Origin of the sequence: Leptospira kemamanensis (assembly GCF_004769665.1) — a bacterium.
Classification (GTDB): Bacteria; Spirochaetota; Leptospiria; order Leptospirales; family Leptospiraceae; genus Leptospira_A; species Leptospira_A kemamanensis.
Genome location: NZ_RQGG01000050.1, coordinates 1 through 169,501, shown reverse-complemented (window position 1 = coordinate 169,501; position 169,501 = coordinate 1). Strand labels below are relative to the sequence as shown.

General features: G+C 39.4%; 152 protein-coding genes, 1 tRNA gene and 1 rRNA gene. 64 read left to right on the top strand and 90 right to left on the bottom strand.

The genetic code is table 11. The features are described 5' to 3' along the window. Positions 1 to 69, bottom strand: a 16S ribosomal RNA gene (locus tag EHQ59_RS17015); the annotation flags it as partial. Between the two features lie 991 nt (positions 70 to 1,060). Here EHQ59_RS17015 and EHQ59_RS17010 point away from each other — a divergent pair. The 3 genes from EHQ59_RS17010 to EHQ59_RS17000 are packed head-to-tail and all read left to right on the top strand — an operon-like array spanning position 1,061 to position 4,077. Further along, the gene (locus tag EHQ59_RS17010; protein ID WP_135621091.1) at positions 1,061 to 3,046 is read left to right on the top strand and encodes a S8 family serine peptidase; all 1,986 of its coding nucleotides are present in this window, start codon (positions 1,061 to 1,063) and stop codon (positions 3,044 to 3,046) included. 20 nt (positions 3,047 to 3,066) lie between these two features. Beyond that, complete coding sequence (locus EHQ59_RS17005; protein ID WP_135621089.1) at positions 3,067 to 3,603, top strand: hypothetical protein; 537 nt, start codon at positions 3,067 to 3,069, stop codon at positions 3,601 to 3,603. A 45-nt stretch (positions 3,604 to 3,648) separates the two neighbouring features. Beyond that, complete coding sequence (locus EHQ59_RS17000; RefSeq protein ID WP_135621087.1) at positions 3,649 to 4,077, top strand: hypothetical protein; 429 nt, start codon at positions 3,649 to 3,651, stop codon at positions 4,075 to 4,077. Positions 4,078 to 4,232: 155 nt separating this feature from the next. Here the strand turns inward: EHQ59_RS17000 and EHQ59_RS16995 are convergent, their stop codons facing one another. Continuing rightward, on the bottom strand, positions 4,233 to 6,014 hold the full coding sequence (locus tag EHQ59_RS16995) for a methyl-accepting chemotaxis protein (protein WP_135621085.1): 1,782 nt from the start codon (positions 6,012 to 6,014) through the stop codon (positions 4,233 to 4,235). Positions 6,015 to 6,139: 125 nt separating this feature from the next. Next, on the bottom strand, positions 6,140 to 7,351 hold the full coding sequence (locus tag EHQ59_RS16990; protein ID WP_135621083.1) for a metallophosphoesterase: 1,212 nt from the start codon (positions 7,349 to 7,351) through the stop codon (positions 6,140 to 6,142). Between the two features lie 72 nt (positions 7,352 to 7,423). Here EHQ59_RS16990 and EHQ59_RS16985 point away from each other — a divergent pair, with 72 nt between their 5' ends. Further along, positions 7,424 to 8,932, top strand: coding sequence for a malate:quinone oxidoreductase (locus EHQ59_RS16985; protein ID WP_135621081.1), 1,509 nt, complete (start codon positions 7,424 to 7,426; stop codon positions 8,930 to 8,932). On the opposite strand, the gene EHQ59_RS16980 is transcribed toward EHQ59_RS16985, so the two are convergent. Then, complete coding sequence (locus tag EHQ59_RS16980) at positions 8,925 to 10,178, bottom strand: OmpA family protein (RefSeq protein WP_135621079.1); 1,254 nt, start codon at positions 10,176 to 10,178, stop codon at positions 8,925 to 8,927. The two genes, EHQ59_RS16985 and EHQ59_RS16980, sit on opposite strands and share 8 nt — an antisense overlap. 101 nt (positions 10,179 to 10,279) lie before the next feature. Here EHQ59_RS16980 and EHQ59_RS16975 point away from each other — a divergent pair, with 101 nt between their 5' ends. Genes EHQ59_RS16975 through EHQ59_RS16960 form a run of 4 tightly spaced genes read left to right on the top strand, consistent with a single transcriptional unit; the run spans position 10,280 to position 15,594 of the window. Continuing rightward, on the top strand, positions 10,280 to 11,467 hold the full coding sequence (locus EHQ59_RS16975) for an NAD(P)/FAD-dependent oxidoreductase (RefSeq protein ID WP_135621077.1): 1,188 nt from the start codon (positions 10,280 to 10,282) through the stop codon (positions 11,465 to 11,467). Beyond that, the gene (locus EHQ59_RS16970; protein ID WP_135621075.1) at positions 11,464 to 12,408 is read left to right on the top strand and encodes a sigma-70 family RNA polymerase sigma factor; all 945 of its coding nucleotides are present in this window, start codon (positions 11,464 to 11,466) and stop codon (positions 12,406 to 12,408) included. The genes EHQ59_RS16975 and EHQ59_RS16970 overlap by 4 nt, the downstream gene beginning before the upstream one ends. Positions 12,409 to 12,453: 45 nt before the next feature. Beyond that, the gene (locus EHQ59_RS16965) at positions 12,454 to 14,850 is read left to right on the top strand and encodes an ATP-binding protein (RefSeq protein WP_135621073.1); all 2,397 of its coding nucleotides are present in this window, start codon (positions 12,454 to 12,456) and stop codon (positions 14,848 to 14,850) included. Between the two features lie 9 nt (positions 14,851 to 14,859). Then, positions 14,860 to 15,594, top strand: coding sequence for an SDR family NAD(P)-dependent oxidoreductase (locus tag EHQ59_RS16960; protein ID WP_135621071.1), 735 nt, complete (start codon positions 14,860 to 14,862; stop codon positions 15,592 to 15,594). 28 nt (positions 15,595 to 15,622) lie between these two features. On the opposite strand, the gene EHQ59_RS16955 is transcribed toward EHQ59_RS16960, so the two are convergent. From EHQ59_RS16955 to nirK, 4 genes are read right to left on the bottom strand one after another with little or no spacing between them, the layout of a single operon-like run. Then, positions 15,623 to 16,702: a BPSS1187 family protein gene (locus EHQ59_RS16955; protein ID WP_244245600.1), complete on the bottom strand. Its 1,080-nt coding sequence runs from the start codon at positions 16,700 to 16,702 to the stop codon at positions 15,623 to 15,625. A 38-nt stretch (positions 16,703 to 16,740) separates the two neighbouring features. Continuing rightward, a complete protein-coding gene (locus tag EHQ59_RS16950; protein ID WP_135621069.1) occupies positions 16,741 to 17,376 on the bottom strand; it encodes an SCO family protein in 636 nt (211 codons plus the stop codon). A gap of 11 nt (positions 17,377 to 17,387) precedes the next feature. Further along, positions 17,388 to 18,170: a formylglycine-generating enzyme family protein gene (locus tag EHQ59_RS16945; RefSeq protein WP_135621066.1), complete on the bottom strand. Its 783-nt coding sequence runs from the start codon at positions 18,168 to 18,170 to the stop codon at positions 17,388 to 17,390. A 28-nt stretch (positions 18,171 to 18,198) separates the two neighbouring features. Further along, on the bottom strand, positions 18,199 to 19,593 hold the full coding sequence (gene nirK, locus EHQ59_RS16940; RefSeq protein ID WP_244245599.1) for a copper-containing nitrite reductase: 1,395 nt from the start codon (positions 19,591 to 19,593) through the stop codon (positions 18,199 to 18,201). A 208-nt stretch (positions 19,594 to 19,801) separates the two neighbouring features. Between nirK and EHQ59_RS16935 the strand changes: the two genes are divergently transcribed. Then, positions 19,802 to 21,571 (top strand): GAF domain-containing SpoIIE family protein phosphatase, encoded by a 1,770-nt coding sequence (locus tag EHQ59_RS16935; RefSeq protein WP_135621063.1) that lies wholly within the window; start codon positions 19,802 to 19,804, stop codon positions 21,569 to 21,571. A gap of 14 nt (positions 21,572 to 21,585) precedes the next feature. On the opposite strand, the gene EHQ59_RS17765 is transcribed toward EHQ59_RS16935, so the two are convergent. The 3 genes from EHQ59_RS17765 to EHQ59_RS16925 form a co-directional block, all read right to left on the bottom strand. Next, positions 21,586 to 21,738 (bottom strand): hypothetical protein, encoded by a 153-nt coding sequence (locus EHQ59_RS17765; protein WP_167481426.1) that lies wholly within the window; start codon positions 21,736 to 21,738, stop codon positions 21,586 to 21,588. A gap of 104 nt (positions 21,739 to 21,842) precedes the next feature. Further along, positions 21,843 to 22,481, bottom strand: a complete 639-nt coding sequence (locus EHQ59_RS16930) for a hypothetical protein (protein WP_135621061.1) — start codon at positions 22,479 to 22,481, stop codon at positions 21,843 to 21,845. A 155-nt stretch (positions 22,482 to 22,636) separates the two neighbouring features. Next, positions 22,637 to 23,170 (bottom strand): gamma carbonic anhydrase family protein, encoded by a 534-nt coding sequence (locus tag EHQ59_RS16925; protein ID WP_135621059.1) that lies wholly within the window; start codon positions 23,168 to 23,170, stop codon positions 22,637 to 22,639. 158 nt (positions 23,171 to 23,328) lie between these two features. On the opposite strand from EHQ59_RS16925, the gene odhB reads away from it, so the two are divergent. The 4 genes from odhB to EHQ59_RS16905 all read left to right on the top strand — a co-directional run bounded on the left by odhB (position 23,329) and on the right by EHQ59_RS16905 (position 29,779). Next, on the top strand, positions 23,329 to 24,561 hold the full coding sequence (gene odhB / locus EHQ59_RS16920) for a 2-oxoglutarate dehydrogenase complex dihydrolipoyllysine-residue succinyltransferase (RefSeq protein ID WP_135621057.1): 1,233 nt from the start codon (positions 23,329 to 23,331) through the stop codon (positions 24,559 to 24,561). Between the two features lie 8 nt (positions 24,562 to 24,569). Beyond that, a complete protein-coding gene (gene lpdA, locus EHQ59_RS16915; RefSeq protein WP_135621056.1) occupies positions 24,570 to 25,976 on the top strand; it encodes a dihydrolipoyl dehydrogenase in 1,407 nt (468 codons plus the stop codon). 34 nt (positions 25,977 to 26,010) lie between these two features. Continuing rightward, a complete protein-coding gene (locus EHQ59_RS16910; protein WP_135621054.1) occupies positions 26,011 to 28,779 on the top strand; it encodes a 2-oxoglutarate dehydrogenase E1 component in 2,769 nt (922 codons plus the stop codon). A 166-nt stretch (positions 28,780 to 28,945) separates the two neighbouring features. After that, positions 28,946 to 29,779, top strand: coding sequence for a hypothetical protein (locus tag EHQ59_RS16905; protein WP_244245598.1), 834 nt, complete (start codon positions 28,946 to 28,948; stop codon positions 29,777 to 29,779). A 22-nt stretch (positions 29,780 to 29,801) separates the two neighbouring features. Here the strand turns inward: EHQ59_RS16905 and EHQ59_RS16900 are convergent, their stop codons facing one another. The 7 genes from EHQ59_RS16900 to EHQ59_RS16870 all read right to left on the bottom strand — a co-directional run bounded on the left by EHQ59_RS16900 (position 29,802) and on the right by EHQ59_RS16870 (position 35,549). Further along, the gene (locus tag EHQ59_RS16900; protein WP_208652448.1) at positions 29,802 to 30,569 is read right to left on the bottom strand and encodes a hypothetical protein; all 768 of its coding nucleotides are present in this window, start codon (positions 30,567 to 30,569) and stop codon (positions 29,802 to 29,804) included. Beyond that, complete coding sequence (locus EHQ59_RS16895; RefSeq protein WP_135621051.1) at positions 30,569 to 31,690, bottom strand: DegT/DnrJ/EryC1/StrS aminotransferase family protein; 1,122 nt, start codon at positions 31,688 to 31,690, stop codon at positions 30,569 to 30,571. The genes EHQ59_RS16900 and EHQ59_RS16895 overlap by 1 nt, the downstream gene beginning before the upstream one ends. A 15-nt stretch (positions 31,691 to 31,705) precedes the next feature. Beyond that, the gene (locus EHQ59_RS16890; RefSeq protein ID WP_135621050.1) at positions 31,706 to 32,128 is read right to left on the bottom strand and encodes a hypothetical protein; all 423 of its coding nucleotides are present in this window, start codon (positions 32,126 to 32,128) and stop codon (positions 31,706 to 31,708) included. Further along, on the bottom strand, positions 32,125 to 33,066 hold the full coding sequence (locus tag EHQ59_RS16885) for a PdxA family dehydrogenase (protein ID WP_135621048.1): 942 nt from the start codon (positions 33,064 to 33,066) through the stop codon (positions 32,125 to 32,127). Before EHQ59_RS16885 ends, EHQ59_RS16890 begins: the two co-directional genes overlap by 4 nt. Then, positions 33,067 to 33,507 (bottom strand): bactofilin family protein, encoded by a 441-nt coding sequence (locus tag EHQ59_RS16880; RefSeq protein ID WP_002973191.1) that lies wholly within the window; start codon positions 33,505 to 33,507, stop codon positions 33,067 to 33,069. Between the two features lie 68 nt (positions 33,508 to 33,575). Continuing rightward, positions 33,576 to 34,349 (bottom strand): hypothetical protein, encoded by a 774-nt coding sequence (locus tag EHQ59_RS16875; protein WP_135621047.1) that lies wholly within the window; start codon positions 34,347 to 34,349, stop codon positions 33,576 to 33,578. Beyond that, positions 34,350 to 35,549: an LBF_1011 family protein gene (locus tag EHQ59_RS16870; protein WP_135621045.1), complete on the bottom strand. Its 1,200-nt coding sequence runs from the start codon at positions 35,547 to 35,549 to the stop codon at positions 34,350 to 34,352. It abuts the gene before it with no gap. A 48-nt stretch (positions 35,550 to 35,597) separates the two neighbouring features. Here EHQ59_RS16870 and EHQ59_RS16865 point away from each other — a divergent pair, with 48 nt between their 5' ends. The 7 genes from EHQ59_RS16865 to EHQ59_RS16835 all read left to right on the top strand — a co-directional run bounded on the left by EHQ59_RS16865 (position 35,598) and on the right by EHQ59_RS16835 (position 45,629). Beyond that, positions 35,598 to 37,865 (top strand): lytic transglycosylase domain-containing protein, encoded by a 2,268-nt coding sequence (locus tag EHQ59_RS16865; RefSeq protein ID WP_135621043.1) that lies wholly within the window; start codon positions 35,598 to 35,600, stop codon positions 37,863 to 37,865. A 68-nt stretch (positions 37,866 to 37,933) separates the two neighbouring features. Next, positions 37,934 to 39,223: a citrate synthase gene (locus EHQ59_RS16860; RefSeq protein WP_135621041.1), complete on the top strand. Its 1,290-nt coding sequence runs from the start codon at positions 37,934 to 37,936 to the stop codon at positions 39,221 to 39,223. Positions 39,224 to 39,271: 48 nt separating this feature from the next. Then, positions 39,272 to 41,197, top strand: coding sequence for a SpoIIE family protein phosphatase (locus EHQ59_RS16855; RefSeq protein ID WP_135621040.1), 1,926 nt, complete (start codon positions 39,272 to 39,274; stop codon positions 41,195 to 41,197). Beyond that, positions 41,194 to 42,030 (top strand): class I SAM-dependent methyltransferase, encoded by an 837-nt coding sequence (locus tag EHQ59_RS16850; RefSeq protein ID WP_135621039.1) that lies wholly within the window; start codon positions 41,194 to 41,196, stop codon positions 42,028 to 42,030. Before EHQ59_RS16855 ends, EHQ59_RS16850 begins: the two co-directional genes overlap by 4 nt. Positions 42,031 to 42,048: 18 nt before the next feature. Then, complete coding sequence (locus tag EHQ59_RS16845) at positions 42,049 to 42,882, top strand: TrmH family RNA methyltransferase (protein ID WP_135621038.1); 834 nt, start codon at positions 42,049 to 42,051, stop codon at positions 42,880 to 42,882. Continuing rightward, positions 42,879 to 43,946 carry a glycosyl transferase gene (locus EHQ59_RS16840; RefSeq protein WP_135621037.1) on the top strand — a complete coding sequence of 356 codons (1,068 nt, stop codon included), beginning with the start codon at positions 42,879 to 42,881 and terminating at the stop codon, positions 43,944 to 43,946. The genes EHQ59_RS16845 and EHQ59_RS16840 overlap by 4 nt, the downstream gene beginning before the upstream one ends. Continuing rightward, complete coding sequence (locus tag EHQ59_RS16835) at positions 43,947 to 45,629, top strand: DUF342 domain-containing protein (RefSeq protein WP_135621036.1); 1,683 nt, start codon at positions 43,947 to 43,949, stop codon at positions 45,627 to 45,629. Here EHQ59_RS16835 and EHQ59_RS16830 read toward each other — a convergent pair. The 12 genes from EHQ59_RS16830 to pyrB form a co-directional block, all read right to left on the bottom strand. Further along, positions 45,618 to 46,382, bottom strand: a complete 765-nt coding sequence (locus EHQ59_RS16830; RefSeq protein ID WP_135621035.1) for an LA_1326/LA_4305 family lipoprotein — start codon at positions 46,380 to 46,382, stop codon at positions 45,618 to 45,620. The two genes, EHQ59_RS16835 and EHQ59_RS16830, sit on opposite strands and share 12 nt — an antisense overlap. A 7-nt stretch (positions 46,383 to 46,389) precedes the next feature. After that, entirely contained in the window at positions 46,390 to 46,749 is a 360-nt protein-coding gene (locus tag EHQ59_RS16825) for an STAS domain-containing protein (protein WP_135621033.1), read from the bottom strand. A 54-nt stretch (positions 46,750 to 46,803) separates the two neighbouring features. Next, the gene (locus tag EHQ59_RS16820) at positions 46,804 to 46,992 is read right to left on the bottom strand and encodes a hypothetical protein (protein WP_135621031.1); all 189 of its coding nucleotides are present in this window, start codon (positions 46,990 to 46,992) and stop codon (positions 46,804 to 46,806) included. Then, positions 46,989 to 47,783, bottom strand: a complete 795-nt coding sequence (locus tag EHQ59_RS16815; RefSeq protein WP_135621029.1) for a pentapeptide repeat-containing protein — start codon at positions 47,781 to 47,783, stop codon at positions 46,989 to 46,991. The genes EHQ59_RS16820 and EHQ59_RS16815 overlap by 4 nt, the downstream gene beginning before the upstream one ends. Positions 47,784 to 47,830: 47 nt before the next feature. Beyond that, positions 47,831 to 48,031 carry a 50S ribosomal protein L31 gene (rpmE, locus tag EHQ59_RS16810; protein WP_012388038.1) on the bottom strand — a complete coding sequence of 67 codons (201 nt, stop codon included), beginning with the start codon at positions 48,029 to 48,031 and terminating at the stop codon, positions 47,831 to 47,833. Positions 48,032 to 48,041: 10 nt separating this feature from the next. Continuing rightward, complete coding sequence (gene rho, locus EHQ59_RS16805) at positions 48,042 to 49,445, bottom strand: transcription termination factor Rho (protein ID WP_135621028.1); 1,404 nt, start codon at positions 49,443 to 49,445, stop codon at positions 48,042 to 48,044. A gap of 141 nt (positions 49,446 to 49,586) precedes the next feature. After that, entirely contained in the window at positions 49,587 to 50,792 is a 1,206-nt protein-coding gene (locus EHQ59_RS16800) for a helix-turn-helix domain-containing protein (RefSeq protein WP_135621025.1), read from the bottom strand. A 47-nt stretch (positions 50,793 to 50,839) separates the two neighbouring features. Beyond that, positions 50,840 to 51,478: a hypothetical protein gene (locus tag EHQ59_RS16795; RefSeq protein WP_135621023.1), complete on the bottom strand. Its 639-nt coding sequence runs from the start codon at positions 51,476 to 51,478 to the stop codon at positions 50,840 to 50,842. A gap of 1 nt (position 51,479) precedes the next feature. Next, positions 51,480 to 52,466 carry an adhesin OmpL37 family surface protein gene (locus EHQ59_RS16790; protein WP_135621021.1) on the bottom strand — a complete coding sequence of 329 codons (987 nt, stop codon included), beginning with the start codon at positions 52,464 to 52,466 and terminating at the stop codon, positions 51,480 to 51,482. Positions 52,467 to 52,518: 52 nt separating this feature from the next. Next, the gene (locus EHQ59_RS16785; protein ID WP_135621020.1) at positions 52,519 to 53,745 is read right to left on the bottom strand and encodes an LL-diaminopimelate aminotransferase; all 1,227 of its coding nucleotides are present in this window, start codon (positions 53,743 to 53,745) and stop codon (positions 52,519 to 52,521) included. Beyond that, entirely contained in the window at positions 53,729 to 54,097 is a 369-nt protein-coding gene (locus EHQ59_RS16780; RefSeq protein ID WP_135621019.1) for a DUF2203 domain-containing protein, read from the bottom strand. Before EHQ59_RS16780 ends, EHQ59_RS16785 begins: the two co-directional genes overlap by 17 nt. After that, positions 54,090 to 55,022: an aspartate carbamoyltransferase gene (gene pyrB / locus EHQ59_RS16775; protein WP_135621017.1), complete on the bottom strand. Its 933-nt coding sequence runs from the start codon at positions 55,020 to 55,022 to the stop codon at positions 54,090 to 54,092. The genes EHQ59_RS16780 and pyrB overlap by 8 nt, the downstream gene beginning before the upstream one ends. A 66-nt stretch (positions 55,023 to 55,088) precedes the next feature. Between pyrB and EHQ59_RS16770 the strand changes: the two genes are divergently transcribed. Continuing rightward, positions 55,089 to 55,502, top strand: a complete 414-nt coding sequence (locus tag EHQ59_RS16770) for an acyl-CoA thioesterase (protein ID WP_135621015.1) — start codon at positions 55,089 to 55,091, stop codon at positions 55,500 to 55,502. On the opposite strand, the gene EHQ59_RS16765 is transcribed toward EHQ59_RS16770, so the two are convergent. From EHQ59_RS16765 to EHQ59_RS16745, 5 genes are all read right to left on the bottom strand, one after another. Further along, entirely contained in the window at positions 55,486 to 56,082 is a 597-nt protein-coding gene (locus EHQ59_RS16765; protein WP_135621014.1) for a UbiX family flavin prenyltransferase, read from the bottom strand. The genes EHQ59_RS16770 and EHQ59_RS16765 overlap by 17 nt on opposite strands. Next, a complete protein-coding gene (locus tag EHQ59_RS16760; RefSeq protein WP_135621012.1) occupies positions 56,079 to 56,990 on the bottom strand; it encodes a UbiA-like polyprenyltransferase in 912 nt (303 codons plus the stop codon). The genes EHQ59_RS16765 and EHQ59_RS16760 overlap by 4 nt, the downstream gene beginning before the upstream one ends. Positions 56,991 to 57,783: 793 nt before the next feature. Beyond that, positions 57,784 to 58,434 (bottom strand): endonuclease III domain-containing protein, encoded by a 651-nt coding sequence (locus tag EHQ59_RS16755; RefSeq protein WP_135621010.1) that lies wholly within the window; start codon positions 58,432 to 58,434, stop codon positions 57,784 to 57,786. A gap of 26 nt (positions 58,435 to 58,460) precedes the next feature. Then, complete coding sequence (rpmB, locus tag EHQ59_RS16750) at positions 58,461 to 58,751, bottom strand: 50S ribosomal protein L28 (RefSeq protein WP_135621008.1); 291 nt, start codon at positions 58,749 to 58,751, stop codon at positions 58,461 to 58,463. A gap of 18 nt (positions 58,752 to 58,769) precedes the next feature. Continuing rightward, a complete protein-coding gene (locus tag EHQ59_RS16745; protein ID WP_135621006.1) occupies positions 58,770 to 59,534 on the bottom strand; it encodes an LOG family protein in 765 nt (254 codons plus the stop codon). A gap of 88 nt (positions 59,535 to 59,622) precedes the next feature. Here EHQ59_RS16745 and EHQ59_RS16740 point away from each other — a divergent pair, with 88 nt between their 5' ends. After that, positions 59,623 to 60,429 (top strand): hypothetical protein, encoded by an 807-nt coding sequence (locus tag EHQ59_RS16740; protein ID WP_244245597.1) that lies wholly within the window; start codon positions 59,623 to 59,625, stop codon positions 60,427 to 60,429. Here the strand turns inward: EHQ59_RS16740 and EHQ59_RS16735 are convergent. Both EHQ59_RS16735 and EHQ59_RS16730 read right to left on the bottom strand, forming a co-directional pair. Then, a complete protein-coding gene (locus EHQ59_RS16735; protein ID WP_135621002.1) occupies positions 60,380 to 60,589 on the bottom strand; it encodes a hypothetical protein in 210 nt (69 codons plus the stop codon). The genes EHQ59_RS16740 and EHQ59_RS16735 overlap by 50 nt on opposite strands. A 60-nt stretch (positions 60,590 to 60,649) precedes the next feature. Next, positions 60,650 to 61,546, bottom strand: coding sequence for an aldose 1-epimerase (locus tag EHQ59_RS16730; protein ID WP_135621000.1), 897 nt, complete (start codon positions 61,544 to 61,546; stop codon positions 60,650 to 60,652). A 55-nt stretch (positions 61,547 to 61,601) separates the two neighbouring features. On the opposite strand from EHQ59_RS16730, the gene sppA reads away from it, so the two are divergent. The 3 genes from sppA to EHQ59_RS16715 are packed head-to-tail and all read left to right on the top strand — an operon-like array spanning position 61,602 to position 64,732. Then, positions 61,602 to 62,600: a signal peptide peptidase SppA gene (gene sppA / locus EHQ59_RS16725; RefSeq protein WP_135620999.1), complete on the top strand. Its 999-nt coding sequence runs from the start codon at positions 61,602 to 61,604 to the stop codon at positions 62,598 to 62,600. A 19-nt stretch (positions 62,601 to 62,619) separates the two neighbouring features. Then, positions 62,620 to 64,047: an MBOAT family O-acyltransferase gene (locus tag EHQ59_RS16720; protein WP_135620997.1), complete on the top strand. Its 1,428-nt coding sequence runs from the start codon at positions 62,620 to 62,622 to the stop codon at positions 64,045 to 64,047. Continuing rightward, positions 64,013 to 64,732, top strand: a complete 720-nt coding sequence (locus EHQ59_RS16715; RefSeq protein ID WP_208652446.1) for a hypothetical protein — start codon at positions 64,013 to 64,015, stop codon at positions 64,730 to 64,732. Before EHQ59_RS16720 ends, EHQ59_RS16715 begins: the two co-directional genes overlap by 35 nt. A 59-nt stretch (positions 64,733 to 64,791) precedes the next feature. Here EHQ59_RS16715 and EHQ59_RS16710 read toward each other — a convergent pair whose 3' ends face one another. The 3 genes from EHQ59_RS16710 to EHQ59_RS16700 form a co-directional block, all read right to left on the bottom strand. After that, entirely contained in the window at positions 64,792 to 65,235 is a 444-nt protein-coding gene (locus EHQ59_RS16710) for a tetratricopeptide repeat protein (protein ID WP_135620996.1), read from the bottom strand. Positions 65,236 to 65,491: 256 nt separating this feature from the next. Continuing rightward, positions 65,492 to 67,909: a penicillin-binding protein 1A gene (locus EHQ59_RS16705; RefSeq protein ID WP_135620994.1), complete on the bottom strand. Its 2,418-nt coding sequence runs from the start codon at positions 67,907 to 67,909 to the stop codon at positions 65,492 to 65,494. Positions 67,910 to 67,914: 5 nt separating this feature from the next. After that, positions 67,915 to 68,868 (bottom strand): MBL fold metallo-hydrolase, encoded by a 954-nt coding sequence (locus EHQ59_RS16700; protein WP_208652453.1) that lies wholly within the window; start codon positions 68,866 to 68,868, stop codon positions 67,915 to 67,917. 58 nt (positions 68,869 to 68,926) lie between these two features. Here EHQ59_RS16700 and EHQ59_RS16695 point away from each other — a divergent pair, with 58 nt between their 5' ends. From EHQ59_RS16695 to glyA, 3 genes are read left to right on the top strand one after another with little or no spacing between them, the layout of a single operon-like run. Then, positions 68,927 to 69,751 (top strand): rhomboid family intramembrane serine protease, encoded by an 825-nt coding sequence (locus EHQ59_RS16695; RefSeq protein WP_135621107.1) that lies wholly within the window; start codon positions 68,927 to 68,929, stop codon positions 69,749 to 69,751. 53 nt (positions 69,752 to 69,804) lie between these two features. After that, the gene (locus EHQ59_RS16690; protein WP_244245596.1) at positions 69,805 to 70,617 is read left to right on the top strand and encodes a lipoyl protein ligase domain-containing protein; all 813 of its coding nucleotides are present in this window, start codon (positions 69,805 to 69,807) and stop codon (positions 70,615 to 70,617) included. Continuing rightward, a complete protein-coding gene (gene glyA / locus EHQ59_RS16685; RefSeq protein WP_135620991.1) occupies positions 70,614 to 71,864 on the top strand; it encodes a serine hydroxymethyltransferase in 1,251 nt (416 codons plus the stop codon). The genes EHQ59_RS16690 and glyA overlap by 4 nt, the downstream gene beginning before the upstream one ends. A 5-nt stretch (positions 71,865 to 71,869) precedes the next feature. Here the strand turns inward: glyA and EHQ59_RS16680 are convergent, their stop codons facing one another. Further along, complete coding sequence (locus EHQ59_RS16680; RefSeq protein WP_135621106.1) at positions 71,870 to 72,676, bottom strand: NRDE family protein; 807 nt, start codon at positions 72,674 to 72,676, stop codon at positions 71,870 to 71,872. A gap of 103 nt (positions 72,677 to 72,779) precedes the next feature. Here EHQ59_RS16680 and EHQ59_RS16675 point away from each other — a divergent pair, with 103 nt between their 5' ends. The 3 genes from EHQ59_RS16675 to EHQ59_RS16665 are packed head-to-tail and all read left to right on the top strand — an operon-like array spanning position 72,780 to position 75,546. Next, on the top strand, positions 72,780 to 73,391 hold the full coding sequence (locus tag EHQ59_RS16675) for a DUF4254 domain-containing protein (protein ID WP_135620989.1): 612 nt from the start codon (positions 72,780 to 72,782) through the stop codon (positions 73,389 to 73,391). Further along, on the top strand, positions 73,388 to 74,446 hold the full coding sequence (locus EHQ59_RS16670; RefSeq protein WP_135620988.1) for a glycosyltransferase family 9 protein: 1,059 nt from the start codon (positions 73,388 to 73,390) through the stop codon (positions 74,444 to 74,446). The genes EHQ59_RS16675 and EHQ59_RS16670 overlap by 4 nt, the downstream gene beginning before the upstream one ends. Positions 74,447 to 74,493: 47 nt before the next feature. After that, a complete protein-coding gene (locus EHQ59_RS16665; protein ID WP_425270165.1) occupies positions 74,494 to 75,546 on the top strand; it encodes a hypothetical protein in 1,053 nt (350 codons plus the stop codon). A 21-nt stretch (positions 75,547 to 75,567) separates the two neighbouring features. On the opposite strand, the gene EHQ59_RS16660 is transcribed toward EHQ59_RS16665, so the two are convergent. Continuing rightward, positions 75,568 to 76,161 carry a hypothetical protein gene (locus tag EHQ59_RS16660; RefSeq protein ID WP_135620986.1) on the bottom strand — a complete coding sequence of 198 codons (594 nt, stop codon included), beginning with the start codon at positions 76,159 to 76,161 and terminating at the stop codon, positions 75,568 to 75,570. Beyond that, complete coding sequence (locus EHQ59_RS16655) at positions 76,158 to 77,447, bottom strand: glycosyltransferase (protein ID WP_135620984.1); 1,290 nt, start codon at positions 77,445 to 77,447, stop codon at positions 76,158 to 76,160. The genes EHQ59_RS16660 and EHQ59_RS16655 overlap by 4 nt, the downstream gene beginning before the upstream one ends. Positions 77,448 to 77,496: 49 nt before the next feature. Between EHQ59_RS16655 and EHQ59_RS16650 the strand changes: the two genes are divergently transcribed. The 3 genes from EHQ59_RS16650 to EHQ59_RS16640 are packed head-to-tail and all read left to right on the top strand — an operon-like array spanning position 77,497 to position 82,659. After that, positions 77,497 to 78,825, top strand: a complete 1,329-nt coding sequence (locus tag EHQ59_RS16650; protein WP_135620982.1) for an O-antigen ligase family protein — start codon at positions 77,497 to 77,499, stop codon at positions 78,823 to 78,825. A gap of 4 nt (positions 78,826 to 78,829) precedes the next feature. Beyond that, a complete protein-coding gene (locus EHQ59_RS16645) occupies positions 78,830 to 80,806 on the top strand; it encodes a glycoside hydrolase family 5 protein (protein WP_135620980.1) in 1,977 nt (658 codons plus the stop codon). Next, positions 80,803 to 82,659 (top strand): adenylate/guanylate cyclase domain-containing protein, encoded by a 1,857-nt coding sequence (locus tag EHQ59_RS16640; RefSeq protein ID WP_135620978.1) that lies wholly within the window; start codon positions 80,803 to 80,805, stop codon positions 82,657 to 82,659. Before EHQ59_RS16645 ends, EHQ59_RS16640 begins: the two co-directional genes overlap by 4 nt. A gap of 25 nt (positions 82,660 to 82,684) precedes the next feature. Here EHQ59_RS16640 and EHQ59_RS16635 read toward each other — a convergent pair whose 3' ends face one another. The 9 genes from EHQ59_RS16635 to EHQ59_RS16595 form a co-directional block, all read right to left on the bottom strand. Beyond that, positions 82,685 to 83,332 (bottom strand): hypothetical protein, encoded by a 648-nt coding sequence (locus tag EHQ59_RS16635; RefSeq protein ID WP_135620976.1) that lies wholly within the window; start codon positions 83,330 to 83,332, stop codon positions 82,685 to 82,687. Then, a complete protein-coding gene (locus tag EHQ59_RS16630; protein ID WP_135620974.1) occupies positions 83,322 to 89,201 on the bottom strand; it encodes a TIGR04388 family protein in 5,880 nt (1,959 codons plus the stop codon). The genes EHQ59_RS16635 and EHQ59_RS16630 overlap by 11 nt, the downstream gene beginning before the upstream one ends. A 29-nt stretch (positions 89,202 to 89,230) precedes the next feature. Continuing rightward, a complete protein-coding gene (locus EHQ59_RS16625; protein WP_135620973.1) occupies positions 89,231 to 91,909 on the bottom strand; it encodes a hypothetical protein in 2,679 nt (892 codons plus the stop codon). Next, entirely contained in the window at positions 91,910 to 94,888 is a 2,979-nt protein-coding gene (locus EHQ59_RS16620; RefSeq protein WP_135620971.1) for an efflux RND transporter permease subunit, read from the bottom strand. Further along, complete coding sequence (locus EHQ59_RS16615) at positions 94,885 to 96,360, bottom strand: efflux RND transporter periplasmic adaptor subunit (RefSeq protein WP_244245595.1); 1,476 nt, start codon at positions 96,358 to 96,360, stop codon at positions 94,885 to 94,887. The genes EHQ59_RS16620 and EHQ59_RS16615 overlap by 4 nt, the downstream gene beginning before the upstream one ends. A gap of 535 nt (positions 96,361 to 96,895) precedes the next feature. Next, the gene (locus EHQ59_RS16610) at positions 96,896 to 97,411 is read right to left on the bottom strand and encodes a hypothetical protein (protein WP_135620969.1); all 516 of its coding nucleotides are present in this window, start codon (positions 97,409 to 97,411) and stop codon (positions 96,896 to 96,898) included. Then, the gene (locus tag EHQ59_RS16605; protein ID WP_135620968.1) at positions 97,408 to 97,935 is read right to left on the bottom strand and encodes a hypothetical protein; all 528 of its coding nucleotides are present in this window, start codon (positions 97,933 to 97,935) and stop codon (positions 97,408 to 97,410) included. The genes EHQ59_RS16610 and EHQ59_RS16605 overlap by 4 nt, the downstream gene beginning before the upstream one ends. Then, on the bottom strand, positions 97,932 to 99,302 hold the full coding sequence (locus EHQ59_RS16600; protein ID WP_135620966.1) for an Ig-like protein: 1,371 nt from the start codon (positions 99,300 to 99,302) through the stop codon (positions 97,932 to 97,934). Before EHQ59_RS16600 ends, EHQ59_RS16605 begins: the two co-directional genes overlap by 4 nt. Continuing rightward, positions 99,289 to 100,842, bottom strand: a complete 1,554-nt coding sequence (locus EHQ59_RS16595; protein ID WP_135620964.1) for a TolC family protein — start codon at positions 100,840 to 100,842, stop codon at positions 99,289 to 99,291. Before EHQ59_RS16595 ends, EHQ59_RS16600 begins: the two co-directional genes overlap by 14 nt. 121 nt (positions 100,843 to 100,963) lie before the next feature. Between EHQ59_RS16595 and EHQ59_RS16590 the strand changes: the two genes are divergently transcribed. From EHQ59_RS16590 to EHQ59_RS16575, 4 genes are read left to right on the top strand one after another with little or no spacing between them, the layout of a single operon-like run. Then, the gene (locus EHQ59_RS16590) at positions 100,964 to 101,686 is read left to right on the top strand and encodes a FecR family protein (RefSeq protein ID WP_135620962.1); all 723 of its coding nucleotides are present in this window, start codon (positions 100,964 to 100,966) and stop codon (positions 101,684 to 101,686) included. 2 nt (positions 101,687 to 101,688) lie between these two features. Further along, positions 101,689 to 102,606: a DUF4384 domain-containing protein gene (locus tag EHQ59_RS16585; protein WP_135620961.1), complete on the top strand. Its 918-nt coding sequence runs from the start codon at positions 101,689 to 101,691 to the stop codon at positions 102,604 to 102,606. 41 nt (positions 102,607 to 102,647) lie between these two features. Beyond that, positions 102,648 to 102,851 carry a hypothetical protein gene (locus EHQ59_RS16580; protein WP_135620960.1) on the top strand — a complete coding sequence of 68 codons (204 nt, stop codon included), beginning with the start codon at positions 102,648 to 102,650 and terminating at the stop codon, positions 102,849 to 102,851. A gap of 3 nt (positions 102,852 to 102,854) precedes the next feature. Beyond that, complete coding sequence (locus EHQ59_RS16575) at positions 102,855 to 104,078, top strand: LIC_12337 family protein (protein WP_135620958.1); 1,224 nt, start codon at positions 102,855 to 102,857, stop codon at positions 104,076 to 104,078. A gap of 137 nt (positions 104,079 to 104,215) precedes the next feature. Here the strand turns inward: EHQ59_RS16575 and EHQ59_RS16570 are convergent, their stop codons facing one another. Further along, complete coding sequence (locus EHQ59_RS16570; RefSeq protein WP_135620956.1) at positions 104,216 to 105,358, bottom strand: PHP domain-containing protein; 1,143 nt, start codon at positions 105,356 to 105,358, stop codon at positions 104,216 to 104,218. 118 nt (positions 105,359 to 105,476) lie between these two features. Here EHQ59_RS16570 and EHQ59_RS16565 point away from each other — a divergent pair, with 118 nt between their 5' ends. Beyond that, positions 105,477 to 106,940 carry an ArnT family glycosyltransferase gene (locus tag EHQ59_RS16565; RefSeq protein ID WP_135620954.1) on the top strand — a complete coding sequence of 488 codons (1,464 nt, stop codon included), beginning with the start codon at positions 105,477 to 105,479 and terminating at the stop codon, positions 106,938 to 106,940. Here the strand turns inward: EHQ59_RS16565 and EHQ59_RS16560 are convergent. Continuing rightward, positions 106,937 to 107,341 (bottom strand): thiol-disulfide oxidoreductase DCC family protein, encoded by a 405-nt coding sequence (locus EHQ59_RS16560; protein WP_135620952.1) that lies wholly within the window; start codon positions 107,339 to 107,341, stop codon positions 106,937 to 106,939. The two genes, EHQ59_RS16565 and EHQ59_RS16560, sit on opposite strands and share 4 nt — an antisense overlap. A gap of 67 nt (positions 107,342 to 107,408) precedes the next feature. On the opposite strand from EHQ59_RS16560, the gene EHQ59_RS16555 reads away from it, so the two are divergent. Beyond that, the gene (locus EHQ59_RS16555) at positions 107,409 to 109,355 is read left to right on the top strand and encodes a M3 family metallopeptidase (RefSeq protein WP_135620950.1); all 1,947 of its coding nucleotides are present in this window, start codon (positions 107,409 to 107,411) and stop codon (positions 109,353 to 109,355) included. On the opposite strand, the gene EHQ59_RS16550 is transcribed toward EHQ59_RS16555, so the two are convergent. Together EHQ59_RS16550 and EHQ59_RS16545 are read right to left on the bottom strand one after the other, a co-directional pair. Then, positions 109,326 to 109,901, bottom strand: coding sequence for an SCO family protein (locus EHQ59_RS16550; RefSeq protein WP_135620948.1), 576 nt, complete (start codon positions 109,899 to 109,901; stop codon positions 109,326 to 109,328). The two genes, EHQ59_RS16555 and EHQ59_RS16550, sit on opposite strands and share 30 nt — an antisense overlap. Then, on the bottom strand, positions 109,898 to 110,221 hold the full coding sequence (locus EHQ59_RS16545) for a copper chaperone PCu(A)C (RefSeq protein WP_244245593.1): 324 nt from the start codon (positions 110,219 to 110,221) through the stop codon (positions 109,898 to 109,900). Before EHQ59_RS16545 ends, EHQ59_RS16550 begins: the two co-directional genes overlap by 4 nt. Before the next feature lie 121 nt (positions 110,222 to 110,342). Here EHQ59_RS16545 and EHQ59_RS16540 point away from each other — a divergent pair, with 121 nt between their 5' ends. Further along, on the top strand, positions 110,343 to 111,362 hold the full coding sequence (locus tag EHQ59_RS16540) for an alpha/beta hydrolase (RefSeq protein WP_135620945.1): 1,020 nt from the start codon (positions 110,343 to 110,345) through the stop codon (positions 111,360 to 111,362). Here the strand turns inward: EHQ59_RS16540 and EHQ59_RS16535 are convergent. Then, positions 111,342 to 113,243, bottom strand: a complete 1,902-nt coding sequence (locus EHQ59_RS16535) for a hybrid sensor histidine kinase/response regulator (protein ID WP_135620944.1) — start codon at positions 113,241 to 113,243, stop codon at positions 111,342 to 111,344. The two genes, EHQ59_RS16540 and EHQ59_RS16535, sit on opposite strands and share 21 nt — an antisense overlap. A gap of 23 nt (positions 113,244 to 113,266) precedes the next feature. Between EHQ59_RS16535 and EHQ59_RS16530 the strand changes: the two genes are divergently transcribed. The 3 genes from EHQ59_RS16530 (at position 113,267) to rktP (ending at position 115,419) form a co-directional block, all read left to right on the top strand. Further along, positions 113,267 to 113,533, top strand: coding sequence for a Sec-independent protein translocase subunit TatA/TatB (locus tag EHQ59_RS16530; protein ID WP_135620942.1), 267 nt, complete (start codon positions 113,267 to 113,269; stop codon positions 113,531 to 113,533). A gap of 72 nt (positions 113,534 to 113,605) precedes the next feature. Then, complete coding sequence (gene tatC / locus EHQ59_RS16525) at positions 113,606 to 114,322, top strand: twin-arginine translocase subunit TatC (RefSeq protein WP_135621102.1); 717 nt, start codon at positions 113,606 to 113,608, stop codon at positions 114,320 to 114,322. Next, positions 114,319 to 115,419, top strand: coding sequence for an Arg-Lys translocation region protein phosphatase RktP (gene rktP / locus EHQ59_RS16520; RefSeq protein ID WP_135620940.1), 1,101 nt, complete (start codon positions 114,319 to 114,321; stop codon positions 115,417 to 115,419). The genes tatC and rktP overlap by 4 nt, the downstream gene beginning before the upstream one ends. Here rktP and bla read toward each other — a convergent pair. From bla to EHQ59_RS16480, 8 genes are all read right to left on the bottom strand, one after another. Beyond that, positions 115,396 to 116,259 (bottom strand): subclass B1 metallo-beta-lactamase, encoded by an 864-nt coding sequence (gene bla / locus EHQ59_RS16515; protein WP_244245592.1) that lies wholly within the window; start codon positions 116,257 to 116,259, stop codon positions 115,396 to 115,398. The two genes, rktP and bla, sit on opposite strands and share 24 nt — an antisense overlap. Positions 116,260 to 116,357: 98 nt before the next feature. After that, positions 116,358 to 117,638 carry an ATP-dependent Clp protease ATP-binding subunit ClpX gene (gene clpX, locus EHQ59_RS16510; RefSeq protein WP_135620938.1) on the bottom strand — a complete coding sequence of 427 codons (1,281 nt, stop codon included), beginning with the start codon at positions 117,636 to 117,638 and terminating at the stop codon, positions 116,358 to 116,360. A gap of 12 nt (positions 117,639 to 117,650) precedes the next feature. Beyond that, positions 117,651 to 118,253, bottom strand: a complete 603-nt coding sequence (locus EHQ59_RS16505) for an ATP-dependent Clp protease proteolytic subunit (protein WP_135620937.1) — start codon at positions 118,251 to 118,253, stop codon at positions 117,651 to 117,653. 3 nt (positions 118,254 to 118,256) lie between these two features. Beyond that, positions 118,257 to 119,603 (bottom strand): trigger factor, encoded by a 1,347-nt coding sequence (tig, locus tag EHQ59_RS16500; RefSeq protein ID WP_135620935.1) that lies wholly within the window; start codon positions 119,601 to 119,603, stop codon positions 118,257 to 118,259. Between the two features lie 62 nt (positions 119,604 to 119,665). Continuing rightward, positions 119,666 to 119,737, bottom strand: a tRNA-Gly gene (locus EHQ59_RS16495). A gap of 208 nt (positions 119,738 to 119,945) precedes the next feature. Then, positions 119,946 to 120,641, bottom strand: coding sequence for a TenA family protein (locus EHQ59_RS16490; protein ID WP_135620933.1), 696 nt, complete (start codon positions 120,639 to 120,641; stop codon positions 119,946 to 119,948). An 11-nt stretch (positions 120,642 to 120,652) separates the two neighbouring features. Further along, positions 120,653 to 121,315, bottom strand: a complete 663-nt coding sequence (locus tag EHQ59_RS16485) for an arylesterase (protein WP_135620931.1) — start codon at positions 121,313 to 121,315, stop codon at positions 120,653 to 120,655. 99 nt (positions 121,316 to 121,414) lie between these two features. Then, a complete protein-coding gene (locus tag EHQ59_RS16480) occupies positions 121,415 to 122,587 on the bottom strand; it encodes a DUF3095 domain-containing protein (protein WP_135620929.1) in 1,173 nt (390 codons plus the stop codon). 90 nt (positions 122,588 to 122,677) lie between these two features. Between EHQ59_RS16480 and EHQ59_RS16475 the strand changes: the two genes are divergently transcribed. Next, complete coding sequence (locus EHQ59_RS16475) at positions 122,678 to 124,444, top strand: glycoside hydrolase family 3 protein (protein ID WP_135620927.1); 1,767 nt, start codon at positions 122,678 to 122,680, stop codon at positions 124,442 to 124,444. A gap of 18 nt (positions 124,445 to 124,462) precedes the next feature. On the opposite strand, the gene EHQ59_RS16470 is transcribed toward EHQ59_RS16475, so the two are convergent. Beyond that, the gene (locus EHQ59_RS16470; RefSeq protein WP_135620926.1) at positions 124,463 to 125,605 is read right to left on the bottom strand and encodes a hypothetical protein; all 1,143 of its coding nucleotides are present in this window, start codon (positions 125,603 to 125,605) and stop codon (positions 124,463 to 124,465) included. Positions 125,606 to 125,649: 44 nt separating this feature from the next. Between EHQ59_RS16470 and murA the strand changes: the two genes are divergently transcribed. From murA to EHQ59_RS16445, 5 genes are all read left to right on the top strand, one after another. Beyond that, on the top strand, positions 125,650 to 126,954 hold the full coding sequence (gene murA, locus EHQ59_RS16465; RefSeq protein ID WP_135620924.1) for a UDP-N-acetylglucosamine 1-carboxyvinyltransferase: 1,305 nt from the start codon (positions 125,650 to 125,652) through the stop codon (positions 126,952 to 126,954). Beyond that, complete coding sequence (locus EHQ59_RS16460) at positions 126,955 to 127,623, top strand: 4Fe-4S dicluster domain-containing protein (RefSeq protein ID WP_135620922.1); 669 nt, start codon at positions 126,955 to 126,957, stop codon at positions 127,621 to 127,623. 172 nt (positions 127,624 to 127,795) lie between these two features. Next, positions 127,796 to 128,110 (top strand): LIC10235 family protein, encoded by a 315-nt coding sequence (locus tag EHQ59_RS16455; protein ID WP_015678495.1) that lies wholly within the window; start codon positions 127,796 to 127,798, stop codon positions 128,108 to 128,110. Between the two features lie 140 nt (positions 128,111 to 128,250). Then, positions 128,251 to 129,030, top strand: coding sequence for a hypothetical protein (locus EHQ59_RS16450; RefSeq protein WP_135621098.1), 780 nt, complete (start codon positions 128,251 to 128,253; stop codon positions 129,028 to 129,030). A 100-nt stretch (positions 129,031 to 129,130) separates the two neighbouring features. Continuing rightward, positions 129,131 to 130,495, top strand: coding sequence for a FliI/YscN family ATPase (locus EHQ59_RS16445; RefSeq protein WP_135620920.1), 1,365 nt, complete (start codon positions 129,131 to 129,133; stop codon positions 130,493 to 130,495). Between the two features lie 28 nt (positions 130,496 to 130,523). On the opposite strand, the gene EHQ59_RS16440 is transcribed toward EHQ59_RS16445, so the two are convergent. Beyond that, positions 130,524 to 133,670: a SpoIIE family protein phosphatase gene (locus tag EHQ59_RS16440; protein ID WP_167481425.1), complete on the bottom strand. Its 3,147-nt coding sequence runs from the start codon at positions 133,668 to 133,670 to the stop codon at positions 130,524 to 130,526. Between the two features lie 82 nt (positions 133,671 to 133,752). Between EHQ59_RS16440 and fliJ the strand changes: the two genes are divergently transcribed. After that, positions 133,753 to 134,352 carry a flagellar export protein FliJ gene (fliJ, locus tag EHQ59_RS16435; protein ID WP_135620916.1) on the top strand — a complete coding sequence of 200 codons (600 nt, stop codon included), beginning with the start codon at positions 133,753 to 133,755 and terminating at the stop codon, positions 134,350 to 134,352. Further along, positions 134,352 to 135,002 carry a periplasmic-type flagellar collar protein FlbB gene (locus EHQ59_RS16430; protein WP_135620914.1) on the top strand — a complete coding sequence of 217 codons (651 nt, stop codon included), beginning with the start codon at positions 134,352 to 134,354 and terminating at the stop codon, positions 135,000 to 135,002. The genes fliJ and EHQ59_RS16430 overlap by 1 nt, the downstream gene beginning before the upstream one ends. Before the next feature lie 52 nt (positions 135,003 to 135,054). Here the strand turns inward: EHQ59_RS16430 and EHQ59_RS16425 are convergent, their stop codons facing one another. The 9 genes from EHQ59_RS16425 to flhF form a co-directional block, all read right to left on the bottom strand. After that, complete coding sequence (locus EHQ59_RS16425) at positions 135,055 to 135,612, bottom strand: guanylate kinase (RefSeq protein WP_135620912.1); 558 nt, start codon at positions 135,610 to 135,612, stop codon at positions 135,055 to 135,057. Further along, positions 135,609 to 135,893, bottom strand: a complete 285-nt coding sequence (locus EHQ59_RS16420) for a DUF370 domain-containing protein (protein ID WP_135620911.1) — start codon at positions 135,891 to 135,893, stop codon at positions 135,609 to 135,611. The genes EHQ59_RS16425 and EHQ59_RS16420 overlap by 4 nt, the downstream gene beginning before the upstream one ends. 12 nt (positions 135,894 to 135,905) lie before the next feature. Further along, positions 135,906 to 136,781, bottom strand: a complete 876-nt coding sequence (locus EHQ59_RS16415; RefSeq protein WP_135620909.1) for a hypothetical protein — start codon at positions 136,779 to 136,781, stop codon at positions 135,906 to 135,908. Positions 136,782 to 136,827: 46 nt separating this feature from the next. Beyond that, positions 136,828 to 137,118, bottom strand: coding sequence for a hypothetical protein (locus EHQ59_RS16410; protein ID WP_135620907.1), 291 nt, complete (start codon positions 137,116 to 137,118; stop codon positions 136,828 to 136,830). An 11-nt stretch (positions 137,119 to 137,129) separates the two neighbouring features. Further along, positions 137,130 to 139,121 carry a FapA family protein gene (locus tag EHQ59_RS16405; RefSeq protein ID WP_135620905.1) on the bottom strand — a complete coding sequence of 664 codons (1,992 nt, stop codon included), beginning with the start codon at positions 139,119 to 139,121 and terminating at the stop codon, positions 137,130 to 137,132. Between the two features lie 6 nt (positions 139,122 to 139,127). After that, positions 139,128 to 139,928: an RNA polymerase sigma factor WhiG gene (whiG, locus tag EHQ59_RS16400; RefSeq protein ID WP_012387953.1), complete on the bottom strand. Its 801-nt coding sequence runs from the start codon at positions 139,926 to 139,928 to the stop codon at positions 139,128 to 139,130. 97 nt (positions 139,929 to 140,025) lie between these two features. Further along, positions 140,026 to 140,499 carry a hypothetical protein gene (locus tag EHQ59_RS16395; RefSeq protein ID WP_135620903.1) on the bottom strand — a complete coding sequence of 158 codons (474 nt, stop codon included), beginning with the start codon at positions 140,497 to 140,499 and terminating at the stop codon, positions 140,026 to 140,028. Next, a complete protein-coding gene (locus EHQ59_RS16390) occupies positions 140,500 to 141,423 on the bottom strand; it encodes a MinD/ParA family protein (RefSeq protein WP_015678483.1) in 924 nt (307 codons plus the stop codon). A gap of 35 nt (positions 141,424 to 141,458) precedes the next feature. Beyond that, positions 141,459 to 142,802, bottom strand: a complete 1,344-nt coding sequence (gene flhF, locus EHQ59_RS16385) for a flagellar biosynthesis GTPase FlhF (RefSeq protein ID WP_135620901.1) — start codon at positions 142,800 to 142,802, stop codon at positions 141,459 to 141,461. A 199-nt stretch (positions 142,803 to 143,001) separates the two neighbouring features. On the opposite strand from flhF, the gene mnmC2 reads away from it, so the two are divergent. Together mnmC2 and mnmC1 are read left to right on the top strand one after the other, a co-directional pair. Continuing rightward, positions 143,002 to 143,739: a tRNA (5-methylaminomethyl-2-thiouridine)(34)-methyltransferase MnmC2 gene (mnmC2, locus tag EHQ59_RS16380; protein ID WP_244245590.1), complete on the top strand. Its 738-nt coding sequence runs from the start codon at positions 143,002 to 143,004 to the stop codon at positions 143,737 to 143,739. 6 nt (positions 143,740 to 143,745) lie between these two features. Continuing rightward, positions 143,746 to 144,957 (top strand): FAD-dependent 5-carboxymethylaminomethyl-2-thiouridine(34) oxidoreductase MnmC1, encoded by a 1,212-nt coding sequence (mnmC1, locus tag EHQ59_RS16375; RefSeq protein ID WP_135620896.1) that lies wholly within the window; start codon positions 143,746 to 143,748, stop codon positions 144,955 to 144,957. On the opposite strand, the gene lpxK is transcribed toward mnmC1, so the two are convergent. Continuing rightward, complete coding sequence (gene lpxK, locus EHQ59_RS16370) at positions 144,893 to 146,002, bottom strand: tetraacyldisaccharide 4'-kinase (RefSeq protein WP_135620893.1); 1,110 nt, start codon at positions 146,000 to 146,002, stop codon at positions 144,893 to 144,895. The genes mnmC1 and lpxK overlap by 65 nt on opposite strands. Positions 146,003 to 146,023: 21 nt before the next feature. Then, entirely contained in the window at positions 146,024 to 146,302 is a 279-nt protein-coding gene (gene hisE, locus EHQ59_RS16365) for a phosphoribosyl-ATP diphosphatase (RefSeq protein WP_135620891.1), read from the bottom strand. A 98-nt stretch (positions 146,303 to 146,400) separates the two neighbouring features. On the opposite strand from hisE, the gene EHQ59_RS16360 reads away from it, so the two are divergent. Then, positions 146,401 to 147,222, top strand: a complete 822-nt coding sequence (locus tag EHQ59_RS16360; RefSeq protein ID WP_135620889.1) for a thioredoxin fold domain-containing protein — start codon at positions 146,401 to 146,403, stop codon at positions 147,220 to 147,222. 45 nt (positions 147,223 to 147,267) lie between these two features. On the opposite strand, the gene EHQ59_RS16355 is transcribed toward EHQ59_RS16360, so the two are convergent. From EHQ59_RS16355 to EHQ59_RS16340, 4 genes are read right to left on the bottom strand one after another with little or no spacing between them, the layout of a single operon-like run. Further along, entirely contained in the window at positions 147,268 to 148,572 is a 1,305-nt protein-coding gene (locus EHQ59_RS16355; RefSeq protein ID WP_135620887.1) for a UDP-glucose dehydrogenase family protein, read from the bottom strand. A gap of 57 nt (positions 148,573 to 148,629) precedes the next feature. Continuing rightward, positions 148,630 to 149,817: an ABC transporter ATP-binding protein gene (locus EHQ59_RS16350; protein WP_135620885.1), complete on the bottom strand. Its 1,188-nt coding sequence runs from the start codon at positions 149,815 to 149,817 to the stop codon at positions 148,630 to 148,632. 6 nt (positions 149,818 to 149,823) lie between these two features. Beyond that, positions 149,824 to 150,573, bottom strand: coding sequence for an ABC transporter permease (locus EHQ59_RS16345; protein ID WP_135620883.1), 750 nt, complete (start codon positions 150,571 to 150,573; stop codon positions 149,824 to 149,826). Positions 150,574 to 150,629: 56 nt separating this feature from the next. Continuing rightward, positions 150,630 to 150,845 (bottom strand): LIC12298 family protein, encoded by a 216-nt coding sequence (locus EHQ59_RS16340; protein ID WP_135620881.1) that lies wholly within the window; start codon positions 150,843 to 150,845, stop codon positions 150,630 to 150,632. A gap of 276 nt (positions 150,846 to 151,121) precedes the next feature. Between EHQ59_RS16340 and EHQ59_RS16335 the strand changes: the two genes are divergently transcribed. Then, a complete protein-coding gene (locus tag EHQ59_RS16335; protein WP_135620879.1) occupies positions 151,122 to 152,684 on the top strand; it encodes a hypothetical protein in 1,563 nt (520 codons plus the stop codon). Here EHQ59_RS16335 and EHQ59_RS16330 read toward each other — a convergent pair. The 8 genes from EHQ59_RS16330 to EHQ59_RS16295 all read right to left on the bottom strand — a co-directional run bounded on the left by EHQ59_RS16330 (position 152,681) and on the right by EHQ59_RS16295 (position 160,371). Then, positions 152,681 to 153,268 carry an LIC_11959 family protein gene (locus tag EHQ59_RS16330; protein WP_244245589.1) on the bottom strand — a complete coding sequence of 196 codons (588 nt, stop codon included), beginning with the start codon at positions 153,266 to 153,268 and terminating at the stop codon, positions 152,681 to 152,683. The two genes, EHQ59_RS16335 and EHQ59_RS16330, sit on opposite strands and share 4 nt — an antisense overlap. Further along, positions 153,265 to 154,212: a HEAT repeat domain-containing protein gene (locus tag EHQ59_RS16325; RefSeq protein ID WP_244245588.1), complete on the bottom strand. Its 948-nt coding sequence runs from the start codon at positions 154,210 to 154,212 to the stop codon at positions 153,265 to 153,267. The genes EHQ59_RS16330 and EHQ59_RS16325 overlap by 4 nt, the downstream gene beginning before the upstream one ends. Positions 154,213 to 154,324: 112 nt before the next feature. After that, complete coding sequence (locus EHQ59_RS16320) at positions 154,325 to 154,795, bottom strand: response regulator (RefSeq protein ID WP_135620876.1); 471 nt, start codon at positions 154,793 to 154,795, stop codon at positions 154,325 to 154,327. Between the two features lie 49 nt (positions 154,796 to 154,844). Next, on the bottom strand, positions 154,845 to 157,358 hold the full coding sequence (locus EHQ59_RS16315) for a glycogen/starch/alpha-glucan phosphorylase (RefSeq protein ID WP_135620875.1): 2,514 nt from the start codon (positions 157,356 to 157,358) through the stop codon (positions 154,845 to 154,847). 52 nt (positions 157,359 to 157,410) lie between these two features. After that, the gene (locus tag EHQ59_RS16310) at positions 157,411 to 157,875 is read right to left on the bottom strand and encodes a DUF192 domain-containing protein (protein WP_135620872.1); all 465 of its coding nucleotides are present in this window, start codon (positions 157,873 to 157,875) and stop codon (positions 157,411 to 157,413) included. Between the two features lie 11 nt (positions 157,876 to 157,886). Then, the gene (locus EHQ59_RS16305) at positions 157,887 to 158,651 is read right to left on the bottom strand and encodes an enoyl-CoA hydratase-related protein (protein ID WP_135620870.1); all 765 of its coding nucleotides are present in this window, start codon (positions 158,649 to 158,651) and stop codon (positions 157,887 to 157,889) included. Positions 158,652 to 158,662: 11 nt separating this feature from the next. After that, a complete protein-coding gene (locus EHQ59_RS16300) occupies positions 158,663 to 160,030 on the bottom strand; it encodes a PP2C family protein-serine/threonine phosphatase (RefSeq protein ID WP_135620869.1) in 1,368 nt (455 codons plus the stop codon). After that, entirely contained in the window at positions 160,027 to 160,371 is a 345-nt protein-coding gene (locus EHQ59_RS16295) for a hypothetical protein (protein WP_135620867.1), read from the bottom strand. Before EHQ59_RS16295 ends, EHQ59_RS16300 begins: the two co-directional genes overlap by 4 nt. A 19-nt stretch (positions 160,372 to 160,390) precedes the next feature. Here EHQ59_RS16295 and EHQ59_RS16290 point away from each other — a divergent pair, with 19 nt between their 5' ends. From EHQ59_RS16290 to EHQ59_RS16255, 8 genes are all read left to right on the top strand, one after another. Continuing rightward, a complete protein-coding gene (locus EHQ59_RS16290; RefSeq protein ID WP_135620866.1) occupies positions 160,391 to 161,416 on the top strand; it encodes a hypothetical protein in 1,026 nt (341 codons plus the stop codon). After that, a complete protein-coding gene (locus EHQ59_RS16285) occupies positions 161,376 to 162,704 on the top strand; it encodes a hypothetical protein (RefSeq protein ID WP_135620864.1) in 1,329 nt (442 codons plus the stop codon). Before EHQ59_RS16290 ends, EHQ59_RS16285 begins: the two co-directional genes overlap by 41 nt. A 114-nt stretch (positions 162,705 to 162,818) precedes the next feature. Beyond that, entirely contained in the window at positions 162,819 to 164,567 is a 1,749-nt protein-coding gene (locus EHQ59_RS16280) for a methyl-accepting chemotaxis protein (RefSeq protein ID WP_135620862.1), read from the top strand. An 8-nt stretch (positions 164,568 to 164,575) separates the two neighbouring features. Next, positions 164,576 to 165,076 (top strand): chemotaxis protein CheW, encoded by a 501-nt coding sequence (locus EHQ59_RS16275; RefSeq protein ID WP_244245587.1) that lies wholly within the window; start codon positions 164,576 to 164,578, stop codon positions 165,074 to 165,076. Between the two features lie 3 nt (positions 165,077 to 165,079). Then, positions 165,080 to 167,017, top strand: coding sequence for a chemotaxis protein CheA (locus EHQ59_RS16270; protein ID WP_135620860.1), 1,938 nt, complete (start codon positions 165,080 to 165,082; stop codon positions 167,015 to 167,017). Beyond that, entirely contained in the window at positions 167,014 to 168,057 is a 1,044-nt protein-coding gene (locus EHQ59_RS16265) for a protein-glutamate methylesterase/protein-glutamine glutaminase (RefSeq protein WP_135620858.1), read from the top strand. Before EHQ59_RS16270 ends, EHQ59_RS16265 begins: the two co-directional genes overlap by 4 nt. Further along, complete coding sequence (locus EHQ59_RS16260; protein WP_135620856.1) at positions 168,054 to 169,310, top strand: ATP-binding protein; 1,257 nt, start codon at positions 168,054 to 168,056, stop codon at positions 169,308 to 169,310. The genes EHQ59_RS16265 and EHQ59_RS16260 overlap by 4 nt, the downstream gene beginning before the upstream one ends. Before the next feature lies 1 nt (position 169,311). After that, positions 169,312 to 169,501 (top strand): response regulator (locus EHQ59_RS16255; protein ID WP_135620854.1); only part of this gene is annotated, 190 nt, incomplete at its 3' end.

Sequence of the window (169,501 nt, the reverse complement as noted above, 5' to 3'; positions counted from 1 at the left end):
CCGTTTGACTTGCATGTTTAAGACGCGCCGCCAGCGTTAGTTCTGAGCCAGGATCAAACTCTCCGTGTTGAAATCGGTATTGCTACCAATTTATTAATTACAGAGTTGTTGTTATCAGCCGAATGCTGTAACAACTACACCTAGTCTTCATTTGAGAAAATGTTTCCATTCCCTCGGTTATTCTCGCTAGAATTGTCTTGGAGTCACGCTACTGTGTATGTTGTAAAAGAGCTTTCTTAGCAATTGAGTCGGTTCCCTTCCAGGCTTCACTCAATCACCGTTTCACCATCATTGGGAATGTACACTACAAGTCAACCAACTATTGTAAAAATTGTCCCGGATTATGAAACATTTTCCGTTTTTTTTATGAAAAAAAATGGAGAGATTTATCAGTGAAAATTAGATAGAATTTGAATAATTTAGAATTATGTCGCATTAATTTGCGGCAACTATTGGAACCGTACGAATTGCACGACAAAAACTAACAGAGATTATGCCATCAATTAAAAAAATGAATTATATTCAAGTATAGGTCGTTAGTTTTTCCAAAACCAAACAGCTGTCTGCTTTCGCAAAACGAATGATAGTTTTTATTAAATACATTCAAATAATATTGACTAAAACGAACGTTATGTTTACATTCGGTTTGGTATGCGGCCAATAAATCACAATCGAAAATTATTCTTTTTAATTTCTTTCATATTCACACTTGCTTTCGTATTGAGTTGTGAAAAAAAACAGACAAACAATGGCAGTCTATTCACATCTCTTTTTTATTCTCCCCCTCCGACAAATTCTCTAGATCCAATAACAGATCCTGTTCGGGAAGGTGGGGAGATCCAAGCAGCTATAGTTGTAGAAAAGATTAAATCTGGGGAATACCAAATTAATCCAGGAGGTCCGCAAAAAGGAAAGTTAGGAATTCAGGGATCTTACACAAATTTACCAAGCGCGGATGTTATCTATCGTGCTGGTGCCCCTAACGTTGGGAAAGTGATACCAAATCAAATCAAGATTCAGATTAAAAAAAATTATATTAACCACCGAAGATGGGTTGGAAGTGGAAACAAATTTCAATTCTACTCTCGTTGATATTATTTCCTTTGGAATGAATGCTCCAGGTATTGCGTCAATTTCAAATATACCAAGTGGAAAGTATAAATCAATAAAGCTCGTTTTAGATTCCAATCAGGGGAATGTTGGGATTAATGAAGAATCATTTGGATTTCATTTTACAAATTCTAATCCAATTGAAATTAATAGCAATTTCGAAGTCATTACTGGTCTCACCACAAATATTAAATTAAACTTCGATTTAGTTCAATTGCAATACAATTACACAGAAAATTCTTTTACATTACCAAGTCAAATTGTCACTTCCACCAAAACTTCGTTTGAACTACCGTACACACCAGGAATTCTCATATTAAAACTAACAAAACCAATTGAAAACATCGATTCCAATGAAGTGGGAATTCAAGAAATTGATTCGATCCTTGGAAAAAACAATTTGTTATCTATATTACCACTCGTGGCAGAAGATACAACTGTGGACCAAGAAACAGCGGCATTAATTGGTCTCGATCGCACTTATTTCCTTATTTTTGAAGCAAAAGTTGACTTATTACAAGTCAACTTTGCTCTCGCAAACATCCCTGAAATTGAATGGGTGACTACAAATACAAAGGCAGAAGTAGATGCTGTTCCCAATGATCCTGAGGCAAATACAGGTTGTTTCTTTTGCTCTAAATACCAGGCAGCTTATTTAACTGCTATTAATGCATACAACGGTTGGAATATCACTACTGGATCTCCAGGTGTTAAAATTGCCGTCATTGATACAGGCATTGATGATACACATCAGGATTTAATGGGAAAGATCATCCAAAATAGATCATTTGAACCAGCAACCTGTTATCATTGGGGAATTTTTCCTTATGAATGTGTCACCCATTTGGAAGTCTCTAGGCCCTTCTACAATGGCGCACAAGGTTGGGATCATGGAACAGATGTAGCAGGTATTATTGGTGCTACTACCAATAATAATCTTGGCATATCGGGTATAGCTTGGTCTAATCCAATTATTTCAATAAATGTTTTTTATCCGGTTTCAGGTAATAAACCTAGTTCTAGTGATCGATTAGTCGCCTATGGCATCCTTGAAGCAGTCAATGTTGGTGCCAAAGTCATCAATATGAGTCTTGGGGGCGAAGCATACGAATATTGTCAATGGGCTTGTCTAGTTCGAGTATTTACTTATTCTTTATCAAGAGATGCTGTCCGTTATGCAGAAGCAAAACGAGTAACCATGGTAGCATCGTCTGGAAATGATAATAGAAGGATCGCGACTTTCCCAGGATCTATAGAATTTTCAGGATCTTACCCTGCATCATATAATGAAGTTATTTCCGTAGGAAATCTCGACTCTGTATTTTCATATACTAGAAAATATATTTCTTCAAATTATGGGAAAGTAGATATTTCTGCTCCAGGCACGAGTATATTCTCAACATCTACAAATGGAAATTATGTATTCAAAACTGGAACTTCTATGGCTGCTCCAATGGTTGCAGGACTAGCTGCATTAATTTTATCAATTGATTCTAATTACCATCCGAAAGACGTTTTAAAATCAATGTGTAATCAAGCAACGCCACTCACCCAAACCGGAAACTCTTCGATTGACCGGGAATACTTTGGTTGTGGAAGAATCAACATTGCTGCTACACTTGCTGCGCTAGTCCCACCGCCTCAAAGACCGAATATCGTATCTGATTGTGGAGCAATTGACCAAGTTCCATGCCCTGCTGGACGTTGGTTTTTACCTTGGGAATTTCAATTTGTTGCTTCTGGAGGAACGCCACCATATAGCTGGTCATATGAAGGTGGGGGATTGCCAACTAATTCATGGCTAGATCCAAATACTGGACGCCTAGTAGGTGGAGCCACTTGGTGGTTTGGTCCTGGTTGGACGTTCATGCTGAGAGTCACTGATTCTGCTGGTCAATCTGATATTCGAAGTTTTTATTTTGCATCTGGATTATAGAGGAGTTTAAAAACAAACTTATGAAAAATCAAAAATTATCAAAAAATACCATTTCTGTTTCCTTACTTCTTTCTTTCTTACTCACTTTCTTCGGAACCGCATGTCGTGATACTTCTCCAGATGCTGGATGGGTGCCATTATCTCTCATTACAGTTGCTAAGAATATGGAAGACCAAGAAAAACTTAATCAGTGTATGGGTGTTCTACCTCCTGGTTATTTGTGTACAGCTGACCTTACACCATTCCCTACTAATATTTTACGAGTCGATCTCAGAATTGGAAATGAACAAATTTCCACCTTAGACACAACATCGTTGCCTTACTATTCTGGTGGATGCACTAGATACTATGATATTGTTTGGAACGATGCAAAGATATTAAAAAGATCAACTTTATTCTTTTGGCGAGGTAATAAACTAGGAGTTTGTGCAATACAAATTCAAAAAACAAATGGTGAAACAAAAAACTATTTGCTTAATTTACCAGAAGAAGAAGGTAAAATCGATGTATTAAAAGAAGTGAGTATAGACGGTATGACACTAACATTCAGCCGATAGTATTCTCAATTCAAAACATTTTATTAGAAAATAGAGATGAAACAAATGCGAAAATCAGTCGAAATAATACGAATTCCAAGTTTTTCCTTATCATTGTTACTTTTTATTCTTACGTTAATTTCCTGCAAAGAGGAAACAAATGACTCAAGTGTCATTCCACTTTCCTTTATCACAATTGCGAAAGAATCGGAAGAACAAAACCAACTCAACCAATGTATGGGAAGAGTTCCTGGCCAATTTTGCATAACGATTGTCGAACACTACCCTATTAACATTCGTCAAATTGAACTTTTACAAAGTGGAAATCAAATTGCCTTGGTGGATACCACTGGTGTTCCTATTACGGATGCAATGTGTTCGGTATATTACAACATTGAATTGGGAAATGGCACTCCTTACCGAAGTGCAAAGATTTATCTCAAAAATACAGATGGAGAGATTTGTGGGATAGGATGGGAAAAAAGAGAATCATAATATAACTTTCAAAAGCTTACCCAATAGATTGATCGAATCGGTGAGTTTTTGAAATTTTTGCCATAGATCTATCTGATTATCCAATTTTACAGTATCTCAATCTATTTGAAGGGAAATAGGTTTTAATTTTAATGTAATGATTATCTCATCCTCATTCAAAATCGAAACAGAGAAACGATCTTTTCCATGGAGTCAGAAACCAATTGCAAACGATTCGCTTCCTCGGAAATTTCACCGAAGGTGGTTGAAATTTGAGAGTGATTTTCCCATAACTCCCGTAAGTTGGAATTAGAGGTTTCCGTGTAGATCGTTTGTAATTCCATTTCGCTTGTGATTTTTTCGGCATCCATTTGAAATTCGCCAACTAGTTCTTTGAGTGATTTTACATTTTCAGAGCTAGTTTCACTGGTTCGTCCAAACATTTGAACAATCCTAGAAATTTCTTCGAATTTTGATTTTACATCTTCATTGGTTTTGATGATTTCTTTCATCGACTCCAAACTTTCTTTGGATGCCACTTGAGATAATTTCACAACACGTTTGATCTCTTCAATATTTTTGGCAGTTTCGTCGGCAAGCCTTGACACTTCGCTGGCAACGACCGCAAAGCCACGACCCATGGAACCTGCACGCGCTGCTTCGATGGAGGCATTCAGAGATAATAAATTCACACGATCTGAAATATCTTCCACAATGGAAATTGCCGATTTGATATTTTCACTCATCTGGTTCATTTGTTCCACTTTTTCAAACGCAGATTGGATCGCTTCTTTTGCAAGATTGACCGTGCCAATTGAATGAACGGTATTATGAGACAAGTCATCTGCTTTTTTGGAAAGGATTGTCATCTCTTCAGTCACTCGAGTGAGTTCGGTTGCTAAAAAATCTGTTTTTTCTTTTTGGGTGAGAACACGTTCATAAGTAGCTTTGGATAAAGTTTGGATTTGGTTTACGGAGTCAAAGGTAGAATCCAGTTTGTTTTTTTCAGAAACAACTTGTGAGTCAATCACCACACCTTTGTCTAAAATCGTTTTGGATGTCTCAGACAAAGAAACAGCTTCTTTTTTTGCAGTCTGGAAATAACTTCGAAGGGAATCCATAAAAACATTTAATTTTGCGATCGTATGACTCAAATTTGTGGCAGATAATTGAGGGATGGTATCGGCAAGTTCCCCATTTGATAATCTTTCAATAGAATAATTTAGATTCCCGATATCATCCTTTAAGGATTTACTCCCAACATAGGCCGCATAAATCATAATGACCAACATCATCACAAATACAATTGGCATTTGGTAAACCCAATACGGGGACCGAAACTCAGTACCCAAAAGCAAAAACAAATAATAAGCAAAGGTTAACATCGGTAACAAAGAAACGGCTAACATCGTACAAAGATTCCTTTGAAACACACCAAAAATGCGAAATTTCGATTCATCTAAATGGATTGAAGCAAACACTTTGTTTTTTAAAATAGAACTTAAGTAGACTTCCGTTTGGAAGTAAAATGCTAAATAAATAATGGGGATAAGCATCACACAGGCATACGGTAAAGCAATGATCTCATTCCATGATAAATCTAAAAGAGAAACGGCAAAAAAAGAAAATCCAAATATAGATACTGTCCAACGAATGATGATTACCTTCCCTTCCCAGTGAGGGTGTTCCAATAATCCTTTTTTTAAGACAGAGATTTCTTCTTCTTTTGTGATATGAGAATATCTTAATAATCGATTCAATCGTCGGTTGCGTAACCAAATTCCCAGAACGAGTGGCACAAGAGATAAAAGGATGCCAAGGATCGCAAGTTCGATCAGCGTTTCTGCATCAAAATTAGTAGCAAATACACAAAAATTGATGAAATAAGGAAAAATTAAAAGGTATAAAGGTGCTTCAATGGCAAAGGTCAATTTCCGAATCAACTGATTTTCTGTCATTCCTCTGAATCCATCCTTTCTGTAGAACAAGGATTTCAGAAAAGGGGCAAGACATCATCCATTTTCATATTTTTCTTAAGGAAACAGTTTGGTCATTTGGTTCAGAAGGAACGCAATTAATTGCTTTAGCGAATAGATGATTCCGCATCTTGCAGACTTAGGACAGAAATTTCGGAAGGGGCTCCCAATCGAAATGGAGGCCCCCAATAACCAGTTCCGCGACTTACATAAATTTGTGTCCCCTTGTATCGATGTAAACCTGCGACAAATTTTTGAGCAAAATAAATGAGAAAATTCCCTGGGAAAAATTGTCCCCCATGTGTATGACCTGAAATTTGCAAATCAAACCCAACTGCATTTGCTTCATAAATGCTATTGGGTTGGTGTGCGAGTAGGATTTTATAATCACAATTTTCTCCACCTTCCATCGCGCGTTTAGGATTTGTTTGGTGGGATTTGATCATCGATCCTGCGGTGAGATCTGTCACCCCCGCTATCAAAAGTTGTGCTTCTCCGACTTGGATCTTTTTGTTGGCATTCAGTAAAACATGGATTCCTAAACTTTCGATTTCGGGTAACCATGAAAGCACTCCAGAATAGTATTCATGATTTCCTGTCACGTAATAAGTTCCGTATTGGGACTTGATGTCTGCCAAAGGTTTTAAGTGGTGTTTGAGAGTGGCTGCTGGTCCATCCACTAAATCGCCAGTGATCACAACGACATCAGGATTTTGTGCATTGATTTTTCCTACAACACGACGTAAAAATCTTTCTTTGATCGTGGGACCAATGTGAACATCAGAGATTTGGACGATTTTAAAGTTTTGTAAGTTGGGATGTAAATTGTTTACAGGAATCTTAGTCTGTTTGATTAACAAACGAACGTGGGCATTGTAAAACCCAAGGGAACTGAGAGCTGTCGCAACCACAATCGTCGAAAAAGCCAAACTAAAGTTTTTCACTTCTGTGACACCATCGATTGGAATACCAAAACGAAGTAAGGTGGTAAATAGGAATTGGGAATAATCTGAAATCACTCCGAGATTCACTATTCGAAGTAAATCCATCACGAGAACCAGGGTGAAGAGGATGGAAAAAAATCCGAAATTGGTAAAACTCAGATAGGCAAAAAATGTTTGGGTTTTTTCTCGTTTAGAAACTCTACTGAAGATATACGTCACGGGAACTAGTAAAACAAGAGCTCCAATTCCCAACAAAATCATAGTCACAATGGGACCATTGAGTGAAAGTCCCTGGATCAATCGAAAGGTAGAATAGTAATAGATAAATCCTAGTAAGGATGTCAGAACGGACAAAAATAAGAAAAAAACTTTCAAAGTGCTTACCCTACCAATTGGACTGGGTTTGAACTCAGGAAAGTGAACAATCTTTACGGAAAGAAGGTACGGATGAAAGAAAAAGAGATAATGCGAACCAAATCTGATGTGATTCTCATCGGTGCAGGAATCATGAGTGCCACTCTCGGCGTTCTTTTAAAAGAGTTAAATCCAAAGCTTTCCATTACTGTGTTAGAAAGGCTCGATGCTGCTGCTAGAGAAAGTTCCAATGCTTGGAACAACGCAGGCACAGGACACTCCGCTTTTTGTGAATTGAATTATACAATTGAAAGAGAAGATGGATCGATTCAAACGAAAAAGGCAGTCCAAATTGCTGAATCCTATGAAATCTCAAAAGAATTTTGGGCCTATCTTTCTGGAATCAAACAAATCATTGATCCAGAAGATTTCATTCATTCTGTTCCCCATTTTAGTTTTGTTTGGGGAGAAGAAAATGTCCGTTTCCTCGAAAAACGTTTTTTGGCACTAAAAGAGTACGAATTGTTTAACGGACTTGTTTACACAGAAGACAAACAAACAATTTCGACGTGGCTTCCCCTTGTGATGAAAGGAAGAGATCCATATGAAAAAGTAGCGGCTACCAGAATGGATTTAGGTACGGATGTCAATTTCGGGACTTTAACGCGTGCTATGTTTCGTTATTTAGAGAGTTTTCCTGATGTTCATGTTCATTACTTCGAAGATGTCAAAGACCTAGAAAGAAGTGAAAATGGAAATTGGTTTCTCACATCTCATAATTTGCAAACTCACGAAAAAGAATTTTTTGAAGCCAAGTTTATTTTCATTGGAGCTGGTGGTGGTAGCCTACCCCTTTTAGAAAAATCTGACATTCCTGAAGCCGAAGGATTTGGTGGATTCCCGGTGAGTGGACAATGGTTACGATGCAAAAATAAAGCCATCATCAAGGAACATTTTGCAAAAGTCTATGGAAAGGCAAATGTGGGTTCTCCTCCCATGTCTGTTCCCCATTTAGATACAAGAATCATTGAAGGAAAGAAGGAATTATTATTTGGACCTTACGCTGGTTTTACGACCAAATTTCTAAAAAAAGGATCGTATTTGGATTTGGTAAAATCATTAGAATTTGATAATATTTTCCCAATGTTATCTGCGGGTATGCATAACCTCCCATTAACCAAATATTTGATCAGCCAAGCCTTACAATCTCACGAAGACCGTATCGAAGCTTTACGAGAATACTTTCCAGAAGTGAAATCGGAAGATTGGGAACTAGTAGTCGCAGGACAACGAGTACAAGTGATCAAAAAGGATGAGGAAGAAGGTGGCGTTTTGGAATTTGGAACGGAAGTTGTTTCTGCAAAAGATGGAACGCTCGCCGCACTACTTGGAGCAAGCCCAGGTGCATCTACATCTGTTTCCATTATGTTAGAAGTATTATCAGACTGTTTTCCCGAAGAGATGAAGTCCAAGGAATGGATGGAAAAACTGAAGGATATGATTCCAAGTTTCGGAGAATCAATGAAAGACAATCCGAAACTTTGTATCAATAGTAGAAAACGAACTGAAGAATACCTAGGTTTAAAAACTTTTGTTATTTAATTTTTTTTCGGAGTTCGATCACAACTTTTTCTTTGGATTCTACTGTGTAAAGAGCTGACCCTTGTGTAGAATCAATGATTCGTTTAGGGCTCACTCCTTTTTCTCGTAATACACGAGAGATGGATTGAGCTCTTTCAAAACCTAAATCATAATTTTCGTAATTTCCAGGTAAGTCTTCTTTGTAAGGGGAAGTGTAAGTGATGACAAGGATATCATAGTCTTTGTATTCATTTTCTAAACTACGGGCAATGGCATCTAACCTCGCTCTTCCTTCTAAGTGAACGCGACTCGTTGGTAAGTCAAAGATTTCACTCGCAAAAAATACAAATCGTTCCAGTTTTGATTCTTGGTTTAGGTCATTGGATTTATTACTAGAATCAGCAGTGGCTGTGTCGATTACCCTGCGAGGTGATTCGTCTATAACACCATTGTCTTTTTTGGAAAGAGAAAAGTTCACCCCAATTCCAAACTTCAACGCAGTTTCTTCGTAATTTCCTTTATTGCGAAAACCTGAAGAAGCAGGTTTATAGTTCACAGTATAGGTATTTGCATGTTCGATTTCGGAACTAATAAAAAAACCATCAACGATATGATAACGAAATCCTAAAGCACCAAACACACGATTGACGGATCCACCATAAAGCTTTTCCGAACCAGCCCCTCCTCCAAAACGCACATAAGGATCAAATGGGCTATTCGGATTGAAATGAAAAAATAAATTTAGGTCAGCGGTAAAAGCATTATAAAAATCACGACTTCTTTGTAAATACACTTGTGTGACATCTGCAATGTTTAAAAACATCGTTTGGCTAGATACATTGGAATTTTGGAGGGCAAGTAGCGTAATTACCCTCGGATCCACTGTCCGAAAATGAGCTGACGTGATGACTTGGTTTGTTACCGCAAGTCCAATTCCAAAGTATTTGAACAATCCATACTCAAAACCAAGCTCTCCCCCACGGCTAGAAAGTCTTGTTCTGGCCTCAGCAATTTCCTGGTAAATCAAGTAGTTTAAAACACGATCACTTGTATTTGTAGAAATCGTATTGAGTGCAAGGTAATTCGGGAAGTTGTAATTATATACAGCTTTTTGGATGGTTCCAGAATTGTTACCCAACCCACCAGTACCCATCCCGTAAAAAATCAAACTGCCTTTGTCAAATCCTTGGGAAAGAAGAGATTGTTTGGGGAAAACCAAGACTCCTAAAAAGAAGAGTAGGGTAATTTTTTGCTTCCATTTCTGCATGGGTGATCTTGTTCCAATATCGCCTGTTACTGCAAGTCCATTTTTTTCTAAATTCTGTCACAAATGACCACCCGCCAATCGTCATCAGATTGAGGTATCCAATGAAAACAAAAGTAGTGATTTTAGGGGCAGGTTATGCAGGAATTTTATGTGCCAATCGATTGGAAAAACAAAACAAACAGATTGAAATCACCCTGATCTCTGAGGGAGAGTATTTTCAAGAACGAATCCGATTCCATGAAGTTGCGACAGGAAAAGATAGAAAACAAATTCTCATCTCAGATCTTTTGCGAAAAAACATCATATTAAAAAAGGGAAAGGTCACAAAGATTGAACCTAACAAAAATCAGGTAATATTTCAATCGGATCTTTTGTCACAAACCATACAGTATGATTATTTGGTCGTTGCAATCGGGAGTGCGAAAATAAAACCATTGGTGACAGAGGAAAATTCCATCCAATCCCAGACATCACTTACGAAATTTTTATCAGAGAAACATCCAAACCAACTCCAAAATGTTTGTATCTTAGGGGGAGGACTCACAGGAATCGAACTGGCAACCGAATGGAAAGAAAAGTTTCCAAATGCAAAACTAACCCTTCTCGAAACCAAGTCGTTTGGGACTTCGTTTTCTAAAAAAGGAGCCACTTATCTGAAAAAACAAATGTTGGCACTTGGGATCGATATCAAAGAAAATGTTTCTATCAAAACCATCCAATCAGATCAAATCGAATTCGAAGATCATTCTACAATCACATTTGATGCTTTGATGAATTGTACAGGGTTTCAACCAGAAAGTCTTTTTTCTCCTTCTGAATTAATAACCAACAACAAAGATCAAATGTATGTAGATCGATTTCTTCGTTCCAAACAATTTCCCAATCTTTTTGCCGTGGGAGACGTTGCTAAATTAGAACATTCCATCTTACGAATGGGTTGTGTCACTGCACTTCCGATGGGTGCTTATGTGGCCGACACCATATCCGATCTTCTAAAAAATCAAAACCCACGTGAGTTTCAGTTCCAATTTTTCGGAAGATGTGTATCTTTAGGTAGAAAGAATGGCCTCATCCAATTGACCTATGGTGATGATTCTCCCAAAGACTGGATCCTAACCGGGAAATTGGCAGCGTGGATCAAAGAAAGAGTGAATCGATTTACTCTTTTTTCCCTTCGAATGGAAAAACTGTTACCGTTTCGTTTTTATGTTTGGCCCAAGGGAGACCTTTATACAAAACATCGAATGCAAACTAAAAATAATCAAGATATTGAGAAAGTCATACCATGAATGATTTAGAATCTTTTGTCAGTTGGAAACCTTATTTGTTTTCCATTGCTTATCGCATTACAGGTAGTTATGTGGATTCAGAAGATATCCTTCAGGAGAGTTATCTGCGATGGCTCTCCATCGATCTTTCAAAAGTAAAGAATCCTAAATCTTATTTAGGTAGTGTAGTGGCAAGACTTGCTTTTGATTTATTAAAAAAAGCCTCTAGGAAAAAAGAAACTTATATCGGTCCTTATCTTCCAGAACCAATTCCAGAAATGGTGGAAGGAGTGGATGAAGAAAAAATCAATTTTGCCTTTCTTGTCATTTTAGAAACGTTAAATCCTTTTGAACGAGCAGTGTTGATTTTACGAGAGATGTTTGATTTTGAATTTGAAATGATTGCCAAAGTGATTGGAAAAACTCCTACCTATTGTCGCAAAATTTTAAGTCGAGCCAAACTTGCCATCCAAAAACGAAAAAAGAAATTTGAACCAGATCCTAAATTACATTCCAAACTTCTTTTGGAATTCAGTCTTGCTTGTGCCAGTCAAGATACAAAGTCACTTTCCGAACTACTGAGAGAGGATGTGATCGCCTACTCCGATGGAGGTGGAAACGTACACGCCGCAAGGATTCCGATTCCTGGAATCATTCGAGTGACTACTCTACTCAAACAAACCACAAAAAAAGCGATGGAGACAAGCCAAATGTATTTTGGTTATGCCAACCAAACGCCGGCCGTCATCGGCTATGACCAAGATGGGCAACCGAATTTTGTCCAATTGTTCACGGTGGTTGATGGAAAAATCGATCAAATCTTTAACATCGTCAATCCAGAAAAACTGAAAGGATTTCAAAACGAGGAACAATTACGAAAATTGGGGTATATTCGAAAACCTAACATTTTTGCCTTTTTCTTCTTAATGATGCAAAAGAAATTAAAATCCTTCTTGTCATGACAGAAAAAAACAGAAAAAAATTTCGTCATACTTTCTGTAGTTCTGATGAAACAATCCTTTGTTTATCTCCTTCTTTTTTTCTTCTTATTTCACGGGAGTAATTGTGGTGGAAAAGACAAACCAAATCCACCTAACGCAAAACAAGGAATTCTTGATTTAAGAAATTGGGATTTTGCAAAGGATGGCAATGTTTTACTCAATGGAGAATGGGCCATCTATTGGGAAAATTGGGATCCGAAACCAGAAGAACCCATCTCCTCCTTCACAAAAGTTCCAGGCAATTGGACAAAGAATGTGGATGAAGTATTACCGAATGGATATGCCACCTTAGGTTTGAAAATCCTAGTGAATCCAGGCACTCTATCGGTTTATCTCCAAAACGGAGTCACAAGAAACGCATTTCGAATTCAAGTGAGTGGAGAAACCATTTACGAATCAGGGAAAATTGGGAAAAATGCCCAATCCGAAATTCCTAACATCAATATCCAAACCCTATCCATTCCACAAAAAAAAGATGGTGTGATTGACCTGAAGATTCAATTGTCTTGTTTTCATTACCATGTCTGTGGAATTGCAACTCCATATCTACTGGGAACAAATGATACGATCAACAAATCATTTTTAGAAGCGACAAGTCGTGATATCTTAGTGTTTGCCTCTCTCGGGACTCTTGCTTTTTTTCATTTTGTTTTGTTTCTTTTTTGGCGAGATGAAAAAACACATTTATATTTTTCCTTTGTTTGTTTCCTTGCTTCCATTCGTATTTTGAGCATTGGTGAAACAAGACTGATTTATAATTATCTTCCAATTGGATTTTACGAACTAATGGTTCGACTCAATGGATTTACTTTTACCTTATTGTATTTGTCTTTTGTACGATATGTACAAGAAGTTTACCCAGACAAAAAATTTAAATATATCTATAAAATGAATTATGTTTCCGCCGTACTTCTGCTAATTGGTGCTCCGTTTCCAACAGAAATATATGCGAAAATACAATCCTATCATTTGATTTTATCTTTATTTGGACTCTTCATTTTAATTTTTCCCATTTTCCATGGTGTTATCATCCGAAAACCTGGTGCAAAGTTCTTTTTATTTTCACTAGTTTCGACCATGTTACTTTTTTCGTTGGATATCTTAACTGAGTTTGCTAAAAAAGGGACCGCATATCTTGCGCAATATGGCTTTTTGGTATTTGGACTATCACAAGCTTTATTCATCGCAGATCGAATGATCCAAAACTTTAAAAACAAAGAAAAATTAAAACAAGAGAAGGAACTAGCACTTGCAGAAGTAAAATTTAAGTCAGCCTTTTTATCTACCATGAGCCATGAGATTAGAACTCCCATGAATGGAATTTTAGGTATGACCCAAATTTTAGGACAATCCAATTTAAACGAAGAACAAAAAGAATATCTTAGTTTGATTCAATTCAGTGGGGAAAATCTTTTACTTCTCATCAATGATATTTTAGATTTAACCAAATTAGAAGCAGGAAAGTTTGAGTTACGATTAGAACCAATTGGATTACAAAAATTTTTACAAGATATGATACAATTGTTTCACTCCAAACTGAAAACTGAATCGGTGCAACTTGTATTACAATTCAAAAACGATCCACCTAACAAAATCATCACAGACCAAAGAAGATTCACTCAAATCTTATCTAATCTTTTGAGTAATGCCATTAAGTTTACAGAAGAAGGAACCATCTCCGTGGTTATCGAAACCATCTTCATTGACACAAAAAAATCCATACTCAAAATCGAAGTGATTGATTCTGGAATCGGAATTCCAGAAGAAAAACTTTCTCTCCTGTTTCAACCCTTCCAACAAATTCATTCTCATCTTTCCGAATCCACAACAGGAACTGGACTTGGTCTAACCATTACCAAAAAGATTATAGAAGAGATGCAAGGAACCATTTCCGTTACCTCTGAACTGGGAAAAGGATCTATTTTTACAGTCGAACTTCCCGTCACACAAGTAGAGTTGGATACGGAAATCAAACTCGAAAACCAAAACATCCTCAATCTCAGTGGATGGGAAAAAAACTTAGCAATTAATTATCCTCTCAAAATCCTAGTTGCCGATGATGACCCAATCAATTTGAAGGTTTCCCATATGTTTTTAAAAAAATTGGGTTATACTGCCTTACTTGCAGAAAATGGAAACCAAACCTTAGAAATCGTAGAGAAGGAAAAACCCGATTTCATTCTTTTGGATGTGCAAATGCCTGACATGAGTGGAATGGAAGTCGCAAGACAGATTCGAAGTCAAAAAAACAATACCAAACAACCAATTATCATTGCTCTGACAGCAAATGTGATGGAAGAAGAAAAAGAAAAATGTCTAGAATCTGGTATGGATGATTTTATGACGAAACCACTTCTCATCCAAGAGTTGGTGTTTATGATCAAAAAATGGTATAAAGGATAATTCATTTTCATGGAACAAAGTTTAGTTGTCGGAGGAACTTCTGACATTGGAGTCTGGGTGATTGAAGCCCTCGCAAAACGTGGCCATTCGTTAGCCATCACAGGAAGAAACAAAAACAAATTATCCGAAATCGAAACCAAAATCAAAAGTACATACAATGTTCCCATTACATCCTATGTGTTGGATATCACCGATATGGGTTCCTTTCCAAAATTTTATTCCTCATTAAAAGAAAAACCAAACCATGTTTATGTGCTTGTAGGTTATTATGAAGACCAAACCCAAGCAAGAGAAGACTGGAAAGAATTAGAAAAAACGATTCAAATCAATTTTACGGGTGTTGCTGCACTTGTGAATCATATATCCCTTGCCATGGAAAAAGAAAAAAAAGGAACCATCACCGTTGTGAGTTCGGTTGCTGGAGACAGAGGAAGGAAATTAAATTATATCTATGGGAGTGCGAAAGCTGGATTAACAGTTTACCTATCCGGCTTACGAGCGTTACTCTACCCCAAAGGAGTTCACATTGGCACCATCCTTCTTGGACCTGTGTATACCAAGATGTCGTTTGGTCACAACTTAATGCCTTGGTTGACTTTGCGACCAGAAGTGGCTGGTGAATCAATTGTAAAAGCAGGCCTAAACAAAAAAGACCAAGTTTATATTCGTTGGCCTTGGTATTGGATCATGTTTGTCATTCGTATGATCCCAGAATGGATTTTCAAACGATTACCTGCTTTTTAAACACGAAGATACCCTGCCAATCGAAAGATTAAGGATAACTTACGTAATTCCAAACAGTTTGAAAACCATTGACCATGGGACAACTGTGAATTGCAAAAGTTCCCATTCCATTACAAGCAGTTGTCACCAAACGTTTGCTATTTCCATATGGTATCCCAACATTTACATTTGTCAAAGCCCCTGTCATCCCTAGTGGACTCAACCAAACATCAGTAACTTGATTCATATTTCCGCTAAGATTCGCGATAGAATCATTTTCATGGATAAAGCCATAATAGGAACCCGCAGGAGCTTGTTGCGAAATTCCATACCAAGAGGGATTGGAAGCTGATTGCAAACTATAATCGGAAACGCCGCTGTAAATGGAAACTCGACCAACGTTACGAATTTTCCCTTGGTAGGCCGCATGCCCACTGCCTTGTGAGTGACCACCCACATACACACTTGGCCAAACGATACTTCCGTTGGAAACAAATTGATCCCAACCTTCATTTGGATAATTTTTCGCCAAATATTGTAATAAAAACAAAAGCCTTCCTTCAATGGAATGATTTCCATCCACCGATACATAAACAGACTCGTCAGACCCAGTGACCACTTCTCGCCTAACGGCTTCAAAACAATTGGCATCACTTCGGGCAGCTCCTTGGTTACAGATTGTATTCACTGCTTCTGCATTCGGATAACTAAGTCCGATGACATGATATCCCCTTGTGGCACCCTGTTGTAAAATGGCACCGTAGTCACAAGGAGAGGATCCAGTTCCAGGGTAAAAAACAGACAAAATATTCTTTTTGGTCACACCTTGTTGTGGTGGGTATACATGGTGTGGGTTGTTATCGGTGGTGATGGAAGAAGAAGTAGTCGAAGGCGAAATTTGGTAACGCTGCAAGGATCCAACCATTCCACTTGTAGGATTAGCATTTTGGCCAGCACAGGAGCGAAGGTATAAGTTGATACCAAGGAGAGTCACCAAATCATCGTTTGATTCTTTGTCTTTTTTACAAAAAAGGACAGACTGCACACAAAAAAGAATGAGTAAACATTTCAGAAAAGATAAAAAACCAGGATGGAAAGGAAATCGATTTTGGACGAAAACAGGACGCATTGATTAGCCAAAAACTATAATGAATCCTGTTTGGCAATTCAATTCTTAGAAAGATCTGCGAAGGCGGAAATCAAATTGTCTACTTCTGCACCGATTCCTTCGATTCTTGCAACATTTTTACCTTCTTTATCAAACAAAGTGATCACAGCGGAATGGTTAAAATCACCATTCTCCATTTTTTTATAATTGATACCTAGAACTACAGATAACATTCGAATTGTTTCTTCCTCTCCATGCAATAGAGACCAATTGGGACCTAATCCCATCTTTTGTTTGTATGCTTTTAAGGCTTCGGGTTTGTCTTTTTCCGAATCAAAACTAACAAGGATCACTTGAGGTACTTTGCCAGTTTTGGATTCGATTTTTTTTGCCACTTGCTCCAAATCAGCAACTAACCTAGGACAAATGGAAAGGCAAGAAGCATAAAACATACTGATGAGAAATGGTTTTCCCTTCCAAGAAACAAATTGTACGGTTTTTCCTTCTTCGTTTGTCCATTGGTTTTTTAATTCCAATAAACTCCCCTTTGTCGGCTCACTTGCCGCAAGTAATGGTTCGTGTTCATGATCGTGACCTTTCCCAGAATGGTGATCATCACAATGGATCATTGTAAAAAGAATGCTAATACTCATGATCATAAATACAATTTTTTGTTTTGGTGTTTTTGAATTCATACAGAACCTTCCTATATTTTTTGGTCTGACACACAACGAAAACCTAAATACTTTGCAGTATACCAACCTTTTAAACCAGCGCGGTATCCATACCGCATATACGATGCATAATTGGAAAAATCATTTGCCTTTAGTGATCCACCTCCACAAAACAAACTGCTTTCGATATCAGAATCTTGTCTAGAATCACCAGTCACAGAAGAATTATTAAAATCATACACCCATTCCCAAATCATTCCATGTTGGTCATACACACCCAGTTTGTTTTGATACCGTCCCACATTCGGTAATACACTTGGCCTTGGTTCCCCATACCATTTTAAAATCACAGCTTCGATCTCTTTTTGAGATTTCCCATTGGGAGGTATACTTGCCGCGTATTCCCATTCCGCTTCGGTTGGTAGACGTTTTCCTTTTGACTTACAGTATTCATTTGCGGCAAACCAAGAAACATAAGTAACAGGAGTGGATAACTCCGATTGATTTGGTTTTCCCGATTTCCACTCAGCCAAATAACCTGCATCAACAAAAAGGGAAGATGGTTTGCCTTGTTTCCATTCTTGATATTTTTCCGTGAAGGCAAAAAATTCTTGTTTGGTGACAGGATAAACATCCATATAAAAAGTATTTACCTTCACCACCTTATTTAATTTTGTTGCGCCATCTTTCAGAAATGGTTTCCAATTCCCCGAAGGAATTTTCACCATCTCGGCTAAAGCAGTTCCAAAACTAAAAAACAAAAGGGAGAAAACTAAACCTCGGTAAAAAAAATCTTTTATCTTAAAAGTTACCATCTCATTCCCTTTGTTTTCCAAACAAATATCACTTCACTTCTTGTTCTGTGACCATATAACCTTTGTTTCCCCATTGGTTATATACATAACTCAGTACACTTGCAATTTCTTCATTTGACAATTCTAAGTGAGGCATGACGTTATTGTATTTTTGGCCATTCACAGTAATTGGTCCACTCAAACCTTTTTTAAGAATTTGGATTGCTCTTAGTTTATCAGCGTTTAGATAATCAGATTTTGCTAATGGAGGGAAAACACTTGGCACACCTTGGCCTTCCTTCATATGGCAAGCAGAACACACAGATTTATATACCCTTTCTCCGTTTGCCAAAATTTCTTCCTTGGTTTTGTTTGTCGATTTTGGTTTTACCTCAGTGACCATACGTTGGATGGCAGGGCCTTCTGGTAAATACACAGTATCTTCTTGTTTTCCGGAATAAATTTCTGCATTTGGCTCACCCTCAACCTTCAGCATACCAAGTGAACCTTTGTTAAATGTTCTAAAAATGGAATGGTCTACTAATATTAGAGTTCCTGGAACATCGACGGTGAAATCAACGATGGCAGAACCACCAGCCGGGATCAGAGTTGTTTGTACATTTTTTTGATTGGGCACAACACCTCCTTCTGTATACACATGGTCAAAAATTTCACCAATGACATGAAAGGAAGAAACTAAATTAGGCCCACCATTTCCTACATACAAACGCACTTTTTCCCCTACTTTAGCAGTGATGGCTCTTTCTTCTACCAAGGAACCTACAGATCCATTAAACACTACATAGTCAGGAATTTCAGTGATCGCTTTTTCCATGCTAAACGATTGGAGACCAGGTTCCCCATTTTTCCCTTTTGTGTAAAACTCACTCTGAACTACATAATATTCTTTATCTACTTTTGGTAGATCATCCTTTGGTTGCACATAAATAAGCCCATACATCCCGTTCGCAATGTGCATCCCTACAGGAGAAGTTGCACAGTGATAAATGTACAAACCTGGATTCAATGCTTTAAAGGAAAATTTAGAAGCATGACCAGGGATGGTGAGAGAAGCGGCAGCACCACCACCTTGTCCTGTCACAGCATGCAAATCGATGTTATGTGGCATCTTACTAGTAGGATGATTTTTTAAATGGAATTCGACATTGTCCCCTTCTCTGACACGGATCATGGGACCAGGCACTGAGCCACCAAATGTCCAGAATGTATATTCCACTCCATCGGCAAGCCTACCCACAACTTCCACTGTCTCGATATTTACAATCACCTTTGCTTCACTGGTTCTGTCAATGTGAGGTGGAACTTGAGGTGCATAGGTGAGCTTTGCTTCTTCAATGGTTTCTTTTCCACACTGGATGAAAATGAAGAAGATACAGAATAGAAACGAAAAAAACAGACTTCGTTTTGGAAAATTTGATTTCATATTGTTTACCATGACCTATGGTTTCAAGTTTAGCAAAAATTCTGAACAGGTCATTGACGTAAGTCAATAGAATTGTTAGAATGAGATCAAAAAACACTGCGAAGGTGAAAAATTCACTTTTTCCCCTTTCCCTAAAGCAAAGTAAAAACCAAATAAAATTCTAAATCGACGAAAGGGAAACGATTTATAAGTTTGGTATGTTGCCTGTATGACTGATCCGCAAACGAGCCTGAGCAAATTTCGTAGCCTTCTTCACATCTCTTCTATATTGAACGCAAACCTAGATTTGCACCAACTTCTCCCTCTCATCATGTTGTATTCCAAAGATTTGTTAGAAGCCGAAGCAAGTTCCCTTTTTCTTTTGGAAAATGATGAATTTTTATACTGTGAAGTGGCACTGGGAGAAAAAGGCGAAATCATACAAGAATATGCAAGGTTAGAACTCGGAGAAGGCATTGTGGGAATGGTGGCTAAGGAAAAAAAACCCATCGCTCTCGAAGATGCCTACCTTGATTCCAGATTCAATCCCAGTATGGACAAACGCACTGGTTTTAAAACGAAATCTCTCATCTGCGTTCCCCTATTCGTTGAGGAACGATTGATTGGGACTCTCGAAGTCATCAACAAAACGAATCATCGAATATTCAATGATGCAGATTTAGAATATTTGATTTCTCTTTCAGAAGTGGCGGCCACAGCCATCCAAAATGCCAATACAAAAGATAGTTTAGACAAACGAATCTTAGAACTTTCCCTACTTTATGAATTTGAAAAACTTTCCGTATCCGAAAAAAGTTTAACGGAACTAGGAAAATGGATGTTAAACCGCGTTTTGGAATACCTCGGGGCAACTTCCGGAACCATCTATTTGGCAAATACCACCAAACGTGAATTAGGAATTTTGGCTGCAAAAGGAATCCCAGAAGATGCTTATGACCAAATCAAAGTTCCGTTTGGAACTGGGGTTTCCGGTTGGGTGGCCGAAAAAAAAGAAAGTTTACTCATCCACAACTTAGATATGGATCCGAGATACAATAAACTTTCCCCTTACAAGTTTGAATCTAAATCACTGATTTCAGCTCCTCTCATCTATCAAAATGAACTTTTAGGTGTGATTAGCATCAATAACAAAGTTTCTGGATATGCATTCCAACATTCTGATTTAGACTTACTCACAAACATTGCGGCACGTCTCAGTAATACGATTAAAAATGCCCAACTCTTCCACCAAATTGTGGATACAGGAAAAGAGTTAAATCGTGCCAAAACCATCATGCAAAAGATCATGCCATCCATTCTTCCCCAAGCAAACGGTCTTAGCTATGGTGTGTCCCATATTCCTTTGGAACAAGTGGGTGGTGATTTTTATGATGTTACCGAATTAGAAGATTCTAAATTTTCGATTTTAATTGCGGATATTTCAGGGCACGGGCTTTCGGCGGCAGTACTTGCGGCAATGTCCCATATGGTTTTAAAAAACTTTGAACCCGATATCAAACTCAGTCCTTCCCAATTTCTAACGACACTGAATCATATGTTGTATGGAAAACTGGCAGGAAATTTTCTCACTGCCTTTTACGGGATCATTGATCTGAAAAACAATACCATCCTTTGTGCCAATGCTGGCCACCATGCACCATTTTTACTGGATAAAAATGATTTATCGATCACTCAATTGGATGTAAAAGGAAAAATTTTGGGACTGATCCCCGATTTGTATTACGAAGAAAAAACCTTCCCTTTTACGGTTGGGAATCGACTTGTGATGTTTACCGATGGGATCACCGAACATATGTCAAAGGATCATAACAAACGTTATGATGAAGATTTATTTCAAAAAGCCATTTTAAAATCTCTTTCCATGGATGCACAAAAATCAGCAGATGACCTCATCCAAGCAGCAAAGGATTATGTAGGTTCCAATGATTTTGCCGATGATGTAACCATATTGTTAGTGGATCGGATCAAATCTGATTAAGCATTCGGGTTCATTTAGGGCAGAGGTTGGTCCGATACGGGGCTCAGTTGGCAGGTAGATGCCATAACGAGAGTTCCACTTGGGTCTCTTGATGCAATGAGGTAAGCAGAAGAAACACAATTATAAATTTTGCATATTTCACAAACTAACCATTTGATAGGTGGCAATATCGTAAACTAACAATCTATTAGGTTCTAGGAAAAATTACCTTACTAAACTTCCTGCTCCGTTGTCCATCTACAACCTTGCGATGAATCAACAAATCTCTTTGTTATTCGAAGGATTCGTTCCCTTTGTTTCGTAAGGTTTCGAGTAATTTAGGATCCTCTATACAGTCTTTGACCAATTCTGCTTCAAAAGCCTCCACTAACAGACGTAAGGAAACATTGGAAACATCGTAATTTGTTCCACCGTCCATGGAATCCGAAAAAATAGGTAAGACAATATAAAAGGGAATCGTAAGCCAGGAAACAATTTTTCTTCCTTGGATCGGAAAGGTATAATCACGAATGATTTTTTTATCTTCCCTGTCCATGAGAGTAAACGTGACATTGGACTGAGATTCGGTAAACCAAGGAAACACTCCCAAAGTCAGTAAAAACATAAGTCCTGAAAGCCCAGAATCATAATTCCCCGTTTTTGTGGAATACGTCAAATTGAGTTTGGAAGATCGACTGAGTTTGAACAGTTTTGATTTCGCAAGTTCAAATTCCAAAGCAGGAGAATTGTACAAATTGGATTTGGGTGTTTCTTCCACTCGAATGAGATGGAAACGTATTTTGTCTTCCGAGATTTTGTCGAGGTTTTCTGTTTGGCTTCGTAGTTCGTTGGCAAGAGCGAAGTAGTGAAAATTACAGGTCAGAAAAAGAAATGAGATGAAGACAAAAACAAGTCGCAGATAAAATTTCATAATTTCTCCGATTCTCCGAGAAACATATGCCTGATGCAAGCGGATTTCCAGAAACCCAAACCTATGTAATATGGAGACCCCGCACAAGGGGGAGAAGCTGCAATCTTATCGCAACGAAGCGATAAGATTGCAGCGGATCACCCGGTCCCTTTCTGTTAAGAAAGGGATGTGCCCCCGATCCCTTCTGCTCGATAGTTTTCTTTGTACTTGGTATAATTGTTAGCTGTGCGGGTGATGATCTCGCGATCTTTGTCTGTGATGTCGCGGATGATTTTGGCAGGGCTTCCCATCACAAGTACTCCTGGTGGGATTTTTTTCCCGGGAGGAACAAGGGATCCTGCTCCCACAAAAGACCACTCCCCGATTTCCACATCGTCCATGAGCATGGCTCCCATCCCCACAAAACTATAGTCTTTCAATACACAACCATGAATGGTCGCATGGTGGCCGATGGATACATAATCCCCAATCGTGACAGGATACAAATCTCTTGCCACATGTACAAGGGTCATGTCTTGGATATTCACATGTTTGCCAATTGTGATGGTATTTACGTCCCCTCGTAACACACATTGGAACCAAATCGAGGACTCTTCCCCGATGGTAACCTTGCCTAAAATATCAGCAGAAGGAGCCACCCAGGACGTAGGGTGGATGGATGGAGTATGGCCTTGGAAAGAACGGATCATACTTGCTACAGAAAGTCGACTAAACTGAAACTCAAGGTCTTTTCGTTTTTTCCGCTTGCGTTTTTACCTTCTCGCAAGTTACCGTAGTCTTAGATTCAAATGGGATCTCACTCCTCAAAAACGCTATTTTTCTCTAAAAACCTGCTAAGGAATATTTCATGGCAATAGAAATCAAAGTCCCCGAGATGGGGGAATCCGTAACCGAAGCTACCATCAGTGCTTGGACCAAAAAAGAAGGCGATGCCGTAAAAGTAGACGAAGTGCTCGCTATTTTAGAAACAGACAAAGTCTCATTAGAGATTCCTGCTCCCACTTCTGGGGTTTTAAAATCCATCACCAAAAAGGTGGGAGATGTGGTGCATGTCAGAGACATCATTGGCGCCATCGAAGAAGGAGCGGTTGCTTCGGCACAGGCAAGTTCTGGTGGAGCGGCACCAAAAGCAGAAACGCCAAGTGCGCAACCTAACACGGGAAAAGTGAATGAAGAACTTCCACCTGCTGCGCGTAAACTCATTGAAGAAAATAAATTAGATGCCACAAAAATCACAGGCACTGGCCGCAACGGACAAATCACAAAAGAAGATGTGATCCTTTATATGGAAAAAGGTGGTTCCAGTTCCGCTGGCTCATCTAAGGCCACATCTCCAAGCCCAGAAATTCCAAAAGCAGTTGTGGTATCGGCAAACGCTGGCCCAAGAGAAACAGTTGTGCCAATGACGAAACTTCGCCAAACGATTGCTAATCGTCTTGTGAGTGCACAACACACGGCAGCCATCCTCACTACGTTTAACGAAGTGGATATGGCTCCGATTATGGAACTCCGCAATAAATACAAAGACAAGTTCAAAGAAACTCACGGTGTGGGTCTTGGTTTCATGTCCCTCTTTACCAAAGCAGCAGTGGCAGCATTAAAAGCATATCCAGCCATCAACGCAGAGATCCGAGGAACAGACATCGTTTACAAAAACTACTATGACATCGGAGTCGCAGTGGGTGGACCAAAAGGACTTGTGGTTCCCATTGTTCGCAACGCTGACCTACTTAGTTTTGCCCAAATCGAACAAGAGATCGCAAGGCTTGCCGGTAAAGTCAAAGACGGAAAAATTTCTCTCGAAGATATGGAAGGGGGAACTTTCTCCATCTCCAACGGTGGTGTGTATGGTTCGATGATGTCGACACCAATCCTCAACCCTCCACAGTCGGGAATTCTTGGTATGCATAACATCGTCAAACGCGCGGTAGTTGTGAATGACCAAATTGTCATCCGTCCGATGATGTATCTGGCTCTTTCTTATGACCACAGAATTGTGGATGGAAAGGAAGCGGTGCAGTTCCTTGTGAAGATCAAAGAAATGGTAGAGGATCCAACAAGACTCCTCTTTGAGGTATAGTTACCAATATGGAACAATATGATATCGTTGTCATTGGTGCAGGTCCTGGTGGATATGTGGCTGCGGTTCGCGCAGCCCAACTCGGGAAAAAAGTAGCCATTATCGAAAAAAGAAAAACTCTCGGGGGGACTTGTCTCAACGTAGGTTGTATTCCTTCTAAAGCCCTACTCGATTCTTCGGAAGAGTATCACAAAACCAAACACAAATTAAGCGACCATGGTATCTCTGTGAAAGATGTCAAAATCGACATTGCAAAGATGATGGCCCGTAAAGACAAAGTGGTAAGTGAAGTGACATCGGGTGTCGACTACCTGATGAAAAAAAATAAAATCACGCGTTACTTGGGTCATGCGAGTTTCGTTTCCAAAAACGAAATTTCGATCACTGCAGAAGATGGAAAAAAAGAATCCATCAGCGGAACAAACATCATCATTGCCTCTGGATCCTCTCCGATTGAAATCCCACCACTCCCAGTAGATGGAAAAAACATTGTGACTTCTGACCATGCAATTGGTTTTGATTCCGTTCCCGAACACCTAATTATCGTAGGTGCCGGTGTGATTGGTCTTGAGCTTGGTTCTGTTTGGTTACGACTAGGTGCGAAAGTCACTGTGGTGGAACTGATGCCACGCCTCTTTGGAACTGCTGACCAAGCAATGGCAAGTCTTGCAGAAAGACTTCTTACTGGGCAAGGAATCAATTTTCTCTTTGAAACCAAAGTGCATGGTGCAAAGGTAAAAGGGAAAAAAGTAGAAGTGGAAATCGAAGGCAAAGACGGGAAAAAAACCATCCTCGAAGGAGACAAGGTGCTTGTTTCCATTGGTCGCCGTCCGAACACAGATGGACTTGGTGCCAAAGAAATTGGCATTGAGATGACAGACCGTGGTCGCATCAAAGTAGAACCTAATAAATTCCAAACGAACATTCCTAATATTTATGCCATAGGCGACGTGATTGATGGACCGATGCTTGCACACAAAGCAGAAGACGAAGGGATTGCTGTTGCGGAACTCATTTGTGGAAAGTATGGCCATGTGAATTACAAAGCTATCCCATGGATCGTTTACACTTGGCCAGAAGTGGCTTGGGTAGGTCTCGGCGAAGAAGAACTCAAAGCCAAAGGCATCGAATACAAAGTTGGTAAATACATGTTCAAACCCAATGCACGTGCTAAGGCCATGAACGAAACCGATGGACAAGTAAAAGTCCTAGCCGACAAAAAAACGGACAAACTGCTTGGAGTCTACATCGTAGGACCAAGAGCTTCTGACATGATTGCAGAAGCGGCAGTAGCGTTTGAGTTTGGTGCCAGTGCAGAAGACATAGCTCGTTCTACACATGCTCACCCCACTCTTTCTGAAGTCCTGAGAGAAGCGGCGATGGATGCTGATGCGAAATGGTCCATCCATTCGTAATATAACAGTTGTTTTGTTGTTTTAGGGAGATTATATGACAACCGATCAGATGATGAGTTTATACGGCGATAACGTTGTATTATTGGAAGAGTATTACAAACAGTTTAAGGAAGATCCGTCTTCCTTATCCAAAGATTGGATCGATTTTTTTGGGGAATTAGAAAGATCCTCAGTTTCAAACAATGGTTCGAATGGAGGTGGGTTCAATGGAAATGGATATGTAAACTACACATCCACCGAACACCGTAAAGACTCATCTCTCAGTGATTTTGGTATCATCAACCTTCTCAATGCTTACAGAAGGCAAGGTCACTTAGCAGCAAATCTCGATCCTCTTGGCATCAACAAACCCAACCGAGAATTCATTGATCTCAAAATCAAAGCCCTCAAACAATCTGATCTCGACACAGAAGTGGATTCTGGGATCAACAATCTTGGAAAAACCAAACTGAAGAATGTCATTGATTGGTTTGAAAAAACCTATTGTGGTTCGATTGGTTGTGAACACTACTACCTTGTCAATGATGAGGAACGTGAGTGGTTACAAAACAGAATGGAACCACTTGCCAACAACGAACCGATCAGTAAAAAGACCGCCTTACGTTTGTTTGAAAAATTATACCAAGCAGATAGTTTTGAAAACTTCCTCGCTAAAAAATTCGTAGGGAAAAAACGTTTTTCTCTCGAAGGTGGGGAAACCATGATCCCCATGCTTGACACCCTTGTGGAAGAAGCGGGTGGTCATAAAATGGATGCTCTTGTCATTGGTATGGCCCATAGGGGAAGACTCAATGTTCTTGTAAACATCATCCGTAAACCGGCTGGCCTCATCTTTGCTGAATTCGAAGAAAAACTAAACCCAGGCCAACTTGGTTATGCGGACGTAAAATACCACTTGGGTTATTCCAATCATGTCATGACCCATTACGGAAAAGAAGTGAAACTCTCTTTAGCGTTTAACCCATCACACTTAGAAGCCGTAGACCCAGTGATTTTTGGATCTGTGCGAGCACGACAAGAAATGGCGAAGGACATGGACCGTTCCAAATTTATGCCAGTTGCCATCCACGGGGATGCAGCATTTGCGGGCCAAGGTGTTGTCGCAGAAACACTCAACATGATGAACCTGGAAGGATACACTGTAGGTGGAACGTTCCACATTGTCATCAATAACCAAATTGGATTCACCACTCTCCCAAATGAATCTAGATCCACATTGTATGCAACAGACCTTGCCAAAGGATTCCAAGTTCCTATCTTTCATGTGAATGGGGATGATCCTGAAGCGGCATACCGAGTCACAAAACTTGCGTTAGAATACCGTCAGAAATTCAAAAAAGATGTGATCATCGATTTGATATGTTATAGAAGGCTTGGTCACAATGAAACGGACGAACCATCTTTTACACAACCACAGATGTATGACATCATCAAAAAACACCCCAAAACTGTTTCTCTTTACGAAGAATCGTTATTACAACGCGGAGATATCACAAAAGACGAAATCCAATTCATCAAAGACGGAATCCAACAAGGACTCGAAACTTCATTCCAACAAGCCAAAGAAAAAGACACACGTATCACGGTAGATACACTTGGTGGAGTTTGGTCTCGTTACACGAAAGAACCTCTCGATTCCGATGTCCACACAGAGCTCCTCCAACAACAATTAGGTGGTATTGTGAAAGCAGTGACCACTCTCCCTGAAGGGTTTACAGCCAATCCAAAACACATCAAAGTGTTGGAAGACCGTAAAAAAATGGGAGCGGGAGAACTTCCGATTGATTGGGGATTTGCGGAATCACTTTCCTTTGGTTCCATTTTAGAGAATGGATTCCCAATCCGTCTGGGGGGACAAGATGCGCAACGGGGAACGTTCTCACATAGACACGCAACTCTCTCGGATATTGTGAATGGGAAAAAACTCACCCTTCTCAACCACATCAGTGACAAACAAGCAAAGATTGAAATTGTAAACTCATCCCTATCGGAATACTCATGTCTTGGTTTTGAGTATGGTTATTCCCTTGCGGATCCAAGTAGTCTTGTGATGTGGGAAGCACAGTTTGGCGACTTTGCTAACAACGCACAGGTGATCTTTGACCAGTTCATTTCGAGTTCTGAAATCAAATGGCAAAGGATGTCTGGTCTAGTTTGTTTATTACCACATGGTTACGAAGGCCAAGGTCCAGAACACTCATCGGCTAGGCTCGAACGTTTCCTCCAACTCTGTGCTCTTGACAATATCCAAGTGGCAAACCTCACAACACCGGCACAGTATTTCCATATCCTTCGCCGCCAAATCTTACAAAGTTTTAGAAAACCACTCATCATCATGACACCGAAGTCACTTCTTCGTCTGAAAGATGCAGCTTCTAGTTTGGACGATATTACAACTGGTGCGTTTAAGAAGATCCTTCCAGATCCAGTGGCTAAACCAGAAAAAGTGGAGAAGTTACTTTTCTGCTCCGGTAAGGTTTACTATGACTTACGTAAGGCGATTGATGCCCAAAAATTGGAAAATGTAGCAGTGGTTCGTATAGAACAACTCTATCCGTTCCCTGAAAATCATATCAAACAAATGATCACCAGTTACGGAAAACTGAAAAAATTTGTATGGGTTCAGGAAGAACCAAAAAACCAAGGTGCTTGGTTCTTTGTGAGAGATCGAATCGAAGCCGTGATGCCAGAAAACAAACGTTTGCATTACGCTGGTCGTTCCGAGTTCCCAAGCCCTGCTTGTGGACACGTTGTCACACACTTAAAAGAACAAGAAGACTTAGTAAAGGATGCTTTGTCCTAAACACTGAAATTAGCGACCACCTCTACATGAGAATTCTGAAAAGGCCTTGGGGGGTAATCTCTGAGGCCTTTTTTTTAAAGAATATATCGATATCAATCGAAATTGACGATCGTTTTCATTCCGTTTTCCCATTGACAGACATTAAACGGTCTTTGAACCTTTGGAAATGAGAAATTTTGACTTCCGATTTCCAATCTTCCATTTTACTTATCTCTTCGTCGTTTGTTTCCCAATTGTTTCTGTGTTTGCCCAAGTGCAAAAACCAGAACCTGTGTTTGGTTTTTACCAAGGTGGATTTTATATGACTGTCATCGGAGGAGAAACTGCTTACACGGGTGGTTCGCTCATCCAAAGAGAAAAAGACTACCAAAGTGGTCTACGTTCACAAGCAAATTTGGGAGTGTTGCCAGTGAAAATGCTTGGGACACTTCCTTTCCCTCAAAGTTTTCCACTTCCTTCCGACAAAGTACAAGCAGGAAACACTCGTAAGGTGGCAATGGAATATGGAATCACCGATCATATAGGATTATTTATTTCGTATAGCACGCTTTCGATTGAATCACAAGGAACAAACCAACTAGCTGTCATAGATCGTGCAAACCCAAACGGATATACCACTTACATTGAAGCGGTTCCACTCAGTAACACTTTGTACAAAGATCGAAATTATGGAATGGGTATCAACTACCACTTTCTTTCTAAAAATAGATTTGATCCCTTCATTGGTTTGGAAGTGAGTATTCTGAACTTTGATACCAAGTATCGCACAGGCCAACTGAACAATCTCTATTACCCGACCTATACTCACCCCGGAACTGGGTTAGGTGGTCGAGTCGCATTTGGAACGAATTACTACATTACACCAGAATTTGGATTCTCGATCGAAGTGTATGGAGCTCGTAAAATGCTAAAATCAAATGCATTTTCTTCTGAATCGATCAACCATGCAGGCTTTCAATTCGGATTTATCTTTAATATGGAAGCGATCGGAAAATATTAAGAGCGAACGATTTTAGGAATGTTTAGTTTGGTTCTTTGGCGACAAAGGCTTCTAGAGAACCGCTCAGCACACCTTTTTTTGCCACTACATCGTAATCAAAGATGTGGAGTTTGAGAGGTGGTTCTGGAAGTTTTTTCTTTTGGTTTTTCACTTGTGGTTCCGGGTTTTTTCCCAAAATCAAAGTTAGGTGGTTTTTGGAAGAATTGTATAATAGTTTTCGGAAGTGAAATCCAGTTGGTAATAAAGAATCCAATTGGTTAGTTTCAGGATCATATAAAAAAACCAATTTATGGTCTTTGTAATTGAGGACTCCATCCAAATTGCTATCTTCTGTGACAGCAAAGATCAAAAGTTTTTTCTCAACTTGTAATACATCTTCTTTGGGGTCATCGATGGTATTGGCTACAGATTTTTTTGCAAATTCTCCCACAAAAAAATCCCAAATGTATACATCATGTGGAAAGAGCTTTTGTACTTTTCCATCTTTTAGGCTGATGGAATATAAATTTCGAGCGTGAGATAAAATTCCGTCAGGTCCAAACCCTCCCGATTCCGTCACAAGACCATGAGGATAAACAAAGAATTGTTTCCAATAAATTTTGCCATTCCCATCTTCTAAATCTAAACTGTCAGTGGGTTCGGGAGAGGTGTCTTTTTCTTTGGACTCTGGAGTTTCCACAGTCACTTCATACCCACCATCGTAGAGGCGCCAACTTTTAGACAAACTAAAGGTTAACACCGCAAGTATGAGTAAAAAAAATAAAAAGACTCCTACCCGAAGTTTTTCCATTATTTACTAGCGTTATACGCCTTTATCGCACTCAATACTTCATCCATTTCCGAACTTGTCATATAAGCAAAGAGTGGAAAGTTGAGAACTGATTTCGAAATCCGGCGTGCATTTCCGTCTTTTCCAAATCTTTCGATGAGATATGGTTTAGCCCCTGGTTGGTCAGACATCGCCCCTGGATAAATATTTCCAAAACCAATTCCTTTTTCTTTTAAGACAGCTTCGATTTTCGGACGGATTTCTGGTTCCACCAAAGTGACGTTACAGTATCCATTTTCATCATACCCTTTTGGTGGTTGGATCACTCCAATTCCAAGTCCAGGTAATTCCTTATAATAGATGTTTTGCGAGGATTTTCGTGACTCAATTCTCTTTTGTAAATGTTTTAATGAGAGATTGAGAAAAGCTGCTTGCAAAGAATCAAGTCTTGAGTTCCAACCCACTAGACCATGTTCGTAATGGGATGTTCTTCCGTGGTTCACAAGGCGGCGAGTGACGACAGACAGTTCTTCATCGTTTGTAAATACGGCACCACCATCACCAGCAGCACCTAACACCTTCGCTGGGTAAAAGGAAGTTGTTGAGATCAGTGCCTCTTTGTAGAGAGATTTTCCATTGTGTTTGACTCCAAAACATTGTGCACCGTCTTCAATGAGGGCTACATTTTTTTCTTTGCAGAACTTACGGAGCTCTTCAATTTTTGCAGTTCCCCAACCATACAAATGAACAACAAGAGCTGCTTTTGGTTTTACCTTTTCTACAGCTTCTTGGAACACTTGGAAATCCATTTGTAAGTCCACAGGATTTGTATCAACCGTGTAAGGATCTCCACCCACATTCACAACGGCTTCAAAGGTCGCCCAAAAAGTAGAATCTGGTAATAATACTTTATCACCACGACCAACTCCGACAGCGCGTAACGCAAGTTGTAAGGCATCGGTTCCATTGGCACAACCAATGGCATATTTCGTTTCGGCCCAAGTGGCAAGGTTTGTTTCTAAATCAGTGACTTCGTTTCCGCCAATGAATTGTGCGTTTTCGGACATGGACTTTACTTTTTCATTCCAGGTGTCCAAAAATCCTGGTTCAAATCGTTTGATATCTATAAATGGAACTGCCATTGTTCGCCCTTTTCTTTACTTATTTGCAAATATTTGATGAAGCCATTCATTGAACTCTTTCGAATACAAAGTCCAAAGAAAAAATAATGCCCAATACAGAACCGTCCCATACGCGAGTGCAGGAATCAAGGTTTTACTTAAATTATTGGAAGCGGAATAATAAATTCGAATGAGAACGAGGGGCCATAAAAAAAACAAAAACACATAAATGGAATTCCCCATGGCGGAAATCCACTGGAGCACTTCCCCTTTGGGGTTTTCCTTCCATCTTGTGACCCCAAGCCAAAACTCAGGGAAAAACTGAACGAGATAAAAACAAAAAACGAGAAAGAAAAAGAACTTCCAATGCGGCTCTAAATCCCGGCGAAAAAAAGTGAGAAGGAGGCCTACAAACCAAATGAATAAAACGGGAAAAGCTAGGGTTTCCAAAAGTGTCATACTGGTTTTGTTTTTGTCTCCACAAGTCGTTCTAAACAGGAGATGAGTCCCGTCGGATCCGCACATCCTTTTCCTGCGATTCCAAATGCAGTTCCATGGTCAGGAGACACACGAGTGAAATCCAGTCCTAAGGTTATGTTCACACCCTTCTTTCCTTCAAGCAATTTAAATGGGATGAGGCCTTGGTCATGATACCCTGCCAAATACAAATCGTACGGTTTGGCACCTGGTAAAAATGCAGAATCAGCAGAGAGAGGTCCTTCCACTGTCAATTTTGCCTTTCGGAGAACTCCCACACCCGTTCTGAGAATTGTTGTTTCTTCCGTGCCAATCTTTCCCCCTTCTCCCGCATGAGGATTTAGGCCTAGGTAACCGATGGTGGGTTCTTTCAGATAGGGAGACCGAAGGATGGCATTTTTTAGTTCTTTCCAATCGAATGTTTTTAGTTCTTTTACAACATCTTTCAAGGGAACATGGGTGGTTAAGGGAATCACATTCAGTGTTTCCCCAGACATCATCATAAAGGTAGATCGTTTGTAGGCTTCTGCCAAGGTTTCTGTATGGCCACGAAACCCTTTGATTCCTGCTTTTTGCACCCACTCTTTCGAAAGAGGGAGAGTGATGAGATCTCCACCAAACTGCTTTTGGAAGTCGATGGCCGCAAGGAGCGAGTCGTATGCCATTTTCCCTGAGGATTTGGATGGTTTCCCAAGGACAAAGGATTTAGGTTTTCCACTCCCCCAAGGGATCGAATAAAATCCAGGTTCATCGATTGGTTTTGCGAGTGGTTTGGCCTGGGAAAGGTTTTGGTTGTGAGGCCCTCGGATGAGGTAAATGCGGTGGTGTTTTCCTAAGGATTCTAAGAGGGGGAAGGAAGATCCCAAAAGTTCGTAATTGATACTCGTTGGGTCCCCTTCCGAAATGAAGATGGTTTTCAATTATTCTTTGGCGTTTGGTTGTTTCCCAAAAATCTTTTCGACGCTGAGAGAATCCTTGGAGTATTCCAATTCGATCAGGTCTTTGGCACTATGTTTGAGGTCATTGGAAATCATACAACGACCCTCTAAAATCACCCCGTTTTGGATGATGAGCTCTGGCGTTTTGATGTCCCCAAGGATTTTGGAGGTAGGAAGGAGCATCACACGGTTTCTAGCCGTTACGTTCCCCACCACAATCCCTTCTACGATCACACTCGCAGCTGTAATATTGGTTTTGACCTTTCCTGTCACCCCGATGTAGAGGTGTTCGGCTTGGAGGGATTTTCCCTCGAATTTACCGTCAATTTTAAGAGATCCATTGATGAAGAATTTTCCATTGAAGTAAGAATTCTCACCAATAGTTGAATTGGTAACTTCGGTCTGATTTTTGACTAATGCCATGCGTTTGCGAGTCCGTGTATGTGATTTTTCACAGTGTCCTCGTTCCCCCTAGGAATGAAAAGGTTTTTTTACTTTCGAAACGACGGGAGACGAATCAAATCACAAGCTTCTTCGGCAAATTCCTCAAATTCGCGGAGTCCTTCCATAATGGAACGACCTTCCAGAACGGTTGCCTTTTCAAACCTGGGATTGAATTTGATAGGCTCTTCCATGTTCATAATGACGTTGTTTCCTTCCTTGATGTCGGAGTTTACGGCCACAAGGAAGTCACGGAACTTACCCAAGGTCTCAAAAGACTCAGCAATAAAAATACGAGATTGTTTGTTTTTCATTCGAGAGAGCTGTTCACGAAACTCTTGTTTGTCGGCAGCCGCATATTCTTCAATGGTTTCCACAAGGATCTTCATATTCCGACGTAGGTTTTCCATGTATTTCAAAACAGAGTCCCTTTCTGTGGCGTGGGAATAATCAAATTTGATATGAGCATCCCCAAGGATTGGAATGTATTCCAAATCCATAATATTAATGAGTGTTCCAATTTGATTGATTTCACTGTCATTGGAATTGGGAGTGATTTTCATCACAGGGTATTGTGAAATGATTTTGTGTTTGAGGTTCTCTGGATTTTCTTCTCTCGTTTTTGCATTCCGCATAGTTTGTTCCAAATTATCGGGAATCCCATCCGGAGATACTTCTTGCATCCGCCGTCGATAACGTTCGATGTCAAATGCGACTCTTTCTTTTTGAAGATCGTTTTTTGCGTTTCGTTCAATTTTCTCCAAATTCCTTAGCATTTTCTGCAATTTGGAGAGTTCCATGATCTGTTCTTGCGTAAGAGGCATTTATTCCCAACCTTCTGGTAATGTAATGGACTCATGACCATTCTCGAGTGAACGTTTGATGGCTGAACTTAAAGTTTTGTCACCTTTCTCCTGTAAAACTCTCCAATACAAATTCAGAGCCAGTGGTAAGTGTTTGAGTCTTCCCGACTTTTGGTAGAATTTTATAAAACCATCATATTCTTTTTTCACAAACTGGATACAAGCAAGTTGTAATGGAATCAGATAAGAATAAGGTTTCAAACTATAATCAGCACTCAATTCTCGTTCGAACCTTTCTCCTTCGTTTCGAAAACGAACGACAGTGTCAATACATGGATTGATCGTATGAGTGAGTTCATATCCAAACTCACTTCCACTCATCCAATCGCCACGTAACTCTGTTTCTAAATCATTTTGGTATTTGGGAAAAGATTCCGCAGGTAAATAACGTTTTGCATACCGAAGGGCAAAAAACGGAGGGATTTTGCCAAAGGAAACAACTTTAAATTTTTCCTTCTCCCAACTTTCCCATTCTTCATAAAAGCCAATGAGAAATTTCCAAATGCGAAAGGAATCTGGACCTTGTAACAATCCAAGTTCAATCGCATGGAATAAAACTCCCACAAGTTGCCAATGAGAGTCAAGAAGAGCCGCATCCACCAAAGTTGGAAAATGGACTTTGTCAAAATCACCTTTTGCATATTCGACTAACATATGCAAGATGGAGTTCTCAAATGGGATTTCGGAAAATTCCCATCCAAGCAGGTTTAAAAACCGACGATTGTCATCCGTTTGCCCAAAAAACTCTTTTGTGGTAAGGACCCATTTTCGAAACTCGGGAATATCCCCTACATACAAAAGTCCAAAACCAATCAGTTCCCAATCCTCTCGCTCCATTTCCTCAAATTCACGATTTTTGCAAAGTTTCCAAATTCGTTCCAAACTGGATTTGGGAAAGGCCGTGGGAGATTGTAAAACGGGATCATGAAAGCGAAAGCTCGCATCATTTTCCCCTAGAACCGAACAAAGGCTGAACCCCCCAGAGAAATCGGTCGATAGATAAAAGAGGTAGTTTGCAAATCGAGACTGGTAACCTGAAAAAAAGGCACGAAGCTCTGGCCACAGCTCAGGTAGTGAGATATTTTCCTGAGTTTCTTCCGTAGGATGGAATTCGATTCTATATTCGGGCCAGCGCAGTTTGTATTCTGTTTGTAAGCTCATAAGGAGGGGAACCTTCCCTCTCTAAATTCGTAATCATAGGAAGTATGCATGAGGCATTTTTGGTTAGCAAGTAGAATTCTTCTCTTTTTCACAACATCCCTACTTGCCGAAACAGACCTTCATTATTTAGTCAAATCCCACCAATGGGGACAAATCGAATCTCATTTCAAAAATACGACACCATCTCGCGAAAGTGAAGTGTATTCTCTCATCGAATTTCATGAAAAGTCACCTAACGGAGACAAGGAGAAACGCTTTCGGTATTTATTATCTCTGATTCGTGGTGTTTTTGTAACGGACGCAAATGAAGAAGAAGTGAGAAAAATCCTCACCCAAACCATGCCCTTCCAAACCACTCTTTTTAAATTGAGTTATTGGAAATTGTACAATGAAATCACTGCTAAAAATTACCTCACGCCCCAAGAGAGAATTTTATTCCTAAATCGACTCAATATGGAAGAAGATCCCATTTGCCGTCGGATCCTCGATGAACAAATTCGATTACTGGCAGCAAATAACCAATGGAAAGAAATCACTGAAAAAATCCAATCCATTCAGGAATCTCATAAACGTTACCTTTTAACGGGCGATAGTTTGTACAGATATGGAAAAGCAAAACTGATTTTAGGAGATGAAAAAGGTGCCATTGAAGAATGGCTTAGCTGTTTACAAAAAGAAGGACTCCTTGACCAAACCGTACAAATGATTGCTTCCGATTGGAGTAAATACAAAGGAAGCGGCAGTATCCTACAACTGAATCCATCAGAGATCACTTTATTTTTACCAGCAATCAATACAAATGACAAGGAAGCATTGTTTCGTTCGAGGCCAGAACTCTTTTCCAGCCGTCTCAATTACTACGAAGGCTTCAAACACCTAACCTCCGTCCTGACCAAAGTGGGAAAAACAAATGAACTTTTTCGAGTTTTACGAGCAAACAAAGCCTTTGTCGATATGGATTCGTCTTGGATCGTCTCACTTGCTGACACTTTATACCAACAAAACAAATTCCAACAAGCCATTGAACTTTTAAAAACCTTTCCCGGAAAAGATGCTGGGTATTATCGTGTGCTTGCCGCCTCCTACGACAGGTTAGGTGATAAAGAACTCTATTTTGAAAATCTCATCTTATACTTAGGCAAATACCCGTTTAATTTATTTTACCAAGACAGACTCATTGAATACCTCGTGGAACGAAAAGGGGAAAAATCCCATTATGCCCCACTAGCCAAATTTGAAAGAGCATTGGCTGAAATTCCGAATCTCCCTGTCAAAGGAAGGCTTGTGTATTGGTATCTTCGGTCCCTAAAAGAAAAAGGGGAAACGGAACGTTTGAAAAAAGAACTAAAACGGTATTATGCCCTTTGCCCAGGTTCCTATTACACACGAGTCATCCGGGAAGAATTTTTATCCACGATCAAAGAATCAAACAAACCAGAAAACCCAACCTACAATAAAGAATATTTGTTTGAATATTTGTCCTACACCGCAGGAATCCCAGAAGAATCGGGTGCTCTCATTGGACGTAATTTAGGATTTGTGTATCCCAAAGATTCCTATGAACTGGGAAACAAACTGGGTGGGATGAGTTCGCGTATTCAAGGCCACAAACTTTTGAACCTTGCCAAAGAATACTTCCGCGTGGGAGAAGATAGCCTTGGACTCCATCTTGTGAACTTCCATGTCAAAAGAGAAAATCTTTCAGAAGATGAAAAAGATGAAATTTTGGTTGGGATCGGCGACCTAACACGTAACACCTATTATTCGGCATTTCATACAAGATCTCTTCTCAAACGATACCTCATCCCAGATGATCCAATTTTATTACCCACTTCCCTTTCGGTTCGTATGTATCCAAGACCTCACCAAAATATTGTATCTCGTTATGCGAATGATAATGGAATCCCGGAAGACAGTGTCTATGCTCTCATGCGCCAAGAATCCTTTTTTAAGGAAACGGCAACTTCTCGTTCCAACGCACGAGGCCTCATGCAAATTATGCCTGCCACAGGAAGGGAACTTGCCCAAAGGATGGGAATCACATCCTATTCCCTCTATGAGCCAGAGACTTCCATTCGCCTCGGAACTAAGTTTTTAGCCTATCTTCTGAAATCCAATGGGAACGAATTGAAATGGGCATCCATTGCCTACAACGGTGGACCTGGCAACTTACGAAAATGGAAAAAATCTGTCTACTCTGGTGATTTTAACCATTTTTTAGAAGACTTACCATACAAAGAATCTAGAGACTATTGTCGCATTGTGGTCTCGAATTACTACGCATACGATATCATGAAAAAATACCACAAGTTGTAAAAAATGGCTTTTCCCCTCCCTTTCCCCTGTCTATTCTTTGAAATAGACAGAGATATACAGGAGAAGATATGTCCGAAAAGGCTATTCTGAAAGTGGATGGAAAAGAGTTTGAACTTCCGATCGTTGCGGGAAGTGAAAACGAAATGGCAATTGATATTACAAAACTCCGCCAATTGTCCGGTTATGTTACGATTGATTCCGGTTATTTAAATACAGGTGCTTGTACAAGTGAAATCACCTTCCTAGATGGAGAAAAAGGAATTTTAAGATACCGTGGAATTCCCATCGAAGATTTAGCAGCAAAGTCTACCTTTACAGAAGTAGCTTACTTACTCATCTATGGAAAACTTCCAAACGATGCACAACTCAAAGAATGGAATAGTTCCATTACCAAACATACAATGATCCATGAAGACCTCAAACGTCTCTTCAATGGATTTCCAAAAGATGGACACCCGATGGCGATCATGTCTTGTATGATGGGTTGTTTGTCAACTTACTACCAAGATAGTTATGATCCAATGAATGAGGAACATAGAGAAATTTCCATCATTCGTCTACTTGCAAAATTCCCAACCATCGCGGCTTATGCCTACAAAAAGTCGATTGGCCAACCCATCATCCATCCATTAAACGAATTGGATTATGCGTCTAACTTTCTCAATATGATGTTTGCAGTTCCTGCAGAAGACTATCATATCGATCCAGAGATTGTTTCGGCACTCAATTTACTCCTCATCTTACATGCAGACCACGAACAAAACTGTTCTACATCTACAGTGCGTCTCGTTGGATCTTCCCTTGCTAACTTGTATGGTGCGATCTCTGCCGGGATTCTTGCTCTTTGGGGACCACGTCACGGTGGTGCCAACCAAGAAGTTTTGGAAATGCTCGAAGGAATTAAAAAAAGTGGTTTGTCTGTGAAAAAGATCGTAGAACAAGCCAAAGACAAAAATTCCAGTTTCCGATTGAATGGATTTGGTCACCGCGTTTACAAAAACTTTGACCCACGTGCCAAAATCATCAAAGTTGCTTGTGACAAAGTATTAAACAAACTTGGAATCAAAGACCCTCTTCTCGATATCGCAAAAGAATTGGAAGAAGCTGCCCTCAATGACCCATACTTCGTAGAAAGAAAACTGTATCCAAACGTTGACTTCTATTCTGGAATCATTTACCGAGCGCTCGGAATTCCTACTAACATGTTCACTGTGATGTTTGCGATGGGTAGATTACCTGGTTGGATTGCACAATGGAAAGAAATGATTGAAGACCCGAACTTAAAAATTGGTCGTCCAAGACAAATTTACACTGGTCCAAAAGAAATTTCTTACGAAGCCGCAAAAAAACAAGCGTAAGACGATAAAAATTAGGACAAGGGGATTCTCCCTTGTCCCATCCATCCCTTGAAACGAATCCCATTTTCACTCCCCCTTCTCATTACCCTCTGGTTTACTTTCAGTCTTCCTATTTTTCCAGAGAGATCGGAAGATATGGGAGAACGATTTGTAGCAACCAAACAATTTACCTATTGGATAGATCGAAAATCAGAAGTTCCTGTGGAATCAGTTCTCACCAGTGGAGACTTTCAATCCATTGGTGAAAACTTTGTCAATTTTGGATTTTTAAAAGGAACTCTTTGGTTAAAACTTGATCCAAAAGATTTTCCCGATCCCACCAAGTTTCCACTTTTATTAGTGCAGGCTCATAACATTGATTTGGTGGAACTGTATCATAAATTTGATGGAGAATCCTATATTATATCCAAATCAGGACATATCCAACCTATGTTCCAAAGAGAAATTCCACATCGCAATTTTGTATTTCGATTGGGACACCAAAAAGATCCCATTCTCATTGCCATTCGATCAGATATTTCCTTACAATTTTCTCTTGTCTTCACTAACCAAAGGAACCTACAAAGAGAAGATTATTTAGCTCAATGGGTATATGGTTTATTTTTTGGAAGTTTAGGAATCATAATTTTATATAACTTAGCCATTGCTTTTTTTGTTCGAGATAAAAGTTATTTTTATTATATTGGGTATGTATTGTTTTTTGGTCTCGGCCAGTTATCACTCCTTGGATTCTGGGGATACTTTTTTGTTCCGAATTCTTATTATTGGAAACGTGTGGGGATACCTGTTTTTTTTAGTCTCTGTTTATTTTTCTTTGTTTTATTTACCGCCAATTTTTTAAAAATCAAAGTTCGTCTTCCTAGGACCACAAGACTATACCATTTACTCGGTGCGTTTTCCTTATTCAATGTTTGTATTGCTCTCTTTGGTGGAACTGCAGAAGCATCCATTGGTGTGAGTTGGTTGTCCGTTTCCATTTGCACCACTTTATTTGGAATTTTGATTTGGGGACTGAAAAAACGAATTCGATCTTTTTATTATATCTCCATTGCATTTTTTCTTTTACTTCTCACAAGCATGGTGTACGGATTTCTAAAGTTTGGAATTTTACCAAGTAATTCCTTTTTGGAAGAGATGTTATTTCCCATTGCATCCCTTGCAGACATCACTTTGTTTGCCTTTGCATTGGCCGATCGTATCCAACTTCTTCGCCAAGAAAAAGACTTGGCTCTCGCTCAAGTCACAAGTCTTAGAAGAGAACGAAAAATCTCACGTGATATTCTCATGCAATCTCTTCCTAAAACTAGTCCTAATGTCAAAGGATTACAAATCCAAATTTACATCCAACCCATGAAAGATGTAGGCGGAGATTTTTATGAATACCACTCACCCAATCCCTATGAACTTGGAATTGTATTATGTGATGTGTCGGGTCATGGAATTCCGGCTTCCCTCATTTCTGCCATGGGGAAAGTTGCTTTTACAACACAAAAAGAATCAATTTCATCCCCAAAACAAGTGTTAGAGGGCATGAACCGTGTATTGTATGGGAACTGTTCCCCTCAGTATGTCACGGCATCTTATTTATACTTAAATAGTTCCACGAAAATTTGGAGATTTGGTCGCGCAGGTCATCCGAGTGCCTTTTTACAAAGGACAAATGGAGAGATCATCAAAGTTCATCCGAAGGGAAAAATCATCGGTGTCTTCCCGGAAATCCTAATCGATGAGATTACTTATCCTGTATTCCCGAAAGACCGCATTTTACTTTTGAGTGATGGGGTTTTAGAATGTTTTGATGCCAAAGGAAATATGTTCGGTGATTCGGGCCTCATTGAGTTTTTAAAAACCAACCGGGAACTTCCCAATCACTTATTCAAAGGGAAACTCATCCAAGAACTGGAGTCCTTTTCAAATCGAGAAATAAAAGACTGGGACGACGACCTAACCTTTATTTTTCTGGAATTGGTATGACAAAAAGTTACGAATTATTAGATTCTGGAGATCTATCCAAACTAGAAATTGTTGGAGGATACAAACTGCAACGTTCCTCCCCTACGTCCGCTTATGGTAAGGAAACACCTGGGGTCTGGAACGATTGCCATGCCATCTATATCAAAAATGATTCTGGCTCCGGGCATTGGAATTTCCAAAAAAAAGTACCCGAAAGTTTTACGATCGAATTTTCCAAACTCACCTTTAAAATCAAACTCACTCCTTTTGGCCACATTGGTCTTTTCCCAGAACAAGAAACCAACTGGAACCGCATCAGAGAAATTGGAAAAAGAAAACAAGGACTCGAAGTATTAAATTTATTCGCTTACTCAGGTGGATCCACACTCGCATGTCTCGATGCAGGCATGAGTGTTTGTCATGTGGATGCCTCCAAAGGAATGGTAGATTGGGCCAGAGAAAATGCAAAACTTTCAGGGCTCGATTCCAAACCAGTTCGTTGGATCGTAGATGATGTGATGAAATTCATCCGTCGTGAAATCAAACGTGGAAAAAAATACCAAGGCCTCATCCTTGACCCACCCAGTTTTGGTCGTGGTTCCAAAGGAGAAGTTTGGAAAATTGAAGAAAACTTATCCGAGCTTATGGATGCTCTCATGGAGTTATCCGACAACAAACCTGAGTTTGTCATCCTCAGTTGCCATAGCCAAGGATTCAGTCCCCTCACATTGGAACGCATTCTTTCTTCTCGCATCAAAACCAAAGGGAAGTATGAAACCACAGAACTCTATATCCCGGAAACTTCAGGAAAAAAATACCCTGCTGGTTTTTGTACTTTCTTTCAACGAACCTAATCGCTTGCACATCGACTCATGAAACAACAACGATTTACCATCACAAGTTTCTCAAATCCCAAGGTCAAATGGGTGAGTGGTCTCAAAGAAAAACGAAATCGAGATGAAGAAAAAAAGTTTTTTATCGAAGGATATCGGGAAATCAAAAAAGCTATCACAGGAAACCAAAAATCACCAATCCCTTGTTTGCCGGTGCAGATCACAAGTGTATTCATTTCTCCTGAATGTTTTTTAGGAGAAAATGAAGAAGAGCTGATATCTTCCCTTCGTTGTCCTATCTACGAATTACCAAGAAAAATATTTGAAAAAATATCCTATCGTGACAGGCCAGATGGTTTGATCGCTGTGGCAGAAACTCCCGATGTCAATGTCCCTTGGAAAAACATTCAAAAGATAGAAACGAATCCCATCCTCATCATTGAAGGTGTGGAAAAACCAGGAAATCTTGGTACCATCCTTCGCACAGCAGAAGGAGCTGGAGTGAGACTTGTGATAGTGACAGACCCAAGAATTGATCTTTTTAATCCGAATGTAGTTCGTGCTAGTACCGGAACCATTTTCACTCTACCTGTTTATATTGGAGACTTAGAACAGGTGTTAACCGAATTCAAAAACCTTGGTTACAAACGCTATGCCGTCACACCAGAAGGGAAAACATTATACAGTTCAGTGGATATGAAAGAGAAATCTGTATTTTTATTTGGGAGTGAACAGTATGGACTGAGTCCCCTTGCCAAAGAACTTTCTGATACGACTCTTTTTTTACCAATGCTTGGGGAAGCGGATTCACTCAATTTGGCAATGTCCTGTGGAATCGTTTTGTATGAATCGATTCGCCAAAGATCCAAATGAAACTTTATTTTTACATTTCAGGCCATGGATTTGGACATATCAGTCGATCGGGAAATATCATTAAACGACTATTAAACGAAGATTTCATCAAAGAAATTCACTTAATCAGCCCTCGTATCAGTTTTATCGATTACGATCATCCAAAACTTAAAAAAAGATCGCTGCAGTTAGATGTGGGAATTTCGCAAAAAGATTCTTTATCCATCGACTTAGATTCCACAAAAGAGGAACTCATCCGATTTGAAAAAACAAAGTCGGTTCTCCTAAAGGAAGAAACCAAATACTGTAAAGAAAATCAAATTTCTCTGATTCTCACAGATAGTTCTTCTTTTCCCATCACCATCGCCTTGGAAGTAGGAATTCCGAGTCTCTTTATTGGAAACTTTACTTGGGATTTTATCTATCGGAATTACGCCAAATCAGATGCGTATTTTGGAAATTTGAGTGATCAGTTGGAAGTGGAATACGGTTTTGCTACGGAAGCACTCGTTTTGCCTTTCCAATGCCCGATGCCTAATTTTTTAGAACAAACTAACATCGGTCTTGTGGGACGTAAACCAACTCTAACCAAAACGGAAGCACGGAAATCTTTTGGGTTTCAGGACGATATTACTTATATCCTTTTATCCTTTGGTGCTTACGGATTAGAAGGACATACATTACAAACTAAGAATTTACCAAAACACATCCAACTCGTTGCCTTTGGTGTTCCAGGAATCCAAAAAGAAGGGATTTTGGTTCCCGAAGTTTCGCATTACCCCGACCTCGTCACGGCGGCTGATTTTGTGTGCACCAAACCTGGGTATGGTATTTTGGCGGAATGTTATTATGCCAAAACTCCTATCCTTTACACAGATCGCGGAGACTTTATTGAATATTTATACCTGGTCAATGCATTAGAGATGTACTTTCGATCGGCTTATATAAATTTAGAAAAAATTATTTCTTGTGAATTTGAAGAAGTGCTGAAATACATAACAACAGTAGATGGGATGACTCCAAAATCGGAATTAAATACCGATGGAGAATCTGATGTCGTTTCTCATCTATTAGAATATACATAAATGCCTGGTCCAGACTCCTATACCGATCGAATTTTACAAGATTTGGAAGCCTCCGAAAATGGTTACTTCCAAATCGAAAACGCTAACGGAAAAGCCATTTTAAAAATCACAAAACCAGGTGCGAAGGGAAAAAAAGTTGAATACAAAGATGTATTAGCACGTGTTCAACTCTTTGGAGTGGAAGGTTACCAAACCGAACAACTAAAAAAAATCGTCGTGCTTGCTGATGGCAAACCTGTCGAAATTGGCACTTGGTCCAAAGGGGATCCCGTTCCCTCTTATGCAGACATCAGTGTCAGTGATGATGGAATGGAAGCAAAAATGGTTCTCCACCCTCCCAAACATGGAGGCCCTCTTCTCACAGAATACCAATTACGGGAACAAATCGCAGCCGTTGGAGTCTCAGTAGGAATCATTGATTCCGTCATCCAAAACCAAATCAAAAATCCTGAATTTTTTGTTCCTTATGTCATAGCCAAAGGAGTTCTTCCCATCCCTGGAAAAGACGGCGAAATTAAAATTTACTTCCGATCGGACAACAAACCCCAGTTAGAAGAAGACGAACACGGACGAATTAATTACAAAAACATAGGTGTCATCCAATCCGTTAAACCGGGTGACTTAATAGCGGAAAAAATCCCACCTAAAAAAGGTGAATATGGTAAAACGGTCACAGGAACCATCCTTCCTTACCAAGAAGAAAAAACTGTGGAATGGATCCTTGGTCCCAATGTGGAATTAAAAGAGGACAAACTGTACGCCAAAATTGCAGGCCGTCCTGTTTTATCCGCAGCTTGGGAAATCAAAGTAGATGAAGTAATCCAATTAGAAGCTGTGGATTATTCCACTGGGAATATTGATTTTCCAGGTACCATCATCGTAGAAGAGAAAATTGGAGATGGGTTTGCACTGACCACATCTGGCAGCATCATCATTCGTAACTCAGTAGGAAAAGCCTTTCTCAAGGCCAAAGGTGACATTGTTCTATCTGGTGGATTTATGGGCCGAGGAGAAGGATATATCGAATCCGAAGGCAATATCTATGCAAAATTTGTAGAACAAGGAAAACTCACAGCCCAAGGTTCTATCTTTGTGGAAGAAGCAGTGATGCATTCGGAAATTTCAGCAAAAGATTTTATCCGTGTGATCGGTGGCCGTGGGGAAGTGATTGGAGGAACGATCATTGCTGGTAATTCTCTTACTTGTGCCAAACTCGGTGCCGTAGTAGAAACAAAAACCAAAGTGGCCATTGGAACTCCGCCAGAACTTTTAGATGAACTCAACCGAATGAAAAAAGAAATTTCGGAAAAAGAAATCACACTTCACAAAGTCCAACTTACACTCACAAAACTTGTGGAAAAAAGCCAAAAAAAAGAACTCACTCAAGAAGAAAAAGACACCATCACTAAACTAAAAGATGCAAACGATAAATTTACCAAAGTATTAGAAACACAAATCAAACAATTTGAAACAGCACTTGGTTCTTATGAACCGAATCCAGATGCCTTTGTTGATGTGGAAAGAGAAGTGTTTCCAGGAGTTGACTTAAGTTTTGGAGCAGGTAAAAACTACCGAATGGGAATGAGTTCTCTTGTGGGGAAAACTCATTTTTATTTAGGAACCGATGGTTCCATTCAAACAGAACGAAATGTGATCAGAAAAGAGGATGACCTACTCCTCTAATAATACTCCGTCTTCTTCATCACGGATGATTTTTTTTTCAGCCTTTAGATCTGCTTCTACTGAGTTTGAAATTTCATTGGAACTTTTTTTTCGTTTTTCAAATTTCAATTTTGCCAAATCTGTTTTATCAAACACAAGCCAGTGACGGTTACGAAAGCCACTTACTTTTTTAAAGTTAAACCCTTGGCCCTGTAAAACATATGTGGATTGTGGGAAATGATCAAAAGGAATGTCAGGAATGTTAGACCAATCAAAATAATTCCCTTGTTCATCATAAGAGATTTCTTTTTGTAATTCCCCAAACAAGATTTCGATGGTAGTGTCAGTTGACCAAATATAAAAAGAAGTTCGTGAATAATGAGAAACAACCGACTTCACAGGGTTGTATTTGGAAATCACAAGGAGAATTTGGTTGGGTTTTAATTTCTGTAATCCATCTACCAAATCGAGAGCAAACTCTTTGATTTCCTTTTCTTCAAAGATGTATTGATTCACATCTCCATAAGAACTTTCTTCTCGAAATCGAATATTACCAAGTAAATCCAGGATCTTATCTTCTGTAATTTCTACTGGATGAGCAAACGTTTTGGCAACAGAGGATTCTTGTTTGATATTAATTTTGTCTCTGGCAACCGTATAGATAGCAAACTCATTGCTACGAAACAAAAGTGATCTAGATTTTACTCCAGAAGCACAGGAATAAAAAGAACTGACCACAAGAACAAAAGAAAATAGAATTCGAAAGAATTTCATATGGTTTTTATGCCTCTAGAGTTTTTTGAAACTCAGGAAATTTAGAAAGATATTCATCCAAGGTTAAAATGGAAAGGATATGGTTGAGTCCAGATAAACGAAATACAGAATTTAGATTTTTGTTGAGGTTGGTTACAAAAATTTCTACACCACGGTTGTGTAGGGCGGAGGATGCTTTGATCACTGCTCCAATCCCACTCGAATCCAAAAATTTCACCAAATGAAAGTCCATGGTGAGTTTCCCAAAATTGGAACCTTCAATTGCTTTCTCAAACTCTTGGTAAAACTCGCGTGAATTTTCCATCAGGACATCCCTTTGGATGGAGAGTAACAGGTGATTTTCCTGACGGTGGCTTTGAATCAACATACTTGGATTAACAATACGTTACGATTCTCTTCTTTTGTGTCAAGAAAATCGGACTTAGGAAACTGGAGTCAAATCGGTTAGATTCATCTCTAAATCGTGAGGGAATCCTTCTTTGTCATTGTAGATGACAATTGCCTTCTCATTATGAATCTCTTTGATTTCGACAGTGGAACCAGTAAAAATAAAAATCCCTTGGTGGAGGAAGGTTTGTTTGGTGAGTTTTGCCTTATCGCCAGGTTTCATTCCCCATCCTCTTTTTTTAGATAAAGATCTTTCCCTGCTTTTTTCATCACATCAAAGATATACATTTGGCTATGGTCTACACGAGTTCCAATATCATAAATGGCATCCGTAAAATCAGCACCATCTATTTTAGCAGAGGCTAATTTGGCAAACCTGAGATCAGCCCCACGAAAATTGGCGTTCCGTAAATCAGCACCATTAAAAAAGGAAGCTTTGAGGTTGGCACCTTGGAAGTTCGCACCGACAAAACTAGAGTTTTGAAGAAAGGCATTATGAAGGTCAGCACCAGAAAAATCAACTCCGTCTAATTTTTCCTTCTCAAGCATCACACTGGATAACTTCGCATTACGAAGGTGACCCTCTTTGTGAAGGAGTTCCATCGTTTGTGCTTTGGTGATTCGATTTTCTTTCGGAACCCCTTGGCCAGATTCATAATCTTCTACAGCTTTTTTGAGAGCAGCAACAGCAGATTCTGGATAGTTTTTCCTACGTTCTGGGAATTCAAATAATATTTCGAGTGTTTCTGGTGTTAGGTTTTTTAAATCGGATAGGGACTTACCTTTGGCGTATTCGGTTGCCATGGCAAGTGCCACAATTCCAAACCCACAACCTGTTGTGGTGTAACTTGCGTCTTCCACAACGAGATGATCATTTAACTTTAGATAGATGCGGTAACCGTCTCCGCAACCTGTGTTGCGGTAATAGGAGACAACAGTTGCGTCTTCCATCTCACGGTAATTCATCCTTTGATCGTTGATTTCTTTGTAGCGAGCAAAGTCCATTACTGCCATGAGTTGTTCCCCCGTTATTCTTTAGACGGTTGTGAGGCGGATGCCTCTTACTTCATTTTGTATTTTTTCTTGAACTTGTCTACGCGGCCTGTTGTATCCACAAGTTTTGATTTTCCTGTGAAGAACGGGTGGCAGTTGGAACAAATTTCCACACTGATGTCCCCGGAAGTGGAACGTGTTTCAATCACAGTACCACAAGCGCATTTAATTTTGGCAGCAACGTATTTTGGATGGATGTCAGTTTTCATGGTGGCCCTTTTAGTTCGTATTCATGCTGGCGAGGAATTGGTCGTTTGTCTTCGCGCCACGCATTTTTTCAATCAATAGTTCCATACTTTCGGTGATACTCATAGGAGAAAGTACTTTTCTGAGGATAAAGACACGAGTGAGGGTGTCTTGTGGCAGAAGTAGTTCTTCCTTCCTCGTTCCGGAACGGTTGATGTCGATGGCAGGGAAAATTCGTTTGTCGGCGAGTTTTCGGTCTAAATGGATTTCCATATTTCCCGTTCCCTTAAATTCCTCAAAAATCACTTCGTCCATTCTGGATCCCGTATCAATGAGGGCAGTGGCGATGATGGTGAGTGAACCACCCTCTTCGATATTTCTAGCCGCACCAAAAAAACGTTTTGGTTTGTGAAGGGCGTTTGAGTCCACACCACCAGAAAGAATTTTTCCAGAAGTAGGAACGACTTGGTTGTACGCACGAGCAAGTCTTGTAATCGAGTCAAGTAGGATGACCACATCCTTTCCATGTTCTACAAGTCGTTTCGCTTTTTCGATGACCATCTCTGCTACTTGGACGTGGCGTTGCGCTGGTTCATCAAAGGTCGAACTCACAACTTCACCCTTTACATGGCGTGCCATGTCAGTTACTTCCTCTGGACGTTCATCAATGAGAAGAACGATGAGAAAAATTTCAGGGTGGTTACGAGTGATGGCATTGGCAATCGATTGCATGAGAACGGTTTTACCCGTTCTTGGTGGTGCGACGATAAGGGCTCTTTGTCCTTTTCCAATGGGACACATAAGATCAATCACACGTGTGTCCAAATGGCTTGGATCAAATTCCATATTGATCCTTTCGTCAGGATAAAGTGGAGTTAGGTTATCAAATAAATTTCTTTTTTGTGCAACTTCTACTGGGAAACCATTGATGGATTCCACTCGCAACATCGCGAAAAATCGTTCGGCTTCTTTTGGTGGTCGGATAAGGCCAGTTACTGTATCTCCAGTTCTTAGACCAAATAACTTGATTTGAGAAGGAGATACATAAATATCATCAGGACCTGGCACATAATTGTAGTCAGGTGAACGTAAAAAACCATATCCATCGGGAAGTCGTTCCATGACTCCTGCTGCATGCACTTGTCCGTCTTTTTCGGTTTGTGCTTGGAGAAGAGCAAACATCAAGTTTTGTTTTTTCAAACCATGAGTGTTTTCCACTCCCAAACCTTTGGCAAGGTCTGCGAGTTCATTGATGTTCTTTTTCTTGAGTTCCACTAAATCAAGTGGTGGTGGAACTGGACCTTCGTAACGGTTTTTCTTTTTTTTGAATTGTTTCGGTGGTTCGGAAGCATCGTCTTGGTCCATGATGCCATTCGTGTATTCAGTTGGTTCTTCGGGGGGATTAACTTGGATTTCTTCTTGTTTGCGTGATGCCATAGATTGTTCTACATTGATTTGTTAGAGTATTTGATAAAATTCGGGAAACCATTTGTGCAAGTTAAGTATGCAAGTGAAACAGCGAAGTGCGGAGGTGTTTTCTCAAACGGTAATGAAAAAATCGTTTCTGCACCATTTTCGTCAACGTCTTTTTTTTGCCTTTTTCGCTGCTTTCTGTGTGATTTGTTTTCCTTTCTTCGGAATTACTTGTTTTTTCTTGTTTGAAGAGGTTCGTATCTCTCTTTTTACCGATTTTGGTTCGGATTTCTTTGTCTTTTTCTGAAGTAAACTGGGTTCTTTCTTGGATGGATTGGGTTTGGAGGAAGCCGTTTTTTCGCCAGTGCTCTGATTTTCTGATCGTTTTCTCGGGATCACCACTCTTTCTTTTTTGTTGTTTTGAAACCGTTCTGCTAAATTTAAAAAACGAATTCGATTTTGTAAGGTGGTTCTCGGAATTCCTAGTTCACTTGCAGCGTGGGAGATATTTTGAGAATTCCGCTGTAATGATTTATGGATATAGAGTGCTTCCATTTCGGTAAGAATGGATTCGAGAGGTAATTTGGAATGAAAGGCCAAATCCAAATCAGGAAAGTCTGATTTTGTATTCCGATTTCCAAATCCACTGACACTGGATGCAAAGTGATATAAAAACCCAACTACCTTTTTCTCTTTTTTTAATGTGATGATTCGAACTTGTGATTGCAAATCAGGTAACATCGTGGTTAACACATTGGTATCTGCTTCTTTTCCCAAACTCAAATCATGTTCTTTCAGATAAGTGGCGAGAACTTCTTTGTTTAAATTATGTAAATACTGTTCAGCAGTTTCTATCGAATCATCAAACAATGGTTTTGTGAGAATATCCTTTTCAAAACTTTCGTTATAAAAGATTGTTCCACCAGTGACATCCGTTGCAAAAAGACCATCTGGAAAATGAGAGAGAATGAGTTCCATAAACCACTGGACGGAATCGAGGTTTTCTTTTTTTTTCTCGAGTTTGGATTCTATACTGTCCAGTTTAGGATCACGGATTTGTTTGGATTCTAATTTGGTAAAGGCAGCAAGGAATCTTGGTTTGTCCCAATTGTCTTTTTTTTCTCCATCGATCCCAATCACTGGGATGAGAGAAGATTCTTTGAAGTATAAAATGACTGATTCGTTTAGTTCGGTTTCTAAAATCTCGATTGGAATTTGGTCGAGGTCTTCTCTTTCTTTTCCCAAATCAGACAACTCGCGGTGGACTCTCTCTTTGGAAAGCAAACCGACAAGTTCTCCTTTCTCGTTTACAACGGGAATATGAGAGGCTCTTGTGAGCAAAAAATGACGATAAAGTGATTCAAACTTCACTAAGCAGTCATTTTTTGAAATTTGGTGTGAATGAAAATGAAAATTTTTTAGTTTTCTTGGATGGAGTTTTGCTTTTGTTTGTGGAGACTCATCCAAATCGGTTGTACCCAAGCAGCGTCTGCAGATTGGTACGTTTCTGGAATTTCTGATTTTTGGGAACGTAATGTCAATAGACTATACACTAGCGAACGTTTGTATGTATGAAGGGAAAGTTGGTAATTTCCTGACAAAAAGTATTCTTTGGCATGGTCTTTTTCACTTTTTGCCATCACAAGGTAACGTTGGATTTTTTCTTTTGTATCCCACTCCAAACGAGTTGTCCCCGATTTTTCATCGGTTTCCATTTGAATCCATAACCCCATGGCTTTTTGGTAGAGTCCATTGGCCGCTTCTTCCATAGGGATACAGAGTTTCCGTTGTGTGACAAGAATTTCCCCTTCCGCAAGAGTTAATACTTTTTCGATCTCGGCACGTTTTCCAACACGATAGGTTTCTTCTACTTGGTCACGAATCGATTCGACAGAAGCCTTTCCTACTTCAGGTTCCAGTTTCAGTTGTTCTTTGATATCGAGAACAAGTGTGATTTTTCCATCTAATTGTTTTTTCCTTTCTCTGTAAGACATGGTGCTTTTGGCAACAAGCCCAAGAGAGATGGATAGAAGGATCACACTTGTTAACAACTTCATCTTATTTCTTCTTTTCTTCTGGATAAATTGCTTTTCCGTTTTCATCAAACTTAGGAGTTGGAGGAACGGACTCACGTCTTGCCCCTTCTGTCTCTTTGATTTGTGCATTGGCTTCAAGCAAAAGATCTAATTTTTTAGAAGTGATGAAACCGTAGTTGTCATCGTGTTGTTCTAGTAAATCCAAAGGTTTTGCATCAGGATTCCCTGGAGGAACAACCGTTCTTTCCATACGTTTGTTTTCAATGAAGTTGATGAGTGTATCTCTCACCTTTTCGTAGTTACGTTGTTTTTCTTCGTTACGAGCTTCTTTTAGGTCTTCATTGGAACGGTATTGGTATTCTGGTTTGTCTTCATCCGGTGTTTTGCTATAAATCATCGCAAGGATGGCAAAACGTTTTGCACGACGGAGTGTCAAGATCCCTTCTTTGTAGAGCGTCAATTTGTAACGGTATTGGTGTGGGCTTGAGTTGAGACCAGTTGTGTAAAGGTCTTCCGAAGAACGAAGGTCACGAAAACCTAAACGTAACAAAGCTTTGGCGTTGCTATCATTTGACCTGATGATGGATGGAGCTGCAGCTTCCAAAAGTGCTCTTGCATCTTCGATGTATTTTTGAAGTACGATTTCGAAGATGTTTTTCAGTTCCCCTTGGGCTTGTCTGAGTTGGCGAAATCCATAGACATAGTTACTTTGTAAGTACCACATATTGCCACTGAAGTCAGATTGGTTGGCAGCTTTTAGGAGTTTGAAATAATCAAAATCCAAATTCTTTTTGGAAGGATCTGGGGTTTGTGTTCCTGGTTGTGCAGTCGTTTGTGTTTCTTCTTGCGAAGGAGCCAAATTACTGAGTGCCACATTGATAAAATTTAAGTTTTCTTTGTTTTCAAAGATCAAAATCCCCAAATTCGTTTGTTCTGGAGATACTGCACTGATGTGGGAGATATGTCCCACAACCATTGCAAAAAAGAGGATGAATTTCCATTTTCCCATAGCTCTACCTTGTTTTATATATCGGAGCTATGGAAAAAACCAGGACTAAATTTTACATTTTTTGGATGCGTTCGATGGCAGAAATGACATCTTCTCGTTTTCCAAAAGCAGAAAGTCGGAAATATCCCTCTCCAGCCGGTCCAAATCCGGAACCAGGCGTTCCGACCACTTGGGCTTTGCCAAGAAGTTCGTCAAAAAATTCCCAGGATTTGAGGCCACGTGGGGTTTTCAGCCAAATGTAAGGAGCATTGGTTCCGCCAAACACTTTGTATCCCGCTTTGCCAAGACCTTCGCGGATGAGTTTTGCATTTTCCATATAATAGGAAATTTGTTCTTTGATCTCGATTTGGCCTTGGGTAGAAAATACAGCTTCCGCCCCTTTTTGCGTCACATACGAAACACCATTGAATTTGGTAGTGTGACGGCGATTCCAAAGGGAATTAAAACTCACTTCTTCTCCCGATTTTGTTTTTCCTTTTAAGTCTTTTGGAATCACAAGGTAGGCACAGCGTGTTCCTGTAAATCCGGCAGTTTTCGAGAAGGATCGAAATTCCATTGCCACTTCTTTGGCACCTGGGATTTCATAAATCGATTTTGGAATTTCTGGGTCTTGGATAAAAGATTCATACGCGGAATCGTAAAGGATGATACTTCCCATTTTTTTGGCATAATTCACCCATTCGGTCAGGCGGGCTTTTGTTGCCACCATCCCTGTAGGATTATTTGGATAACAAAGATAAATGATGTCTGGTTTTTCTTTTGGAAAATCAGGTTCAAAATTATTTTCTTCAGTCGCAGGCATATAAATGATGTTCGCATAACGTCCATCAGGCCCTACTTCTCCCGTTCGACCAGCCATCACATTGGTATCCACGTAGACAGGATACACCGGATCTACGACGGCAATTTTACTATCGAGGGAAAAGATTTCTTGGATGTTTCCACAATCACATTTGGATCCATCAGAAACAAACACTTCGTCTTCTGCGATTTGGACACCACGTGCTTTATAATCATGAGCGATGATTTTTTGGATGAGAAAGGAATAACCTTGTTCAGGTCCGTATCCATGGAAACCACCGGCACTTCCCATTTCTTTGGCCGCATCTACCATGGCATTCACTATTGTTGGTGCGAGTGGTAATGTTACGTCACCAATTCCCAGTCGGATGATTTTTGCATTTTGGTTGGCTTCGGAATATACTTTTACTCTTCTTCCAATTTCAGGGAATAGATATCCCGCTTTTAATTTTAAATAGTTTTCATTTATCTGAATCATTTTCTTCTTTATTTTCCTCTATGAGTTTTCTCGATCTAAATCCTTCATGATAACCATGTTCGTATAGCACATCTTCTTCGCCCCATGTCCAACAGTAAAAACCATTCCCATGATCAAAGTCTACGAGCCACAAACCCTTAACATCAATTTTCAAATTTAAGATTTCATTGGTCCAATGTTTGATGATGTCTGCAATTTCTTCTTCTTTGGATTCCAAAATATTTTCTGGTAACATTTTGTATCTGACATCATCTGCTAGGACACTTGCCTTAAGGTAATATTCTTTTGTGATATCACGCACCAAAGGTAACACTTCCCTGGCTTCTTCCAAAGTCCAAATTTTTTTAGTCAAAATTGACTCCAAGACTTAGGCAGAGTAAAACCATCCTGACAACCACACCATACTTCGCCTGACGGAAGTATGCTGCATTTGGTAAATCATCTACATCAGTGGAAAGTTCATTCACACGAGGGAGAGGATGGAGGATGGTTGTGTCTTTTTTAGAAGCAAGAACAAGTTCCTTATTCACTTTATAAATATCTTTTAGTTTTTCATACTCTCTATGGTCAGGGAATCTTTCTTCTTGGATCCTTGTCACATAGGCAACATCAGCATCCCAAATGGCTTTGATGTCGGTTGTTTCTTCCCAGGTCATAGGGAATCCTTCTAAGTTCTTTTTGTATTTTTCAGGAAGTTTTAATTCTTCGGGACTGATGAGATACAAATGCACTGGATAATGACGTAATAAATTGATGAGGGAGTGAATGGTTCGTCCATACTTCAGATCCCCGATAAAGGCAATGTTTAACCCATCTATTTTCTTTTTTTCCGATACGATGGTGTACAAATCAAGTAAAGCTTGTGTTGGGTGTTGGCCTGCACCGTCTCCTGCGTTAATCACAGGAATGTTTACAGCTCCTGCCGCAATCCGAGAAGAACCTTCGACGGGGTGACGGATGACTGCGATGTCCACATAGGCCTCAATCATCTTCATCGTGTCGTATAAGGTTTCCCCTTTGGAGATGGAAGAAAATTGAAACCCGACGGTGGAGATGAGCCTTCCTCCCAAACGCTCCATGGCCGCCTCAAAACTCATTCGAGTGCGGGTGCTGGCCTCAAAAAATAAGGATGCCAGGAGTTTCCCGTGGAGGATTCCAAATGCTTCCCCCGTTTCATGTAGGACACTCATACGATTTGTTTTTTCGATGAGGAAATTCAGGTCTTCTTTGGAAAATTGTAAGGTGTCTAAAATGTTTTTGTGGGAGTATGCGTACATAGGGCGGAAATCTTTTCTCTAGGGTTTTTGGTATCGAATAAATCGAAAACATATTTTTTGGTATTTATGGTCGAGACAATTCAGAACAAACTCCGGGATATGGAACTTGTCACCCAACACTTGGTCCAACCAGACGATTTAAACTACCACAATAATCTCTTTGGAGGGAAAATGCTCTCTTGGATTGATGAGGGAATGGCAATGTATGTAATGAACAAAATCCGTTACACAAACATTGTCACGATGAGTATGGACAATGTGGTATTTCGTTCTCCTGCCCGTGCTGGTGACATCATCCAAATTTATGGAAAGATTGTGAAATATGGAAAATCTTCCATCACCTCAAGAACCCTTGCGATCACAAACCACCCACAAACGGGAAAAATGTCTGCTGTGATCGAAAGTGATATCACCTACGTTTGCTTAGGTGAGAATGGAAAACCTACTGCGTATTTTAGAAACTTTACCCCTCCCATTTAGGGAAAAGAGTTTGAGAAAGTCCAAGTAAATTAAAAATCCTTCCTGCGATAAAATCACCTAGGTCATCCAAAGTTTTTGGCATTTGGTAAAACCCTGGGGATGCGGGTAGGATGATGGCCCCTGCTTCATCCAAATTGAGAAGATTGCGGAGGTGGATGCGGTTGTAAGGAGTTTCTCTTGGCACTACAATGAGTCGTCTTCTTTCTTTGAGAGTGACATCGGCCGTGCGTTCAATTAAGTTTTCCGTTAGACCCGCAGACATCGAAGCCACAGTTTTCATACTACAAGGCACGACCACCATTGCATCCCAAACATTGGAACCACTGGCGATGTCCGATCCTATATCAAAAAAATTACGCACGTGAAATTTGTGTTTGGGTTTTACCATCCACTTCTCTTCCACAAAAGACAAAATGTCTTCTGTGGTTTTCACATTGGTTTCATATTCTTCTGAAAAAATACGTAAGGAAGCGGGACTTGCTGTGATATAGGTTTCCCCTTCAACTTCTGATAATGCTTTTAAAAATCGAGCTGCATAAATACTGCCGCTGGCACCAGCAAGACCAACCACCAGTTTCATCGGAAACTAATACCAGAAGAAATCTTTAATAAAAACTCATTCCATTTATCAAAGAGGATGGCCAAAAACAAAACCACACTGATCCAAGAATTGATTTGGTAAAAAATAAGAGGCAATTCTTTACCCTTGAATTGATAGGAAATTTTGTGTTCATATAACACTAAAATTCCAATCACAGAAAGGATGAAAAAATACATAAACCCTAGTTCGGCATTCACTCCCGCCATGATGAAAAATACAAAAGAGAGAGCATGCAAAATCACAGCGATGAGTCGAGACTTACCCTCACCCAGTTTTGCGGGAATGCTATGAAGATTTTCTTTTTTGTCAAAGTCCATATCTTGAATGGCATATAACACATCAAAGGCGGAGATATGAAACAATAAACCTAAGGAAAATAAAATCGGAACAAGACTTATGGTTTCTGTAATGGCAATCCAAGCCCCAAGTGGGGCAAGAGAGATGGCAAATCCCAACACCAAATGGCAAAACAAGGTAAACCGCTTGGTGAGAGAATAAAGAAACAAAATAAAAAGTGCCGGGAAGGAAAGAAGGAAAGCCAGTTTGTTGACGAAGAAACTCGCAAAGATAAAAATAAAGGCAGATAAACCAATGAAAAGAAGGGCCGAGAGTTTAGAAATTTTCCCAGCGGGAATTTCCCTATTTTGAGTGCGGGGATTCTTTTCATCGATCTCAGAATCCACGTAACGATTGAAACCCATGGCAGCACTCCGGGCACTCACCATACAAACAAGGATCAGGGCTCCAATGCGAAGCAAATCACCCGTGTCGAGATTCGACTCGAGGTAGGCTAGGACAAAGCTAATCCCAGCGAAAGGCAAAGCAAAAAGTGTGTGGGAAAATTTAACCATTTTAGCGTAGAGAAATAGATTTTTGAAGAAGTTCATGGCATCCTTTCTGCCCTTAGGTTAGACAGAGATCAGGTTTTTTGGTTCATTCTGTTTCGAAATCTTCCGTTCTTAGTACCAAGGTCACAAATGATAAATATCCGTCTTTCCTTTCTTGGAAGAAACTTCTGGTCTATTATGACAATTGGATTCTTTCTTTCACTTTCTCCCAGTTTCGCCCACGAAAGTTTAGAAGACCGCCCTTTACGTATGTTTTTCCACTGTGGGAAAGAGCTTTTCACCAAAATGGATGAAGAAGGACGTGGGGGACTCAGTGCCCTCCTAGGTTTTGTGGAACGGGAAAAAATGGATTTAGACCTCAAACGAGGAAAAGGGTACATGTTGTACCCTTTTTCACCCAAAGACAAACCCTTAGAATTTCCTTTTGATGGATTTAACCTGACAAAAACCATCGAAATGGACCACGGTCCCGTCAAACTCGGTTTAGGTTCCATAGATGGACTCTTAAGCGCCAAAAACACAGAGGACTTTGATGGTTGGATTGTCTATGTGAGTCCCGAAGAAGAAATCAAAATCCCACTCATCCCTTGGCAAAACCATCCCGAACTCCCGATCTTTTTACTCGTCGAAGGGAAACCACAGGCACGGTTTCGTTACCTTTCCAATGTCCACCAAGTGGAATGCCCCAAAGACTATGGTAGGCTTGGAACTCTCAATTTGTTTTTTCGCAAACGAAACCTGATTCGATTGGATTACAAAGTGGAATCCATCAATTTAGTTGACCGCAATCGTTCTTGGAAACAAAGAAAAGAATCGGAAACGGAAGAAGGTCTTATGAAACCGACTCCGAATAAGAAGGACATAGAGAAGAAAGAGGACAGTCCGAACAAAACGTACGGCGCGCCTGGCAATACTTACGACCGAGAAATATTAGGTAAAGAGATAGGTTACGGCAAATTTCCTTAGGAGTGATTTTCATCATCTCCCGTTCAATTTGAACGGGATCTGTTTTTTTGGTAAATCCAAGTCGTTTGGTCAATCGTTTGACGTGAGTATCCACCACAAACCCTTCCACCACTCCATAAATTTCAGCAAGCACCACATTGGCGGTTTTCCTTCCAAATCCTGGGAGTTGGATTGCCTCTTCCATTGTCTTTGGAAGTTCCCCACCAAATGTTTCTAATACCATTTTTGCAAATCCTTGGATGCTTTTGGCTTTGTTTTTATAAAACCCAGTGGAGAAGATTTTTTTCTCAATAGCAGTGAGGGGAGCTTTCGCGAAAGATTCAAGGGTTGGGAAGGTACGAAAGAGTTCAGGTGTGACCTGGTTCACTCGTTCATCCGTACACTGTGCACTGAGGATGACGGCAATTGCCAATTCGTATGGTTTTGTATATGTGAGGGGAGTTTCAACAACACCGAATTCCGCCTCAAGAAGACGGTAAACTTCGGTGATATTTGGAGTTTTTTTGGATCGTTTCAATCCACAAACAAACTTAAATCGTGGATTTAAGCTGTCGTTGCTTGTTGTGCTTTGGGAGTGATTCCTACGTATTTTTTAGGAGTGATTGCGGAGATATCACCGCCGTGGTCTTTGATTGCCACTTTCAAACCTTTTTTACGAAGGGTTCTTAAAGCACGTGTAGAAATCTTAACGCGAACCCAACGGTTCTCGTCTTCCAAGAAGATTTTTTTTGTGATCACATTCACCTTCCAGATACGGCGATTCTTTTTATGAGAATGGGATACGTTGTTCCCTGCCGTTGTTCCTTTTCCGGTTACTACACATGTTCTAGCCATAATTATTACCTTGTTTCGCTATGTTTTTGTACCCTCAGAATGGGTCAATTCGAAACGAATCTTTTCCTGAAAGAATCGAAGCGCTTCTACTGGGTCGTCGGCATACCCAAATAGATGCAGATCTGATTCGGAAATCAGACGCATTTCTGCTAGTTTTTTGAAATTGATGACCTCTGACCAAAATTTTTTCCCATAAAGTAAAATGGGAATCGGAGATTTTTTCCCTGTTTGGACAAGGGTGAGAGTTTCAAAGAGTTCATCGAAGGTTCCAAACCCTCCGGGAAAGGCAATCATCCCTCGACAGGTTTTCATAAACCATAGTTTTCGCATAAAGAAGTAATGGAATTCAAAGGTAAGTTCTGGATTTACATAAGGATTTGGGTGTTGTTCATGAGGAAGGACGATATTAAGAGCCACAGACTTAGAACCTGCCTCCCTTGCCCCCCGGTTTCCCGCTTCCATAATCCCAGGTCCTCCACCTGTACAAATATGCAAATTGCGATCGGGAATTTCTTTTTTTAAGACTTCCGACCATTCGGAGATGAGTCTTGAAAATTCGCGGGCTTCTTCATAATAATGGCTGAGTTCCTGTAAGGGAGAGGTTTGTCCCGTTTGGTTTGTTTCCTCGGAAGGGATTCGTGCCGAACCAAAAACAACAATTGTATCCGTGATTCCATGCTCTTTGAACTCAGACTTTGGGTGGAGGTATTCGGAAAGAATCCGAATAGGGCCTGCTTCATTTCCCCATAAAAAACTTTGATTCTCAAAGGCTAAATCATTCATCTTGTTATCATAGATCGACCGAATGGTATAAAAAATGTGGAAATTCCCAAAAACATATGAACTTACGATTTCTTTCGAACATCTCCCTATGTTTGAAACCCAATTACAAGAAATGGTATTGGAATGGGAAACCTCCCATTTTTCCTTTTTGCGACCATTTTGGGTTTTGGATTGGAAAACGAAACCAGAACCACTAGGTCATAGTGGGTTCAGCCTTAGTTTGCAAAGAGAACTGAGTTTTTTTGATTCCATTCGTTTCTTTTGTTTTCCCCACTCGTTTGCCAAAGAGAAAAAAGACCGTCTAACAAATAGTCTACGAGATAAACTGCGTGGCAAGGGGATCACAAACCAGAGTCCCAAAGAAAAAACATCTCACTTTGAAAAAATACAATCTTACTTCCAAGAACCTACAGAATTACGACTTAAGGATGTAACCACGATCCAAGCAAGTTTGCAATTGGAAGGAATGCTGATCCCATTACCCATGCGTCATATCCAAATGCATGAGGGAGATTCTCATTTGGTTCTTCGAATGGGTCTTCTGAAAACAATCCATTACCGCCTCCATTCCAAAACGTTTCAACCACCCTACCCGAAATTAGCAGAGTGTTATATCCAAACAAGAGATACCCATAAAGATAAAAGTTTTGGAAACGTATACTATAGTTTTTTAGGATACTTTTTGGAGATAGAAACGGATGAATACTTATTACCTTATTTCGGTTTGAAACCAACTGTCCCTCAGCCCATCAGAGAAACCATTCCAAAGGACATTTGGAATGCCATCAAAGATGTACCGAAATCAGATTGGATTCTTACCAGTTTAAAAGCAGAAGAACTCGAGTTTAGACCTGTCTACCAGGTTTCCACTTCTTTGCCGCATCATCTAAAATGATGAATCTCGAATTTTTACCAATCATAACTTCATTGATTTTTTTATCTTGTAAGGCTCGATAAACAGAAGTTCGGCTAGTGTTTTTCTTTTCAGCGAAGTATTTGATTTCCAAAAGATTTTTACTGATCTGTTTACAAGTATTCACTAGGGCATCTGACATTGGGGAATTATCCTCTTTTTTTTTCTTAGACAGTTTGTTCGATAAAGAGAATATTTTTTTTTAGAATTGATCCAAACGAATGGAAAATTCGATTTTTTTTTCGGATTGTTTTGGCACTATACTAGGATTTGCACGAGGGAAATGTAAAAAGTTTCCAGTGCTTGTCATCGGTTCGATGGCAATGGACTTACGATCTTGTGGAGTGAACACTTGGTAAAAGTTTCCGCCACTGATGATTAATTTTTCCTTTTTGTTCATCGAAAAAAGTCCTATATAGGGCACTTCGTTTCCGACGGCCATATAGAGATCATCCAAATTTTTTCCACTTAGAGGGATCTCAGAGTGAATCACTAACTCACCGTCTAACACTCGTTCCGGCAAAAGATAATCCCCTAATTTGATTTGATGGAAACCAGAACCTATGAGGAATAAATCATCGATATTTTCCTCCTCATTCCAACGAAAATAGGGATGGATGCCAAGGGCAAAAGGAAAGTCCTCGGTGGATGTATTTTCCAATTCATAAATGATTTTGAGCTCAGAGGGAGTGAGTTCGTAAACTTCCCTTACTTGGATCTTAGAAAGAAAGGTTCCCTTCCAAGAATCGGGAATTTCCATTCCAAATTTGACCACTGACTTTTCGTCGGACTGCGTTTCCTCTAGGATCACCCTCGGCAAATTGTGAAAGAGACCATGAAGAGAAATCCCATTCCCATCCGTGAGCCAGTGTACACTGGGATAAAATGGATCCCTTGCCCAGGGATTGGGTTCTAGTCGGTTGACCCAGGGAAACATCAAAAAAGACCCAGAAGCAAAAAAAGGATCTGGCGGTTTATGGCCTGCCACAACGGAAACAGTGGATCCATCTACGGGAGAATGCAGGTGTAAATGAAGCCATTGTCCACCTCCAGTCGGTTCTGACCCAAAACTAGAGTATTTAGTTTTCAATTGGTGCAAGATTTATCTCCCAAAAATGATTGAAGTCAGAGTTTACGATCTTAGAAAGGTTTGTATGCCTTTAAGAAAGTTTGGTCTTTTTAGTTTAGTCGTTCTTCTTTCGGTTCTTTTTACAGAATCTTGTGTGATCGGTAACAGTATGAACTTGTTCCCGCCAACAACTAAGTCTGAATTCGAAGAGAAACTCATCGCGGGAAAGGATCAAGAAAAAATCGTAATTATCTCGATCGACGGGATGATTTCCGATGAATCCAAATCCGCCTTTTTTGGACCATCCTCTGATTCCATGGTCGTTCGTATAAAAGAATCTTTAAAACGAGCCGAAAGGGATTCGGATGTAAAAGGTGTTATTTTAAAAATCAATTCTCCTGGTGGAACTGTGACGGCTAGTGACATCATCTACCAAGAAATCAAAAAGTTCAAAGAACGAAAAGGGATCCCTGTTTTTGCAGGATTTATGGACACAGCTGCCAGTGGTGCCTACTACATCGCGATGGCAACTGACTCCATTGGAGCCCACCCAACAACTGTTACAGGATCTGTAGGAGTCATCATGTCGGGGATCAACGTGAAAGAAGGTTTGGATAAAATTGGAATCAAAGACCAATCCTTTACTTCTGGCCCGAACAAAGCTTTAGGTTCCCCTACAACGGAAATGACTGCTGAACAAAGAAAAATTTTACAATCCATCATAGATAGTTTGTATTCCCGATTTTTCGAAGTGGTGAAAAAAGGACGTCCAAAAGTTTCCGAAGCCAGACTCAAAGAAATTTGTGATGGAAGGATCTTCACTGCAGAACAAGCACAGAAAGAAGGAATGATCGATTTTATCGGTTACTTTGACAACTTTGTGATCGAACTCATGAAACATCCACGTTACGAAGGCAATTCACAAGGATCTCCAAGGATTGTCACTTACCAAAGAGGAAAGGTTCCTGTGGAAAATATTTACCAAGCAACGGATGCGAAAGGAAATCCTATTTCATTTGGTATTGCTGACAAACTTCTCGGAACAGAAACAAACGCGAAGTTTTTATACCTCTGGGATATCTAATTTTAAGGTTACCTAATTCATGTTATTCAATTCCATTCCTTATTTAATTTTATTTGCGCTAACGTATTTAATTTATTGGAACATTCCACAAAAGGGACGAAAACCCCTGCTTGTGATTTCTTCTTTGATTTTTTACGCATATTTTAGTTTCCCTTTTTTATTTCACTTCCTTCTCGTCATCCTCATCAACTATGCATTTAGCGAATGGATGTTTCGTAAAAAAGAGAAAGGTGAAAAACTTGATTCTGTATTGTATACGATTATCATTCTAAACGTAATCAATTTAGCATTTTTTAAGTATTTTTACTTTATCACAGACTCATTGTTCAGCCTAACAGGGTATCCAAGTTTCAAAGAAATCGCTGGGTCTTGGAGTATTTTCCTTCCGCTTGCGATAAGTTTTTATACCTTCCAAATCATTGCCGTACAAGTGGACATCCATCGAGGGATCATTGAAAAAAGAATGTCCACTGTGGATTATTTTTTATTCATTTTGTTTTTCCCTCAACTCATTGCAGGGCCCATCATGAGGTCTCAGGATTTTTTACCACAACTAGACCATCCGACCATTGATGAAGACCGAATGAAAAAAGGGATTTTTCTCATCATAGGTGGTTTATTCAAAAAGGTCATCATCGCCGAAAACATTGCTCCCATCATCTCTCCTCTCTATATGGATCCAGCGAAGTATGATAGTTTTTCGATCTTTTTTAGTGTGCTTGCCTTCGCCATTCAAGTCTATTGTGACTTTTCTGGGTATACGGATATGGCGAGAGGATCGGCCAACTTACTTGGGTATGAAATTCCAGAAAACTTCCAAGGTCCATTTTTGTCCCAATCGTTCCGGGAACTTTGGAGCCGTTGGCATATTACTTTGTCTTCTTGGTTACGAGACTACATCTACATTCCATTAGGTGGTAGTAAGGGTTCTATTTTCCGTTCCAATTTAAACTCCTTTATCACGATGTGCCTCGGAGGTCTTTGGCATGGTGCCAACTGGGCCTTTGTTTTATGGGGAGCGTATCTCGGAGCTCTCATATGGATTGAAAGGTCTCTCTACTTACACCGTGGGAAAAAGAAATTCATTCCAGATACCTTTCCTATGGCAGGATTCATTCGAACCATTGTGATCTTTATCATTTTTACGTTTTCAGGTGTTTTTTTCCGTGCGGCCGCAAGGGGTTCGGAATCTCTAAACGTAGCCTATGAAATCTTCAAAGGGGTATTGACCCTTCGCAATACGGGAGATACACTCAGCCGTGTGGATGAACTCCCAACCTTCATTGCGTTAGGGCTAATGTTTAATTGGTTTCAGTATTCTCCTTTTATGTATGAAAAACTGAAACCATATCAAAATATATTACTCCCCATTTTATCCGTCGTGATTTTGCTTTTACTCGGAATCTTTGGAGATGGTGGACAAGATTTTATTTACTTCCAGTTCTAATTCTATAGAAAAGAACCAACCGTTTCGATCGAAACACCAAAAGAAGAATTTCTTTCTTCTTTTGGTCCTCTCCGCAGTTTTTGTTTTTCAATGTACACCCAAACTCGGATGGATTCGAACCTTACCAGACAGTTTCCCGAGAGATAGGAACCTACCCTTCGGAACTTATGAACGACCTACAGAAAAAAAATCAGCAATGGGTTCGAAAGAATTCCAACTCGATTGGAAAGAAACCATCCATATCCTTTCCGAACAGGAATTCAAAAAAACTTGGCGGGAATGGAGAGTTTACAAAGACCATATCCAATTCCGCCAAATCATTGGCAAAGGCCAGTTTGAAAAATCAAACGAATGGGTATTATTTTCTACCAAACAATTGAATACCAAAGAATGCCGAGTGGATCTCAAACCAGGAATGAACACCAAACGTTTGTTACAAAAGATTCCTTGTACATCCTTTACCATGGATACAACAAAGGATTTCCAACATCACTTACTATATCATTATGATGGGAATTCTTTATATCCCCTCCAATACGAATCAGGATACGAAGAAGCCAATTTTGGGATTGCTTGGGAATCCGATAAGGCTTATACGAAAACGAAATTATTTGAAATTGCTAAGTGGAAGTATGGGAAAAAAGAATTCCAACCCCACGTGTATCATCACGTGAAGTTGGATTGATTCGAAGAAGAATCAAAAAAAGGGTAACCATCTCTAGAAAGAATCATAACAGTTTTTAATTAACGGGAAGCAACCACCGCACAAGCCTTCGCAAATTCCTTTGCTTCCATATTTGCTTTTTCTTCATATTTTGAAATTCCGTGTTTATGGAAGGCTTCACTTGCTTTCTTTGCATACACAGACGCTTCACAAAAATTGCCCGCCTTTGAATACGCTTGGCTTGCTAAATATTGAATGGATGCAAAACTTTTGTGAGATTGCATTCCAATGGCTTCTCTGATTTTCAGAGCACGATCATAATGAGTGGAAGCTAGGTCAAATTCACCAATTCCTTCTTCCTCGTTTGCCATTTTCACAAGTTCGTTTGAGATCACGACAAGTGTTTCGTTGTCGTATTGGCCAATGAGTGAGGCCACTTCTTCGTTCACGAGGGAGGAAGACTCTCCTGCAAAAGCAGAGTAGTTGAGCGCTACGATGATCATGGTTACGAGTAGTTTTTTCATATTCCCTCCGAACGACTGTTCATGAGAATAGATGCAACTATCGTGCCAAGCCTAGATATTGTCTAAACAGCCAGGAAACAGGGTTTTGTAGGATGGAAGAGAGTCCTTACAAGGTAAATATGCACAAAATGTACACAGATTGAGTAAATTGCAATAAATTGCCTAAAAAACAAAGTGTTCGGAAACAAGAAAGGCCCAAAACTCCGAGGGATCGGAACTGGGCCTTTGGAAAGGAGGCTTTTGTCTTTTAGTTTCGCTATTTTAATTCGTCGTCGGAGATTTCCAATTCTCTTTGTAAGAAGTCGTTTAAATCCATGGAACGGTAGTGGTCTCTGTCCCCATCACACTGACGACCACCAGGAACAGCCAAAGTTCTTCCCGCGATGGTGATGGGTTTTAGGAATAAATTTCCCGTGAGTGGGCAACCTGGCCCAGGGGAAAGACCATTGAAAGCACAAGTGGCTCCTTTGACAACATCAGCAGGAATCTCTTCTGCTTTGCCATTCGGATAAAAACTGGGATAGGGACCTTCATTGTAAAATCGGGAATACATTTTTCCCCAAATCGGAGCGGCCACCCCTGCGGCAGTGACACCTTTACCCAAAGAAAGGGAAGATTTATCAAAGCCCATCCATACAATGGATGTGAATTTCGGATCAAATCCAGCATACCAAACATTGGTATAAGAAGAAGTAGAACCGGTTTTACCACCCGATTCGCCACGATAATTTCCTTTATCGGAGGCACGTAAGGCTTGGGTAGGAGTTCCACCCATAGCAACACCAATTAGCATTTGCTTGATGATATAAGCGGTAGCTTCTGGAATGATTTGGATCGTTCCATTTTTTGCTTCTTCTGCCAAAGTTTCTTGGACTTCTTTTTCTTTGTTGTAAACAACAGTCCCACTTTGGTTTAACACATAACGGACACTAAATGGAATGACATCTTTTCCTTTATTGGCAAGGATCGAATACCCAAGAGCCATTTCATAAGGAGTGAGTTCTGCCACACCAAGAGCAAGGGCTGGTCCTGTTGGAAATCTTGCTTTATTGGTTTTTGTGACTTTAGAGGCAAAATCAATTACGGAATCTGTTCCAGTTCGCATGAGAACTTGCACCGAAACAATATTGAGAGATAAAGACAAGGCACGAGACAAAGGAACCATCCCTCTAAAATCACCAGAGATATCTTGTGGAGAGTATCCCTCCCCTTCCTCTGTGATGGTGGTGAGAGGTGCATCCATAATCCCTGTTCCAGAACCTACAGCACGATTTTGGATGGCTGCTGCATATACAAATGGTTTGAAAGCAGAACCGGTTTGGCGTCTTGCTTGCATGGCACGGTTAAACTGGTTTTTCGGAGAGAACCTCGATCCACCCACCATGGTTTGGATATAACCCGTTTGGTGGTCAATCGTAATGACGGCACCTTCCACGTGTAAGTTGGAAGAGAATACAAGGGAAGACCTTTGGAATTCTTTGACCGCCGCACTTTCATTTTCGGAAGGAACAAAGTCAGTCAAAAGTTCCAATGCAGGTGCCATTTCTTTTTCTAAATGCAACCGGAACACTTGCCTGTCATCGAGGCTTGTGACGTAGGGCACACCTACAGGAAAAATCGATCCAAACAAATTGTATAAGGAAACAAGGCCTCTGTCTGCTCGTCCCGCATAACGGAAGTTTGCACCAAATGCATATTTATCTTGTTCAATGAGGCCTTTTCTAAGTTCTTCTTCGGCAATTTCCTGTTTTCTCACATCCAATGTGGTATACACTCGAAGTCCACCCGTATAGAGAGCCTCTTCTCCGAGTTCCTTTTCTAGGATTTGGCGAACCCACTCAGTAAAATAGGGAGCACGGTTGAGTTTGGCACCCCAAGTGGAACGAGAAGGAGATTGTGTGATGACAACTGGCCAATACCGATCCCAAAAATCATCGTGGATTTTTTGCACCTGGTCTTTGGGAATGAATCCATTTTTTGCCATAAGGCCAAGCACCACCATATGCGCTTGTTTGGCTTCCTTGGGATTTTTAAACGGTGAATATGTGACAGGTGCTTTGGGAAGGCGTGCGAGCATTGCCGCTTCAGCGATACTTAAGTCCCTTACATCTTTTTGGAAGTACACGTTTGCCGCAGAAGAAAGACCTGTCGTTCCATGACCCAAATAAATTAAGTTAAAATAGATTTCTAAAATTTCTTCTTTGGTGTATTCTTGTTCGATTTGTAAGGTAAGAAGTGCTTCGAGGAATTTTCGCCCAAAGGTTTTTTTCCTTTGTTGTAAGATGGTTTTTGCTAACTGTTGGGTGAGGGTTGAACCCCCTTGCACAATGCGACCCGCAAAAATATTTTTGATCGCAGCACGAACAATCGCTAAAAAATCAATTCCAAAGTGATTAAAAAAATTATCATCTTCCACTGATAAAAAGGCATGGATGACATGGGGTGGGATATCACTATATTTTAATAATTCTTGTTTGTGCCTGTAAAGTTCCGCAATCAGCACTCCATTGGTATCATACAATTTAGTGGGAGTGGTTGGTTGATAAGAAGCAAGTTTTTGTAATTCTTTTCCTTTGTTTACTTCGGAAAGGATATATCCAAAAAAAAGTCCACCAAGTAAGGCAATACTAAAGAATGTTGTGATGGTGATACGTAATGTTTTTTCTTTGTTCATAGTCATTATAAGTGGAATCTGAGTCCTTCTCTTGCTAAATGAATTTTCAACTTCTTTTCACCTAATTGCCGTTTGTGCAATTTGGCACTTTCATAAATATCATAAATTTTTTCATCGGAGTAACTTGGTTCATGGTGAGTGAGAACTAAGTTTTTCACACGCCAAGAAGAGGCACAATTCACAGACATCGTGTATGCCGTATGCCCCCAATCAAATTTGGAAAAGGATTCATCAAGTGTGTATTGGGTATCTAAAATCAGAAGGTCTGCATCTGCAAAAAAAGGCATACACTCATGGATGAGATCCATGTCCGCTCCCGTAAACTCAGCATCGGTTGCAAAAATAAATATTTTCCCTGCTCGATTGGTAAACTTATACGCAAACGAACCGCCAGGGTGTTTCAAAGGATAACACTCCACTTTGAGACCCGAAGGAAATTCCAAAACATCACCAGGGAAAAAAAGTTTGAACTCTTTTGCAGAACCAGTGCCATCCAAAGTCACAGGAAAAAACTCAGGTTCTTGTTGTCTTTGCAGGCGTTTTTCTAAATCGGAATAAGGAGAATAAAAATGCAAATGGAAGTCTGGGAAATAAATGGGTTTAAAAAACGGAAGGCCTTGGATATGATCCCAATGTGTGTGTGTGATGAAAAAGGAGACTGTTTTTTTCAATTGGTTTGTGAAGTATTCGGAAACCAATTCATCTCCTAAATTTCTGAGTCCCGTTCCCATGTCCAAAACGTAGGTTTCCCCATCATCATCCGTCACCGAAACACAGGTTGTGTCAGATCCTGTGACAAATTTTAGATGATACGGAAGATTTTGCCAAAACTCATCCGCCGATCCTTCGGCCCCAGATTGTCTGTAGAGGTCTAGAATCTCGATTATCTTTTTGCGGTAGTCTTGGTTTCGGAGGGGGCTCGCAATGGAACCGCGGACTCCGTAGAGTTGCACAATCACTTCCTCGATGCTAGGAAATCGACTTTCCTTGTCACTCAAGATTTACGACCTTGAATTTATGGCCTCTCGTACCCCAGGATATGAACTTCGTTTTGGACCACCCATGGTTCCCGTTGTCCGCACTCTCATTTTCATCAATGTCATTTTTTTCATTCTCCAAATGGTGACTAAACTCACCTTCCAAACTCCGCTAGTGGAACTCTACTTGGGGCTCTCACCAGAACTTGTCTTTCGAGGTTGGGTATGGCAACTCGTGAGTTATGCCTTCTTACATGGAAGTTTTTTACACATCCTGTTTAATATGTTAAGTCTTTGGATGTTTGGTTCGGAACTGGCAGAAGTTTGGGGAGAACGTGCTTTTCTCAAATTTTATTTTTTCACTGCATTTCTCGGTGGGATCGGAACCATCACCGCTCAATTTTTGGGAATCCCACAAGGGATCGTAGTGGGAGCAAGTGCCAGTATCTACGGTCTCCTTGTGGCCTATGGAATGACTTGGCCAAACCGGGAACTCCTTGTGTTTCTGATCTTTCCTATGCGTGCCAAGTACTTTGTCATGATTGTGATGCTTATGGTTTTGTTTGCCCAAGGTGAGAAGGTAGCTCACTTTGCCCATTTGGGGGGAGCTATTGGTGGTGTGATCCTAATGAAACTGTATACGGGATGGAAAGGAACCAAGTCTTCCCTTCCCACGTGGTCACTCTCTCGTTACTTACAAAAACGAAGGTTTATGCGTTACCAAGAAGAAATGGCAAAACGAGAAAATGCCAAAACAAAGGTGGATGAACTTTTGGAAAAAATTTCCAAAAATGGAATGGAGTCTTTGTCCAGAAAAGAACGTAAGTTTTTAAACGAAGCGTCTCAAAAATACTTCAACGAGTGAGTTCTAAGGTATTTTTCTTTCCCCCGATTCCACCAAGATCGCCTTACTATAATTTGGCGATCGAGGAATCCATTGCTGTCCAGTTGGTAAAATCAGATCTCACAGCAGGAATCCGGTTATGGAAAAATCCAGATTCCATCATCCTCGGGTTATCTGAAAACCCATATCGGAATATCAAAGAACATATAGTCAGTGCTTATGAAAACGAAGCAAAACACATTGGGTTTCAGAAAAAACCAAAACCAAACTTTTGTTATATTGCTAGGCGTGCGTCTGGTGGTGGAACCGTTTTCCACTCATTCTCTGGCAATATTAACTATTCTTTGTATTTCAATTTGGAAAAAAGAAAGGAACTTTTCCCAGTAAAAGACAGTTACGATTTTATCTTGGGTATCATCGCAAAATCCCTGTCTCACCAAAACATCCAGTCCTTTCCCAAAGGGAAATCAGATCTTGTTTTGGAAAAAGATGGTGTCTTTAAAAAAATCTCAGGAAACGCACAATTTCGAAAACGCAGTTGTATTGTCCAACATGGGACCCTGATCTTAGAAGAAAATCTCATCGACCGTGTCGCCGAAGTATTACACCACCCACCGGAAGAACCAGACTATCGTAAGGAACGAAGCCATAAGGAGTTTCTTACCTCCCTTCCCTCATTTTTTTCCGAAGAAAAATGGGCCATCGATTTGATTCGGGAGGTTTTCCTGTATTTACAAGAGCCAATCCCTACTGATTTTTCAAACATTTCCTTCTTTGGAAGGGACTTTTCTACTTTTCGGAAACAAGTGCTCCGAGAATCTGAATTTATTCGCAAGAAGAAATACCAAAATCCAGAATACACACTCCACAGAGAAATTCCGACATGAGTTATTTACAAAAACAAGACCCTGAAGTTTATGCTGCCCTAAAAAAAGAAGACGAAAGACAAGAACATTCCCTCGAAATGATTGCGAGTGAAAACTTTGTTTCTCGTCCCGTCCTCGAAGCGTATCACTCTACACTGACCAATAAATATGCGGAAGGTTATCCTGGAAAACGATACTACAATGGCTGCGAAAATGCTGACAAAGTAGAAGAACTAGCCATTGAAAGAGCCAAAAAAATGTTTGGTGCTGAATATGCAAACGTACAACCACATAGCGGTGCTCAGGCGAATATGGCAGTGTTTCTTGCTACTCTTGAACCAGGAGACAGTTTTCTTGGAATGAATTTGGCACACGGCGGCCACCTAACACATGGTAGTGCAGTCAACATCAGTGGAAAATATTTTAAACCAATCCCTTATGGAGTGGATGAAAAAACAGAAACCATTAATTACGATGAAGTCGCAAAACTTGCCAAAGAACACAAACCAAAACTCATCGTTGTCGGTGCTTCTGCTTACCCTCGTATCATCGATTTTAACAAATTCAGAGAAATTGCAAATGATATTGGTGCCAAAATCATGGCGGACATTGCACATATCTCTGGTTTGGTGGTAGCGGGCGAACACCCAAGTCCCATCGGTGTCTGTGATTTTGTCACAACGACTACTCACAAAACATTACGTGGACCACGTGGTGGACTCATTTTGTCTTCTGCTGAAAACGAAAAAGTTCTAAACTCTCGGGTGTTCCCTGGAATCCAAGGGGGACCTCTTATGCATGTGATTGCGGCAAAAGCAGTGGCATTTGGAGAAGCACTCCAACCAGAATTCAAAACTTACATCAAACAAGTGGTAAAAAATGCGAAAGTCCTCGCAGAAGTGTTCCAAAAACGAGGTTTCCGTGTGGTCTCTGGTGGAACTGACAACCATATCGTTCTTCTGGATGTGTCAGTGAAAGGTCTTACTGGTCGTGATGCTGCAGATGGACTCGATCATATTGGTGTGACTGTGAATAAAAATGCGATCCCATTTGATAAAAATCCTCCAGCAGTAGCATCAGGAATCCGACTCGGAACACCAGCTCTTACCACAAGAGGACTCAAAGAAAAAGAAATCGAAGCCGTTGGGAATTTGATTTGTGATTTCTTAGATCATTTTGGAGATGCAACTTGGGAAACAAAAGTAAAAGCAGCTGTGAAAGAAATCACTGATGCCTTCCCAATGAAACACTTCCGATTAGAAGACTAAACTGATCATTTAGTCTCGCTAAACTCTAAAACCAATCTCCGTTCCGTATAATCATCTGATAACGGATCGGAGAAAGTCCTTTCGATCATCGAAAGCGTTCCCTTTCCATAAAAAACTAAAGTAGAAGCTCTTGTTCCGTACTTCGGTGTTTTGATTCGGACAGAGGAGAGATACCTTTCTCGTTCGAGGCCAATGCCTGTGTCAGGAAGTGAGTTCTCATCTTTCACGAGTTCTCCATCACTTAGGGAACAAAAGAGTTCGGATTCTATTTCCTGCTGAGAAATGGTTTGGTTCATAGAGGCTTGCACCAACTCTTCCACTTGGGATTGGAGTTTGATCGTTTTTGGCCAAGGGGAATTCCAACTGGCATTACTCACAGCATGGAATCCTTTCTCGACAAGGTGAATGCCAAAGGGATCACCACCAACGGCCAGTGCCTCACTGCCATCAAAAAGAAATAAATTAAATCCTTCGTAGTTTTCTTTTTGGGACTTGATCTCGTCTGCATACGTAGAAACACGAAGAGTCTGATCCGATTCTAAAAACCGTTTTACGAGTTCCCCGCGAGACTTTGGGCTCGGATGTGGAGGTTTTCGAAAATTACGTACATTGGTAAGAAAGGCAAGTTTACCAAAACGATTCCCACCAAGCCAAGTTCCCCCTGCTTTTAAATCTTTTCCCGCAAGGATTTTCGAATTCGTATCCCAAACATGTAAGGCTTCTGTGGGCCTTTCAAAAAATTCATCTCGATTGGAAACGACTACCAATGGATAATCCGGATGGATCCGATGAGCGATCACAACTAAACACATCTCATTCAAAAACACTCGCGCCTTGGCAAAAGAAAGCGAAAAACCTGATAAATATTTGGATTGAACCCCAAAAACAATCTGAAAACGTGAATTGCATTACGATATGAAAGCATTGGAAGCCACAAAAGCCGTCTCTATTTTCCAAGAATCCGTTTTGGATTGGCATAAAAAAGAAGCCCCTCACCCCAATCCGTATCCTGATGGTACATTAGAATTCACCCTTTACCAAAAAAACCACATCGATACCATCCAATGGCATATCGAAGACGAAATCCGTAGACCAGACATTGCTTTGGAAGAGGTAGTTGCCCTCAAACGGAAAATTGACAAACTCAACCAAGACCGTACTGATATGGTAGAAAAGTTGGATGACTTTGTGATTGAGATGTTTCGTTCCGTCACACCCAAACCAGATGCCAGACTCAATTCAGAATCGCCGGCATGGTTACTCGATCGGATGAGTATTTTAGAACTCAAAATTTATCATATGGAAGAACAGGTGAAGAGAAAAGATTCATCTGCCACCAAAGAACATATTGAAAAATGCCAATCGAAGTTAACAGTATTACTCGATCAAAGAGAAGACTTAAAACAATGTTTAGGCGAATTATTTGATGATTATGCCAAAGGAATCAAACGAGTCAAAGTATATCGCCAAATGAAGATGTATAATGACCAAAATCTAAACCCGTCTTTGTATAAGTATCAAAAATGACAAACCTTCTAGTACTTCGGTTTTCAGCGATGGGAGATGTTGCCTTAATGACACCAGCTCTCATTGCCATAGCTGCTAAATATTCTAATATTCAGTTAACAGTCGTTACTAGAGGAAATTTTGCTCCATTTTTTTATAATATCCCCAATTTAAATGTTTTGGGGATCAATCTCAAAAAATACAAAGGGCTTTTGGGTTTATGGAGGATGTACAGAGACATCGATAAGTTAGGCCCATTTGGTTCTGTGATCGACCTACATGGTTCTGTACGTTCGAGATTCATTGCCTTTTTTTTCCGACTAAAAGGTGTTCCTTATTCCAAAATCATCAAAGGTCGAAGAGAAAAGTTAGCACAGACTAGACGATACAATAAAAAATTAAACCAACTCCCCCACACTGTGGAACGTTACCTTAATGTTTTCCGTAAATCTGGGTATGATGCACCCATCCGAAAAGGCCCTTGGCTAAATGTGGATGGTGAATCTAAAATGTTTGCCAAAGACTATTTTAAATCCATTGGTATCGACAAAAAAGACGGACAGTGGTTTGGGTTTGCACCATTTGCAGGGCATGCTTTAAAAGAGTGGAGTTTTGAGAAATGCAAACGCCTTGTTGAAGTTTTGGTTTCAGAATTTCCCGATTGCCATGTTTTTTTGTTTGGTGGTCGAGATGAAACCAAAGAATTAGAAATTTTAAGAAACAACCTAACGCAAGTTCATATTGTCCAAGGTGGAAATTTAGGAATCCGAGGGGAACTTGGAATCATGGATCGACTCGATGTGATGATTGGGATGGACAGCTCCAACGTTCACATTGCAGCCTTATTAAAAAAACCTGTGATTGGAATTTACGGAACCACACACCCAATTTCGGGATTTGGTCCCTTTGCCCAAGAAGATTCGGGGGTTTTACAAGTGGATTTGCCTTGTAGGCCTTGTTCGATTTATGGAAATACAAAATGTTGGCGTGGCGACCATGCTTGTATGGAACTGATCGATCCTTTGGATGTCGTAAGAAGAATCCGACTCATCCAAAACGTAAACACTCTTTGGTAAAGTTCAAAAACTTTTTTTGAACCATTTGTTTTTAGGAGACTTTTGTGATGAAACGAATTCTGTTATTCATGATATTCCAAAAAAAAGAACTCCTAGCCTATTCTATTCTAAGTTTTTTCAAATTCTTCTTTTTGATTCTACTCTTTAGCATTTCCATTTTTCATCTACAAGCAGAAGAATTTAGTTCCGAATTTCAAACAGTAGATCTCACATCACCTAACAAAAAAGACTATGAAGAACAAATCAAATGCCAAGTAGAGACCTGTAAACAAATTCAGTATACAACTGACGGAACGTATTTGGAAGAAGTTTGGAAAGAGCTTGGTAAAAACGGTGGAAAACTCGTCGTCAATTTTTTGGATTCTCCTATGAAAATCACAGATCCCAACATGGAAGACATGACGGAGTACCTGAGAGAAATCGCAAAACGAGATGGCCATGTGAGTTTTGAACCATTTTATATCGCAACAAGAGCTATCGGGATAACCGATGTTCCCATTGTAAAAGATTTGTTTGGTTTATCCTATAATCTTTACAAACGAATTCGTTCCTTTGTTAAATTTGGACGGATGGCACATTATAATGCAAAAGTTTTATACCATCCCACAAATGGCAAAGTATTACAAATTTTCTTTTTCCATAAAAACTTTGGGAACCTCTGTGAAACTGTGTATTCCACATGTGATCGCATTGAATACATTGATGACGAATTATTTGATAAACAACTTTCGTTACGATTGAGTGAACCAACACAAAGAGGAATTGAAATTCGATTTGGCCAAACTCCTGCCATTTTACCGACTACAAAACTCGATCTTGGAAATTTATTAGATACCAACAGGTCAGCTAGGCTTTATAAATGGCTCATCATTTCCAAAAAAACAGAGACAAAAACTGTAGTGAGAGAACGTTTTTTAAGTTTGGAACTCGCGATCAAAGCATTAGATTATACGCTCAGTGCTTACGAACTCGTAGAAACAATCCAATTGTACTTACCTGCCAGGTCCAAACAGGCTGAAGTCACCTACGAAGAAACGGAAGAAGGAAAACAAGTTCGTTCCGTTGTCTTTTATCCAATTCCTAGTGAAGAATCTCGTTAAGTGTAATATCCAATTCAAAAATCAAATTTTGTTTTGCCTATATTTCACAACCAATACAAACACAAGACAAGCAAGACCCGCAGAACCAGGGAACAGTGTAGTTGTTAAGTTCCATTCAGCCAATGCCAAAATGACCAATGTGTTTCGAAATAAAAAGATCAAATAAAAACCAAGTGGTTCCGAATGAGGCAAAACATATCCTTTTCGAATCGTGGGAATGAATCCAAGAGAATCGGCAAAGGAAAGTACAATGACAGCGGCAAGTGGGCTCGAAAAATAAAACCAAAACGGCAAACTAGAAAGTGCTAAAAGAAAAAAGAACCAATCAGCCTTTGTAATTTTGATTTCCCCTCTTTTTTGGTAAGCGTAAAGAGCAACAAGGAGAGTAGTAAAACCAGAGATGGCAATGGGAATCGTTCCGATTCCACCTTTCCCCACAAGTTGAGCAAAAAATACAATACAAGTTGTTACTCCCCAGATGATCCAAGAAAATACATGAGGTTGCACTTTGCCACTTGCAATCCCTTTTAGGTACGGAATGTACGCATAAAAAGTAAGTCCAACAGCAAGGGCACTGAGAAACGTACGAACTTCAATACCCAGAGGGTTTGTCATTGCATAAAATCAAAAAACAAATCAAAGATATTTGTCTTTTTTACTTTTCCTTTCATGGCTTCGATCACTTTGCCATACACTTCTTCCATCGCATCCACACATTTATCCATCTCATGGCCTTGAGCAATATGAATGGATTGTTTGGAAAATTTAGAATATAAGGAAGGATTACGAATGATTTCTAAAGCGGATAAGGCAATTCCTTTTGCATCAAAGGACTTGGCGATAAATCCATTTTCTCCATGGCGAATGAGTTCTGGTAACGCAAATGCGTCCACTCCAACAGCTGGTAATCCACAAGCGATGGCCTCAAGAACTACTAATCCTTGTGTTTCCATGGTGGAAGCAGTCAAAAAAACATCATACTGAGGATACACATCATGTAAAACAGCATTCGGGACAAAACCTTTGAATTCCACAGAATTCTGAATACTCAAATGTTCGGCTTGTCTTTGTAAGGAAGGAATGGCAGGTCCTTCCCCGATGATAGTTAACGTTGCTTTTGGAAATTGTTCGTGAATGAGTTTGAAAGCATTGATGACGATATCACAATTTTTTTCATACGAAATCCGTCCCACATGTAAAAACTTTGGAGCATCTCCACTCAAATACTCTTTTGGTTTTCCTTGGAATCGTTTGAGATCCATTCCATTGGAAACAACTGTGATTGGACGAGTGATTCCATATTCAATCAATTGTTCTTTGATGAGATGGCTTGGCGATATGACCACATCACACCTGTTATAGATATCGTTACAAATTTTTAGTATGATTTTTTTTCGAATATTGAAGTTATCAAATTTTACAATTTTATCCAACTCGTCGATGTTTAACTTTTTTTTAAATTTGTTAGCTTTAAAAAAAAGTTTATCCAATTTAAAAAGGCGATAAAAGGAAACATACATCTCCTGTTCTGCCATTAGGGTATGATAGGTTCCAATGGTTGGAATTCCAAATCGTTCTGCTGCATTGACCGCATAGAGTCCAAGAAGACCAGGTGTGTGAATATGGATGAGATCGGGTTTAAAGTCTTCGATGATCCGTTTGATTTTCCCCGGCGATGGCAAAACTACCTTGATGTCCGGATAACTTGGCAAATATCCAGAACGAAATCGAATCACCTGGATATTGTCCGTCATCCGATCGAAGTCCCCATCCCCGTATTTGGGAGCACAAATGCAAAATTGGTGGCCTCGGAGAGCCAAAAGTTCTGAGAAATTCTTAATGGAAACAGCGACCCCGTCGGTTTTTGGCAAAAAAGTATCGGAAAAATATAAAACTCGCAACTGTTACCTCTTTACAAATGAGAGAAAAGGATTAGTCTCATCCAAAGTTATGATTTACCGAATCTACCGCTCGTTTCTTGCCTTGTCCATCATTTCCTGCGCCCTTTCTGTTTCCCTTAGCCAACTTTTTCTTCTATTGTCTTTTGTGTTTTTTCTATTTCTCGAAGAAAAACCCAAACTTTCGAGTAACCTTGTCAAAATTCTTTTTATTTTTTACGGATGGCAAATTGTAACGCTTTTGTATCATTTCGCAAGTAATGGATTTGACCCAATTTCCATTAAACATGCGTTTCGCGACGAAATGAAAGACATCTTTCTTGTCACAGCATTTATCTCAGTCCAAGGAATCAAAAAAGAAGATAAAACATTTTTGTACAAAACTTTTTTTATTTTTTCCCTTGTGATTGTTTTTACCGGTTTTATCTCAATCTTTTCCATGACAAGGCTCTCGAGGCTCATCTCCGATTTATACAAAACCTCTACTTCATGGCCATACCAACACCACTATGGAAATATTGGACCTCTCAACATCTACCTTCCCATTGGACTCATGAATACTCACCTCACCTTTGGTGGATTACTTGCATTTATCTTTCCTGGTTTTGTATTCCGACTTTATGACTCTTGGTACAATAAATCTTCAAAACGAATCATTCTGATTCACGTTGTTTTATTATTCCTTGTCTCTATCGTGTTTTTATTCAATAATGCTAGGTCTTCTTTACTTGGAGCTTTGGTCAGTGTGATTTTTGGATTGTATGTCTTAGTTTTTATCGATCATGACATTTCTAAAAAGATGATCAAACGAACTAGTTTCATTCTCCTAGGTTTTTTGCTTCTACTTTTCGTCGGTTACAATTCCACCAATGCTGTCAAAAGAGTTGTGGATCCTTTGTTTGGTGGGGAAAAACACACTGACTCGGGAAGGACTTTTATATGGGATTCCACTTTTCCTTTAATCAAAACAAATCCGATTTTTGGAATCGGTTCTGGTAACTATCAAAACGAAATCGAAATCTCCAGAAAAAACAAAGAAAAAGAAAACAGAGAACTAGCCTTCTTTTACGAAGTAACACAAAGAGGCCATGCTCATAACGATTATTTTCATTTAACGGCTGTATTCGGATTCCCTCAAAGTGTCTTGTATTTAATTTTATTTGGCACAATTTTGTATACTCTACTCAGCTCCAACATCCCCAAACAAGTGCGATTTATGACATATGGGCTTGTTGGTTTTTTTGCCTCAGGTCTACTTCAGTGTTATTTCCAAGATGATGAAGTACTAATCGTTTTTTATTTTCTATTAGGATATTTGAACTTTTATGCGGAAGAAAATACGAAAGCATTAGAATCACAGAAGAGTAACAATTTAGGATAAAAACATGACATTAGAAAAATTATCTCCAAAGGGTGAATGGTTTGTAGATACGAAAGGAAGGAAAGTAATCCTTCGTGGTGTAAATTTGGGTGGTGACACAAAGGTGCCTTATCCGAGCGGAGGGACTCAGTACCCAACTGATTTTTCCGACCACAAAGAAGTCAGTTTTATAGGTCGGCCTTTTCCTTTAGAAGAAGCTCATGTTCATTTTACTCGATTGAAGTTATGGGGATTTAATGCCTTACGATTGTTGACAACTTGGGAAGCTGTAGAACACAAAGGCCCTAATTTATATGATGAAGCTTATCTAAACTATTTCACTGAAATTGTTCGCCTAGCAGGAGAATATGGTTTTTATGTTTTTATCGATTTTCACCAAGACGTATGGTCAAGGATGACTGGTGGAGATGGTGCACCAGGTTGGATTTTTGAAAAACTGGGTATCGATTTCAAAAAACTTTCGGAAGCAGACGCGGCAATCGTAATGCAACGAGTTTACGATTATTCCAATCCTGGAATTCGCCAAGAAAACAATTATCAAACCATGTGTTGGTCACAGAACTATCGTTATGCTGGTAATGGCATTATGTGGACTTTGTTTTTTGGCGGTAGAGACTTCGCACCTCATTTTTTAATCGATGGCAAAAATGTCCAAGACTATCTCCAAGACCATTATCTCGGTTGTATGAAACAAATTGCAGAACGAGTCAAACAATTTGATTTTGTTTTGGGATTTGATTCCTTAAATGAACCTGGAAAAGGGTTTATTGGACGTGCCATGAATGACCGAGGTCTTGTTAATAAAGATGAAGACCCTTCTAAACCAGGACTTGCTTGGTCTCCGATCGATGCTTTGTTTTCGTCGCATGGCCATTCCGTTGATTTACCATATCTTACATTGAAAGTATGGAAAGGTGGATTTGTTCCAACAAAAACAGTGACTGTGAACCAAAAACAAGTTTCCATTTGGTTACCAGAATCCCCTGGAGATCCGTTCCAATTGGAAGGGGCATACACCCTCACAAAAGATGGCACCCCATTCATCGAAAAAAATGATTTTTTCCAGAAGGTAAATGGCGAAGAAAAAGATTTTGATCGAGACTATCTCATTCCTTTTATGAGAACCGTTGGCAAAACCATCCAAGAGATACGCAGTGATTGGATGGTATTCATTGAACGTGAAGCATCCGATGCATTTACTCATCCTCACTTGAACGGCGAAGTGCCAAAGCTTTCGGTGAATGCTGCTCATTGGTATGATATCCTTACCTTACTCTTCAAAACCTTTTTGTATCCGATAGCCATTGATACTCTTACCAAACGACCAGTGTTTGGAAAATCAGGCATTGAAGCCATGTATGTTCGCCAGCTAACAAGAATTAAGAAAACTGCAGATTCGGTTCCAGGAAAAATCCCAAGTTTAGTTGGTGAATTTGGAATTCCCTTTGATTTACAAGGTGGAAAAGCTTACAAGGAATGGAAAAAAGGAAATCACTCTCCCAAAATTTGGAAACGGCATGTCATGGCACTCGATGCCATGTACAATGCTATGGACAAATTATTTTTATCCAATACTCTATGGAACTATACTGCTTCCAATGAAAACGATTTGATGGTGGGAGATGGTTGGAACCAAGAAGATTTAAGTATATATTCAAAAGACCAAATCATACCAGGCTCTGACCCTGATGTTTATGGTGGAGGTGGACGTGCCATTGAAGGATTTTGCCGACCTTATGCTGCTAGGATCCAAGGGACTCCCACCAAAATGGAATACCAACTAGATTCTAGAGAATTTGTTTTAGAGTGGAATTCAGACGTATCAATCACCGAACCATCTATGATCAAAATTCCAAGATTTGTGTATCCAAATGGTGTACAGATTGTACTCTCCAATGCGGAAAAAATTTCTGAAACGAATGGAGAATTAACAGTCAAAGGAAATGGAGGGAAATCCTCAGTTACCGTAAGGCCACTATGATTGATTTAAACACCATCCTACAAAAATACCCTTGGGAAGAACCATGGAAGTCTATGGGCAAACACATGGACAACCTTTGGGAATTTGACTTGTCCATCACAAGAGAAGAAATTTGGCCTTATCTCATTGATACCTCTTCTTTCAACCAAAGGATCGGACTACCGAAATTCCAATATTGGGAAGAAGATGGCAAACTCATTGGAAAAACGAAACAAGCTGGATTTCATTTAGAATGGGAAGAAGTCCCTTGGGAATGGGAATACCTCAAAGAAATTGGGAATGCCAGAATTTACAAACGAGGATTTGCCAAATACATTCGGATCAAAATCGTTGCAGAGTCACTAGGTGAATCACGTTCGAAAGTGTATGTGTATTTGGGAGCCATACCCCGAAATTTTTTCACAAAAAAAATACTCGAAATAGCACTTCCGAAACTCAAAGAATCGTTTCAAAAAGGATTCCAAGAAATCGAAGAAGAAATCAAACGTGGTAAACCAAAACCATTGGCAAAAGCAGGAAAGGAAAACACGTTCTTCCCTGAAGCACAATGGATTCATCCCGAAAAGTTAGACAAACAAATCCCAGTTCTCGTTGAGAAAGGAATCCCAAAAGAAACAATCGAAAAGGTATTCCATTGGATCAAACAATCTCCAGACAATGATTTAGATCGAATTCGTATTAAATCCGTTAGTCGCATATTAGACATAAACCCAGATGAAGTTTTATTTTTATTTTTACATGGTTGTCGACTTGGTATTTTTACATTGAGTTGGGATATTGTTTGTCCTCATTGTCGTGGAGTGAGAACATCCCTCACAAAACTTGGCGATATGCCCGCAAAAGACCAATGTGACGTTTGCGAAATTGATTTTGACACAACGGGAGTCAACTCTATCGAAGTCACTTTTCACCTCCATCCAAGTGTTCGAATCGTCGAAAAACAGATGTATTGTGCAGCTGAACCCGCCACCAAACAACATATTTTACTCACAAAACGAGTCGGAGGCAGGAAATCTTTTTCTTCTAACTTACTCATAGGCTCTGGTGTTTACCGACTCCGCAGAAAAGGAGAAAAAAAATATCGTTTAGTGGAATCAAAACATTCCCATAACCAAACAGATATTTTGTGGTTACCTGAAACAAACGACGAAGAAATTAAGGTTAGCCCAAAACCAAATTTGGTATTTGAAAACGATTCGGAACAAGAAGTCACTATTGTCCTCGAAGAACGAAGTGAAGACCAAAATAGCCTTAGGCCATCTGAGATTTTTGATTACCAAGAGTTTCGTGATTTGTTCTCAGAAGAAGCCATTGCTACAAATTTACAATTGGATATTGGAATCAAAACGATTCTATTCACAGACATTGTTGGTTCTACCAAGTTTTATGAAACAGAAGGTGACCACGGAGCCTTTTTACAGGTCAGAGAACACTTCATCAAAACCAACCAAATCATTCAAAATTTTAGAGGTGTGGTAGTAAAAACAATTGGTGATGCGGTGATGGCAAGTTTTTCTTCTCCTCTCCAAGCACTCAAAGCTGCCAAAGAGATGCAAGAATGGTTTCATCCCGAAAACAAACACACTCCTGTCCGGATTCGAATTTCCATCCATACAGGTAATTGTTTGGCGGTTAATTTAAACAGTAACATCGACTACTTCGGAAACACAGTCAATTATACGGCAAAGATACAATCCGTAACCAATTCTGGGGAAATTTCCTTCAGTGAAACCATTTTCCGAGACAAAGACATCCGAGAGTATTTAAGGCAAGGGGAAATCAAATTGAAAAAAATGGAATATCCTCTTCCTTGGGCCAACCGAACAGACTTTGTTTATATCTGGAAAGTATAAGCAAAGTTAGGTGAGAATATTTGAGTTAAGGGGAAGGACGCGGAGGGACAGGTGTTGATATGAAAAAGTGGAATATTTGTGATGGCACCGGTTTTTGTTGAATGAAAGTAATTATTTTATACTTTTCCTTGTTGTTGATTTTATCTTCATCAACGTAATCATGATTACCGAATTCGATTATTCGCAAAGCTCCTTGATCATTAAAATTGGTAGTCAAGGCACAATCCAAATATAAGATTGGTATTTTAAAGTTATCGCAAGCATCACTTGTGCAAGACTGTTCATAATACCATTGATTCTGATGATGATAGATTTTTCCAGAACCAGCTAAATGCCGCTCATGAGGAAGTTTATCTGGACCGCCTTCAAAAATTTTCAAATTCCCTTTCGAATCAATATGGTAGAATAATGTCTGCTTATCTTCCCCCATCCAAATTTTATTAAAAAAAATCTTATCTAGTTTTGATTTTTTTAAATTTTCCAAAGTTTCATAACAACTCAATTCTTCCTTTTTTCGCAAACAGGATTGATTCTTTTCGGGATTTGGAACACAGCCCCTTTCCAAGATAATTCTAAATGGATCCTCTTCTTCAGCTTGTGGTAAAATTACACCTTTCTCTTTACAATAAGTAAATGTATTTAAAACAATTAACAAAAGGATACTATGTTTCAATTGCATTTTTCCTTGTCTGTGGAGTTAATTCATAATATTCAGAACGTAACAAGTAATTTGCATTATTTTCAGGAAACTTTATCAATTTCATTTTTCCTTTTATTTCCTTATCAGTAAAATTTTCTTTTTTAAATTTTTTGAGAATACTCTCCTTTAATTGATCATTAGTATTCATAGTAATCCATCGATTTTGCACCCCTGATCCGCCTGCTGATTCCGAAATCAAATATTCATTCACTCCTAATTCGGGATTAAACTTTTTACCGATCACAATGTAAATATGATCAGATTTCATTGTTTTTTTTGTAGCACCATCAGGAGCCTCCATCTTTCTTGTGATACCGATTGTTCCTATTTTTAATTCAGGAATCACTCCCTTTGCCTTATGAGCTTTCAAATCATCTTCTGTCGTAAGTCTTTCTGATACCAAATTGGAAAATCCTCCTGCTTGTCGGAAATATTCCACTCCATTGTAATGAACAGTACCTGCTTTAAACTCTACCTTCATTCGATCCATCTCTTCTGGGGTCAAAAAGACATCCGTATTCAAATTCGCAAAACTTCCTTTATCGGTTAAACCCGCAGCATACAAAACAGCACCTATATAGCGAATGCAATCAGTTTCATATGTTTGCCGAAAACCATTCTCATCTACTGTGTTTACGGCAGATACATTTTCGACTCCATCAATTATTTTATGCCTTGCATAATTTATTTTATCCTTTAGGTTTTCGCCTAAAAGTTTGGCTACGTTTGCGGAGTGTAAGGCGACAAGCTCGTCCTTGGAAAGGTCCACATCCTTCGTAGCGGCACAAACTTCATCACCTAATCTTTGAAAGTATGCCTCTTTTGTTTCCTTTTTAGGATCAAATTCGAGCTTTACATTCGCAAGTGCATTCTCAGACGACAAATAATTGACAGCCTCATTTCCAATCGGTTGGATGGCTCGGGATTCTCGTAATCGTTTGTATTCGTTTAGGGACTTTTCCACTGACTTGGACATCGGAACATCTTTCCCACCCCGTTTTGCTTTGATTGTTGCTTCAATTTCTGAGGTATCCACCCCAGCTTGTTTCAATTCGTATAGTTTTTTCTCTGTATCAAGTCTTGAGTCCTTTTGATAATCATCAATGATACTTGTTTTTAATTTTGAAATCCGATCTGTTTCTAAAGATGTGTTGACCGCATTTGTTTTTCCATCAGAATTTGGAGTCTTTCTATAATCATGCGCATCTGCATACCTATTCAAAGATTCCCCGAATTGGAAAACTCCATTTTTCACAGAATCAGTAACTCGACCAAAGAAGGAACGATCCGAAGAAGCCTCCATTTGATTTGGAAATGAAACTGGATCATCAAAATACATTTGATTGGAACCAAGATCACTTCGATTCCGAAGAAAATTGATCAAACCAATTCCTCCAAATACCAAACCTCCTAACATCGATAATTGGCCAAACAACTCTGATGCAGAACCTTCCCCTTCGGATGATATGATCTTACTTTCATTCGTCTCACTGATTTCTTGTGCCATATTGATATTCTGATTGGCAAACTGATAATCATCCATTTGAAATCCATTCGCTCCTAAGGTTCCCATAGAAACACCATGTAGTTCGGAAGAGGCAGAGAACCCATCTTGGTTCCAATTTGTACTCAAACCAATCTGGGAATTTGGATCTGTATAACCAATACTCCCACTGAGTCCCGATCCTTTGAGATCATACATCATGGAGTAATTCCAATCTTTCCTTGGGCCCTCACCTTTGGGATTGTATTGAAGTCCAAGATTCCAAACATCATTCGTCTGAAAGTCTGTTGTCACTTGTAATCCTTCTGCAATCGATTTCGAAAGTTGAAGTGATGAATTTCCTTTTTCGGATACACTGAAGCTCAAGTGATTGTTATTATTTCCAATCCCAATCGTTCCACCCCATCCTTCTTTTTCGCTATACTTCACACCAATGCCAGGGACTAAACCTTTCAAGAAACCAGATTGAAATTTAGATTGTTCTCCAATCATTCCTCCTAATACTCCGTTCGCAAAACCAGCGATAGCTCCTTTGGGACCTTCATGGCTTCCGGCAATGGTCTGCACCATTGTTGAAGAAACAATTTGTCCCATCTTCATTGTCGCTGGTAAAATTCCTTGTGTGAGATAATTGGCAGCCTTTCCAATGGAAGACAAAACAGAACCTACTCCCGATAGTGCTCCACTGGCTCCCATGGTAATGACAAGTGCGACTGCATTAATTACAGTTTGGCGAGCTGCCTTTGCTTTAGCCTTTTGATTGGCTTTATCCCGTTGTAAATTTCCATAGGATATATCTATGGATTGATTCAGGAAAGATTCCTCGAGTCCTGAAATTTTAGATAACTCTTTGGCAAGTGCTTGTTTCCCGAGTTCCGTGACTAAGGTTTTGCCATCCGTATAATCCAAAAAAGTAGATTGAAACTGAGTCCCTGATGTTTGTAATCCAAATGCTTGTTCGGTATAGTTAAAATAGGATTGGCTATTCGAATTTGGATTTAAGTTTTTAGCATGAATGATTTGATTTGAATCCTTTAGAATGGCACTCAATTCACTTTCCGTGATTCCTGTAGCAACTAAAGCTGTTTTCATCATACCACCGAAAGAACCAATCGATTTGGATTGAAAATCAGAAATGAAATTTGATGATTGTTTCTTTTTTGCAATTCTTGTTTTATTTTGGTTGTATTGATCCTCTAAGAATTTAGAGACAATATCGAGAGAAATACCTGTATTTGATGCAACTTCTTGCGACATCGCAGATTTTGCCAATTGCACCTCGTTTTCTTTAATATTTGCAATTTCTTGTTTTCTTCCCGATATTTGTTGTTTGATCGAATCATACCTCTTCTCACCTGCAATCTGTTTGGTGAGTGTCATAACACCACCAACTGCTAAATTGATGGGAATGGTTCCTATACCACCCGTGGAATGATCCAAAAATTGCATTGAGTGAGAAACTGTTTTTCCAAGAATGTTATCAATCGCTCCCATAGGGTTTTGAATTGAGACAAAATTATCGCTCGCTTCTATCTTATTTGTTTTAATCCGGCCTCTCATAAATTCGATTGCCATTGTTATCTTTTGGATATCAGCTGGACTTCCCCCGGAAGCTTCTACCCAAACTTTTGCAAGTTCATTATTCACAGCAGACTCAATTTTACTTTTCATAGACGCTTTTATCCCTTGAGAACCACCACTCAAGTAAGCAATGACTATTTCTTGTAAAAATGAATCTTGATTTTCCTGTTTTTCTTTTTTGGCAAAAAACAAATCCGCATTCCTTTGGTTTTGCAATTCAATGGATTGAATGTTGGATGCAGTCGTGAGTTGGTCATTTGCCAATGATTTTGTTAAAAATTCTTGGGAGAGTTCGGTTTGTTTTCCATATAAGCTTTTCCAATCATCTTCTGACCACTCCGTAAAAAAATCTTTTCTGTCAGAAGTTTGTATTTTTCCAATCTGACTCAATTGGAAATGGCGACTCGTTTGTACTTTAGAAGCAGAATATTCTCCTTCTGTATTTTTACCACCTAACTGACCGTCGTAAATCTCTTTTCCAATGGATACTGTTTGGTTTTTTGTATCATATTGTAGTTGGTATTCTTTTTTGAGTAACCCACTACACTGGGAAGCGTTAGGATTTTCATAACAAAGTCCAAAGTTTTTTTGCTCTTCTTTCGTTATAGATTGGACATCATACTGTCCCACTAAAATTTTTTCTTCTTTAGTGAGAGATCGAGTATTAGTGATCTCTGGATTGATGGTATACACCATCTGGTTTAACAGTTTTGTTTGTTCTTTTCTCTGTAGACTTTCTAAATCATGATTCATTTGCAGAATGGTTGCATATTGATTCACTCCAGTAATCGTTTTAGAAATTTCTGTAAGGAAATTGTTTTCACCGATCAAAACCCCATTTTTCTCTTGGAATTCGGATAACTTTTCATAATCTTCCAATTTTGTGGTTTGGAATGATTCGTATGAAAATGCTTTCGGAGAGGAAGGAGAACTTATATTAGATTTCGCGTTCGTTTCAGAAGCAAACTGATTCCAAGTAGCTTGTCCTTCCACATGTTCTTTTTCTAATTGACTAAGCCATTCCTCTTTGGATGTTTCTAACCGATGAAGATTGGCGAGTAAATTTGTTTTCGCTTCATTTTGTAAGGTTTCTTTAGCATCTTTCCAACTACGAAAATCATCAGCGTATTGTTTGACTTTGGATTCCCAACTTCCAATCGCTGGAATTAAGTTATTTTGAAAATGTGAGTTTTGCGCATTTAATTGGGAATAGTTTCCAAACCAATAATTTGCAGTTTGTGAGGAAGTTTCATCATACATCTCATACAAAACCGAATAACCAATCGCACCCATTTGCCGATAAAAAGTACCCGATGGAAATACAGGTGTAGTTCTTTCCATTTTCCAAAATGCATAATAAAATTTTCCATCTAACAGGAAATTGCCATTCACATGACTGGCACTATCAAATACGATGGGAATCCCCAAAAATTGATCATTATTGATAAAATGATAAGCATCAGTGTATAAATTTGATCCAATCAAAGAACTCACCCTTCTTCCAGGCCCTAACTTACCATTGATTAGATCAACTAATCGGTTTGAGTCGGAATGATGGATCGATTGAAATATTGCTTTTAAAAATGGATCTTGAATTTTGGAAAAACTTCCAATGTTACCTTCGGCTTCGATGGTCCAATTTTCAAACTTTTGATCAGAGGAGAGTGCATGGTAAATTTGAGTTCGAAGTATCCAATCCGCAAGTCCCAAATCAAAATTTGATTTAGTTTGGTCCAAATTGACATTGAGTCCCGTTTGATATGTATAGATTCGATTTTGGTAATACGATTGTTCCAGGAAGGCATCGTTTGTCTCATTTGCCAAAAAATTTTGCATTTTGTCAGAGATGATACTGAGAAAGGAATCTGGATTATCCTTAGAAGAAATGAGTTCATCAGTTAATTCATTGATTAATTTCGATAAAACCTTTCCTGCTTCGTTGAAACTTCCATCAAAATTACGGTATTGGCATCCAGTTTCATACTCACAAGAAGTTTCCAAACCTTCCCTTAATTGCAAAACCATTTGGGAAACAACTCCCTTTACCGTTTCTTTGTATTCACTGATTGCAGATAAATTTGTTTGGAAACGATCTTCTGTTTCTTCTAATTTTAATAAATAGGCTTCATAATCTTCATGAAGCATGGCAAGTGAGTTTGAAAATGAATCAAGACCTTCTTGTTTTGATTGTTCCCATTGATATTCCCATTCGTTTGCAGATTGTAAAATCTTTTCCCTGGTTTCCAACTGTAACAATTCTTCTTTTGCATATTCTTCATAGATGGACTCCTTCCCAATTCTTTCCAAATACATTTGATCAATTTTGCCTGTTTCCAATTTTAATAAAAAGGCATCTCGATTTTCGAAATAATCACCGATCAGTTCTCTTTCCCAGGCTGTATAAAAAATAGAAATCTCTGAAAGAAGAGACCGCCTTCTTTCATCCAAATAACCTTCGTTTGAAATTATGGAATCAAAGCCTGTTTCATTCGCCAAAATAGTTTCCATTTGGAAATTAGCTTCTTGGATCCAAGAGTTAACAGATTCGGCCAACATTTCTTCTACTTTGAAATTCCAATCTTCCAAAGAAGTAGAAAAGTATTGGTAAGCATAAAATTCAGAATAATTTTCTTTTTGGTAACTTGGTATGTCCCAGGTTTCCGTAATGGATTGTGCTTCAACCACTTGATATACAGAAAAGAATGAAAAAGAAAAGATCAAAATGATCCATTGGAAACTTTTGGGAATTTTCACCATAAAGAGCCTCTTCTCTTAATGGTTGTAAATTAATACTTTGGTCTTAAAAAAATGAAAGAATGTTGCAATTGGAACGTAAGGATTCCATAAATCAGAAGCAAAGACAGAGTTGAAAATAAAAAATACCCTTGGTTCCCAGGATAGAGAAATAGAAGAAGAATACTCAAGAGAAACGAGGCATGAAAAATCACTTGGTATCTTTGTTTTTTAGAATGGCTCCAAAACAAAATCACGAGAAAGAAACTGATCCAAACAATTTGGATGTAGTTCACTTCAAAACATATGGATTGTAATTTTATTAACAAAACTAAACTATAACATTGGATGAACCAATCATAAATTCCCTTCTTACGAAACGTAATGATCCCAGACAAAAATAGAAGAGGAAGAAAAGTATAGTAAGATACTGGTTCACCGGGAGAAACCCTTTCATAAAAATGAGTTCCTGTGTTTTTCAACTGTTGGTGGATTTCCAAATCAAGTTTTGGCCAGTGGATGTTTTTACCCTTCACCATAATTTCTAAGGTAGGTTTACCATTGATTTCGTAATACCGACTCAAAAGTTTTACCGGGGAATACGTTCGCATCGAGGAATCAAAAACAGTTTGTTGAAACGGTATTTTTTTCTCCTGCTTCAAATAAGGATCAATTTCATTTACATGATTCACCTGAAATTTAACATCTAACAAGGATCCTTTCCATAAAAATTTTCCTACCAAATTTGGTTGTAAGATATAATGATCTTCTCTCACCGAAGATTGATACGATTGCCCAAGTAAAACGCGGTAATTTGGATTTGTCTGAAATTCCAATCCATCATGGGAGGGTTGAAAACACAACACTACATCTGAAACTTCTTTTCTGTATTGCAACCAAGGAATGAGTTGAAACAGATACTCTTCTAACTTTCTCGGATCTTCCGAAGTGAATCGTAATACTTGTGTGGAATCAGAAACCCTTTCTTCCATCAAATGAAAATACCCCATCTCCGTAGGCAATTCCTGAATCGGAATCTCAAATCCAACTTGCTTCGGTTGAAAATAAAATTCAGAACGATATGGTTTTGGAATTACTATGAGTAGGTCAGTCCAATTCTTTTCTATGATCAATGATTCTACTTGTTTCGTGATGCGAAATACTTCTGCTTCCGAGATATAATTCGGAAATTCTAATTTAGCAAACTGCATAAAACCATCATCTAAAGAAATAGGAAGTGGTTTTTTAGCTTCATATAACAAATAGACGGTGGAGGTAACCAATAAAAAGACAGAGAGTAAAACTTGATAAATGTTGACTTCCGTCTTTGAATTCTGAAACCAAACCTCTAAAAACTGAATCATCTTTCCATAGCCGGTTTTCTTAAAACAATTTACCTTTTTCCCAAAAAAAAGATCACTCAAATGAAACAGAACCTGAGAGAAAAAGAGAAACAAACAATACATGAACTCCAATTTCAGGACTTCTATTGGAATCCAACCAAAGAAAACAAATCCCAACGTTACTGACTGAATCCCAATTAGTTTAAAAACGGAAGGTTTTAAACGGAGACGGTAGGTAAATGGTAGATGTAATTTAAAACAAAGAACCAACACAAAATAAAAATTCCCCAAACTGATTTCCAATAGGGAAAATACATAAATGAAATATAAGATTGTGAGGTAAAATACAAACCAAAGAATTGTAAAATGAATCCACCTCTTTTGAATGAAACCCAAATAAACAAATAAAAAGAGATCTATACACAAAAGAATCACGATCAATTCTTTTGCGTTTTGCAGAAACCCTTCTCGACTGATCAATGTGATTTTCCAATTTGGATCATCTTTTAAAAAATACCGAAGTCGTAAGTCCAATAAAAAAAGTTGAAATCCTGATTTGGCAACAACCATCATGGTTGTTTTTCTCTCTCCATTCACTCGGATCGCTTTACTTGACTTAACATCTGATAGTTGAATCTGCAAAAGAGATTCTACAAACTGTGGGCTTTGTCCAAAGATAGGAATTGAAATTTGACCCCAATCCTCTATGGAGTTGGGAACTGTTTTGAAAGAAAAATTACCAGTTTCCAGTTCTCTTCCAATTCCAAAAACATCTAACCTTAATGATTGAAAAACTTCTGATACTGCAGGAAAGGTTTTGGTTTCAAAATCCAAAAGATTGGCCTCAATCAAAACTTCCTTTTCCACTCGAGATTGGAATTTGACCGACGAAACATTGGACCACTCTCTTACTTTTCGTTCGATCCATTTTTCGGAAGATACATCCGATTCTTTTGTTTTTTCTAATACGATAAAAAAGGGAGAATTTCCTTCTCTCATTAGAAAACGAGGAAAATGAACATCCTTCGGGAAACGACTTTGGTTTAATACGTATAAATTTCGAATCGTTTGCCTGAGTTCGGAACGGAGAGTTTCTTTCTCTACTTTTAATACAATCCTAAATACACCGTGATCGGAAATGAATTGGCGTTCTTTGTATCCATAAATCGATTTAAAAATCACATCCCAAGGTTTTGCAATTTCTTCTTTAATTTGTAATGCAGATTTTCCTGGCCAATGCTGCGAGATTTCCAATAACAAGGGAACATTGCCATCTAACCCATCTTCCATGGGAATCTCTTTGGAGTGGAATAGAGAAAGAATCGTTAAAAAAAGAAAACCCGCGATCCATTGGTATCGATAGGATTGAATCCAAGATCGAAGAACCATCTAATCAATGTACTTGGAAAATATATGAGGATACAAACAATAAAGAAACAATAAGGAAATCAATACTCCAATCAATATGGAGATAGCAATCGAACGCACAAATTCCATTCCATGGATGGGAAATAGAATGACAGGCAATACTCCAAACATTGTTGTTCCTGAATTCAAAAGAATCGGTTTCTCCAACCATTGTAAGATTTTTTCAATTCTCTCCGCTTTATTTTGAATCAAGGAATACTCTTTCCATTTTTCATCGAAGAGGGAAATATTATCCACCGATACACCGAGCACAATCACAATGCCGATGTAATGCCCAAAATGAATTTCTGAAGAAATTACCAAAAGGATAAAAACAACAGAAAGGAACACGAAAAAACAGATCGAAAGATGCAAAAAAGGTTTTTGAAAGGATTCATAGATAGCAACTAACAATAAATAAACAAAAAGAAACGATACTAGTAGTAGCGAAAAAAGGATTAGAAAAAAACTCATCACATCTTCTGCATACGAATGCTCAAGGAACTGGAATCCTTTTTGTTTCCATCCAAGAATCACTTCCTTCAGATGATTTTCACCAATCCATTCTAAATAATACAATCCAGAATCCCTTTTGTATTCTTCGTATGTGTTTAGGAGCTTTTGATCAAAAAATCGTTTCAGAGGGATTGTTTCTATCATCGAACTGTTATTTTCTAAGTTCTCTTTTTCTATACCTTCCTGTGGAAAAGATTTTCCCTTCCCTTTTGTGGAAAGAAATAAATCCAATTTCTCTCCAAGACCCAAGGATCCTAAAAACTTTGCATCATTTGCATATAAAATCTTACGTTGGATTTCCTCTAGATCCACGTCTTCTATTCCCACTGGGATTTTTTTTTGCGTCCAAAATTCCATCGTAATGGGCTTTGGCTCATAAGAAAATCTGCCTCTCCCATCTTTTTTATGAAATTGGAAGTTTTGGTAAAATTGCACTAGCCCTTCCCAAGTTTCATTGAGGATGGTGAAGGAATCTTCTGATTGAAACGGTAGAGACCTTGTTATCTCAGACGGGATATTCACAATCTTTCGATTCCACCTACTTTCATTTAAAAAAGAAAGGATCGTCCTAATACATTCCTCCGTTTCCTCATCTCCTAATACTTTGATTTGCAAGGGAATCGCGACATTTGAAAAATGAGGAATGGTTTCTTCTCCTTTGGGTAAAACAAGCCAATCCACATTTGTTTTGGATTTGGAACAAACGGGAGTCAGGTGATCTAATGTATCTTTTACTTCTGCTATCGAAAGATTTTGTTTTGGTACTAATTGGATCGTTTTACCGATAGGAACTGTCTCTGGATAAATCAGAAATTTGGGAAACGAAACGGAACACAAAAGAATGAGGAGAACAATAAAAAGGAAAGAAAAACGGAACACTCGTTTTCGATTCAGCTTGGATAAAATCCTAGTTCGTAATTTTTCAAAGGAGTTTAGATAAGTTGAGTCACTAGAAGGTAGAATCATTATCCTTTTGAAACTAACATAAAATAATGGAACAATGAATAGAGAGGATAATAATGAAGAAAATACCAATAAAATAATACAAAGGCCAATATTAGAAAAAAATTCTCTCCACTCATGCACATATATTAATAGAGGCAAAAACACGATAATGGTTGTGAAACTCGAAGATAAAAGAGAAGTCCAAATCGATCGTATCCCTCGAGTGAGAACTTCGGGAACGGTGAGCCGAGAGGATGTTTTCCATTCCGAATTGATGGAGTAATACGTTAAATTATTCGCATCAAATAACATTCCGATTCCCACTGAAATTCCACTAAGGCTCAGAAGATTGATGGATAAGGATAACAAATCCATCAAGTGTAAAAAAAGCACAAGTGTAAATGCGACAGACAGTGACAGAATGACTACACTATGAATGTTTTGATATAATAGATAAGAAAATAACAAAGCGAATGCGAAGCTTAGAAAAAAGAAAAACAAAAATTGTATCAGTTGGGTTTTCAATTCCCAAGACGAATTGGAAACGATCGTGACTCCCAATAATTGATCGTTTTCACTGATCAATCTTTCAATTTCACTGCTGATCCTGAGTGGATTTTGTTTGGGATCCGCAGCAATTCCTAAATAAACTGACTTTTCTCCATTCCATAAGGTAAATTGTTTCCTTACTGAATCCACTCTTGTAATTTCTGAGAATTTGCCCAATGGCAAAAACTCCCCATTCCCAAAATGAATGGGGAATTCTTGCAGTGACGTAAGGTCCGCAATTTCAGATTGGAATTTGATTTCAGTTTCCTTCTTGGTTCCTAAAAATTTTCCAAGGGATCCACTTTGCAAACCTGCTTGGACTTGAAATTCCAAATCTCTTAGTTTGATCGGGTAAAATGAAAAATAGTTTTGGTTGAGTGTAATGATTAAGTTAGATTTCTCTTCTCCAAAAACATTCACATGGATCACACCAGAGATACGTTCTATCTCTTCGATGAATCGTTTTGTGTGATATGAAAATGCAGGATTTTTGAAATTCTTATTCTTTGGGATCAGAATTTCGATCAATGGTTTTTCATACTCATTTCGTTCCAATAATTTTGGTGTTTGCACTCCGTAAGGTAAACTCTCTTTGATTTCATATAATAATTGATAAAGGCCATCTTTGAATTCCGAAACAGAAGATCCAAATTGTAAGTCAATTTGTATGGTCGACTCTCCATGAAGGGAAGAGGTTCGAATTCGTTTCACCGATTTGAGAGTAGAAAACTGGTTTGACATCGGTAAACTAACGGTTTGGTCTATGTCAAACGCGGAATGATTGGGGAACTCTGTGACCACAAAGTACCTAAGAGAAGTTAGGTCAGGCAATAGTTCCAACTTCATCTCTTTCCAACGGAACAGTAATAAAATACAAAAAAAGATCACCAAAACCAAACAGAGAAAATTTCGAGAATGATAAAATCGATACAATCGTTCCAAAAGATTCATATGGATTCAACTGTGAACGATTCCATAGGACCTAGTCCCGTGATGACTTCAGATTCAGTTTCAGAATAAGGTTTGATTTGAATGAATCTTTTTTGAATGCCATGATCAGTTTTCAATTGCAAATAGAATCCAGAATTTGCATCGCCAAACAAAGAATGAGTTGGGATCAATATCTTTTCTTTTTTATGAGAAGAGCTAATTTTCACAATTCCAAACATTCCAGGTAGTAAGGACTGGAAATTTTTGGTTAATTTTGCTTTGATCATGATCCCATGTGATTTGGGATCCAAGTATCCATTCCGTTTCTCTAATTTTCCGATAGCTACGATATTGTTTGACAAAGAAGGATGGTATTGTATTTCTTTATCCAACTGAATTTCAGGAAGTTCCGTTTCTCCTATATGAAACGTAACCGAGATCTCACTGTTTTCCATCAAACTCATTATAGGATTGTGGTTCGTCAGCTCCCCTTCCTTGGCATTTAATTTTAAAATTTTTCCAGATTTAGGTGCGTATAACTTTGCGTCAGTTCTTAATTGATCATTGGATTTGATTTGGTTTCGGATGATTTTGGTATGAGAGAGACTGAGTTCATACTCGGCTTTTTCTAAAATAGTATTTTTTTCCTTCCAGTCTCTTAAGTGTTCCACAAAAGAATCCTCTGGTGCGTTGGATTGGGTTGAGACCAATGATAACAAACTATCTCGTTCCCTGACCAGATTTTTAAATTGAGTGAGTTTCGTCTCTTCTTCTAGTTTCCATTTTTCGAATTCAGAAAGAGAAAGATAACCTTGTTTCCAAAGAATTTCTTTTTTACTTTTGAGTTCGCTTGCATATTCGTATTCTTTTTTTGCCAATTCAATCAATTCGGTTTTTTTATCAATTTCTCTTACCTTTACTTCCACTTGTTGTTTGGCATGGTTCCATTTTTCCAGAGTGATCACTTCTTGCGATTTTGCTTGGAGTAAATTGATTTGTAACTTTTCCCCTTCCAATCGAATCAATTCATCATCTAACTCCAACAGAAGTTGGCCCTTTTTCACGGTTTGGCCTTCTTCAATATGAATTTTTTGAATTCTACCGTTTTGTTTGCTTTGGATGAAAATTTCTTTGGATGGTTCCACAACTGCTGGAAATTCAAACCAAATATTCTCCTCCACCACACGTGGCAACTGGAAGGATTGATGGGGACTAAGATCCTCCGAAGTTTCTTCCATTTTACTCTCTTTTGCAAAAATGGGGAGTAACAACATCTTTGATAAGGCAGGCATTCGATAACGTATGTTTTCGGTAGCAAATCGAGAATAGACAAAAGAAACTAAGAAATACACGAGACCAACTAACAAAAGAGAACGAACTCGAAAAGTCAGGAAGTTATAAATCGATTTTAGTTTCATCCGAACGTAATCCAAAAAAGAAACAGAAAACTGATTGGCCCTAAATAACCCAAAGGAGTGAACATGGATTTCCATTTCATATCCGTTCCTAAAATGTACTCAGAATACATTCGCCCTTGGTTCTGAACAAATAATAGCAACAAAACAATCCAAAACACGAAAAGAAAGAATCCATACTGTTGCGAGGAATGGAAGAATCCCAATATTTTATTTCCCAGAAACAAAATACAAAAGAACTTAAAAAAGGATCGCAGCGAACATGTTAACAATGGCACCAATTTTCTTTTCCATTCCCATGAAAAGAAACGAGTCACGATCCCCAAAAACAAGGCAGAAAAAACCAAAAAGGAAAAGGCGACAAAGAATATCGTGAAGATTTGAAATGGATAGAGTGACCAAAAAGGATACACGGAATACGACGTGCCCATTTCTGATATCCTTTGAAGGTTCTCTTTTTGAAACTCTTCCCAGTTCCAAATACAATTCAAAGAAAAAAGTAAAACATACAAAGCGATGTAGAACCAAACCTTTGATTCCATTTGGAAAAATAACAACTTGAACTTTCTGAATAACAAGGGACTTATTTGGATTCGTTGTATGATAGATGAAATCATTTCTTAGTTTCTAACTCCTTTTGTAATACATCCAATGAGTTTCGAAATCCTTTCACTTGGGCCAAAAAAAGTTTTTTCTCTGAATGACTAATTTGGAAATTTTGTAATCGGAGGTATAAGAGCATAGCCTCTGGCGAAACGATTAATAAATCCAATAGGTGCCCTAGCTCTTCGTCTTTTTGTTTGGAATCTTGACCACCAAGTAAATATACTTTATAATAAAGTAATATCAGTTCAGGTGATCGAACTTCGGACTGTTTCCAGACATTCAAAAATTCATTCCAAGCTTTCAGATAAAACAATGTTTTGAGATACAGAATGGTTTCTTTTGGATTTAAATCACTTTGTTTGGATTTTTCCTCTAAAATAGAACGAACAACTATCAGGCGTCCAGTTAAGTATGCTTCTTTTAAAATCTGGAATTCTTTTGGATCCGGTTTCTCTTGTTGACTGCAGCTAATTGTAACACTAATCAACAGAAATAGAATCCATCGAATCATAGGAACTTTCATCGATTCGCCTTCTCCAGTGTTTTCAAAAAGGGAAAAGGTTTTTTCTCTTCCCAATACCAATCAAACCGTTCCATTTCGTTTTCTGTGATGTGAATCCAATGAAGACGAATCGGAATCGAATTTTTAGGAACTGGTTTTACAAATCGAATCAAAATGAGTTCCGAAATTCCCTTCTCTTTTGCGATGCGAATCCAATGTTTGAGTTTTGGTTCGAATGCATATGGTCTTGGAGCAAATTCGAATTCCAAACGTTCCAAATGGTCTTTCGGAATTGATGTTAGGAGATTGTGTGTATGAATATCCTCGTTTGGTATGACCTGGTATCCGATTCGTTCCAACTCTTCGCCAATTGAGAGAACAATTTCTTTTTCCATAGGAGATTGATCCGAAAAAATATGCGAAGCAGTCGGAATGAAAAGAAGTTGGTTTCCTTCGGGGATAGGATACTTTAGATAACCAACTGCTTCGCCACAGGAGAAACAGGAAACAGAGATGAGTAAGAACATACAAAAGGGAAATTTCATTTTGCCTCCATTTGAATGACAAAGGCCTGGGACATTCGTTTTCCCGAACTTGATTTGGCATCAGAGTCCAAACGAAATTCATAAAAAGGATAAAAATTAGGAGCAGAAGATGAATTTGCTAAATTAAAATCACCTCCCGTTGTCTGATTCCCAAACAAAGATCCATTACAACTTGCTTCACTTTCCGCAAACGAATAGGTCAATTGCCGACAACCATATGGTGGTTCGGTTTGGCAATGGCTCCATTCCCAAGACGACAAACGAATGTTTGCTGATGGAGGTGAGATTTTGGAAAGCCTTGTCGCTGAGATGACAGAGGTTGTATCCATATATTGGTTAAAAAAAATTCTGAAATTATCTGTGTTCACATCAGAACAAGCAGAACTAATACCGGAATTCCCAGTTCCGTCATCCCCTCCTCGAAAATGGTAATTTTCAGGACTGAGAATGGGTAATCCCGTACTCCAAAAACAGTGGTTTGAGTCCCAACGCGATGCCAAAGCGGAGCCTAACTCTTGTATATTGATCCCACAATTTTGAGAAGCCAAACCAAAACCAATCACGTTAGGTTCTGGGATCCCTTCTCCCACAAAGAAATCGAGACGTAATGGTTCACTTGTTTTCGAACCATTCAGTGCTGGCACACCAGAGGGGAGAAGGAATTGGTATCGTGTCATTGTGGAAAGGTAGGTATCAAACTGAATCAAAACCTCGTTCTCTGTTTCCCAATCCAATCGAAAGGATAAAAAGGGTTCAAAACGAAGGGCAAGTGCCAAATTGGTCCTCTCCATTGGCTCATTAAACACGAGTCTCATTTGAGGTGGCCCAGGGGTTCCGTTACATACAGACTCTGCCACCGTTTGGATCCGATTGACGAAATTGCCACCTGACAAACATTCGTTGGCGTTTCCCGTTGCTATATAAAGAGAGTTGAGTTTTGGTTCCGTGGGTTTTTCTTTTTCTAAAACTCGAAAAGGAATGGAATACACCCGATCTAAGTCCTTTCCTTTTTTGTTTTCACATTGTTTGGTGAGACGTATGACATAACCACCCGCTGGCAGTTCCTGGTTGGGTAAAAAACGAAGGGAAATATCAGTGGTTTCAAAATTCCCTTTGACTGCGGGGTCGAGTGAAAAAGCAGAAACACAAGATTGGATCTCCATTGGTTGGTTCCATAAAACAGAAATTTCTGGTTGGGAATTTATGATATGGCTACCAGAAGTTGGCGAAAACGAAACTACCTTAGGTGCCTCATCCATTGCCAAAACACTGAGCCATTCTTTGGTGTTTCCAAAATTTCGATTACAAAAATGAAATAGGGATAACAAAAGAAGGATGAAGTAAACTTTGTTTTTACCGTTTCTCATCACTTTCCTCCCATAGGGAAGGGTTTGTTTTCAATGAGTTTGGTTCCGAACTTTGTTTTTTTTCGATTGGGTGAGTAAGATTCCAATCTTGTAAGATCAAAAGAAACTCACTCCTTGATTTCTCTTGTTTCACATGGTAATAACGATTGGAAAAGGGATCTTCTCCTAAATACAAGGCCATCTCCATGGCTAATCCGAGATAAGAAAAATAGGATTCGATGGCCATCTCAAAAGGAAGAAACACTTCTTCTTCCCATTTCAAATACTCTAATTCAGATATGAGTTGGAGTCCTTTCTCCCATCTCTTCTTTTTTAATAGAACGATGGCTGATTTCGTACATTCTAAATACAAAATATACTTTTGGTAAGAATCAAACAGTTTGATTTCTGTGGACTTGGTATTGTTTTTTAAAATGAGATCGGTTTGTTCTTTTTCTAAATGGGCCTGTTCTTGATTCAGTTTGGCATCGAATCTTTTTTTCTCTCTTCCGATTTCATCAAAAAGTCCAATGGAACCACTTTGAAACGAATTTTCCCCAGGGCCGACAGGTTGTGGTCCATATCCAGGAATACGTTGGATTCCATTACCTTCCGATTGGATTCCATTTTGGGAGCTTGAAGAAACACTAGAACCTCCCAGATTCGCTTGTACACCGATACTAATCCCATAAATTTCATTTTGCAAAGGGAAACCTGCGTTCCCATTGCGACCTACATAACCACCTAACAAAAACTTGGGTTTCCAATCATTTTCTAAGGATTGTTCTTCAAGAGAAACTAACTCCAATTGCAATCGACTTTTTTTTCGTAACGGATGGTTTTCATCCAATTCGATAGTACTCGTCTTCGGTGGATGGATCTGAATCCTTTCCATCAAACCTGGTTCTAATAAAAAAGATTCTGCCGGGTCTAAAAACATGGATTGTTTCAATTCTAAATTGGCGAGTAGATGTTGTGATTTGGCTTGGATTCGTTTGGACTCAAATTCTGCTTCCCCAAACGGAACGACTGTCACTTCTTTGCTTGCAATGATTCCCGCTGCTACTTCTGTTTTACGTTTCTCCTTTTCTAATAAATACCTTTCCCTCCTGAGTTGGTAAATCAAATCGATAAACATTCGTTTGTTGGCATTCAAATAAAAATGAGAAATTGATTTAAAAACTTTTTCCCGTATGAGTTTTTTTTCTTCCGCTTGGATCAGCTGTTTGATTTCAATTTTTTGTTTTTCCCGTTCTGTTTCACCACCATCGTAAATCATTTGTTGGATTTGCAGGCGCACATCACGATATTCCTGGTCGATTTGTTCTTTGTTTCTAGAGAATATACCAAAATAATGAACTCCTAATTTGGGGAGGTATTGTTTCCACTTTTCCTTGAGTAAAATAGGGAAAAGTTCCGTTTTGGTTTTCTCCAACTTTAAATGGACATTTCGCTCCATTCCAATCCATACACAATCTTCCCAAAGCAAATGTCCTTCCGCGCGTAAGGAGATGATTCCAAAACTTACATACAGTAACAAAAACCTGAGAGATCGCCACATATCACTAGATAGGTGAAGGTTTTTTTAAATTGGTTCCAGAATGTTTATTTGTAGGGATTTTTTTGATTTTTTTTTCTGTTTTTTGACTTGTAAGTGGGAACTCTTCCATTATAAAAGTGGCATGACCCGTTATTCCTTACTATTTTTTGTATTCCTTTTCACAACTGCTCTCGCCGCTGAAGAAGTAGGTGTTGTCAGCTTTGTCCAAGGGAAAAATTTCATCTCGGCCCCTCGCTTCAAAAATAAAAAAGAAACGGTACGACTAGGGAGTGTCCTAAAAAAAGGGGACACGATCACAACAGAAGATGGCAGTTGCGAAATCCAATTGGCAACACAAGCAACCATCCGACTTTCGAAATTTTCTTCTCTCAAAATCGATGAACTCCTCAATCCCAAAACAAAATCCACTACCCTCAATTTAGTGGGTGGCAAGTTATTTGTGAAAGCACACAAACCAGCAAACGGTGGACCAAGTGATTCCCAACTGAGTGTCGTGAACCCGAGTTTCGTGGCGGGTGTCAGAGGGACAGAATTCCTAGTGGCGACTCCGAACCAAGGTGGGGAAGACGAGGAATTAAAAGATGTGGAAACGGGAGTTTACGTAAACGAAGGGACAGTCGCTGTGAGCCCAGACAAAAAAGGGAAACAGACATTGGTTGCGGAAAACGAAGAAGTTGTTCTTTCCGGCAAACAATTGAAAAAACAAATTTTAGATGAATTTGTAAAAGAAAAAATGCATATCTTCGAACAGTTCAAAGCCATCAAAGAAGAAAACTACCAACGCATCAAAGAACAGTACGAAAAAAACGATCAAATCATGAATGATTACAAAGGCCAAGGTTAAACATGAAACGTTTTTTGGTCATCTTCTCCGTTGCCATCTTATCCGTTTTTTCTGCGGATCGGACTAGCACGACACCAGTCTATAAAATTGCCGTCGAAGCCTATCCTTCCACCGAAGAGAGTCGAGTTTTACGAGATTTTATCAAAGAACAAATCCAATCCAGTGGCAGAGGCCAAATCAGTTTTACCTTTCCAGAATCAGAAAAACCTTCTTGGGACTTTGACAAAAAAGGAGATGCCACAGAAGAAACGAAAGCCAACTTACAAAAGTTAACGCAAGTGGACAAATTGGTTTTGGTTTCTTCAGAAGATGGACAAGCTCTCATTTCCTTTGTGGATGTTTTACACGAAACATTGGAGTATCGAAATGCTCTTCCGGAAACTCTCGCAAAAACCCTTGTCTCTGATTTCCTAAGTTACCTAGACAAAAAGAATATCTACCTCGCACTTTCCCATACCGGTTCGAATACATCTTCCCAAGTGAAAATCAATTCTCTCAAATCCACTTATGTGGCAGGAGAACCCATTCGTTTTGAATTGGAAACTACCGAGGACAACTTCGTATATGTTGTCCTGGTTCCTGAAAACCCAAAAGGGGAACCAGTTTTACTTTTCCCAAACCAAATTCAAAATGATAACTTTGTCAAAAAAGGGGAACGAGTGACGATTCCAGACAAACGGATTTCCTTTCGCGCTTCTCCCACACCTTCTAAAGATCGCATTCGTGCCTTCGTGACCCGAGAAGAATGGAAAGAATTCCAACTGCGTGGGAAAAAAGAGGATTCCTTTTACCACCTCTTACCACCTGCTGTGACTGGTACAAAAACCTTAGCACGTTCCCTAGTACCTCCACCAACCATCACCTCACCAATTGAACAAAGCCTTGTGACCGAGTGGGAGTACGAAATCCTTTCACGCTAATTTTCTTGCAAAAACCTCTCATACCTTTTGTTATATAAGGTATGAGATCATTCTTAGTTTCCCTCACCTCTGTTCTCACCATAAGTTTCCTGCTCTCCTGTTCTCTCTTTGAAAAAGAGGACAACAAAAAAGAAAATGCTCTGACGGCACTGCTTCTCTCTGTATGGGCTTACAACCAAGCAGCTGGTTGTTCTGGACCTAAGTCTGGATTTACCATTTGTATCCCGAAAGGGATCGCGGAGTAAGGTATGAAAAAACTCATCTTACTGGTTCTATTTTTATCTGTCAGCCTTCAGGTCTCTGATTTCCACAAACAAACAAGGAAATCCAAAGAAACCCTTCTTTCGGAAATTTTCACCGATGCCATCCACCTAGGCATTGGCACAGAAAAACTTTGGTCTGCAACGAGTGCAGACAACTGGGGGTTTGTGAGGCAGTCCGCCACTTGGGCGAGAGGAAACTCAGGCATCATCGACAACTTGATTTTGGGTTTAAAAAACGCAGGTTACTTCAATAACCCAGGGCAAGCGAGAACAGACGTATTAACGAATGTAAATTTAAGTGGAATTGGTTCTTCCACACTCACCATCAAAATCAATACACCGACAACTGGTGTTTCCTCGACTGCATACGCAAATACCAAGGATTTTAATCATTTTTTTGAGATCAAAAAAACAGGTGCCTCACAACCCTCCTTACAGTTGTTTTTTGATGATCCCAATACCACTCTTGGCAATGACGGAGCCCTCATCTACTACCGGTTAGTCGATTTTGGGAACCCTCAATTTGCCAATGTGGGAGATGTGATCACAGAAAGTTATACAGGAAATGAATCGGTTTATGGAACTAAATTTCAAACGTATACCTGGCGCAATGGTCCTGAAAATTCTTCTTGGATCAGTAAACATGGGCGAGTGGTGTTAACAGAAGTGGATTCGGGTAGGCAATTGTGTTTTAGAAGTGTCGTTCGACTCAGTTTTACAAAGTTAAAAGAAATCAATCCATCCAATTCAGCTAATTTAGAAAATCTCAAAACCATTTGCAATGCAAGACAAGGTACAGGCACTAGCGATAATATCTATTATACTTTAGCTTATATGCAGAAATTTGATTCCCCTTTTCAAACGACAGCGAAAGCTTCATTCTCCATGAATGCAACTAGACCGGAGACTATTTGCAATTTATTAGTTTCATCTGTACCAAGTGCCAAATTATCATACGGAATTTTTAATATCAATGGCTATGTAACAGACCAGTTAGACGCAAGCCAAGTGCCAGCAGACTATCCTAGCCCAACGGTTGGTGGTTCTGATTTTATGTCTGTGGATGAAGCCTTCAATCGCACTTTTGTTGCGAAAGATGATCTCATAACAAATCAAAATGCTTTAGGTCCAGTGAAACAATATGAAGACACATCGAAAGCTTACTTAGATGTCTTTGATGGAGCGGATCAGAATTTAAACTTTAAATAGGAAATCCAATTACCAATTAAATCCTTCCTGATCACATAGATGGCTTTTGGATCAAAATGATTCTTTTCCGATCTATCTTTGGTAAAATAAAGTTAGCATGCGTCCCCTTCTCAATTGGAAAGGATCAGTTCGTTTCCTTAGTTCCGAACTATTGCATTGGAAAGGATCGATCCCGTCAGGGCGATCAGTTCCACTCGGACATAGGGATCCGATTCTAAGATTTGATACGTCGCAGAATTTGTATCAGGGTTCACTTGTAACACCTCGCCGAGCCTGCCAATAAAACGAATTTCCAAATACCGTTCTTTGGAAGTCACTTGGATTTGGTTTTTTGCATTCACTTGGATCTCTGGAACTTTTGGATCCAGTGCTCCTTGGAAGAATTTTTTCACACAATAAAACGATCCTTCCTGTAAGGCTTGGACAATGGATGTTTGGTCTTTTGCTCCAGACTTGGTAACAATGTAACGTAAAAAACTTTCACCCTTACGACCACGTTGTTGGCCAAGAGTTTGGATGAGGTCTTTCCAATACGGTTGATCAAATTGTTTTACGATGGTTTCAGGAAAATAATGAAGGTCATCACTTGCCATACAGTGAACATTTTTACCAGAACTTAAGAGTGAATCTAGGATTTTAGTATCATCACCAAATGGAGAATACACTTCTACTGCTTGGAATCCTTCCAAAGATAACATCTCTTCTTTGGAATACGAATCAAATAGTTTCGGATGAGGGAGGATTACATATCCACCTAACTTTTTCATACGATCCATTACCCAATTGAGATTTTCTCGGGAGGCATAAATCGGGAAATAATCATAAAATGATTTTTGGATTCCAATCGCAAGGATATGTCGTTTTTTAACATTTTGTCCCCATTCCATTCCTCGAATGTAAGACTTGTCTTCTGCTTCAGAGATTTGGCCGTAATCAGTGATGGCGATATTGGCAAATCCTTCTTTTTTATATTCGTTTATGATTTCTTTTACGGTATGACGTTCTGGTGTGAACCAAACTTCATCCGAATGGGCATGGAGTGATATTTTTTCGCCATTTTCGTTTTTCCATGTTTCGTAGGGATTTAGAATTTTGGACCCTGAGAATGGTTTTTCGATGTTTTGTTTTGGTTTACGAAGGAGTATAACTACCGCTAGTTGGTATACAAATAAGATTCCAACAAGTGCTAAGGCAAATAGAGGATAACGGTACTTCCATAGGGAAGGCCTGACGACTTTCTCTTCTGTGACCAGGGTCGGCCCTGGAATGTGCAGTAACATAGGAAAAGTTTACAAAATCTATTTTCCAATTTGATTCCAGTTTTGTTACAAAATGAATACAAAGTCTTCCGGAAGAATTTGGTTTTGACAAGGCTGGCTGGGTTTTCCTTCTAGGATTGTGCAATTTTTCACTCCTAAACGGACGTTTTTCCTTCTCCTTTTTGTGCTCGTCGTGTATTTGTTTTGGGGGAACCACTCTCCCCTCGTGGACCAGGACGAAGCGGCCTATGCAGGTTTTGCGAAAACCATGGTAACATCAGGTGATTATTTACAAATGGAATTCCCCTACTCGGAACCCCATAAAAAACCACCTCTCCATTTTTGGATCACTTCGATATTCTTCCAGATTTTCGGAACAAACGAATTTGTATTACGACTCTTTCCTGCCCTTTGTATCCTCGGCACTTCTCTTTTGACATACCACCTAGCATCCGTAATGTTCAATAGTAGAACTGCCTTATATGCCTTCAGTATCCTTTCCTTTTCCTTATACTTTCCACTGAATGGGAAAATTGCCTTAGTGGATTCTTTGTTAGTCTTTTTTGGAATGATCGGATTTGTGAGCCTACACCATTTCCTTAGAACAGAAAAAACAGTTTATGCCTTTCTCTTTTGGATGAGTGTGAGTCTTGGTGTGCTCGTGAAAGGGCCACCCATTCTCATCTTTCTCGGTGGGACCTGTTTTGTATTACTATTTTTCACAAAAATACGCCCAATCCTTTGGAAACTCCATCCTTGGTTTGGTTTGCCTTTGGCACTATCACCCATCTTGATTTGGGGAACTCTTTCTTGGCAAAAGGATGGGGGAATTCTCATCCAATGGATGATCGATTGGTACATCTTACGAAGGGTCACAAATCCCGTCTTTGGCCAATCTGGTCCCCCCGGCACCTACTTCGTGTTATTTGTTCTCACCTTATTTCCATGGACAAGAGTTTATCTTTCCTTTTTAAAAGAAATATTTTGGAGACTTATCTCCCATTTACATGCAAAAGAAATAAAGGATTCTGTGTTTTCATCTTTTCGAAATGGAATTTTGTTACCTCTCTCCCCTAGATCTTACTTGATGGTGGGACTCATTTTTTCCTGGATCTTCTATGAATTTCTTTCGAGTAAATTACCATCTTACCCTCTTTCTGCTTATCCCATTTTATCCATTTTGCTTGCAGAACAATTATCCAAAAAACACAACCAAATTTATTTATACAGAATTTATCTTACCACTGCCATTTTGATGTTTTGTATCATTGGGTTTTTTCTAATACCAAAGTTTAGTGAAATGAGAAGGGAAACAAAATTGTTGGCTGATACGATTGGGAATCGTTTGGATCCAAATGAGACCTTATACTCGTTTGGTGGACTCGGAATCCCAAGTTTTGCATTTTATCTGAATCGGCCTATCAAAGAAATCCAGATGGATCAATTATTTCTGATCCAAGGAAAAATCCTTCTCACTGACTCAGATAAAATCATGTTAGATGCCTTAGGGATGAAAACATTACCAATAGGAGAACCCATCTCCATTTATGTTTATGACCGAAACAAATCCTTAAAACTCAGGTTAGTCAAAAAAATGCCTTAGTCCAAAAATCGACGTTTCAACTCGGGGGAAGGCATCATACAACTTTCTGCTTTGCCAAACCATTGGTAACGATGTTTGGCAATGAAGCGGTACACCAAGTTCCGAATTCCTCTCGGCACAATCCAAAACACAACACCTAAATTCCATGGAAAACGAAGCTCTTTTGTGATCCCAAGGATGGCATCGGATTCAACCAATAGATTTCTCTCGTTCCAATAGAGGATACTATCTGGGAGTTGTTTTTCCGTGGCCTCGGGGAAAAGTTCAAAGTATGTTTTGGAACCAATGTTTGAAAACAAAAGGGATTCTTTTTTGTTGTGTTTCAGTAGAAACTGAACCGATCCCATACAGAGATGACAAACCCCGTCGAAGAAGACAATTTTCCTTTTTTCCAGTGGCATACTTTCCTCGTAACTCCAATATGGCCTCTAAGGATTCGAAATCGAGTCTAATTTCCAAGAGGTGCCGATGTTTCCAGAATTTCATTCAGACAATCTAATCGAAAAAGAAAAAACCATTTTAGATAAGATGGAGTCTAACAAACAATTCATTGAGTCTTTACTCGGCCAAAGTTCCTTTTCCTTTCAAAACTTTTTAAAGCCTTACCAAAGAATCCAAACAGAACTCGGTGATTTCATTACTGAAATTTCTCATCTCAACTCTGTCAAAAACAGTGAAGAAAGCCAAACGATATATAGTCGTTTGTTACCAAAACTAAGCGAATATTATACGGACCTAGGTCAAAATGAAACTATCTTTGCGGCCCTTTTACAAATCCAATCCACAGACAAAAATATAAATCCTGAACAAAGAAAGGTGTTAGAAAATGAAATCAGGGACTTTCGATTGTCAGGTGTGGGGCTCGACACAACCACGAAAGAAGAACTAAAGAATATCCGCATCAAACTTGCTGATCTAACCAATCAATTTTCACAAAATGTCCTCAATGCGACGAATGCCTTTGCCCTTTCCTTAAAGGAAGAAGATGTCGCGGGGATTCCAGAAAGTGATAAAAATTCTGCCAAACAATCTGATGGAACTTATAAATTCACCCTTCATTTCCCATCTTACATTGCTTATATGACCTATGGTGAAAATAGAAAGATCAGAAAAGAACTTTATGATGCCTATTGCACAAGGGCTCCTGAAAATGGAAAACTCATCGAAGAGATTTTAGCACTTCGAGACAAAGAAGCAAAATTACTCGGGTTCGAAACCTATGCTCATTTGAGTTTGGCTACCAAGGTAGCAAACACTCCAGAAGAAGTGATTTCCTTTCTCGATCACCTAGCAGAAAAAGCAAAACCCATTGCCGAAAAAGAATACGTTGCCATCCAAGATTTTGCAAAATCTTTAGGAGAGGAACAGATTGAACCTTGGGATCTCACATACTATTCCGAGAAATTAAAAAAAGCATCCTTCTCTTATGACGAAGAAATCTACAGACCTTATTTAGAAAAAGAAACTGTGATCCAAGGCACATTTCAATTTTTACAACAACTACTCGGTGTTACCTTTCAAGAAGTAAAAACAAATGTTTGGGAGCCCTCTGTTCTATGTTATGACCTCATCGTAGAAGGAGAAACACGTTCCCGATTGTATTTGGATTTAGAAGTGCGGACTGAGAAAAAAGGTGGTGCCTGGATGCATAATTGGAAACCCCATTTCCAAGATGAAACCGGCAAAACAGAACTTCCGATTGCCTTTGTGGTTGCTAGTTTTCCAAAAGCAACCGCCACTCAACCCAGCTTATTACGACCAAGTGATGTGGTAACTCTCTTTCATGAATTGGGACATGCACTCCACCATTTACTTTCTAAAGTGAAGGAAGCCTTTGTGAGCGGAGTGAATGGTGTAGAATGGGACGCAGTCGAGTTCCCTTCTCAATTTTTGGAAAACTTTGTGTATGAACCAAAGGTCTTACAACTCTTTGCAAAACACTACCAAACAAAAGAACCAATTCCCAATTCCTATATCGAAACCATGGTCAAAGCAAAAAACTTTATGTCAGCCATGGGTGTTGTGAGACAATTAGAATTTGCTAAATTTGATATGTTGGTTCATAAAGAAAGACCAAACGAATCGCGAGTGCAAGAAATTCTAAACCAAGTCAGAAAGGAAGTGGCGGTTGTCACTCCTCCCTCTTACAACAAATTTCAAAATTCATTCACTCATATCTTTGCTGGTGGTTATGCGGCAGGATATTATTCTTATAAATGGGCAGAACTACTTTCTGCAAATGCATTTTATTCGTTTGTCGACAAAGGTGTGTTTGACTTAGAACATGCAGCACATTTCCGAAAAACAGTTCTGGAAAAAGGTGGATCTGCCAATGCCATGAACCTTTTCCGAGATTTTTACGGAAAAGATCCAGACATTGATGCCTTACTTCGTTTGAACGGAATTGCTGCTTAAGACTTGGATGGCTTTGGTGATCACTTCTTTCCCATCGGTAGACTTGATGAGTTTTCGAGTTTTCCGTTGGGAATCTAATACATAAATATACGTAGAATGATCAAACGATAACCCATCTTTTGTTTTTTCCACATAGGCTGCATATTGTTTTACGATTTGGTTGGTTGTGGATTGATCAAAACTAAATCCTGAAGCATTGGGTAAATAAAACTGTACATACTTGTTTGCGGTTTCCGAGGCATCTCGTTCTGGATCAATAGAAATAAAGATCACACGAAATTGTTTTTTCTCCGCTTCTGAAAAACCTTCAGTTGCTGCTTTGATTTTGGCCAATGTGTTTGGACAAAAATCAGGACAATACGTATAACCAAAAAAAACAAGTAACACTGGTTCCGAAAATGTTTTTAAATCTACCGTAGTTCCCGTTTTTTCGACAGCTACAATATTTCCACCTATAGGAAGTTCGGTGAGCTCCAAAGAACTCCCACATTGTGGCAAAAAACAGAATAGAAAACTAATACAAACAATCCACCGAACTTGATTCATAATGATTTGATCTCCACAATATGTTTCTCTGTTTTTCCATCGGAGTAATGGATTTCGATCCATAAATCTCCTTTCTCATTTTGTTTGTCATATAACATTAAATGGGTGCCATTTCGTTCCAAATCGATGGTTTCCTTGGGTTTGAGATGGATGGGATATTCCCATTTACGCATCCGCATAATTCCTTCTTTGTCAACAGACATGGTATGGAACTCAACTCTTTTGTATAGAGAACTTGATGCCGAAAGGATGGAGACGTCTATCTCTCTTGGGTTTTGGATTTGGCCATAAACTGCAGTCGTTTTCGCAAGATCAGGCACAGGTATTGTCCACAAAGTTGGATTCGGATTCGTTTTGTGACAGAAAACGAACAAATTGACTTGAATTAGTAACAGAATTCCTAAATTTGTAGTATTTACCTTTCGTAACAAGAGAACCTCGATGAGATTAATAATCAAATGGGTGACCGCCATCACTCTCATTCTATCTTCCTTTCTCCTATCCACTTACAAATGGTCTACTGGTGAATACAATTATGATTCCACTCGTAAATTTGAAAATTTTGAGACCTTTTACAAAAACGAACTAGAGATCAGCAAAAAAGAAAATACCAAACCAAACAACGAAGAGTATCTTCTCCGAGTCTCCGAAGAACCAACACCAATCGCCATTTTGTATCTCCATGGATTTGGAGCAAGTCGTGGTGAAGGGGAAGAAGTCACAAACAAACTCAGCGAATACTTTGGCGCCAACACCTACTATGTTCGTCTTCCAGGTCATGGAACCAATATCGAAGACCATTTGAACACTCCCTTCCAACGTTACTTACAAGATGCAGAAGATAGTTTACTATACTCAAAAGAACTGGGTCACAAAACAGTTGTCATTGGGACAAGTATGGGTGGAAACATCGCAACTTACCTTGCGGCCAAACACCCAGAGCTTGTGGATAGTTTGATTTTAGCTTCTCCCTTTTATGACTTTGATGATCCAACAGCTCATCTCTTTCGATTTTATTGGGGAAAATCATTTATTGATGCGATCAAAGGAGAAATCCGAATTTCCAAAACAGATCCAAAAGATGAATCAGCGAAATACTGGTATTTGGATCAGTATTATGGTGCCATTCAAAACATCTTAGATCTCAAACGATTTATGGACAAAGAAAATCCTTATCCCAAAGTGAGTGCACCTACTCTCCTCATGTATTATTACAAATCAGAACGAGAACATGACTTTGTGGCTTCCGTAAATGCGATGTTAGCCGTTTTTGACAAAATCCAATCTGGTCCCAATGCCAATCCAAAAAATCGATTGTTAAAAGTGGAAGACGGAGCACATGTCCTACTTTCCAAATATGTTAAAACCGATAAGGTCTTACTTGAAAAAGAAATGATTCAATTCATCAAGGATACAACGGGAGCTGAAGAAGTTAAAAAATCAAAGAAATCCAAACGATAACAAAATCGTTTCATACAATTCATCTACGGATATTGGTTTTGACCGAACCAATATCCCTTCATTTGAAAGTTCTTCGGCATCCAAACCATCCATATTCCCTGTATATAAAACAGAAGCTAAATTAGGATTGGATTGTTTGATCTTTCGAATCAAAACAAGCCCACTCATCTCTCTCATTCGATAGTCAGACAAAACAAAATCAGGAATACTTTGATTTAAGCATTGTAATGCTTTAGAAGAACTTTCAAACAATTTTGGTTTGATTTGTTTTTGTGACAAAACAAAGGAGATGGCTTCACTTGCCGCTTCATCATCTTCCACAATCCATATTTCTTTTTTTGCAATTTCCGACCAAACATCTTTTGGTTTCGGATCGTTACTTGTCGTATAAGATTTTAGAATTGGCAAAGACTCTTCCAATGGGAGGTAAATGAAAATTTTTAAAGTCATTGGGTCTGGTTTGTCTAAATAAAACTCACCACCCCAATTTTTGACATACCGATTGATCAAATGGATTCCAGTCCACTGAAAGTCTTCATCTTTAAAATTCACAAGGTCCAAAGTAGTCAGTTCTGATAAACTGGGTAATGACAATCCACTGAATTCTAACGAAACAAGTAATCGAACTTCATCTGTCGGTTTGGTTTGGATTTGCACAAGTCCCCGTTTCCGATCATCCCAAACAAAAATGCCACCTGAGGTGAGTTCACAAAGGATTTTTGAAAATTGAACTGCATCAACCTTTGTAATCAAAGCTGATTTATAAAAATCAAACTGAGCTTCCACATTTTTTGGTAACCCTGCCACAAGCAGAGGGATTGTGGATTCCACCACAGAAGAAATATCAATTCTGGAAATGGAATGTTCGTTTTTTGTTTTGGAATAATGAATGATTCTATGAATCATGGAACGTGCGTTATCTGCACCTAATCGAATCTTTTCCAAATACTCCAATACTTCAGATTCGTTAAATTTACCAGAAACGATTTGTTCTTTTCCCAATTGTGAAAACACATGAATGGGTTGCAGGTAATTGTTGAGATCATGGGCGATATTGGTCGCAAGGCTTCCAATGGTTTCCATTTTTTGCGAATGTAACTGATAGGACTCCAATTGTTTTTTTTCTGTGACATCATCCAAAAACACATAATAAAAATCTGGTTTCCCTTGTGAGTTCCGAAACGCACTAATACGCCGATAAACATTGATTCGCCTTCCATCTTTACGGGTAAGTCGTGATTCTTCCGCCCCTTCTTTAAAGAAACTAAAGTATTCCATCTCTTCTTCAGAGATTGGTTCCCCTTTGATCCGTTTGATATTGAGGTCTGTCAGATTTTGAAAACTATAACCTGTGATTTCTGTAAACCTTGGGTTGATGCGAAAGTATCCACCTTCCCAATCCTGTAAGGCCATCCCTACCGATGCGTTTTCGAAAAGCCCTAGAAAAAATTGGATTTGTTCTACTATATTGATTTCATTTGTTTTTTCGTTGGTTACATCCCGCACAAATACAATTTGTAAAGATGAATCCATGGACGGAATGTTCACTTTTCTTTTTTCAAATTGGAACCACCGAACAAGCGTTTCGTTAGGCATTTGAAATCGGAAGTCACCTACGATTTGTTCCCGATCATTTAGTTTCAACGGTGATAGAATTTGTTCCCGAAAAGTTTCTTTGTCTTCCAATGAAACCCAAGCAAGTAAATCAGTTTCTAAACATTCTTTCCCTGGTTTTTGGCAACCAAGGTTGTCTTTAAAAAAGTCATTGGAAAATAAAATTTGGCCAGATTTTGGGTCGGTGAGATAAACTCCACCAGAAAATAGGTTCGGCAAGACCTTAAAGAATTCTATCATTCCGCTTGCTTCCAGATTCGTTTGCATAACTCTTGCCTTAAGAGGGAAATATGCCATCCAATCCGTTTTCTTTTCAAGCACCTATTGCTTTTTTTAATTTAGGACCGTGGGAGATTGCACTCATCGTTTTTTTAGCCTTACTTTTTTTTGGTGGAAAACGATTGCCTAGCCTTGCCAAAGATCTGGGTTCTGGGATCAAAGAATTTCGAAAGTCTCTTACGGGACAAGACGAGGAACCTTCACAAACCAGTTTTCCTGTAGAAGAACCAAAACAGGCGCAGTCTCAACCCAAATCTACAAAAAAGAAAAAAGCTTAATCCATCCCATTGGCTGAAAAAAAAAGAACCGCACTGCCACTGCCGGAAGATTCGGAAACCAGGGAAAAGTATATGTCCCTGGGAGACCACTTAGAAGAGCTCCGGCAAAGACTCATTTATTCCATTCTCGTTGTTTCCGTGTTTATGATCGGAACCTTGTATTTTGGAAGTGAAATCCATAGTTTTCTCATCCAACCTTACAAATCGGTTCTCGGGCCCGATGCTCATTTTTTTCAGATCCAACTCATGGCACCGTTTCTCATTTATTTGAAAACGTCCTTTATCTTATCGGTTCTTGTATCCCTACCCTTTTTACTCTATATCCTTTGGGGTTTCATTGCACCTGCTGTGGATCCAAGGACGGAGAAATGGGGAAAGTTCATCATTCTTTTTTCTACCTTACTCTTCTGGTCTGGTCTTGCTCTTTGTTGGTTTACTGTCTTCGAAAATTTTTTACGAGTTTTCCTTGTGGTATTACGACCCGATGGAGTGGACCCTTATTTACCGATTGATGAGTATTATGATTTGTTTTTCAACCTACACTTAGTGTTTGGAGCTTCGTTCCAACTTCCGATTGTTCTCATTTTACTTGGTCGTATTGGAATATTGTCCTCTAAGTTCCTTATTTCTCGATGGAGGGAAGCAGTTCTTATCATCGCGGTTGTATCTGCCGTCTTATCACCAGGGCCAGATGTATTTTCAATGCTTATGTTACTATTGCCACTCAGCTTTTTATTCTTTTTATCTGCGATCCTCATGCGTTTATTGGAAGCCACTGATTCAAAATGAGTTACCGAGTCAAACTACCCATCCTTCTAGGTATCATTAGTTTTTTATTTTTTTTCATTCATTTTTTATTTGCTGAATTCACCTTCTCTCATTGGCAAAATCCAAAAGGGGAAAACACTCTCAACTTCAACTTGGTTGGTATTTACAGTTCTTTTCTTTTGGCTTTGTGTATTAGTTTTATCGTATATTATTTTCTTGGATTTTTATACCAATACATCCTTCATATCGTTTTTCATATCCAAGATAGCGAAAACGAGATCCCAAAAGACATTCGAAACCTCAATCGAAATTCCGATGAATATAAAATTTACAAATCTGTGATGTTCACGTTATTACAAGGGGAAGAAGGTCTAACAGAGGAACAATTTGAAAACAAATTTGATTGGAAAACGATCCAAGCTTCTTCTGTTAATAAACAAATCCCCGACATCAAAATCCCAAATACACCAGGATTTGATGTAGCCGTATTTCCATCGATGATGCGTTATGCGGGTGCAGACTACATTCGAATGGTTCGCGCAAAAGATGGTCTTTTTGGAATCATTGCAGGCCATATGGAACCTGGAATTTTAGAATCATCGGAAAAAGTTTTTATCCATGGGATCGTATCTTCTTTTGGGGATGGACTTTTTTCTACGGAAGAATTACTCGAAAAATTAAAATTTGCTCTCCACCAATTTGCTTTTTTAAAATTAAAACTCTCTGCATTTGTGATCCAAAACAAAGATGATAAAATGTCTTTTTTACACTACATGGATATGCCTATCTTTCAGTTTTCTGACCATGGCATCCAAGTGATTGAAGGAAGTGGGGATGACCATTGGTATCCCAATCACAAACATCCAATTTCGATGGCCGATGGGATTGAGGTAGGGGATTATTTGGTTTGGGCGAGTGATAGAACGCTTACCCAATTTGGCCTCACTTCGTTTGAAATCATGGAAGAATTTGTGGACTACTTACTCGACCTGCGGCCAAGTTCCTCTCGCCAGATGTTACTAGCCATAGCCAAAAAAATGAGTTCTCTCGGACGGGAAAGAAATCTCACAAACCCAATGGAAAAACTTTCGATCTTAGTGGTTCGGCGAAACAAGTAAACGCAAAGTATGACGAAGTAAATCGAGTTTCCCCCAATTCCCGTGTCCTGGCACAACCACTTCGGCATCAGGATACCGGGCTAACACTCGTTTGACTGAAGATTCCCACAACATCAAATTCGCATCTTTAGTGTTGCCCAAATCGGACGCATCCAAATCCTTCACAAGACAACCACCAAAAAGGATATGAGTTTCTGGTAACCAAACCACAATATTATCAGGGGAATGGCCATGTCCTGGGTAAAACACTTCCACGGAAACTTTTCCAGCAGCCAAACGAGTTTGGATGTCAAGGATGGGACTTGGAATTCCATATCCATTCTCCTTGGCTAATTTGGCTGTCAATTGGGTGCTATAAACAGGGATTTTCTTTTTTTGAAAGGAAGAAACTCCCGCCATACGGTCGTCATGTGCATGGGTCACAATAAGGAATAGAATTTGTTTTTGAAACTTTGTCTGGATACTTTGGATGAGTTCTTCTGTTTGTGGTTCGGTCCATGGAGTGTCGATCACAACCACACCCTTATTTGTTAATACCACAAGTCCATTGGATGGGTAAAGTTTCCCTTGGAAACTGCCAAAACTTTTGTGGATCCAAACCGATTCTTTGATTTTGATCCATTCAAGAGACTGAGTCTCTACTGTTTTTTTAGGGGAAAGGATTTGGGATTGAGATTCTTGTGGGAGAGGATTCGACTCCACTTTCTTCAGTTGGCAGTGGGTGAGTAAAAACCCCATCGCGATTGAAAATATCAAAACTCGGAATCGAATGTAGGAAGGTTTGGAGAACCGATGGTATCCGTTTTGATTCAGATTGAAATTGAAATTGATATCGAACATACAGGACTCCAAAAAAAAACCTATCAGAATGATAGGTTTGATTCGTTTTACTAAATCTACAAATTTAAATTGTAAATCCAGAGTTAGTATTTGGAATTCTAAGCGATTTTTTCGATATCACCTTTTAGAATTGTGATCGGTGCCTCTTTTTTGAGAACAGTTTCATCTGTTACCACCACTTCGAGCACATCTTTTCTAGAAGGAATTTGGAACATGAGTTCCATCATAATCTCTTCTACGATGGCACGAAGTCCCCTCGCTCCACTTTCCCGTTTGATTGCCGTTTGTGCAATGGCCTCAATCGCTGCTTCCGTGAACTTGAGTTTCACGTTTTCGATATCAAACATCTTTTGGTATTGTTTGAGAAGGGAGTTTTTGGGTTCCGTAAAAATGGATTTCAAACTGTCGATCGTTAACTCGTCTAGAGTCGCAATGATAGGAAGTCGCCCAATAAATTCTGGGATCAGACCAAATTTCATCAAATCATCAGGAATCACATGGTGAACCATGGATTCCCCTTCTTCGATTTTTCTTCCTCTGTCGTTTACAACTTCATTCGAATGGAAACCAATGGATTTTACACCAACACGTTGTTTGATGATGTCAGTGAGACCCACAAAAGCTCCTCCACAAATGAAGAGGATATTTTTGGTTTCAACTGGGATGTATTCCTGATGAGGGTGTTTTCTCCCACCTTGTGGTGGCACGTTTGCAACTGTCCCTTCAATGATTTTAAGAAGGGCTTGTTGTACCCCTTCTCCACTCACATCACGAGTGATAGAAGCAGAGTCAGACTTACGAGAAATTTTATCAATTTCGTCGATGTAGATGATTCCCATCTCCGCACGTTTCACATCATTATCAGCGTTTTGGATGAGTTTGAGAATGATATTTTCTACGTCCTCTCCCACATACCCTGCTTCTGTGAGTGCCGTTGCATCTACGATCGCAAATGGAACTTTTAGAATGCGAGCGAGTGTTTGTGCGAGTAAGGTTTTTCCAGAACCAGTAGGTCCAATGAGCATGATATTGGATTTTTCCAATTCCACGTCTCCCGCCTTACGTTCGTTATGGAAGATTCGTTTGTAGTGATTGTATACGGCAACAGACAAAGCTTTTTTGGCTTGTTCTTGTCCAATCACATACTGATCTAAGATTTTTTTGATTTCAGTTGGTTTTGGGATTTCTCCCACAATCGCAGTTTTTTCACCAGTTTGTGGTTCTTCTGCGATGATTTCGTTACATAAGGAAATACATTCATCACAAATGTAAACTCCAGGACCTGCAACAAGCCTTCTTACTTCGTCTTGGGCCTTTCCGCAGAAAGAACAATGTAACTTTTCTCTGGAATTCCCTGTTTGGCTTGCACGTTTAGTCATGGAGACGCCTCCTTAGGCTTGTATCATTTGTTTGCGTTCTAGGATCACGTTATCAATGATACCGTATTCTTTCGCTTCCTCAGCACTCATAAAGAAATTTCTTTCCGTGTCTTTTTGGATTTGCGCTGCAGGTTTTCCGATATGTTTACCATATAAATCGATCAAAGTGTTCTTCGTCTTGATGATTTCTTTTGCAGAAATCTCGATATCAGAAGCTTGCCCACCTGCTCCACCGTAAGGTTGGTGCATCATAATTCGAGAATTCGGAAGGGCAGATCGTTTTCCTTTGGCTCCACCTGCAAGTAACAGAGCTGCCATGGAAGATGCCTGACCAATACAAAGGGTTCTCACTTCAGGTTTGATGAGTTGCATGGTGTCATAAATCGCAAGTCCTGAACTCACATACCCACCAGGGCTATTGATGTAGAGGTAGATATCACGGTCTGGGTTTTCTGCTTCTAAAAACAAAAGTTGTGCACAAACAGCATTCGCGTAGGTATCGTCAATGCCGGAACCTAAAAAAATAATTCGATCCCGTAGAAGTCTTGAATAGACATCCATACGATCGATGCCACGGCTTGTTTGTTCTGAAACATATGGTAATAATGTGGACATAGTTTACTCTTCTTTCCCGCTAAGAATTTTCTCAGCTTCTTCCGTTGAAATTGCTTTGGGCGATTTTTTCTCTACCTCAGCGTAAACAAACTCGTCAATTTTATCAAACAGGAATTTGTCACGGTAGTAGGTTTCTGCCTTCTGTTTTTGGACTTCTTTTTTCAAAGTTTCGGCAGGAATTCCTTGGGCAGTGGCTTCTTTTTCGTAACCGGCTTCCACTTCCTCGTCAGAAATGACGATTTTGTAGTCATCCGCGATTTTTTGCTTCAAAATGTAAGTTTGGATGCGTTTTTCCGCAGCTTTGGAAAAGGACTCACGCACTTCTTTTTCTTCTTTTCCGAGGCGTTTTGCGTAGTCGGAAAGGGAAGTTACCGGAAGGCCAAATTCACGCATGAAGTTTTTGAAAACTGTTTCCGTTTCTTCTTCAATGAGGGATTCAGGAATGATGAATTTCGATTCTTTGATGATTTCGTTGTAGGCGTCATCTGTTGCACGTTTGGTGAGTGCATTCCCAAATATCTCAATCAGTTGTTTTTTGGTTTTTTCTTTTAACTCTTGTAAGTTGGCAGAACCATCTACTTCGGAAGCAAAGTCGTCATTGATTTCAGGGTATGTTACTTTGTAAATCGCAGTGACTGTTACTGTGTAAATGATGGATTTTCCAGCGGACTCAGGAGAAGCTGGATATACATCTGGGTAAGTGAATGTGAACTCTTTTGTTTCATTTAACTTCATCCCAAGTAGGTTCGTTTCAAAACCAGGAGGGTTTTGAGGAGCACCCATTTGGAATTTTCCAACTTGGTTGGCATCCGGGTATTCTTTTCCCGTTTCTTTGAACTTATAATTGATTTCGAGTAAATCCGCCGCTTCCACTGGTTCGCCTTCTTCTTTCAAAGAATTGCGAGCCATATTTTTTTGGATTCCTTCCAATTCTTTTTGGATATCGGTTTCCGAAATTTTAATTTCTTTTGGTTGGATTTTGATTTTCTTTAACTTTGGTAAGGTGACTTCTGGTTTGGTATCGTAAGTGGCTTTTGCCTTGGCACCCGTATTTTTATCAAAGGTTTCCATTTGGAATTGTGGCAAACGAATTGGTTTGTGTTCCAATTTGTCAAAGAGGTCAGCCATCGCTTGGTTTAACATGATGTTGGCAGCATCGTCCATTACGGTATCACCGAGGACTTTTTCGACCATATTCAGAGGAGCTTTTCCTGGTCGAAATCCAGGGATTTTTACTTTTTCAGCTGCATTTTTGTAAGCCTTTGAGTAGGCGGTGCGGACTTCTTCAGCGCTAAATTGAATGCTGAGGTCACAAGTGGCGTTATTATTTTTTTTAGCAGTAAATTCCATCGTATTATATCCAGTGTAAAAAAAGAGAGTGTAATGGAAAGAAAAAGAAGAAGACCTTCATTAGCGGGAAACGGGACTTGAACCCGCGACCCTCTCCTTGGCAAGGAGATGCTCTACCGCTGAGCTATTCCCGCAGAAGGTTTGTGAAACCATCATTTGGAATCAGGACAAATCGGCAAGGAAAAAAGACGAAAAAGGGTAAAACAAATGGTGGGTTTGCGTGGGGAAACCTGGTACAAACGAGTTATCTGTGCCAAGATTTTAGTTCCCGATCGAGTTAAGATAGGTTTTGCCTCTATACCCCATGCTAAAATCAAAACCCCATAACCAACTAACAGATCTTTATCGAGATGGCCAACTTTGGTTTGTCCAAGCCTGTTCCCAAAACATCCATTCATAATTACAACTTTGTTGGAAGGCTAACTTTGCTCTGTTTTTGCTTCCTTGATCAGAAACCAAGGCATACTTCTCCACTCGCGCGAGAAGATTGGTCATGTAGTCATTAAACCCTGGATCGGAATACATCGTAAGCCAAGAAGCATAGGGATGGTCTTCTGGAATGGATCCTTTCTCACGTAAGAAGTGTTGACCTAGTTCAATGTAGAGCCAAGGGCAAGGGGCAATGGCACAAAAACCCTCAAGGACAGTGCCTCGCATAGCCGTTGTCACCATATGATTTTGATACGCTAGGTTATTCGGAGTGGCTTCCGTGTCAGCGATGGTCTTTGCATCATACCCTAATGTTTTTCCATAGCCCAGATGGAGTTGTCCTTCTACCACAAGAGCCATCCTTGCCGCATCGATCAGCCAAAGTTTATCTTCTGGGTCTGTTACTTTTGTGGAAAGAATGGCACAAGCATCAGAGAAAGCCTCTAAGTATTTTGCATCTTGGATTTGGTAAAATCGAAAGAGTTTGGGATCGAGAGTGCCGTCTGCTAAAGCCAAAACGAAAGGATGCGTAAAGGAAGCACCAAATGAAGTTTTGGCGAATGTTTTGCATTCATTGGCAAATGGAGGGATGGGGAATGGACTCTGCATCGTATGAGTTCCTATTTTTCTAAAAGTGGTTTTAAGTAAGGGTAGACTGTGTCAGCCACAAGTTTATGACCTTCTTCAGTGGGATGGATTCCATCTTTTTGATTGAGTTGACGAATGGTGGCTACTTTTTCTAAAATAAAAGGGACCAAGGGAACCGATTCTTCTTTTGCAAGTTCAGGATAAATTGCATTAAATGCATTGCCATATTTTTTTCCCATATTGGGTGTTGCGATCATTCCAACTAACAAAATTTTGGTGCTAGGATATTGTGATTTAATTTGTTTGATCATGGAACGTAGGTTTTCTTTGGTCACAGCAGGACTGATTCCCCGTAACATATCATTTGCTCCTAACTCAAGGATAAAGACTGTTGGTTTTTCGGCAAGCACCCACTCCAACCTTCCAAGGCCACCACTGGTTGTGTCACCTGAGACTCCCGCATTTGTCATTTGATACGAATACCCTTCTGCATTGATCCGATTTGTCAGAACATGAGGCCATGCGTCCTCATAATTGGTTAGGCCATAACCAGCGGTTAAGGAATCTCCAAAATACACAATTCGTTTGGTCTCATTGGAACCTTGAGAACCATTTTGGTTTTCTGATTCGGAAGTCGCGGGTTTACCGCAGGCAAGGAAGAAACATAGAATAAGAAGTGATAATCGAAGAACCATCACTTCTTAGATTGGCATGGCAAATGAAAAATGCAAACTTTTTTAACGTGAAACGTTGGCTTCGATTTTGACCCTATTCGAAGAAATCCATGTTTCTTCCTAAAATTTCCCTTTAAGTTTTTCTTTTAACGATTTGGCGGCCATAGCAAAACCGCCATCGGCTCCATCCACAAAATGCACTTCATCGGAAGAAGCTACTTTTAAAACACAGGTCATGAGTGATCTGTTAGAAACAAAAAGTCCATAATGTAACAACCCTTCCCCTTCTAACTTTTGTAAGAAGGACTCGAGTGCCAAACGATGTTTTTTGGATCCATCGATCACCATCTTTAGTGTACCATCGTATTTACGAAAGTCAGCAGACATCACTTGGTATTCTTTCAAACGGTTGAGTGAATAATGACCAGATTTGATTGGAAGATTCCACTTCATTGCAAGAGCCATCAATGTCCGTTCCACCCAAATCTGTAATAAGGTTAAGCGGTAACGAATTCCAGAATGTTTTCCTGTCCTTGCAATAGCTTCCTTTCGTAAATGATCTCCATTGTCCAATTCAATCTGATTTAAACTGAGTGGATGGTAATCTTTTTCTTCCCCATATTCAGAACGTATAAAATGTAACACACGTGTGATGATCTTTTTGCAAACTTCTAAATCAGAATGATTCGGTTTAACGATGAGGGATACAACTTCCCCACGTTCACTAGGCACATCTTTCCATCGACAGGTAAATCCAGTGAAGTCAGCAGGTAGAATTTTTTCGTTTTCACGAACCAAATAAGATTCATCTTTCCCTTCTTTGATCCATTGTTCTGCCAATGGTAAAGCAGTTCCAAAGAGAGAACACTGCACGTAATGATCAGAGGCCTTAAACTTACTTAAAAATAATTCCGTGCCAGCTCGATACAATTCTTGGACAGGAACAATTCCTGCACGCATTTCCAAATCAAATGCTAAACGAACTTGAGAGATGGTGTCAGCAATGGCAGACCGAATCGGAAAGAGCAAATTGATTGGTAACAAAAAGGTAACACCATCACCACCAAATACAAAAGGAAAGTCCATATGCCCATAGACATTGGCAACAGCAATTGCGGTTAACCCACCAGCAGTATTCACATCCTTATAACGACCTTCTTCGATTGCCTTCGTGGATCCGACAATGTCGGTAATGAGTACAAACCAATCGTCAGGGACTTTGGTTACCGTTGTCCCTTCAAAGATATTTTGAAATTGGGAACTGGGTTTGAGGTTTTTATAAAAATCATCCATCATAGAATCAGACGGATCAAACCAACGACAAAGGAGAGATTTTTCGTAGTTGTCTTAGGAAAGCATCTTCTAAAACCTATATCATAGTCTATGAATCAAGTTCTCTTACGCACCAGTTTTTCCCTGTTTCTTTTGTTTGGATTTTTTGGATCTTCTTATTGTTTCGGTTTTTACCTCACGGAACTTGCAGCCAATGAAAGGAAACAATGGTTAGAAGAAAAAGCATGGTCCATCACCAATGCGATGACAGACGAAGAACTAGTGGGACAAACCATCCACATTGCCATCCCTTCAAGGACTGTGGACCAAACTGCACTCGATGAAATCAAACAAACAAAACCAGGTGGGATCATTCTCTTTGGAAAAAATTTGGGTAAAAAAGGAGAGATACTCTCTCTCACTGAAAACTTACAATTGGCAGCAAAAGACAATGGGCTCCAACCTTTTCTCATTTCCACCGACCAAGAAGGGGGACGAGTGTTTCGTGTCCAAGATGGGATTACTCATTACCCAGGAGCAATGGCAGTTGGACAAACAGGGAAAAAGGAATGGGGAGAAATAGTTGGTTTTGTCACTTCTTATGAACTAAAGAGTTTAGGTCTTAATTTTTTATTTGCGCCAGTTCTGGATATCAATAACAATCCACTCAATCCAGTCATTAACACGCGTTCGTTTGGATCCGATGTGAATCGAGTGTCGGAAGTGGCTGTTGCTTATGAAAAAGGAGCAAGAGCCGGTGGATGTTTACCTGTGATCAAACATTTTCCAGGACATGGGGACACCACAGTGGATAGCCATTTAGGTCTTCCCATCATAAACAAAAGTCTACAAGACCTAGAAAGATTGGAACTTGTTCCTTTCAAACAATCCATCCAAGGTGGGGCAGAAGCAGTTATGTCAGCCCATATCGTGTATCCTAAAATTGATCCCAATTTTCCAGCGACTTTATCCAAAACGATCCTAACAGATATTTTGCGAAACTCATTACAGTTCGATGGCATCATCATTACGGATGCTATGGAGATGCATGCCATTTCTAAAAATTACGAAAAAGATAGGCCTGGTGTTCTCACTATCCTTGCTGGTGCTAATATCGTTCTTCTCACAAGTTGGGGAGAGACAGCAAAAAAATTCAAAGCACAACTATTGGATGCTTACAAACAAGGAGAATTCCGTTTTGTAGACAATGATGGAAAACAACACGATATCCTAAAACAAGCGGTACAAAAACAAATTCGAAAAAAATTAGAACTTGGAATTTATGATAAACATTCCATAAGTCCGAACATCTATGAGGAAAACCAAAAACAAAAAGATTTTTTGGTTACCTGGGAAAAAGAACGAAATGACCGTTATACGAAACTTGCCCAGTACCAATTTTTTGCAAAAGAAATCAACGAAGACTCCATTCGTGCCTATCCAAAACCGGTGGTCACAACAACGATTTTGCCAGAACAAACGGTTTCTTTTGTGAAAAATGGAAAATTAAAAGAATATCTCAAATCAAAAAAGATCCAATCCTTTCCTATTAAATCATTTGCCAGTGTCGCCAAACAAAAGTCATACTCAACGTTTGTATTTGATTCCACCTCAGAGCCGGAAATCCTAATAATTGTCAATCTTGCAAAAAAACACCCAAACAAACGTTTTCTCGTTTTACACGGAGGAACACCATTTATCCAACTTCCAACAGTACGAAATCTAGAATATTTGCTTTCGTTTTCTCTTACAACGGGTTCTTGGGAAGCATTGGGTGCAAAACTCACTTCTGGAAATGAAATTCCAAAAGTGGATTTGATTTTATTATCGAAAGAAGCAAAAACACCATCCAAAGGTGCTTTTCCAGAAAGTTTATAAATTAAAAATCGCGGAAGCTTACGTTAAAACTTCTCTCACTCCACCACGTTTGCGGATTTCTTCATACAAAGATTTCCGCATCGTTTCATCTGCATCCACGTATCGCAAAAGGAATAAATCTGACTTTTGTTTGGTGGGCATCATCTTCGCACGGATATGAAACTCAGGCCCTTTTTCAAAACTAAAACTCACTTCCCAAAGGTCTTGGTGTTTCCAAATCTCAGAGGAGATTCCAGTAGGGAAGGTAAACAAAATCCCTCTGTCTGACAATCGTTCCGAAAGAGTGATAAATGGTTTTGCAGTTTCTTTGATATCAAAACGTTTTTCGTTATTTTCTTTTTGGTCTTTTGCAATCCGTTTCAGAACTTCTAATTGTTTATCAATGTTTTCTTCGCTTAATATTAATTTGTTTTTATCTAATTCTAGATCTTTTTTCTGCTCAGGTGGTGGCCAAGGAGAAACGGTGATCGACATTTTGTCGAGTAACATCAAATGAGATTCCCCTTTCCTTTCAATTTTCCCATTAAAATGGAAAATCACTCCACTTTCATTCGTACGAATCACTCTACCATCTAACAAATAACCACCACTACTTGGACGAAACACATACAATTTTGCTTCTTTTCCTGGAACGAGTAAATCTTTTGAAATTCCTTTTGCTGATAACAAAAGTTCATCTGAAGTTTTTTGCATCACATAGGTAAGTTCTTCTCTTCCATCTGCTTCCAGGGCTGCCACTTCCCCAATAGTTAAATCATTTAAGGATAAAATTTCTTTTTTGAATTCCACGCCAGAACGAAACAGTTTATCAAAAAGATTCACTTCCTTCTCTGTTGTATTTGCAGTTGATTTTAAAAAATAACGATACAGGGCATTTTTGAGTTTGTTGCGGTTTTCTGGTAAAAGATACATTTCCCGTTCGTCATCATTCAGATGGTCATAAAAACTATGTAAAATATTGAGTTCTACTTGGTTACATTTGCGTGCGATGGCGTAACGTTGGAACTCCACCCAATGGTTGACCACACTTGCCTGTTTATTCTGTAAATAATTCATGAACTTAACGTAAATGAAGGCAGCAAGTCCCATTAAGAGAATGTAAAAGATGTAGATTGTATCAAATTTTGGAAAAATCCAAACGACCTGTGCCATAAAATTCATAAATTACTTTTCCTCATATCTCCGTTGTGTCGAATGGAAGCAAGGTGAGTTCTTCCTACTTCAAAATTATCGGCAAAAATCCTCTCCACGGGACAATTGTTCCCCAAGGGAATAAAAATGAGGCTCTTCCACTTCTCGGGGCCCTACTCTTATGGGAAGGAGATGTCATTTTAGAAAACCTTCCTGAAATTGCCGATGTCCAGAAACTCATGGATGTCCTTCGCCACATCGGTGTCGAAATCACTTCGCTCGATACAAAAGGATCCTACCTCTTTCAGAAAAAAAATCCAGTGAAATCGGATTTGCCCTACGAACTTTGTTCCCAACTCCGAGGAGCAGTCACATTAGCAGGCCCCATTCTCGCAAGGACAGGACGTGTGTTTTTACCAAAACCAGGTGGCGACAAAATTGGACGTCGTCGAATGGACACCCACCTCCTCGCTTTAGAAGCCCTTGGTGCCAAAATAGAAGTTTTCCCTGACGGATACATGATCACGGCAGACAGACTTTTCGGAAAAGACATCTTACTGGATGAAGCTTCCGTAACCGCCACTGAAAATGCTGTGATGGCCGCGGTCTTTGCAGAGGGCACGACCATCATACGAAATGCAGCTTCTGAGCCCCATGTGCAGGGACTTTGTCGTTTTTTACAAGCAGCTGGTGCCAAAATTGACGGAATTGGAACAAACCATTTAACCATCACAGGTGTTACATCCCTTTCTTCCCCGGAAGGTGGTTTGAAACACAGGATTGGTTCTGATTATTTAGAAGTCGGATCCTTCATTAGCCTAGCAGCTGTTACAGGTGGCGAAATCCATATTACCGATGTTAACTTAGAAGACATTCGTATGATCCGAATGGTTTACTCAAGACTTGGCATCGAAGTACGACCAACAGAAACAGGAATCCTCGTTCCTTCTGACCAAAAAATGGAAATCATCCCCGACTACCATGGTGCCACCCCAAAAATTGATGATGCCCCTTGGCCAGGGTTTCCGGCAGACATGACATCAGTCGCTCTTGTCACGGCAACACAGTGCAAAGGGACAGTCCTCATCCACGAAAAACTCTTTGAATCAAGACTTTTCTTTGTCGACAATATCATCGCGATGGGCGCTCAAATCATCCTCTGTGACCCACATCGAGCCATAGTGATTGGTGCCAACAGATTGTATGGCCAACGAGTCGCAAGCCCTGACATTCGTGCGGGGATGGCAATGATCATCGCAGCACTTTGTGCGGAAGGTCAAAGTGAAATTCATAACATCGTTCAAATTGATCGAGGGTTTGAATCCATCGACACAAGACTTAGGTCACTCGGGGCTCAAATCGAAAGAATCCCCAGCTAAATGAAACGAAAGGATCTGTTTCGAGAAGGATTTAAGTCCGTTTTCCAATTTACCTTTACCAAAGCGGACGAAATCACAGAAGCCATCAAGGAAGTCTGGCAAGAAGAAACAGATCCCAAATCTCCTTCCAATTCCTCAAAGAAAACAAAATCCAAAAAAAACACAAAACCGACAGTTGTTCGGAAACGAAAAACGAGAATGTTCCAAACATTGTCCCTCCCCCCTGGAGCAAGTTCTGATTTTTTTTCTTTGTGTACAGGGTGTAACGAATGTATTTTTGCCTGCCCTTACGCCGTCTTATTCCCTGTTACAGCAGAAGACCAAACAAAATCCTTTCCTCATTTTGATCCCAATGCAAAAGCATGCCACTTATGTTCGGACTGGCCTTGTATCAATGCCTGCCCAGAAGAGGCGCTCTTACCGTACAAAGTGTCCGATACGACGCCAAATTTCGGTAAGGCGAAGTTACGAAAAGAATTTTGTATCAATCAAAAAACGGGAGAACAAACCTGTAATGCGTGTTTTGTTACCTGTCCTGTCGAAAAAACCGTTAAATTTAAAGGAAATTTACCAGTTTTTTCACAATCTAGTTGTACAGGATGTGGACTTTGTGTAGAAACATGTCCAAGTTTTCCGAAAGCAATTCAAATCAAACTGAATCAAATTTAATTATCACCTATCAAACGTTTTAGAAAAAAAACGTCGCAAAACATCAAAAAATTGTTATTCGATGAAAAAAATATCTTGAATTTTTTAGAAATAAGAGAGATACTCTTGTTAGGGCAAGGGATTTCCCTTCGTCAAAAAAAATAGATTTAAAATTTAAAGGAAAAAGAAAGCTATGGAACCACAAAAAGTAGGCCCAGGACAAATCGACAAAATTGCAGATGATCTTAAAAAAGACCCTGAGAAGTCGATTGGGAATTATCTTTTCAAAGGATTCAGAATCCAAATCTCCAAGTACAAAGCATCTGGAGCGGAGAGAGTTCAACAACTTTACAAAAGAAGAAGAGCGCAAGGTCTATGCATCGTTTGTGGTACAAAAGTAACTCGTAAGAACCCGGTAACAGGTATTCTTTACAGACTTTGTGATACTCATAGAGCAGAAATCGACCAAAAGAATAAAGAAAAAGCAAAAGCAAAAAAAGGGAAATAAATCCTTTTCTTTGTATTTTTCTAACTGAAAGGGGACTTTTGTCCCCTTTTTTGTTTACAGACTCTTTTCCTCACCTATCCTCATTTTCTATGAAAACTCTTTTTCCCCTTGTCCTTTTCGCTCTACTTGGTTGTTCTCAATTGATTTGGCGTGATGCGAAGCTCACAGAAGAAATTTCACCCAGTAATGACCCAAATGTGAATCTTGTCCTCACGGTCCACTTCCAGGAAAAAGACTCTTGGAATCCCATGAACGGAACCACGGACAAACGAAATTACCAAAGTAAAATCAAACTGGTCGAAAACGGAAAAACAGGTGGAAAAGTGATCAGGGAGTGGGAACTCCCTTCTTGGTCCCTCGCAGATGGCATTTTTTATCACACCATCACAAAATCACTTTTTGTTTTGTATGGAAAAGATGATGAATACGGAACTCTGAACCAAACCCTATCCATTTATCCAGAATCAGGTGGCGCCTTTTCTTATCCTGCAACACCAGAGAAAAAAATCATTTTCCAAATGGCTCCTTCGCCAAATGGAAATTTGGTGGCACTTGTCACAGCCAATCCAACGGGAGACGGAGAGTTTACAGAATTTGAATTCAATGTGATCCAGGTCTCAGACAAAAAGATCCAATCCTTTCCCATTAGTTTTTGGACAGCTCTCCCTCTGTATGGAATCCGATGGTCCGAAGATGGCCAAAACCTTTTCCTTCGCACCCCGGACAAGATCCTCGTTTGGACGGGAAAAGAATTGAAAGAAGCAAAATCCTTTCCAGACTGTTATACCGTTTCTACCAATTTTGGGAAATGGGCCTATGAATCAGCGACCCTAGGTGAGGGAGGAAATGTGGTTCTTGGGAAAAAGCTGCCCTCTCCCAAACAGATTTCCAATCTCGACCAAATCAAACTCTGCCGCTAAACTGGGACTATTGAAAAAGCCAGGGATTCCTAGGGTGAGTTTCTGGCCTCAATTCGCTTGATTTAATTATGTCACATGATTGGATGAGTGAAAAGCGTCCATGATCGAAAAGAAATTCACAGAACAAATCGATGCCATTTCGAAATACCTCAATGTCGTCGAAAAAATCGAACCCATTCGCAAAAGTGGGGTCGTTGTTTCTGTTGTAGGCAATGTCATTTATTCACAAGGTCCCCCCGATTCCAAAGTAGGAGAAATTTTGGAAGTGGAACGTGGGTCAGACAAAGGGTATTTGGCCTGTGTCCTCGTTGGTTTCAAAGACCATCTCTACACCTTAATGCCATTAGGTGATACACAAGAAATATTTCCACATGCCTTTGTATTTTCCTCAGGAAGACAAATCACGTTAAATGCTGGACCAGAACTTTTGGGACGGGTGTTAAACGGTTTAGGAAAACCAATTGATAGCAAAGGAATTCTCATCACCAAAGAAGAAAGAGCTTCCGAACCAAGGTTTTTAAATCCACTGGATCGTCCTCCCATCACAGAGATATTAGAAACAGGGGTTCGCGCCATAGATGGTATGTTAACGGTTGGGCGTGGCCAAAGGATCGGAATTTTTTCTGGTTCAGGAGTTGGTAAATCCAGTTTACTCGGAATGATCGCTCGTTATACGAATGCGGATGTCAACGTGGTTGCTCTGATTGGAGAGAGGGGCCGTGAGGTAAATGAGTTTTTACAAGTGGAACTAGGCAAAGAAGCCTTGGCAAGGTCTGTAGTTTTTGTAGCCACTTCTGATTCCTCTAAAATGGAACAGGTGAGTTGTGCAAACCTTGCCTGTTCGGCAGCCGAATACTTCCGTGAAAAAGGAATGTCTGTGAATTTGTATATGGACTCTCTTACCAGGTATGCGGAAGCCTTACGCGAATTGTCGATTGGCGAACCTGTTGTCACAAAAGGATATGCTTCCAGTGTATTTACCAAAATGGCGAAACTAGTGGAACGTGCTGGAACATCACATAATGGTGGTTCTATTACCGGTTTTTATACTGTATTAACTGATGCTGAAGATGATATGGATGACATTGTGGCTGACAAGGTGCGTGGATTCATTGATGGACATATTGTATTAACAAGAAAACTAGCCGAACAAAGTCATTACCCAGCAATTGATGTTCCCTCTTCTCTATCTAGGCTCATGCAAAAAATTGTGAATGAAGACCATTATATGCGAGCGTCCATTGTTCGGGAACTGATCTCTAAGTACAAAAATTCCGAAGATATCATCTTACTCAATGCCTATGTCCGAGGTGCTGATGAAAAAATTGATATGGCGATTGATAAAAAATCACAAATTGATGATTATTTAAGACAAAGAATTGAAGAAAAATCTTCCTACAACGAAGCCACAAAAAAACTCGAACTCATCTTACAATCCTCATCTCGCAATGACGATGAGTTTTAATTCAATTAGATAAACTTTACTGAATCAATCACTCAATCTCTAAAATTACAAGGGTCACGTCATCATCTGGTGTTCGATCTCCCGTAAATTCTTTGATCTTTTCGAGTAACAAACGTTTGGATTCTGTGACTGGATAACCACTATACCGATGTGACATCATTTCCCAATTTTCCTGACCAATCATTTCCTTTTCAGCATTGGTAGCTTCTGTGATTCCATCAGTATACAAAACAATTCGATCCCCCGATTGGATTTTCATATGATCTTCTTGTATATCAAGTTCTGGGATCCAACCAATGAGTTTCCCTTGTGGCATACTGAGTTTGGCTTTGGTTTCCCCTCTTCGATTTAAGATAAGAGGTGGGTGACCACAACGAGCATGGATCAACTCTTTTGTTTCCAAATTGATGTATACATAAGAGGCTGTGACAAATGCCCCTTTCATTTTTCCAAGGAGTGTGGAATTGATTTGGTTTAGCAATTGTGCCGGTTCCTTGGCTAAACGCACTTGAGTGGAAAAAGCAATTTTTAACATCGCAGACACAAGGGCAGCAGGGATTCCATGACCTGAAACGTCTGCAACGAGGACACCTAACTCTGTTTCGGAGATAGCATGAAAATCAAAAAAGTCACCTCCAATGCTATCCATTGGTTCATAATAAAACTCGGTTTTGATACCCACCACATTTGGTGCTTCCTCAGGAAGGATGGAATACTGGAGTTTTCTTGCTAAACCCAATTCGTTTTGAATGGCAATGAATTTGTTTTGTTCCTCAACAGCTTTTTTTAAGGTAATGAGGTTTTTGGCTCGAGAGATTAACTCACGTTTATCGAAAGGTTTTGCCAAATAATCATTTCCACCTGCTTCTAAAGCAGCAACAATATCTGCAATTTGGTTTTTAGCCGTTAAAAACAAAATAGGAAGTTGGTATAAAGAATAAGATTCTCTTAACACTGTACATACATCATACCCACTCATTCCTGGCATCATGATATCAAGTAACATAAGTTCAAAAGGACCTTCATCCCGAACCAAACGAATGGCATCTACACCATTCGCAGCTTCACTCACATCACAACCAATTAGAGTTAAATGATTTTTTAATACTTGGCGATTGATTGGTTCATCATCGACAACGATGACTTTTATTTTTTCGCCGTCATATTCATCTGCAACATCTTCAATGGGTTCAAAATCAAAATTATCCCCGCCAAACCACATTTCCGCTTTTTTCAATTGTGGTTTTTCCATTGGGATTTCACCTTCTCTCGCAAGGGGAAGAGAAAAAGAAAATACAGAACCTTCCCCTGGATTGGAGTCTACCCAAATATTCCCACCATGTAATTCAACCAATCGTTTCGAGATGGCAAGGCCTAAACCTGTTCCACCAAACTTACGTGTGGTGGATGCATCCACTTGTTCAAAGGAACGAAATATATCACCAAATTTATCTTTGGGAATTCCAATTCCAGTATCCCGAATCGAAATCACTGCCATTTTATCAGTGATTTCACAGGAAACTTCAATCCGACCTTTTTCCGTAAATTTAATCGCATTTCCAATTACGTTAAAAAGGATTTGTTGGAGTCTTGCTTCATCTCCAAGAATCGGTGGAAAATCAATCGGGACATTATTACGGACTGTTAGATTTTTTGTAACATAGAGAGGTCTTGAGATCACAAGAACAAAATCACAAATTTGGTGGAGATCTATGGCTTTTAAGTCTAAATCCAAATCACGATTTTTCATTTTAGAAAAATCTAAAATGTCATCCACAAGAGAAGACAAACGTTTTCCTGAACTCACAATCATTCCAAGGTTTTGTCTTTGTTCTTGGTTTAGTTTTCCACCAATCCCATCAAACATAGATTCGGCGATCCCGATAATTCCATTCAGAGGAGTTTTTAATTCATGTGATGTATTCGCTAAAAACTCGTCTTTGAGTTTATCTAATGCAAGAAGTCGTTTGGATAAAGTCTCCACTTCAGAAAAGGCTTTGCTAAATCTTCTTGAAAGTGTGAGAGACTGGACCAGGATAAAAACAAAAATTCCAATTGGAATCGCTTCCACGGAATAAAAAATTTGATTTGCGTTTAACAAATCGATTAACGCAGCACTTGCCACTGTAGAAATTCCAACCAAAAACAAAAACCCACTTTCCTTTTTATGATAAGCGGCTCGAAATACACCTTGTAAAATCATAAGAATTCCAAATAAAAATACAATTTGGAAGTAAGCGTTTAACTCGGTATAGATATGTGTTGGTAATACAAATAAAAACGAGAGAAAAAGGAGTGTTGGAACAAGTAGTAGACGATGCATCCACTTCGTATAAAAATCTGGATAAAACTCCCGAAAAAATGCAAAAAACAAATAAGGTGAAAGATAAAATGTAAAATATTCAATCCTTAGGCAAACATTCCAACTGAGGATCGGTGCCAGTTCATTGAAGATAAATCGTTCCCCAGTGAATAAAGTACGAAGGGCTAAAAGTAAAGCAGCAAACCCAAATAACAAATTCCCTTTGTCAGTACGTCGGAAGTAAAACAAACCAAAATGGTATAAGGCGATAATAAAAACAGAACCCGCTAAAAACAGGGAAGAAGCAAGATCCGCTTCACTTTCTTTATACAATTTGTTCCACTCACCGAAGTAAGGTGGTTCCCACATTCCCCCTTTTGCATGATGGAAATTGGAGATTTCAATGAGAAGTTCGTTTGGACCTTCCGACCAAGGTAAGGGATACAATTGGAAAGCGTAGGAAGGATCGGATGAATCACGAGATTTACCAACAACACCCGAAGAACCGAGATGTTTTCCATTCCAAAACACTCGGGAGGCCGTGGCCACATCCAAAATTTTAATTCCATAGACCTGGCCCTTTTCTACGAATTTTGGTTTTTCCAAAACCAATCGGTAAGTCCCATACCCATCTCCCGAACCAAGGACGGAATTCCAAATTCCTGGGACTGTGAGTTGTTGGAAGGGGGTTTCTCTGGACTCAGACTCAGATAAAAACACCCGGGGATAAAACTCCCAGTCCCCTTCTAAATGGATGGGGTTTCCTTCACTCAGCTCCACCAACTCACGTGGACTGGTGGCAAAAAGAGGTGAAAAGGAAGCGAAGATTTGGCTCCCTAGGAAAAAGATCAGATGTAAGTATTTGTGGGACAATATTCCAAGTTTTACGTATTTTTTTAAAAATACGAGTAAAAAAGAGTACAAAAATTATTTAGAACCGAAGAAATAGACAGCTGTGAAACGATTTCGTTTTAGTTTGGAAACGGTTTTGAAGCTGCGGGGCCTACGAGAAGAGGAAGAAATCCGCCGTTTGTCCCTCGTTGTTTCCAAACTGAATACCTTAATTTCAGAAAAGGAAAATAACCAAAAAGAAATCGAATCTTCCTATGAAGCCATTTTATCTTCTGCAAAAGTTGGGACAAGTTTATCCGATTATTTGTCTATCGAACAATACATCAAAGGCCTGATCCGAAGAAATGAAGAATTAGAACACAGGATCTCGAACCAAAACGAAGAAGTGAATTTGGTTCGTAAAGATGTGATGGTAGCTCGGATGAATAAAAAAGTCATCGAAGTCCTAAAAGACAAAAGATTTCTCGAATGGAAAAAAAAGAGAAATCGAATGGAACGCCGAGAAGTGGAAGAATTCAATGTTCACTTAAACAAACAATCGTTATTTGATTCTTTTGATACCTATGGTCCAAAGGCTTCTAAAAAAATTCCAAGAACATTTAAAATTTTAAATAGAGAAGATGGTGGAGACGAACTCGCATCTGACTTTAAAACTCTCCGTGATTTTTACGAAAAATATTATTTAGGTCAAGGCAAATCATAATGGCAAGTGTAACAGACAACACAAGATCCTTCTTTTTAATTGTACTGATTTTTTTTCTGATTGCGATTGGCTTTTTTGTTTTTGATTACTTCCAAGTGATCAACGCCGAAGAATATCTTCCTTTTTTAAAAAAACAAGCAGGCCTTGTAAACCAAGACTTACTCTCTCCCACGGAGCTCGAGAAGTTAGAAATGGAAAAAGCAAAAGAAAGACTCATTGCTGACCGTGAAGAACTCGAACAAATGAAACGTGAGTTAGAAGAAAAATCTTCATCACTCAGTGCCGACAAAGAAAGGTTAGAAGAACTCAAAGAAGGCATTCAACGAAAAGAAAAAGAAATGGCGGAAAAAGCAAGAAAGGACAATGCCCGTGCTGAAAAAGTAAAAGTCCTCGCAAACAAAGTTGCCAATATGCCACCCGAATCAGCTCGAGATATGCTCATCAATTGGCCTGACTACGATATCATTGAAGTGTTTGAACAAATGGATCGGGATGCAGAAGAAGATGGAAGACAAACCATCACAACTTACTTACTCACTTTATTTCCCGCAGAAAGAAGGTCGGTCATATCGAATAAATGGCTCGATGCCGGCGCCAAAAATGTTCCAAACTACGGCAAAAGCATTGATGAGGAAAACGACGAACCCTAAATCACAATTAAGTTAATTTTTTATTTCGCGTTATTTTTACTTAGAGTTTCGTTTATGTACCACAGAGGATAGCCTTCACTTCCGTGATAGCATCTTCTAATTTGTCGTTTACAACCACATAATCAAAATTATGTGCTTCATCTAATTCATGAATCCCATTTTCGATCCGTTTTTCAATGCTCGTTTGGGAATCGGTTCCGCGCCTGATAAGACGTTCAATCCAAATTTCGCGACTTGGGGGTTCAATGAAAATGGTCACAGATTCAGGCCTTAACTCCTTCACTGATTTCGCACCTTGTACATCCAAATCGAGAAGTGCCACCCGGTGTTCCTTAATCGCATCTAATATGGGAGCTTTTGGGGTTCCATAAAAATTGCCATGGACCTCAGCCCATTCATAAAATTCACCTGCGGCGATTTTTTTTTGAAATTCAGGGATGGTTAAAAAATAATACGTTTTTCCTTCTTCATCTCCAGGCCTAGGAGCTCTTGTGGTACAAGAGATAGAAAAATAAAACTCAGGATTCTCCTTTAGGAGAGCTTGGATGATGGTAGATTTTCCACCGCCCGCTACGGATGAAATGATATACAGATTCGGAACCGCTTTCAATCTTCTGCCTCCTCTTCCCCTTCGCCAATGTGGTTGTCACCTGTTTCCAAACGTTTGGCTAAACTTTCGGGTCGTATCGCAGAGAGTAAAATATGACCTGAATCTAAAACAAGAACGGATCTTGTTTTACGACCACAGGTAGCATCAATCAATCGATTTTCGGACTTTGCTTCGGTTCGGAGTCGTTTGGCTCCCGCTGAATCTGCCAGTAAAATGGAGAGAATCTTGGAAACAAAAACTATGTTAGAGAATCCTACATTGAGAACAGGAAACGAAGACATGGAAACATATTTTTAGATTCTTCTAGATCGATCAAGTCGAATCGTTTCAATCAAATGAATTTCATGGATACCAATGTTCATCGCTTCGGAAATTTCTTCGTGTTTGTAACCCTTTTTGATGAGATGAACCACTTTATCAATTTTTGTTGCAGAAGCTGGCAATTCTTCCAATGCAGACTCAATCGAAAATTCTACTTTATCTAAGTTCATTCTTTGGTAAGAAGCAAAGGCAGGGTCATTCGCTTTCGAAACTTCATTTAAGAATTCTCTTTTTTTCTGACCTTCTATCATTTCATTGCGAATGGCTTCGGAAGGTTTTTCTTCGGCAAATGGATTCCCACCAACCGTATAATTCATCTTAGGTTGGAAGGTTGGAACTTCTACGTTTTCCATTGCCTTTTTAGAAGGTTCAGTTAAAGGTTCCATACCAAACATTCCTTTCACAGCCTTGCCTAGTTTTCCAAACGCTTGGTTCACTGCCCCTTCTGTAGTTTCTGCTTCTTCGATTGTGACAGGGATTTGGTTTGCTTGGTAAATTTTACCAATTCCAGTTCTTTGTTCTTTGAGATCAAGAACTGGTTCTTCTTTTTCAACAGGTGGAGGAACTAACTCCGATTTCATGGACAAACCAGTGGTTTGGTAATGTTTGAATTCTTTTACCAAGGCCTCACCCTTTTCCATCATGGTTCGGAGTGCTACCATTTTAGATTCAATGATACTCACAGTGGCATCTAACTCACGTATGGTTTCCGCCGTGGCCATATCGATGGCTCGGTTTAGTTTTTTATCGTAGTATTCGCTGACTGCTTTTTGGACTTTTGCTGAGATGAAAACATACATCATCCCACAAAATAATAAATTAATGAGTACGAGAGAAAAAAGCTCCATATGATTCTCCTAAAGAACATTTCCAACAACATTCCGTAGAAAAAATTTAAGCTTTTGAATCAAAACGAGATCCACGTTCCAAATTGGGACGGTTGTAAATGATCCCCTCTTTGGAATAAGCAAATACCGAATTTTCTTTGTCTTGTTTCGGTTTTGCCGCCGAACCTTGGTATCCTGATTTCGCGTCAGGGACCGTTTGGGCACGGTTTTGTGTTTGGATCACCACCTTTTGCAATTCCACCACCTGGTTTTGGTGGGTGAAGGGATTTTCTGCCTGGGCCCTACGTGCAAAATCGTAGTGGTGGGCGATACTGGCAAAATTTTCGTTGAGTATCATCTGGCTCCCTCCTAATTCTTAGACTTACCACGCCCTCTCTTTTTTCTCCAGTCATTTTTCGTTTCATCTGGATCTTCGTATGGCTGGCTACGGACTTGGGACTCTTCCTCATAAAAGGTTTTGGCCTTGGTCTCGTGGCGGAGTTTGTATTCTGCGTTACGGATACGGATGGTCACACCCGGGAAAATGGTCTTCTCGACGGAAACACGACCATTCGCGGCCTGTTCGTCCATATATTCGGTGAGAGTTTGGATGTCCTTACTGGCCTCAGCGATTCGTTTTTCGAGTTTTTTAGTACCAGCTTCCAATTTCTGTAAGTGGGCATCTTGTTCGGCGGTAAAACTCGCAGGGTCGGCGTCTTTTCTCGCTTTGAGAGTGCGCATGGTTTTTGTGAGTTGGTCGAGTTTGTCTTGGTTTTCTTTTTTCTTCTCTTCAAACTCACTGATTTGTTTTAAGATCTTAGGATTGTTTCCTACAATAAGATCGGTTTGTGGGTTTGCTTGGGAACCAATGATTTTGGCGGAAATGAGTTGGGCCGCTTGGATCGTTCCCCCCACAATTTGGCCCCGTTTCCCTTTACAGGAAATTTTTCCCCCAGCCATCAGATGGGAATGTAAAATTCCTTCTTGGACAATGATGTCTTTTTCTGTGATGCAAGTGGCGTTCTGGATGAACTTTGCGACAATATTTCCACCAGTGGACTCAATCCTTGCCTCTTCGCGTCCAGTGACCCCTTGACGGACGATGATGTCCCCATCGGCTTCCACAACGGCCTTCTGGACCGTTCCATAAATTTCAATGTTTCCTGCGGCTTTGACTGAATAATTGTCTTCGACGTTTCCTGTGATGATGATGGATCCAAGGAAAGTCACATTTCCTGTTCGAACTCCCACATCCCCATTGATGCGGTAAACCGTTTCCACTGACAAGCGACCCGCAGCGTATAACACCTGTCCGTTGACTTCGGCGGTAAGTCGCATTTTGTCTTCCGAGAGAATGGTTCCTTTTCCTTGTTTGAGTTCTGTATCCAAACCGTCTTTGGCAGGTAACACCATTCCAAATAAATTGCGTCCAAACTTTCCTTTTTCGGCCGGGATCTTTTCGGCTAACAATTGTCCTACGACAACGTTTTCGATCATATCCAAATCTTTGTAGTCCACACGACCCGATTGGTCTTCTTTGAAATTGATTTTCTTTTCTGTGCGAACATAGTATTTGATTTCGGCATTTTTCCCGTTTACTGGGAAATCACCTTCGGCGCCAATGAATGGTTTGTTCTGAACTTCTTCCTCCAGATGTTTTCGAATATCGTCTTCTTTTAAACCATGAGCCACACCCATCCCTTTTAGTGCGGCAACGATATCAGAAACTTCTAAATCACGCCCACCAGGTCTTGCTGGGAATACTGTGACAAAGGCACGCATATTCTCTTGGGCAATCTCCACATTGCAACTGGAGTCATTTCCAGGTTTTGGTTTTTGGTTGGAGATAAGAACTGGTTCCCCTTTTTTCTCTTTGAGGATTTTATTGATCAGGTTTTGATCAACACCTGCCACACCACGAAACGACAATTTTTTGGAAACATCTGCCATTGTCATTTCGAGACCTTCGCCGGAAGGTGGGTAAACAGTCAAAAACACACCGGTTCTGTAAATTTTCACAACCACTCGGCCGTCTTTGTTTTTCGGTGTAACGAGTTCTTTTAATTCTTTGGAAACTAATTTTCCACTACCACCCGTTAGATGCTCATCCAATAAACTGAGTTCATCAAGGAGCATATCATCAGGTATGATGGAGGCGCGGATATGATAAGGTTCAGAAAAAAACAGGGATTTTTTTCCCCGTTTCAAAACAGTATAATCAATTTCGTGGACTTTGCGTCCCAAGTGACTGGAGGCAATTGCCAGACACTCTTCGATGGTATCGGCAATGACTTCCACTTGTTCTTTTTCCTTACGATCGAACTCTTTCAGTTCCTCTGTAAGAAATTCCGTGAGAGACATCTTCTATTACCTTTTTTGGATCGCTGATTTGACTTTAGAAAGTTTGCTACGAAGTCTTGCGACTGCTTTGGTATGAAGTTGTGAAATTCTAGATTCCGTAACTTCTAACACTTCTCCAATCTCTTTTAAGGTTAAGTCTTCGTAGTAATACAGTACGATGACTTTTTTCTCTTTTTCAGGAAGGGACTGGATGGCTTCGACAATGACGTTTTTGATTTCTTCTTTTTCGATGATATTGTCTGGATTCATATTCATCGGAGACTCTAAGGTTTCCATAAAGGAAACTTCATCGTTCTCATCTCCGAGAAACCAAATGTCATTTAAAGAAACAAGTGAGGTACCAGATAACTTGGCAAGAAGAGAATTATACTCTTCCATAGAGACACCGAGTTCTTTGGCGATCTCTTCATCATCCACTTTTTTGCCCTCTTTGTTTTCGAGCATGGCAATGATGTTTTCGAGTTGTTTTGCTTTTTGACGGATGGAACGCGGGATCCAGTCCACACTTCTGAGTTCGTCAAAAATGGACCCACGAATCCGGGTCATTGCATAGGTTTTGAATTTAATTTCGCGAGAAGGATCAAATTTCTCGATGGCATCTAACAGACCGAAGACGCCATAACTGACGAGGTCTTCAAATTCCACATTTTGTGGCATTCCGATCGCAATCCGCCCGGCCACGTGTTTGACGAGAGGTGAATATTTTTCAACAAGATAACTTCGGATCTCCGCGTCTTTTTTGACACGGTATTGTTTCCAAAGATCTGTCTCATCAAACTGATTGTATTTGTCTAGCAATCTTGACATTGGGAACCAGGGTACGGGATCTCTTTACTTTATAAATCGTAAAGAAATGAAAATTACAAGAGGATTTTTTCTTATGTCCTCTAAAAACAGTAATTTTTCAACCCTCTTGTGGGTCATCCTTGGCCATCATGGTTCGAATTGCTTCTGCCATGAGTTTTGGCTCGTTTTTGATTGCAATTTTGTCCACAATGATGTGGTCTCCAAATTTTCCTGATTTTGCCATGGCAAGTTTGGTATCCATTGCCTGATCCCCACCCGCTTGCACTCCAAAGTCATCGGATGAGGTTCCCATTGTAGAAGATGGTTCCATCCCTGCATGGTCATGGTCGAAGTCATCTGCATGTTCTCCGCCTCCAAAACCACCAATCGAAAAGGTAGATAAAAACTCTAAAAATTCAGGGACTTTCTTTTGTAAGACACTAAAAATACCAAACCCAAGTCCACCAAAGGCAAACGTCGAAATCAGAGAGACAAAAAAGATATAGCCGATTCGATTTCCCACTAAAAATCCACAAACGGAGCTAATGATGGCTCCAAGAACTGCAAATCCCAGTACAAATCCGATTAACACTTAGTTGTCTTCCTCCATTCTCGATTCCATTTCTTTTTCTTTGAAGTCCACAAAGCTAAAGAACTTCTTAAAAAATCCAGTGAGGCCTTCTTCATCATCATAACCACCTTCCGTTTGTAAGAGGGTGTGTGTAACTCGTGTGAGACAAGCCGCTGCTTTGGAACGAGGTGCTCCAATGATAAATGGTTTTTGTTCCCGAATGGATTTTTCTACTTCTTCATCTTGGAAAATAAAACCTAAGTTTTCCACTTGGACTTCCAAAAATTGACCAGAGATATCAATCACACGGTCGGCCACTTTTTTCCCTTCAATGGCAGAACGCACTCGGTTCACAATGATTTTGAGATTTTTGTCTTTGGATTGGGAAACAATGGATTTAATAAGACCATAAGAGTCTGTAATGGAGGTTGGTTCTGGAGTTGTGACAACCACTACTTCATCCGCTGGCATCACAAGACCAATCACGTTTGCCGAGATCCCAGCACCTGTATCAATGATCATCACATCATAACGATCGAGTTCTGCAAAACCTTTGATGAGGTTGTTTCTTTGGGTTTCGTTGAGATTGGCAAGTTGGGAATACCCAGAGGCACCAGCAATAATGTCCACACCTTCTGGAGTGGAAATCACGATGTCTTTTAAAGACTTATGGCCTTTCACCACGTGGTATAAATTGTATTTCGGAATGATGCCGAGAAGGACGTTCACATTGGCAAGGCCCAAGTCACCATCAAAGATAAGAACTTTAAGTCCGGTTTTGGCAATGGAGATGGCTAAGTTGACAGAGACTGTACTTTTTCCCACTCCCCCCTTTCCAGAGGCCACTGCAATGATTTTGGTTTTCTTAGCAGCGTCCTGGGGTTGAACGAGTTTCAATCCAGTACCAGTTTCTGTTAACTTTCGAAGATTTGCTGCTTGGTCCATCGTTACCCCTAGGTATCAGGATAACGATGCGTTTCTTACACAGTCTTCTCGAAGACTTCGCCCGCTATCCCTTTCAATTTTTCAGGAAAAATTACACATTCGGCAAGGATTTTTTTGGTGGCATTTAGGATATCAAAAGGAACATCCTGGCCAACACTTAAGAATGCGAATTCCCTGTGAATAGTATCGGCTAATTCTACAACAGAACCTAAAAATTCTGCTTCATCGAGCTTCGTTAATAAAATTCTTTTATAACCGACCGACTCATATGCGTTTGTTACCGCAAGAGCATTGTCTTTGGAAACAGTGGAGGAAAGCACTAAGATCGTTTCAATATGATCCTTTTCCCCAAAAACTTGGTAGAATTCCTGAAGTTTTTCCAGGTTTTCCGATTTGCGGTGCGAATAACCAGCAGTATCCACAAGGATGAGTTCCGATCCATCACGAAGGATGGCTTCTTTCCATTTGCGTAAGTCTTTTGCCGCATAAAACGGAAGACCCATGGCATCTGCATAAAACTTCAATTGGTCAATGGCAGCGATTCTGTAATTGTCTGTGGTATAAAGGGAAACTTTTTTACCCATATGCAAACTGTACTTAGCAGCTAACTTTGCAATGGAGGTCGTTTTTCCGGAACCAGTAGGTCCAACAAAGAATACAACTTTTCTTTTTCCACGAGGAGTTCCACTAAAAAGATCCGAATCCACTTGGATCCTTTCTTCAAGATAAGTAACAGCTTTGTCAGTCACATTCGCATAACGTGTTAAATCTACAGCGGAAAGACGTGCCGTTAGAGTCACGGCCATTTCTTCTAAGTAAGATTCCGAGAATCCTTCGCGTAACAGACGATCCACGAGCTTTTGGATATGAGGATGTCTTTCTTTTGGATTTCGATTGGTTTCGATATTGGGTTCCAAAAACGATTCTTTCGCTTCTGCTAAAGACAATCCAACTGGTCTTTCTTCATAAGATTCAATTTCATAGACAGTTTGGTCCTGTCTTCGTTTGCGTTCTGAGAAAGGGCGAACGGATTCAATATTCTTTTTACGCGCACTGTAAGATTGATTGGTGTTTTGCGAAGAAAAGGAACCTGCTCCAACACCCACAAGTCCAGATTCAGGGAGGGATTCTGTTCTTTGTTTTTGTTTGATGAGTTCTTTCAGGTCTTTGAGTTTTCGTTCGATTCTTTCTTTCGAATTTTGTTTTTCAGGCACACCTACATCGATTTCATACATACGCTGTGCCATAAGGCCTGTTCCAAAGAGCCCACCTTCGGTGATCACTCGTTGGTCATACAAATGAGCCTCTGGACCATACTTCATTTTCATCTGCATGATGCAGTCTTGTAAGTCTTTGCCTCGGATTTTCACAAAATCCATAGAATCTCCCCCAAACCTGGGAAAAATATGAATGGTACCCTCAATTTGGAAAGTCTTTTTTATGAGACATAATAAAATTGACTGGGACGCGTGGAATTCCGCTCCTGCCCGTAACATCTTACCGATCGGAGTCATTTAGATTCCGTTTCCATTCCCCTTTGGTTCCTAGAGGATGGCCATACAAGGGAACCTAAACCAAGTGGACGACCCAAAACACCAGAACACAGATATTACCATCGAAGACGGAGTTCCCGTCTCACTTACGTTCGGAGATGTTTACTTCTCTAAAGAAGGTGGTTGGGAAGAATCCAAATATGTGTTTTGGGAAGGAAACAAAATTCCTGAAGTTTTGGCAAATGGAACCAACCTCCCAAAGACGATTGGAGAACTCGGGTTTGGAACAGGACTCAATCTATTTATGACCTTACACGAATGGTCGAAGATGGAAAATCCGCCTAACTTCACGTTTTATAGCTTAGAAGGATTCCCTTTACAGACTGAAATTTTACACTCACTGCATCTTTATTTTCCAGATAAGGTTGTATGGACAGAAACACTACTGACTTCCTACAACTCCCAGTTGGAAAAATGGAAACAAAATCCAAAAGATCAAATATGGAAAACCCATTTCCTTCATCCCAAGGGAAAACATACTTTCGACTTACACTTGTATTTCGGTGATGTAGAGTCCTGTCTCGATTTTTTTCCCAAAATTGATTTTTGGTATTTGGATGGGTTTTCCCCCAGCAAAAATCAAACGATGTGGTCGGAAACCACACTTTCTAAAATCAGGTCCCATTCTGATAGGGGAACACGACTTGCGACCTTTACCGCAGCAGGTTTTATCCGCAGGAATTTGGAAGGATTTGGGTTTCGAATCCAAAAACAAAAAGGGTTTGGAAAAAAAAGAGAAATGATCACGGGAGTTTTAGACTAAATTCCCATGAATGGAAATAATAACAAAACAGCCATTGTGGTGGGTGGTGGGGTTGCAGGTGCTAGCATTTGTTATGCTCTCTCCAAACAAAATATCAAAACAATTTTAATGGAAAAGCAATCCAAACCGGCAACGAAAGCCAGTGGCAATCCCATTGGGGTTGTGTATCCCTTTCTCACCAAACACAAAACAGCTGAATCAGAATTTTCGTATCTTGCCTTTCAATATTTTTTAGAACTTTGGGATTCCTTAGACCTAGGAAACACGGTTCCTCATGTGGATGGGATCCACTATCTACTTGACTCAGGATCTGCTTACGATCGTTATTCGCATGCACTAAAAAACCACAATATCCCCAAGTCTTTGGCAGAACTCAGAATGGATCCGTATTCCCAAAAGGATTCCCTTTTTTTTCCACAAGGAAAAGCTCTCTCTCCAGTGGAACTCTCAAAGGAATTGATTCGATATGCAAAACCAGAGGAAGTCTACCAAACCAATCTGATCTCTTGGGTGGAAACAGAAGGAAAAATTATCTGCCAAACGAATAAAGAATCGATCCATACTGATTATTTATTTTTAGCACAAGGATACCAATTTGCATCTGATCCAAGACTCAATTGGATCCCAATGAAACAAGTACGCGGACAAATTGTACAAGTTCCAATGAATTATTTCCCAAACAATACCTCCATCTTATATGGAGATTATCTAACCGCAGAAATTAACGGCGAACGAGTGCTTGGTGCCAGTTTTGATGAATTTCATTTGGAAGAAGAACCGAGGATGGAAGAAACCATCCAACTATGGAAGGGTTTACAAGAAAAACTACCGAACTTGAGAGAATCATGGGATGGAGTGGATCTTTCTCAATTGGGAACCCGTGTGAGTTACAGAACCCAATCCCAAGACCGCCATCCTGTTGTGGGCAAACTTCCGAATGTATCACAATTGGATACGTCCATCAAATACCAAAATTTGTTCCGAAAAAATGGGAAACCCTTTCAAATTCCTTATTTTGAATCGGTAGGTATCTTAAACGGGCTTGGGTCTCGGGGAATCACTCATGCTCTATTGGCAGCAAACATCCTAGTCAATTTAGTTCTCGGTTTACCTAAGAAAAATCCAAAAGAGGAAATGAATGTTCCAGAACACATCATCCAGTCTTTGAAACCAGATCGTTTTTTACTTCGTATGTGGAAACGAGACCAGCTAACATAGATTCGAATTTTTCCACTTCATCGAGAACCACTTCAATATTGAGAATCACAAGTTGACTCTTGCTCTCTTTTAATGCGTTTAAAAAACCAGAGTTTGTTCGCACCTTCACCCAGTCTTTTTCTGTAGTCACAAAAATGGTTTCGCCCTTACATTCAGCTAAAAGAGAGATTAAAACAGATTCCGTGAATGGATAATGGTCTGGGAAAAATCGATGTCGAATCTGATTTTGTCCAAATGTAACACGAGCCGTATCTAAAACTTGTTTTGGATTCCCAACACCTGTAAATAAAAAGTAACTCGCATTTGGTGAAAGTTCCAAAAGCTTCGATGGAGTTTCAATCTTCGAAACGTCTAGTGTATCCAAATGGATTTGTTTGACTGATGTCTGAAAGTGAGAAGAAAAGATAGGAAGTGTTATACCTTCTTTTTGAAGTTCCTTTTTTCCCTTTTGAAAGAGAGACATGTTTTTTTCGTTTAACTTCGTGAATACAATGGTGTTTGCTCGTTTTAAGTGAGAGATGGGTTCTCTTAAAAAACCCAATGGGATGGTGAATCCATTTCCAAAGGGAGCATTGGCATCCAAAAGCACGATATCAAAATCACGGTGAATCCGTTTGTGTTGAAATCCATCATCCAAAAGCACAATATGTTTTGGTGATTGGATTTGGTTGTGTTGTAGAAAACTTTCCCATCTGTTTTTTCCTATGATGACTTGCACATTGGGGAAACGATCTTTGTGTTCACTAGGTTCATCACCATAAAGATCGGGAGCTAGTCCATCTGGAACAATAGCACCTTCTTTTGATTTTTTTGCTCCATAACCTCTCGAGAGGATTGTGATCGCATATTCTTTGTTAGTTTTCTGAAAGTATTTGACTAGGTATTGAACAAAGGGGGTTTTCCCTGTTCCTCCCACTGTGATGTTTCCAACACTGATCACATTCACACTGGGAATTCGAGAAGGTGTGATTTTTCTTTGATTGATCCAAAACAAAAATCGATACACCCAAGTGAGTGGGTAAAGAAAAAAAAGGAATCCTTTCATGTGTTTCCCAATGGAAACTGATTAGCTATGTCTTTTTTCTAATTCTTTGGCGATGGTAGTCAAACTTATCCCTTTTTCAACCATGAGCACTTCTAAGTGGAATACCAAATCGGCAATTTCGTGAATGAGTTCTTTTTCATTTGGATTTTTGGCAGCGATGATGACTTCCCCTGCTTCTTCTCCAATTTTTTTTAAGATACGATCGACCCCATCGCGAAACAATTCCGCCGTATAGGATTTTTCAGGTAATTCTTCTTTTCGTTTGCGGAGCAAATCTTCCAATTTGAGTAAAAATTCCATATTTTGGCCTTCCCACTACCATGGAATTGGGTCAATCCATTTCGAAAAAGCGAAAATTGGTTGTTTGCCTGTGGAGAAAGGGGATAGAATGAGAGTTGATGAATCGATTGATTTTATTCTTTTTCTTGTTTCTGCAAGTCTCCACAGTTTCCGCAAATTCCCAATGGGGAAACTCCATCCAAAAGGGTTTTGAAACTGCCAAAAAAGAGAAAAAATTCCTCATCGTTGATGTTTTTGCAGATTGGTGTACGTATTGTTTAGTGTTAGAAAAAGAAATTTTTCCTGATCCGGAAGTCAGTCGGATTTTAGACCATTTTGTACGTGTTAGGTTAGATGGGGAAGAGTTCCCTAATTTACGTAAAAAATACAATATCGAAGGTTACCCTACAATTCTGTTTTTAGATGGCGAGGGAAACTTTGTCACAAAAATCGCAGGTCTTGCCACCAAAGAAGATATCCTTTCCATTTCCAAACGGATCTTACAAGAACCAAATTTGGAATCCTATCTCAAAACCGAACAAAGAAAGGATGCAAACAATCCCAACTACCATTTTCGATTAGGACTTTTGTATTTCCAAAACAAGGAATATGACAAAGCAGAAGTTCAATTTCAGGAATCCATACAAAAATCAAAAGACCAACCAAACCTCCGAGAGAATTCTCATTTCAATTTGAACTTGGTAAAGTCAGTGAATCGTTCCAAAGAATCCGCAGTGGTCTCCTGGAAAGAATTTATGCAACTTTATCCAAATTCAAAACGAATCATTACAGCAACATTGTATTATGGAATTGCACTCAAAGAAGCAGGGGAAAGAAAACAAGCAAAAGAGATTTTATCTGACATCAAACCAAAGTTGGTGACGGATGCAGACAAATCCTTATGTGAAGAAGCTTTGTCTGAAATTGAGAGAGGTTTTTGATCCCTCTCTCAAAGAGTTTTTTTAGTGAATCAATCGAATGGGAAACTAACGATTCCCGATCGAATAATAGGTAAACCCTAACTCACTCATTAAATTTGGTTTGTATTGGTTTCTTCCATCAAAGATGAGAGGTGACTTTAACATGGATTTAATTTTCTTGAAATCAGGTTCTCTAAATTCACGCCATTCTGTTAATAACAACATTGCGTCTGCCCCTTCCAAGGTAGAGTATGCATCCTTTTTATATTCCACTTTCCCATCAAAATAGTATTTAGAAGTTTCCATGGCAGCAGGATCAAATACCTGAATTTTAGCGCCGTTTTTATGGAGTTCATAAATGAGTGGAATGGAAGGTGCTTCCCGCATATCATCTGTTCCAGGTTTGAAGGATAAACCCCAAATTCCAAATGTTTTCCCTTTCATATCATTTGATCGAAAGTGTTCGAAAATTTTATCAGTAAGACGAGTTTTTTGTTTTTCATTCACATCTTCAACCGACTGAATGATGTGCATAGGTGCATTCACTTCTTCCGCGGTTCTTAGAAGTGCACGAACGTCTTTTGGAAAACAAGATCCACCATAACCAATCCCAGCATATAAAAACTGGCGTCCAATTCTTGAATCTGTTCCCATTCCTTTGCGAACGTCGTCATAATTTGCACCTAACGCATCACATAAATTCGCAATCTCATTCACAAAGGAAATTTTGGTCGCAAGGAAAGCATTACATGCATACTTTGTGAGTTCCGCAGATCGAATGCTCATGGTGATGATTGGGTTACCGTTGAGAACAAATGGTGAATACAACTCACTCATTTTTTTGGCTGCATTTTCTGATTCCGCACCAATCACAACTCGTTCAGGACGCATAAAATCTTCGATTGCCGCCCCTTCTTTTAAGAACTCTGGGTTGGAGACAACATCAAACGGATGTTTTGTGTATTTAGATACAATTTCTTTTACTTTGTCTGCTGTGCCAACAGGAACGGTTGATTTATCCACGATGATTTTGTAACCATTCATGGTTTTTCCCACTTCTTCTGCGACTGCAAACACAAAGCGAAGATCCGCCGAACCATTGTCAGATGTAGGAGTTCCTACGGCGATAAAAACAAATTCAGAAGATTCCACTCCATCTTTTAAGGAAGTAGAAAATTTGAGGCGGCCCTCTTTATAATTACGTTCTACAAGTTCAGATAATCCTGGTTCGTAGATGGGTATGATTCCATTTTTTAAGTCACTGATCTTTTTTTCGTCTTTATCAATACAAATTACATCATTGCCATATTCAGCAAAACAGGTACCTGCAACGAGGCCCACATATCCGGTTCCGACCACACAAACTTTCATAGGATTTCCAGAGTTTCAATTTTCACCGAAAAGGAAACTGTTTTTCTAATGGGATGGTTACCCTTCTTGGATTTGAAAACCAGTAGGTAAGTGGCAAACCCCCACAAATTTTTGGATTTGGCCCTGTTCCACTTCAAAATCCAAAACGGACTCACTCCAGAAAATACTGCCTTCGATATGGGACTCACCCTTGTGAATGGAAATTCCTACACTGTATTTTCCCGGTCCAAACTGGATGGGGAACTGAAACGTCACAGAATACCGTGTGTTTTGTTTGAGATTCCAATTTCGGTTTCCTAAGAGATGGGTATTTGTGCCGAAAATCCGAACCCCCTTTTCATTATCGATATGAAAACCAACCGTTGCTTCTTCCAGGGCTTCGTCCAATTGGAAAGAAACCTGTAAATTTGTTTTGGCACCAATGAAAAAGATTTGGGATGGCACACCCGCTTCCGTTTGCATTTCTACCTTTACATTCTGTTTTGTCGGTTGGGACGTTCGGTCCTTACTCCTTGCATCCCCAGCTAGGACAAACATGTATTGTTCAATGGTTTCCTTTGGATTTCCGTCAAACAATAGATTTCCTTTTTCCAACAGTATGGCTCGAGTGCAAAAATAAGAAACAAGTCCTAAATCATGGCTCACTACGAGAATGGAAGAACCTAATTCTGAAAATTCTTTGATTCGTTTTAAACATTTTTGTTGGAAACTCGCATCACCGACAGCTAACGCCTCGTCGACGATGAGAATATCTGGACGTTTTGCTGTGGCCAAACTAAATCCGAGGCGCATGGCCATTCCGGAACTATAGTTTTTTAAAGGAGTGTTTCGAAACTCTTCCAATTCAGAAAAAGCAAAGATAGAATCTGTAAACGATTTGATTTCAGAAGGTTGGTAACCCCAAACAAGTCCATTAAAATATACATTTTCTTCCCCAGATAACTCTGGGTTAAAACCTACACTGAGTTCCAAAAGTGCACGTACACTTCCATTGACTTGGAGAATCCCTGCCTCTTTTTGGATCACTCCTGTGATGAGTTTTAATAGTGTGGATTTTCCGGCTCCATTACGCCCAATGATGCCCACAATTTCGCCAGGATTGATTTTTAGAGATAACGAACGTATGGCGGTGAACTCAGAATCCACTCCAAAATATCCAAAACTGAGCCCAGCAATGATCCGTTTCCAAGGCTTTGAAAATCCAAGGTAATCCTTGGAAAGATTTTCGATGAAAACAGAAACCATTTTGATTTAGAGATGATCCAAAATGACGGACTGGAATTTTCTTTTGGCAAGTAAATAGACTAGAAAAAAGAAAAAGAGAAACGGTAAGATATGAAACCAATCAAATTGTGGTAGGAAACCAGAGATCACAGTTGTACGAAAGACATCCAATGGGATGGTAAAAGGATTCCATTCATTCCATTGTTTCAAATAACCAGTGGGATAATATAAAACAGGGATTCCCCAAAAAATCAATTGGCTCACCAAACGAATCAAAGGTGAAATATCTTTTAATAGAATATTTAACCTAGACAGGTAATGGAGTAGTAACATCAAATACAATCCCGATAAAACAAGAACGAGATAACCAAACACCACTCCCATAAGATTCAGTTTCCCGGAATAAGCCAAGTAGAGAAACACCGGAATCGAAGTCACAAAACTATGGATTAAAAATTGGACATAGGGAATCCACAAAAACAAATCGATGCCGAGACTAGAACGTTTCAGTAAGGAACGATTGTCGGTGAGAATTCCCGTCCCTCGCACAAGGAGTTCTTGGATGGGAATCCAAAACAAAAGTCCCGTGAGTAAATAGGCAGTGAAGTCTTCTTGGGTGGATGGATTTCGGAGATTGAGAACTAAAAAAACGAGGGCGTACAAACTAATCAGTACTAGGTTCTGCAAAAACATCCAAGAGATTCCGAGAAAGGAACCTGCGTATTGCAGAGCATAGTCACGCCGAACAAGTGCCCAAAGTATGGAAAGTTTCTCCATACTTTGATTGTCGGCCCCTGGATCCTCTTTCTAGAACAGAATCCAGAGAATGGGAATTACATCTTCCTTAGGTTCTTTTTCCCTAAGTCAGACAGATTGGGGGATACCCAATTTCCTTTTTGGACTACCTCTCCTTGGAACGCTTCCATGAGATACTCTTCGAAAGTTTTTTCCGATTGGTTTTGGGCAAATCCCTTTTTAGGACCTTGGCCTGGAAGCCCAGTGTCCTTGTGGCGGTTATAAGCGGGTTGTTGGATGGATCGAACGATCATAGGTTTTTCCTCCCCGTCATCTAGTTAGACGACATAAAACTAAAAAATAATACCAATAATATACTAAACGCTTGTTTACACTACTTAACATATGAGAAGTTAAGTCAATATTTTTTTCACGTTTTTATCGGTTTGTATTAACAATTTAGCATTCATATGGGACAAAACCCGTCCCAAGTTGGAATTTTTTTCGCTCTAGCGAAAGAATATGTCCCTTTTTCTAAAAAAAGCAAACGGAATGAGGGAAAAAATACGAAAATTCTGACCCCAATCCTGGTGGATTGGCAGAAAAAAGCGCTTTTTTTGTGGGTATTCTTCGTACAGTCATTGTTTGCTGGGGAAAAAACACCAAAAGACGTTTCTGTTCAGGAATTATTAAAACAGGGCCTCTCTCCAAAACTAGTGGCCATTTGGAAATCAAAGGCTAACCAATCCCGTGAGGCCTTCCTGGAATGGAAACGTTCGCTCCAAGGAAAGGAGGCAAAACTCGTGTCCAAGGTGTGGAAAGTTCTCAACCTAAGTTATCCAAATCACCCGAAGTCCGATTCGATTTCCAGAAAACCAAAGAATACAGGTCCAAACAAGTCCCCGAACAGGGAAGAGGATCCCAGAAAAGCAACCTCTCCTTCCCTCGTCACAAACGAATTATTTGTGGGTCTCAGCTACCAAAACCTAGATGTCAGAAATTTACCCATCGAAGAGAAAAACCACTCAGGGGTTTTCCTGGGAGGTAATCATCACGGACAACGATATAGTTTCGAAAAACGAGATGAAGAATTTTTATATGGAATTGATTTCACAAGTCATCAGTATCGGCTGACTTCCGGGAGTCGTTACAAACCCATTCCTCATTTTTACTTCGACAAAGACCCCAATTTTTATTCGCAGATGGATCGGCCGAACTCTCCTCTCCCCCAACCCATTCAAAATTCCCATTTTTTTGGATCCCTAATTCCAATGTTTGGCCAAAAAGCAGAATTAGGTGGTTTTTCTTCCCAAGGTTTTTCCCCTCATCCCGGAATTTACTTTACGTCACCAAACAAATCATATGCGAGTGTCTGGTCACCAGGAGATTCGAAATCTAGTTTTTTTATGAATGATCACTTTGCTTTAGAGAAATGGGGAAAACATAGAATCCAATCCGAATCAATTTTTGACAAAAAAGAATCCGTAGGATTTTTATACACAAAATCAGAATCCCAAAACTCCGAATATTTTTTTGATTCCACTTTGTATCGAGATTCACCCCTTCTCTATGGAAATGTGGCCAGTGGAGAATTCAGGCCAGAAATCCCACAAACATTAGGTTATATGAGAGGGAGTTACAAACATCGATTTGGTGGAGAAACACTCTCTTCCATCGAAGGCCATCGTTATGAATCTGGTGTTTCAGGATTTTTTCCATTTTTGGTTTCCGATTGGGGAAATCTTTTGTATCGTTATCGCGAGTATAAAGAATCAGGGAGTTATCAATTAACAGAAATTGGAAGAGCCGTTTGTTATGAATGGAGAAAAGAGAAAACGGTTTGGTCTGTCGGTTATGAATGGCGTGAACTGGGTGGACAGTGGGAAGGAAAAATTGCCATTCCTTTCAAAAGTGGACAACTCATTGAACTCAGCGCTCTCTTTCGCGAAGGTAATCTCAAAACAAGAGCTTGGTTTGAAAACTGGACCTACGCAACTGACTTTAATATCAATCTCACAGAAAGAGAAGAAATCCTCAAACTCAAATTCGTGAGTTCATTTCTGTCATTGAATGTGAGTTACTCGAAACGGGAAGAAAATCCAAATCCCATTTTGTTTCTCAACTTTCAGTTTTTACATAGATTTGAGATCTAATAGAGTAAATCATCGGTTCTGATTTCTACATATTCTCTCAGTTGGAAAATGGGAATGGTTTGTTTATCGATGATTTCTTTTTTTTCGCCAGGGAGTTTTTTGGGAGTGGGAAGTGAGGACCTTTTTCCTCTTTCATCCACGGAATAATAATAGTATCCAATCCATTCCCCTTTCACTCGGTAAGGATTGCCAACAAACAAGTCTTTTACAAAAAACTCAGCGTCTAAATCAAACTTATTCCTTCTGTAACGAAAATGGATTTCGTCTCCATTCAAATCGTAAAAAACGACAAAATCTCCTTGTTTGGCTTTGAAATACAATTTCCATTCCAATGGGAAATTCCCTGTTTTTTCGAATTCTAATTTCCCATCTAAGATTCGTTTTTCGGAACGCGCAATTGGACCGGAATATTTGGCATCTGTTTCGGAAATTAGGGAACTCGTGAAAAAAAACAAACAAAAACAAATCAAGAAAGATCGGAAAACACATTCCGATTGTAAGGAAGAGTCAAAAAACAAGTTTCCCTGTTTCCCTTCGTTGCCACTCTGTTTCGATCCGTTCCCCGTTTGGTGTAAAGAATTCATTTGGGTTCTTCTTCGGTTTTTTCCTCAGGTGATTTTTCATCTTCTGAGGCTGTGTCTTTTCCGTTGATTTGATCTATGGCTTTTTTGGCAGCCTTTTGTACTTTGGGACTTGGATCACGATCTCTTTTGTATTCTAATAACTCTAAGGCTTTCGGATCTTTTAGGCTTCCCATAAATTCAATCGCTCGCAGTCTCACCATACTATCATCGTCCCGAGCAAATTCATTGAGTTCTTGGAATACTTCTTTGTCCCCCATCGTCACGAGGGCTCCGATTGCATAAATTTTTAAGGACTGTGCTTTTTTTGCGTCCAACTTACCAGATGTTTTTTTTAGGGAATCAAGTAGTTCATATAACTTCGGTTTTGCTTGATCTGATTTTAATTTTCCCAAGGTATTCATCGAATAACAACGAAGTGTTGTCGGTTGGATGTCATCAAAGGCCACTTCCAGAAGAGCTTGTTCAGCTTCTTTGTACAAAACAGTTCCAAAATAGAGAGCAATTTGACCTCGAATGTCTGCGTTATTAAACTTCTCTCTAAATTTTGTTTCTAAAAAGGGAGCAGCTGATTTTCCATCTGGTAATTCCCCGAGAGCAGAAATGTATAAAGCCAAGGAATTAGAATTTTTTGTGAAGTCTTCTTTTTTCACTTTTTCCAAGAGTGGACTTGTTGCTTCCCCAAGTTTCATTTTTTTAGCAGAAGTCACCGCTTGTTTGTTCACATCTTCATTTGTATCTTCAAAAAGGGTGATGATGGTTTCGTGGTTTTCTTTTAAGCCCAGGTCACCTACTGTTTTCAGTAGGACAATTTTCATCCCCATGTCTTTTTCGGTTTTTAATTGTTCTCCGACCAAAACATATAGTTCACTTGCGTTTTCTTTGGGAAAACGGACTAGCTCACCTAACGCCTGTTTTCGTTCTTGGCTTGTACCATAACGAATCATTTTGGAAAGTACATCTTTTTTTTTGGAGATTTGTTCCTCTGTGAGTTCTTTCTCCTTCCCGAGGAGTGGCGAAAGAGAAAGAATTCCGATGAAAAAACAAAGAAAGAGAGAATTAGGTTTGGTTTGCTTCGAGTTCTTGGATCCTACGATTGAGTGCTTGGATAAGATGTTGGTTCTCCAAATTTTGGCGAAACTTATCGAGTAAGTCTTTGATGTCTTTGGATAGTTCTTCAATGTTCCAAGGTTTTTCGACATACCGACTGAGTCCCCCATTGTTGATGGCGTAAATGGCCGAATCAAGCCCAGCTTGTCCGGTTAACAGGATTTTGATCGCATCAGGAAGGCGTTGGTGTACCTGTTCCAAAAATCGATCCCCTTTCATTCCTGGCATCACTTGGTCGGAAACGATGAGTTCCACAATATCATTACTGCCAATGATTTCATCAATGAGTGAAAGTGCTTCTTCGGCGCTGCTTGCTGTTTCGATGATATGGGACTCCCCAAACCGAGCCAGTAGTTGCTCCGCGAGCGTTTCCAACACTGATACTTCATCATCGACACATATAATATAACCTTTACTCATTTGAAACCCTTTCCTAGGAAGGATAATCCTTCCTTTCTTTTATGTCGATTCAGTTTTGTGGCAATTTATAGATCGTTTGGGGTGGAATTGTGTCAAGAAGGGGGACCTTCCAAATATCCTTCGCGTATTCCCGTATCGTGCGGTCTGATGAAAATTTGCCTGACCGAGCCACATTCAAAATGGATTTTTTTGTCCAAGTGGTTTCGTTTAGGAAATCATGTGCCACACGGTTTTGCGTTTCATCATACGAGGAAAAATCAGCCATCAGTAAATAATTGTCAGTATAAAACAAACTATCGTAAATAGGGCCAAAGACTCCCGGTTCCCCCATGGAAAAAAAATTCTCTCGGATCATCAGGAGAATACGATGTAGGTCTTCGTTTTGGTGAATAAAGTCTGTTGGTTTGTATCCTGCTTCTTTCATTCGAAACACTTCTTCGGTATGGAGACCAAAGATATAAATGTTTTCTTGTCCTACCTCTTCCAAAATCTCCACATTGGCACCATCCAAAGTTCCAATGGTCAATGCACCATTTAACATAAATTTCATGTTACTTGTTCCAGAGGCCTCTGTGCCCGCAGTAGAAATTTGTTCTGATAAATTGCTGCCTGGAATAATTTTTTCGGCAAGGCTCACACGGTAGTTGGGAATAAATACCACCTTCAAGCGTTCCGCGACATCTTTATCACGGTTGACCACCCAAGCTACGTTATTGATGAGTTTGATGATGAGTTTTGCCATATAATACCCAGGTGCCGCTTTCCCACCAAAGATCACAGTACGTGGGGTGATTTCCGTATTCGGATTTTCTTTGATGCGGCGGTATAAGGCAATCACTCGTAAGATATTGAGAAGTTGGCGTTTGTATTCGTGGAACCGTTTGATTTGTACATCAATCATGGAATTAGGATCAATCGTGATTCCGGTTTCACTTTTGATGATACGAGCCAACTCATTTTTAGCAGTGAATTTCACTTGTTTCCAATCATTTTGGAAATCCTTATCGTCTACAAATTGTTCTAAATCCTTTAACTTGTATAAGTTGGTAGTAAATTCATTTCCTATTTTTTTAGAAATTAAATTGGCAAGGCTTGGGTTCGATTGTAGTAACCAACGACGTGGAGTGATTCCATTGGTTTTGTTATTAAACTTTTCTGGAAATACTTTGGTAAATGCTTGGAAAATGGTTTTTTGGATGAGATCAGAGTGTAAGGCAGCAACACCATTCACACGGTAGGATCCAATGACAGCTAAGTTTGCCATCCTCACTCGTTTTTCGTTTCCTTCTTCAATGATACTCACTTGTTGGATTTCGGCTTCCGTGAGAATCCCTTTGTTACGAACTTCAGTTAAAAATCGATGGTTGATTTCATAAATGATTTCTAAATGCCTTGGTAATAGTTTTTCAAATAACTCCACTCGCCATGATTCCAATGCTTCTGGTAAAACAGTATGGTTGGTGTAAGAAAATACCTTGGTAACAATGTCCCAAGCAGGTTCCCAGTCCAACTCTTCATTGTCTAAAAAGATCCGCATGAGTTCGGCAATTCCAATGCTTGGGTGAGTATCATTCAATTGGATCGCGATAAAATCAGGTAGTTCCTTCAAATTGTATTTGAATTCTCGAAATTGGATAAGGATATCCTGTAAAGAGGCACAAACCATAAAGTATTGTTGTTTGAGACGTAACACCTTTCCTTGTTCGGTGGTATCATTTGGATATAAAACTTTGGAAATATTTTCCGAGATCGATTTGTCTTGGACGGCTTTCATATAATCGCCGTGGTTAAAATAATCCAAATTAAATTCTTCAGAAGACTTTGCTGCCCAAAGCCTAAGATAGTTCACCGTACTCGTGTTAAATCCTGGGATGGGATAGTCATGTGCAGATGCAAGGACTGTTTCATCTGGCACCCAATCATGTTGGATTTTACCTTTGCCTGACACACGTGTTTCTGTATGGCCAAAAAATCCTACGGAAAAAGATATATCAGACCTAACCACTTCGTAGGGAACTCCATCTGCATCCCAGTGGTCTGGCATTTCGAGTTGGCTTCCATTGGCAATGATTTGATTGAAGATCCCGTAATCATAACGAATTCCATAACCAAATCCAGGTACATTGAGAGTCGCCATGGAATCTAAAAAACAAGCAGCGAGACGACCAAGTCCCCCATTTCCAAGACCTGCATCTGTTTCAAATTCTAACACATCTGTTAAATCAAAACCAATGCCTCGTAACATTTCTTGGATGGTTTCATACAAACCAAGATTGATGAGAGCATTCATCAGGGTTCGCCCCATAAGAAACTCTAAGGAAAAATAAAAAACTTTTTTGGGATTTTGTTCTCTGTAACGTTCGTGAGTGAAATTCAGTCGATCAATGAGAAAGTCACGAATCGTATGACCTAGTGCTTTGTAGATGTCTTCGTTTTTTAAATTATAACGATTTTTACCTATGGTATATTCTAAGTGGTGAGCAAATTGTTTTTCCATCGAAGCCAAATCGGCTTTTTGTTCTTCGGATAATAAATTGATGAGACGAGGGTTATTGACTACCATGCTTCGAAATGGTAAACAGCTCGAAGTTTAGATTCAAGTAAAAAGAGAAAATTTAATCTTTTGCGGAGACTTTCCGTTCTAAGGTAAGAACTGCGTCTTTTCCAATTTTATGTTTGGCAAACCAACCTTGGTTGACCTCTAACGCATACATCGCAGGTTTCCGTGAGTTGTACATTTCCTCAGTTTGGTTTGGTTTCATATCGAATGATTCTAAAAGTCGCATATCTTCTGAAAAATAACCAATCGACAAGGGGATCAGAGTGTTTTTCATCCAAAAGTTCAAATAGTCAGCCTTCGGGAATACAAAGAGCATACCTTCGTCTTCCCCGAGTTTTGTACGAAACATGAGCCCCGTCGCACGAGTGGAAGGAGTATTGGCAATCTCCAATTTTAAAACACGGTCTGCCACACTTCCAAAAATGATTTCGGGTGTATTGGTTTGAGACGGAAAGGATTCCGCTTGTTTACAAACTAACCCCAAAACAAGTATGAAAAATAAAAAAGACCGTGTCATCATTGGTTATACCTTTAAAAATTAGGTTTTCGTTTTTCTAGGAAAGCGGAAAGACCTTCTTTTGTTTCTTTGTCGGCGAATCTTCCACCAAACAATTGTTTTTCCCACTCTAAACCACGTTCCATATTGGTTTCCAATCCTTGACGGATTGCCATCTTGGCCGCCTTGATTGCATTAGGTCCACGAGATAAGATCGTAGAAAGTGTTTTTTCGGATTCATTTAATAGTTCTTGTGGATCACAAACTTTGTTGATAAGACCAAGTCTAAATCCTTCGTCTGAAGAGATCATGTCACCAGATAAAATAAGTTCTGTTGCTCTTCCTACTCCAATGAGTCTTGGAAGTCTTTGTGATCCACCAAAACCAGGAAGTAAACCTAAAGTTACTTCAGGAAGACCTAATTTAGCAGCCGTCGACGCATAACGAATGTCACATGCCATAGCCAATTCCATTCCTCCACCAAGGCAAAATCCATTGATGGCAGCGATGGAAATGAGTCCTGATAATTCCATTTTACGAAATACAGTTTGTCCAAGTTCCGAAAACGATTGTCCCTCGTTTACGTTGAACTCTTTCATTTTGGCAATGTCAGCACCTGCGACGAATGCCTTGCCTTCCCCTGTTAAAATAAAACCACGCACTTGGGAATTGGATTCTAATGTATCTACCATGGCACCGATTTCGGTAATAACGACATCGTTTAAGGCATTCAGAGCCTCAGGTCTTTTGATGGTGACAACGGCAAAATTGGATTTGATTTGGATCTCTAAAAAAGACAAATGATTTCTCCTTATTCTTCTACTTCCAATATGAGGAACATGGTGTCATCAGAAAAAGTATCTAAACCGAACTTGGTTTTGAGTTCAAACAAAAGATTGTTTTCCAATTCTTTGACGTTATCGCTATTTCGGTGACGATTGAGTAAGGCAAGTAAACCTTCTGTTCCTAAACTATTGCCCTCATGGTCCATGGATTCAATGAGTCCATCCGTATAGATAAAAAACCGGTCTCCTTTGGCGATGGGAAGGGTTTTTTCCGAGATAGGTGGGATTTTGATATTAAATCCAAGGATCGCACCTTGGGTTTCCAATTCCGTAAACTCTTCTCCTTTTTTTGCTAAAATCAAATAAGGATGACCCGCATTTCCGATGATGAGTTTTTTTTCGATAAAATCAAAAAACAAATAGATCGCAGAAGCATGGTATTTGTCCAAATCATTGGCCAATCGATCATCCAAATAATCCATAAGCTTAGCTGGTGCTGTTTTGAATCGATAAGGAATCGTAGAAACAAGAACCTTCATAATGGAGGCAACCATCGCAGAAGAGATTCCATGACCTGCGACATCAGTCAGAAATACACCGACGTTTCCTTCCCTGAGTTGTACGAAATCAAAAAAGTCACCACCGATGACATTGGGACTCTTACGATAAAAGGTAAAGGTTAGATTTGGTATTTTGATATTTCCCGGAAAAAGTGCATCTTGTACACGTTTGGCAAGTTGCAACTCTTGTAACATAAACCGTCTTTCTTCGGACAAACTGTACATGTCAGCAGTATCTTTTCTTTTGTTCAATACAAACACAACACCAAGTAACCCGCTACCGAGATAAACAAAAAGTAAAAAGTATTGGCTAAAAAAAGAAGTGGTGTTTGCGATTTCAGAAGGAAGTTGTAAGTTGTAGGAGATATGAAAAAAAGATAAATACAAGGCACTGATCACACAACCCATTGGTTTTAATCTAGTGCTATAGAGTAAAATAGGGATGATAAAGGACATGAGATAGGAATTTAATAAATAAAAATTTCCAAGTGTGGGGAAGTGTTGGATTCCTTTTAAAAATACTAAATACACCAATCCATCTGCAAAGAGACCACTTACATAAATCACTTTTTCTAAAGGAATGGATTTGGTATAAAACTGTAATAATAAGACAAATCGAATGATGGTAATGCCTAACAAATAAGGAAGGATGTCCCATCGAATTTCAAAAAAGGGAGGGACGAGTAACAAACTATAAACAATGAAGTGAGTTAAAAAAATGGAGAAGATGTATTCTTTCTCAAAACGAGGTTCTGCCAGTTTTAAGATATCCCATTCTTGCCTGGTAGGTTTGTGAAAAATTTCTTTGAAATACAAATAAAACGAACGAGTCAATCGGGTTCTCCCCATACCAAAGTTTGGATCTCTGATCCATTCAAGGTGATGGTGAAACTTTTTCCTGTGTCCAAAAACTTGTCCATTTGATTCGCAAGTTCCATAGCTTTTTTCTCATCTTCCATTCGAAAGAAAAAGGGATGGGACATGGCTTTATAATTGTAAGGAAATCGTTCACAAACAAGAAGTGTGACTCTGTAATGTTCTTCCCGTTTTTCCAAAACAATATGAGAAACTTCTTTTCGAGTTAAGATTCGAACATCTGGCCTGAGATTCCAAGGATTGATCTCAGCGAAAAGGATTCCTGGTAAAAAAAAGCATAGACCAACAAATCCTTTCATATAGAAATACCATCGGCAAATGAAAACAATTCCTTACTCACTATCCATTCTCTTCTGTCTTTTTTTAAGTTGTACTCCCAAGGATTTTACAATTCCAGCCAATCCTTACGCCAAATGGGCAAAAGAAAGTTTGGGACTCAAAGAATCAACTTTACCAAAAAAAACAGGGGAATGGAGTGAAAGAGTTTTCCCTTTAGACAAAGAAAGGTCCAGGTCCATTCAAGAACTCAATGCCATTGATGGATTTGAAGACAACCCTTCGGGAACAAAAGACCTTACCGTTTGGAAAAAACGAATTCAGGAATTACAACGCCTCTACCCAAGAGAAGTGAATGATTTAGCCAATGAACTGATTTATGGAATCTATTTTGTAACAAACTTAGGTTCAACTGGAGTAACAGGCATTATTCGAAACAAAGAAGGAAAGCCTGTCGGTGGAATCATCTTTTTAGATTCCGATTTACTCAGTGAAGGAGGAAATGATTGGGCTACCAAAAAAGAAAATACCGCATTTCAACAATCGGAAACAGAATCCATCGAAGTGCAATTGGACCATTCCAATTCTTTACAAACTTCTTTATCTTTTATTTTTTTACATGAGTTCGGTCATATTGTTGCCATTGTCAAACATTACGTACCCGATTATGCAGAAGAAATCAGAGACTTTCGGAGTTATCTTCATTTCCAATCCCTTTGGTGGTCAGAAACCTATTCTCCTTACGAAAACACATTTTTTCCAGAAAGACCAACAATCAAATTCTACCAAAAAAATCCAAAGATCCCCATCTTCCCGGATGGAAAGTTTTTATATAAAAAATTGATAAATACACAATTTGTGTCCTTGTATGCAGCAACCAATGCAGACGATACCTTTGCCGAAGCATTTGCTCAGTACATTCACGTATCTGTATTAAAAAAAGAATATAAGGTTTTTCTAAAAACGAATTCGAATCGAGAGACCCTATTATCTGAACCCATCTTAAAAGAAGGAGGACGTAAATTTCGTGAATTATTCCAAACAATTCTCGTTTCCCATTCTCCTTAGATGTTTTCTTTTATTTCTCTTTTATCCTCTTTCTATTTTTTCACAAACAAAAGAGGAAGAACCTAAATCCATCACGATTGATACGAATACTGAAATTGTGTCAGACTTTATTTGGCGGGGATATTCCTTTACAGGGGAAGGACAAAACCGAAGAGATGGTGCTGCTTACCAAAGTTTTACTTACGCACCTGCTTTACAACCAACCGTGAGTGTGTGGTCCCATGATAAAAAATTCGAATGGCTTTTGTTTGGAAACTTCCAACTCACAAACCGAGACGATAAAGATTCCGACAAACGGATATTCCAAACCAGTCCAGGTGCTGTAGGTCCAAGCTACATCGGAGAAGATCCACGATTTTACGATCCGTACAACCAAGATCCATGCGTACAATCTGTACAAAACCAAATCACAGGAAGAGAAGCGGCAAACCCAGCCTGTTCTGGATTCATTCCCAACCAAGGATATGGACCGAAAAAAGAACCCAATGGGAACAAACGGGCAGATGGGATGTTTTTTTCTATGAGTTATCATTTTGATCCGAGTGCTCTCGGTGATTTTAGCGTAGGCATTTGGTTTTATAATACCTTTCAAAAAACACCAAACTCTCTTTTATTACCTTCCACGCAAAAAACAAATCCGGTGGTTTCAGGGGGAGCTGCCAATTCGTTCAATTCCAATAACCCCGATGCTCAAACCAGACTTTCTTGGCACGAGTATTTTTTTCATTGGAAGTTACCAATTGCACGGATTTTAAAACCTATGATTTCCTATTACACACAATTTTCCACGGAGAACGGTGGTCTGATGGCAGGAAAGAACTACCTCTCCTTAAGTGCCAATTACACATTTTTTGAAGGGAAATTTTTCCGAATCCAACCGCAATGGAACATTGGTTACACCATGAGCAATAATATGATCGATAACCGAAACGGGATACAAGACATAACATCTGCCATATCTTTTTTCTTTGGCGATTTTTTTGTGAAAGGAGCTCATATCTTACGCCCCAATGCCTATCTCTATGACACCAATAATTATTTTGGATATGCGGGAGGGGATCCGGACAAGGCGACTTGGAACCGCACCTCGGAAGATGGAAAAGTAGTCAATCCGTCCCGATTGTACGGTGCGTATAATACCGCAATTCTCAATGCAATCGAAGATGTGAATACAGGGAATCCTCTAAATGATGTCCTCATCAAAACAAGTTTGCGTGAATCGTACACACTTCAAAAAATCCCAGTCCATTTATTTTATGTTAGTTTAGGATATTCGAAATCTTTCTAACGTTTTTTAAAATATTTCCAAAAAGAAATTTATTATTTTATAAAGGAATATTAGGAAACGCTTGACTATCTAAAAAATGAATTCATACTTTGCCCCACCTCTAGGGGATCTACTATGAAATGGATTCAAAATTTAAAAATTCGAGCAAAACTTCTTTTGGCCTTTATGGTCACCATTCTCTTGATGATTGTAGTGGCAGGTGCCAGCTTTTATTCAGCCAATCAAATTTTAGCATCCTTACATACTGTTTTTGAAGACAGAGTGGTTCCGATCAGCCAAATCAAAGAAGTATCGGATGCATATCTCATTGGGATTGTGGATTCTGCCAATAAAGTCCGGGATCGCAAGATGTCGATCGAAGAAGCGTTAGAATCCATACGCCAATCGGAAGCCAAAGCGGACGAAGTTTGGAAGGTATATTTATCCACTTACTTAGTTCCCGAAGAGAAAGTCATCATAGCCGAGATGGAAAAAGAATTTCCTCCACTCAAAGCGGGAATCAAACGACTTCGGATTCTTTTAGAAACTCGCAATGAAGTTGAAATTGAAAAATTTGTTTCCACAGAGATGTATCCAATCTTTGAGCCTCTCACCCATCATTTAGATGATCTCATCCGAGTCCAACTGAAAGTTGCAAAAGAAGAATACCATAAATCGGAAGAACAATTCCAACATTCTTTGATCATTGTCACCACCGTTGTGGTAGCTTCCTTTGTTCTCGTATTTTTCATCGCATTTTTCTTTTCCGATGCCATCGCAAGACCGATGAAACGAATTGTGACAGTAGCTCAATCCATTTCGATTGGAGACTTAAATGTCAATTTAGATTCAGAACAAAATCTATTGGCTAATGCAAAACATCTCCAAGGGAATGAAATTCAACAACTTTCCCAAGCCTTTATGGAGTTAGTTGACTTTATCAAAGAACGAGCAGAACATTTAGAACGAATTGCCAACTCCGACCTCAGCTCTGATGTGAGTTTACGTTCCGATAGGGACCAATTAGGACTTAGTTTAAAACGAATGTTAATCAATCTTTCGGAAGTAGTGGAAAAACTTTTTTTCACTTCCCAAGAAGTCGACTTAGGAGCACAACAATTAGCGGATGCCAGCACTTCCCTTTCAGAAGCTGCGAGTGAACAAGCAAGTGCCGTAGAAGAAATTTCCGCTACTCTAACAGAGATTAGTAATAGTTTCTTAGCGAATGCAGAAAATGCAGAACAGATGACAGTTTTTTCCGAATCCACGGCCAAACAAGCCATTGAGGGAAATTCACGTATGAAAGATTTGGTTTCTGCCATGGGAGAAATCAGTAATTCCTTCGAACAAATCTCAAAGATCAATAAAGTGATTAACGACATTGCTTTTCAAACCAATATCCTTGCACTCAATGCGGCAGTCGAAGCTGCACGTGCGGGCCAACATGGAAAAGGGTTTGCTGTAGTAGCGGAAGAAGTGAGAAACCTAGCACAAAAAAGTGCCAATGCTGCCGATGAAACAACACTACTCATCGAGTCCTCCATGAAAAAGGTAAAACTTGGAAATGATGCAACCGAAAAAACGGCAGAAGTACTCGGCCAAATTTCAGAGAGTGCAGACAATGTGAGTAGTTTAACCAAAGATTTAGCCCTTTCCATCAACGAACAAAAATCAGCAGTTTTGCAAATCACACAAGGAATTGACCAAGTAACAACCGTTACTAGCACGACTGCGGCCTCAGCGGAAGAAGTAGCTGCCTCCAGCGAAACCTTAAAACGACAAGTTGAAATTATGCGGTCAGTAATTATGGGTTTCAAATTAAAAGAGGAAGGATCCAAATCAACCGCGCTCACCCGCATTGAAAAACCAAGAATCGTTTTATAGGCAATACCATGAACACTTCACCTAATTCTTGGGATACAATCGAAGAAGATACAATGAAAGATTTGTATCTTTGTTTTAGCTTAGATGATCGTTATTATGCCTTTGAAGTTCGTTACCTCACAGAAATTTTAGCCTTACCGGCCATAACAACCATTCCGGGCACAGCCCCTTTTTTGAAAGGTGTCATCAATATCAGAGGAAAAATCATTCCAATTATGGACGTTCGCCTTCGTTTTGATATGCCTTTTCTTCCATACCATGAAAGGACTTGTGTTTTGCTAGTGGAACTGGATGGCAATCCACTTGGACTAGTTGTGGATAAGGTCAATGACGTTGTTAAAATTCCACCCGAAAATGTTGACCTCGCTCCCAAGATTGGCGAATCCAAATCATCGAGGTTTATTTATGCAACAGGTCGTGTGGGTGACTCTGTTAAAATATTAATCAATTTAGATCGCCTTCTCACCCAAGAAGAAAATCTAATGTTACATGAGCTTCCAGGGAATTAATTCATGGAAAGAGAAGATGTTTTAGAATATCTAACGGAAGCAAAAGAATGTTTAGAAAACATTGAAATTGGTCTTCTCAACTTCGAAAAAACTACGTTAGATGGTAGTTTGGTAGATCGTGAACAATTAGATACTCTCTTTCGCCATTTCCATACAGTCAAAGGCAGTTCTGGATTTTTTGGATTATCTGGAATTGTTAAAGTTGCCCATGCCGCCGAAAACTTGTTAGATTATCTTAGAAAAACTCCAGAAACACAAGACGAAGAAACCTTAGAAATTTTACTCACTGCACTCGATCATTTAAACGAACTGGTCGAACACGAAGAAAATGAGCCAAGTGGAGGTGATTTATACAAAGACGAACAACTTCAATTCATCTCTCGCACCAATCAAAAATTGGAGAGTTTAAAAAAAGATCACTCTTCCCATACGAATCCAACAGAAACAAAAAATACAAGTTCAGAAAATAGTAGTGAATTCGGGCTCTTCCAAAGAACGGAACCAAAACAGACGACAGAAGAATTTGGTTTATTCCTATCAGATCCAAAAGAAAAGAAACAAGAAGAATTTGGGCTCTTTCCCATTCCAAGTGAACCAAAAACAACACAAGAATTCGGACTTTTTGCAGAAGAGTCCAAACCCCAAGAAGAGTTTGGACTCTATCGTTCTCCCAATGAAATCAAAGCTCCGCAAAAAACCGATTCTCCACCTAACACAATCGCTCAATCAAATACCGAAAAAAAACCACTTCAGAAAAAAGACATACGCATTGATACAGACAAACTTGATTCATTATTAGATATTGTGGGAGAAATTGTGATCAATGAACCGATGGTCACAGAACACCCAGACCTACAAAACCTGAAGTTAGATCACTTTCATAAATCAGCCCTACAATTAAAAAAACTCATTCGCAATTTACAAGAAATCACATTGAGCTTACGGATGGTGCCAATCGCAGGTGTTTTCATCAGAATGGAACGACTCGTAAGGGACACTGCCAAAAAAACCGGCAAACAAGTGGAACTTGTCATCTCTGGTGAAGAAACAGAAATTGATAAATCCATCATCGAAGAGATGTATGATCCGCTTGTTCATATCATTCGTAATGCCATTGACCATGGATTGGAAACTCCCGAAGAACGAAAAGAAGCAGGTAAATCACCAAAAGGGAAAATCCAACTGACTGCGACTCAATCAGGGAAAGAGGTTTGGATTGAAGTTCGTGACGATGGAAAAGGTTTAAATCGTGATAGAATTTTAAACAAAGCCTTATCCTTAGGACTGATCCACCAAAGTGAAATCGAGTCATTAACCGATGAAAATGTTTGGGAATTTTTATTCCATCCTGGTTTTTCCACGGCAAAAGAAGTTACTGATTTATCCGGCAGAGGTGTTGGCCTCGACGTTGTCCGAAAAAATGTTTCCACTCTGAAAGGATTTGTTGATGTGAGTTCGGTGTATGGACAAGGCACTGTATTTTTAATTCGAGTTCCCCTTACCCTTGCCATTATCGAAGGTTTGGTGGTGCGAAAATCAGAAACGTATTTCATCATTCCATCGATGGATGTTAAAGAATCCCTTTACATCCAAGAAGAACCAATTCATATGTTGTATAAAAACAATCATAGTTTTCAATATCGCGAAAATCAAATCTCTGTGGTGGATATAGATTTATTATTTGGAAAAGACTCTGAGTTAAACTCTCACAACCAATTAGAAAAAAAATATGTCATCGTTGCAGAATCTCATGAAAAACAAATGGGTATTGTCTTTGATGAAATCCTAGGAAATCAATCCATCGTCATTAAACCAATTTCACCGATCTTCAAAAATATCAATGGACTTGCAGGTTGCACCATTCTCGGAAATGGACATGCTGGACTTATCCTCGATGTTCGAAAACTCATCAACCAACATATGGCAATTTTATCCTCATGAAAAAACACAAAGTAATCATAGTTGATGACCAACGCAGTGTTCGAAGTATGATCAAACGTTGGATTGAAACAGATCCCAACTGGGAAGTTGTTGGGGAAGCATCCAATCCATTTGAAGCAAGAGATCTAATCATCGACAAACAACCAGATGTGATGACACTTGATGTCCATATGCCAGAAATGGACGGCATTGAATTTCTAAAAAAATTATTACCCCAACACCCAATGCCAGTCATCATGATCAGTTCCTCTACAATAGAAGGGACCTCCATTACCTTAGAAGCATTGGATGCAGGAGCGTTTGATTACGTAACCAAACCTTCAGGAACACCAGAAAGTTTGATTGAAGCAAAAGAAGATCTTTTATCGAAACTCAATGAGGCGCTTCATTATAATTTTTCACACGAAAACAGTCTTAAAAAATCAATTACACCAGATTCTGGATCCCAAAAAAAAAGAACTTCCTTTAAGAAAAAACTCATCTTAATTGGTTCCAGCACGGGAGGGACAACCGCCTTACGTAAATTACTCGAAGATGCAGATGAAACATTTCCTCCCATTTTAGTTGCCCAACATATGCCCGAAAATTTCACTGCTTTGTTTGCGGGTAGGCTCAACGCCGAATTAAAAATCAATGTAGTAGAAGCAAAAGACAAACAACCACTTCAAAATGGAACGGTTTACATTGCCCCAGGGAATTATCATTTAAGTGTTCAAAAATTTGCAGGTGATTTGTACACTAAAATTACACAAACCGATAAAGTAAACGGACATAGACCTTCCGTTGATGTGTTATTCGAATCAGCCGTCCACAATGATATCGCAAGTTCCAGCATTGCAGTCATCTTAACAGGTATGGGAAGTGACGGTGCCAAAGGATTACTCAATCTAAAAAACAATGGATGCCTTACCCTTGGCCAAAATAAAGAAACTTGTGTAGTGTATGGAATGCCAAAAGTAGCGTTTGAAATTGGTGCAGTGATGCATCAATTACCCTTAAGCAACATTTGTGATAAAATCAGAGAGATAGGTTCGAAATGATACCACATAGTTTACTCTTAGAAACTAACGAAACGAATGAATTGATTTCCTGTTTAAATGAAATCAATTATACATATGAACGTGTTTCCAATTTGAATGAAATCTACACTCAACTCGAAAAACAAAAATTTCATTTCATCATCCTTTATGTGACAAATGTCAAAGAAAAAGAATCTCTTGAAATGCTTTCTAAAATAGGGACCTCTTTTCCCAATGTTCTCATCATATTAATTACCGATTCTTCCAACTGGGCATTAACAGCCTCACTCTTAAAAAGACACAATGCCTATGATTTTATCCAATCACCAATCGATTGTGAACATTTAAAATTTACATTAGATCGCTCTTTCCAATACCTGAACACAAAAATGAAATCCCAATTCATTCATGAAGCGGAAAACCAACTTTTCAAAAGAGTGATTGATATTTTTGATTGGAAAAAGTCTCTTACTCACAAAGAAAACGAAAACATCTCAGCTGATATCATCCACCAAATGAATATTAGCCTTTTCCAAGGCAGTGGGATCGGAACCCTTATGAGTGTTGTCAGCATTTTACTCGCAAAGAGCAAATTGGATGCAGAAAATAATGTTTATCATATCCCAAAACCAATTTTAGATTTAGTATCGGAAAACTATGAAGCTGCGAAAAGCATGTTTGATAGTATGTCAATCTCTCAATCTGTTATCGATGATGATAAGGTAGTAGAAACAAAAGAATCACCCTCTCAGCTATTGCCTCTATTTGAAACCGAAATCAATTTTTTAGAAGAAGCCCTTTCGATTAAGAAGCAAAAAATCAATTTAAGCCAAATCCCCAGTTCTGTTACAAATCTTAAAATCCGTATGGATCAAAACAAATTCTCCTATGTCATCAGAGAAGTATTACTAAACTCGATTAAATATTCCAAAGATGGTGATCAGATTTATGTACTTTTTTTCCATAGGGAAAATTTTTTAGAAATCAAAACAATAAACCCCGCTTATCAAAACGAAGATGATACTCACGGAATTCCGGAAAAATATGAAACCTTTATATTTGAACCGTTTTTCCGAATTTCTTCTGTTGTGGATGATAGTTATGCAAAATTTGAACAATTCCGATTTGGTTTAGGTTTGACATTAGTCAAAAAGATTATGGACCAACACCAAGCAAATGTTCAAATTTATAATATAGATAGCAATCTAAGAAATGAAAACACAAAAGATGTTTGTTTAACAATACGAATTCCATTATTACAAGAGGAGAATTAAAATGGCAAAGATATTAACCGTCGACGACGCACCAGCGGTATTAAAAATTCTAAATTTGGTATTAACAACAGAAGGCCACGAAGTGACTTCTGCTTCTAACGGAATGGAAGCCTTAGAAAAAATTGAAAACTCCAAATTTGACATTGGAATTTTTGACGTCAACATGCCAGGAATGACAGGGATTGAATTAA

Bases quoted from the DNA above. Each gene is read 5' to 3' on its own strand.
- EHQ59_RS17005 (WP_135621089.1), top strand. From the start codon at position 3,067: ATGAAAAATCAAAAATTATCAAAAAATACCATTTCTGTTTCCTTACTT.
- EHQ59_RS17000 (WP_135621087.1), top strand. From the start codon at position 3,649: ATGCGAAAATCAGTCGAAATAATACGAATTCCAAGTTTTTCCTTATCA.
- EHQ59_RS16995 (WP_135621085.1), bottom strand. From the start codon at position 6,014: ATGACAGAAAATCAGTTGATTCGGAAATTGACCTTTGCCATTGAAGCA.
- EHQ59_RS16985 (WP_135621081.1), top strand. From the start codon at position 7,424: ATGAAAGAAAAAGAGATAATGCGAACCAAATCTGATGTGATTCTCATC.
- EHQ59_RS16980 (WP_135621079.1), bottom strand. From the start codon at position 10,178: ATGCAGAAATGGAAGCAAAAAATTACCCTACTCTTCTTTTTAGGAGTC.
- EHQ59_RS16975 (WP_135621077.1), top strand. From the start codon at position 10,280: ATGAAAACAAAAGTAGTGATTTTAGGGGCAGGTTATGCAGGAATTTTA.
- EHQ59_RS16970 (WP_135621075.1), top strand. From the start codon at position 11,464: ATGAATGATTTAGAATCTTTTGTCAGTTGGAAACCTTATTTGTTTTCC.
- EHQ59_RS16965 (WP_135621073.1), top strand. From the start codon at position 12,454: ATGAAACAATCCTTTGTTTATCTCCTTCTTTTTTTCTTCTTATTTCAC.
- EHQ59_RS16960 (WP_135621071.1), top strand. From the start codon at position 14,860: ATGGAACAAAGTTTAGTTGTCGGAGGAACTTCTGACATTGGAGTCTGG.
- EHQ59_RS16955 (WP_244245600.1), bottom strand. From the start codon at position 16,702: ATGCGTCCTGTTTTCGTCCAAAATCGATTTCCTTTCCATCCTGGTTTT.
- EHQ59_RS16950 (WP_135621069.1), bottom strand. From the start codon at position 17,376: ATGAATTCAAAAACACCAAAACAAAAAATTGTATTTATGATCATGAGT.
- EHQ59_RS16945 (WP_135621066.1), bottom strand. From the start codon at position 18,170: ATGGTAACTTTTAAGATAAAAGATTTTTTTTACCGAGGTTTAGTTTTC.
- nirK (WP_244245599.1), bottom strand. From the start codon at position 19,593: ATGAAATCAAATTTTCCAAAACGAAGTCTGTTTTTTTCGTTTCTATTC.
- EHQ59_RS16935 (WP_135621063.1), top strand. From the start codon at position 19,802: ATGACTGATCCGCAAACGAGCCTGAGCAAATTTCGTAGCCTTCTTCAC.
- EHQ59_RS16930 (WP_135621061.1), bottom strand. From the start codon at position 22,481: ATGAAATTTTATCTGCGACTTGTTTTTGTCTTCATCTCATTTCTTTTT.
- EHQ59_RS16925 (WP_135621059.1), bottom strand. From the start codon at position 23,170: ATGATCCGTTCTTTCCAAGGCCATACTCCATCCATCCACCCTACGTCC.
- odhB (WP_135621057.1), top strand. From the start codon at position 23,329: ATGGCAATAGAAATCAAAGTCCCCGAGATGGGGGAATCCGTAACCGAA.
- lpdA (WP_135621056.1), top strand. From the start codon at position 24,570: ATGGAACAATATGATATCGTTGTCATTGGTGCAGGTCCTGGTGGATAT.
- EHQ59_RS16910 (WP_135621054.1), top strand. From the start codon at position 26,011: ATGACAACCGATCAGATGATGAGTTTATACGGCGATAACGTTGTATTA.
- EHQ59_RS16905 (WP_244245598.1), top strand. From the start codon at position 28,946: ATGAGAAATTTTGACTTCCGATTTCCAATCTTCCATTTTACTTATCTC.
- EHQ59_RS16900 (WP_208652448.1), bottom strand. From the start codon at position 30,569: ATGGAAAAACTTCGGGTAGGAGTCTTTTTATTTTTTTTACTCATACTT.
- EHQ59_RS16895 (WP_135621051.1), bottom strand. From the start codon at position 31,690: ATGGCAGTTCCATTTATAGATATCAAACGATTTGAACCAGGATTTTTG.
- EHQ59_RS16890 (WP_135621050.1), bottom strand. From the start codon at position 32,128: ATGACACTTTTGGAAACCCTAGCTTTTCCCGTTTTATTCATTTGGTTT.
- EHQ59_RS16880 (WP_002973191.1), bottom strand. From the start codon at position 33,507: ATGGCATTAGTCAAAAATCAGACCGAAGTTACCAATTCAACTATTGGT.
- EHQ59_RS16875 (WP_135621047.1), bottom strand. From the start codon at position 34,349: ATGCCTCTTACGCAAGAACAGATCATGGAACTCTCCAAATTGCAGAAA.
- EHQ59_RS16870 (WP_135621045.1), bottom strand. From the start codon at position 35,549: ATGAGCTTACAAACAGAATACAAACTGCGCTGGCCCGAATATAGAATC.
- EHQ59_RS16865 (WP_135621043.1), top strand. From the start codon at position 35,598: ATGAGGCATTTTTGGTTAGCAAGTAGAATTCTTCTCTTTTTCACAACA.
- EHQ59_RS16860 (WP_135621041.1), top strand. From the start codon at position 37,934: ATGTCCGAAAAGGCTATTCTGAAAGTGGATGGAAAAGAGTTTGAACTT.
- EHQ59_RS16850 (WP_135621039.1), top strand. From the start codon at position 41,194: ATGACAAAAAGTTACGAATTATTAGATTCTGGAGATCTATCCAAACTA.
- EHQ59_RS16845 (WP_135621038.1), top strand. From the start codon at position 42,049: ATGAAACAACAACGATTTACCATCACAAGTTTCTCAAATCCCAAGGTC.
- EHQ59_RS16840 (WP_135621037.1), top strand. From the start codon at position 42,879: ATGAAACTTTATTTTTACATTTCAGGCCATGGATTTGGACATATCAGT.
- EHQ59_RS16835 (WP_135621036.1), top strand. From the start codon at position 43,947: ATGCCTGGTCCAGACTCCTATACCGATCGAATTTTACAAGATTTGGAA.
- EHQ59_RS16830 (WP_135621035.1), bottom strand. From the start codon at position 46,382: ATGAAATTCTTTCGAATTCTATTTTCTTTTGTTCTTGTGGTCAGTTCT.
- EHQ59_RS16825 (WP_135621033.1), bottom strand. From the start codon at position 46,749: ATGTTGATTCAAAGCCACCGTCAGGAAAATCACCTGTTACTCTCCATC.
- EHQ59_RS16820 (WP_135621031.1), bottom strand. From the start codon at position 46,992: ATGAAACCTGGCGATAAGGCAAAACTCACCAAACAAACCTTCCTCCAC.
- EHQ59_RS16815 (WP_135621029.1), bottom strand. From the start codon at position 47,783: ATGGCAGTAATGGACTTTGCTCGCTACAAAGAAATCAACGATCAAAGG.
- rpmE (WP_012388038.1), bottom strand. From the start codon at position 48,031: ATGAAAACTGACATCCATCCAAAATACGTTGCTGCCAAAATTAAATGC.
- rho (WP_135621028.1), bottom strand. From the start codon at position 49,445: ATGGCATCACGCAAACAAGAAGAAATCCAAGTTAATCCCCCCGAAGAA.
- EHQ59_RS16795 (WP_135621023.1), bottom strand. From the start codon at position 51,478: ATGAAGTTGTTAACAAGTGTGATCCTTCTATCCATCTCTCTTGGGCTT.
- EHQ59_RS16790 (WP_135621021.1), bottom strand. From the start codon at position 52,466: ATGGGAAAATGGAAATTCATCCTCTTTTTTGCAATGGTTGTGGGACAT.
- EHQ59_RS16785 (WP_135621020.1), bottom strand. From the start codon at position 53,745: ATGATTCAGATAAATGAAAACTATTTAAAATTAAAAGCGGGATATCTA.
- pyrB (WP_135621017.1), bottom strand. From the start codon at position 55,022: ATGTACGCATACTCCCACAAAAACATTTTAGACACCTTACAATTTTCC.
- EHQ59_RS16770 (WP_135621015.1), top strand. From the start codon at position 55,089: ATGGTCGAGACAATTCAGAACAAACTCCGGGATATGGAACTTGTCACC.
- EHQ59_RS16765 (WP_135621014.1), bottom strand. From the start codon at position 56,082: ATGAAACTGGTGGTTGGTCTTGCTGGTGCCAGCGGCAGTATTTATGCA.
- EHQ59_RS16760 (WP_135621012.1), bottom strand. From the start codon at position 56,990: ATGAACTTCTTCAAAAATCTATTTCTCTACGCTAAAATGGTTAAATTT.
- rpmB (WP_135621008.1), bottom strand. From the start codon at position 58,751: ATGGCTAGAACATGTGTAGTAACCGGAAAAGGAACAACGGCAGGGAAC.
- EHQ59_RS16745 (WP_135621006.1), bottom strand. From the start codon at position 59,534: ATGAATGATTTAGCCTTTGAGAATCAAAGTTTTTTATGGGGAAATGAA.
- EHQ59_RS16740 (WP_244245597.1), top strand. From the start codon at position 59,623: ATGTTTGAAACCCAATTACAAGAAATGGTATTGGAATGGGAAACCTCC.
- EHQ59_RS16735 (WP_135621002.1), bottom strand. From the start codon at position 60,589: ATGTCAGATGCCCTAGTGAATACTTGTAAACAGATCAGTAAAAATCTT.
- sppA (WP_135620999.1), top strand. From the start codon at position 61,602: ATGCCTTTAAGAAAGTTTGGTCTTTTTAGTTTAGTCGTTCTTCTTTCG.
- EHQ59_RS16720 (WP_135620997.1), top strand. From the start codon at position 62,620: ATGTTATTCAATTCCATTCCTTATTTAATTTTATTTGCGCTAACGTAT.
- EHQ59_RS16715 (WP_208652446.1), top strand. From the start codon at position 64,013: ATGGTGGACAAGATTTTATTTACTTCCAGTTCTAATTCTATAGAAAAG.
- EHQ59_RS16710 (WP_135620996.1), bottom strand. From the start codon at position 65,235: ATGAAAAAACTACTCGTAACCATGATCATCGTAGCGCTCAACTACTCT.
- EHQ59_RS16705 (WP_135620994.1), bottom strand. From the start codon at position 67,909: ATGAACAAAGAAAAAACATTACGTATCACCATCACAACATTCTTTAGT.
- EHQ59_RS16695 (WP_135621107.1), top strand. From the start codon at position 68,927: ATGGCCTCTCGTACCCCAGGATATGAACTTCGTTTTGGACCACCCATG.
- glyA (WP_135620991.1), top strand. From the start codon at position 70,614: ATGAGTTATTTACAAAAACAAGACCCTGAAGTTTATGCTGCCCTAAAA.
- EHQ59_RS16680 (WP_135621106.1), bottom strand. From the start codon at position 72,676: ATGTGTTTAGTTGTGATCGCTCATCGGATCCATCCGGATTATCCATTG.
- EHQ59_RS16675 (WP_135620989.1), top strand. From the start codon at position 72,780: ATGAAAGCATTGGAAGCCACAAAAGCCGTCTCTATTTTCCAAGAATCC.
- EHQ59_RS16670 (WP_135620988.1), top strand. From the start codon at position 73,388: ATGACAAACCTTCTAGTACTTCGGTTTTCAGCGATGGGAGATGTTGCC.
- EHQ59_RS16665 (WP_425270165.1), top strand. From the start codon at position 74,494: ATGAAACGAATTCTGTTATTCATGATATTCCAAAAAAAAGAACTCCTA.
- EHQ59_RS16660 (WP_135620986.1), bottom strand. From the start codon at position 76,161: ATGACAAACCCTCTGGGTATTGAAGTTCGTACGTTTCTCAGTGCCCTT.
- EHQ59_RS16650 (WP_135620982.1), top strand. From the start codon at position 77,497: ATGATTTACCGAATCTACCGCTCGTTTCTTGCCTTGTCCATCATTTCC.
- EHQ59_RS16645 (WP_135620980.1), top strand. From the start codon at position 78,830: ATGACATTAGAAAAATTATCTCCAAAGGGTGAATGGTTTGTAGATACG.
- EHQ59_RS16640 (WP_135620978.1), top strand. From the start codon at position 80,803: ATGATTGATTTAAACACCATCCTACAAAAATACCCTTGGGAAGAACCA.
- EHQ59_RS16630 (WP_135620974.1), bottom strand. From the start codon at position 89,201: ATGGTGAAAATTCCCAAAAGTTTCCAATGGATCATTTTGATCTTTTCT.
- EHQ59_RS16625 (WP_135620973.1), bottom strand. From the start codon at position 91,909: ATGGTTCTTCGATCTTGGATTCAATCCTATCGATACCAATGGATCGCG.
- EHQ59_RS16620 (WP_135620971.1), bottom strand. From the start codon at position 94,888: ATGAATCTTTTGGAACGATTGTATCGATTTTATCATTCTCGAAATTTT.
- EHQ59_RS16615 (WP_244245595.1), bottom strand. From the start codon at position 96,360: ATGGAAATCCATGTTCACTCCTTTGGGTTATTTAGGGCCAATCAGTTT.
- EHQ59_RS16610 (WP_135620969.1), bottom strand. From the start codon at position 97,411: ATGAAAGTTCCTATGATTCGATGGATTCTATTTCTGTTGATTAGTGTT.
- EHQ59_RS16605 (WP_135620968.1), bottom strand. From the start codon at position 97,935: ATGAAATTTCCCTTTTGTATGTTCTTACTCATCTCTGTTTCCTGTTTC.
- EHQ59_RS16600 (WP_135620966.1), bottom strand. From the start codon at position 99,302: ATGAGAAACGGTAAAAACAAAGTTTACTTCATCCTTCTTTTGTTATCC.
- EHQ59_RS16595 (WP_135620964.1), bottom strand. From the start codon at position 100,842: ATGTGGCGATCTCTCAGGTTTTTGTTACTGTATGTAAGTTTTGGAATC.
- EHQ59_RS16590 (WP_135620962.1), top strand. From the start codon at position 100,964: ATGACCCGTTATTCCTTACTATTTTTTGTATTCCTTTTCACAACTGCT.
- EHQ59_RS16585 (WP_135620961.1), top strand. From the start codon at position 101,689: ATGAAACGTTTTTTGGTCATCTTCTCCGTTGCCATCTTATCCGTTTTT.
- EHQ59_RS16580 (WP_135620960.1), top strand. From the start codon at position 102,648: ATGAGATCATTCTTAGTTTCCCTCACCTCTGTTCTCACCATAAGTTTC.
- EHQ59_RS16575 (WP_135620958.1), top strand. From the start codon at position 102,855: ATGAAAAAACTCATCTTACTGGTTCTATTTTTATCTGTCAGCCTTCAG.
- EHQ59_RS16570 (WP_135620956.1), bottom strand. From the start codon at position 105,358: ATGTTACTGCACATTCCAGGGCCGACCCTGGTCACAGAAGAGAAAGTC.
- EHQ59_RS16560 (WP_135620952.1), bottom strand. From the start codon at position 107,341: ATGCCACTGGAAAAAAGGAAAATTGTCTTCTTCGACGGGGTTTGTCAT.
- EHQ59_RS16555 (WP_135620950.1), top strand. From the start codon at position 107,409: ATGTTTCCAGAATTTCATTCAGACAATCTAATCGAAAAAGAAAAAACC.
- EHQ59_RS16550 (WP_135620948.1), bottom strand. From the start codon at position 109,901: ATGAATCAAGTTCGGTGGATTGTTTGTATTAGTTTTCTATTCTGTTTT.
- EHQ59_RS16540 (WP_135620945.1), top strand. From the start codon at position 110,343: ATGAGATTAATAATCAAATGGGTGACCGCCATCACTCTCATTCTATCT.
- EHQ59_RS16535 (WP_135620944.1), bottom strand. From the start codon at position 113,243: ATGCAAACGAATCTGGAAGCAAGCGGAATGATAGAATTCTTTAAGGTC.
- EHQ59_RS16530 (WP_135620942.1), top strand. From the start codon at position 113,267: ATGCCATCCAATCCGTTTTCTTTTCAAGCACCTATTGCTTTTTTTAAT.
- tatC (WP_135621102.1), top strand. From the start codon at position 113,606: ATGTCCCTGGGAGACCACTTAGAAGAGCTCCGGCAAAGACTCATTTAT.
- rktP (WP_135620940.1), top strand. From the start codon at position 114,319: ATGAGTTACCGAGTCAAACTACCCATCCTTCTAGGTATCATTAGTTTT.
- bla (WP_244245592.1), bottom strand. From the start codon at position 116,259: ATGTTCGATATCAATTTCAATTTCAATCTGAATCAAAACGGATACCAT.
- clpX (WP_135620938.1), bottom strand. From the start codon at position 117,638: ATGACTAAACGTGCAAGCCAAACAGGGAATTCCAGAGAAAAGTTACAT.
- EHQ59_RS16505 (WP_135620937.1), bottom strand. From the start codon at position 118,253: ATGTCCACATTATTACCATATGTTTCAGAACAAACAAGCCGTGGCATC.
- tig (WP_135620935.1), bottom strand. From the start codon at position 119,603: ATGGAATTTACTGCTAAAAAAAATAATAACGCCACTTGTGACCTCAGC.
- EHQ59_RS16490 (WP_135620933.1), bottom strand. From the start codon at position 120,641: ATGCAGAGTCCATTCCCCATCCCTCCATTTGCCAATGAATGCAAAACA.
- EHQ59_RS16485 (WP_135620931.1), bottom strand. From the start codon at position 121,315: ATGGTTCTTCGATTATCACTTCTTATTCTATGTTTCTTCCTTGCCTGC.
- EHQ59_RS16480 (WP_135620929.1), bottom strand. From the start codon at position 122,587: ATGGATGATTTTTATAAAAACCTCAAACCCAGTTCCCAATTTCAAAAT.
- EHQ59_RS16475 (WP_135620927.1), top strand. From the start codon at position 122,678: ATGAATCAAGTTCTCTTACGCACCAGTTTTTCCCTGTTTCTTTTGTTT.
- EHQ59_RS16470 (WP_135620926.1), bottom strand. From the start codon at position 125,605: ATGAATTTTATGGCACAGGTCGTTTGGATTTTTCCAAAATTTGATACA.
- EHQ59_RS16460 (WP_135620922.1), top strand. From the start codon at position 126,955: ATGAAACGAAAGGATCTGTTTCGAGAAGGATTTAAGTCCGTTTTCCAA.
- EHQ59_RS16455 (WP_015678495.1), top strand. From the start codon at position 127,796: ATGGAACCACAAAAAGTAGGCCCAGGACAAATCGACAAAATTGCAGAT.
- EHQ59_RS16445 (WP_135620920.1), top strand. From the start codon at position 129,131: ATGATCGAAAAGAAATTCACAGAACAAATCGATGCCATTTCGAAATAC.
- EHQ59_RS16430 (WP_135620914.1), top strand. From the start codon at position 134,352: ATGGCAAGTGTAACAGACAACACAAGATCCTTCTTTTTAATTGTACTG.
- EHQ59_RS16420 (WP_135620911.1), bottom strand. From the start codon at position 135,893: ATGTCTTCGTTTCCTGTTCTCAATGTAGGATTCTCTAACATAGTTTTT.
- EHQ59_RS16415 (WP_135620909.1), bottom strand. From the start codon at position 136,781: ATGGAGCTTTTTTCTCTCGTACTCATTAATTTATTATTTTGTGGGATG.
- EHQ59_RS16410 (WP_135620907.1), bottom strand. From the start codon at position 137,118: ATGATACTCAACGAAAATTTTGCCAGTATCGCCCACCACTACGATTTT.
- EHQ59_RS16405 (WP_135620905.1), bottom strand. From the start codon at position 139,121: ATGTCTCTCACGGAATTTCTTACAGAGGAACTGAAAGAGTTCGATCGT.
- whiG (WP_012387953.1), bottom strand. From the start codon at position 139,928: ATGTCAAGATTGCTAGACAAATACAATCAGTTTGATGAGACAGATCTT.
- EHQ59_RS16390 (WP_015678483.1), bottom strand. From the start codon at position 141,423: ATGGACCAAGCAGCAAATCTTCGAAAGTTAACAGAAACTGGTACTGGA.
- flhF (WP_135620901.1), bottom strand. From the start codon at position 142,802: ATGGATTTTGTGAAAATCCGAGGCAAAGACTTACAAGACTGCATCATG.
- mnmC1 (WP_135620896.1), top strand. From the start codon at position 143,746: ATGAATGGAAATAATAACAAAACAGCCATTGTGGTGGGTGGTGGGGTT.
- lpxK (WP_135620893.1), bottom strand. From the start codon at position 146,002: ATGAAAGGATTCCTTTTTTTTCTTTACCCACTCACTTGGGTGTATCGA.
- hisE (WP_135620891.1), bottom strand. From the start codon at position 146,302: ATGGAATTTTTACTCAAATTGGAAGATTTGCTCCGCAAACGAAAAGAA.
- EHQ59_RS16360 (WP_135620889.1), top strand. From the start codon at position 146,401: ATGAATCGATTGATTTTATTCTTTTTCTTGTTTCTGCAAGTCTCCACA.
- EHQ59_RS16355 (WP_135620887.1), bottom strand. From the start codon at position 148,572: ATGAAAGTTTGTGTGGTCGGAACCGGATATGTGGGCCTCGTTGCAGGT.
- EHQ59_RS16350 (WP_135620885.1), bottom strand. From the start codon at position 149,817: ATGGTTTCTGTTTTCATCGAAAATCTTTCCAAGGATTACCTTGGATTT.
- EHQ59_RS16345 (WP_135620883.1), bottom strand. From the start codon at position 150,573: ATGGAGAAACTTTCCATACTTTGGGCACTTGTTCGGCGTGACTATGCT.
- EHQ59_RS16340 (WP_135620881.1), bottom strand. From the start codon at position 150,845: ATGATCGTTCGATCCATCCAACAACCCGCTTATAACCGCCACAAGGAC.
- EHQ59_RS16330 (WP_244245589.1), bottom strand. From the start codon at position 153,268: ATGAATTCTTTACACCAAACGGGGAACGGATCGAAACAGAGTGGCAAC.
- EHQ59_RS16325 (WP_244245588.1), bottom strand. From the start codon at position 154,212: ATGATTCGTTATGGTACAAGCCAAGAACGAAAACAGGCGTTAGGTGAG.
- EHQ59_RS16320 (WP_135620876.1), bottom strand. From the start codon at position 154,795: ATGAGTAAAGGTTATATTATATGTGTCGATGATGAAGTATCAGTGTTG.
- EHQ59_RS16315 (WP_135620875.1), bottom strand. From the start codon at position 157,358: ATGGTAGTCAATAACCCTCGTCTCATCAATTTATTATCCGAAGAACAA.
- EHQ59_RS16310 (WP_135620872.1), bottom strand. From the start codon at position 157,875: ATGATGACACGGTCTTTTTTATTTTTCATACTTGTTTTGGGGTTAGTT.
- EHQ59_RS16295 (WP_135620867.1), bottom strand. From the start codon at position 160,371: ATGAAAGGATTTGTTGGTCTATGCTTTTTTTTACCAGGAATCCTTTTC.
- EHQ59_RS16290 (WP_135620866.1), top strand. From the start codon at position 160,391: ATGAAAACAATTCCTTACTCACTATCCATTCTCTTCTGTCTTTTTTTA.
- EHQ59_RS16280 (WP_135620862.1), top strand. From the start codon at position 162,819: ATGAAATGGATTCAAAATTTAAAAATTCGAGCAAAACTTCTTTTGGCC.
- EHQ59_RS16275 (WP_244245587.1), top strand. From the start codon at position 164,576: ATGAACACTTCACCTAATTCTTGGGATACAATCGAAGAAGATACAATG.
- EHQ59_RS16270 (WP_135620860.1), top strand. From the start codon at position 165,080: ATGGAAAGAGAAGATGTTTTAGAATATCTAACGGAAGCAAAAGAATGT.
- EHQ59_RS16265 (WP_135620858.1), top strand. From the start codon at position 167,014: ATGAAAAAACACAAAGTAATCATAGTTGATGACCAACGCAGTGTTCGA.
- EHQ59_RS16260 (WP_135620856.1), top strand. From the start codon at position 168,054: ATGATACCACATAGTTTACTCTTAGAAACTAACGAAACGAATGAATTG.